The organism is Streptomyces sp. NPDC003327 (assembly GCF_053589515.1).
Window position 1 is genome coordinate 1 of record NZ_JBSFSA010000004.1, and the last position, 229,143, is coordinate 229,143.

Sequence of the window (229,143 nt, forward strand, 5' to 3'; positions counted from 1 at the left end):
AACAAAGAAGTAGTTATGTTTGTTTGTGTTTTGTGTGTTTGGTGTGGTGTTGGGATAGCGCGCGGGGGCGGGGCCGCCCCCCGCCCCCCCCCCCCCCACCACTCGTGTCAGCACTGTTCGACCACGCGCTCCGGCCACCAGGGCGCGGGCCCTGGACCTCCGGGCGGGGGCAGCGGTGTACGACAGCGGGGCGGGGGCACAAGGACGGCACCCTGACGAAAGGAGCCCGCCCATGCTCGGCATGGCAGCCGCCGTCCTGTTCTTCATATCCTTCTTGATCAACGCAGCTGACATCGCTACCAACGACGTGTTCTCCTCCACGAACGTCATGCTCCTCGGCCTGACCGCTCTCGCCCTGCACCTGGCGGGCGTCGGTGCCGCGCGCAGTACCCACAGCACCGGCAGACGTCGCCCCTGGTCCCGCTCCTGACCTCGCTTCGACAGCCCGGGCGCGGCCCACGCGGTGAGTGACGCCGCCCACCGCGTGGGCCCGCTGCAGGGAGGCGGCCGGACCGCGTAGCCGGAGCAGACGCAGCAGCCGGCTCCCCGTGGCACACCGATGCGGGGCTCACGAACGGAGAGCGGATGTCGGTCGACCTCTTGGGATTCCTCGGTGTGGTGATGCTGGCCTACCTCGTCCCCGGGCCCGACTTCCTCGTGGTGCTCCGGTCAGCCACCGAACACCCGTCGAAGGGGCGCGCCGCGGCGCTCGGTGCCCAGGCCGGGCTGTGCGTGCACATGCTCGCGGCCGCCACCGGGCTCTCGCTGATCGCCGCCCGGTCTCCCCTCATGTACGACGCCGTCACATTCCTCGGCGCGGCCTACCTCGTCCACCTGGGAGCCCGGGCCGTCCTGACCGCCCGTCACGCCGCCCGCGAGCGCACCCACAGGGGGCAGCCGACCCCCTACGCGGCGCCGCAGGACCCGGCGGAGCCCGGTGCCTCATCGGGCCGGTGGCGGTCCGGCTTCAGCCAGGGCTTCCTCACCAACGTGCTCAACCCCAAGGCGGCGCTGTTCTTCCTGAGCATCCTCCCGCAGTTCGTCCACGGCGGCGGATCCATGACCCGTCAGATCTTCTTCCTCGGCACCCTGGACGTCGTCATCGGCATCCCCTACTGGTTCGCCCTGGTCGCCCTCGCCACCCGTCTCCGCACACTCCTCGCCCGCCCCACGTTCCGCCACCGCTGGGACCTGACCACGGGCTGGCTCTTCATCGCCATTGGCATCGGCGTGGCCGCGACGGCCTGATCTCCGCCGCCAGTCTGGGGCGGCGTACCGATGATCCCAGCAGACGACCCGCGCCGAGGCTCGTCAGGTGCGAGTGGGGATCAGGCAAGTGCCGGCGGGTACGTCGGCAAGACGCGTCCCGGAGGCGTACGGGTCGACGGGCTGTCCGTCTTTGACCTTGGCCGCCTCTTTGGAGAAGAGGGGATGGATGAATCCGTCCCCGGCAGCAGGGCAGGCATCATTGGCGATCATATGCACGGAAGGCCCCGGCACGATCTTTCCCTTCCGTACTGTCGCGCTCAGCTGGCGCCGCACGACCACCCTGGCTACTTCCTCACGTCCGGGTCGGACCTCCCAGCCGCCTTCTGCTTTCAGAACGGCGTAGACGAAGGTGTAGTCGGCGTGCACCAGGAGTTCCCCGGCGGGCGTGGCCTCATAGGTCATGGAACCCTCGGCCCTGGTGTCCTCCATGACGGCGATCTCTTCAGGGTCGAAACGGGTGAACATCTCCAGGGGATCGCGCCCCGGGCCGGGTCGTGCAAGGGCAGCCTCCATCTCACGCCGGACAGGATCGCCGGGAGCGAGAAGGGCGAGAGCCCTTTCAGGATGTTCGCCGAGCAGTACCTCGTCGGAGACATTGGCCTCCCGGATGAACGCGCGCACCGTCTCCAGCGCTGCGGCCACTTGCTCAGCGCTGAGCTTGCCCACAGGCTCGGCCTGAGGAGGCAACATGCTGCTGGCCACATCGGTTCTGTCCCAGCGGGCCGCAGGGGAGCCTCGGAAGGGCAGACCGGTCGTGTACGGCCACGCATCGGGCCACATCGACTCCTCGAGGAGCCCGGCCGCGAACGGCTCGTTCGCCGGGCGCTCACCCGCCGTGACGCTGTACAGCCAGAACGCGAACCCCCCGGCCACCAGCGCCCCGGCTCCTGCCCACAACCGGAACGTGCGACGCCGTCTCACACGGTCCTGCCGCAACCGCTCCTCGCGCTGCGGATCGTTCCGCTCGTTCTTCAACCGGGCCGCGAACTCCGCAGCATCGATCGGCATGCAAACCCCTCCCCTGACCGCCCACTCGACGGTGCACAAGATCTTGTCATGAGCGCAGAAGCTTCTGCGCTTCCGGACCCGTGAGGTCCACTTGTGCGGGGCCGGGCGGAGACCGTGGCCTCGCCCCGTTTCACGGGCTCGGTGCCGCCGGTGCCGTCCGCCCGTCTCGTGGCGACCCGCGCCGGCCACCGGATAGAGAAGCCGAGCCAGGGCACACGTGACGGCATGCACGCACGACATGCGCTTCCCGCGAGTACCTTCCTCTCCCCCTCTTGGAGCAGAACGCCCCAGGACCGGTCCGGCGGCAAACACGCACGGCGAGCCACGTTCACCCGCCGGCTGCGCCGCAGGTTCCTGGTCTACCGGGCGATCCAGTTCGTGCCTGCTCACCTCCCCGGCCCGTCCGGCACGGGCGAGGAGCGGCTGATGCTGGTCCACGCCCGCCAGGTCGTCGGCCAGATCTCCTACCGGATCTGCTCCACCTGCGCCCGAGGTGTGATCACCACCGTCGTCATCGACGAGCGGTTCCACGGCTGTGGTCTGGGCACCCGCGCCCTCTCCCACCTGAGGTCACGGCATCCGGGAACGGTCTGGCACAGCACGACGCCCCAGCGCGCCACGCGCGACCTCCTGCGCCGCATGCGCATCCCCGTCCGTCCCTCCGGCGAGCCGTGCCCCCACACGGAACAGCCGCAACCCGTCGCGCCGCCCACTCCCGCTGTCTGACAGAGCTCCCCCGGCAACTTCGTCCCGGTCCCTCACCGAGGCCCCCGCCCCCGACTGGCCGCGCTGACCGGGCCGCCCCGCGACCGCCACCCTACGCTCGGGATCATGCGACGCCGCAGGCCGCACAGATCTCCCTCATGAACGGCATGGCCGGGGCCCGGCCATGCCGTTCACCAGCGCTCTTCCAGTGGGGATCCGGCCGGGCTGCACCGCTTGGCCCGCGGACGACGCAGCCGCGAGCCCCGCGCCGACACGGAAGGAAGAGAAGGCGATGTCCAAGGACAAGAAGGTGGCGAAGGGCGACGAGGTCGCCTGGAAGAGCCACGGCCAGACCGTCACCGGCAAGGTCAAGCGCAAGATCACCGAACGGACGGAGGCCGCGGGCCGCACCGTGGACGCGTCGAAGGACGAACCCCAGTACGAGGTGGAGAGCGACAAGTCCGGCCGCTCCGCGGTCCACAAGCCCGGTGCCCTGCGCAAGAAGGGCAAGAAGTCATGACCGGGAAGGCCGACAGCCGCGACGACAGCCGCGACGAACACGTCGAATCGTTCAAGCAGGCCGTCAACATGACCGCCGGCAAGCTGGAGAAGTGGCTGGAGACGGAGGAGTCGAAGAGCGTCGGACAGAGCAAGGGCGACGGCGAGAGCGTCGGTCACGCGTCCGGACGGCGCATCGTCGACCTCCTTCGCACCAAGAAGGGCGACCTCAGCGAGGACGACGTCGCTCACATGCGCAAGGTCACCGGGTACATCCACCGGCACCTGGAGCAGCGGCCCAAGGGCGACGTGACGGACACCCCGTGGCGCTACTCCCTGATGAACTGGGGACACGACCCCCTCTGACGCACCACCCGCCCCAACCCTCACTCCATGTGCGGATCCCCTACGAAGGGCTCACTCCGGTGGGTCGGGCATGCCGCCGTCCGGGGGACGTCCTGCCGCGTTCCCGTCGAGATTCGGGCTCGGGTGAAACCGATCGGCGAGGTCGGGCGGAATGCCTCCACACAGAGAGGGATCGAGACCTTCTCGACCGGATGATCGGAATCAACGTCATGAACACTCGTTCTGCCGGTGCCGTTCTCACCGCCGGCATCGCCGTCGCCCTGACCGCCACCGCCGCCGTTCCCGCGTTCGCCCAGCCGCAGGCTGCCGGCGAGCAGGCCACGGTGTCGGTGTTCCACGGCGTTCCCGGCCTGACCGTGGACGTCTACGCGGGCGACAAGGAGCTGCTCCCCGACTTCGCCCCGGGCACGCTCACCGACCCGCTGAAGCTGGACCCGGGCTCCTACGACATCAAGATCTTCAAGGACGGCGAGGGCCCGAAGGGCACCCCGGCCATTCAGAAGACGGTCGAGGTCCCCGCCGGGGCCAACGCCACGCTGGTCGCCCATCTGACCGCCGACGGCAAGCCCGCGCTCGACGCCTTCGTCAACGACACGTCCAAGGTCCCCGCCGGCAAGGCCCGGGTGACCGTCCGCCACGTCGCCGCCGCCCCCGCGGTGGACGTCCGCGCCGACGGCGCCGCGGTCTTCAAGAACCTGGAGAACCCGAAGGAGGCCAAGGGCGAGGTGGCGGCCGGATCGGTCTCCGCCGACGTCGTCCTCGCCGGCACGGACACGGTGGCGATCGGCCCTGCGACCCTTGACCTGGCCGAGGGCAGCAACACCGTCGTCTACGCCTGGGGCAGCGCCACCGACAAGAACCTCGCGCTCAAGACCCAGAGCATCACCGGCATGCACTCCGCGCCCAGCGGTGTACCCGCAGGAGAGACCGGAGAGGCCGCGGTCGCGCACAACGAAGGCATGCTGGGCGCCCTCTCCCTCGGCGCCCTCGTCGCGCTGGGCGCCTCCGGCTACCTCCTGCGCCGCCGCGACGACGCCGCTTGAGCCGATAGCACCTTCCCCGACGTCCGTCGGCCGTCCGGTGCGGTCAGCCCGCGTGGCTGTCCGCACCGGACGGCCGCCTCACCGGAAAGGCCGGACATGGGCACGGCCCGCGCGCAACGCCGCACCCTCCTCGGTGTCGTCATGGCTCTGCTCGGCCTCGTCCTCGCCTCGGCGACGCTACTCCTGGCCACCGCCCGGGCCGACCGTCCCGCCGGTTCCGACGACTTCGGGGCCGCACCGACCGCCACCGCTCCGCCGAGGACGGAGCGGCCCGCGAGCCCCGCTGCCTCGCGCTCCGCCACGGCCCCCGCGCCCCCGTCCGCCCCCGCGCCCGCCCCGGCCGCGTCCGCCGTCCCGGTGCCGCGCGAGCTTGTGATCCCCCGGCTGGGCCTGCGGGCCCCGATCGACCCGGTGGGCGTCGCCGACGACGGGCAGATGGAGGTCCCCAAGGATCCGGACCGGGTCGGCTGGTACCGCTACTCGCCCGCTCCCGGAGCCGATCAGGGATCTTCGGTCGTCGTGGGGCACGTCGACGCGAAGGGCCTCGGCCTCGGCGTGCTGTACGGCCTGACCGAGGTACGGCAGGGCGACCGGGTGCGGGTGGTGCGCGACGACGGCACCACGCTCACCTACGAGATCACCGCCCGCCGCACCCTCGGCAAGACTGCCCTGGTGCGCAGCGCGGTCTTCGACCGGGAGGGGCCCGCGGTACTGAACCTCGTCACGTGCGCCGGCCCGTACCTGCCCGACAAGGGCGGCTACCAGAACAACCTCGTCGTCACGGCCGTGGAGGTGCCCCGGTGACCGCTGCGGCTCGGTGCGCCGTGACCGACGCACACACCGTGACCGACGCACACACCGCTCCGTAACATGTGATTCTAAGAAGCTGTTGCATGTCGATTCTGTAATGCACGATACTTCCTGGCGGGTGGCGTGCGAGTCGCCCGTACCGACAGCGAGGGACGGACATGCGACGCGAAGAGCGCGATCTCATTGGTGTGCGAGAAGTACCGGATGACGTGTACTGGGGCATTCACACGCTGCGCGCGCTGGAGAACTTCCCCCTCACGGGCATTCCGCTCTCGTCGCACCCCGAACTCGTCGTCGCGCTGGCCACGGTGAAGGAGGCGGCCGCGCTGGCCCATCTGGAGCTGGGGACCCTTCCCGAGGAGCGGGCCCGGGCCGTCGTGGCGGCGTGCCGCGAGATCCGCGCGGGCCGCCTCCACGACCAGTTCGTCGTGGACGTCTTCCAGGGCGGCGCGGGCACCTCGGCGAACATGAACGCCAACGAGGTCGTCGCCAACCGGGCACTCGAGATCCTGGGGCACCCCCGCGGCTGCTACGAGCACCTGCACCCCAACGACGACGTGAACCGCTCCCAGAGCACCAACGACGTGTATCCCACGGCGGCCAAGCTGGCGGTGTACGCCTCCGCGGGGCGGCTGCTCGACGCGATGACCGTGCTGCGCGACGCCTTCGGCGACCGGGGCGGGCACTTCGCGAAGACGGTGAAGCTCGGGCGCACCCAGCTCCAGGACGCCGTGCCGATGACGCTGGGCCGGGAGTTCGACGCCTTCGCCCTCACCGTACGGGACGACGCCGACCTCATCGGCCTGGCCGTCGGCTCCCTCCTGGAGGTGAACCTGGGGGGCACCGCGATCGGCACCGGGCTCAACGCGGACGAGGGATTCGCCCGGCTGGCCGTCACCCACCTCGAAACCGTCGCGTCCGTGCCGGTCAGGCCCGCCCGCGACCTGGTGGAGAGCACGCAGGGCATCGGCGGATTCGTCCGGCTCTCCGGCGCCCTCCGTCAGTTCGCCGTACGGCTGTCCAAGATCTGCAACGACCTCAGGCTGCTCGCCTCGGGCCCCGGGGCGGGTCTCGGCGAGATCCGGCTGCCGGAGCTCCAGGCCGGGTCGAGCATCATGCCGGGCAAGGTGAATCCGGTGATGCCCGAGGCCGTGAACCAGGTCTGCTTCGACGTCATCGGCGCCGACGCCGCGGTCTGCGCGGCGGCCCAGGCGGGGCAGCTCCAGCTGAACGCCTTCGAGCCCCTGATGGTCCACCACCTGCTCAACTCCGCGAACCGGCTCGCCGCCGCCTGCCGGCTCCTGGCCGAGCGCTGCGTCGTCGGCATCGAGGCCGACGAGGAGCGCCTGCGCGCCCTGGTGGAGCGGAGCGCCGGCCTCGCCACCGCGCTGAACCCGGTCATCGGCTACCAGCGGGCCACGGCCCTGGCCCGCGAGTGCCGCGCGTCAGGGGTTTCCGTCCGCGAGCTGGCGGCCCGCGACGGGCTGCTCGCCGACGGCGAACTCGACGAGCTGCTCGACCCGTGGCGCCTCGCCCGCCCGTGTTAGTCCCGGCGAGGCGGAGTCCCGACACGGCGGAGTCCCGACACGGCGGAGTCCCGGCCGGGCTGGGCCCGGCCGGGGCGTCACATGCGGTACGTCATGTGCGGTACGGGACGCACGCGGGGCCCGGTCGCGCGTGCGCGGGCCCCGCGGGGGTGGAGGGCGTCAGCTTCTGGTGAGGGTGCAGGCGTAGGTGGCCGTGCCGGAGCCGCTGTAGGCCTCCACGTCCACGTAGTAGGTGCCCGTTCCGGTCGCGGTCCTGGTGAACGACAGGGACTCGTCGGTGCCCGCACCGTCGTTCACGGAGCGGGTCAGGGTGCTGCCGTTCGCGTCGAGCCAGTACACGTCGGCGTCGTAGGCGGTGGGCACGGCGCAGTTCACCGAGACGGTCTGCCCGGCCGCCACGGAGACCTTGAAGTAGTCGCGGTCGCTCGTGGACTTCATGCTGCCCGTGAGGGTGCCGGGCGAGGCGAGCGCGGTGGCGTCGTCGGCCGTGTCGCGCGTGTCGTTGGGCTCGCTCTCCGCGACCGTCGAACCGCCGCCGCCCTGGGTGCCGCAGTCGGTCAGGGGCGTCCCGTTGTAGAGGTTGGCGTCGGTCACGCCGTTCGTGACGCTGCGCAGGTAGTAGCCGCAGGTCGGGCGGTTCTTGAAGTCGAAGGTGGAGCCCGGCGTCAGGCGCCAGATCTTGAAGCCGCTGTAGGTGAGCGGCTTCCTGTCGACGGCCTGCTCCGGCTGGTGGTCGGCGAGGACGACGTAGGCGTCCTTGCCGTACTGCGTCGCCATGCCGTTGCGGTCGAGGAACAGTGACCCGCCGCCCTCCTCCACGCCGACGCCCCAGGCGGAGCCGCCCGGCGCGAGGCCGTCCTTCACGGCGCGCGCCAGGAAGGACATGGTGCGGCCCATGCGGTCGCGGGTCACGAAGTGGGAGTCGTTGATGACGGCTCCGTAGTTCGCCCACTCGAACATGCCGGTGGTGAAGCTGACGTACCGGTCGTACGGGTTGGCGAGGGCCTCCGTGCTGGTGACGCTGCCGTTGCAGGCGTCGTAGACGATCGGGCTGTTGATGTGGTGGCCCGCGCTGCCACCGCCGGAACCGCCGCCCTTGGCGACGACCGACTCGACCGAGGCCTCCAGGGCGGTGCCCTTCCACGCGGCGTAGCGGCACTGGTCGCCGCCGGCGAAGTAGACGAACTCCGCGTTGCGGACGTCGGTGTTCAGCTGGGTGTTGTTGCCGTCGGACGCCGTCGTCAGCGTCCACGTCGTACAGGAGTTGACGCCGGTCAGCCCCGTGATCGTGTCGCACTCCGGAGTCTTGCTGCCCGACGTCGGCGCCGACCCGGCCACGACGACCACGTCGAGGCTCCCGGTGCCGCCGCGGATCTCGTCGACGGCCCGGGTCATCGAGGCCGTCACGATGCCGCCGGCTCCGTTCATCGTGAACGCCGGACCGTTCCACGTGCTGCGGCTGACGTCGGACGCGCTGCCGAGCCGTATGCGGTCGGCCGCCGCCTGCGCCGGCTGATGCGCCATCAGCACGGAGGCCATCGCGGTGAGGACGACGGCGGCCGCCGCGGGGGTCCTGAAGGGACGGTGTGTCATGTGCACTCCTGGAAAGGGGCTGACTCGATGCCGCGGCCGTCGGACGAGGGCCGCGGGATTGGTAGCGGAACATACAAGTAATGGTCTTGATGGGGAAGATGTAAGTCCGGAACGGCGCTCCACCCGTCGTGATTGAGCCATGGATGCGCGCTAAAAACGCCCAAATCGCCACAGTAATGAGGCTGAAACTCTCGTTACATGAACGTAATGGGACTTACATCTAGCCATCGCATGCGTTCCTCTGTAACTTCGCAGCAGTGCCGGGCGGTCAGACTCCGTCGGCAGATAACCACCGAGAGGTTCCAGGCGATGAACGCTCTTATCGCACGCCCCGCGGCCGCCGCCGCCGTCGCGGCGACCATGCTCCTGTCCCTGTCCGCCTGTGGCGGCGACGAGCCCGCCGCCCCGTCGGGCAAGGTCGTCATCGGCGGCGTGGAGATCGTGAAGGACCAGAAGCTGCACGACCTGCTTCCCGAGAAGATCAAGAAGACCGGCGAGGTGCGCGTCGCCACGGACGTGCCGTACCCGCCCTTCGAGATGTACGTGAAGGAGGGCGAGACCGAGCTGACCGGTCTGGACTACGACCTCGGCCAGGCCCTCGGCGCCAAGCTCGGCGTGACCTTCGCCTTCTCCCCGCAGAAGTTCGACGGCATCGTCCCCGCCATCCAGGCCGGCAAGTTCGACGTGGCGATGTCCGCGATCACGGACAACAAGGAGCGCCAGAAGGTCGTCGACTTCGTCGACTACTCCCAGTCCGGCTCCGGCATCCTCGTCGGCGACGGCAACCCGGCGAAGGTGACCACCCTCGACGACCTGTGCGGACGGAAGGTCGCCGTCCAGGCCGCGACCAACCAGCTCGACCTGCTCAAGTCCCACCAGGCCGCCTGCTCCGGCGCGGGCAAGGGCACGATCGACATCCAGACCTTCCCCAAGGACTCCGACGCCCAGCTCGCGCTGCGCTCCGGCAAGGTGATCGCCCAGGTGCTGACCAAGCCGGCCGCCGGCTGGGTCGCCAAGACCGCCGACAGCGGCAAGGCCTTCGACCTCGTCGAGGACCCCGCGGCCCCGGGCGGCTACAACGCCTCGCCCAACGGCATCGCGGTCAGCAAGCAGCTGCCCGAGCTGACGGACGCCATCCAGAAGGCGCTGCAGTCCCTCATCGACGACGGCACCCTGATCAAGATCTACAACAAGTACGGCGTCCCGTCCATCGCGGTGAAGGAAGCCACCAAGAACGCGGCGGTGGACTAAAGATGGCCGGCACGACCAAGGTCCCGCAGAGCACCACCGCCACGGACCGGCACCAGCCCCCCACCGGGGAACTCGAGATCGTCCCCGTCCGCAACTACGCGCGCTGGATCGCGGCCGTCGCCTCGGTCCTCGCCCTCGTCGGACTGGTCGGCTCCCTCGCCAAGAACGACAACCTGCACTGGGACGTCGTCGGTGACTACCTCTTCGCCGACCTCATCTTCGACGGTCTCGCGACGACGCTCTGGCTCACCGCGGCCGCCATGCTGCTCGGTCTGGCCCTCGGCACGCTGATCGCCGTCATGCGGCTCTCGTCCAGCCCCGTGCTGTACGGACTCGCCAACGCGTTCGTCTGGGTCTTCCGCGGCACCCCGCTGCTCGTCCAGATCATCTTCTGGGGGTACGCCGCCGCCCTGTACAAGTACGTGAAGATCGGCGTCCCCTTCACCGACATCACGTTCTTCCAGGCCGAGACCAACGCCCTGCTGACACCGGCGATCGCCGCCCTCCTGGCCCTCGGCCTGAACGAGGCGGCCTACGCCTCGGAGATCGTCCGCGCCGGCATCCAGTCCGTCGACCCCGGCCAGGCGGAGGCCGCCCACTCGCTGGGCATGCGGCCCGCGCTCACGATGCGCCGGATCGTCCTGCCGCAGGCCATGCGGGTGATCATCCCGCCGATGGGCAACGAGACCATCAACATGCTCAAGATGACCGCGCTCGTCTCGGTCATCTCCGCCCACGACCTGATGTCGAACATCCAGGACGTGTACGCCCAGAACTACCAGGTCATCCCCATGCTGGTCGTGGCCAGCATCTGGTACCTGGCCCTCGTCACCCTCCTCAGCGTGCCCCAGGCATGGCTGGAGCGGCGTTACGGCCGCGGCACCACCCGCGCGGGGCACGTCTCGCCCTTCCGGCGCCTCCTCGGCGGAACGGTGGACCGGCTCGGCAAGAACAGCAAGGAGCAGAACCGATGAGCACCCCCATGGTGCGCGCCGAAGGCGTACGCAAGCACTTCGGGAGGCTGGAGGTCCTCAAGGGCATCGACCTCACCGTGGAGCGCGGTCAGGTCTGCTGCCTCCTCGGCCCCTCCGGCTCCGGGAAGTCCACCTTCCTGCGCTGCATCAACCACCTGGAGAAGGTCGACGGCGGCCGGCTCACCGTCGACGGGGAGCTGGTCGGCTACCGCCAGCAGGGCACCAAACTCCACGAGCTGCGCGAACGCGAGGTCGCCGACCGCCGCCGCGACATCGGCATGGTCTTCCAGCGCTTCAACCTCTTCCCGCACATGACGGCCGTCGAGAACGTGATGGAGGCCCCCGTCAAGGTCGCGGGCGTCTCCCGCGCCGACGCCCGGGAGCACGCCCACGTCCTCCTCGACCGGGTCGGCCTCGGCGACCGCGGGCACCACTACCCCGCCGAACTGTCCGGCGGACAGCAGCAGCGCGTGGCGATCGCCCGGGCGCTCGCCATGAAGCCCAAGCTGATGCTCTTCGACGAGCCGACCTCCGCCCTGGACCCCGAACTCGTCGGAGACGTCCTGGACGTCATGCGGCAGCTCGCCGCGGACGGCATGACGATGGTGGTCGTCACCCACGAGATCGGCTTCGCCCGCGAGGTCGGCGACACCGCCGTCTTCATGGACGAGGGCGTCGTGGTGGAGGCGGGCGACCCCCGCCAGGTGCTCGTCGACCCGGAGCAGGAGCGCACCCGCGCCTTCCTGTCCAAGGTCCTGTGAGCGCCCCCACCCGCCGCCAGGAGAGGCTCGACGACCTCCTGGACCTGGCCCGCGCCCGCCGCGCCGACTACCTGCGCGACCTGGAGGAGCTCGTCTCCGTCGACTCCGGCTCCTACAGCCCCGGCGGCGTCAACGAGGTCGCCGACTGGATCGAGCGCAGGCTCGAACGGATCGGGTTCACCGTGGAACGCGTCCGCTTCCCGTCGACGCCCGACGGGCACCGGACCGGCGACGCCCTCGTCGGCCGCCGACGCGGTCGGCTGCCCGAGTCGGAGGGCGGCCGCAGGATCCTCCTCGCCGGCCACATGGACACCGTCTTCGAGAACGGCACCGCGGCCGCCCGACCCTTCCGGATCGACGGCTCCACGGCGTACGGCCCCGGCGTCAGCGACGACAAGGGCGGCCTGCTCGCCGGACTCACGGCCCTGGAGATCCTCGGCGACCTCGGCGTCGACGCGTACGACGAGCTGGTCCTGCTCGCCACTCCCGACGAGGAGATCGGCTCGCCCGCCAGCCGGCCCCTGATCGAGGCGACTGCCGCCGGCGTGCACTTCGGACTCGGCCTCGAATGCGCCCGGGAGAACGGCGACCTCGTCATCGCCCGCAAGGGCGTCGCCGACTTCCGCCTCACCGTCACCGGCCGGGCCGCACACGCCGGCATCGAGCCCGAGCGCGGCGCCAACGCCGCCCTCGCCGCCGCCCACCTCACCGTCGCCCTCCAGGCCCTCAACGGCCACTGGGACGACGTGACGGTCAACGTCGGCGTCGTCCGGGCCGGCACCCGCGCCAACATCGTCTGCCCCCAGGCGGAACTGCGCATCGAGGTGCGAGCCGCCACGACGGCCGACATCCAGCGCGTCACCCGGGCCATCCGTGACGCCGCCGACCAGCCCGGCGTCCCCGGCGTCACGGTCGAGGTCGAGCAACTCGACCTGTGCCCGCCGATGGAGGACACCCCCGCCTCCCGGCGGATGTTCGACCAGGCGCGCGCCGCCGTCCGGGCGGCCGGCATCGAGCTGGGCGGCGCCGCCACCGGCGGCGTGGGGGACGCCAACCTCATCGCCGGGGCGGGCATCCCCGTCCTCGACGGCCTGGGCCCGGTCGGCGGCGCCGACCACACGCCCCAGGAGTGGCTGGACGTCACCAGCGTCCCGCAGCGCATCGCCCTCCTCGCCGACCTGATCGCCTCGCTGGGCACGGCCGGCACCACCTGAACGACGCCGGCGCCGGCTCGGCGCCGACCCCGACGCGCGGCGGAGCGAAGCCCCGCTTTTTCTCCGCCGCGGGTACGGCGCCGACGCCGCCGGAGGCACCCGCCACGGACCCCGGCCACGCGCCCCCGCCCCTCGCACCGCCACCCAACCGACCCCCAACGGAGGCACCATGCGCGTCCCTTCCGCACCCGCACGCCGCACCGTCCTCGCCGGCGCCCTCGCCGTCTCCCTCCTCTCGGTCTCCTCCTCCGCCCTCGCCGACGCGCCGAAGGACCGGCCCCGGGCGGGGTCCCTCGTCCTGATCGGCGGAGCCCTCAAGGAGAGCAACACCCAGGTCTACGGCGAGATCATCAAGCGGGCCGGCGGCGCCGGCGCCCGCATCGGGATCATCACGGCCGCCTCCGTACCCGAGAGCCAGGACCCCCACGCCGGCGACCCCGAGCGGTGCAGCAACTCCGCCTGCAACGGCGCCTACTACGCCGGGGTCTTCAAGCGCCACGGCGCCGCGGACGCCCAGTGGATCCCCCTGGACATCGACCACGTCGCCAACGCCGACTCGGACGCCGTCGTCGCACAGGTCAACTCCATGACCGGCTTCTTCTTCGGCGGCGGCGACCAGTACCGCTACGTCACCACCCTGCTGCGCGGCGACGCGCACCGGGACTCCAAGGTCCTGGCCGCCATCCGCGCCAAGCTCGCCCGGGGCGCCGTCGTCGCCGGGTCCTCCGCGGGCGCCCAGATCGCCTCCGGCCCCCACATGGTCACCGGCGGAGAGTCGTACGAGGGGCTCAGGGACGGCAGCGCTCCCGGGTACTTCGACGACGCGACGCGCCTCGGCCACCTCCCCGAGGGCGGCTTCGGCTTCCTCCGCTCCGGGCTCGTCGACACCCACACCGGAGCCTACGGACGCGAGGGCCGTGCGCTGCGCCTCGCCTCCGACACCGGCCACGACCGCGTCTACGGCCTGGAGGAGAACACCGCCCTCGTCGTCGACCGGCCCGGCAGCTCCCGCGAGCACCTCAGCGTCCTCGGGCCGAACGGCGTCGCCGTCCTCGACCTGCGGGACGCCCGCGCCCACGACTCCGAGGACGGCTGGTCCCTGCGCCGGGCCCGTTACAGCTACCTCACGGACGGGGACCAGTACGACGCGCGCACCTGGACGCCGCGCGTCCACCCGTCCAAGCAGCCCCTGCACCCCGTCGGCACGGCGCCCGTGCCCGCCAACACCGACGTCTTCTCCTCCGCGGCCAACCCCGACGGCGTCCCGTACGGCTTCCGCACCACCGCGCGGGCGCTCGCCGCGACGCGCGCGCAGAACAGCGCGACCGCGACCACGTACGAGAGCGGGCCGCGGTTCACGGTGACGTTCACCAAGGCGCGCGGCTTCGCCGCCTTCACCGGCGACGGCACGGACGCCCGTACGCTCCTCTCCCTGCGCGTCGACATCGCGCCGCGCTGACCTGCCGAACGCCACGGAGCCGGCCCCGGGAGGGGGCCGGCTCCTTCCGCGTCGTGGACCGGTCCGCGCCGCGCGGTCCGCTCACAGCAGGCCCGTGCGCCGGGCGACCCTCTCCGCTTCCTTCATGCGCTCGTGGCCGCTGCCGCCGATCCGGTCGAGGACGGCGGCGACGAGGGCCTCGACGACCGCCAGGGCCGGCACCAGGCTGTCGTAGGGGGAGTCCGAGGAGACCTGGGTGATGAGCACGACGTCCGCGTGGGCGGCGGCCGGGGAGAGCCACGGGTCGGTGAACACGATGACCTTGCCGCCCCGCTCCCGCGCCAGCTCGGCGATCAGCGTCTTGTCGGCCTCGTAACGCCGGTAGTCGAACAGGACCGTGACGTCCCGTCGGCTGAGCTGCGTGAGGAAGGAGGTCCGCTCCACGTCCTTGTGCGGCAGGAAGCTCACCTGGTCGCGGAACTGCATCAGGTGCAGGCCCAGGTATTCGGCCATCAGGTGCGTGAAGCGTCCGCCCGCCACGTGCACGCGACGGCGCGGGTCCGAGAGGAGGCCGACGGCGTCCTCGAACTCGTGGGCGGACACCTCGTCGAAGGTCTGGGCGACGGCCTGCCGCACGAGCGAGGAGCGCTCGCCCAGCTGGGTGGCGGCGGCGTCCCGCGGAGCCTCCGTCCCCTCGTGCTTCGACGTCTCCACGGCCGTGTAGAGCGTGATCGGCGAGGCGTTGCGGGCGTCGAGTTCGGAGCGGAGGGCGGCCTGGAGGTCGGGAAAGCCCCGGTAGCCCAGCCGGGAGGCGCACCGCAGCACCGTGGGTGCCGACACGCCCGCCCGCTCCGCGATCGTGGCGACCGTCTCGAAGACCGCGGCCGGATACCCCGCCAGCAGCACCCGCGCGACCTTGCGCTCCGCGGGACTCAGCTCTCCGAGCCGACTGCGGATCTCGTCGGCCAGCGTGGGGCTCATGGCGTTCCCTTCTGCGGCGTGGGACCACCGGGGTGGACGGCAGCCGTCGAGGCCGCGTCCTCTGGCGTGCCACGTTTCAGATCAGCGAGTTTCAGGGACCGAATGTACCGCCTATTACGGAATCTGCCCAGCCCCTCGGAGACGACGCGACGGTGTCCCGCACGGAACCACCGTGCGGGACACCGTCGCCCCCCTACCGTCCACTGCTCTAGGCGAACGTCGCCCCCCACGTGGCCGGCCCGACGACGCCGTCCACCGTCAGGCCTCTGCTCGACTGGAAGCTCCGGCAGGCCGCGTCGGAGCCCGGGCCGTACTGACCGTCCACGGTGAGGTTGTAGCCGTGCGCGCTGTTCATGCGGTACTGCCACGTCGCCACGCTCGCGTGCACGGTGACCGGGGACTGCCGGAAGGTGACGCCCGGATAGGGCAGCGGGCCGCCCCCGGGGTTGACCTCGCCGCTGATGACCCGGGAGTACAGGTTCCCGGGGCAGCCGGTCGCGTGGTGGTCGCGGTGGCCGGTGATGGCCTGCGCGGCACCGCCGGACACCCGCAGCCGGTTGACGCCGTACCGGATGGCGTCGATCAGCCCGGCGGTCACGGCGTCGTAGTCGCTCCCGGTGCCGCCGGTCAGGGCGCAGATCGCGTACCAGTCGTCGTTGCCCTGGGTGGTGCCCTGCGCGGCGGTGCGGACGTTCTCGCCGCGCCCCTGGAAGAGGTAGCCGTGGACGCAGGCCAGGTGGCTGTAGGCGATGTCCGACCAGCCGTTGCGGTCCATGTGGTAGTTCTGGATGCCCCGCACCTGCGCGGCGCAGTCGGCGTGGTTGGCCTCGGCCACCTTGACGGCGTCGACGTGGTGGACGACCACGCCCCCCTGGGCCGGGGTGATGTTGTTGCTGACGCTCTTCGGGGCGCGGGCCCCCCACTGGGCCCGGGTGACGAACGTGGCCATCAGCTCCGGCCTCCGCGTCCCGTGGCGCAGCCGACGGCGGCGTTCAGCGGTTCCGCGTGTGCGGTGCGGGCGGCGCCGGCGTCGTAGAGCGCGCCGGTCTCGCGGGGGTTCGTCACGAACGGCTTTCCGCGGGTCGCCGCCGGAAGGGGCGCCGCCTGCGCGGCTCCGGAGGGCAGGGCGGACAGGGCGAGTGCACCGCCGACGGCCGTCAGCAGCGCGGTGCGGCGGGAGACTTCGGGGGTCAACGTTCCTCCATGTGCGGTCAGGGGCTCACGGTTCCGGGCGCGGGCTCCGCGGGCGCCGGTGGGCCGGGGGAGGGCCCACCGGGCCGGCGGGGTGGGGTCAGCAGCCGCCGCAGTTGTAGAAGGTGACGTCCCAGTGGTTGCCCTCGTCGGCGTAGACGTTGCCGGCGCCGGAGCGCCACTGCGGGGCTCCGTCTCCGCGGACGCCGATGTAGGTGAAGGTGTTCTTGATGTAGTTGCCGAGGCAGGTGTACTTGCTGAAGTCCAATTTGTAGCCGTTCCAGTGGGAGTAGGTGCCGCTGGCGTGGCCGGTCTCGGTGCCTCCGGTGATGTTGAGGGCGCAGCCGCTGGCGCTCTTGAGGGTCTGGGCGCCCTGGGCGGAGGCGAGGTTGAGCTGTTCGAAGGACGTGCAGGTGGAGTTGTAGCGGTCGGAGCAGTTGCCGGACGAGGACCAGGTGATGCCGGAGTTGCGGAACATCGAGGTGGCGGTGGCGTGGCTGATCTTGGTGACGGCGTGGGCCTCGCCGGCGGCGGTGAGGACGCCGACGCCCGGCGCGAAGAGGGCGCCGAGGACGAGTGCCAGAGCGGTCAGGGCGGACCGGAAGCGCATGCGGGAACTCCTTGTCGTGAGGGACGGGGGCGGTGCGGGCGCCGTGGCGGGAGCAGGGAGCACGGGCGGTCCTCTCCGTTCGTGTGACGGCCGGCCCCGGTGGCCCCGGCGGGAGCGGTGCGCGTGCGAGCGGGGCCTCCACGAAGCCCGGCCAGGAGACCCGGCCGGCAGGCGTACGGTAGGAGGAGACGGGCCCGGCCCGACATCGACGTGATGTCGATCCTTCCGTGGGCGGCCTGGACCGTTTAGCCCTTTGGGGGAAGGGCGTTCCCGTTCCCCTGCTGGTGGGCCGGGGGGCCGCCCACCGCCCGGGCCGTCAGCGCCAGCCACAGGTCGACCCGGTCCTCCGCCCGGTCCTGCTGCCGTCCCGTCAGCCGCGCCACCTTCTCGATGCGGTTCTGGACGGTGTGCCGGTGCAGGCCCAGCAGGGACGAGGTCTCGGCCCAGGAACCGTTCGTCTCCAGCCAGACCCGCAGGGTCTCGGTGAGTTCCCCGCCCGGGTCGGCCGCGTCGAGCGGGGCCAGGACGGTGTCGGCGAAGGCGGCGAGGGTCGCGGGACTGCCGAGGCCGATCAGGAGCCTGATCGAACCCGCCTCGGAGGCGCTCACGGGCCGCCCCAGCTCGGTGCTTGAGGACAGCAGGGCGATCGCCTGCCGGAGCGAGAGCGCCGCGTGCTGCGGGGCGACGGCCGGTCCTATTCCCGCGGGAAGGCCGGTGGCGAAGCGGCGGAGCACCGCCGCGGTGTCCACCTCCTCCGGCACCACCAGCTCGACCGTCTCCCCGGTCACGCGCGCGAGACCTCCGGGCACCGCGAGGGCGAGGTCGGCCGCGAGTTCCACCGGCTCGCCGGTCGCGTGCACGGCGACGGCGCGGACGGACGCCGAGGAGACGTCGGCCGTCCGCAGCAGGGCCCTGGCCTGGTCCGCGGTGACGTCGGGATGGAAGAGCCGGGCCAGGAGGGCGGCGCGGCGGCGGCGCTGCGGCTCGTCGGCCAGGTGGCGGCGCTCCAGTTCGACGGAGAGCAGGGAGACGAGGACGCTGATCAGCAGCCGTGCCTCCGGCGAGTCCGCGTCGAGCAGGACCAGGAAGCCGCGCAGCCGGGTCGTACCGAGCGGCTGGACGACGAGTCTTCCGCACGGCAGGTCCGCGCCGCCGCTTCCCCGCAGGCCGTGCAGGGCGACGGTCTCCAGCACGGGGGCGGCGTTCGCGAGCAGCTCCGGCCCGTCGGTCCCCGCCGCGCCGAGGAGGCGGCCCGCCGCGTCGCAGACCGCGACACCGGAGTGGACCGCCTGGTACCAGGAGGAGAGCAGGCCCGTCAGTCCGTCGCCGGAGGCGGCCGCGGAGGACAGCCGGCGCTGGGTGCGCAACGTCCGTTCCAGCAGGCGTCGTTCCTCGGACGCGCGGGCCACGAAGACGGCCTTGGTGATGGAGGCGAAGGAGACGGTCGGGGGAGCGGTGAGCAGGGGCAACCCGGCGTCCTCCGCATGTCTGCTCAGGTCGTCGGGAACGCTCCGCAACGGCAGTCCGGGACCCGTTCCCACGATGAGGGCGGCGGCCTTGCCGGCGCTGAGCTCGTGCACGTACGCGGCGTAACCGGGCTCGTCGGCCGTGAGCAACAGCCCGTTGGTCATGACGACTTCGGCGCCTTCGAGCCAGGCGGCGGGTCGGGTGTTCTCGGTCGCGTGCGCCGCCTCGACCACTCGGCCGAGCCCGGCACTGCCCGCCACGAGGCTGAGACGGAGCGCAGGGATGGCCAACAGATCACGAACGGTGAGAGGCATGGGACGCATGGTCCATCACGGGGCTGCGCCTGTCGACCGTTTGTCCACCACGTCGGGCCGTCCGTGCGGACCCCGGCGGCAGGGGGAGGAGTTCGGCGGCCGCTGCCCGCGGACAGCGGCCGCCACGGCGTACGCGGGTCAGGTCGCGGGCCGCGACAACCTGCCCTGGCGCTGGACGCGGTCGACGGCGGCCACCGCGTACCAGCAGTCTCCCGACGGGTCCTGCTCGACGTGCACGGCCTGCCTCCCGCCGGGGATCACGGCCACGAGCGAGGAGTTCCCGCCCTGCGGACGCCCGCCGGGGTCCCGGGTGAACCGGTGCACCGCGTAGCGGAACGGGACGTCCTTTCCGCCGCGGGTTCCGGCGGTGACGCGCAGGGTGACCGCGCCGGTCCCGGTGTCCCGGTGGACCTCGAGGGTGGGCCGTCGCGGAAGCGGGCCCTCGTCGAGCCGGGCGGGCAGGGGGCCGAGGACGGGCTGCTGCCAGTGGGCGAGCCGCATCGCGGCGAAGTCCCCCACGCGGTCCGCGCGGACGTCCTTGGCGCTGAAGAAGAGGTCGCCCCCCACCTCCGGGAGCGTGGCGTTGAGCGTCAGGTGGCGGGTCAGCTCCCTGCCGTCCTGCCACGGAGAGGGCTGCCCCGCCGCCCCCGACTTGTAGACCGCCTGCCCGATCCACAGCTCCGTGCCCGTGCCCCGGACCACATCGGCCCACCACGGGGCGAGGACGGCGTAGTCGGCCACGGGCAGTCCGATGTGCCAGTACACCTGGGGCGCGATGTAGTCGAGCCAGCCGCGCTCGACCCACCCCCGGGTGTCCGCGTGCAGTCCGTCGTACGACTGGAAGGCCGCGGTGCGTGAGCCGAGCGGGTCCGTCGTGGCGTTGCGCCAGACGCCGAAGGGGCTGATGCCGAAGAGCGCGTCCGGGCGGGCGGCCCGTACGGCGTCGCGCATCTCCCGCACCATCAGGTCGACGTTGTGGCGGCGCCAGGCCGCCTTGTCCGTGAAACCGGCGCCGTACGTGCGGAACGTCCCGTCGTCGGGGAAGTCGGAGCCCGCCACCGGATACGGGTAGAAGTAGTCGTCGAAGTGCACGCCGTCGATGTCGTACCGTCGCACGGCGTCGAGCATGGCCTCCTGGCAGAAGCGGCGGGCGGCAGGCACCCCGGGGTCGTAGTAGAGCTTGCCGCCGTAGGAGACCGTCCATTCCGGGTGGACCCGCGCCGGATGCCCGGGCACCAGCGCGGCCGGGTCCGCCTGCATGGAGACCCGGTAGGGGTTGAACCAGGCGTGGAACGCGAGCCCGCGCTCGTGCGCCGTCTCGACCATGAAGCCGAGCGGGTCGTAGCCGGGGTCCCGGCCCTGCGTGCCGGTGAGCCACTGGGACCACGGCTCGAGCGGAGAGGGCCAGAACGCGTCGGCGGTCGGGCGGACCTGCACGAACAGGGAGTTGAAGCCCCGAGCGAGGGCCTCGTCCGCGAGCCGGGTGAACTCCGCGCGCTGGGTGGCGGCGTCGAGACCGGTGCGGCTCGGCCAGTCGATGTTGACGACGGAGGCGATCCACACCCCGCGCATCTGCCGCCTGACCGGGGCGACGGGGGGTACCGCGGCCCCGGCCGGCGACGGCGTGAGCGCGGCGGCGCAGCCGGCCGCCGCGGCGGCGGCGAGGAGCGTGCGGCGGGGGAGCGGGGAGGAGAACGGGGAACCGGGGGTGCGCATCGGTGTCATGGCTGCCTTCGCGGGCGAGGTGACGAGGGGACGGGAGGCGCTGGGGCGGGGGCCCGAAGTCGGCCGCTTGCGTAACGTGCGTAACTCTGGATGGCTGGAGTGGCAGTATGTATCTTCTGTTTCGCGCCCGTGAGGGCCGCACCCCATGCTCGTCCCGCCGCACCCGAGGCGGCAACGACTCGATGTCCACCCTCCCTCGCCACGCGTGGACATTCCGTCGATCGTCCGCCCGTCGTCCCGATCCCTACCGTGTCGCCCCAGCCGCACCCCAAGAGCTGTCCTCTCAGCGGCCCTTGACGCCTTCTCACGGTTTCCTACCGGAACGCCCTCCTGAAATGAGTACAGCGCGCCATGAACCCACGCCGTACCACCGCCCTCGCGGCAGCAGCCGTTCTCACCCTCGTCGCCTCGGCGACCGCCTGCGGTTCCGACGAGCCGGCCAAGCCGAGGAACGCGCCCGGCAAGCCCGGTGGCGCCTACTCGGTGGCGCTCACGGAGCCCGACCACCTCCTTCCCGGCCGCACCACCAGCAGCTACTCCCTCCAGGTCCTGCAGGGCCTGTTCGACCCGCCCGCCGCGCTCGACCCCGAGAACGGCAGCGTGAAGCCGCTGGCCGCCGTCTCCTGGACCACCACCGACAACGTCGTGTGGACCATCGCGTTCCGGCCCGGCACCACCTTCCACAACGGCGAGAAGGTCACGGCCGCCAGCTTCGCCGACGCGTGGAACGCCGCCGCCTACGGCCCCAACGCCTGGGACGCCAACTACTACTTCGCCCAGATCAAGGGATACGACGCCCTCAACCCCTCGGAAGAGGGCGCCAAACCCTCCGCGCGCACCCTGTCCGGCCTGAAGGTGCTCGACGAGACCACCCTCCAGGTCACCCTGAAGGCACCCTTCGGACAGTTCCCCATGCTGCTCTCCTTCCCCGCCTTCGCCCCACTGCCCAAGGCGGCCACGGCGAACCCGGACGCGGCCGACGTCGCTCCGATCGGCAACGGCCCCTACCGGATCGACGGCGCCTGGGAGCGCAACCAGAAGATCCGGCTGGCGAAGTTCACCGGCTACCGCGGCCCGCGCAAGCCCATGGCCGACCGCGTCGACTTCAAGATCTACACGAGCCGCGAGACCGCGTTCACCGAACTCCAGGCCGGCAACGTCGACGTCCTGACCACCGTCCCCGCCGCCAACTCGGCGCAGGCCAAACGGCTCTTCGGCGAACGCTTCTCGATCCGGCCCAGCGGCACCATGGACTACCTCGGCCTGCCCGTGAAGGACCCCCGGTTCGCCGACCCCCGCCTGCGCAAGGCCCTCTCCATGGCCATCGACCGCAAGGGCATCACCCAGGCCATCTACAACGGCGTCTACAAGCCCGCCACCTCCCTCGTCGGCGACGTGATCCCAGGGCACCGTTCCGACGCGTGCGGCAAGACCTGTGCCTACGACCCGGCGGCCGCCAAGAAGCTGTTCGAGGAGGCCGGCGGCTTCGACGGCCCGCTGGAGCTCTACTTCTCCAACGCGGACCCCACCTACGAGCAGTGGATGACCTCGGTCGCCAACCAGCTCAAGGACAACCTCGGCATCCAGGACGTCAGGTTCCGCAAGATGGCCCCCGCCGACCTCTCCGCCCTGCTCAACGAAGGAAAGAACAAGGGTCCCTTCCGGCAGAACTGGGTGATCGACTATCCGAGCATCCAGAACTACCTCGACGGGCTCTACTACCCGGGCAACCGCTCGGGCTGGAGCAACAAGGAGTTCGACGCCCTCGTGGCCCAGGGCAACGCCGCACAGGGCCCGCAGGCCATCGCGTCGTACCAGAAGGCGGAGGACATAGCCCTGCGGGAACTGCCGTACATCCCGCTCTGGAACTGGCAGGACCAGTCGGCGTGGAGCGACCGGATCGACAACGTGATCATCGACCCCTACGCCGCCGGCCTGCACCTGGACCGCGTCACCGTCAGCGACTGACGCCGCAACCGACCCTCCGCGGAGCACCCGGTGCCCCGCACAGACCTACCCCTGGGGGCCGTCCGTCGTGTGGAGATTCGTCGTCCGCCGCCTGCTGCACGCCCTGCCCGTACTCCTCGGCACCACCTTCCTCATCTACACGCTCGTCTTCGTCCTGCCCGGCGACCCCATCCAGGGGCTCGCCGGCGACAAACCCGTCCCGCCGGCGGTCCTCGCCGAACTGCGCGCCCGCTACCACCTCGACGACCCCCTGTGGGTGCAGTACACGCAGTACCTCACCGGCCTGCTGACCGGCGACCTCGGCACCACCTTCACCGGCCGCGACGTCTCCGAGCTGCTCGCCGACCGATGGGCCGTCACACTGCGGCTCGGCCTCACCGCCTGGGTCCTGGAAGTCGTCCTCGGCATGGCGCTCGGCGTCTGGGCCGGGCTCCGGAAGGGCAAGTGGGACGACAGCGCCGTCCTGTTCGGCACCACCCTGGTCATCTCCGTGCCGGTCTTCGTCGTCGGGTACCTGGCCCAGCTCGTCCTCGGCGTCCAGCTCGGCTGGCTTCCGGTGGCCGGCACCGAAGGCGGATGGCCGCTCGCCTACCTCCTGCCCGGTCTGGTCCTCGCCTCCTTCGGCCTCGCCTACGTCGCCAGACTCACCCGCAGCTCCCTCATCGAGAACCTGCGGGCCGACTACGTGCGCACCGCCCACTCCAAGGGGCTGAGCCGTCGCCGCGTCGTGGTCAGACACACTCTGCGGAACTCGCTGATCCCCGTCGTCACCTTCCTCGGCCTGGAGCTGGGGGGACTCATGGCCGGCGCGATCGTCACCGAGTACATCTTCAACCTGCCCGGAGTCGGCCAGCAGCTCTTCCAGTCCATCCAGCTGCGCGAAGGGCCCGTCGTCGTGGGCACCACGACGGCCCTCGTGCTCGTCTTCCTGCTCGCGAACCTGCTCGTGGACCTCCTCTACGGGCTGCTCGACCCGAGGATCCGCCATGACTGACACCACCAGGACCCCGGAGGCCGCGGTCCCCACCGCGGAACGACCCGCGGCGCCCGACCAGGCGCGCCCACCGGCCGGGAAGCGGGCGTCCCTCAGCAGGGACGCCTGGCTCGAACTGCGGGCGCGGCCCACCGTGTGGGCCGCCCTGGTCACCCTCCTGCTGATGACGGCGATGGCGCTCGCGCCCGGAGTCCTCACCTCGCTGCTGACCGAAGGGGGAGACCGCTGCGACCTGGCCCACTCCAAACAGGGCCCCTCCGCGGGGCACCCCTTCGGATTCGACCTCCAGGGGTGCGACTACCTCGCCCAGGTCATCCGGGGCACCCGCCCCTCCCTGATCGCCGGCCTCGCCGTGACCGCGGCCTCCCTCATGATCGCCGTCGTGCTCGGACTGCTCTGCGGCTTCTACGGAGGATGGCTCGACGCCCTCGTCTCCCGGGTGACCGACGTCTTCTTCGGCCTCCCCTTCGTGCTCGGCGCGACCGTCATCCTCGTCGCCTTCCCCGACCACGGCCTCGGCGCCATGATCCTCGTCCTGACGGTGCTGGGCTGGACGACCATGACCCGCATCATGCGCTCCCAGGTCATCGCCCTCGCCGGCGCCGACTACGTACGGGCCGCCCGCATGCTCGGAGCCCGGCCCGCTCGCCTCATGGTGCGCCACATCCTCCCCAACGCGATCACCCCGGTCGTCGTCGTCGCCATGCTGAACGTCGGAGCGGTCATCTCGGGCGAGGCGACGCTCGACTTCCTGGGCGTGGGACTCCAGTACCCCGAGGTCTCCTGGGGGCTCCAGCTGAACGCGGCCCAGGCCTTCGTCCTCGACCACCCCCACCTCCTGGTCTTCCCCGCACTCTTCCTGTCGGCGACCGTCCTGAGCTTCATCCTCCTCGGTGATGCCGCACGCGACGCCTTCGACCCCCGGCTGAAATGAGCGCACATGTCCCGTCCCGTACCACCCCTCCTGGAGGTCGAGGACCTCTGCGTCGAGTTCCGCACCCGGCGCGGCACGATCCGGGCGGTGAACGGACTCTCCTACACCCTGCACGAAGGCGAGACGCTCGCCCTGCTCGGTGAGTCCGGCTCGGGCAAGTCCGTCGCGGCGCAGGCCGTCATGGGGCTGCTCGACACCCCGCCGGCGCACATCGCCCGCGGAACCGTCCGGCTGCGCGGCGACGACCTCCTCGCGATGCCCCCGCAGCGCCACCGCGAGGTCCGCGGCACCCGCCTCGCCATGATCTTCCAGGACGCGCTCACCGCCCTCAACCCCGTGCTGACCGTGGGCGACCAGCTGGCCGAGATGTACAGGGTGCACCAGGGCCTGGGGCGCAGGGCCGCCCTCGCGCGCGCCGTCGAGCTCATGGACCGCGTCCGCATCCCGGCCGCCGCGCGCAGGGTCCACGACTACCCCCACCAGTTCTCCGGCGGCATGCGCCAGCGCGTCATGATCGCGACGGCGCTCGCCCTCGACCCGGAAATCGTCATCGCGGACGAGCCCACCACCGCCCTCGACGTCACCGTCCAGGCCCAGATCATGCGCCTGCTCCGACAGCTCCAGGCCGAGACCCGCATGGGCCTGCTGCTGATCACGCACGACCTCGGCGTCGTCGCGGAGGCGGCCGACCGCATCACCGTCATGTACGCCGGCCGCACGGTGGAGTCCGCGCACGCGGAGGACCTCTACGCCCGGCCCGGCCACCCCTACACCCGGGGCCTCCTCGACTCCGTGCCCCGCCTGGACCGCCTGGGCAAGCCGCTCGTCCCCATCACCGGCGCCCCGCCCCCGCCCTCCTCGGTCCCCACCGGATGCGCCTTCCACCCCCGCTGCCCTCGGGCCGAGCCGCGCTGCGCCACCGACGAGCCCGCCTTCCGGACGCTGACAGCCACCGGACACCGCAGTGCCTGCCACTTCGCCGAGGAGGTCCACCATGCCCCCGTCGGCTGAGACCGCTCCGCCGCTCCTCCGGGCCACCGCGCTCACCCGCCACTTCCCGATCACCACGGGCGTGCTCCGGAAACACCGAACCGGGGCGGTCAGAGCGGTCGACGGCGTCGACCTGACCGTCCGCCGCGCCGAGACCCTCGGCATCGTGGGCGAATCGGGATGCGGCAAATCCACCCTCGCCTCCCTCCTCATGGCCCTGGACCGTCCCACCTCGGGGACGGTGGCGATCGAGGGGCAGGACCCCTTCGCCCTCTCCGGCGCCGGCCTGCGCGCGATGCGCCGCCGCGTGCAGATGGTCCTGCAGGACCCGTACACCTCGCTCAACCCGAGGATGACGGCCGGCCAGATCGTCGGAGAGCCCTTCGCCATCCACCCCGCGGCCGTGCCCCGGGCCGACCGCGGCCGCCGCGTCGCCGAACTCCTCGAAACCGTCGGCCTCGACCCCGCCCACCGCGACCGCTACCCGCACCAGTTCTCCGGCGGACAGCGCCAGCGCCTCGGCATCGCACGCGCCCTCGCCCTGGGACCGCGCCTCCTCCTCTGCGACGAGCCGGTGTCCGCCCTCGACGTCTCGGTCCAGGCACAGGTCCTCAACCTGCTCGACGACCTCCGCCGCGAACTGAGCCTTGCCTGCGTCTTCATCTCCCACGACCTCGCGGTCGTCCAGCACCTCTGCGACCGGATCGCGGTCATGTACCTCGGGAAGATCGTGGAGACCGGAACGCGCGAGCAGATCTGCACGAGCCCCCGGCACCCCTACACCCGTGCCCTTTTCGCCGCGGCGCCCGTACCGGACCCGAAGCGGCGCGCGCCCGACGACGCGCTCCTCCTCGAAGGCGACCTGCCGTCCCCCGCCGCGCCGCCGTCCGGGTGCCGCTTCCGGACGCGCTGCCCCCGGGCCCGTGAGCAGTGCCTGACGGAACCGGAACTGCGCGTACGGGACGGAGCCGACCACCCGACCGCCTGTCACTTCCCCGTGGACACCACCGGATGAAGGACGCACGCGTGACGACGAGACGAACGGAGCGCCGCATGACGCACCGCCGAGCGGCGGGACGCGGAGCGGTGCCGTCACGATGCCCCGCGGCGCGCACCGAGCGCGGGACCGGCCCGAAGCGGCCCGGGGCTCCTGGGCGTAAACCCCGGGCCGTTACCATGTGGGCCCCGTCCCGGCACCGGTGTCCGCCTGGGCCCGACCGGAGCCACACCGGAGCTACGAGAGAGCGGCAGGAAGACCGTGACAGGCGAGAACCGAGGGCGAAGCGACGACCCCTGCGAGCCGCAGGCGGTGCTGCACCGCTGGTCGGAGGCCTGCCACTTCACCGACGCCGTCTTCCGGGGGACCGCCTGGTCCGAGGGGGCCCTGCGCCTGCGGAGCGTCGAAGGGCGCGAGACGTACGTCGACCACCACGGCCACGCCAGTCTGGAGTGGGAGTACGCGACCTGCTCCACCGGCTGGCGCGACCTGCCCTTCCCGGCCGAGGAGCTCATCCCGTCGTGGACGGCCCGCACGCCGTCCGGCACCCGGCTGGTGGTGCGGCTGCGCGTCCGCGACGGGGCGGGAGACACCTCGCCCTGGTACGTCATGGCGCACTGGGCCTCGGACGACGACGTGGTGCACCGCACCACCGTGCCCGGTCAGACCGGCCCGTTCGGGACCGCGGACGTCGACGTGTTCGTCGCGGCCCCCGGCCGGCCCGCCGCCGCGTACGAACTGGAGGTCCGGCTCGCGCGCACCCCGGGCGCTCCGCACGGCCCGGCCGTCCGCGCCCTGTACCTCGCCGCTTCGTCCACCCCTCCCGACCACCGCCCGGTGGTCAGCGGCCCCGGCGGGGCCTGGGGCACGGTCCTCGACGTCCCGCGCCGCTCCCAGGAGGTGCACACCGGGCACAGCCCCCAGTGGGACGGCGGCGGAGAGGCCTGGTCGGCACCCGCGTGCACCGCGATGCTCGTCGAGTACTTCGGGCACGGTCCGGACGCCGGCGAGATGGCCTGGATCGACCCCGCCGACACCGCCCCGCAGGTCGACTTCACCGCCCGCGCGGTCTACGACTACGCCTACAAGGGCTGCGGCAACTGGGCGTTCAACGCTGCCTACCCCTCCCGCTACGGGCTCGGCGGGATGGTCACGCGGCTGCGCTCGCTGAGCGAGCTCGAACGCTTCATCCTGGCGGGCATCCCGATCGCCACGGCCCAGAGCTTCCGCATCGGCGAGCTCGCGGGCGCCGGGTACTCACCCGCCGGAAGCATCAAGATCGTCTGCGGTTTCACGCCGGACGGCGACGTCGTCGTCAACGACCCGCTGTCGGCCACCGACGAGGAGGTACGGCGGACCTACCCGCGCGGCGAGTTCGAGCGCGTGTGGCTGGCGGCATCGGGGGGCGGGGGAGTGGTCTACCTCCTCCACCCCGCGGATCTCCCCCTTCCTCCCCCCGTGCCCGGCCTCGACCCCAACTGGTAGCCCCCGCGCCGACGTCGGCCCTCGGCAGCGCCGCCTTCGCCCATACGACGAAACGTCGATGACCCCGCTGCGGGGCGGGACCTTTTGTTGATCGTGCGGCCCCGCGGTGGCTCACTAGCGTGGGGCGCGCGGCCGGTCCTCGGCGGCCTGTCCTGCCCGCCCCACGGGGGCGCGCAGGACAGCCGGCCCGCCCCACGCACGACATCGCTCGGCCCGCACGGCACCGCACGTCCCGCACTCCGCGCACGGCACCGCACGTCCCGCACTCCGCGCACGGCACCGCACGTCCCGCACTCCGCGCACGGCATCGCGCGCCCGCGCCCTCCCCGTACGGCCGGACCGCTCCGTTCCCTCGCGGTTCCCCCGCTCACGACCCGACGCCCCTTCGCACGGCCCCAAGGCGGTAACCCCATGAAGCACGCCCCTCCCACCCCCAGCACGTCACCCGCGTTCCGTGCCTGGGAATCCGACATCCGTGCCGCGGACGTCGCCCGCCAGGACGGCACGCCGGGCTGGGTCTCCCTCGTCGGTGACGACGTGTGGTGGGACGAACCGCGCCCCCACGAGGCCGGCCGCCGCTGCGTCGTGCGCGCGAGGCCGGACGGCCGGGTCGAGGACGTGCTCCCCCCGGGCTTCGACGCCCGCAACGGCCTGCACGAGTACGGCGGCAGGTCCTGGCGCCCCACCGGCACCGGCCTGGTGTTCACCCACTGGAACGACCGGCGCCTGTACCTCCACCACCCGGATGCCCAGGACCCGCCCAGGCCCCTCACGCCCGCCCGCGGGAACGTCACCTACGGGGACCTCTACGTCCCGCCGTCGCGCGAGGAGGTCTGGGCCGTCCGGGAGACGCGCCGCGAGGGGGTGCGCGACGTCGAGCGCGCCCTCGTGGCGGTCTCGCTCGCCACGGGCGCCGAACGGACCGTCGCCGCCACCCATCACTTCATGACCTGCCCCCGTCTCTCCCCGGACGGCCGCCGACTGTCCTGGATCGGTTGGAACCATCCGGCCATGCCGTGGGACGGCACCGAGCTGTGCGTCGCGCCGCTGCTGCGGGACGGCACCGCCGGCACCCACCGCGTGCGCGCCGGCGGCCCCCGGGAGTCGGTGGTCCAGGCCGAGTGGAGGGACGCCGACATCCTCTGGGCGGTCACCGACCCCGACGGATGGTGGACGCTCCACCTCGTGTCCGCGCACGCGGGTTCCGCCCGTCCCGTCACGTACGACGAGGAGGAGTTCGGCGGCGCGCTGTGGAAGCCCGGCGCCACCTGGTTCGCACCGCTCCCCGACGGCCGGGCCGTCGCCGTCCACGGCACGGGCGCCGGGCGCCGCGTCTCCGTCGTGGACCCCGACGCCGGTGCCGGCCTGCCCGTCCTCACCGATCTCGGCCTGCCCTGCACCGACTTCGTCCACAGCATCGACGCCGACGCGAACCGCCTGGTCACCGCCGGGGCGAGCACCCTCCTGCCGTACAGCGTCATCACCGCGGAGCTGCCCGGCCCCGGCCCCGCCGGCCCCCCGGGCGTCCGGGTCCTGTCCAGCCCCAGGACAACGCCGGTCGAGCCCGCCTGGCTGCCCCGCCCCACCGCAAGGGCCTTCCCGCGTCCGGCCGCGACGGCGCCCGGCCTCCCCGAGGCGCCGGTGCACGCGCACACCTACCCGCCCGCCCACCCGCACCGGGCCACGCCCGACGGGGAACGCCCGCCCTGGGTCCTCTTCGTCCACGGCGGCCCCACCGGCGACCACCCCATGGTCTACGACCTGGAGATCGCCTACTTCACCAGCCGCGGCATCGGCGTCGCCACGGTCGACTACGGAGGCTCCGTCGGCTACGGCCGCGCCTACCGCGAGCGTCTCCACGGCGCCTGGGGCGTCGTCGACGTCGACGACTGCGTCACCGTCGCCCACGCCCTGGTCCGCGAAGGACTCGCCGACCCCGGACGCCTCGCGATCCGCGGCGGAAGCGCGGGCGGCTGGACCGCGCTCGCCGCCCTCACGCACACGGACGTCTTCGCGGGCGCCGTCTCCTTCTACGGCATCACCGACCCCGTCACCTGGGCCGCCACCACCCACGACTTCGAATCCCGCTACCTCGACGCGCTGATCGGCCCGCTGCCTGCCGCCGCCGCCCTGTACGCACAGCGCTCCCCGGTCCTCGCCGCGCCGCGCGCCAGCGGCCCCGCCCTGCTCCTGCACGGCCTCGACGACGCCATCGTGGACCCCGCGCAGTCGTCGGCCATGGCCCGCGCACTCCGGGAGGCCGGGCTGCCCCACGAGCACGTCGAGTTCCCCGGGGAACGCCACGGCTGGCGGCGCGCCGAGACGATCCGGGCGGCCCTCGACGCCGAGATCCGTTTCTACGAACGGATCTTCGGCCCGCCGGGCGGCTCCGGCGCGGGGACGACGCCTCCCGCGGCCCCCGCGCCCCGGTCATGACGGCCGCGACCCGGCCCGCCGCGGCCGCGGGAAACCCGCCGGAGCCGGAGCGCACGCACCCGTCTGACCGCACGCACCCGCCGGAGCCGGAGCGCACGTACCCGTCTGACCGCACGCACCCGCCGGAGCCGGACCGCACGTACCCCCCGTTCCTCCGGCGGGGCGACACGGTGGCCCTCGTCGCCCCCGCCGGACCCGTGGACGACCGCGAGACGGCCACGGCCCGCGCCCTGATGGAGAGCTGGGGCCTCAGGCCCCGCACCACTCCCCGGCTCTCCGCGACCCACCACGACTACCTGGCCGGTACCGACGAGACGCGCCTGGCCGACTTCGCGGAGGCGTGGCTCGATCCCGAGGTGCGCGCGGTCCTCTGCGTACGCGGCGGGTACGGTACCCAGCGCATCGCCGACCGCCTCGACCACCGTCGCCTCGCCGCCGCGGGTCCCAAGTTCCTGGTCGGCTCCAGCGACATCACCTGCCTCCACCGAGCCGTGGGGGAGGGGCTCGGACTGGTGACGCTGCACGCCCCCATGCCCGCGTGCCGTCCCGTCCACGACGACGACGCCACCGCCGCGTCCCTGCACGCCGCCCTCTTCGGTCCCTCTCCCCGCTCCTTCGGCCTGGACGGACCCGTCCTCGTGCCGGGGCGCGCCGAGGGCGCCCTCACCGGCGGCAACCTCACCGTGCTCGCCTCGTCGCTCGGGACGGCCACCGCGCCCGTCACCGAGGGCCGGATCCTCCTCCTCGAGGACGTCGGCGAGGAACCGTACCGACTGGACCGGTCCCTGACCCAGCTCCGCCGGGCCGGAGTCCTGCGGCGAGCGGCGGGTGTCGTCCTCGGGGACTTCACCGACTGCGGGCCTCCCGACCAGCTGGACGCCGTGCTGCGCGAGCGCCTGTCCGGCCTCGGCGTCCCTGTGGCGGCCGGGCTCGCCGCCGGACACGGACCACGCCAGCTGACCGTACCCCTGGGGGTCCGCGCCGTACTCGACACGGCCCTGCGCCGCGTCACCCTCCCTCCGCACGAAAGGAACACGGCATGACGCGCGTCCTCGTCTCCGCGGACATGGAAGGCGTCACCGGCGTCACCTGCCCCGACGACGTCGAACCCGGCACCGCCTCCTGGGAGCGCATGCGCCCGCTCCTCACCGGCGACGTCAACGCCGTCGTCGACGGCCTCCTCGCCGGCGGCGCGAGCGAGGTGCTGGTCAACGACGCCCACTACACCCAGCGCAACCTCCTCCTCGAAGCCCTCGACCCGCGGGCCCGCCTGCTCACCGGCCGACACAAGCCGCTCGGCATGATGGCCGGGATCGAGTCGGCCGACGCCGTCGTGTTCCTCGGCTACCACACGGGCGCCGGCGAGCAGGGGGTCCTCTCGCACACGTACCTCGGCACCGGGCTGACCGGCTTCCGCATCGACGGCGAACCGGCCGACGAGGGCCGCATGAACGCGCTGATCGCCGAGGAACACGGCGTCCCCGTCCTCCTCGTGACCGGGGACGACCTCACCTGCCGGGCAGCGGAGACGTGGGCCCCCGACGCCCTCGTGGTGGCGGTCAAGGAGTGCGTCAGCCGGTACGCCGCCGTCTGCCTCCCGCCCGCCCGGAGCGCCGAGCTGCTGCGCGCCCGGGCCGCGGAGGCCACCGCCCGCCTCTCCCGGCAACCCGTCCCGAGCGCCCCGGCGGACGCCGAGCCGGCGCGGAGGCGCGGCGCTCCCGGCGGGCCCCACCGCTTCGAACTCGACTTCCACGCGCCCCATCTGGCGGCGGCGGTGCTCGCCGTCCCCACCGTCGAAGCCAACGGTCCGCGCGGGGTCGCCTTCACCGCGCCGGACGCGACCACCGCCGCGCGCACCTTCAAGGTGTGCACGACCGTCGCCGGCGCGGCGACGGAGGACCATTTCGGCTGACCACCGCAGGCCCGCGCCCCGCACAGCCCCGCGCCCCGCACAGCCCCGCGCCCCGCACCGCCCTGCCCCCTGTACGCACCGCCCGGCACCGCCCCCCGACCGCACCCCCTCGTGGAGCAGCTCGTGACCGCCACCCGACCGCCCGGCCTGCACGACGGATACGCCACCGACGTCGCCGCACTCTGCTCGGACCTCCTGCGCATCGACACCACCAACCCCGGCGACGGGTCGGGGCCCGGCGAGCGCCGGGCCGCCGAGTACGTCGCCGAAGCCCTGGACGCCGCCGGTGTCCGCGCCACCCTCACCGAACCGCGCCCCCGCCGCACCAGCGTCCTCGCCCGGATCGACGGCGAGGACCCCGGCCTGCCCCCGTTGCTCGTCCACGGGCACCTCGACACCGTGCCCGCCGAGCCGCGCGACTGGACCCTGCACCCCCTCTCCGGAGACCTCCACCACGGCTGCCTGTGGGGACGCGGAGCCGTCGACATGAAGGGGACCCTCGCGATGACCCTCGCCCTGGTGCGCGCCTGGGCCCGCACCGGCCGGCGGCCGCGCCGCGACCTGGTGCTCGCCTTCCTCGCGGACGAGGAGTCGACCGGCGCGTACGGCTCACGGCACGTCACGACCGCGCACCGGGACCACTTCACCGGCGTCGAGGAGGCCATCAGCGAGTCCGGCGGCTTCTCGATCACGACGAGGAGCACGTACGCCGGTCCGGACGCGCGCGTGTACCCCGTCGCCGTCGGAGAGCGCGGCACGGCCTGGATGCGGCTCACGGCCCGCGGCACGGCCGGGCACGGCTCGGGCCCCGGAGAGGACAACGCGGTGGCGGAACTGGTCCGTGCGCTCTGCCGGTTGGCCGACCACCGCTGGCCCACGCGCCTCACGCCCGCCGTCGGCGCCCTGCTCGACGCCCTCGACCGGGCCCTCGGCTTCCCCGTCGACCGCACCAGGCTGGAGGAGGAGGCGGGCCGCCTCGGCCAACTGGGAGAGCTGTTCGACTGCACCGTCCGCAACACCGCCCACCCGACCGTTCTCACCGCCGGCGGCAAGGTCAACGTCATCCCCTCGCACGCCCGCGCCGAGGTCGACGGCCGCTTCCTCCCCGGTGAGCGCGACGCCTTCCTGGAGACCGTCGACCGGCTCCTCGGCCCCCATGTGACCCGCGAGTTCATCACCTGCGAAGAGGCCGTCGCCGCCGACCACGAAGGGCCGGCCTTCGGCGCGATGGCCGCTGCGATCCGCAGCCAGGACCCCCACGCGCACCCGGTGCCGTTCATCCAGTCCGGTGGCACCGACGCCAAGGCCTTCGCCCGGATCGGCATCAGCACCTACGGCTTCGCACCTCTCCTCCTCGACCCCTCCCTGCACTACTTCGGCATGTTCCACGGCGTGGACGAGCGCGTGCCCGTGTCCGGCCTCGACTTCGGCGTCCGCGTCCTCCACCGGTTCCTCACCACCTACTGAGCCATGTTCGAAGGGCGAACGACCATGCACCTTCCTCCGCACCTGTGGCCGGCCACGGCCACCAGCGGCCCCGACGGCCTCGCGATCGGCGGGGTGCGCCTGAGCGACCTCGCCGAGGAGTTCGGCACACCGGCCTTCGTCCTCGACGAGGACGACTTTCGTGCCCGCTGCCGGGCCTGGCGCGACGCCTTCGCCGGCCACGACGTCTTCTACGCCGCCAAGGCCTTCCTCTGCCACCAGGTCGCCGTGTGGCTGAGGGAGGAGGGACTGGGCATCGACGTGTGCTCCGCCGGTGAACTGCGCACCGCGCGGCGCGCCGGAGTGCCCGGGGACTCCCTCGTCCTGCACGGCAACAACAAGTCCCCGGCCGAACTGGCGGAGGCCGTCGACCACGGCGTCTCGCTCGTCGTCGTCGACTCCGACGACGAGATCACCCGGCTGTCCGACATCGCCGCACGGCGGGGCAGGCGCCAGCCCGTCCTCGTCCGCGTCACACCGGGCATCGAGGCACACACCCACGCGCACATCACCACCGGCACCGACGACCAGAAGTTCGGCTTCTCCCTCTCCAGCGGCAGCGCCCACCGCGCCGTCTCCCGCATCGTCAACGCGCCCGGCCTGGAGCTCGTCGGCCTGCACAGCCACCTCGGCTCCCAGATCACGCGCCCCGACGTCTTCGTGACCGCCGCCGACCGGCTCGTCGCCCTGATGGCCGACACCGCCCGTACGCACGGAGTGCTGCTGCGGCGCCTCGACCTCGGCGGCGGCCTCGGCATCGCCTACCTCCCCGAGGACGAACCCCTGGACGTGCGCGACCTCGCTCCCGTCGTCATCGACCGGGTCCACAAGGCGTGCGCCGACGCGGGCATCCCCATGCCCCGGCTCGCCGTCGAGCCCGGCCGGGCGATCGCGGGGCCCACCACGGTGACGCTGTACACCGTGGGCACCGTCAAACGCCAGAGCGGCCTGCGCACCTGGGTCTCCGTCGACGGCGGCCTGAGCGACAACCTGCGCCCCGCGCTCTACGACGCGACCTACACGGCCGTCCTCGCCGCCCGGACGACCGAGAGGGGCGCCGACGAGACGGTGACGGTCTGCGGCCGGCACTGCGAGTCCGGCGACATCGTCGTGGACTCGGCCCGCCTGCCGGCCGACCTCGCCGTCGGCGACCTCCTCGCCGTACCGGCCTCGGGCGCGTACCACCGCTCCATGGCGAACAACTACAACGCCCAGCCCCGGCCGCCCGTCGTCGCCGTGCGCGACGGCGCGGCGCGCCTCGTCGTCCGCGGGGAGACGCTCGACGACGTCCTGCGGCTGGACGTCCCGTGACCCGCCCGCCGGGCGCGCCTCGCACCGCCGCCCGTCCCGGCCAGGCCCCACCGGCACCGCCGATGAGGGAAACCGTGGAACACCGGGAGAAGGCCGCGACCGTACTGAGGGAGGCGCTGAGCCGGGGCGTCCTCGGCGAGGACCACCCCGTCGCCGGGTTCGTCGACGTCCAAGGGGTACGGGACAGCGTCGCCGCCCTCCACGACGCCTTCGCCCACGTACCCGACGTGCTGCACGCCTTCGCGGTCAAGGCGGCGCCCCTCGTCCCCGTCCTGCGGCTGCTCGCGGACGCCGGCATGGGCTGCGAGACGGCGAGCCCGGGCGAGACCCGGCTGGCACTCGCCGCGGGGTTCGCACCCGACCGCATCGTCCTGGACTCGCCGGCCAAGACCCGCACCGAGATCCGCGAGGCGCTCACCCTGGGAATCGCCCTGAACGCGGACAACCTCGCCGAACTCGCACGCGTCGACGCCCTGCGCCCCGCCGACTCACGGTCGGTCGTGGGCCTGCGCGTCAACCCGCAGGTCGGCGGCGGCACCATCGCCGCGATGAGCACGGCGACGGCACACTCCAAGTTCGGGGTCGCCCTCGACGACCCGGGCGCGCGCGCCCGGGTGCTGGACGCCTTCCTGCGGCGGCCCTGGCTCACCCGCCTGCACGCCCACGTCGGCTCCCAGGGCTGCCCGCTGCCGCTGATCGCCCGGGGCCTCGCCGCGCTGCACCGGCTCGCCGAGGAGATCAACGCCCATGTGGGCCGACGCCAGGTCACCAGTCTCGACCTGGGCGGGGGACTCCCCGTCAACTTCCTGGACGACACGGTCACACCGACGTTCGAGGAGTACGTCCGGGCCCTCACCGACACGGAACCGGCCCTGCTCGACGGCCGGTACCAGGTGGTCACGGAGTTCGGCCGGTCGCTGCTCGCGAAGAACGGCTTCACCGCGGCCCTGGTCGAGTACGTCAAGGAGTCGGGCGGCCGGAGGATCGCGGTCACCCACGCCGGAGCGCAGGTGGCGACCCGTACGGTGTTCATGCCCGAGGCGTGGCCGGTCAGGATCACGGCCCACGGCCCGGACGGGCGGCCCAGGACCACGCCGGCGGTGCGGCAGGACGTGGCGGGGCCGCTCTGCTTCGCCGGCGACGTCGTGGCCCACGAGCGTCCTCTGCCGGAGCTGTCGGAGGGCGACGTGGTGGTGCTGCACGACACCGGCGCCTACTACTTCTCCGCCCCCTGGGCGTACAACAGCCTTCCCCGGCCCGGGGTCTACGGCTTCCTCCACCGGGACCACGGGGTCGACCTGGTAGCGGTGCGGACGCCGCAGACCCTCGAAGAGGTCGTCGAGGAGAGCGGCGCCTCCCACGCGGCGGCGCTCCTGAGGGGGTTCGGCCCGCCGACGTCCTGACCGGGTCCGACCGAAGTCCTGACAGGGTCCGGCCGTCGTCCTGACAGGGTCCTACCGTCGTGCCGACGGGGAGCGGGCGCTCCCGCCCGAGGCGGCGGGCGCGCCCGGGGAGCCCGCCGGCGTCAGCCGGGCCGGTGGGTTCCCACGCTCCACTCGTGGCCCTCGGGGTCGAGGACCCTGGCGCGCCGCGTACCCCACTCCGTCGCCTCGGGCTCGATCACCGGGACCCCGCCCGCGGACAACGCGTGGAAGTACCACTGGTCGACCGCCGAAGCGGAGGGGAGGCACAGGTAGAGGCCGCTCCCGGTGGTGACCCCGTGCAGGGCCGGCCTGCTGTACGTGGCATGGGCGCCGGTCACCATCACGACCACGTTCCCGAGACGGAGCTCCGCGTGGACGAGGGAACCGTCCTCCTCGTTCTGTCGGCGCACGACCTCGAAGCCGACGTCGGAGAGCCAGGCGAGTCCGGCTTCGGCGTCCTTGTAGCTGAGGTAGGCGTGGAGGTCCGCGACCCCGACGTCGTCCGAAAGGTACGCGACCCCGGCGCCCCTGGTCGCCCGAGCTGTGTTCATGGTGACCTCCTCCACCGCTGGTGACGATGCTTCTCCCGGTGCGGCGTCCCCGGATGCGACGCCGTCCCCTCGTCCGCCTTCGGAAGAGGGCCAACGATGCACGAACGATGCGAGTCGCCTTCCCGAGCGGGGGAAGCGAGGCTGACAAGGTGCCGGTGGATCGGCTCCCGCGTCACCTGCCGGAGCCGACCGCAGCCGGAGGACCATCGGTCCGGCCACGGCACACCGCAGCACCCGTCGCGCGGCTCCGCCGCGCCTCCGCGCCGGGCCCTTTCCACGTCCCGTGCGCTGTCGACCGAACACCACCCGACCGGGTCCTCGCCCCGCCGGCGACGGTCCGACGATGGGAGACACCTCATGAGCACCCACACCCTGGCCCTCGCGGAGCAGCAACTCGCCGCAGGCGTCTGGCAGTCCGGTCTCGCCCAGGTGATCGGCGGGCTTGTGGTCGTCGCCGTACTGATCGGAGCCTTCGCCTTCGGCATCCGGGTGTCGAGGGGGGAACTGCCTCCTCCGGACCCGGAGAGCCAGCCGCGCCGGCCGGACACCGACCGGCTTCCCGGTGAGGTGTACGAGTACCGCAGGCCCTCCGAGGTGCCGCACACCGACGGGGCCCACCGCCTCATGCCCTACAACCTGCGGAACTGCGGCGAGACCTCGCTCGCCCCGCCCAGCGAGGAGCAGCGCAAGTGGGGCGGCATCTCCAGCGGGGGCTTCGGAAGCGGCGGCACCGGCCACGGGGACTGAGCACCGAGCCGCCCGCTCCCGGGCCGCCCCGTCAGGTGTTGCGCTTCGCGACGGCGCCGTTGAGCGCCGTCGCGAAGGCGCACCACGCCGCGTACGGCACGAGCGCGCGGGCCGCCGCCGGGTCGACGCGGCCGGTGCGCCGGATCAGCGCGACGTTGCCGACGTCCAGCAGCAGCGTGGCGGCGAACCCGGCGCGCGGGCTCCGGCAGCCGAAGAACAGCCAGGTCCACCCCGCGTTGAGGGCCAGGTTGACGCCGAACAGCGCGGCGAGGCGCCGCCGGTCGGCGCCCTTCGCGAGGCCGAGGGCGTGTCCCGCCGCGAAGGCCAGGGACGCGTACAGCGGTGTCCACACCACGCCGTACGACCACGGCGGCGGCTGCCAGGCCGGCTTGCTCAGGCCGCGGTACCACGGACTCTCCGGGTCCACGGGGATGGTGCCCACGGCGGCAGCGGCGGCGACCGCCGCACTCGCCGCCGCGCACGGCTTCCACCGTCCGCCCGCCGCGGCCGTCCGGCACGCGTCGCTCGTCAGTCTCATCGCTCCACCTCGCCTGTCGTGGCCCCTCCGGTCGGCGCGGCCGACGGCCCCGACCGGATGACGAACGGCGACGGAAGCCCGGCAGTGCTGGAGGCGGGCCCTGTCCCGTACGGGAGACGTGTGCCCCGAACCCCCCGAGGGACACGCCCGGAGGGAGGCGGAGCGGTCGGTCAGGCGCGTGCGGTCGCGGGCAGGGCGAACTGGCGGCGCACGACGGCGTCGAAGAGCCTGCTGCCGCCGAGCCGGCGCAGGTGCACCATCGCCTTCGCGGCCGGGGTGATGACGTACCGGTGGCGGGGGCGTCGGGCGCGGGCCGCGTGCAGGACGGCCTCGGCGACCGGTTCGGGCGTGGTCGCCAGCAGTCGGTTGCGGTATCCGGAAGCCATGACCTCCCCGGCGGTGCGGTTCAGCTCCGCGTAGGCGTTCTCGTGCGGCGTCCCGGTCCGCGGAGAACTGCTGGAGGTGAGGGTGGTGGCGGCGGTGTCGGCGAAGGAGGTCCTGATCAGCCCCGGCTCGATGAGGCTGACCCGGATGCCGAACGGCGCGACCTCGACGCGCAGGGCGTCGGTGAGGGCTTCCAGGGCGTACTTGGAGGCGTGGTAGTAGCCGCCCACGGGGAAGGTGAGCCGGCCGCCCATGGAGCCGACGTTGACGATCCGGCCCCGGCGCGCGCGGCGCATCCCGGGCAGGACGAGCTGCACGAGGCGGGCCGCTCCGAAGACGTTGGTGTCGAACTGCCTGCGGACCCGGTCGAGGTCGGTCTCCTCGATGGTGCCGTACTCGCCGTAACCGGCGTTGTTGACCAGCACCTCGACGAAGCCGTGCTCCGCCTCGATCCGGCGGACGGCCTCCGCCATGGACGTCTCGTCCGTCACGTCGAGGGCGAGCACCCGGGCTCCGGCCTCGGCGAGGCCGGTGAGCGTCTCGGGGCGCCGGGCCGTGGCGTACACGATCGCGCCGCTGCGCAGGAAGGCGCGGGCCACGGCGGCGCCGATGCCGGAGGAGCATCCCGTGATCAGCACGGGACCGAGGGGCTGGGAGTTCATGGCGTGTCCTTCTCATGGGGAACGGTCTGGGCGGCGTCCCGGGGAACGCTCTCGGCGACGGCGAGCATGGACCAGACGGCCCGGGACGCCTCCTGCCAGGCGGGCGGCGGGAGGTCGCCGCCGGCCCGGGCCGCCTTCGTCAGTCCGACGTACGCCCCGAAGATCATGGTGATGAGCAGGTGCGGGTCCCCGGGGCGCAGGACGCCGAGCCGCTGCCCCGCCCGGATCAGCTCGACGGCCGGAGCCTCGGCCTCCTCGGCCATCGCCCTGCTCCTGGCGTCCAGGTAGGAGGCGTGCTGCTGGTGTTCCAGGAAGGCCAGGGCGTCGGGGTGGTCACGGGCGAAGGAGACGAGGTTCGCCCACATGCGGGCGTACGCCTCGACGACGTCCTCCGGGGTGGCCGGCGCCGGGACGCCGCGCGTCAGGTACGCGGTGAACGCCGCCTTGGCCTCCTGGTAGACCGCGTTGGCGAGCGCTTCCTTGCTGGGCCAGTAGCGGTACAGGGTGCCCGCGGCGACGCCCGCCTCCCGCGCGATCACCGGCACCGGTGTCGCCGCCACCGTGTGCTCGGCGAACACCACCAAAGCCGCCCGGAGGATCTGTGTCCGCTTGTCGCTCATGAATGAATGTTCATTCACCACACTCCCTGGTGTCAACCCGGCTGGCCGCGGCTCCTCACACGGCGTCGCCCTCCGGCGGCGGGGACTCGACCAGGAACAGCTCGTCCACGTAGCACCAGCCCCAGTCCTCCCTGGGGTCGAGGGAGAGCGCCACCGGATGCCCCGTCGCCGCGTGGTGCGCATGGCCGTGACGCCCTCGCGAGCTGTCGCAGCACCCGACGTGCCCGCACGTGGTGCACCAGCGCAACCTCGACCAGGACCAGCCGAGGGCCAGGCACTCGGCGCAGCCCTCGCCGACGGGCCCGGTCGGCCGGGCCACCCCGGCGAGGTGATCACAGCGGCGGTCGTACGGACGTCCCGGGTCGGGCGCCACCGTCCACGACGCCTCGCCGCCGGTGCCGGTCACCCCGCGGTCTCCACCTGTCCGACCCGTCTCCATGACCCAGCCGCCTCGCCCTGTCCGACCCGCTCCGTGCCCTCCGTCTTCGGGCCGGAGAGCGCCGGTGGATGCGGGGCTCTCCGGCCCGAAGCCGCACCGAGGTCCGCGACGCCGGCCTCGCGGGGTGACGCACCCGGAGCCGCGGACGGCGCGCCGCGTACAGCCGGTACGAGAACGGCCGTACGGGCCGATCGCATCGCTCCCGGGACCGGGCCCGGCGACGTCCCAGACCCACTCGTCGAGCTCGGGCGGGTGGAAGGCGTCACCCGTCGGACCGGCCGAGCCGACGGTGTCACCGCACCAACATCCGTGGCCCCCAGCGGGTGAGGCGCGGAACCGCGGACGGGGTGTGATCGTCGAAGGGCCATGACCGAGAGAGCTGGACAGATCATTCTCGCCCTCACGCTGGCTGCGATGGTGCTCACGGGATGCGCCCAGGCTGACGAGGCCGCCGACGCCGTCCGGGCGCCATCGTCCGAAGGGGCGATCCCGTTCGACCTCTACACGCATTGTGGGATCGACGAGGCCCGTATCGGCTCGACCTACTTCGAAGCGGTGACCCCGCTCTCCGACGGCTCCGGAAACCCGCCCGAGGGGTGGGGCAACCCGACCCAGCGCGGCACGATGACCTTGAAGTCCGACAAGGAGGCCGTCTTCACCGACGACGCCGGTCATGAGGTCGCGTTCCGGGCCCGGCCCGGTGCGACCGGCTTCAAGCGCATCTGCAGTTAGACGTCGTTTCTGACGGTTGTCAGCGTCGGATGAGCGCCTCGAATTCACCGGCGGGAGTCCGCCGACAGAAGAACGCGGAGCTCCTCTTCGACCGCTGCCACTCGCCGCCCAGGGCACCTCCTCCCGTGAGGACAACACCGGAAGCCGAGAACAGGGACCGTCCCTTCACGACGACGAAGGTCCCGCCGCCCCACGCTGAGGTGCGCATCGCCGCCGGACGTGGCCGGCTCGTGCTCTGTGCGGGCGGGGTCTCGTTTCGAGGAAGTTCGAAAGGTTTGCCAACTGGTGTGCGCCGTCCGGAAGATGGGCCCGCCCGCAGCTGATCGCAGATGCGCTGCGGTACACGACGGACGCGTTTCGGGGGAACGATCGATGAGGACTCACCAGCTCGTGCGCAGGGTCACGGCCCTCCTGGCCTCGGCCGCGGCCGTGGTCGCGTTCGGCGCCGTGCAGGCACAGGCGGCGCCGACGGCGGGAGCCTCCCACGGCTGCCCGTCGGGGGCGTTCTGCATCTATCCGCAGAACGCCGGGTGGAACAACGACCGCCCCTCCCACATCTACTGGTCCGGCCCCTACAACCTGTACGACCAGATCGGCATGCACATCGTCTTCAACAACCAGACGGACGGCTGGGTCGTCGACCTGTGCATCGGCAAGAACGGCACCGACTGCCGCTGGTACATGCTCGAGGGGGCGGTGTCGAACCTCGATCTCACCACGATCAACTCGGTGGTCCTGCGCCCGTACTAGCCGACCGCACGGCCGCCTGTCGACAGCGAAAGGTTGTCATGCCTTCTTCACGAAGTGTGTCACTCGCCCTCGCCGCGGGCGCCCTGCTCGCCGGATTCGTCCCTGCCGCGCAGCCCGCCGCCGCGACCGCCCCGCCCGTCTCCACGGCCGACGAAAAGCGCTGCGAGGTGTGGTGGTCGGACATGCGGCTGTGGTGCTCGCACCGGGCCGGCGCCTACGGGTACGAGCACCGCACGTACGGCTCCGCCTCCCGCGGCCAGCTCTACGGAACGTACGGCTGGTTCGCGTGCTGGGGGCCGCGGCGAACCGCACAGCGGCGGCAACGACGTCTGGTACTGGACCCAGCTCGACAACGGCCAGTGGGGCAACGTCCCCGCTGTCAGCGTCTACACGACGCAGGACCCCCCGCCGGGCCTCAAGCAGTGCTGAGCCGACCGGCACACCGCACCCACCCTCGACTGACGGAAGGAACCATGGACTTAGAGCTTCGCCGTGCGCACGCCCCCGGGTGGGCGACGTGACCGGACCGCACGCGCCCTTCACCCTCCGCCGCGCACCCGCGGCCGCCATGACCGTCTTCGCCCTGCTCGCCGGGCTCCTCGCCCTGGTCCCGTGGCAGGCACCGCCCGCCACGGCCGCCCCCGTGGCGTGCCCGCACTTCCTGGTCATCGGGGCCCGCGGTTCGGGCGAGACGAAGAGCGACTTCTACGACACCGGCAAGCGCGTCGGCGGCGTACTGAGAAACGCCGACCAGACGCTTTACGAGCAGGGGTTCCGCGACCAGGTCGACGTCGTCTACGAGGACCTGGACTATCCGGCCGCACCCGTGCCGTCGGGCCTGAGCAGCCTCCAGGCCTGGTTCGCCTCCGAGGACAACGGCGTCCGCACACTCACCGACCGGCTCAACAACCGGATGGCGGCCTGCCCGCAGACCGTTTTCGGCCTCGTCGGCTACTCCCAGGGAGCGGGCGTCATCCATCGCACCCTGACCAGGCTCGCCGACCCCGCCAAGTGGAGCCGCATCCGCGCCGTGCTGCTCCTCGCCGACCCGTACCGCGACGGCTCCGCCTCGTACAACGACGACATCTTCCCCCAGGACGGCGCGGACGCCCGTCTCATCGAGGGCGGAGCACAGGGGGCCACCCGGGGCCTGCTCGGCCGTGACAAGGGCCCGGCGCTGATGGCGGAACGCATCATCAGCGTCTGCATCAACGGGGACGGCATCTGCGGCTCCCTCTCCGGCCCCTTCGCCACTCCGGGCGACATCTCCGACCGGGCCCTCGGGGCGGTGCAGGCCGCGCTCGGCGGAGCGGTCCACAGCTCGTACGACTTCTGCTGCCGCGGAGTGTGGATCCCGCAGAAGTACGGCGTGGAATTCGCCCGCCTGCTCATGCGCGGTGACCCGTACCGTCCGCTCGCCGACTGCCGACCGCTCCAGGACGTGCCCTCGGAGGCGGCCCGCCGGGCGGTGGAGGCGGCCTGCAGCCAGGTGGCGGCCGGCACCTGGTACACCTGGGGCGGCGGGCACGGTCCGGCTCCCGGGGCCACCTACGGCTTCGTCGACGTCACCGACCCCGAGCGCAGCAAGAACGACCCCTACCGCAAGGGCTTCGACTGCTCGGGCTTCGTCCGCTGGGCATGGGCCCAGGCCCTCGGGCACGACGTGATGGGGCAGCGGACCGCCGCGCAGGAGTTCGCACTGCCCGCCACCGCGCGCTTCACCCCCGCACAGGGCACCGAACCGCTGCGTCCGGGCGACCTGGTCTTCTGGGGCGAGCCGATCACGCACGTGGCGATCTACCTCGGCAACGGGAAGATCGTCGAGGCGCGTGAGTCGGACACCAGGATGATGGTCTCGGACTTCTCCAGTCACCGGCGGTACGCCGGGGCGATCCGGCTCTCCGGTCAGGGCGGGTCCGGCAGTCACAGCACGTGGGGCGACAGCGTCAACGTCCGGTCGGCGCCCGCTCGCGGGGCCACGGTCGTCACGACCTTCGTCGGGCCCACATCGATCACGGTGCAGTGCCAGAAGCGGGGCGAGACGGTGACGGCCGAGGGCATCACCAACGACGCCTGGTCCTACCTGCCCGAGTACCAGGGCTGGATCACCAACATCTACGTGCAGGGCGCGGCCTGGCTGGAGGGGGTGCCGGCCTGCGACGGCAGCCAGGGCGGCGGCACCCGCTTCAGTACCTGGGGCGACGGGGTCAACGTCCGCCCGCTGCCCGCCCGCTCCGGCACCCCGGTGGCGGTGTTCACCGCGCCCATGTCGGTCGCGATCCAGTGCCAGAAGCGCGCGGAGTCCGTGACCGCCGAGGGCATCACCAACGACGTGTGGTCCTACCTGCCCGACTACAAGGGCTGGATCAGCAACATCTTCGTCCAGGGCCCGGCGTGGCTGGAGGGCGTACCGGCGTGCGACGGCAACCAGGGCGGCGGCAGCGGCCGGTTCACGGTGTGGGCCTCCGGCGTCAACACGCGGCTGTGGCCCGGCACCGCGGCCCCGCTGGGCACCGTCTTCGCGTCGCCCACGCAGGTGACGGTCTCCTGCCAGCAGCACGCCGAGACGGTGACCGCCGAGGGCGTCACCAATGACGCGTGGTCGTACCTGCCCGACCACCGGGCCTGGATCAGCAACATCTACCTCCAGGGCCCCGCGTGGCTCGACGGGGTGCCGCCCTGCGGGAGCAGCGGAGCGCCGGTGGGCAACACCGGTCACCACATGTGGGGGTCCGACGTGAAGGTGCGCGCCGACGCCTCCACCTCGACGGCCGTCGTGCACGTCCTCGCCGCGCCGACGACCGTCCGCGTCCTGTGCCAGGACCGGGGGCAGTCGGTGACCGCCGAGGGCATCACCAACAGCGCCTGGTCGTACCTGCCGGACTACAAGGGGTGGATCAGCAACATCTTCATCCAGGGCGCGGCGTGGCTCGACCAGGTGCCCGCCTGCGCGAGCCGCCGCCCGGGCGACCCGCCCAACGTCGTCTGACCCTGCCCCTGACGCTGCCGGCCCCACCGCCGTGCACGGACGGTGGGGCGGTGGGGGCGGCGGTCAGGCACATGGGTGGGTCGCGGCGAGGATCCTCGCCGCGACCCTTGGCCCGCTCGTCGGGGTGGTCAGAAGGTCAGAACTGCAGGGACCAGCTGTTGACGTAGCCCGTGTCGTTGGCCCAGTTGTCGGTCACGCGCAGCTTCCAGGTGCCGTTGGCCGGTTCGCTGGAGGCGTTGACGGTGTAGGTGGCCTGGACGTTGTCCGCGCCGTCGTTGGAGTTGTAGTCCTTAAGAAGGTAGGCGGTGCCGTCGGGGGCGACCAGTTGCACGCGCAGGTCGCCGCGGAAGGTGTGCCGGATGTCGACGCCGACGGTGAGGGTGGAGGGGGCGTTGCCGTTGACGTTGGTGACGGTGATCGGGGACTCGGTGGTGACGTTGTCCCTGATCGGGTAGTCGGTGGTGTTCTCGAACTTCGGACCGGCCGGCGGCGTGGTGGTGCCGGGGTTGGTGTTGAGCAGCTTGTTCGGGGACCCCGCCTTGGCATCTCCGATGGTGACGGTGCTGGCCTGGGCGACCAGGGCGTCGCGTGTCTCCTTGGGGGTGGCGCTGGGGTTGGCGGCCAGGTACAGGGCTGCCGCACCGGCCACGTGCGGGGCGGCCATGGACGTACCGGTCATGGTGCGGGTGCCGGTGTCGCTCTGGTGGCTGGCGGAGACGATGCTGGTACCGGGTGCCCAGATGTCGAGGCAGGGTCCGTAGTTCGAGTTGGAGTAGCGCCTGTCCGAGCTGTCGGTGTTTCCGACGGTGATCGCTTCGGGAAGCTTCGCCGGGGAGGACTGGCAGGCGTCGGTGTTCTGGTTGTTGCCCGACAGCGTCCAGACCACGCCTGAGGCGATGGACCGCTTGATCGCGCCCTCGATGACGGTGTCGGAGGATCCGAAGTACAGGCTGAAGTTGGCCACGGCGGGCTTGACGGCGTTCTGGGTGACCCAGTCGATGCCGTTGAGAGCCTGCTCGGTCGTGCTGCTGTCGTTGCAGTCCAGGATGCGCACCGAAACGAGCTTGACGCCCTTGGCCACTCCGTACTGCGAGCCGCCGACCGTGCCGGCCACGTGCGTTCCGTGGCCGTGCTGGAGGCAGTCGCTGGCGTCGGTGTCGTTGTCGACGAAGTCGTAGCCGCTCTTGGCCCGTCCGCCGAAGTCCTGGTGGCTCATGCGGATGCCGCTGTCGACGATGTAGGCGGTGACGTTGCCGGCGGTGCCGGCGTAGGTGTAGCGACGGTCGAGCGGCAGGGACTTCTGGTCTATTCGGTCCAGGCCCCAGGGCGGATCCGTCTGGGTGGCGGCGGAGTGGCCGATCTGGACCGGCGCGACGTACTTCACCTTGGGGTCGGCGGACAGCTCGCGGGCCTCGTCCTCGCTCAGCTGGGCGGAGAAGCCTCGCAGCGCGTGGTTGTAGACGCGGTGCGCCGTGCCGCCGTACGTCTGGGCGAGCTCGTTCGCCGAAGCGGTCGATACCGTGGTGGCGTTGTCGAGCAGCTGGACGATGTAACGGCCCTTGACCTGCTGGCCTTCGGGGACACTGAGCAGCTTGCCGGGTTCGGGCGTGGGCCCGGGGTCCGCGGCGGCCGTGGGCGCGAGACTTACCGCCGCGGCGGTGATCAGCAGCGCGGTGACGGCTGCTGAAGTCTTCTTACGGGGAAGGGACATTGAGGTCTCCGGTGGGGTGGGATCTCACGTCGCTCCGGAACAGAAAGGCGACATGTCCTCCGTGACCACGAGTGGTGGCAACGGGAGCACCGGAACTCTGGATGCCGCGTGGCACCCGCACAAGCACGGCATCCCCCGATACGGATACGCAAATCGGGCCGCCGGCCGGTGACGCGGAGATGGGCGGGCCTGGACATCAGCGGTCCCGGCATGGCGACCACCGTTGGACCGGCCGTGAGTGATCCCCCAGGACTGTGCGACGGGCATCGGCTCGCACCGGCTTGCCGAAGCCGTGGGCGGTGACGTGGCGAGGGCCGCGTCGGTTTGCCGTCGATGAGGTATCCGTAGAGTGCCGCACCCGGATGGTCAGGGGTGGGCGGGGTTCATAGGATGCGGCAGGCTCTTGCTCGGGGCGTCACGTATGTGCTCCACGTCGACCGGGGCATCCGTCCTCGCGAACGATCGGGGCGCGCGGGTATGCGTAGTCAGCGGGGCGGTGGCATGGGGACGGCGCACGAAGCGACCTGGCGGGCCGAGGTCCGCGGTGTTCTCGCCGGAGAACGCGCGGGTCCGGTGCTGGTCTGGGTGGAGGGTGCGGCCGGCATGGGGAAGAGCCACCTGCTCGCGGAGGTGGAAGCCCTGCCGCAGGCGGTGGACGCGACGCGTGTGGTGTGGCGCTGCGGCGGTCCCGGTCCCGGTCCCGATCTCGGTGCCGCGCCGGAGGCGGACCGCGGGCATGGGCAGGGACCCGTGCTGCTGCTGGTCGACGACCTGCACCTCGCGGACGCCGAGCAGCGGGAACGGCTGCGGATCCTCGTCGAACACCCTCCGCCGGGCCTGGTGGCTGTGGTGGCCTACCGTCCCGAGGAACTGCCCACGGCGGGCCTGCCTCTGAACGCACCGGTTGCCTACCCGCGCGAGCTGAGCGTCTTCAGGCACCGGCTGAGGACCTGGGACGTGAGGCAGGTGGGTGCCGCCGCGCTGGAGATCGCGGGTGAGGGCTGTACGCAGGAGGCGGTCGCGAGGGTGTGCGAGCGTTCAGGCGGGGTTCCTCAGGTGGTGGTCGACCTGCTGTCCGCGATGCGGGAGCGTCCGGACGGGGCGTGCACGGCCCAGGACGTGGAGGCCGCCGGCGTACCAGTCCGGCTGGCCGAGTTGGTGCTGGGCCGGATGTACGGCCTGTCCCCCTCGTACCGTCCGGTCGTCTGGGCGGCCGCGGTCCTGGGCGAGCCTGCCCGGCAGGAGGAGCTGGCGGCCGTGACGGGACTGGGGCCGGAGCAGTGTGAGGAAGCGTTGACCGCGGCGCTGGCGGGCGCGGCGCTGACGGAGTACGACATGGGCCGCTACGGCCTCCCCTCCCCGCTCGCCGCGCTCACCGTGCGGGAAGTCGTACCCGGCCCGGCCCGGCGGGCGCTGCACGAGAGGGCGGCAGGCGTGCTCACCCGCAGAGAGCCGGTGCGATGGACCGCCGTGGCGGAGCACCGCCGGGCCGCCGGCCAGGTTCGCGGCTGGCTACGGGCGGTGGAGAAGGCCACCCGTGCGGCAGCGGAGTCGGGCCGGTACCCGGAGGCCGTCGACCTGCTGGAGCAGACCTTCGCCTCTCCCGCGGTTCCGCCGCAGGACCGTGGCCGACTGGCGCCACTGCTGGCCCACAGCGCGGTCGTCGGACTGCGCTCGGACCGGACCGTCGAGGTACTGGCACAGATCGTCGGGGACGCGGCGCTGCCCCTCGCGGTACGGGGTGAGGTGCGGCTCGACCTGGGACTGATGCTCCGCAACCAGGCCGGTGACTTCGCTGCCGGCTGGCGGGAACTGGAAGCCGCCGCCGGGGAACTGCGTCAGGCCCGACTTCCGCTGGCCGCACGCGCGATGACCTCACTGGCCATGCCCTACTGGCCGGGCCCCTCCCTCGAGGTCCACCAGCGGTGGCTGCGCGAGGGCACCGAGATCGCGGAGGCCAGCAGTGATCAGGCCGTGCGTGCGGCGGTCCTCGCCGACCGCGCGTGGTTCAGCTTGAGCTGCGGTGCGCCCGACGCCTGGGAGTTGCTGGATGCGCTGCCCACCGACAGCCCGAACCCCGCGTGCGCGCTGCATGCCGCACGCGGCCTGTGCAATGCCGCGGACGCCGCGCTCTGGCTCGGTTTCTACCAGCGGGCGGAGGACCTCCTGTCCGAGGGCCTGGAGCTGTCCGCCAAGCACAGGGCCCCGTATACCCGGCACACCGCGCTGGGGACCCGACTGTGGTGGGAGTGGTGGACGGGCCGCTGGGACGGTCTGGCCGAACGATGCGAAGAGTTCGTCACCGCGACCGCTGACATGCCGGTGATCGCCTCCGACGCCCGCATGGTGCGCGGCCTGCTCGCCTTCGCCCAGGGCGAGTGGAGCACGGCACGGTCCTGCCTGGCCGGTCCTCATGCGCCCGCGCGGGAGAACACGCCCACGCCTTGCGCGGCCACCACCTCCGGCACGCTGATCCGCCTGGCGCTGGCCCGCCAGGACCTGTCCGCCGCCGCCGAGCAGGCCCGCAGCGCCTGGGCCGACACGGTGGCCAAAGGCGTATGGGTGTGGGCCGCGGAACTCGCCCCCTGGGTCGTGGAAGCACTCGCACGAGCAGGCGATGTGAACGCGGCCGAGGCGGTGGTACGTGACTTCGCGCGCGGCATCGCGGATCGCGAGGCCCCGGTCGCCCGTGCCGCGCTGGCCTGGAGCCGGGCCGCGCTCGCCGAGGCCGAGGGCAGCCTGCTCGAGGCCGCTGAGCACTACAGGGACGCGGCATCCGCCTATGGCGCACTGCCCCGGCCCTACGCGCGGACACTCACCGCCGAAAGAGCGGCACGCTGCACACTCGCGGCCTGCCGTGCGGAAGCCGGCGGAGACGACGGGGCCGGACTTGGCAGGGGGGCAGAGGACACCCTGGCGCACGCGGTCACCGAGCTGGAGTCCTGCGCCCAGCAGTTCAGCGACCTCGGCGCGGCCTGGGACGCCGCCCACACCCGGTCCTTCCTGCGCATCCAACGGCCGGCCGTTCCGGGCCACCAGCCGGCCTCCGGCGGACACCCCCATCAGCTCACCCTCCGGGAGAGCGAGGTGGTCGAGCTCGCGATCAAAGGGATGACGAACCGGGAGATCGCGGCAACCCTGCACCTGTCTCCCCGCACGGTGGAGCAGCACATCGCCCGTGCCATGCGCAAGACCGGCGCGCTGTCCCGTTACGACCTCGGCCACCATCTGACGTGACGGGACGGTCGGCTTCCGACCGGTGAAGTGGGCATCGAGCCCCGGAGGTCACTCACTTCGGGTCACCTTGTCCATGAGTCCGCTGTACGCGAGCTGGAGCGGTCAGCCCCGGCTACGGACGCCATCACGGCCACCGCCGTCCGAGTCGCCCGGGGCCACAGAAGGCGCCCCGCTGTCAGGGTGGTGCCCACCCACATGCTCATGCAGAACGGGCAGGTCAGCAGCTCGCCGACCGTGTGCTTCGACCCATGGCGGGGGCGCTCGCTGACCTCACTGGGCCCCTGTGCGCCCTCGTAGGTGGTGAAGGGCGTCCGCAGCGGGCTGGTGACCGCGCCCTTGGTCAGGAGTCGGCTGATCCGGAAGGTCGCGACCGCGGTGAGGGCGATGTCCAGGGCGTCATGCCGCTCCGGCGGCCGACCGTAGCGCCGGATCAGGGCGGCCCACCCTCCGGCGTAGGCGGCGTAACCTGCCAGCGCCATCGAGTAACCGCCCATCGGCCGCTCGTCCCGTTCTCCGTCGGCCGTTCCTGCGTCCTGTTGCGGGCCCATGGGCTTTCCTCTCGTCGTCCGGTGAGCGGGTGCCCCCGGAGGCAATCGTCAACCCCCGCGAGATGCACGCGCGTGGGGTAGCCGGCGGAAGTGGGGCGGACGTCCGCACTCGGCAGGTCACGCGTCGTCGAGGCCGGTCAGCGGCTCTCTGCATGCGACCGCCGCCAGGGACAGCGTCCGGCACCCCCAGTGTGTCGACCACGACGGTGCCCGCGTACGCCCGCCCGTGACCGTCAGTCGGAGACGCCGGTCTCGCCGGGCAGCGGCCGGGGCTCCAGGGGACGGACGGCGGGGCCCTGGATCACGGTGCCGTCGGTGTCGAACCGCGATCCGTGGCACGGGCACTCCCAGGCCCGTTCGGCGTCGTTGAAGTGAACCAGGCAGCCCAGATGGGTACAGCGCGCGGACACGGCGTGGGCCGTGCCGCTGTCGTCGCGGTACACCGCGCAGCGCCGGCCGCCGACCCGTACGACCGCCCCCGAACCGGGCGCGATCTCCTCGACGCTGTCCACGTGGGAGGCGCGAAGCCGGTCACCGACGAAGTGCTTGAGGACGGACCCCTGCACCTTGAGGAGGGAGGACGCCTCCCGGGGGTGCAGGCGCCGCGGGTCGTACAGGGAGGCCCAGGGCAGCTCCTCGCCCGTGATGTGCGCGGTCAGGAGCCGGCCCGACATGACGCCGCTGCTCATGCCCCAGCCGCCGAACCCGGTCGCCACGTACACGTGCCGGGCGCCGGGATGGAAGCGTCCGACGTACGGCACCTGGTCGGTGGTCGTGTTGTCCTGCGCCGCCCACCGGTGGGTGATCCGCGCGAACGGGAAGCGCTCCTCGGTCCAGGCGGCGAGCCGCTCGTAACGCTCGCTCACCTCGCCGACACCGGGCTTGAACTTCTCCCCGGTGACGATGAGCAGCCGCTGGTTCTCGCCGTACGGAGCGGTGCGCACCGACCGGGTGTTCTGCTCCTGCGTGATGTACGTGCCCCCCGGGTCGCGGTCGGCGGGAACCGTCGCCGCGACGACGAGTTCACGGTGGGGTTCGAGCCGGGAGAACAGCAGCGCGCGGTCGAAGACCGGGTAGTGCGTGGCCACCACGACGTCACGGGCGACGATCTCCCCCCCGGCCTCGGTGGTGAGCCGGCACGGCTCGCCCTCGTCGAGGGAGACGATCCGGGTGCGTTCGTACACCTTCCCGCCCCGGCCGACGAGGTCGGCGACGAGCGCCAGGAGGTACTTGCGCGGATGGAACTGGGCCTGTTCCTCCACCCGGACGGCGCCCGCCACGGGGTACGGCAGGCCGGTGTCCGTCACGAACGACGCCGCCAGCCCGGCTTCGCGCGCCGCGTCCGCCTCGGCCCTGAGCCGGTCGACCGCTTCCTCCGACTCGGCGTACGCGTATCCCGGCAGGCGCTCGAGGTCGCAGTCGATCCCCAGCTCCGCCGCGACGCGCTCGACGTACTCGACGGCCTCCTGCTGCGATCGCGCGTACTGCCGTGCGCCTTCCGCGCCGAACGACTTGCGCAGCTGCGCGTAGATGAGTCCGTGCTGGGCGGAGAGCTTCGCCGTGGTGTATCCGGTGACGCCGGCTGCGACGCGGTCGGCTTCCAGCAGGGCGACGCTCCGGCCGGCCCGGGCCAGTTCCCACGCCGTGCAGATGCCGGCGACGCCACCGCCGACCACCGCGACGTCGACCTCCAGATCGTCGGTCAGGCCGGGGTACCGGGGACCCTCGGCGGTCTCCATCCAGTACGACTCGTAGGTGCCGGGCAGTCGCGTCATGTCAGTGCTCTCCTGTCACAGGTGTTTCCAGGCGCCGCTGCCGGTGGCAGTGGGGTCGCCGCCGACGGACGAGTTCCGTCCCCGGCCGGGCGGTGGCCCGTCTCCGGCCCCGAGCGCGCCGATGTCTGCTCGGGGGGGCCGGACGCCGCCTCGACAGCAGCCAGGAGCTCTCCGGTACCCGTTCCGCCCAGTGGTATCCCTCCTTGCCGCTTGCCGCTTGCCGCTGGCTGCGCCGGGCAGGACACGCTCTTGCCCCTCACTCTCCGAGCCGGGGCGGGCTCCCGGGTCCTCGCTGCTGCGGGCACGCTCGTTTTCGTTGTTGTCGGCCCCTCAGTGAACCGCGCGAAGCTCGCACAGCGCGGTTCCTCTTCACTCAGCGTGTCGGAGCCCCGGGAGAGCCTGGCGCCCCTCGCGCAGCGGGAACGGGAGGCGCAGCGGCCGGTGTACAAGCGATGCGGAAGGAAGCGCACCGACGAGCACGGGGAGGCGACCACCATGCACCGGACGGTCGGGCAGGCCGGGGACATGTGTCCGTCCGCGGTCCATGCCACCCCGACGACGACGCTCGGCTGGACGCCGCCACCCGAGCATCCCGGCGCCACCGGCAGACACGATGATGAAGGCTGCTGACCGCCCCTTGCGGACCCGGCGTTCCGCCGCCTGGATACACTGCCCTGTCGGGCGGGACTTTCCCCGGCCCGTACCGGGACGGCGGCAGGCGGCTTGATGCGAAGGAGTCCGAGTGTGGATTCCCCCCATGCGGTGGGCTCGCCCCGGACGGGGCCCGGGAGGGCCGCGTTGGAGGTGAGCCCGCTGACCGGTCGTTCCGGGATACGTGCCCGTGGTGAGATCAGCGCCCTCACCCGCCCGTCGTGGGAGCGGGCCCTGTCCGAGCTGGCCCGGCGGCACGCGGGCGTGTCGTACCTGGAGCTGTCGGATGTGACCTTCGTCGACATGGCCGGGGCAACCGCGCTGGCGGTCACCGCCGTGCACCTGCCCGACGGGAGATTCGTGGTCGAGAACCCCCCGCCACAGCTGTCGCGGGTGCTGGAAATGTTCTGGCCGGGCCTGGACCGGATTGAGGTGGCTCTGTGACGAGCACGGTGACCACCCACGAGGCGTTCGTGCACCCTGCCCTCTTCTACCGAACCGAGCAGGAGTACACGCGGCGGACCGTGAGCTTCCTGCGCGAGGGACTGACCAACGGCGAGCCGATGGCCGTGGCCGTGCCCGGCCCGAATCTGGAGCTCATCACGGCAGGTCTGGGCGGGGACGCCGAGGGCATCCTGTTCCTGGACATGACCGAGGCCGGCCGCAACCCGGGGCGGATCATCCCCAAGGTGCTGCGCGGATTCGCCGACGCCCACCCGACGGGACGCGTGCGGATCATCGGCGAGCCGATCTGGGCCGGACGCAGCGCGGTGGAGTACCCGGCGTGCGCGCAGCACGAGGCGTTGATCAACGTCGCGTTCGAGGGCCGGGCGGTGACGATCCTGTGCCCCTACGACGAGGTGCGGCTGGACCCGCAGGTGATCGCCGACGCCCGGGTGACCCACCCGACCCTCATCAGCGGGGAGGGACACGAGTCGGTCAGCGGTGTCTACGACTGGCGGGCGGTCGTCGACCGGTACAACCAGGCGCTTGTGCCCGCACCGGACGCCGTGGCCTTCTCCTACGCTGCCGAGGACCTTCCGGCGGTCCGCCGGTTCGCCCTCGACCAGGCGACGCGGCTGGGCCTGGCCGCCGGGGAGCCGCTGATGGATGTGGAGCTGGCGGTCGCGGAACTGACGACCAACAGCGTGGTACACGGCGGAGGCCGCGGGACACTCGCCATCTGGGCCGAGCAGGGGCAGCTGGTGTGCGAGGTCCGCGATGCCGGCCGGCTGACCGATCCGCTGGCCGGCCGCCGCCCGCCGGAGCCCGGCCAACTGGGGGGCCGGGGCCTGATGCTGGTCCACTACGTGGCCGACCTGGTGCGCGTGCACACCGACGACGACGGCACGACCGTGCGCTTCTACCTCAGCTTGTGACAGCGCGCGGGCGTCCACCTGTACGGGTGGCTGCACGCCCCTCGGCACCGGCCGGCCCGCACCTCGCGGCTGACCCACCGCACCGGGGTCGCCGTCATCTGCTCGTCCTCACCGCCGCCCGCGCCGGGGTGGCAGCGCCAGGCAGCCGTACCTGTGGTCGTCAGCGGCCACGAGGAGCAGCGGCCCGGATGTCACGCCGGGACGAGGTCTGCGCGGCGCGCGGTCAGGGCCCCGCCGGCCACCATGCCCAGCGTGATGGCGGTGACAATCGTGATCAGCTTGATCAGATCGGTGAAGCCGGCGATGAGATGACCTCCGGCCAACGTGGTGAGCCCGCGCATGCCGAGCGACCCGACAGTGAGTGTGAAGAAGCCCGGCAGCAGCAGGACCAGGCGCGGCGGCATACCAGGGCGGCGATACAGAAGATTGGCCGCGGCGGTCAGGACCACGGCCGCCGTGAACGTGCCGACCGTCTCGCCGGCAGCCTTCGTCACCAGCGACTGCACCCCCACCGTGACGTAAACGAGTACGAGGAGTACCGGCAGCAGACGCAGCCGAATCGCGAACGCGAGCACGGTTCCGAGGGTGAAGACCACCCAGCCGCAGAAAAGCGCCCAGCGCGGCAGGTCGGAGACCGCTGCCACATCGAACAGCGACCGCGTGGAAGAACCCGTCAGTGCCACTCCCAGCAGGACTCCGAATGTAGAGCTGCACCAACAGGTACACGGCGTACACCAGCCGGATCGCACCGGTGGTGATCAGCCCCGCGCCCAGCTCGGCCGCCGCGGCGCTCAGATAGTCACCGGGCACAAAAAGAACAGTGCGGGCAGCATCAGCAGCACCGGTCCGCCGTGCGCGACGTCCCGGGCGAAAACCTCGATCGCGGCTTCAGCGCCACCATCTGATCAAGACGGAACACCTCCGGCACGGCCCGCACGGTCACCGTCGTCGCTGCTCCCGCACCAGCCCCGACCGTGACGACGGCACCGTCGGGAACCACCACGAGCGACGCCCGATGGCCGTACGCCTCGGCCGCGCCGCGCGCGTTGCGATCGACCAGATGAGCACCTTCACCAGAAGAGGAGAGGAAAACCCTGACCACCTGGGCCACGAACGCCACCACCTCGGCGTCCGGAGCGTCTCCGCCCTCACTGATCGCCGCCGCCCTGGTCGATTCCACGACTCGTCCTCCCAACAGCTCACCAGCACAGAAAGCCGCCACGCCCGGCCCGACAGCGAGCAAGGGGCGTACGGGTCGATCGTGTGGCGCGCGCCGACATGGGCGAGCGCGAGGGCCGTGGTGGCTGTGAGGCTGGTGCTGCGACGCCTGGGGTGTACGGTCAGCAGTCCTCCTCGAACTTCACCGCGGTGAGCTCGACAGGCTGTCCGTTGAGCGCGGTTCCCGCCGGAGGAGTCTGGTTGCACACCTTCCAGTTGGATTCCATCAGGACCATGCGGCCACGTGGAGAGGCGTCGGTGACGGTCAGGCTGGTGGAGCTGTCGAGGCTCCGGCGGGCCACCTTGACGGACTTTCCGGTGAAGTCGGGCATGGTCGTCGCGGTCTCCGGCTCGCTCGCACCCTGGTCGCTGCCGGGACAGTCCTCTTCCAGCTTGACCGTCGCGAAGTCGATCTTCACATCGGTGGGGTGCTCGCCGGCTGCCGGGGTCTGTCCGCAGACCTTCCAGTTCCGGTCGAGGGCCTGCATGCGCCCGCGGCCGAGAGCATCGTGGGAGTGCAGGCGGGAGAAGCCGGCGGCTTGTGCCTGGTCCTGAGCGGACTGGAGGCCCTTGCCGGTCATGTCCGGCAGGGCGCCCGTCTCGGCTTCGGCCTTCGGAGCCTTCGTCGTGGCGGCGGGAGTCGGCTCGGTGGATCGTACGGAGCGGGGCTTGTCCGAATCGGTCTTGCCGCCCTCCTCGCAGGCGGTGAGAGTGAGAACGAGGGCGGCAGCTGCGAAAAGGCCGGTGGTCTTGATGCGCATTGGTCCAGTCTGTCGGACCGTGTACGCAACGTTGTGACTCTTGACCTGGTTGTGATGAGCGGCCCCGGTTGATGTGGCGGGCGCGGCGTCTGCGCGGCGTTTTCGCCGCCTTCGCTCGCGCTGGGCAGTGCGCATGAGCGGGAAGATCTCGGCCGGGCGGCCGCAGGGCGTGGCCCCGAGGTCCGCGTACGCCGTTCCGTACGCCGCCCTCCGATGCGGCCCGTTCCGCCGGACGGTCTCTAGTCGGTCTGTTCCTGGGGCGCCGGGGTTCCCGGGCCGGCAGCCGGTCGGCCTTCGCTCGGTGTGTCGGCGTCGGTGGTGCCGTCGTCGGGGGGCGCGTCGGTTCCGGCAGGCTTCTTGTCTCGGGCGTGCTCACCTTCGGTGCCGCGTATGTCGGGCGCTTCGGGGCCGAGTGGGGGCAGGTCGGGGGTGACGGCGTTCGGTGATGTCGGCACCGGGTCGGGAAGCTCCGGTTCGGGAGGGCTGGCCATCGGATTCTCCTTGCTCGGTGTTTGGCGGTTCTCTACGTCGGCTTCCCTTCTCAAGGGCCTGCATTCCTCCGCCGTTGGCCGTGGGGCGCGCCGCGCGGTCAAGTGGTAGTCCGCCGTCGAGCGGCTCGACGCGCCGGGAGCAGAGGAGTGCCGTGAGGGAAACCCGCCAGGAAATCGGAGCCCGGGGAAAAGCGCCCTTCGGTGGGGGTGTCGGTGGGCGGGGCCGTTGGGGGCCGGCGTGAGCAGAGTGCAGGGCACGAGATCCGAGAGGAGACGTGCCGTGCACGATGTGCTGTACCCCGCCGTTGGTGGCGGGTCCTTCGACCGGCTGGATGCCGACTGGGCCGCGCTGTGCCCGGATGCGGCCCTGCAAGCGGGTGGGCGACCGATGGCCGCCTTCGGAACGGCATCGCGGCGTCCAGGCGATGCTCCCGCATCGACTTCCGTCCCGGCGGGCCCGCCGCCAGTCAGATGCTCGACACGCTGCGGCGGGTCCCGCCCGAGCTCGCCGCCGCTCACGGACCCTGGCCCGCCTCACGCAAGCCACCGACTCCAGGCCGAGGCAAGAACCGGTGCCCGGGCCTGGCGGGTGGGCGGCCTCGGGACGAGGGTCAGGTGACCGGCTCGGCTACGAAGAGGGGGATCTCGCGTTCGGCCTTGCGCTGGTAATCGGCGTAGTCGGGGAAGGCGTCGACGGCCCGCTGCCACCAGATGCGGCGTTCCTCACCGGTCACGACGCGCACTTTCATGTCCCACTTCCGTGTCTCGTCGCGGAGCTCGATGTGGGGCGAGGCGATGAGGTTGTGGTACCAGACGGGGTGCTTGACGGCGCCGCCGTTGGAGGCGACGAGTGCGTACGCACCCTCGTGCTCGACCCGCATGAGAGGGGTCTTGCGGAGTTTGCCGCTCTTCGCGCCGATACTGGTGACGAGGACCACGGGCATGCCCCGCATGGTCGTTCCTTCGGTGCCGCCCGACGACTCGTACAGGTCGACCTGGTCTCGTACCCACTGGGACGGGCTGGGTTCGTAGGTTCCTTCGAGCGGCATGCCGCTGTCCTTTCGTCGTGGTCAGTGGCGGCCGGCTTGTCCGGAGCGCGCCGCTGCGCCCAGTCCATCACGGCCGACGCGGGTGTCACCAGGGGATCGCCGGGCGGGGCTGGGGTGAAGGCGAGGCCCGGGCCATCCTCCCGGGGCAGCAGCGGTCTTGCGGCGGCTGCTGCTGGATGACTGCGACACGTTCGTCACCCAGGAGACGGCGGAGGCGCTGCTCGAACGCGGGGATGTGCTGGGGCTGCGCATGGTGCTGAGCGCGTTCGTCGGCGCGGATGAGGACACTACCGATCAGCTTGATGCGGCAATCTTCGACGTCTGCGGTCAGCTGGAGGAGGAGGGACGGCGCCTCGCGGCACTGTGTTCGGCGCTGGAATCGGATGCGGATGCCTCGGTGAGCGGGGAAGCCCGCAGGATTCTCGACCTGCTGGGCCCGCTCCAGTGAGGCCGAAGGGCCTGCCGACGGCATGCGTGCGGCCGCCGCGTTCCGGGCGGGCCCATCACCGGCCGGCCTGGAGTCGCCCGGCGGCTTTTCGGTGGTGCGGCGAGGGGCGATGAGACGCGGGACGCCGCCTGCCGGCCGGGGCGTGCCGTCGCCTCGCCCTGGCCCGGCCAGGCCCAGCCCGGTTGCCGCGGCGACATCCGGCCGGGACGAACAGATCGTGAACCCGGCCCTCTCCCGCTGCGGTGTGCGGGCATTCCGGGGGCCGAAGCTCTCGGCGCGGCCCGCCGACCGCGGCCGCCTCCGCTCCGTCCACCACGGCGCTCCGCCCCAGTCTGTCCCCGTCGGCGCCCACCCGGAGACGGCGACGGGGCCGGGGCCGCGACGCCGTCCCCGGCTACCGGTGCCCGAGGACTTGATCCACCCCGTCGAAGGTCGCGCCGCAAACGGCGAGGACGTCACGTACGACGCCGGGGCGTGCCGTCATCGCCAGGAGCAGGTGTTCGTCACCGATGGTCTTGTCCTTGCGGGCCAGGGCCACCCGCAGGGACTGCTCGAGGATCGTCTTCGCCTCCTTGGTGAACGGCCGGTGCGCGGACCCGGCCCGGCGCAGCCAGCCCGTCTGCCGGCTGCCGCGCGCCAAGGCGCCTTCGCCGTGGGCCTCTTCGACGCGGGACACGATCTCGGTGACATCGATCCCGAGCCCGGCCAGCGCCTCGGCATCCGCCGCAGAGATGCCGCCGCGCCGCCGTGCCTGGTCGAGTCCGTCCACCACGGCCTCACGCCGCACCTCCAGGGCGGCCAGCGCGTACGCACCCTTGGTCCCCTCCGCGTCGAGCAGCGCGAGCAGCAGATGACCGGGTTCGACCTGCGCGTCACCGCGCTGCTCGGCCTGTCCCACAGCGCCCATGACCACGGCCCGGGCGCCGTCCGTGAACCGCTCGAACATCACTGCCTCCCGTATTTCTTGTGTACGGCCTGCCTGCTCACCCCGAGCTCGGCGGCGATCTCCTGCCAGGACCAGCCCTGACTGCGCGCGCTGCGCACCTGGACGGCTTCGAGTTGTTCGAGCAGGCGCCGCAGCGCGGCTACCGCCCGCAGTCCGACCCGTGGGTCGCGATCTCCCGCCCGCGCGGCGAGATCCGTTGCTTCGGTCATGCTGTCAACCTAGATTGACGAGCATCGACGTGTCAACCCGGGTTGACGGTCCCGGGGCACCTGGGATGCCGCGCTCGTGTGCCGCCAAGTCGGTACGTTCACGGCGGCGTTGCTTGCCGCAGGTGCACGGACGGGGGTCGGAGGGTTGTTCGCGCACGTGCAGCAGGAGTTGCGCCGCAGGCGTGACCGGGAGTGGGTCCCCGGCCTGTGTATTCATGCCGGTCGTGCCGGGCCGGTACCGGTGGACAAGCCCGGTCGGGTGGGCAAGCCCGGTCGGGCTGACGACACCTCTCATTCGACACCCACGAGAGGTTCTCGGTCCGTATCGGTCCGGGGCGGCGTGGTCCAGGGCGGGACGTGTGTGGTCCGCACACAGCCGTGGAGACCTCACCCCGTTGCTGGGCCGGCTCCGCCCATGTGTCGTCCCGCGCGCCCCTCCACTCGGCTCGGTGATGCCGGGGGCGTGGGCCGCCGGATACCCGCACCGGTGGACGGCAACCCAGAGGCCGGGGCTCGTCGACCATACTGTGACCGGCACAAGGGCCGTCGTCCGACCGAACGGCGATCAGCGGGGCGGCAGGCCCCGGGCAGGACCGGACGAGAATGGAGACCTGTGATGGATGCCGAGGAATGCTGGCGCCGCTACGGGTTGCGCCCCAGCGGCGCGGACCTCGACGAGATCCGCGAACTGCTGAAAGAGCACACCGCGCGCGAGCGACGCGTCCAGGGCAGGGGCGACACAGAGCTGATGAGGCTCTGCTGCTTCTACCTGTTCACCAGCGGCGAGCTGGACGACGTGCTCCTGATCTGGAGTGCGAAGCAAGCCAGCTTCGACGCGGCGTGCTCCATCGACATCGAGTTCCCGCTCGGGCACGGGCTCGACGTGACGAAGGCCCACCTCTCGGCCCAGCGGGCCCCTTCTGCGACGGCGGCACTGGATCGACTGCGCGAGCTCGAGGGAGACGGTGCATTCGAGGCCTTCTCGGTGAAGGAGCGCTCCGCCGCGTACGACCGGTACTACAGCGACTGACGAAGTGCCGTCCATCCACAGACGGGTAAGACATCGTCCCCCGCCGCCTCGGCGTACCTGGGCTGTTGCCGTTCGGGGTGTGGCTCCGGCTTCTCGTGGGGAGGCGAGCCGTGGCGCGGGGGCCACGTCGGTATGTGAGGGGGAGGGGATCGGTTGCGTTCCCTTCAGGCTGCTCACGGCGGGTGTGTTCTGCCGGTGGTGAACCCCGGCCCGGATGTGCCCGGGTGGTCATTACGGTCGAGTGTTATGACGACGATTACCACGCGCCCGGTCGAATACCTGGCTGACGGTCTGACCATGAGGGGGCATCTTGCGCTTCCGGCCGGTACGGGCCGGGCGGCTGCGGTGTTGCTCGGCCCGGAGGGCACGGGACTCAGCGACGTCGAGCGCCGCCGTGCCGACGCCCTTGCCGAACTGGGTTACGTCGCCCTGGCCTTCGACCTCCACGGCGGCGGCCGCTACGTGAGCGACCCGGAGGAGATGCTCGCCCGCTGCCTGCCGTTGCTCGAGGACCCTGACCGGATGCGGCAAATCGGTCACGCGGCGCTGGATGTGCTGCGCGCCGAACAGCGGACCGATCCCCGCCGGATCGCCGCTGTCGGCTACGGCACGGGCGGGGCGATCGCGGTGGAGCTGGGCCGCGCCGGTGTCGAGCTGTGCGCGATCGGGACCGTCAACGGGCTGATCACGGGCCGACCGGGTGAGGCGGCGCGTATCGGCTGCCCGGTGTGGGCCGGGGTGGGGTCGGAGGATCCGATCATGTCGCCCGCGCAGCGGGAGGCGTTCACGGCGGAGATGCAGGCCGCGGGTGTCGACTGGCGCCTGACAATCTACGGTGGCGCACTGCACGCCTTCCACCACCCGACGGTCGGCCACACGGTGCTTCCCGGCGTCGGGTACCACCCGGAACACGCGCAGCGGGCCTGGCGCGACATCGTCGGCCTGCTCGCCGAGTGCCTGCCCCTGACGGACTGATCCGGACGCTCCGGGCCCGGCCCAGCTGGTGAGGTGACCAGCACCCCCGCGGATGACATGCGGCGACTCCTTGCAGCGCGAGGACGGGCCTGCCCCCGCGGCTCAGGCGGTACGGCCTGCGGGGCGCCCCGCAGGCCACCCGAACGACCACCGGCGCAACTGGCGCATGGCCTCTTCCAGGTCATCGCGGGCGTACGCCACCTCCAGTCCTGGCTGCCGGATGTCGGATGCGTTCAGACAGCGGCCGGGTTGCGGGCGCCTACGCGGCATCGCCCTTTCTGGTCTGCTCGCCGGGATCCTGCCCCGCACGCAGCGGGTTCCGCACGCACGAGCGCCCCCGCCTCGCGGGGGTGCAGAGGCATACCCGGCCAGGTGCCGTGGCCAGACGCCGCACGGGCCGACCGCCTTGCCGACCCTGGGGAGGCCGCTGTCACGCATACGAGCCCGAGGCTGCGGCCCCTGAGCAGTCGGCGCGGGAGCGGGGCGTGTACCGGCGCCCCTGTGAACACCGGATTTCCCTCCCGCAGTACTGCGGGCGCTCCCGCCTCCCCTGGCTGCGCCCGGAAGCTGCCGCCGGCGGCCGGCCTTCCGCCGCCCTCGACTGTCTGACGCGGACCCCGGGGCCTTGACTGCAACCGACATCAGTCTCAGAGCGGGTTGTTGGGCGATGCTCCCGGGCTGGTGGATCCCGCTGTAAGGGCGGCTGAACCCGCCGCCTATTCTGAACGCGTTCAGTAAAGGTGAGGTGGGATGGGTGAGCACGTCAGTGAGACGGTGGACGGTGCTGGTCGCCGCGTTGGCATGGGTCTGCGTCGCTTGCGCCGACGCGGGCGGAGACGCCGCCCACGTTGACCGGTCGACGCTTGCGGGCGAGTGGAGCAGCCCGGGTGGCGCCCGTCTGCACCTGGGCGCGGACCTGTCCATGACGGGAGAGCGCCTGCACAGCGCGATGCTGGGAGGCACCTCGTGCCCTGACGCCGCCACCGGACACTGGAGCTTCTACAGCCCGCCCGACGAGACGGGAACGGCATTCGCCGATGACGGGTTCACCAGCGGTGACACCCTCTCCCTGCGCATCGACGATCCGAGCGTGTCCTGCCTTCTGTCAGTCCGGGTCCGGCGGGACGAGCACGGACTCAATCTCTGCCTGCTGGAAGACCTCGACTCCGGCTGTTCAGCCGAAGAGCTTCTCCGCTCGGAGCCGACGTTGCCGGCAGGGCGGACAGCGAAGTGACTGAGCATTCCCAGCGTGGACGCACCACGACTGCTCCACCGGATCGGCGAGCGGCCCCGGCACCGCGACGCACCGAGGCCGTCGGTGTCCTGGAGCTCCATGGCATGGCGCAGCGGCCGGAGCGTCGGGAACCGCCGGAGCGGGCGTGCCGCTGCATCGGGCATGCCCACCGCGTTCCCGCGCGCTTGGCAACCCCTTTGCCCGCCCCGCGGCAGTGGTTGCGAGCGGTCGGACAATGATTCGTCCGCACGAAACGCTGTCTCTACGCTGAGCCGGAGCGGGAGCGCGCGCGCTTTCGCAGGCTGCGGTGCCGTGGCAGAGCGGTCCATTGCGGTCGTCGTGGGCGAGGTCCCTCCCACGGCGAGTGACGAAGAGGGGGCGGACCTGCTCCCCTTCCGTCTCGCGGGTTCGAATCCCGTCGGCACCGCAGCCGACCAGGACGGCGACGGCACCGGGATCTGCCGCAACGCGGCGGGCCCGCAACGAACCCGTACGGAACGGTCTCCCGCTTCGCCGGGGTCACGAACGGTGTCTGGTAAGTGACCCCATGTCAGTACCGGGGCCTACATTGACCAGTTGCGCGGACATCGCGTCGCGTGATCGTTCAGGGAGGGGGCTTCGGCCTTGCCGTTCGTCAAGGGATACACCAAGCAGGACGGAACGCCGGTGCGGGCGCACTGGAGAGCGCCGGCCGGAACGCATCAGCAGACGGTGCTCGCGGTCGGGATCGTGGCGGCCGTGTTCGTCTTCGGCGGCTCCGGCACCCCGGCGGGCAGCGGAACGGGACCGGGGCGGTCACCGGCGCCGCGGTCCTCGTCAGCGGTGACGTACCCGGTCACGTGGCCCGGCTGGGACGACCCTGCACCCTCCTTGGCCCCGGCACCGGTCCCGACGGTGTCGTATCCGGTCCGCTGGCCCGGCTGGGAGCAGCCTGCGCCGCGTCCGGTGCCGACGGTGTCGTACCCGATCAAGTGGGACCGCGACGGAGACGGCCGGTGAGCCGCCGCCCGGCCCGACGCCGGTCCCGCAAAGCCGGTACCAGCGAGCAGCTCATCCTGGCGCTGGGCACTCTCGTCATCGCGGCGGCTGTGATCGCGGCGGTCATCGACTTCGTACGCGCCCGTCCCTGGGTCCCCCTCCTCCTGGTACTCGTCATCGGCGCAGCGGCAGCTGCCTGGCTGGTCGCCAGACAGCGAGCCGCGCGGTGGGAGCGGGTGCGCCTCCAGGGGCTGCGGTACGCGCTGACGCAGCTGGACGGGCTGCATCACCGGCAGTTCGAGCACGCCGTCCGGGATCTGATGCGCCGAGACGGGTGTGCGGACGCGGTGCAGGTCGGCGGTGCCGGCGACAACGGTGCGGACGTGAAGGCCACCGACCCCTACGGGCGGCTGTGGGTGATCCAGTGCAAGCACCGGCGGGCCGGACTGTCCGGGGCAGCGGTGGGCACCCCGGATCTGCAGGTCCTCAACGGCACCGGCCGCCCGGTCCACCACGGCGACGTCGTCGTCCTCATCACCAACGGCAGGTTCTCCCGGCCGGCCCTCGACTTCGCCCGCTCCCAGCGGTTGCACCTGGTCGACCGTGCTCTCCTGGGTGAATGGGCCGCCGGCTCCCGCCCCCTGTGGGAACTGCTTCGGGCCGTGCCGCCGCCCCGACGGCCGACGTCCCTGTCCTGAGAGAACCCCGCCCGACAACAGGTCGAGCGATTCTCAGCGAGGGTTGAGTGAGCCACTTTCACCCTGTGCTGAAGGGTAAGAAGGCTCAGTTGAGGGTCAGGAAGCTGCCCGCCTCGTTGCCGTACTCGATCCAGGCGCCGGACCGGGCGTTCGCTGGGACGCCGGACCAGGCGGCGGTCAGGTCGGTCGGCACGCCGGGGGTGACGCGGGCCCGGTCGGGCGTGACGGTGACTTTGCCGGTGGCGGGGCTGTCCGCGGTGATGTGGTTCGCCTGGTAGGTGTACGGGGTGACGGTCTCGTGGTCCGTCCCCATGGCGACCAGGGACACGAAGAGGGCGTCGGCCGTGGGATGCGGCACGGTGATGGTGACCGTTCCGTCGCTGTCGGGGACGGCGGTGTGGACGTCCTGGAGGACCCCGTCGACCTTGTTGCCCCACAGGACGCCCGTGATCGTGTCGTCCGCCGCGTCGAAGCGGACGGTGATCTGCGACGCCTTGGTGCCGGAGGGGATTTCGGCGTCGTAGGAGATCTGCTGCGTCGAGGTCAGGGTGCCTTCGGTGACGGGCGAGGTGACCGGTCCGTAGGCGGTGGCCGTCAGGGTGCTGGTGGCCGGGGTGACCGGGAACGTGGTCGAGCCGCTGGAGCCGGAGCCCTTGATCTCGGCTGGGGCGCGGACGATCTGCGGGGTGACGACGATCGGGCTGCGGACGGTGGTGCGGCCGGAGGTCCAGGTGAGGGCCCCGGTGTCGACGCGTCCGGCTGGTGCGGTGGTCACGTCCAGGGTGAGGGTGAAGGTGCGCTTCTGGCCGGGGCGGCTGAAGTGCAGTACGGACGGGCTCACGGTGGCCTTGATGCCGGGGAGGTCCACCCGGGCGCGGTAGGTGCCGGCCGTGGTCGCGGTGACGGTGCGGGTGACGGTCTGCTTGCCGAAGAGGTCGCCGACGGCTATGGACGGGTAGTTGAGGTCGCTCGGGTCGATGGCCTTGACGCCGGTTCCGGTGTTCACGCCGGAGCCTTCGAGGTACGCGAGCCAGTCCCGCTCACCGGAGTCGTAGACGAGTCCGGGCCGCAGCATGGCCCGTGCGTCCACCTCGCCGGCGCCCTGCGCGAAGGCGTCGTCGCTGTTCCTGCCGTCCGCGGTCTTCGTCGGCGTGGCGGTGGTCATCATGGCCGACTTGATGCTCATCGGAGACCAGGTCGGGTGCTCCGCGAGGTGGAGCGCCGCCAGGCCGCTGATGTGCGGGGTGGCCATGGAGGTGCCGGAGTAGTAGTCGAAGTCGCGGCCCTTGTTGCCGTCCGGGGACACGGCCGCGAGGATCGTGACGCCGGGCGCGGTGATGTCGGGCTTGAGCAGGTCGCCGTTGCCGGTGAGTGAGGGGCCGCGCGAGGAGAAGCCGGCCACCTGCGGGTAGACGTCCGAGGCGCCTCCCTCGGTGAGGGTGGCGGTGGCTCCGCTCGCGGCGGCGTAGCTGCGCACGGGGGCCGCGTCCGCGTGGTCGAGGTGGACGGCCGGCACGCTGTGCAGGTCGCCGTCCGTGCTCTCGTCGCCGGGGTTCACCAGGACGAGGCCGATGCCGCCGGCCCGCTTGACCTCGGCGGACTTGTCGGCGCGGCCGTTGACGCCCCGTTCGCAGACGACGATCTTCCCGGTCGTGCGGGCGGGGTCGAGGGAGTCCGGCATGCAGTAGTCCGCATAAACGTCCACGCTGTCCGCGACACGGACCGCGGAACCCAGGACGAGCGGGGCGGGGCCGACCTGCCGGCGCACGGTGGTGCTGATGCCGGTGTAGCTGGAGCCGTTGCCGAGGGTCACCGTGCCGGTGTGCGACTTGATGGTGCCGGCGGCGACCGTAGTGGTCCAGGGCGCGGTGTTGGAGAGGCTGGACGCCCCCGGGCCGGAGTTGCCCGCGGCGGTGGCGACGAAGACTCCGGCCGCGGCGGCGTTGCGGAGCGCGACCTGCGCCGGGTCGTCGTACGTGCTCTCGAACGTGGCGCCGAGTGAGTAGTTGATGACGTCCACGCCGTCGGCGACGGCCTGGTCGATGGCGGCGACGATGTCGCTGGTCAGGCCGCCGTCCGCCTGGCCGTCCTTGCTCTGCCAGAGGGCTTTGTAGACGGCGATGGTGGCTGCGGGGGCCACGCCGGACACGGTGCCGAGGTCCTCGCCGTCGGCCGTGGCGCGGACGTCGGCGTTTCCGGCCGCGGTGGCCGCCGTGTGGGTGCCGTGGCCCTGGCTGTCGCGCGGGGAGACGTATCCGGCCCGGTTGGACTCCGGGACGGCGTCGAACCATGCCTTGCCGAAGTAGCGGGCGCTGATGACCTTCTCGTTGCAGGCCGCGGCGGCGAAGCTGTCGCCGGTCTGGCAGGTGCCCTTGAAGGTGGCGCCGTCCGCCTTGTGCATCACGGTCGCCGCGCCCACGCGGTAGGGGCGGTGGCGGTCCGCCGGGCCGGGTTTGCGGGAGCTCAGGGCCGGGGCGTCGAAGGAGGGGCTCTCGGGCCAGATGCCCGTGTCGATGTCGCCGATGACGATGCCCTTGCCGGCTTCTGCGGTTCCGCCGAGGGCCTTCCACAGCCCCTTGCGGCCGGAGAGTCCGAGGAAGTCGGTGGAGTTCCGGTCGTCGGTGGCGTGGTGGAAGCGGTCGGGGGCGATGTGCACGACGTTCCCGCTGTGGGCGAGGCGCACCAGTTGGCGGGCGTCGAGCCGGGCGCTGAAGGTGTTGGTGGTGACCGCGTAGTGCTGCCGGACGGTGGCGCCGACCTTCTTGGCGACGCGGGTCTGCTGGTCCGTCAGGTGGGCGCGGTACCGCTTGGCGGCGGCCGATGCGACATCGAGCGTGTCGCCCTCGGCGGGCTTCGTGGCGGGGAGGTCGCCCACCCCGCCGTCATAGGTGACCAAGGGCTCGTCGGCGAGGGTCACCAGATAGGTGCCCGTGGCGGATCCGGCGATCGGGGAGGCGGCGGGGACGGCGGTGGCGGTCGTGGCGAGGGGAAGGCTGAGCGCGGCAAGGGCGGTAGTGAGCAAGGCGGCGAGGCCGGCTCGCCGGATGTGCGATGTTCTGCGCGGCAGGAGTGGCACGGACTCTCCTCATGGATTTCCACGCACGCCGGAGAGACGAGCGCGGGGGCTCGCCTGCGGTGTGCGCTGGGGGCGGGTATTTCCGAACCGCCTGGCACCAGGGGTGACTGCCGGGTGGTCCGGGAGGCCGGAGCCCCCGAGCAGGGGCTCCGGCCTCAGGAGCGCCGGTGGGGCGGGACTTGTCAGCCGATGGCGATGCCGTCGATCAGGAACACGGTCGACAGGTAGGTGTCTTCGGTGCCGGCGAACTCCAGCTTCACCGTCTGGCCCTTCCAGGCGGACAGGTCGACGGTCTTCTGGACGTATCCGGAGCTCGCGTGGGCGTTGGAGTAGGTGGCCAGCGTGGTGCCGTTCACCTTGACGTTGAGGGTGTCGTAGGCGGTGGAGCCGGACTCCTGGGTGGAGACCTTCAGCCAGAAGGTGAGCTTGGGGGTGCCTGCGGAAGGCACCGCGATGTTCGACTGGGACAGGGATTCGACGGCGTCGGCGCCGTAGCCCATCATCCAGGCGTACCAGGACCCGTCACGTGCGGGCTGCAGGGACGAGTTGGTGATGATGTTGTCGCTCTGGGTCCAGCCGCCGGCGCCCTGCTCGAAGCTGCCGTTGGTCAGCGCGTTCCCTCCGGGAGGCGTGGTCGGAGAGGGCGTCGGGGTGGTCGGCGAGGGGGTGGGGGTGCCCGTGCCGGGATCGGGCAGGGCGGTGCCGACGCTGACGGCGGCCCAGGCCTTGGAGACGAGGTAACGCTCCTGGGAGTTGGCGCCGTACAGGTCGGCGGCGGCCTGCAGGGTGGCGGTGCGGGCGCCGGCGTAGTTGGTGGTGGAGGTCATGTAGGTGGTCAGCGCGCGGTACCAGACGGCGGCTGCCTTGTCCTTGCCGATGCCCGTGAAGGTGTCGTTGTTGCAGGTGGTGCCGGTGTGTGCGCGTCCGCCGATGGTCTTGGCGCCGGTTCCTTCGGCGGCCAGGTAGAAGAAGTGGTTGCCGATGCCGGAGGAGTAATGGACGTCCACCGAGCCGGCGCCGGAGTTCCAGCAGGACAGCGACTTCCCGTCGGCGGCGGGGTTGTCCATCCGGCGCATGTAACCGGCAGCCATGTTGAGCTTCTCGCCGATGTAGTAATCGCCCGGGTCGCCGGCGTTGCCCGCGGAGAACTCGACCAGGCTGCCGAAGATGTCGCTGGTGGCCTCGTTGAGGCCGCCGGACTCGCCGGAGTAGGTGAGGTTGGCGGTGGCGGCGGTGACGCCGTGGCTCATCTCGTGGCTGGCCACGTCGAGCGTGGCGAGCGGGGTGTTGCCGTTCTGCGAGGAGCCGTCGCCGAAGAACATGCAGAAGCAGTTGTCGTCGTAGAAGGCGTTCAGCAGGTTGGTGTCGACGTGGACGTAGGCGGGGGCGCCGCGGCCGTCGTTGCGGATGCCGGAGCGGTTGAAGGAGTTCTTGTAGTAGTCCCAGGTCTTGGCCAGACCGTAGGAGGCGTCCACGGCGGCGCTCTCGCGGCTGGACGCGGTGCCGTTGCCCCAGGAGTTGGTGGTCTTGGTGAAGGCCCGGGCGTTCTGCCTGGGGTTCGACTGGGGGCTGTTGTAGGAGTCGTAGACGATCGTGCCGCCGTGGGCGGGGTCGGTGAGGGTGTAGCCGCTGCCGGTCTGGGTGGTCTCGATGGAGACCTGGCCGGCGGTGACGCCGTTGCCGGCGCCCGTGACGTTCTGGTGCAGCTCGTACTGGTCCAGCGGCGCGCCGGTGATGGCGTCGACGATCACCGCCTCCCGCGAGGTGGGGCCGGTCTCGCCCTCGCCGGTAACGGTCGAGCGGTAGGCGAGGACGGGGATCTTGCCGACCGCGTAGACCACCAGGGTGCTGTCCTTGCTGCCGGCCTTCGCCTTCTTCACGTGCCTGGCGTGCTTCACGGCCTTGGCGGAGGCGTCGGCGGCCGTGAGTTTCGGGGTGGTCCCGGCGACCCTGATCGCGCCCTGGTGGGCCAGGTCCGACCCGGTGATCGTGCCGTCCTGGGCGAGGTGCACCACCAGGTCTCCGCCGATCACCGGCAGTCCTCTGAAGGTGCGGTCGTAGCGCACGTGCCGGGTGCCGTCGATGTCGATCAGCACGTCCTTGGCCACGAGGCGCTCGTCGGGGCCCAGGCCGAGTTCGCGGGCGGTGGCGGCCGCGTTCCGGTTGGCCGTGCGTATCGCCTCGCTGCGCGTGTCGGCCGTCATCGCCCGGAAGCCGGCCCCGGGTTGGGCGGCGGAGATGCCGGCTGCCGAGGTGGGCTGGGGGGCGGCGGTGGACTGGGTGGCCACCACGGTCACGGAACCCAGTGCGAGGGCTGCCGCGACACCCGCGGCCACCGCGTTTTTGCGGTACATGACAAATCCTTCCACCGGGCCTGGTCGGGGATTGCCGCAGGACGTCACCTGGAGTGCGGGGGGTGTTCGGCGGCAGTTGGCTCGGTTGTGGCCATGAGGCTAGGGATGCGGAGAGCCGCCGACATCGGGGCAACCCCTTGACCTGGACGTGCAGGCCCGGCGGGCGCACCATGGCCCGATGCCAGACTCTGCGATGGGAATGAACGCGTCCCACGAGGCCGGTCCCGTACTGCCGGTGGTGCCGGAAGACGTGCACGGCATCCGCCGGGTGGTCCTGTTCGGGCCGCCCGGAAGCGGCAAGACCACCGCGGCCGGTGTCCTGGGACGGCGGTCGGGCCTGCCGGTCCTCCGGCTGGCCCCAAGGCCGCAGGACACCGGGATCCCGTACACCGGGCTGCTCGAACTCGCCCTGGCCCTCCCGGCCCTGCCCGCTTCACGGGAGCTGACGGCGGCACTCGACGAGACCGCCGGCCGGCCCGGTTCTCCGGACGGTGCCGGTCGGGCGCTTCATCTGCGCCGCCTGACCGCTGATCTGCTGCGGGAGGCACCGCCCATGACGCTGGTGGTGGACAACGCCCAGTGGCTGGACCCGGCCAGTGCGGCCGTCCTGGGCTGGGCGTTGCGCCTGGCTCCGGACCTTCCCGTCGTCGCGGCCGAGCGCACCTGGCGCCCGGGGGCCACGGGCCACTGGTGCGGAGAGGACGCGTACGTGGTACGAATCCCACCTCTGACGGCCCCTCAGGTCGCGACCTTGCTGTCCCCGTACCGGCTCACTCCCCGCGAGGTCACGCGCGTCCACGCGTACAGCGGCGGGAACCCGGCCGTGGCCCTGGCCCTGGCCGACGCCTCGCGCGCACTCCCGGACCGGGACGGTGTCAGCGAGTCGGCCCTGCCGCCGACGGTCCGCCGACTCGTGGGTGAGTGGCTGGACGAGGTACCGGTCCAGGTACAGGAACTGCTGACGTTCGCCGCCCTCGATGACCGGCCCGACCTCGAACTGCTCGGCCGCCTCGTCGGCCCGGCAGCCGAGGCCCTCCTCGCCCAGGCCGAGGCGGCGGGGCTGCTCGACATCGGCCGGGCGGACAGGCGAGTGCGGTTCACCGCCTCCGCGATCGGCACGGAACTCGTGGCCCGGCTGCCGGGCCACGAACGCAGGCTCCTGCACGCCCGCCTGGCCGACGTCGGCCGCGACAGCGTCCGCCGCGACCGGCACGCCGTGCTGGCGGCCGACGCCGACGACCCGCGGTCGGCCCGCCGCGCCGCCCGCGCCGCCGTCCGAGCCCGGCAGCGCGGCGACCACGTGCTCGCGGCGGAGCTCTCCCTCCTCGCCGCCCAGCGCACCCCGCACGACGACGGTGACCTGCTCACCGAACGGGCCCTGACCGCCGTACGCGACGCCGCCCACTACGGCGACTTCCCCCGCGCTCGGGCCGCCGCCCGCCTCGTCCTGGACCACGACACCACCCCGGACCAGCGCGTCGACGCCCTCGTCGCCCTGATCGACGCCAGCGGTCAGCACCTGCACAGCGCGGACGAACTGTTCGCCGCCGCACTCCACGCGGCGGGTGGACGATCCGACCTCACCGCGCGGATCCTCATCCGCCAGTCCGTCTGGGCCAACGTCAACGAGGGCGATCCCCACCGGGCGTGCGCCCTGGCCGACCGAGCCACCGCGCTCGCCAAGAGCGCCGGCGACACCACCACCACCGTCATGGCCCTCACGATGCAGGCCCGCCTCCAACGCGTCCTCGGCCACCCCGACGCCGGGACCACGCTCAGCCGCGCCCTGTCCCTGCCCCGCGCCGCCTCCATCCCCGTCAACGGCACACCTCAGCACCTCGCCGCCCGGCACGCCCTCTTCGACGACCACCCGGACGAGGCCCGCACCGCGCTGCTTCCCCTGCTCGTCGAAGCCGAGCGGACGGGAGACGCCGAGGCGACTGTGGACATCCTGCGCAGCCTCGCCGAGTCCGAACTCCGCGCCGGACGGTGCACCAGAGCACTCGACCACGCCCACCGTGCCCAGGCAGTGACCGACGGGACCGCCCTGTCGGCCGCACCGGCCTGTTACACCTCCGCCCTCGTCGAAGGCGCCGCCCGGCGCACCGACCTCGCCCTCGCCCACGCACGCCGCGGAGTCGACACCGCCCGGCATGAGGACAACAAGGTCTTCCTCTCCCGCAACCTCTTCGCCCTCGGCCACCTCCTCCTGGCCACCGGCCGCCCCAAAGAAGCCCTGGAGGCCCTGGAGGAGGTACGAAACCTGGAACGACTCCAGCAGGTCCGCGACCCGTCCGTCCTGCGCTGGCACCCCGAACTCGCCGAGACCCTCATCGCCCTCGGCCACCTCGACCAGGCACAGAGCCTCCTGGACGACACCCGCCGCACCGCGACCGACCTCCGCAGGGAGGCGGTCCTCCCTCCGCTCGAACGCGCCCAGGCGCTTCTGGACGCCGCCCGAGGCGACTACGACACTGCGGCCCGGCGCCTCACCGACGTGGCCGACCGGCTCCGCCACCTCCCCCTCGAACGAGGCCGCACCCTCCTGGCGCTCAGCCACACCGAACGACGCGGACGTCGGCGCGCCAGCGCCCGCACCGCCGCGCAAAGCGCCTCCGACCTCTTCACCGCCCACCAGGCACACCCCTGGGCCGAAACCGCCGCGCACACCCTCGGCCGACTGGAAGACGCCCCCACGGACCACAACGACAGCCCCCGCCTCACCCCGGCCGAACAACGCTGCGCCGAACTCGCCGCCGCCGGAGTGAGCAACCGCGACATCGCCACCACCCTCACCGTCAGCGTCAAGACGGTCGAAGCGACCCTCACCCGCGTCTACCGGAAACTCGGCCTGCACTCACGCTTCCAGTTGGCGCACACCGTCACACCAGCACGTGAGTGACCAGCCCAGCCCGTACCGCTGCGGGAGCCGCCGTCGTTTCGGGGTCACGGGGTGCCGGCACGCGCGGTCGCACGGGCCCAGGTGTTCATGATGATGAAGGTCTTGGTGCCCTCCACCTTGCCGGTCCGGCGTACGGCGTTGATCACCTGCTGAAGATGCTTCACGTCCCTGACCCGGAGCTTGAGCAGAGCGTCGGAGGTGCCGGCGATGCTGTGGCTCTCCTCGATCTCCGGGATGCTCTCGGCGATGCCCTCGATCTCGTCACTGTCGGTCGCGCCGAGCAGGCGGATCTCGATGAACGCATGGAGCATGCCCGCCCGGCTGTCCTCGATGACCGCGGTGTAGCCGCGGATCACACCCGTCCTCTCCATGCGCTCGATGCGGCGCGCGCACGGAGCCGCCGAGAGTCCCACAGCGCGCGCGATCTCCGACACGGGCGCCCGCCCGTCCTCGCGGAGGATGTTCAGTATGTGACGGTCGATCGCGTCCACGGCCAACTCCACGAATCGTGCGCGCCACGCATGAGGCACGCGCCGAAAGCTCCTCTGCTCCTTGCAGATCGAGTGAACCACGCTCGACATGTGCGTAATGATGCCGGGCCTGTCGCCTGGGGACCGCCGTCCTGTCATCGTCATGGCGTCCGGGTGATCCCCGGCAGGAGGCCCGCACCGGCCAACCCCTACGGCGCGGACTCCGACCAGGTGACAGGTGCGCGGGCATCCCCGGCACCCCGCGGCCGGCCCCACAATCCTGGGGTCGGCCGGGCACCGAACCAGGCCCGTCGGCAGCGATCACCGCGCGGGGCACAAGAGCTGACTTCCACGACACGCTCACGAACCTGTGCTGTACCTGATCCGCTGCGCCGCCACGACGCATGGTGAGCAACCGCCATCCGTACGCGTTTCGTACGGTCAACGTACGCGGTTCGTGCGTCGAGGGGGATAGGGTCTCGGTCAGGAGGTGCTTCCATGTCCGAGTTGTTCGACGCGGTCGACGCGCTGGTCGCGTCCCGCTCCCCTCTGCCGCCGGCCGAGGAGCGCAAGCGGCTGCGGGTCGCGCACGGCCTGACACTGGGCGAAGTCGCCGCCGCGCTGAACGTCCGCCGGGCCACCGTGTCCGGCTGGGAGTCGGCGAAGAAGCCCACGGAGCCGCGGGGCCCGGAGCGCGAGGCATACGCGCGACTGCTGCGCCGGCTCGCCGAGCTCTACCCCGCGCCGCAGGAGCCGCCAGTCCCGCTGCCCGCCCCGTTGACCGCCCCGTTGACCGGCACGCCCTCCCCGGCGGAAGCCGGGGCTCCGTCCACAGGGGAGACGTCCGGGGCTGCGGCCCTGACGGCAACCGGGAACACTCAGGCCCCTGCCTCTCCCGCCCCGGCGTCCCGCCCGGCGCGCACCACCAGGCCGTCGTCGACGGCACGCCGTCCGGGCGCGAAGAAGGCGGCCCCGGCCGCCGCCCCGGCGAGCGGCACCGACCCGCGGTTCGAGAACGGGCCGCTGGCGGTCGTCGACGTCGAGGACGGGAAGGTGCTGGCGTACTGCACCGGCGGCCTGGTCCTGGACGTGCCCGCCAAGAGCATCCCGGCCCTGGTCGACTGGACGCTGCGCGAAGCGCAGCTCGGGGCACCCAAGCTCGCCGGCCCGGGCAAGGACGCCGACCCGCTGCTCGTACTCACCGCGGCCGCGTGCGAGCGCTACGGCCTGCCCACCGCGCTCACGCAGGAGGAGCGCCTCGCCGGGCGCCTGCCGGAGGGCCACAAGGCCGTCAAGCAGCTGGCCCGCGCGGAGTGGAAGCTGACCAAGCGCGGCTTCGGGCCATGGGCGCGTATCTACCGCCCCGCGACCGGTGCGGAGCGGGCGTGTGTGCAGCTGTGCATCCCCTCGTGGGGAGCGCTGGACCCCCGGCACTGGGGCGAGGCCGGGAAGCTCCCGCCGGCGGCGCTCGCCCGGGTCATGGGCGTGTACGCCTCCCGCGTGATGACGCCGCGAGGCTCCGCGGCCGTGACCGGCCTGGAGCTGATGACCGCTCTGCACCCACCGACCCGGGCCTCCCGGCCGGACGCCGACGGCGCACGGCACTCGGAGCACAACCCCGGCAGCCTGGGCAAGGACGCCATCGACCCGATGACCTTCCCGCCGTGCGAGGTCCCCGACGGGCACCCCGTCCTCACGAACCTGCCCCGTTTCCACGTGCGCGGCCCGGCGGAGAAGCTGTTCGAGGAGGCGTACGACTGGGCACGGCCGATGACGGATGCGGAGTGCACTCTTCGCCACCTGGTCGGCATCGACGTCAACATGGCCTTCGCCGCCGGCGCCAACGGCCTGAATGTCGGCCTCGGTGAGGCGACGCACGTCAGGAACCCCGCGTTCGACCCGAAGTTGCCCGGCTCGTGGCTGGTCGACCTGAGCCACGTCGACCTGTCGAAGGTGATGGTCGGCAAGGAGTGGGTGGAGCTGGACGGCAGCCTGCTGCCGAGCCCGTTCACCCCGAAAGGCGACCGTCCCGCAGGTCCGGCCTGGTACGCGACGCCGACCGTGGCGTACGCGGTGGAACTCGGTTACGACGTCGCACCGGCCGAGGCATGGGTCCGGTACGAGAGCGGCCGCTACCTGGACGGCTGGTACCAGCGGCTGCGCGACGCCTACCTCGCCACGATGGCCGACCTCGGCGTCCCCGACGACCTCGCACCCGAGGACTTCCTCGCGGCGATGCACGGCTACAAGGACCGCGACCCGGAGCTGGCCCTCGTCGTCTCGGCGATCAAGGCGACGGTGAAGGGCGGCCTGGGCAAACTCCGCGAGCGCCCTCGTGGCGAGGGCTGGCGGCCGGGCGAACCGTGGCGGGCCCTGTCCCGCCCGACATGGCGGCCCGACATCCGCGCGGCCGTCATCTCCCGCACCCGGACCAACCTCCACCGCAAGATCGTCAAGCACGCGGCGTTCACCGGGCAGTACCCCGTAGCGATCCTGTCCGACTGCGTCGTCTACGCCTCCCGCGGACCTTCACCGCTCGACTTCCTCCCCTACCGGGAAGACAAGCCGCTGCCCGGCGGCTTCAAACTCGGCGTCAACCCCGGCCTGGTCAAGCACGAGGGCACACAGGACGTGCTGTGGGGCGAGGAAGTCCGGGAGAAGTTCAACGCCCCCGAACTCAACCTCGCCCGGTACATCAAGGACGGCACCGTCACCGACGCCGACAACGGAGAGTAGGACGCCGCGATGAGCCTGTTCGGAGACGGCCTGGACGCCGCGGTGCAAAACGCGTTCACCCGCCCGGTACCCAAGAACGCGGGCCCGCAGATGCGCTACCTGGTCAAACAGCTCGGCGGCACCAAGGCGGTCGCCCAGATGCTTCGCATCTCCCAGCGCACCGTCGAACGGTACGTGAAGAACCAGATCAAGAAGCCCCGCGCCGACCTCGCCGCGCGCCTGGAGCGCGAAGTAAGAAGACGCTGGCAACCCCAGATCCGGGCCAAGGCGAAGGCGAAAGCGGCGTCCACGGGCGGCATCGTCATCGACACCCGAGCCCGCATGGGCTACACCGCCCCGATCGGGTCGACGGACCAGGACCGCATCCGGCATCTGACCGTCGCCCTGCCCCCCGTCTACGCCGCCCGCCTCTTCCAGGCACAGGAGCAGGGCGCCGGCGACGCCGAGCTCCAGCAGATCACCGCCGAGGCCCTCAAGGAGGTCTACTTCCAGGACGGCGGCCGCCGCGCCGGCTCCCTGGAGGAGGTGCGCTTCACCGACATCGAGCACCTGGAATTCGACCTGTAAGCCCCGGCCCTACGCCGTGACGACGCGCTCCGCGCCGGACGACCACGCCGGCCGATCCGCCACGCCGCCGCCCGCACTCCGTCCTTTTCGGCCGGTAGGTCGCCGTCTTTCGGTCTCCAGGACGACCACGCCCGCGCCACTGCGTCTCCCTGCCGCCGCACAGACCCGACCTCCGGTTCTTGGCCGCCACGATGGCTCAGGAGTAGGTCATGGGGCACCCGTACCGCATGGAGTACTGCGCGGCGCGCAGGTAGAGAGCCACGTAGAAGGCCGCGTCCCGGTCCTCTGCCCACCGCCCCGGCCGTGCTCGGGCGACCCGCTCCGCCTCGCCCTCCAGGAACCACCTGCTCAGTGAGAGGTTCTCGCCCGCCGGTGCCGCATCCACGGGCAGTTCGACGGCGCCGGCGAGACGCTCGGCCAGGGCGAGTACCTGCGGGGCCCCGGCGACCACTGTCTCGTCGCCGGAGAACGCGGTGCCGACGGGCAGGACGATCTCCTCCTCGAGTGCGAAGGGCACCAGCACGCTCCAGTCGAGGAGAGTCGGCAGTTCCGCATCGGTCAGCCGCGTCCTGCACAGGGCCACGAAGCCGTCCATGGACGGGCTGACCTTCTCCTCGAACCAGCCCGGCTCCTCCCGTGCGGCGTGGCGGAGCTCGTAGGAGGGCAGCCCGCGCCGCTTCAGCTCGGCGTTCAACGCGGCGGCGACGTCCCCGTACCCGTCCTCCCCGGGCTGCGACCAGTCCTGCGCGGTGACACTCACGAGATAGAGACCCATGGTCGAAACGTACCGGCCGCCACCGACAACACCCCTGGCCCCTCGGCAACCGGCGGGGCACGCCGTGCAGCAGGGATCACCGGCACGCCCGCAGCGGCCTGGAGACTTGTCTTCCGACAACAGTGTGGCCTGTTCACTGTTTCCCGTGCGCGTACAGGTGTGGGACGCTGGGGGGACACGAGATCGGCCGCCGCTGCGGGCGGCGGCCCTTGGGATTCGGGAGTTGCCCCCACTCCGGGCACCCGGATCCCGCCATCGTCGTCCACCCCCTTTTCCTGGAACTCGGGGTGTTTCGTCTGTGGGCTCATCAACCCCCGGGAAGGGGGCGCGCCCAGCGTGAACGTCACTACTACGATCACCGGCACCAGCGCCCGCATCGCCCTGCACGGTGAGATCGACTTCTACACCCTGTCCCCGCTGCACACAGCCGTGAACGGGCTGCCGGTCCGCGTCGTCGACCTGTTGTGGGACCTGGAACATCTGTCCTTCACCGACGTGGCCGGCCTGCGCATGCTCTTCGGTCCCTCCCCCCAGGGCACCCCCCACTACAGGACGGCGGTGACAAACGTGCGGGATCAGCCCCTGCAACTCCTGCTCATCGCCGCCGGCCTGTTCCCCACCGCCTACGACCTCTCCCGTCTGATCCCCGACAGCCCCGCCGGTCTCACGGCCTACGGGCTCTGAGCCCCGGGCCGGGGCCCGCCCGGCGATGTATGGCGCGCCGTCGGTTACCTCCTGGACGTGGACGACAGCGGACGGGGCCGAGGGCGCGGCCGGGGCCGCGGCGAGGAGCCGGGCAAAGGCCGGGGACGTGGCAGGGGCGGCGACGACGGCTACGAACTCTTCGGCGACGAACCGCTGCTCACCGCCCACGTCCTGCTCGGCCTGGCGCTCCTCCTGCTGGGAACCGTCCGCCTCGTCTGGCGCCTCACGACGCCCCTGCCCCCCTGGGCGCCCACCCTCGGCGCCTCCGAGCGCCGCCTTGCCCACCGGACCGAGACCGCCCTCTACGCGGTGACCCTCGCCGTCCCGCTGTCCGGGCTCGCCCTGGTCGTCTCCGGTGACGAGGGACTGCTCGCCGCCCACGTCGCGACACATGTCGTCCTTTTCGTCGCCGTGGCCCTGCACATCGGGCTCGTGCTCAAGCACCAGTTCGTCGACCGCGACCACCTGCTGCGCCGCATGCTCTGACCTGCCGTCCCGGACACGGCAACGAGGGCGCAGGACAGGCGGGGCCGGTGGCCGCACGCATCGCCCCGCCCGGCAAGCGCCATGATCACGGCCGTCACCACCGGGCACGCCCGGCCGTCATCTTGGTGGCTCATCGGGAGGGCCGTCCCCTCAGGGCCGCCGTTCACGGGTGAGACGCCGACGGGTCCGCTCGGCGGACGTGATGTACGAGGCGACGAGCCCCGGCTCCCGGCGGGCGAGCTCGTGGTAGAGCGCGAGGGCGCGGGCGATGTCCTGCCGCGCGGGTCCGAACTCCGAGGAGGAATGGACCCGGATCGTGGCGCGGGCGTAGAGGGCGTAGGCGAGGTACGCCCTGTGGCCCGCACGGCCTGCCAGGGTGACGGCCTCCGACGCGATGGGCAGGGCTTCGTCGTACCGCGCCGCCTCGGCGAGGCGCAGTGCGTGGTCGGCGAGCGTCCAGGCCAGCAGGGGCTCGTGTGCCGCCGGGCCGCCCGGGTCCTCGTCGGCCAGACGGCGGCCGAGCGCGACCGCTTCCGTGGTGGTCTCCAGCGCGTCGTGGCGGCGAGGCTCGTCGTCCGCCGGGTAGTGGCCCACCGTCGCGAGGGTCCATGCCAGTGCGGGCAGCAGCGCCGGGTCGTCGGTGGCCAGGGCCCGGCTGAGGGCCGTGGCCCGGTCGAGGACCCGTCGTCCTTCCTCGGGATCCCGGCGATCGAGGAGGTACCCGCCCAGGAGGAGGAGCGCCCGCTGGAGCTTGGGCGCGTGCAGGGGATCGGTGCGGACCAGGGCCTCGGCCACCTCGACGCCCCGCCGCAGAGCGGCACCCGCCGTCTCCAGGCCGGCGCCCTGCCGCAGAGCACCGAGGAGAGGCAACAGCGTGCCCAACAGGGACTGACGGGCCGCAACGTCCCGCAGAGGTCCGTCCAGCAGGGTGACGGCCTCGTCCATCAGGGGCAGTGCCTCGACGCCGCGGTCGGCCGCCACCAGCGCCTCGCCGGCGGATGCCAGCAGCACGACGAATTCGGGGGAGCGGTCCGCCCCGCGGGCGTCCGGCAGGTCCCGCTGGAGGTCGACGGCTTCCAGCAGCGCCTCGACGGCCTCGTCGTTCCGGCGCACCGCCGACAGGCATCGGCCCAGGTGCTCCAGGGCGGTGGCCAGTTGGAGGACGCCGACGGTGGTCGTTTCCCGACCCTGGGCGCGGCGCAGGACGGCGACCGCCTCCCGCGCCCCCTCAAGGGCATGGTCCGGCAGACCTGCGGCGGTCAGGAACACACCGAGGAGCCGCAGCGTGTGGGCGAGCCGGGGCGCGTGCACGAGGGCGTTCTCACCATCGGCGCGCACCAGGCCCCGGAGCAGGTCCCGCGCTTCCCGCCCGTCTCGCACGGCCTCGTCCGCGCGGCCGGCCTCGTACCGGCGCGAGGCCCGGTTCGCCAGTGCCATGGCCAGGTCCACCCGCACCGGCGGGATGTCGTCGGCCGCCCGACGCCGCCGGGCGGTGTCCACCGCTTCCTCCGCGGTGACGGCGGCCTCTTCCGTCAAGCCGGCGTCGTTGAGGCGCAGGGCCAGGTTGTTCAGCCCGGTGGCGAGCGTGTGGAGGAAGGCTTCGGGCCGCTCGCCCGCCAGGCGCCGGTAGATGCCGACCGACTCGCGGGCGGCTTCCAGCGCTTCCGTCGTACGTCCTACGGCGTTGAGCTGATTGGCGTACGTGTGCAGGCCCATGGCCAGGTCCGCCGTGAAGGCGGCGGGGTCACGCTCTGCGAGCGGGCGGTACAGGTCCACCGTCTCGCGCGCGGCCCTCAGCGCTTCCTGCGGGCGTCCGGCGTTGTCGAGCTGGTTGGCGAGGGTGTTGAGGGACAACGCCAGTGGGGCGGCGAACGCCGCGGGCTCCTGGTCGTGCAGGCGCCGGTGGAGGGCGACGGCCTCGCTGCTGGTTTCGACGGACTCCTGCCACCGTCCGGACTCCCCGAGGTCGATGGCGTAGCTGTTCAGGGCGTGGGCCAGATCGGGAAGGTACGCGTCCGGGCGGGCCTCCGCCAACCGGCGCCGGATGTCCAGAGCCTCCTGCACGGCCCGGAGGGCCTCGGCGTACTGCCCGTTCGCACGCAGACAGCTGGAGTACGTGCCGAGGCTGCGGGCGTGGCCGGTCCGGAAGGCGTCGGGCCGCTCCTGGGCGAGGGCCCGGTAGCGCCGCACCGACTCTTCGCCGGCCTCCAGCGCCGGCCCGGGCCGGCCGCACTCCTGCTGCCAGATGGCGAGGTTGTTGAGGCCGTCGGCCAGCTCCGCCCGGGACGCGGAGGCGGCGTCGCTCCGGTCCTCGACGAGCGCGCGCCGGATGTCGACGGCCTCCCGGATGGCGGTCAGCGCCCGTTCGGGGCGGCCGAGTTCGCCCTCGGCGGCGGCGACGGCGTTGAGGGCATGCGCCAGCTCGGAGCGGTACACCGGGGCATCGGGGTCGTCGGCGGACCCAGCGACGAGCCGGCGGTAGCGGGAGACGGCTTCGTGGGCGGGCCCGATCGCCTCGGCACGGCGGCCGACGGAGCCGAGGGCGACCGACAGGTTGTGCAGGGACGCGGCCAGGTGCGGCAGCAGCGCGGGGGCGTCCGCCCCGTCCGCCGACCGCAGTCGGCGGACGGCTTCCTCCGCCACCTCGTACGCCTCCTGCCGGTGTCCCATGCCCAGGAGCCGGGCGCACAGCCTGCGCAACAGCAGGGCGAGTTCCGGCGGACAGCTCCCGTCCCGGTCCGCACGCTCGCGGTGGATGCCGGCCAGTCGGCGGGTGAGGTGCAGCGCCCACGGCGCGAGGTTGTGGCTGGAGACGGGGAGGCGGTCCTGCAGTGCCATGAGGTGTGCGGGATCAGTGCCGGAGTCGTCCGTGATCCGGTACAGCGCCGTCACCAGTGGCTCGGGCCGCTGCACCCGGGTGGCGAGGTCGACGGCGGCGGGCGCGAGCAGCTCCGGGTGCCGGGTGCACAGTGCGGTGAGCTCGGCGTCGAGGCGTCCGTGGTGCGCGGGGTGTTCGGCGGCCCGGGTGTGGAGGGTCAGCAGCCGGGTGGCCTGCGCTTCGGAGGCCCCGGCCAGGAGGCGGTCGGCGAGACGGGGGTCGGCGCGCAGGCGGCTGCCGAGGAAGTACTCGGCCAGGCGGTCCGGGCGGAGGGTGCCCCAGAGCTGGGACGGGTTCGGCGGGGGGTAGAGGGTGCCGATCCAGTCGCGGACGGCCCAGCGGACGTCCGTGGTCTGGCCGTCCAGGACGGGCACCCGTTGCAGCAGGGCGTCGGCCTCGTCCTCGTCGGCGGCGCCGCACAGGAACGCGGCGGCCAGGACGGCTTCGACACCCCTGCGCTTCCTCAGGCCCAGGTCGGCTTCGACGGCGATCCAGTGGCGGCGCTCGTAGTCGAGCAGCCGTTCCTCCGGGCGGTCGGCACCGGTGGTGCTGCCGGCCGGCTGGTGGGCGGCGTCGAGCAGGTCGACGAGCGCGGTCATGTGCAGCGTGAGCGCCACTTCCATGTCCGGCGGCCGGGTCCGGTACGGGAAGGAGCCTGCCACGCGCGCGGCCAGGGCGGTCCAGTCGTGGCGGTCCTGCCCGGGCACCTGCGGCAGGGCGCGGGCCAGGCTTTCCACGGCGTCGCGGTACGCCTCCGGCAGACAGGCCGGATCGGGCTGGAGCGGGGGCAGCGGCGTGACGGTGGCGTCGTACAGCTCCTCCAACCCGGTGGCTGCGGGCAGGTCGTACCACCAGTCGCCGTCGGTGCGGGCCAGCAGCAGCACCTTGAGCCGCACGGGTCCGGGGGCGGCGGCCGCAGCCCGCAGGAGGGCGGGCAGATGACCGGTGCGGGTCTCGGCGTTGTCGACCACGGCGAGCAGGGGAGTCTGCGTGTACCGCAGCAGCGCGAGCTCCTCGGCCGGGGCGTGCCGGCTGAGCCACAGAACACCCCAGGGCGTGTCGTCCGGCTCGTTGCCGAGGAGGCCGGTGAGACGGTGGGCAAGACGTGTCTTGCCCTGGCCCCCGGGTCCGTGCAGCAGCAGGATGCCGAGCCCCGGCGCCGCGCACCACTCCGCCAGCTCACGCAGCTCCCCGGCGCGTCCGCGGAAGGGCACCACAGCGCGGTGCGCATCCAGCAGAGCTGCGGGGGAGTTGGGCGCGGAGCGGGTCCGCGCGGTGAGATCGTCCCATTCCGCCAGCTTCCGCCGCAGCATCGCCCCGGGGTGTTCCGGCGGCACGTGGGTGACGACGGTGTTGCCGTCGCCGATCTGCGTGGGGCCGTGGAAGACTCCGTGGATCACGAGGCGGGGCCGTAGTGGATGACCATGTGGTTGCTGTTGCCGTTCTGTACCGGCCCGTTGAAGGTGCCGGAGACTCGTACACCGGTGTCAGGGCCCGTGGCCGGCACGGTCGAGCGCAGCAGTGCCTCCAGTTCGGTGACGGCCTCGGCACGCTCCTCCGGGGGTAGTTCCTGCAGCAGTGCGGCGAAGCGGCCGCTCCAGTACCCCGCGCGGTGCGCCGGGTCGGCGGCGTCCGCCTCATCCGCTCCCGCCTGCGTGGCGGCCGCCAGCCCGGCCTGGGCGGCGTCGAGGTGCTCCAGCTCCGCGCGTTGCCGCTGCTCTCCCACGCGCCGTGACCACCGGGCTGCCCAGGCCCGCATACCGGCCCAGGCGTCGGTTCCGGCCGCCTGCACCAGCGCCGCTCCCGCCACGGTGGTGAGCGCCGTCAACTCGTCCGGCCCCATCGTCATCCCCCTCGTCGTACATCGCCCCTACCGGAGGCCGACGGTAGCGCCGGTGCGGGGGCCTGCGTGCCCGATACCTGAGAATGGGTCAGAACATACGTCGTGCCGTGCCGGGCCGGGCGCCGGTGGCCGGCTCGGAGAGGCTGTCGAGGGGTTGTCGGCAGTCTGCCTCCGGCTCTTTGTGAACATCAGCCTCGTACTTCGGCCGGCCCCTCCCGCACATGACGAGCGTGCTTCACGATCCGTGAGCAACGTCAGGACGCGAAGGCGAACAATCGCAGCCGGCCTGGCCGGGGGAGCTGCGGCTGTGCGTGGACGGCGTCCGCCGGGAAGCGGGTTTCGCGAGGCTCGGGGCTCGGAGATCACCCACCGCGCCTCGCGGCGCGTGACTTCCTGGCGGCGCCGCTCCTCCGCGTCCTGCCGCTCCGGCTCCCGCATCAGCCTCCGGCGACGCGGCCGAAGTCGACGGCCAGGGCGGCGCTCAGAAGCACGGTGTGCGTGCCGCTGAGCGCCGCCCGGTCGTCCTCGCTCATGCCCGGCCTGTCGGATCATGCTCCAGCACGGCCTCCGGCTCCTGCGCCTGGGACGGCTTCGCTGCCGGGCGCGGCTCGTCGGGGTTGCGGCGCTTGCTGATCCAGGCGGCCACGGGTTCGGTGTAGCGGGGCACGCGGGCTAAGCCCGGTGAAGTGAACGTAGGCCGCAGGTACGGCGGGTCGGGAGACCGAACGATATCGGCACCGCGAACTCGGCAGCTACGCAGTTTCCGCACCTGGCCAGCTCCGTGACCAGCAGTTACGGGACAGCCCTTACTGATCTTTTCGTTAGTTCTGTGGGCCTGGTGGGTGGAGGGTGAGGCCGGTGTGGGTAAGGAAGGACCAGGGCAGTTGGGGGTTGGTGTTGATGCGGTGGATGCCTTGTTCGGTGGCGTCGGCGACATCGGCGAGGTGGTCGCCGGCGAGGTTGGCGAGCTCGCGTTTCTTCAGCGAGGACCACAGCAGTTCCACCGGGTTGAGCTCAGGTGCGTAAGCCGGTAATCGCTCCAGGGTGAGCCAGTGCTGCTCGGCGACCCAGGCTCGCATCGCCCGGCTCCAGTGAGCCGACAGCCCGTCCCAGACCAGCACCACTCGCTCGCCGTTGTAGAACGTCTTGAGCTGTTCCAGGACCTCGATGAGTGCGGCGGTGTCGTAGCTGCCGGGCTTGAGGTGGAAGCACAGCCGAGGACCTCGGTCCGGGTCGGCGGCGTGGTAGCCGAGGGCGCCGGCCATGGAGGCCCGCTTCCAGTTCAGCCGGTGCCGCAGGAACGGGGTGCGGCCGCGGGGCGCGTAGGTGCGGCGGACCTGCGGCAGCAGCGACACTCCTGATTCGTCGAGGAACACGATCCAGGCACGTGTGTTCACGGCCCCTTTTTGATCCGCGGCCACTCGTGAGCGATCCAGCGGGCGATCTCCGACTCGTCCCTTTCGACCGCCCGCCGTTCGGGCCGCTGCAGACTCCATCCGAGCCGGCCGGTCAGCAGCCGCCACACCGAGGCCCGCGACAAGACCACTCCGGTCACCCGCTCGACGACCAGTCCGACCCGTTCCAGGGTCCACAGATCGGCCTCGAAACCATGGGCCTGGGCGCCTTGCTCCAGCGCGGCCCGCACCCGCTCGACCTGGGCATCGTCCAGCTTGGGCGGACGCCCGGTGGCAGGACGCCGGCGCAGAGCATCGGCGCCGTTCTTCTCCCAGACCCGTTTCCACCGCCGCACGCTCTCCTCGCTGACCCCGAGCATCCGGGCGATCTCGGCGTTCGAGTGTCCCTGCTCGAACAACTCGGCCGCCCGCACACGCCGGGCCTCGGACAACTGCGGCCGGGTCAAAGGCGGAACAACAGACGAAGGCTTGAAAGGCACCACATCAGGATCCCACCAACGAAGCCGTCAAACCCACAGAACTAACGAAAAGATCAGTAGTCGGGGTCGTAGCGGTACCCCCGTGCCTGCTTGGCGGCGGGCACGGGACATGCTCCGGTGAGCGGGGCGAGGCGCTCCACCGCGCCCCCCTGCCCCAGCCGAATCACGGCGCACTCACGCATCAAAATTCCTTCCCTCGTCCCGCCTCGAAGATCGATGACGACGCAACCGTCGGCCAAGGATTTCTCGCGCTTTCCGTGAGCCGGACACCAGCAAGTACGCAATCCAGGACGACAGTCGAAGCGATGGCCGGATCGGATTTATCCCGGAGCGGCCCGTCAAGCCATCACTGCACGTCACTCCGGAGGAGACGGCCGGAAACCTCGCCGCCGCAGTCCGCAGCACGTGTCTCGAAAAAACCGCGCACACCGAAAACGGCGTCGCTCATACCCCGGACGTGCAGGACTATGACCGACCGCTCGGGCTATTTCCGCATAACCGCAGGTGAAGCATCCTCAACATTCAGCGGAAGCGCTTCGCCGAATGGCTTGCGAGTGCCGTTGCCGGAGGAAATGCACGCACCTAGCTTTGTGCACCGCGTCGGCGCGCCCCGCTCGACAGGGCGGAGGGGCGCCGGCACCTGCACAAGAACGAACCAGTCCTGTTCATCCCACGACGAAAGGTATGACGATGGCCTACGAGCGTCCCACTCTCACCAAGGTCGGCGACTTCCAGAAGGTCACCGGACTGGCCGGCCAGGGCAGCCCCGACCTGCTGGGCGGCCACAGCCTGCTCTGATCCGATACGCCCCTCGGCCCCGGGCTGTCCGACTCCGCCGGTTCGTCCCGGGGCCCGTCGGGACCTCTGCGTGGGCGGCGTACCGCGCCGCCCACGCTCGTCCCCCCGTACCGCTGCTGAGACCGCATCGACCAAGAGAGGCCTGTGCATGGCGACCGGTACGTCACTACCCCCGGGGGCGCGTTGGTTCGTGGTCCTTCCGGACACCGACGCCGTCGCGGCGCTGGCCGCACCGGTACGCGCGCGTGCCGCACAGGAGATCAGGCACGCCTCGGGCCGGCCCTGGCTGCTGGGCTGCTGGCCGGAGGACAGCGCCACGACGGCGGCCCTCGGACGGACCCGGTTGTGCGTGCTGGGACAGCACGCGGTGACCGAGCGGGAGGCGGCTCGCGCCGCCGGCGCCGCATCCCCCGGAGCGGCCGAGCGACTCGCCCGTACCTGGCCCGGCAGTCACCATCTGCTCGCCAGCTTCGACGGCGACATCCTGGCCCTCGGCACCGTCACCGGTGTGCGCGGCCTGTTCGTGGCACGGGCTCCCGGCGCGGACGGCGCGTGTGTCGCCGCCGACCGCGCCGACGTCCTGGCCGACCTGGTCGACGCGCGGCTGGACGAGGGACGGCTGGCCGTGCACCTCCTCAGCCCCGGGATCCTGCACCCCCTGACGGCACAGACGGTGTGGCACGGCGTCGACGTGGTGCCCGGCGACCACCGCCTGACGCTCGACCGCGACGGGCACGCCCGTACGAGTCGGCACTGGTCGCCGCCGCCGGCCGAGCTGTCGCTCGCCGAGGGCGCCCGGCTGGTCCGCGACCGGCTGGCCGACGCGGTCGCCGTACGCGTCGCGGGCGCCGGACCGGTCACCGCCGACCTCGGGGGCGTCGACTCCACCGCGGTGGTCTGCACCGCAGCGCGCCAGGGAACGAAGATCGTCGCCTACACGGCCGCCGTCCACGACGTTTTGGGCGACGACGTCACCTACGCACGGCGCACGGCGGAGGCGCTCGACGTGCTGGAACACCACGTGGTGCCCGCGACCTCCGTGCCCCTGACGTTCGACGGCGTGCACGAGCTCGACGACCCGCTCGACACCCCGTCGTTGTACTCCGTCAACCGCCACCGGCGCATGTACATCATCGAACGGGCAGCAGAGCGAGGCTCCGCGCTGCACCTGAGCGGAATGGGCGGCGACGAACTCTTCAGCGGCGCCAGCGCCCACGTGCACGGCCTGCTGCGCCGGCATCCCCGTACGGGCTGGCGGCACACCCGAGGCTTCCTCACCAAGCACCGGTGGTCCCGCCGGACGGCATGGCGGCAATTGCTCGACGGCCGCTCCTACGGCGCCTGGCTGGACCAGGTGGCCCGCGACCTCACGCTGCCCCAACCACCCATGTCGGTGCCCCTCTTCGCGTGGGGAACCCCGCCACGCCTGCCTCCCTGGGCCACCGGCCGGGCCGTCGAGGCCGTGCGGGACCTCATCCGGACGCACGCCCGGGAGACGGAGCCGCTCGGCAGCGGACACGGCGTGCACCGCGAGCTGGCCACCATGCGCACCCTCGCCCGCTTCGCACGGCACGTACAGCAGATGTCCGAGCCCCTGGGCGTCACCTTCGCCTCCCCCTACTACGACGACCTGCTGGTCGAGGCGGCGCTCGCGGTCCGGCCCGAAGAACGTGTGACCCCCTGGCGGTACAAGCCGCTGATCGAGGAGGCCATGCGCGGCGTCGTCCCCGACGCCAGCCGCCGACGCACCACCAAGGCCCACGCGGCCTTCGAGGAGGAGACCGGGCTGCGCAGGCACCGCTCCTCGCTCCTCGCCCTGTGGAACGACGCCCGACTGCACGACCTGGGCCTCATCGACGCCGAGGCCGTCCGTGCCTGGTGCCGCCGTCCACTCGCCGCCGACCTGGAGAGCGCACTGCTGCACGCCACCGTCGGCTGCGAGGTCTGGCTGCGTACCCGGGAGAACTCCGCCGGCCGAAGGGGCCGGCCCCGAACCGACACAGGAGGCATCTCCGCATGACCATGACCCTGCGCCACGGCGTGGTGACGGCCGACACCGAGTACGGGATGGCCCTGCTCGACCAGAACAGCGGCGAGTACTACACCCTGAACCCCACTGCCGCCGTGATCGTGCGCGCCCTCCTCGACGGCACCACCACCGACCAGGCGGTGAGCGCGCTCACCGACCAGTACGACGTGAGCGCCGAACAGGTCGAGGAGGACATCGCCCGCATCCTGCAGGAGCTGCGCGAGGCCCGGCTGCTGGCCGGGTGAGTCCTGACGCGCCCGGCGCTCGCTTCGTCGTCGTGGCCCCGCCCGCCGTTCTCCTGAGTGCCGCCGGGCCAGTCATCTGCACGCGCTCGCCTCATCGCCGTCAGGCACCGCCCGTCGCTCCCGCGAGTGCCGCCCGGTCCGGTTTCCGTCCGCGTCCGCCGTCGTGCCCGGCCCGCATCCGTCTCGTGTCCCAAAGGGGAGAGCAGTGTCCACATCGCAAGTCGTCCCGTACGACCCCCGGTCGGTTCCGCTCGGCCGGCGGCTGGAGACCCGGCTGGTCGTCGTCTGCGCCCATGTCCTCGCACGGCGGTCCCCGGCCGGCATCCGCGACGTACTGCGGCGGCTGCGCAAGGGGGCCCGGCCGGCGACGCTCGCCGAGGCCGCCCGTGCCCGCGAGACGGTCCTGGCCGTCAGTCTCGCCGCCGGAGGACAACAGGGCTGCCTTGCCCGGTCACTGGCCACCGTGCTGCTGTGCCGCCTGCACGGCCAGTGGCCGACCTGGTGCGTCGGCGTGCGGACCCAGCCCCCGTTCGCCGCGCACGCCTGGGTGGAGGCCGAAGGGGTCCTCGTCGGCGAAGGAGCTCCGGCCGACTACTTCCAGCGGTTCTTCACGGTGGACTGAGCCCAGGTGGCCCCCACCTCGCACTTCGCGGAACCTCCCCTGCGGCCGCCCGCGCCCGCGCCCGGACCGACGGACCGCGACACCCCGTCCCCGGTGCCTGCCGGCGAGGAGCCCGCACCGCCGAAGCCCGCGCCGAGCGGTTCCCCGACGGCAGGCGGCGCACACCACGGGACAGCCGCACGCGACGCGCGGGCGCGACCGTGGCTCGTCCTCACGCACCTGCGGCCGCACCGCCCCGGAATCCTCCTGGGCACCGCGCTGTCGCTGGCGGGAAGCCTGCTGGCGCTCGCCCAGCCGCTGGTGGCCAAGCAGATGGTGGACGCCCTCGACCGCGGGAGCCCCGCGATCGGAGCACTGGTCCTGCTCAGCGCCCTCGTCATCGCCGGCGCCGCGACCGCCGCACTGGGCCAGTACGTGCTGGAGCACACCGCCGAATCGGTCGCCTGCACGGCGCGCCGACGCCTGTCGGAGCACATCCTGCGCCTGCGCCTGCCCGAGCTCGCCCGCACCGAGCCGGGCGAGCTGATCTCCCGGGTGACGTCCGACACCACGGTGCTGCGCCAAGTCGCCACCCGCTCGATCGCCTCGGCGGGCAGCGGCCTGCTGGTCGTGGTGGCGGCGCTGGTCCTCATGGCACTGCTGGACCCGGTGCTCCTGAGCATCACCCTGGTCACCATCGCGCTGATCGGCGCGACCGTCGCCGCCGCCGTCCCGCACATCGCGCGTGCCGCCCGCCAGGCCCAGGAGGCGGTCGGCCGCATGGGCTCCCTGCTCGAACGCACCCTGGGCGCGCTCCGCACCGTCAAGGCGTCCGGTGCCGAAGGCCGGGAGACGGCCGGTCTGCACCGAGCGGCCGAGGACGCCCGACGGGCCGGCACCAGGGCCGCCCAGTGGCAGGCCCTGTCCGCCACCACCTCCACCGTCGCCGTACAACTGTCCTTCCTCGTTGTCCTGGGCGTGGGCGGGGCGCGCGTGGCGACGGGAGCCATCAGCGTGTCGACCCTCGTCGCGTTCCTCCTCTACGTCTTCGCCCTCGCCCCCCGCGTGGGGCAACTCGTCGAGGCCGTCGGCCTGCTGCAGGCGGGATCGGCCGCCGCCGCCCGTATCGACGAGGTCCACGCCATGGACACCGAACCCGCCGGTCCGCCTCAGGACACGGCGCCCATGCCGGAGCTGCGCCGACCGGTCGGCGTCGCCTTCCAGGGTGTGCGCTTCGCCTACGACCCCGAAGCCCCGCCCGTGCACGAGAACATGACGTTCACCGTGCCACCCAGGACCACCACGGCCCTGGTCGGCCCGTCCGGAGCGGGCAAGACCACCGTCTTCTCCCTCCTCGAACGCTTCTGCCAACCGGACCGTGGCCGCATCCTCCTCGACGGCGAGGACATCGCGCGTCTCCCGCTGCCCCGACTCCGCGCCCTCATCGGCTACGTCGAGCAGGACTCACCGATCCTGTCCGGCACCCTGCGGGACAACCTCCTTCTCGGCGCCCCCGACGCCGACGAGGCACAGGTGCGCGACGTCCTGCGCCGCACCCGCCTGGACTCCCTGGTGGCGCGCCTGCCCGAAGGGCTCGACACACCCATCGGCCACCGCGGCAGCACACTGTCCGGTGGCGAACGGCAGAGAGTGGCCATCGCCCGCGCCCTCCTGCGCCGCCCGGGACTCCTGCTCCTGGACGAGGCCACCTCCCAGCTCGACGCCGTCAACGAAGCCGCCCTGCACGAGACCCTCGCGGACATCAGCCGGACCACCACCGTTCTGGTGATCGCCCACCGGCTGTCGACGGTGACCACGGCCGACCAGATCCTGCTGCTGGAATCCGGGCGCGTACGGGCTGCCGGCACCCACGCGCGGCTTCTGGCGACCGACGGCCTCTACCGTCGCCTCGCAGCCGCGCAACACCTCGCGTGAGAGCGCGGCGTGGCGAGCCGACCCCCCGGGGCGGCTGCGGGGAGGCTATGGGGCGAACAGCCTGTGGGAGCCGGCGGTGCCTATGCGTTCACGTCGAGACGCACGAGCGCGCCGATCTCCACGAGTTGGTCCGGCAGCGCCAAGTCGGAAACGCCCATGACCGTGCTGGCGGGCCGGTGCTCCCCGAAGTACTCGGCGTGGAGGCGTGCTGTCGTGTCGAAGTTCTCCCGCAGCTTCCTCACGAGAACGGTCGTCTCCACTATCTGGCTTCGCTCGGCCCCGAACTGCCCCAGCACCCGGTCCAGGTTTTCGAGCGTGGTGCGGACCTGCAGTTCGAAGTCGTCGGCACCCACGAAGTTGCCGTGACGGTCGTGAGACAGCTGCCCCGACACATACACCGTGTCACCGACCTGGGTTGCCTGGCTGTATCCGTACAACGCCTCCCACGGCATACCGAATCCGAATACCTTCATCTGAGAACTCATGACTCACTCCCTTGGTACGGCGCGCGGAACCATCAGTTGCCGACAGGTCCCTTGCGAGGAGAAGGTACGGGTCCGTACAGACGATGTTTGCCCGGTAGCGCCGCCTCAGTGTTCTCTGCGCGCACACATTCGGCTGCGCTGACGTCCCTTCGGGCGGGCGGTGTGATGAGGGGACAACTACGCCGACGACAAGATGCCCTGCCTTGTCACCGCACCCGTCGGCGAGCCAGTTTCACCCTCCAGCAGAGCCACCAAGCTCCGCTGAGGTCTGAGGGCAGACCACGCTGAGATCGACACCATCGAGGCCCTGGGGGCTTTGGGTCGCGCCAGACCTGCGTGGTTTCGGAGCGGGAGCCCGGGGCGGTGATTGTCGAGGCGGTCCGGTCCGAAGGCTTGGTTGTCGGCGTGCCGCCGAGGGTGTGGCAGGGTGGTGGGAGTGTGGGCCTCCGAGGCCCGTGAACGTGAGAGAGGTATGCCGTGAACGAGGCTGAGCTCAGGGCGCTGTTCGACGAGATCGACACGGATGGCGACGGGCGGATCAACATCGTGGAATTGGCGGAGGGCTTCAAGGCCGAGGGCGCCCACGGGCACCTCGCGGAAGAGGTCAAGAAGGCCATGACGGCCGACGCGAACCACGACGGCGTCCTCGACTTCGACGAGTTCCGCACCCTGCTGAAGTAGCGTCAGGCGTGAAAGCCCGGGGTGTCCGAGGCCTGCGGACGGGCGGCCGGACGCCCCGTGGCGCGCCGTGAGGGCGTGGATCACCGAGCTACGGGTTCCGCTGCGGCGGATTCGGCGAGGCCGGAGTCCTGGGGGCCGACGGGACCGGAGTGGAGAGCGTGCGGCGGACAGCCGCGGCCGTCGCGGCGTGGGCATCGGCGGATGCGTCGTCGCCGCGGGCCGTGGCCAGGGCGGCCAGGGCGTCGTGGGCCTGCGCCTCGCCCGTCGGGTTGTTGACGGCCCGGTGGAGGGCCAGGGCGTCCTCCAGGTACGTCGCCGACTCCTCGTACCGTCCTTGCTCGCGGGCGATGCCGCCCAGCGCGGTCAGCGCGAAGGCCTGGCCGAAGCGGTTACCGGACCGCTGGTGGAGCAGGATGGCCTCCTGGAAGCGCGTCACCGCCGCGTCCAGGTCCCCGTCGGCCCGGGCGACGTGGCCGAGACCGCGCAGTGCGTAGGCCAGGCCGATGCCGTCGTCCGCCCGCCGCTGGAGCTCCACCGCCTCGCCGAACCGGGCGCCGGCCCGGGCGAGGTCCCCGAGCGCCCTGGCCACGTGCCCCAGGCCCGTCAGCGCGTATCCCTGCGCCGCCGGGTCGTCCGCGGCACGGGCCAGCCGCAGCGCGGCCTCGAAGTGCGCGGTCGCCTCCGCGTGCTCGCCGCGCGCCCGCGCGACCTCCCCGAGTCCGCGCAGCGCGTCGCTCTGCCCGGCCTGATCCCCGGACCCTGCCAGCAGCCCGGCCGCCTGCTCGAACTGCGCGACCGCCTCCTCGTGACGGAGCCGGCCCCGCGCGACGTCCCCGAGCCCGATCCGCGCCAAGCCCTGTCCCGCCGCCTCCCCGGCCCGTTCGGCCGCCGCCAGGATCTCCGCGTACAGCGCCTCCGCCCGATCGTCGCGCCCCTCGACGTACAGCAGCCGAGCGGTTCGCACGGCCAGACTGCCGCCCATTTCCCAGCCCTCGGCCAGCGCCGCGGAGGCCGCCCCCGCCAGCTCCTCGGAGGCGGCGTTCGTCCACATCCGGGCGTGGTCGGGGTTGTCGAACGGCCCGGTCCCGCCGGTCGGGTCGGTCGCCGCGTACACCAGGCCGTGCGCGGTGCCGACGACGTCGTCCAGGTGCCGGTAGAGGCCGTGCCGGGCGTGCGCCACGACCTCGTCCGGGTCCTGGCCGCCCACGAGCCGGCGGGCGTACGCGAGGAACAGGTCGTGGAAGACGTACCGGTGCTGGGGGAGCGAGGTCAGCATGCTGCGTTGGAGCAGCCGCACGAGCTTCACGGTGGCGAGCTCCGCGGGCATGCCGGCCAGCGCCGCTATCGAGGCCGCGTCGAAGTCCGGGCCGGGGTGCCACACGCACGTGCGGAGCACCCGCTGCAGATCGGCGCTCAGCGCGTCGTACGAGACCTGGAACGCGGCGGCCGCGTCCTGGTCGATGTCGTCCAGCTGTTCCAAGGGGTACGCGGCCGAGCGCATCACCGCCAGCAGCGCACGCGGCTCCATCTCGGCAAGGAGCGCGCCCACCGGCCGCAGCGCGAGCGGGAGGTGCCCGCACAGCCGTGCCAGCTCGGCCAGTTCGGCTGCCCGGGGTCCGGACGCCTCCGCCACCGGGCGGCCCGCCACACGCAGGAGGAGCTCCACCGAGGCCTCCGGGTCCAACTGGTCGAGGCCGGCCCGTACGGCCGTCTCCAGTCCGTCGAGCCGGTACCGGCCGGTGACCAGGACCAACGAGCGGCCGCCGCTGGACGGACCGGGCAGCAACGGCCTGACCTGCTCGGCGTCGCGGGCGTTGTCGAGGAGCAGCAGCACGTTCTTGTCGGACAGCCAGGCCCGCCAGAGCTGGGCCTTGGTGGGGGTGCTCGCAGGGATGTCGGACCCGCTGAACCCGGCGAGCCACAGCAGTTCGGCCAGCACCTCGCCGGGCTCGCGCGGCGCGCTGCCCGGCGTGAAGCCGAACAGGTCGACCTCGAGCCGGGCGTCGGTGAACCCGTCCGCCAGCCGCTCCGCCAGGGCTCGGGCCAGCGCCGACTTGCCGGACCCACCGGGGCCGTGCAGCAGCACGACCGCCGGACCGCGCCGGCCACGCGACCAAGTTGAGGCCGCTCCACCGCCCGGGCCGCCCACGGCGCCGGGCCCACCCGGGCCGACCCCACCGCCCGCACCACCCGGGCTGGTGCCACTTCCCGCACGGGCGCCACTGTCCGCACGGGCGCCACCGCCCGCCCCGTCCGCCATGCCCACAGCGGCCTCGCAGGCGGCGGTCAGCTCCGGCAGGCGGCGGGCGTGGCCGACCAGGATGGACGGAGGCGGCAGCAGGGTGTTGAGGACGACACCGGGCCGGGCCTGGCCGGACGCCCCGTAGAAGTAGTTGTTCTGGACGCCCTGCCCGATGACTGCCTGCTGGGCCTGCCCGGCCGCCGCGGCGTGCACCGCGCCAGCCGATCCGCCCGTCGCTTCCACGGTCATCGCGGTGCCTGGAAGGTGTTGTGCTGCGTTCCCTGCCCCTGGACCGCCTGCTGGGCCTGCCCAGACGCGGAGGCATGCACGGTCACCTGCGCCGCGGCCGCGTTCACCGTCGGCGTCTGCTCCTGGAGGAACGCCACCAGCTCCCGCAGTCGCTGCTCCTGCTCCGGGGAGTCCTCCAACAGGTCCTCGAACCGGGTCTGCCAGGCCGCCGCCTGCCGCGCCTCGGCCCGCTCGCCGTCCTCGGGCCGGTCCGCGACGACCTCGGCCAGCTCCGCACGGGCCCGCTCCAGCCGCGCCTCCTGCCGGGCCACCTCCTGCGGCTCGCCGCGCCCCAGCAGGCGGGCCGCCCGCTCACGGCACGTCCCCCAGGCATCCGTGGCCATCGCCTGTACGAGCGCGCCGCCCGCCGACGCGGCCAGCGCGGTGAGCGCCTCTACGAGCATCGCCGTCCCCCTTTGTCCACCGGACCCCAACTGACCTTGAGGGCCGCTCTCTTCATACCATCGGGGCAGGTCCGGCCGGTACTCCGGCCGTTCGGAGGTGTCGCCGACGACGGACGGGCACGGACACGGACGGGGACTGCCGCGTGACCGCCGCCCGGGCGGCGAGGACGTTCCGCGACCGGTGACCACACCGCTGTAACAACTTCCCTCGACACCACACCGACCGAGCGAACACCCCGGCTGTTCTTGGACCGTCTCCTCTGTGGTGAGGCGGTCGTTGAGGTCGTCATGGGGCGGGGGACGTGGAGTTGCATTGTTCCGGACGGGTTGTGGGAGATCGCGACGCCGCTGACCCCACCGTCCAGGGTGCGGCCGCAGGGCGGTGGGACGCAGGACACGCCTGATGAGACGCTGTCCGTCGCGATCATCTACATGCTCGTCAGCGGATGTGCCTGGCGGGCTCTGCCGCCCTGTTTCGGAGTCTCAAGTCGACACTGCTCCCCTGTCCAGCATCGACCGCCTCATCAGCCTCTGCCCACCCCCGCCCACCACACGAACACGGACTGGCATGCCGTCGAGCAAACGCTCGACATGCTGCTGCCGGGCGGACTACAGGCACATCTCCGACCTCTATGGACCAGGCACATTCGGTGGGTTCCTGCACCTCTACCACCCCCACGCACACTCGTCCTGGACCAACCTCACCGGCCCGATGCCGTCCACGATCCGCGCCCAACTCCGCAGGGAACAGGAGCAGGGCGTCCAGTGCCTCTCGATGAGGCAGGAGTCGACGCCGCGACCAGAACATCGAAGCCGGCCTGAAGCAGCACGCTGACGCCTTCGCCCGACATACCAGCATGAGCCCCGAGCGCCTCGCAGACGCCGTCCTGGTCCGCCTCGGTGTCGCAGGCGGCGCCCGCGACGACATGGCTCTCGTCACGGTCCGCCTCTGGTGTCGATCAATCAGTTCATCGCGTCCTGGCGCAACCGCAACCGAAGCAGGTACACCGCGCGTGGGTCCTCTGCCATGCAGGCCCCGCCGGCCCGCCGCCCCGCCGCCCCGCCGCCCCGCCGCCCCGCCGGCCCCCGCGCCCGGCCCGGCAACCCCTGGCCGATCCCGGCGAGCCGCCTGCGCCTCGGCTCCCCGGGGCAGGATGCCGGGGAGTGGGAGATCCCCGCGTCCCGCTCCAGTACGAGCGCGCCGTCCTCGCCGACGCGTGGGTGCGGGAGGAGCTGCGCACCACCACCGTGCGGGGCCGGGCCGTACGACGTCGTCGCCCGCCGGCAGGCGGCGATGCCCGAGCAGCTCCTCATGGTTCTGGGCCGGCTGCTCGGCAGCGCCTTCTGCGCGGTGTCACTGGGGGCGTTCGGTAGGGTTCCAAGGTGCTGACGGTCTGGTTGGTGCCTTCCAGGGGGATGACGAGACGAGGAACATGCCGGAGCAAGCGAGGCCGCCTGCGATAGCGCCGACCGGACCTTCGGGCCCGTCGGCCGAGGTGGCGCGGATGGCGGCGGTGCGTCGTTACGACATTCTCGACACCCCTCCGGACGGCGCCTATGACCGTGTCGCGGCGCTGGCGGCGCGTCTGTTCGACGTGCCGGTGGCGACGGTGACGATCGTGGATGAGGATCGGATCTGGTTCAAGGCCAGGCACGGCCTGGAAGGTGTCACCGAGATCGGCCGCGATCCGGGCCTGTGCGCCTCGGCGGTCCTCACGGATGACACCACCGTCATCCCCGACACCCTGCTGGACCCGGTCGCCTGCTCCAATCCGCTGGTCGCCGGCCCGATGGGGGTGCGGTTCTACGCCGCCGCTCCGATCATCACCGCCGACGGGTACCGGCTGGGCACGGTCAACATCCTCGATACCCGCCCCCGCGAGATCAGCGAGGCGGATTCGGCCACGCTCGCGGACCTGGCGGCGGTGGTGCGTGACCAGCTGGAGCTGCGGTTGTCGGCGTTGCACGTGGTGCGCGCCGAGCAGGAGCGCCGCAAGGTCGAGCGGGACAAGCGCCAAGCGGAGGAAGAGGCCCGTCGGCGCGCTGAGCGGGACAAGGCGGCCATCGCTGCGTTCGCCTCCACCCTGCAGCGCACCCTGGTGCCCCCGGCACTGCCCGCTGTACCCGGGCTGGAACTGGCCTGCCACTACCAGACCGCCTCCCCTCAGGAAGTGGGCGGCGACTTCTACGACGTCTTCCCCGTCGACGGCGGCCGGTGGGCGTTCTTCCTGGGCGATGTGTGCGGCAAAGGCGCCGAAGCCGCCTCGGTCACCTCACTGACCCGCTACACACTGCGGGCCGCAGCGCTCGTCGATGCGGACCCCACGGCCGCGCTCAAGGCCCTGAACACCGCGCTGCTCCTGGACGCGGCAGTCGGTACCCGCTTCTGCACCGCTGTCTTCGGCCTGCTCGATCCCGCCCCGGACGGCGGTTTCACCATCACGCTGGCCACCGGCGGCCACCCGCCCGCCTACCACCTCACCCCCGCCGACGACGGCCGCGTGCGGGTCGAGCCTGCCCGCGCCAAGGGCGGCATGCTGGTCGGCGCGTTCGCCGAAGCCGCCTTCGCCTCGCATACCCTGCACCTGGCACCCGGCGAGGGTTTGCTGCTCTACACCGACGGGCTGACCGAGGCCCGCACCGCCGAAGGTGACATGCTCGCCGATACCGGCCTGACGGACTTCCTCGCCCGGCGGCAGGCGCCGGTCTCCGCCGCTGCTCTGATCGACGACATCGTCGCGCTCCTGGACACCTTCCCTGACACCAAACGCGACGACGTGGCCCTGCTGGCCCTGTCCGTCCCCACCCCCGATGCCGCTCCCGCCGGCATCACCACTACCGCTCACAGCGCCGCCGCCCCGACCGTCGACACCTCCGTCGGGCAGGAGAACCGACGTCCATGACCGACGCGTTCCACATCGACGTTCCGCACACCGACGGCACCCTGGCCGTCATCGCCCTGTCCGGCGAATTCGACATCGTCACCGCTCCCGCCGTGCGTGCCCGCGCCCTGGAGCTCATCGCGGCCGGACACGCCGACCTGGTCGCCGACCTGGCGGGTGTCACCTTCTGCGACTCCTCCGGCCTGGGCGCCCTGATCGGCATCTGGCGCTGCGCCAAGGACGCCGATGGTTCCCTGACGTTGGCGGCCATCCCAGACCGGCTGGGCCGCCTTCTCAGCGTCACCGGGATGGACACCTTCCTGCCCGCCCATCCCAGCGCCGACGCCGCGCTCGCTGCGGGCCAAGGCCGCACTACCGCCTGAAGCCCCACCGGGGCGGCACCAACGAGTGACCAGCACTGCACGGCCCGGCCTCCCCCAGGGCACGGGGGGCATGGACAAGCGCGCACCGCGCCCAACGTGCAGGTCGCGGCGCGCGCTTCATTCGCTTCACCAGGCGCTGCACGTTGAGGGGATCGTGCAGCACACGGGATGCTGTCTTTCCTCGCCGGGTCGGGATCCCTCTTCGGTGCTCAAGGCCATGGAAGCGATCAGTATCGCGATCACGGAGGTCAGGTCGCCTCCAGGACGCGTGCACCAAGGCGGCCGACGGTTCCCGCACCCACGCAACCCATGACGCCGAACAGGACGATGCCGACGCAGTGCGGCCGGTGCCACCGGGTGCACCGGCCTCAGGGGCCCGGGCCGCACCGCGGCCGGGAGGCCGTCCACTGAGTGGACCCGACGGCGCGCACCCGGTGCGGTGGTGCGCACCGACGACGCCCCGGCTCCACTCCACCGAGTGGACTCCACCGCGCGGGAGTGGACGCCACCGCCGATCTTCTCCGGCCGGCCGTCGGCGGCAGCGTCCTGGCCCAGTGGGAGTCCATCCTCGCTGCGGCCGTGCCCGAACCCGCCGGGCGCGTCAAGGCGGTGGGCTTCGACGGGAACACCAGCCCCGCCATCACGGCCGTCGGCCCGACTTCGCCTCCGACCGTGCCCACCCCATCCGTGTTGCGCCCCGGTCCGTCGTCCTGCTGCCGTCGCGCGCTCGAGGCGCACCGCCAGGCCACGTCCCGGGCGGACGCTGCCCCGGCCCGGAGCCTGCCCACCGACAGACAACGCAGGTGTGCCGGCCTCACTCCTCAAGTGCAGGCAACGCCTCCGTGACAGTGCGTCTCGGGTCGTGGAACAGGAAGCGACCGGCTGCTTGAAAACGGTTTCCGGTCAGTTTGCCTCCCAGGGAGAATTCGTTGCGACATGGCAATTGTTGCCCTGCGGCATGATGTGGGGCGGAAAGGCCGACCGCAAACTTGGCCGGTTCTCGCCCGTGTGTGCGATGAGATGGCGGGCAGGCCCCGGCCGGTCAGGAAACGGTTGTGGCAGCGTGTGCGGCGCCAGTGGCCGATGGGGCTGCTGTGACATCTCTTCTCGTGGGGGGAAGTGCATGACTTCGCGTGCTTCCGGCACGCCTTCTCGGCGTGCCCGGATATCGGCAAGACACTCCCTGGCCGCGGCAGTCGCGGTTCTCGCGCTGGGCGCGTCAGCGCTGCCGGCCCTCGCCGCCTCACCCGCGGCGGATCCGGGGCCCGGCTCGGTCTGGGGCAAAAAGGCAGCGCCTCTGGAGATCCCGCCGGTCAAGGTGGGATCGACCAAACCCGTGCCCAGCAAGCCCGAGGCTGCGCCGTCGAAGGACGAGGCGGCCTGGCGAGCGGCACAGAAGGAACGCGCCCGCACCGGCGGCGTCCCGCCGAACGCGGGTGGGGTCACGGCCAACCGCACGGCCGGCGAGACCGGAACCCTGGTGTGGGTGCCCAAGGGACAGGGCTCGGTGCCCTGGCACGAGATCTCGGACTTCCGCATCACCGACTCCCTCGTCGCACGGATCAACCTGTCCAACGGCAACCTGATGCTCGCCGCGACCGACTTCGAGGTCGCCGGAGTGGGCCAGAAACTCCGCCTGGCCCGTACGTACAACTCCTTCCAGGGGCCCTACGGCAAGGTGTCGAACCGCTGGTGGCAGGAGTACGAGCGCTACCTGCACATCTTCACGAACTCGGTCGTCGTCTACGACGCGACGGGTGACGCGCTGTCCTTCACCACGAACGCCGACGGCACCTTCACCACGCCCAAGGGATATTCGAAGGACCTGAAGAAGAACGCGGACGGCACCTACACCCTGACCGACCGCAAGTCCGGTGTGAAGGACACCTACGACGCCAACGGGACGCTGACGAAGGTCACCGACCGCAACAAGGGCACGATCACGGTCGACCAGCACGACGAGACCGGCGAGCACGAGGGCTTCAGGCTGACCGAGACCCGCTCGGGCCGCTGGGTCGACCTGCTCAAGACGTATCCGAACCAGTGGCAGGCCAAGGACCACACCGGCCGCACCGCCGTCTTCGACCTCGACGCCGACGGCAACCTCTCCCGCACCACGGACACCGAAGGCAAGACCACCTCCTGCGCCTTCGACGCCGACGGCAGGATCACCAAGGTCACGACCCCGGAAGGGCGGGTGACCGTCTTCACCTACGACGCCCGGAACCGGGTCACCTCCATGCTGCGGGCGACCCAGACGGGCGCCTCCGGGCACACCGGTCCCACCTATACGTACGCCTACACCAACGCCTATCCCTACGAGGCCGGGACGACCACCGTCACCGACCCCGAGCAGCACACCACGAAGTACGAGCACGACGGTGAGGGCCAGGTCGGCAAGGTCATCGACCACCTCCAGCGCACCCGGTCCCGCACCTACGACGCGAACAGCAACGTACAGACCGCGACGGACGCGATGGGCGTCGGCGGCACCGGCGGCAACGTGACCACGTACGGCTGGGACACCCGCAACAACCTCACCTCCGCCAAGCTGCCCACCGGAGCCACTGCCGCCGTGGCCGGCTATCAGACGCTGTCGGGCGCAGATCTGCCCGGCTCGATGACGACCGCCGACGGTGAGAAGACGGACTACACCTACGACGCGGCCGGCAACACCAAGTCGGTCGCCGTCACCGGCACCGGCGGCGGGACACAGTCCTTCGACTACAACCCCACCACGCCCACCTGCGGCGGCTTCGAGGGCCAGCGCTGCAAGGTCACGACGAAGATGTCCTCGACCAAGTCGGTCTCCACCTCCTTCACGTACGACGCGAAGGGCAACCTGATCAAGGTCACCCCGCCGGCGCCGCTCGGTGTGACGATGTACACCTACGACGACCTGGGGCGGCCCGCCTCGGCCAGGGACGGACGGGGAGTCACCACCCTCTACACCTACGACCACCGCGACCGGATCGTGAAGGTCGACACCTCCGGCTACGCCACGGTCACCTACTCCTACGACGGCGACGGGAACCTCACGCTGCGCTCCGACGGCACCGGTGTCACCGCCTACGCCTTCGACCCGCTGTCCCGTGAGACCGTCCGGACCCTGCAGAACGGCTCCCAGACCCGCCTCACCTACACCCCGGCGGGCAACGTGGACACGTACGAGGACCCGGCCGGCCTGACCGACTACACCTGGAACGAGGTCAACAAGCTCACGCAGCTCAAGGACCCGACCGGGAAGGTCACCACGTACACGTACAACAGCAACGACGTCCGCACGAAGACGACGTACCCCGGCGGGACCGCCCAGGAGGTCACGCTCGACAAGTCGAGCCGGCCGGAGCGGGTCCGGGCGACATCGCCCAAGGGCACGCTGGTCGACCTCGCCTACACCTACGGCTACGACCACGACGCCAGCACCACCACCCCCCTCAAGGACGGCGGGAAGATCCGCACCCGCACGGACGCGGTCGCGGGGACGAAGACGACGTACACCTATGACGGTGCGGGCCGGTTCTCCTACGCGAAGGAGGAGAAGGGCACCACCCTCAACTCGTCCTGGCAGTACTGCTACGACCTGGCCGGCAACCTCACTTCCCAGGGCGTCGACCCCGGCTGCCCGCGCGGTACGACCTACACGGTCAACGACGCCCAGCAGATCACGGCGAAGAACGGCTCCACCACGAACTGGTCGTACGACAAGGTCGGCAACGAGACCGCCGGGGCCTCCACCCCTGAGGGCACCCGCACCGCCGCGGCCTGGTCCGACTACTCCCAGATGACGTCGGTCACCGTGGGCGGCAAGACCTACGCCGGCCAGTACGGCTCGACCGACCAGAGCGAGCGGATCAAGCTCGGCGACACGTTCTTCCACAACGGGCCGCTCGGCCTGTCCGCGAAGAGCCTCGGCGGTGTCGACATGGGATTCAACCGTGAGCCCGGGGGCACCCTGAACTCCATGACGACCGGCGGCAAGAGCTACTACTACCTCACCGACGCGCTCGGTTCGGTCGTGGCGCTCGCCGACGAGGCCGGCACGAAGGTCAACTCGTACTCCTACAGCCCCCGCGGCGTCCAGCGTGCCGGGACCTCGGAACAGGTTCCGCAGCCGTACCAGTTCGCCGGCGGCTACCACGACCCGACGGGCCTCTACCACTTCGCCGCCCGCTACTACGACCCCAACATCGGCCGCTTCACCCAGCCCGACCCCTCCGGCCAGGAGAAGAACCCCTACCTCTACGCCGAGGGCGACCCCGTCAACCGCATCGACCCGACCGGGCTCAACGCGGTCTCGAATCTCCTACTGGCCAAGGATCTGCTGGAACTGGGGACCGATGCCTGGAACGGGGACGGAAAGGCGTTGGAAGGCGACCTCGTGGGAACTGTCGCGAGTCTCGGGACGGAGACCGCCTGCATGTTCGGCGCCGGACTCGCCGGAGCGGCGACCGCCGGAGTCGGGGGCGCGATCGTGGCCGGCGGCTGCGCTCTGGTCGGGTCCTACGTCGGTGACAAGGCAAAAGACGCGTACGTGAATTGAGGCACCGCCTTGGTCCGGCAGCCCCGCTTGCCGGACCAGGGCCGAGCCCTAGGGAAGCGAGCGATCATGGAGGTATCTATGAGTGAGCAAGCCGCCATCTGGTTTCCGAGCGGCACAGCAGGCATCGTGCTGCTGGCCGTGGCCGTTCTCGCGATCCTGGTCGGTATCGCCATGGGGCGGTCCAAGCGGCGCCGGTAGACGGACCGTCGTGCTGATGCGTCACCCAGTCAGGTAGTCATGGGGGCATGAGCATGCACCTCGCTCGATCAGAATGTGCAAGCCTGCCTACGGGGCTTGCCCTTGCGGTACTGGTCATAGGTCTCGCGATCGGCCTTCTGATCATCATGCGAGGCAAACGGAGATAACCCGCGACAAGGAGGCCCGTTGAAGCCCGCGTGACAGGTTTCAACGGGCCGCCAGCACGCCTTACTGATCTTTTCGTTAGTTCTGTGGGCCTGGTGGGTGGAGGGTGAGGCCGGTGTGGGTAAGGAAGGACCAGGGCAGTTGGGGGTTGGTGTTGATGCGGTGGATGCCTTGTTCGGTGGCGTCGGCGACATCGGCGAGGTGGTCGCCGGCGAGGTTGGCGAGCTCGCGTTTCTTCAGCGAGGACCACAGCAGTTCCACCGGGTTGAGCTCAGGTGCGTAAGCCGGTAATCGCTCCAGGGTGAGCCAGTGCTGCTCGGCGACCCAGGCTCGCATCGCCCGGCTCCAGTGAGCCGACAGCCCGTCCCAGACCAGCACCACTCGCTCGCCGTTGTAGAACGTCTTGAGCTGTTCCAGGACCTCGATGAGTGCGGCGGTGTCGTAGCTGCCGGGCTTGAGGTGGAAGCACAGCCGAGGACCTCGGTCCGGGTCGGCGGCGTGGTAGCCGAGGGCGCCGGCCATGGAGGCCCGCTTCCAGTTCAGCCGGTGCCGCAGGAACGGGGTGCGGCCGCGGGGCGCGTAGGTGCGGCGGACCTGCGGCAGCAGCGACACTCCTGATTCGTCGAGGAACACGATCCAGGCACGTGTGTTCACGGCCCCTTTTTGATCCGCGGCCACTCGTGAGCGATCCAGCGGGCGATCTCCGACTCGTCCCTTTCGACCGCCCGCCGTTCGGGCCGCTGCAGACTCCATCCGAGCCGGCCGGTCAGCAGCCGCCACACCGAGGCCCGCGACAAGACCACTCCGGTCACCCGCTCGACGACCAGTCCGACCCGTTCCAGGGTCCACAGATCGGCCTCGAAACCATGGGCCTGGGCGCCTTGCTCCAGCGCGGCCCGCACCCGCTCGACCTGGGCATCGTCCAGCTTGGGCGGACGCCCGGTGGCAGGACGCCGGCGCAGAGCATCGGCGCCGTTCTTCTCCCAGACCCGTTTCCACCGCCGCACGCTCTCCTCGCTGACCCCGAGCATCCGGGCGATCTCGGCGTTCGAGTGTCCCTGCTCGAACAACTCGGCCGCCCGCACACGCCGGGCCTCGGACAACTGCGGCCGGGTCAAAGGCGGAACAACAGACGAAGGCTTGAAAGACACCACATCAGGATCCCACCAACGAAGCCGTCAAACCCACAGAACTAACGAAAAGATCAGTAGACGTCGTTTCTTATGGCTGTCGGAGCGGCATGAGAGTCTCCGGTCATGAGCTATGACCTTGCTGTCTGGGAAGGCGAGAGGCCGGCGGATGACAAGACCGCCGGCCAGGTCTTCAGCGATCTGTACGAGCGATACATCGGCAGCGAGACGGAGGAGCCTCCGTCCGAACGCATCGCGGCGTATGTCGCCGTGCTGCTTGAGCGGTGGTGTGACCTCGCCGAGGACGATGAGGACACCTCGCCCTGGTCGACCGGCCCGCTGATCGACGAAGCCAGCGGGCCGCTGATCTACTTCCCCATGCGATTCAGCATGGCTGAGGAGGTGTCGGCCTATGCGGCGACCGTGGCGGAGAGCATGGGGCTGGTCTGCTTCGACGTGCAGCAGGACCGGCTCAGGCCATGAGCAAGGGGCTCAGGCGGCGGTAACCGATCAGGGTCGCTGCTATGCCCACGAAGGCGAGGAAGTGCTCGGCCTTGCGTTCGTAGCGGCGGTGCAGCCTTCGGCAGCCGGCCAGCCACCGTGGCGAAGCGAGAGTCAGCACGCATGGACGAGGCTGTCTCGGACAGGATGGGCTGGGTGATCCTCTCCGACACCGTTTACCTTGCGATAGGGCTGGGTGCGCTCGGCGCGGCCGTCGTGCCGAGGCTCGTGTTCAAACGGCCCTTCTCCATGCCGATGGTCTTCCTCGCGGCTGGCGCCGTCGTGGCGGCGCTGCCGTGGCCCGTGCCGACGGTGGACCCGGTGCGTGACCGGCTCTGGATCGAGCACGGGTCGGAACTGTGTGTGATCGTGTCGCTGATGGGAGCAGGCCTTGCCCTCAACCGGCCCTTCGGCCGGCGCGCGTGGGGCGGCCCCTGGCGCCTGCTCGGCATCAGCCTGCCCCTGACCATCGCAGGGACCGGGCTCATCGCCGTACTCCTGCTCGACTGGCCGCCGGCACTCGCCCTCCTCCTCGCCGCGGTGCTCGCACCGACCGATCCCGTACTGGCTGCGGAGGTGAGAGTGGGAGAGCCCACGGACGCGGAGGACGACGAGGACGAGGTCCGGTTCACTCTCACAGCCGAGGCCGGGCTGAACGACGGACTGGCCTTCCCGTTCGTCCTGGCCGCCCTGGCGCTCGCCGCAGCGGCCGGCGACGGGTGGTCGGCGGGCTGGCTCGGGCGATGGCTGCTCATCGACGTCCTGGTCAAGATCGCGGTAGGAGTGGCGGTGGGTATCGTGGCCGGTCGTCTGCTGGGCCGCATGTTCTTCCGGGCGCAAGCGAACGCGCTGCGCCTGTCGGAGCACATGGAAGGGTTCGTCGCCCTGGGCGCCACGTTCCTGGCGTACGGAGCGGCCGAACTCCTCCACGGCTACGGTTTCCTCGCCGTGTTCGTAACGGCCTGCACCATCCGCGCGGCCGAGCGCAGCCACGGCTACCACCGTGTACTGCACGAGTTCACCGAACAGATCGAACGGCTGCTGACCGTGGTCCTGCTCTTCCTCCTCGGGGGCTTCCTTGTCGCCGACGGACTGCGCACCCTCACCTGGCAGGGAGCCCTCGTCGCCATTCTGCTCGTCCTCGTCGTCAGGCCCGCCGCCGGATGGCTCGGCCTGATCGGATCCGCAGAGGGACCGCGAGAGAAGACGGTCACCGCCTTCTTCGGCATCCGCGGCATCGGCTCCCTCTTCTACCTCGCGTACGCGCTCGGACACAGCGAAGCCTTCGAAGCCGACACGCGACAGCTCTGGTCGGTGGTGGCCTTCACCGTCCTGCTCTCCGTCGTCGTACACGGTGTCACCGCGACACCGGCCATCCGACGCCTCGACAGGCTTCGCCACTCCTCGCCCACACCGCCCTGACCCGCTGCCCAGCGGGAGCGGGAGGCTGCTGTGAACCGGTGAGCAGCGACGGTCGCCAGCATGATCGACGCGGCCATCTGTGACGGAGACATAGTGGTCGTGAGGCAGGCCGGCAGCGCGGAGCGGCATCGTCGCCGCGATGCTCGACGGCGAAGCCACGGTCAAGCGCCTGCGTCGCGTGGACGGCCACGTATGGCTCATGCCCCCCAACGCTGCGTGCGAGCCACTTCGGGCGATGATGCCGTCATCCTCGGCAAGTGGCCACGGTCCTGCCGACCTTTTCGCTCGCCCGCCTGGTCCGGTACGGCAGCGCCTGCTGCTGACCGGAGGCCGCGGTGGGCGCCGGTCCCCTCGGGAGGGGCGAAGGGGGGGCCGACGCCGGCCCGACAGGGGCGGCGGTCCTGTGCGCCGTCCCACCGCGACCGTACGAGCCCCGCGCCCAGGGCGCGGTTTCAGATGGGCCGCCAGAGGGGCGGCCCGGCCCCTGAACCCTCTTCGTCTTCACCGCCCCGCACGGCTGGCGCTGCCGTTTCGGGAGACGGGGGCTGTTGCTGGCCCGGTGGCATGTCGGGCGTGCGCGATCGGGGTGATGCTGACGACATCCCCACACCCTCGCCATCCGGCCCCGCCTCGAACGGGCCGTCACGCTCTCAACGCGGGCGGCCTGTGCGATCTCTACGTCCGGGTCGCCTGACCCCGCAGCACCACATGCCCGCCGCCGCGGCCCCGTCACGGCGGCGGGCCTCGCTTTCTGCGGACGGAGGTGCTCGCGGTTCCTCGTACGCTCGGTGTGCAGCGTGGCGGCCGGTGGAACGACCGTCGCAGCGCCGCCCGGATCACTGCCGTCGTCACCCTCGCGTTCACCTTCCGGTCAAGACGAAAAGCGCTGTGATCGGCGCGGTCAGGTCACCGAGATCTGCCCTTTGCCGTGTTCGGACAGGGTGACGTATCCATGCCGCGGAAGGCGCAAGGTGCCCTTCTGGGTGGCGGCGGAGGCGAAGCGGATCAGCTGCTTCCCGCCGTCGGGTGCCGGGGGAGTCGATGAAGTCGTAGTGCACCACCGGGGCGTATTCGAAGTACGGCCCGGGGTGCCACGGAGTGCGACAATCTGGCCGTGTCCGAGGAGCTGTCGCGCTGGTATCGAGGCCGTCTGGTCCTGGGGCCGTTCAGGCCGTTCGAGGGAGGGAAAGTTGAACGTCTCGAACGGGAAATCGGGCTGCGGCTGCCGCGTTCCTACCGCTCGTTCCTGGAGGCGGCGGGCGGCGAGAGCCTCACGTACTCGGTCCGACTGCCGGCTTGCGACCCGGAGCTGCTGCAGAGTTTTGACGACCTCTATCAGCTCGGCCGTGACAACGATGGTGAATACGGCTGGGGCACCCTGCTGGGCGAGTACCGCCGCAGCCGTAATGGGCGGCTCGCCCATGAGGTCTCGCTGGCCGGTCTTCTCCCGATCGCCCGCAACGGCGGGAGTGACACCCTGTTCCTGGACCTGAACCCGGCGACCCATGGCCAGCTCCATGCCTTCGTGCAAGGCATCCCTCACCCTGGATCCCTGTCAAAGGGGGTCTTCACCAAGGCTGCTGACGACTTCGACGCCTACCTCGACAGCCTCGTTGTCGATCCGGACGTCGCTGAAGACACCTGGGCCGATGCCGTCGACAGCGACACCACCGACCCATGGCGGCGGACCGTCGAGGAGTGGCTGGACGAGGAACGGCCGGGCTGGCGTGCTGAGCCGTGGGCAGCGGCCTGAGTGCCCGGGAGGCGAACCCGTCGACATGCCCTATGGCCCGGAAATACCGTTGTCCGTGTTTCCTTCCGACCTTGGGGTACTTGCCGACGAAGCCCTTGCCCGCATCGTTGGCGACGAGGAGGGACCGGCCTCCGACGCGGAGGACTGGGAGCAGTGGCGAGCTATACTGACGCGCCTTCGCGCAGTGCTTGCCCCGCCACCCCCGTCATTGTTCTCTTCGACGTCCAGCTGTTGCGGGTTTGGTGAGCGGGGTCGGAGGAAAAGCAGGTGCCGACTCACGGGTCGTGCGGGCAGCATGTGTGCATGTCTACTGAGGTCAGCGGGATGATTGAGTGCCGGACAGGCGCCCGTCTCTGGGGACCCGACGACGAGGACGACTGTGTGTGGCACGCCGCCATCGACCTCTTTCTCCTCGATAACGGCAACGCCTACGACGCCCTTGCCTGCCTCTTCGGTATCCGGAACTGCTTCGGATTCCATCCTCTGGCTGAAGGCCGCGGCTTTCCGCGCGATGCGTCCGAGGGGCTCCAGGCCGAGTACGCCGCGTACGGCGGATCTCCTGACACCCACGGCACGACATGGATCACGTGGGCCGAGCTCGCCTCGACCGACTGGCTGGAAACAGATAGTTCCTGCACGCGAAGCCGAGAATCGGTCGCCGGAGACGGCAGCGACTGGGGGCCGGTCTGGAGTGTGATGCGGACACTCAGCGACCTCCACGGAGCGGATCATGTGCGACTCGTCGCCTGGTTCCACTGACATCGACGCCGCGGCGAAGCACCGTTTCAGGGGTCGGGGGGACAGGTATGACCGAACGCGACGTCATGCTCAACGAACTTGCCCAGGGGCTCCGTCCGATGTCGCAGGGCATCGAATGGTTCGACGCACTCGACCCTGAGGAGCAGTCCGAGGCCCTGCTGCTTCTGCGCCACCACTGTGTTCAGGCACGCGCCGTCGCCGAGGACGGACCGGAGGGCATCCGCCGTGCCGGCCTGCGCCCGACGCACACGCCGGGGGTGTTGATCACTCGTGGTCGGATCAGCGATCAACTGGGGAAGATCGCCTCTCTCGCTCCCCGCGACGAACGCCGAAAGGCGTTCCGGCTGCTGGTCGCGGTGCTTGCGATAGCCGATGAACGACGCCGCGGACGCTACTGCTCGAGCGGGTGCGCTCATTGGTGGCACAGGCTGTCTGCTGCTGACTGATCGCTTCGTCGGTTTCAGCGCGTGAGCACCCGTGTCAGGCCGGCGCGTTCGTAGCCCGAAGGACCGGCACCCGATTCGAAGTTCCTGCCGCGGCAGCTCGGCCGATTCACGTGAAGGTCACATGCATCCCGCCCTCGGTCAGGATCTCGGTCACCAGGGCGACCAGGTCGCATTGCTCACCTTCCGGTGCCAGGACGTGGGAGAGGTGCTCAACCCGATGGTGCTGGACGGGCCGATGCTGTTGCCCGTTCTCGACGCCAACGCGCTGCTGGTGGAAGCCTGTGCCCTGGCCAAGAGCGGCGGCAAGCAGGACAAGTTCACCGCGCTCGCCCTCACCGGCCGCGCGGCCCCGTACATCGCCGCCCACGTTCCCGCTGAGATCGACGAGCACCTGGCCAAGATGGCCAACCACCACGAGGTACCGGAGGCCCTGGCACGCCGCGCGCTCGAACAGCGGATCCTGTCCTCCGTCAGGGTCGTCGACCTGGAGATCCGCGACCACCTCTCCCCGCAGACCCGCCACATCCTTCGGGTCGACCACGAGATGCCGCGCAGGCACCGGGGTGACCCGGACGACGCGCCCACGATGGCGCTGGCGGAGTTCCTCGCCCCCTGCGTCATCATCACCCAGGACAGCGTCTTCTCCCGCTTCGGAGTCGCCGTCATCGATTGGATCCCGGTCGTCCAGAACGTGATGCGCATAGCCGGCCTGGAGGCCATCGCCGCGAACGCGCTGACGGTCATGGACTGGGCACTGCGCCTGCTCGGCACTGGCGCCCGCCGCCTTGCCGTCCTTGCCCGGAGCAATCCACTGGCTGCGGCCGCCACCGTGAGCGCGCTGCTGTGGTGGTGCCACCGAAAGGGCTACCTCACGCGAGACAACTGGCACCACCGCCTCTCCCAGGCAGGCAAGGCGGCAACACCCCTGCTGAAACTGGCGAACGCCGGGATGACCGAGCACCGAACGCTCAGCGACTCCCTCCTGGTGGTCCAGCCCCCGCCCTACCCCACCACCGAGCAGCTCGCCGCCCGGCACCTCGCGCGCTGCGGTCGGCCCCTGACCCCCGGCGAACTACGCGACGCGCTCACCCAGCGCGGTCACATCGTCTCCGCTGCACTGCTGAAGCGGGACATGACCGCCCACGCCGCATTCGTCCGCGCCCCGGGCGATCTATGGACCATCGGGCGACCGGCAGCAGGGATTACGAGCAGAAAGACATAGCGCCGCCGCACAGCCCAAGGAGCAGGCGGCCTGAGCTCCAGACGGCGAGCATCGCCGCACTGCCGCAGCTGGCGGACATCGCGAAGGCCGAGGACGCGGGGGACTGGGCGTTCGATCTGGCCGGAGCCATAGCGAGTGGCCTCCTCCAACCGCACGGCGCCGACGAAGAAGTCGCAGGCTGTGCGGCGACCGCGGCGAGCTCCGCGCCATGGCCGCGTTCGACGGCCAGCCCTTGTGGTTCGAGGTCCTGGACGACTTCACCGATTCCTTCGTCACCGGACTCGCTGCTGCGGCATCGTCCTGCTTCCCAGGCGCGGCAGATGCAGGCCCGAAGTCGAGACGGTCGACCGCATCAATGCCCTGAATAGGCTGCGGACGCTGTCGCTCGATTGGACGCCCGTTGCACGCCGCGGGAGAAGGACCAGACGTACCGCGTGCCGGAGAGCGAGCTGCGGATCTTCGGCAATAGGTACAGCCACACCGTCTCCGAGTTCGGGCCGGCCAACCCACAGCACGTAGGCCTCGACTTGCTTCTCCTCAGGTCGGAGGCCGTATCGGAAGCACCCGATACGGCCTCAAGATCGTTTTCGGGGCCGGTCGGGGACCAACCCGACTCCACCGGTCAGCGGGGCCATGATCGCGTCGGCGGGGGTCGCGGAGTCACTCCGCGACCCGGACCGCGCGTGCGGGCCGGATGGCGGCGGCGCGGCGGGACGGTCCCACGGTGGCCAGGAGCGACGCGGCGAACGTGGCTGCGGCCAGGCCGACGATGCTGCTCCACTCGACGGGGAACCCGCCTTCGAGACCCGCGAAGGCCGCACTGTTGTGGTACATGAGCCAGGTGGTGAGAACACCCAGCACGGATCCGAGCACGATTCCCTCCGCGGCGACGAAGGCGCTCTCCGCAAGGAAGGAACGTCGGACGGTCCGTGCCCGGAAGCCGAGGGCCCGCAGGATGCCGATGGTGCGGCGGCGTTCGCGTACGGCCCGGACCATGACCACGCCCAGCCCGGTGATGCCCACGCCGAGGCCGAGGGCGAGGAAGCCCTGCATGAGGCGGAAGAAGGCGGTGCTGGCGTCGAACTGGTGGCGGATCTCGGAGGCGATCGGCGTGGCGACCAGGCTGGACGACAGCTGCTCGCCCTGGAGTTGGGTCGCCAGGGCGTCGGCCGAGGTCCCGGGCCGGGTGCTGACGAGGGCGGAGGCGTTCTGGGCCTGGTCGGCGAACAGTTCGCGCATGCCCCGCTCGCCCATCACCACGGGGTATGTCGTCGAACTGGCACCCGTGCCCGGGTAGAAGACCATGCCGTTGCTGAGCACCCCTGCGACGACCTTCTGTTCGCTGCGTCCGGTCCGCGGGTCCGTGACGGTGAGGGTGTCACCGGGGTCGTAGTAGTCACCTGCCGGGCCGCCGGTGCTCCCGAAGAAGCCGTCGATGACAACGAATCGAGGATCGGTGGCGAGTGCGTGCCACACCGCGGGGTCGTCTCCCAGACCGGGCAGCCGCTCGCGGAAGGTGATGCCGGTGATCGCGCCGTCGGGGACGCCGACGGCGGCGATGTCGAGCGGCTGAGTGCTGCGGTTCCCGGGGTCGGTGGCCCGGCCGGAGGCGTTGAGCAGCGGAGCCACGGTGGCGATGCCGTCGGCCGACGGGCCGCCACGCAGGTCCGCGATCAGCCCCTCGCCCGCGACCTGGGGGTTGTAATCGAGCCGCAGGGAGTAGCCGGACGTGGCGTCACGGACGACTCCGTCGACTCCGGCCCGGAGGACCCCGGAGATCTCCGTGAGGAGGACGAGAACGAACACGATCAGCGTGTACATCACCAGGGTCGCACCCGTACGGAAACGCTTCGCCAGCGGATAGGCGACCGCGAGCCGGGCCGCCAGCCCCGACTCCGACGGCCGCTCCAGGAGCCGCCGCACGGGGCGCAGCAGCGTCTTCTGGTTGTCGCTGACGAGCACCACCGCCGAGAAGGCGGCCAGGGCGCCCTGGATGACGTACACGGACATCGACGGCGTGTCGAAGATCCGGGGACGTACGACGGGTGCCAGCAGGGTCCACCCGAGGACGCTGCCCGCCACGAGGGTGGTGACCGTGTGCCGGGGAAGGAGGCGCAGGAGCGCCGGAGCCGCGAAGGCCAGGGCGAGCGCCGGCATCAGGTAGGTCGCGTCGGGCTGGCTCCGTGCCACCGCCGGGACCGCCACGAGCGCGCACAGGACCGCCAGCGCGGAGGACACGACGAGCAGTCGGCGGCGCGGCCCGCGCCCGGGCGTCGCGGGCAGGTCGCGGATGGCGGCGATGATGTTGAACCTGCTGATACGGAAGCTGGTCGCGAGGATCGCGGCGAAGGCGATGAGCAGCCCCATGGCCAGACCGTTGAGGATGCTGGTGGGCGTGAGGGCGAACGCGATCCGGATGCTGCTGCCACCGACCGACCAGCCCTGGAAGATCTCCGCCGCCACCACGGCGACACCCCATCCGACGGCCACTCCGATGGCCACGCCCGGCAGCGCCGACAGCAGCGCGTAGGCGGCTCCTTCGACGGTGAACGACGCGACCAGCCGGGAACGCTTCATGCCGATCGCGCGGACCATGCCCATCTGGGACTTCCGCTCCTCGCCCAGCATGACGAAGATGTTCACCAGCAACAGAGCGCCCGCGATGATGCTGAAACTGCCGATCATCAGGAACAGCGCGCCGAGGGAGTCGCCGGCCTGCTGGGCGTCGCGCAGCACGGTGTGCTTGGGCGTCTCGATCGCAGTCCGGTCCGCGAGCGGGCCCAGGGCCCGGCGGATGTCCGAGGTCACCTGGGACGTCAGGGCGTCGCCGCCCTCGACACCACCGCGGTTGGACACGAAGGTGACCGAGCGCGGCTCCGCGCCGGTGGCCCGGGCCGCGGCGTCCAGGGTGCCCGGGGCCAGGAAGGCGTCACGGTTCAGTCTGCCGCCCAGGCCCACGCCGGCGAGGCCCTGCTCCGGCACCACGCGCTCCACCCGGAAGGTGTGCGGGCTGCCGAACAGATAGAGCGTGATCGGCTGCCCGGCTCCCACCCGCAGCGACTGTGCCAGCGGCGTGTTGATCACGACCTCACCTGGCTTCGGTTCCGGCCCCTCGATCCCGGACTTCCCGCCCGCGGCGCCGAAGCCCGATGCCTTGTCGAAGTCCATCTGCCACGCGAGCACACGCGGTTCGGCGACCGTCCGGCCGTCGGAGCGGGAGACGGCCGACGCCTGGGTGGCCTGAGCGCTCAGCACGCCGTCGACGTCGGCATCGTCCTCCAGGACCGCCAGCCGATCGGCGACCGCCCGGCCGGCCGGTCCGGGCGGTGCGACGACGCGCTCGTCCACCGGGCCCAGGGTCCGGTACGCCTCCTGGCGTACGGAGAAGTTCAGGGTGTCACCGACCACCAGGGCGCCGATGATGATGGCCGTACCCAGCACCGATCCGCCGATCACGAGCGCGGCCTCGGTGCGCCGCCGGGCGAGTTGGCGGAAGGCCAGCCGACGGGACACCGGCTGCCGGACGACCACCAGTACCAGAGCCCCCAGAGCGAGCGCGAGGACGATGAGCAGCGGGGCCAGCAGGTTCGGATACATCATCGGTCCCGTTGCGTGTCGTCGGCCGAGTCCATGGCGAAGGCGGGCTGCCGGCGGTCGTCGACCAGCCGCCCGTCGCGCATCCGGATCAGCCGGGGGACGCGGGCGCCGATGGCGCCGTCATGGGTGACCAGGACGATCGTCTGGCCCTCGTCCCGGTTGAGTTCGCACAGCAGGTCCATGACCTGGTCGGCCATCGCACTGTCGAGGTTGCCGGTCGGTTCGTCGGCCCACACGACGGCCGGCCGTCCGGCGAGGGCACGGGCGATGGTCACCCGCTGCTGCTCACCGCCCGACATCTCGCTGGGGCGGTGCTCGACCCGGTGGCCGAGGCCGACCCGTTCGAGCATGGCCAGTGCCCTGTGCCGCGCCTCTCGGGGCCGGGTGCCGACGAGCAGCAGGGGGAGTTCGACGTTCTCCACGGCCGAGAAGACCGGGATGAGGTTGAACGCCTGGAAGACGAAGCCCATGGTGCGCGCGCGGTGCTCGGTGCGGGCGGCGTCCGACATCGCGAAGAGGTCGTGGCCGTCGATCTCGACCCGGCCGCCGTCGATGTCGTCGAGCCCGGACAGACAGTTCAACAGGGTGGTCTTGCCGGACCCGGAGGGGCCCATGACCGCCACGAGCTCTCCATGGCGCACGAGGAGATCCAGATCGTCGAGGGCGGTGACCGCCACCGAGCCGGTCCGGTAGATCTTGCGGACTCCGGTGGCGACCAGGAGGGGTCGGTCGCTGTTCATGTCTTCCATGCGAACCCCTGGGCGGAGGGGACGGCCACGGCCGACCAGGCCACAGTGGAGTGCCGAACGGTCCCCTTCCGGGACCGTTGGCCCCTGTGAGCCCCGCCGGCTCGCCCGCAGGGTGGAGGGAGGAGCCGCCGAGCGCGGAGACGTCGCGGAGATCCGGGACATCGATGCTCCCCGCTCTCGCTCCTGGGAGGTGAGGACCATGACCAGGACCGGAGCACGAGCCGCGTGGGACGAGGACCGCGCCGGTCTGTGGGCCCACGTCGGCGACCGGCTGATCATCGGCGGCGCGACCGTCGGCGACGCGGGGCGCGACGGTGAGATCGTCGGGCTGCATCATGCGGACGGGACCCCGCCCTATGACGTCCGCTGGTCGGACACCGGCCGGGTCACACTCGTCTTTCCCGGCCCCGACGCGCGTGTCCAGCACTTCGCGCACTCCGAAACGGAAGCGGCTGCTTCACAACCCTGAGCTCCGTCCGGATCGGCTGCGCAAGGCGCCGAACGGGCTCCGACAAGGCCCGGTCAGCCCTGGTGCGAGCCGAGCCGGCGACGTGTACCGGACGTGAGGAAGGACCCGCGTGAGGACGCGGAGCAGCGGACGTCGTGCCGCGCACCGCGCAATCAGGGTCCGCGAGAAGCGGATGGGTCCTTCCTCCCGTCGCGCTTCCTCCTGATGTGCCCGCCAGCCGGCAGGTACTGCCTGCTTCTTCCGCACCCGGCTCCGCTCCGACGGGGGACCGGGTGGGCCGATGACAGGACCGACCGGCCCTACTCGGCCCCGTGAGCCCGGTGCGAGCGTGGCAGTGATCCACCTGGCACTCGAAAGGCGGTGGGGACGATGGCATCGACCGTGGCGACAGCCCCCGTGGTGGTGGGCGTCGACGGTTCCGACGCGAGCCTCACGGCTCTGGACTGGGCCGTCGACGAAGCGGTGCGGCACGGACATCCGCTGCGCATCGTGCACGCCTCTCTGTGGGAACGGTACGAGGGCGCCGTGCCGGCCTGGACCACCGACCGCCCCTCGGGCCAGGTTCTCGCGGAGAACATCGTCGGCACGGCTGCGGACCGTGCCCGGCGCCGTGCTCCCGCTCTCACCGTCACCGCGGACGTACTCGCCGAGGACGCCTCCGGTGCGCTGCTCCGTGAGGGGCAGGACGCCGTGGTTCTCGTCGTCGGCTCCCGTGGGCGGGGAGAGCTTGCCGACCTGCTGCTCGGCTCCGTCGGCCTCGTCGTGGCCGCCCGGGCCCACGGCCCGGTCGTCGTCGTCCGCGGGGACCGGCACGCCCTGCAAGCCCGCCACCAGCGGATCCTGCTGGGCATCGGCGATCACGACGTGGACGCACCGGCCGTCAGGTTCGCTTTCCGTGAGGCGGCGGTCCGGGACGCGGAACTCGACGTCGTACGCACATGGCGACGTCCCGCCCACGAACCGGTCGAGCACCCGCTGCTGAGCGGCGAGCCCCGCACGTACTTCGAGCACCGGGCCTCCGAACTCCTCGACAAGGTCCTCGACCCGCTGGCGCGCGAATTCCCCCACGTCCGGCTACGCAGGAGCACCGTCGAGGGTTCCGCGCACCGGGTGCTGACGGACCGCTCCGCCGCCGCCGACCTGCTGGTCGTCGGGGCGCGACGCCAGGGCCGCCTGGTCGGCCTTGAGCTCGGCAGGGTCGCGCACCGGGCGCTGCACCACGCCTCCTGTCCGGTCGCCGTCATCCCCCAGCACCACCACGCTCCCTCGGACGGAGAGCAGCCGTGAACTCCGCTGCCCCGCACCACATGAGCGACCTCGGCCGCCGCGTCGAGGCCAGGCGAGCCCGTCTCGGCCCGTCCCGCGAGGAGGTGGCCGCACGGGCCGGCTCCACACCGGGGTACATCGACCTCCTTGAGGAGCAACTGCCTTCCCCCGGGATCGAGTTCCTGGTACGACTCGCGAACGCCCTGGAGACGACCGTTCAGGATCTGACCGGCCGCCGTGACCGTGCGTCGTTCACCTTGGACAACTGGCAGATGGGCTTCGTCCGGGAGATCATGCGGGGGGCCGGAGCAGCCGCCGGGCGCAGGCTGCTCGAACGTGAATGCGTATCCCACGGCCGGTAGCGTAGGTGCTTCCGCTCTGCGGGCCTGCGGGTGGGACGTCGGCGCGGCTCCGCGAGTCGCGATCGGAGCGGTACCGCACGAGACTGGCGGGTGTGAGCACTGTTCCGCAGCCTGGCCGACGACGTGAAAGCGTCCGCGTACTCGTCGCTCACGCCGGTGTCCACGGCTCGACCAGGAGCATCGCCGAGCGCATCGCCGCTCGTCTCGGGGAGCAGGGAGCCCTGGCCGATGTGCTTCCCGTCAAGGCGGTGGGCGACCCGCGTGCGTACGACGTCTTCGTGGTGGGCAGTGCCGTTCACGACATGGCGTGGCTTCCTGAGGCGCTGAGTTTCGTCCGCGCCAGCGCGGACCTGCTGGCCGGGCGAGACGTATGGCTGTTCAGCGTGGGGATGCCGGCTGCCGTGCGAGGTCCGTGGCGGGCACTGGTCGGCAGGGAGGAAGGCCATGTGGTCGGCGGCCTGGTCGACGAGTTGCGTCCCCGCGGTCACCGCCTGTTCTCGGGCGTCATCGAGCCCGGGCACCTGACGCCGGCAGCGCGCGTGAAGTTCCGGGCGATGGGGCTGCGCTACGGCGACTACCGGGACTGGCCCGCGGTCGACGACTGGGCCGGGCACATCGGTCGTGAGGTGCTCGGCAGCGGCGCCGAAGCCGACGACACCCCGGATTGACGGCACCCCGTGTCGAGACGGGCCGGCCGGGACACGGCGCTGCTCGGCGGTCGGATCAGGATCACACCAACGGCACGAGGACGACCGGGGCGGGGCTGTGGTGGATCAGCGCGTGCGCCACATGGCCGAGGTGCGGGCCCACGGGCACCCTCCGGCTCCGACGGCCCACGATGACGAGATCCGCGTCCTGCGACGCCTCGACCAGGTGGTACGCGGCAGGGCCCATGGCAGCCCCCGCCGTGACGTGCACCCCCGGGTACCGCCTCCGCCACGGCTCCAGGAGATCGTCAAGGCCTCCCTCGAGACGGTCGCCCAGCACGTCGCCGGGTGCAGGACTCGCCAGAGCCGCGTAGCCGTACGAGGCGGGCAGCGTCCAACTGTGCAGGAACCGGAGGGGGAGGCCCGTGCGAGCGGCCTCCGCGAACGCCACACCGAGCAGGGCCTCGCACCGGTGGCAGATGTCGACGCCCACGACGATGCCGGCGCGGGACGGCGTGGGCCGCTCACCCTTCACGCGCACCAGGGCGACCGGCTGCCGGGCGGCGCCGACGACGGAGAGAGACACCGAGCCGACGACGAAGCCGAGGACGCCACCCAGACCGCGCGAGCCGAGTACCGTCAGGTCGGCCTCGTTCGCGGCGGCGGTCATAACCTCGGCCGCCCGGCCCTGCACTCTCTCGGTGGACACCTCCAGTCCGGGATGCTCCTTGCGTGCGTCTGCCGCCGCGTCCCGCAGCAGGCCGCGGGCGCGTTCTGCGTGGGTGCGAGCGTACGGGGACGGGATCTCCGGTGCGTTCGGCCACTCGTCCACGTGCACGATCCGGAGCGGCACTTCGCGGAGCACCGCTTCCGTCGCCGCCCAACGAGCGGCCGCGGTGCTTTCCACCGAGCCGTCGAGACCAACGGTGACCTGGGCTGTCATGGCCTGCCTCCTCAGCCGGGTCCGCGCCCTGGCGTCCGAGCGCCGCACGCGTACGGGCCTCAGCTCCAGGCTGCTGCCCGAACCGCCCCGCGCAGCAGGGCCGGGCAGGTCCCGCTCGGGGCCGAACGGCCCATCGCCTCGGAGCCGACCGCGGTGCCAGCGTGGGACTTGCCGTTCCCAGGGCTCGGCTCCCGGGCTCCGGTGGCGTACTTGCGGAGGAGGAACCATGAACAACGAGACCCCCGCCCGACCGGAGCTCGGCGATGTCGTGGTGGGCGTCGACGGGTCGGCCTCCGCCCGTACCGCCGCGTTCTGGGCCGCCGCCGAAGCGGACCGCCGGGGACGTCCACTGTGCCTCGTGCACGCCGCCGGCACCGACGGGCGGGCGTACTGGACCGACGCGGAGACTCTCCAGGCGGTACGAGAAGCGGGCCGCGACCTGCTGACCGAGACCGCGCACGCCGTCCGGGAACGCTACCCGGAGCTTGCCGTCACCAAGGTGCTCAGCCGTCGCGATCCGGTCTCCGGCATCCAGGAGACCGCCGGCGAGCGCGGGACCATCGTGGTCGGCAACCGTGGGCTCGGAGGCTTCTCCGCCCTTCTGCTGGGCTCGGTCGGCCTCGGCGTGGCAGCCCGCGCCGACGTGTCCGTGATCGTCGTACGCGGGGAGAACGAGCGACCCCAGACCGGATCCGTGACCGCCGCCGTACTCGACGCCTCGGACCTCGACGTGTTGCTGCTCGCCGCTGCCGAAGCCGATGCCCACAAGGCGGCCCTGCACATCGTGAGCGTATGGAACGTGCTCACCCACGTCGGCCGCGTCACGACCATGCTCGACGACCTCGACGCGATCGCCCGGCAACGTGTGCACGACGTGAAGGCGCTCGCCGACACCGTCCGCGACGTGTATCCCGGGCTGTTTGTCGCCCACCACGTGGAGACCGGCACGAGCACCCCCGGCATCCTGATCGACGCGAGTGCCCGCACCGACCTGCTCGTGCTGGGCCGCGGCCGCCGCTCCCCGGTCCTCGGCCGGTCCCTGGGCCGTGTCGCGCACGCCCTCATCCATCACGCCCACTGCCCCGTCCAGATCGTCCCGGCCGCCTTCAGGACACGTGACGAGGGTCCATGACCGACGTGCAGGTGGGCGTCGGCCCCGGCGACTCCGTCCCGGCCTCGTCCGGGCCGCCGAGGTCTTCGGCGAGGGCTCCGTGATGGTCCCGCCGGCCGCACGCGCCGGGACGGACGGTACCTCCTCCAGGGCCGGTCGGTCCCGCCCCCGTACGGACCGACCGGCCCCGACGGGATGACCCTCCCGGCACTGGGGCGCGACGGGTGCCGGGCGGCACGGTGGGAGCACGGGTTGAAGCCCGGACCGCCGTTCGGACCCCCGGAGGAGTGAGCACGATGCAGCAGATCCGGATCAGCCGCCGTCCCCAGCAGCCGCGCCGTCCCGGCCCGCTCGACCTCCGGACCCCCTCCGGCCGCCCGCTCCCGTACTGACAGCGCAGGGGGAACCGCACTCCCGACCTTGATCCATCCGCAGGGCCCCTGCAGGCCCGCACACGAGGAGCACGACGATGACCGGACACAAGGTGGAACGCAGGCACAGCCTCTTCCCCGACTTCAACGACTGGTTCGAGCGTGAGTTCCCGGGGCTGCCCGGATGGCGTCCCGCCACCGCCGCGCACTCCATCCCGGTGGAGGTGTCCAGCGGGGACGGCGCGTACGTGCTGCGGGCCCAGCTGCCCGGGATGGACCCCGACGACTTCACCGTCACCGTCGACGACAACCTCATCACGGTGAGCGCCGAGCACAGCGAAAGCTCGGAGGACAAGGAGCACTCGGAGTTCCGGTACGGCTCCTTCCGCCGGACCGTACGCCTCCCCGAGACGATCCCCGCCGACGACGTCGACGCCACGTACAAGGACGGCATCCTCACCATCCGCGTACCGACGCCCGAGCGGAAGCCGGAGACCCGACGGACCGTACCCGTGCGGCGAGCGGGCGACACAGCAGGAGAAGAGCAGCCATGAACCCGACACGAGTCCTGGTCGCCTACGGCAGCAAGCACGGCGCGACCGCGGGCATCGCCGACGAGATCGGCAGGACGCTCCGGGCCGACGGCCTCGACGCGGTCGTCCTGCCGGCCGACACGGTCACCGACGTCAGCGGATACGACGGCGTCGTGCTCGGCGGCGCCCTGTACGCAGGGCGCTGGAACGGCAAGGCGAGCCGCTGTGCCCGCCGCAACGCCGATCAGCTCCGCGACCGCCCCCTGTGGCTGTTCAGCAGCGGCCCCGTCGACAGCTCCGCCGAGCAGAACGACATCCCGCCGGCGCCCGGCGTGGCCCGCCGCATGCAGAAACTCGGCGCACGGGAGCACGTCACCTTCGGCGGCGCCGTGACCGCCGAGACCCCCGGACGCATCGCGCGCGCCCTGGTCCGGCACGGCAAGGGCGGGGACTTCCGCAATCCGGCACGGATCCGGGAATGGGCGCACCACATCGGCAGCGAGCTCGGCAACACCCGCTGAGCGGCACCGCCCGGACAGCCGGCGGACTCGCGCATCCCGGAGGTGTGACATGAGCGACGAGACGGCGGGACGAGGAGCCACCGTGTCCGGAAGGGGACACGCCGTGCGGATTCCGGTCGTCCTCGTCTGCGTGACCGCCCTCGTCTGCGGCGCCGTGGCCGCGGTCGTACGGGGGAACGCCGGTGCCGACGCCTCCCGCGAACTGGCCGCCCACCGCCACCAGGTGCAGGCCACCACAACCGGGCGGGCCGTGGACCCGCCCGTCGCCTCACGGCAGGGAGGCCGGCCGCCGGCCGTGGCACCGGCGGTCTGGGAGTACCCCGACGACGTCCCCAGGTCCGGAACCGTCGACGTCCCGCGGCGGACGCCTCAGGGCCGTACCGTCACCATCTGGGTGGACGACCGTGGCAGCCCTGCCCGCCCGCCCGACGGCACCGACGACCTCGTGCTGACCGCGCTCGCGGGCGGCACCGCGGCTGCCGGAGCCGTGGCGGCGTCGGGTGCCGGCCTTCTCGCCATGGCCCGACGGCGCTCCGAAGGACGACGGCTCACAGCCTGGGAGCGGGAGTGGGAGCAGGTGGAGCCTCTCTGGTCCGGCAGGCTCCGACGCGGCACCGGCCTCGGGGGCGGCGATGAATGACCGCACGGGGCGAGACACCCTGGCCGACTCGCGGGCACGGGCGGCGGACGAGGTGCTTCCCTTCGACCCCAGCGAGCCCCTGCCCCGGCTGCAGCACGAACTGGCGACCGGAGCGGACGGTCTGTCCGCCCGCGAGGCCGCCCGGCGCCTCGCCGTCCACGGGCCCAACGAGGTGCGGCGCAAGGCGCGTTCCTCCCTCGCCCGGGAACTGACCGGACAACTGATCCATCCCCTCGCACTTCTGCTCTGGGCCGCCGCCGGGCTTGCCTTCGTCGCCGGCCTCGCGGTCCTCGGCTGGGCGATCCTCGCGGTCATCGCCGTCAACGCGGCCTTCGCCCTCCTCCAGGAGCGGCAGGCCGAGCGCGCGGTGGAGACCCTCGCCCGCTATCTGCCCGAGCACGCCCTCGTCGTACGTGACGGAGAACCCACCACCGTGGAGGCCCGTGACCTGGTGCCGGGGGACGTGATCGTCCTGGAGGAGGGCGACAAGGTTCCCGCTGACGCGCGCGTGACCGAGGGCGGGGTCGAAGTCGACCTGTCGATGCTCACCGGTGAGTCCGTCCCGGCCGAGCGGGTTGCCGCGGCCGGGCTTCTCGGAGCGCCGCTCCTCGACGAACCGAACCTCGTCTTCAGCGGGACGACCTGCGTCGAAGGCCAGGCCCGGGCCGTGGTCTTCGCCACGGGCCACCACACCGAGCTCGGCCGCATCGCCGCGCTCAGCCAGCGGACCCGGCGCGAGGCGAGCCCGCTGGAAAGGCAGGTCAAGAGGGTGGCCTGGCTCATCGCCGGCGTTGCCACCGGAATGGGCGCCCTGTTCCTCGTCGTCGGGGTGGCCGTCGGCCTTCCGCTGACCGACTCGCTGATGTTCGCCATCGGACTGCTCGTGGCCAACGTCCCGGAGGGACTGCTCCCGACCATCACGCTGGCCCTCGCCGTGGGCGTCCGCGCCCTGGCGCGGCGCGGTGCCCTGGTGAAACGGTTGAGCGCGGTGGAGACGCTCGGCTCGACGAGCGTCATCTGCACGGACAAGACGGGCACGCTCACCCGAAACAGAATGCGGCTGCGCGCCCTGTGGACCCCCGGCCACGGCGCCGAACCGGGCCCGTGGGCCCAGGAAACGGTGCGGACGGCCGCCCTGTGCACGACCGTCACCCGGGACGCCGACGGCGAACCGCACGGCGACCCGACCGAGGCGGCCCTCGTCGCCGGGGCCGCCGAGCGCGGTGTCCCCGTGGACCTCGCGGACCGGGACACGGGGCGGCTGGCACTGTTCCGCTTCGATCCCCGGCTGCGGCTCATGTCAGTGGTGCAGGACGGTCCGGAAACGGGCCGCGTACGGATCGTGGTGAAGGGAGCCCCCGAAGCGGTGCTGCCGCGGCTGCAGCCAGGGGCCGACGTGGGCCGCGCCCGTGCGGCGGCGGAGGAGCTGGCCGGGCGCGGCATGCGGGTGCTCGCCGTGGCCGTACGAGAACTGCCGCCGGGCGCGCGCCCGCCGACACGGCGCCAGGACGCCGAGTCGTCCCTGAACCTGCTGGGTCTCGTCGGTCTGTACGATCCGCCGCGCTCCGAGGTGGCCGCCGCCGTCCGGCGCTGCCACGAAGCCGGGGTACGCGTCCACGTCGTGACGGGTGACAACGGTGCCACGGCCGCCGCCGTCGCCCGGGAGGTCGGCATCGGCGAACCCCGGCTCCGGGTCGTCGCGGCCTCCGAGGGGCTGGACGACGAGGAGCTGGACCGGCTGCTGGTCGAGGGCGATGCGGAGATCGTCTTCGCCCGCTCCTCGCCCGAGACGAAACTCAAGGTGGCCGACACCCTGCGGGCTCACGGCCGGATCGTCGCCATGACCGGAGACGGAGTCAACGACGCTCCCGCACTTCACCGTGCCCACATCGGAGTGGCCATGGGACGTTCCGGCACCGACGTCGCCCGCGAAGCGGCCGCCATGGTCCTCACCGACGACGACTTCACCACCATCGTGACGGCGATCGAGTCCGGGCGTCGCGTCTACGACAACGTCCGCAAGTTCATCGTCTACATCTTCGCCCACGCCACCCCGGAAATCGTCCCCTTCCTCGTCTTCGCGCTGTCCGCAGGGGCGGTCCCGCTGCCGCTCACCGTGCTGCAGATCCTCGCCATCGACCTGGGAACCGAGACCCTGCCGGCCCTCGCCCTCGGCCGGGAACGCTCCGAACCCGGCGTCATGCAGCGACCACCGAGGCCGCCGCACCAGGGCGTGATCTCCCGGGACATGCTCGCCCGCAGCTGGGGCTACCTGGGGCTCACATCGGCGGTCCTCGTCATGGCCGGCTACTTCTACGTCCTGTGGCGCGCGGGCTGGCACCCGGGCGACCCGACCGAGGTCGGCAGCCCGCTCCATCACGCGTATGTCACGGCCACCACCGCCACGTTCGCCGGCATCGTCACCTGCCAGGTCGGCACCGCCTTCGCCGCCCGAACCGACCACGCGGCGCTGCGCGACGTCGGCGTCCTCTCCAATCCGCTGCTCCTCGCGGGCATCGTCTTCGAGCTCGCCTTCACCGCCGCCCTCGTGTACGCGCCCCCGCTCCAGCACCTCTTCGGCACCGCCTCCCTCCCCCTGGACGTCGTCCTGCTCATCCTGACCTTCCCCGTCCTGGTGTGGGGCACGGACGAGCTGCGTCGCGCCGGGCGGCGCCGTCAGAGGCGATTGCCGTCAGCGTCGGCCTCACGCTCCGTGCCGCCCTGGTCGAGCCGGAACGGCGGGTAGACGTCCGTCATGAGGCTCGCGTACGCGGCGACGCGCAGGACCCAGCGGTTCAGCCCGATGACCAGGGCGAACAGATCCCGCGGATAACGTTCCGTGAAGGCCAGGGCGAAGGCCGCGATCAGAGCGAGCAGGCTGATCAGCCCACCGGTCCACCAGCCGGCGCGCAGCCCGCCGGTGAAGAAGGCGATCACCAGGTAGTGGGGGATTGCCAGCAGCCACCACTTGACCAGGACGAGTGAGCGCGACAGCCGCTCCGGGTAGGCGATGTCGAGCCGGGCCGGGTAGTCGGGCTCGGGACCCAGACTGAACGGTGGGTAGCGGTCGGTGCCGAGGGCGCCGTACGAGTAGTACGACACGCGCCAGGACCAGCGGAGCACGCCGAGGTTGAAGTCGAAAAGGCCCCGCGGAAAGCGCTCGGTGAAGAGGATCGCGAAGAACGCGATCACGGTCACGACGAGGAAGGCGATCCACAGGAAGAACAGCACGATCCAGTGCGGGATCACCAGGATCCACTTGACCAGCCACAGCCAGCGGGACAGCGGGGCGTCGAGCCGTCCCGTGACCGTGACCGGCGGGTACGGGGCTGTCGGGTTCTCCATGGGGGTCACTTCCTCACCGCATCGTCGTCTTCGCCGGCCCACGATCCCGGGTGCGACCTGCGCCCCCCCTTCAGGATCACCGCCATCGACGTTCGGGGGCGACCGGGAGGGCCCGTCCGAAGCCATGAGGGCCGGTCGGCCCCTGTTCCGGTCCGCTCGGCTCATGCCTCCTGCCCAGCGGCGGTGCGACTGTCGAGGTGGGCAACGAGTCATCGGCCCGTGCCGGAAGGAGGCGGAGATGAAGAGCCTGGACGGACAGGTCGCCCTGGTCACGGGAGGAGCCCGTGGCATCGGCGAGGCAGTGGTGCACGCCTTCGTGGAGGAAGGGGCCTCGGTCGTCCTCACCGACGTGCTGGACAGGGAGGGCCGGGCCCTCGGGGAGGCGATGGGTGCGGCGGCCCGGTTCTGCGTGGCCGATGTGACGAGCGAGGCCGACTGGGCCGCCGCTGTCGCCGAGGCCGAGCAACGATTCGGCCCCGTCTCGCTTCTCGTCAACAACGCGGCAATCGTCGAGTTCGGGTCGATCGAGGCAACGGACCCGCGGACCTTCCGGCATGTTCTCGACGTCAATCTCCTCGGGCCGTGGTTGGGAATGCGGGCCGTGGCACCGTCGATGCGCCGGGCGGGGAGCGGAGTGATCCTCAACGTGTCGTCGACGGCGGGCCTGATGGGCTACGCCGGACTCGGAGCGTACGTCGCCAGCAAGTGGGGGCTGCGGGGGCTGACGAAGGCCGCCGCGCTGGACCTGGCTGCCGACGGCATCCGGGTCTGCTCCATCCATCCCGGTCCGATCAGCACGCCCATGACCGCCGGCATGGACGACACGATCACCGCGGACCAGCCCATCCCGCGTTTCGGCACGCCAGAGGAAGTGGCCCGGATGGCGGTGTTCCTGGCTGCCGAGGCGACCTACTCCACGGGTTCCGAGTTCGTGGTCGACGGTGGTGCCACGACCGGCAGCATGATGCTCGCGGCATCGGAGGAATGAGCGCAGGTGCCGAGCGGCACGGGCCCGGCGCCGGGCAGCCCGGGCCCTGTTGTGCCACCCGATGAGCCGCCGCCGCGCCTCGGCGGACGGCGGCGCATGTCGTCGGGCGTGGGCACGATGGTGTCGTACCCGTACGCCAACGTGCCCGCCAGGGAGCTGGTGGGCCGAAAGGCCCACCGGGCCCGTGGTGGACGCAGCGTCGACACCCAGCGCTGGTTCGCGATGTCGGCCGCCGGCCCACACACCGAGCATTGACCCCGGCCCCGCTCACTGCCGGGCCGGGCGCGGCTGTCTCGGGAAGAAGGCGCCGTGACGAACAACAACGAGGACTACGGTCTGTACGCGATCGCACTCGCCGTCGCCTTCGTCGGCGCGCCGGCTCCGCCTGGCTGAGGGCCTGGGGCGAAGAGGTTCCCCACGGGATGGACGGGATGGACGGGATGGACGGGATGGACCACGGTGACGCCTCGTCCATGCCCGGCGTCATGAACGACCAAGAGATGGACGACATGCGGGGCGCTTCCGGCAAGGCCTTCGACACGATGTTCTTGACGCAGATGATCAGGCATCACGAAGGCGCGGTCGCCATGGCCGAGACCGAGAAGAAGGCACGCGCATCCCCAGTGCCCGGCCACCGATTCCATCGCCGGATGAACGCCCGGGAGGCCTGCCTCCGACGTGCCGCAGGCGGGCGCGTGGGCATACTGGACATCTGGGAGGCGAACGGAGTCCCCGGGAGCAACCCACGTCGCGAGTCCCGAGCCACCAGCCCGCGAGCCGGAGCCGCACCCCCTGATGAAAGGGAGGGCGCAGCATGATCCGTCCCGTGACCGTCGGTGTGGACGGGACGTCCGAGTGTGTCGCAGCGGCCGCATGGGCCGCGCAGGAAGCGGTGCTCCGCGGGGCGTCCCTGCGTGTCGTCTACGCGGATCCGTGGCCGGACGGGGCGGCGGTACGGCACGTCGCCCCCGAAGCGCGGCGCCTCTGGGCCCAGAACCTGTTGGCCGCCACCGTGGAGACAGCACGGCGAGAGCACCCCTCGCTGGAGATCGAGACCCGGAATCTGTCCGGTCGGCCTGCCGAGCTCCTCGCCGAGAACGCGGCCGACGCGGGTCTTCTCGTCCTCGGCTCGCGGGGGCTGAGCGGGGTCAGGGGATTCCTGCTCGGGTCGGTCGGCATGGCGACGCTCCACGCGACGGAGCGGCCGGTCGTGTTCGTACGGGCACCCGTCCGGCCGGACGCGCCCGAGCAGACCGCGCACTCCTCGTCGTCGCAGACTGTCGTCGTCGGTGTGGACATCGACCAGAACTTCGTCCCGCTCGTGGACTTCGCCTGCCGAGAGGCCGCGGTGCGGGGCGGTCGCGTGCTCGCACTGTACGGATGGAGGCTTCCGCCCGTGGTCCGCGACGCCCCGGCACTGCTGGCCGCCGAGCGGGAGATGGGCCCGGACATGGGGCGGCGTCTCACGGAGGCCCTGGAGCCGTGGCGGCAGAAGTTCCCTTCGGTGGAACTCGCGGAGCGATCCCGCGTCGGTGGCCCCGCCCACCTGCTGTTGAACCTCGCCGAGGACGCGGGTCTGGTGGTGGTCGGCCGACGGGTCCGCAGGGCGTCTCTCGGCACGCACATCGGGTCCGTCACCCACGCGGTCATGCACCACTGCGCCGTGCCCGTGGCCGTCATCGCTCATGACTGACGAGGTCTTCGTGCCGCTCGCGCTCCACCTCGCGTGTCGAAGGCCGCACCGCGGGGCAATGGTGGGGATCCTGGATCCATGAACACTGCGGTGGCGGTGCTGAGCGCTCTGCTGTCCGCCGTGTGCTTCGGTGTCGGGTCGGTGCTCCAACATCAGGCGGCGCGACAGGCATCCGCACGCAAGGCGCTGCACCTCCGGCTTCTGACCGACCTGGCCCGTCGGCCGATGTGGGTGGCGGGGACGGTGCTGTCCATCTCCTCGTTCGCGTTCCTGGCCCTCGCGCTGGCCTTCGGGCCGTTGGTTCTGGTGCTCCCGCTGGCGGCGATGGATCTTCTGTTCGCCTTGCCGCTGCTGGCCTGGCGCCGCAGGGAGCCGCTGACCCGCGTCGAGGCGGCGGGGATGGTCTGCACGGCGGGGGGAGTGGCCGTATTCCTGACGGTCCTCCCTCACTCTCCCGCGAGCTCCGTCGCGACGTGGCGTGACTGGGCACCGTCGTTCGCGGCCCTCGCCGGCGCTGTGTTCCTGCTGGCACCGCTGGGAGCGAGCCGGCCAGGGCGGGTGCGGACGGCCTCGTACGCCGTCTGCGCGGCGCTGATGCTGGCTCTTCTGGACGGCCTGACCAAGAGCACGGCCGGCCGGTTCAGGGCGGACGGCCTCGAAGCGCTCGTCCACTGGGAGCCGTACGCCCTGATGGCCGTCGGAGTGACGAGTCTCGTCCTGTCACAGAGCGCCTTTCAGGCGGGCTCCCTGGCCATCGCTCTGCCCGTCATCGACACCCTCGAACCGATCGGTGCCGTGGCCATCGGGGTAGCCGTCTTCGGGGAACAGCTCGCCCTCACGGCCTGGGCGCTGACGATACAGATGACGGCAGCGGCGGCGGCCGTGACCGGCATCGTGCTGCTGGGGCGGTCACCGTTGGCAGCGGAATGACGCTGCTGCTCTCGGTCGTGGCCGTCAGATCCGCGACGCTGCGGTGCCTCTTCGCCCGTCGCCCTACCGTGTGCGTTCCTCGATCCCACGGCGTACAGACGCGGTCAGGGCCGTCAGCGGGGACGACACCGCGGGCCGGGGCGGCACGGGGTCCCGGATGCGTCTGGCCTCGTCCGGAAGGTTCGCGAGGTCGGCCTCGAAGCGGGCGCGGGCGGCAGTCAGGTCGTCGGGCGGCTCCGTCCGCCGCCCGTCGCGCATCACGGTCCGCAGCAGCGGCTGCGCACCAGCGGGCGGTTCCTCGTCCGCGAGGCCGATGACGTCACGGAGACCGGGGCCTCGGAAGACCTGCTTCCGGCCGGGGGCCGACACCTTCGCGGAGGAGAGCTTCATGACGGGGCGGTCGTCGTACTCGACCAGCTTGTACGCGGTGTCCAGATACGGGGCGTCGGCGGCCGTGCCGACCTTCGTCCCCACGGCGAACACGTCGATCGGTGCCCCGTCGCGTACGAGCCGGTCGACGCCGTACTCGTCCAGACCGCCGCTCGCGATGATACGAACGGCCCCCAGCCCCGCGCCGTCGAGGGCCGTACGGGCCCGGCGAGCGAGCGCGCCCAGGTCCCCGCTGTCCAGACGGATCCCGCACCCCGGGCCGAGCCCGAGGTCTTGGAACACGCGGGCCGCGGTGGCGACACCGCGGTCGGTGTCGTAGGTGTCGACCAGGAAGGTCACCGGGCCGGGATGGGCGCGTGCGAAAACCCGGAACGCCTGTTCCTCGGAGGCGAAGGTCTCGACGTACGAATGGGCCATCGTCCCGGCGGCGGGGATGCCGTACCGGTACGCTGCGGCGACGTTGCTGGTGCCGGCGAAGCCGACGAGCGCGCACAGGCGTGCCGCCTGCATGCCCGCCTCCGGCCCGTGCGTGCGGCGCAGGGAGAAGTCCACGAGCGGCCGTCCGGCGGCGGCGAGGACGCACCGGGCCGCTTTGGAGGCGACGGCCGTCTGATGGCACAGGAGGGACAGCAGGTACGTCTCCACCAGCTGTGCCTGCGGCAGCGGCGCCGTGACCTCCACGAGTGGCTCGCCGGCGAAGACGAGGCGTCCTTCGGGCACGGCGCGGACCTGCCCGTCGAAGGACAGCCCGTGCAGTGGGTCCAGGTCCTCCACCGGACGCTTCAGCGCCTCGGCGAACTCCTCGACGTCCGTGCGGCCCACCCGGAAGCGTGAGAGGTAGTCCAGGGCCGGTTCGAGCCCCGCGGCGACGAGGAACCCCCGGCCCGGCGGAAGGGCCCTGACGAAGAGGTCGAAGGTGGCCGGTGCCCGCATGTCCTCCCGCAGGTACGAGAGCGCCATCGTGACCTCGTACAGATCGGTGGCCGTCACCTCGGACATGGCTACGTCCTTTCCCCGGCGGTGAGCTCGCAGCGGACGTCCACCACTCCTTCGACGGCCCGGGCCAGGCGTTCGGCGAGGGGTGCGAGCGAGATGTCGCGGACCTGTCCGGACAGGGACACGACGCCCGCGTCGACACGGACGTCGACGTGGGGTCCGGACAGCGGGAACAGGTGCTCGACGACGTCGCGGCGGACCTCGGCGGCAAGGTCGTCGTCGGGGCGGAGGAAGACCTTGAGGAGGTCGGACCGGCTGACGATCCCCTGGATCGTGCCGCCGGAGTCGACGACCGGCAGGCGCTTCACCCGGTGGGTCGCCATGAGGCGCGCGGCCTGCGGCAGGGACGCCTCGGGCGCGATGGTGAGGGCGGGCGAGGTCATCAGGTCCCCGGCGCGGTGCGAGCCGGCCTTGGCCGTGGCGTCGAGCCGGCGCAGTTGTTCGACGAGTCCCAGGCGGTGGTCGTGGAACTCCTCCTTGAGCAGAAGGTCCGCCTCCGAGACCACACCCACGACACGGCCTTCGCCCTCGACGACCGGGACGGCGGTCACCTTCCACCGCTGCATCGTGGCGACGATCTCCTTGAAATTCGCACCGGGCAGGACCGCGACGACCTTCTTGGTCATCACGTCGGCGACGGTGAAGGGCTGGGTGGTCATGGCTCTCTCCTCACCGGGCGTAGGCCAGGGGTTGCGTGCCTCGTTCAGGAGCGTCCGCGTGGTGGTCATGGTGTCCTCCAGTCCCCTCCTCACAGACTCCCGCGCGGCGTGCGGTCCCCGGCAGGGCCGCGCAGGGCACACCACAGGTCCGATGGGCCCCGGTCAGCGGACCAGGACGGCCTCTCCGGACCGGGGTACGACGGCCGTCCAGCCCAGCTCGCGGTCGATCCGGTCGCGCAGCGCCTCGGAGGCGGCCGGTTCGCCGTGCACGAGGTACGTGGTGTGCGGCGGAGGAGCGCCGCGCAGCCAGTCGACGATCTGAGCCGCGTCGGCATGCGCGGAGAAGTGCGGCACGTCGGCCACCTCGGCCCGTACGGGCACGTACTCGCCGAACATCTTCAGGACCCCCGCCCCGTCCACCAGGTCCCGCGCCCGAGTTCCGGCCGCGGCGAAGCCCACCACGACCACCGCGTTGCGCGGGTCGGGCAGCAGACGGTGCAGGTGGTGCAGGACCCGGCCTCCGGTGGCCATGCCGGCCGACGAGACGATGACGGCGGGGCCGTGCGTGCTGTTGATGTCGATGGACTCCTGGACCGTGCGGGCGGCGAGGAACGGCGCCGGGCTGAGCGCGGCCTCGCCCCGGTCCAGGATCTCCGGCCGCAGCTCGGGGGACCGCTCCCGTACGGCGTCCCGGTACACGTCCAGCGCCGCCAGGGCCATGGGGCTGTCCACGTACACCGGCACCGACCGGGGCAGCACACCCGTCTCGCGCAGCCGGGCGAGTTCGTGCAGAACGACCTCTGTCCGGTCGATCGCGAAGGCGGGGATCACCACGGTCCCGCCGCGCGCGACGGTCCGTGCGACGACATCGGCGAAGGCGGACCGTCCCGACTCCTGGTCGTGGCGCCGGTCCCCGTACGTCGACTCCATGAGGAGCACGTCGGCACCCGAGAACGGTTCCGGCGGCCGCAGGAGAGCGTGCCCGGGGCGCCCCAGGTCACCCGAGACGGCCAGGGTGTGACCGTCCTCCAGCGTCAGGCGGACCCAGGCCGAACCGAGGATGTGCCCGCCGTGGTGGAGGGCCAGCCGGGTGCCGGCCGTGATCTCCACGTCCTCGCCGACCGGGACCGGGTCGAGGAAGGCCAGCGTCTTGTCGACGTCGGAGTCGTCGTACAGCGGCTTCGCCGGGCGGTGCTTCGACCAGCCGTGCTCGTTGGCGTGCCGGGCTGCCTCCATCTGGAGCCGGGCGCTGTCGCGCAGCACGATCCCGGCGAGCCGGGCGCTGGGGGCGCTGGTGAGGATCGGCCCCCGGAAGCCCTGCCGGACGAGGCGCGGCAGATAGCCGCAGTGGTCCAGGTGGGCGTGGGTGACGACCACGGCGTCGATGTCGGCGGCATCACGCGCGAACCGGTCCCAGTTGCGTCGGCGCAGGTTCGCGAAACCCTGGAAGACACCGCAGTCCAGGAGGATGCGCGCATGGTCGCTCTCCACGAGGAACTTGCTGCCCGTGACCGTCCCCACCCCGCCCAGGAAGCTGAGCAGGGCCGGTCGCGGACCGGTGGCGCGAGCGGTGGGAGCCGGGATCGGGTCTGCCTCGGTCATGGCTGTCCTCCTTCGGAGTGTGCCCGCGTCCACCGTCGCACCCGGACGGCCTCGGGCCGGAGGGCCCGACCGGCCCTCACCTTGGGCCGGTCGGCACATGCGTCGGCATGACGTGACGGCCGAACCTTGACGGGGAGGACATCCGAACGCGTGACAGGAAGTGGGTGGGCGCCATGAAGGCAGCCGTCTTCCAGGGCCCGGGCCGGATCGCCTGGCGGGACGTTCCCGACCCGGCGGTCAAGGACCCGGGGGACGCGATCGTGCGCGTCGACGTCGTCACGATCTGCGGCACGGACCTGCACATCCTCAAGGGAGACGTGCCGGAGGTGACGCCCGGCCGGGTGCTCGGTCACGAGGCCGTCGGCACGGTGGTCGAGACCGGAAGGGACGTCCGTACGGTACGGCCCGGGGACCGCGTCCTGATCTCCTGCATCTCCGCCTGCGGCCGCTGCCGCTTCTGCCGCGAGGGCCGCTACGGTCAGTGCCGTGGTGGCGGAGGGTGGGTCCTCGGCCACCTCGTCGACGGCACGCAGGCCGAGTACGTCCGCGTACCGTTCGCCGACCTGTCGGTCCACCCGCTGCCGAGCGCGGTCGACAGCTTCGACGCGGTGCTGCTCGCCGACATCTTCCCCACCTCCTACGAGGTGGGCGTCCTGAACGGCCGCGTCCAGCCCGCCGACACGGTCGTCGTGGTCGGCGCGGGCCCCATCGGCCTCGCCGCTATCGCCACCGCACGGCTCTACAGCCCCGGACGGATCATCGCCGTCGACCTCGCCCAGTCGCGGCTCGCGGCGGCGCGCATCCTCGGCGCCGACGCCACCGTGACGGCCGACGAAGGTCCGGAACAGCTCGTCGAGGATCTGACCGACGGCCTCGGAGCCGACGTCGCCATGGAGGCCGTGGGGGTGCCCGAGGCCTTTGAGATGTGCACGCGGATGGTCCGGCCCGGCGGGCGGATCGCCAACATCGGGGTGCACGGGAAGCCCGCGGTCCTGCACCTCGAAGACCTGTGGATCAAGGACGTCACGATCACCACCGGCCTCGTGGACACCTCGTCGACCCCCATGCTGCTGCGCATGATGGCGGCCGGCCGGCTGCCTGCGGCCGAGCTCGTCACCCACCGCTTCGAGCTCGGGCAGATGGAGGAGGCGTACGACGTCTTCGCCCGCGCCGGCGACACCGGTGCCCTGAAGGTCGCCCTCGGCGGGCCGCAGCACACCGCCGTGCAGGTCACCGAGTCCCCGGACGCCGGATGAGCGGCCCGCCCCCGGGCTCCGTGGCGCCGCGCGGTGTTGTCCTCGACACCGACGGGGTGCTGCTCGACTCCGCTGCCGTCCACGCCGCGGCGTGGAAGACCGCGTTCGACGCCTGCCTCGCGGAACTGGCTCCCGACGACAGAAGCCGGCCGGGCACGCCCTCGTTCGACACAAGGCCGTTCGACGCGGACGTCGAGTACCGGCGGTTCGTCGACGGCAGGTCACGCCACGATGGCGCCGAGGCGTTTCTGACGGCCCGCGGCATTCGCCTGCCCCCGGGCGAGCCCGGCGACCCACCCGGGAGCGGCACCGTCTGGGCGGTCGCGGCCCGCAAGGAAGCGGCGTTCCGGGACGCCCTGGCCTCCGAACCGGTCACCGCCTTCGACGACGCGGCGGTGGCGCTTGAGGCCCTTCGCCTTCGCGGCGTGCCGTGCGCCGCCGTGTCGGCGTCGCGCCACGCCCGGGCGCTGCTCGCCGCCGCCGGTCTGGACACGCTCCTCGCCGCCGTCGTGGACGGCGAGGACGCCGCCCTGCTGGGCCTCGCCGGGAAGCCCGACCCGGCACTCTTCCTGCACGCGGCCGGTCTCCTCGGCCTCCGGCCGGCCGCCGCCGCGGTGGTCGAGGACGCCGTCGCCGGAGTCCGCGCGGCCCGCCGGGGCGGCTTCGGCGTCGTCGTCGGTGTCGACCGCACCCCTGACGGGCACGGCGCCTCCCTTCTGGACGAGGAGGGTGCCGACCTGGTCGTACCCGATCTCACGACGCTGGTCCGTAGGGTGTGGGGGGAAGACGGGTGACCGCCAACCGCTCCTGGACGTACGACCGCTACGAGCCGGACCGCGAACGGCTCGTCGAGTCCCTCTGCACGCTCGGAAACGGCCGCTTCGCCACCCGTGGCTCCGCCCCCGAGTGCTCCGCCGGTCCCGTCCACTACCCCGGCACCTATCTGGCCGGCTGCTACGACCGGCGCGCCTCGCTCGTCGCGGGCAGGCGCGTCGAGAACGAGGATCTCGTCAACCTGCCCAACTGGACGCTGCTGCGCTACCGCTGCCTCCCGGACGACGGGCCGCCCGGTGACTGGCTGACACCCGACTCCGACGACCTGCGCCACAGCGACGTGCACCTCGACCTCCGTGGGGGCGTGCTGAACCGCCACCTGTTCTACCGGGACGCCCGGGGCCGTGGCCTGCGCGTCGGCCACATCCGGATCGTGCACATGGGAGACGCCGGGCTCGCGGCCCAGTACACGTTGTTCCGTGCCTACGGCTGGAGCGGTGCCGTGGAGGTCGAATCCGTCCTCGACGGAGCGGTCGTCAACGCCGGCGTCGAGCGCTACCGGCACCTGGAGGGCCGTCACCTCACGGACCGGCGGAGCGGCTTCGAGTCCGGCGGGGTGGCCTGGCTGACCTGCCGTACGGAGGACCCCGGCAGGCGGATCGCGATGGCCGTCCGCACGGTCACCCGCCCCGTCCGCCCCGCACGGGAGAACGCCAGCAGGACCGGCACCGTCCAGACCTACCGTCTGCCGGTCCGTCCCGGCCGCTCGGTGACCGTCGTGAAGACGCTGGCCCTGCGCACCTCGGTGGACCGGCCCACCGGCGACCCCCTGGTGGCGGCCTGCGACGCCGCCGCCCGCGCTCCGGCCTTCCCCCGACTGGTCACTACCCACCGAGCGGCCTGGCAACGACTCTGGGAACAGGGCGAGCTGCACGTGCCCGGGGAAGCCGGGGACATCCTGCGCCTGCACCTTTTCCACCTGCTGCAGACGCTCTCCCCGCACACGGCGGAACTCGACGTCGGAGTCCCCGCCCGGGGCCTGCACGGCGAGGCGTACCGCGGTCACGTCTTCTGGGACGAGCTGTTCGTCCTGCCCTACCTCAGCCTCCACTTCCCCGAGGTGGCCCGGGCCCTGCTCATGTACCGGCACCGCCGGCTGCCGGCCGCCCGCGGGGCGGCGCGCAGGGCCGGCGGCGTCGGGGCGATGTATCCGTGGCAGAGCGCGAGCTCCGGTCGGGAGGAGACCCAGGAGGTGCACCTCAATCCGCGCTCCGGCCGCTGGCTGCCCGACTTCTCACGGCTGCAACGCCATGTGAACTCGGCCATCGCGTTCAACGTGTGGCGGTACGCGCAGACCACGGGCGACCGGGGGTTCCTGCATGCCGCCGGTGCCGAGACGCTCCTGGAGATCGCCCGCAACTGGGCGGGATCCGCCACGTACGACCCCGCCCTCGGGCGCTACCGGATCCGCGGGGTCGTGGGCCCCGACGAGTACCACGACGCCTATCCCGACGCCTCGATGCCCGGCATCGACGACAACGCCTACACCAATGCGACCGCTGCCTGGGTGCTCGCCCGGGGGCTCGATGTCCTGGGCGAACTGCCCGAGGGCCGCCGCGCGGAACTGTCCGAACAGCTGGCGCTGGACGACGAGGAACTCTCTCGCTGGGAGGACGTCTCCCGCCGCCTGTACGTTCCGTTCCACCGCGGCCTGGTGAGCCAGTTCGAGGGATACGGGGATCTGGCGGAGCTCGACTGGGAGGCGTACCGGGCCCGTTACGGCGACATCCGCAGACTCGACCGGATCCTGGAGGCCGAGGGCGACACCGTCAACCGCTACCAGGCGTCCAAGCAGGCCGACACCCTCATGCTCGGCTACCTCTTCCGGCCCGAGGAGCTGTACGCGTTGTTCGCCCGGCTCGGCTACCCGCTGGACGACGAGATCTGGCGCGCCACCGTCGCGTACCACCTCAGCCGCACCAGCCACGGCTCGACGCTCAGCAGTCTGGTCCACGGCTGGATCCTGGCCCGGCAGCAGGGCACCGACGCCTGGCGCCACTGCCAGGAGGCGCTGCTCGCCGACGTGGCCGACGTCCAGGGCGGAACGACGGGGGAGGGCATCCACCTCGGAGCGATGGCCGGGACGATCGACCTCGTCGAACGCGGGATCACCGGAATGGAAGCCGGACCGGGCGAGCTGCGCGTGGCCCCGGTGGCGCTGGCGGAGCTCCCTCGGTTCGCCTTCACGCTCTGCGTCCAGGGCCATCGAGGAGTGCGGGTGCGCGTGCTGCCCGGGCGGCTGGCCGTCCGCGTACCGGCGTCGCCCGGCAGCCCGCTCACCGTCGTCCTCCCCGGAGAGCGGCGCGTCGCCGTCGCACCGGGGGAGGAGCGCTGGTTCCGTCTGTGACGGGGCCGGGTTCTCGCGACGCTGCTCAGCCGAAGGTGAGCACCGACGGAGTTCAGTCGAAGGTGAGGACGTCCGAGGCGGGCCGGCGTGGGGTGGCCCGGCCGCGGGGCCCGTATCCCAGGCGGATCATCATCTGGACGTGGCCCGCGGTGGACCCGGGATCCCGCGCCACGGAACGAAGTTCGGGCCACTCCAGCGGCTGGGACATGAGGGAGGCCGACAACCCGTCGAGGGTGGCCCGCAGCAGTACCCTGTGCATCGCCTTGCCGGCCCTCAGCCACTCCACCGGGGTGTCTTCGACCGTATCCAGCAAGGCGATCTGGGGACTCTTCTCGAAGGGAACCGACTCGCGCCCCGGGACCCGCCGGTGGGAGTCGAAGTCCCGGACCGGGGAGGTGACGTCGTACTGGCGCGGGCCGAAGGCGTACGACGGGATGCCCTCGGTCCCGGCACCCTCATCGGCCGCACTCGTGCGCGTCCACGCGGCGATCTCGTCCCGTACGGACGCGTCGGCGGACTCGAACCGCTCGGACTCGTGGACGAGGTCGAGGACGGTGTCGGTGTGCCAGGCGCCCGGAACGACAAGACGGCAGCCCTCCAGGAACGCGGCTGCCCGGAGTCCGTCGAGAATCTCGGCGGGGATCCGTTCGTCACTGAACGGGAAGCGGCTCGTGTGCCGCTCGTGCAGCGCCGGCCGGAGTGCGGCCAGTTCCTCGTCGTGCTCGTCGGCGGCTCCGGACGGGAGCACGTCGGCCAGGTGCCAGGGGTCGTCGGGATCGGGCAGCAGCCGGACGGTGGCGTGCAGGCCGTGGTGGGCGGCGGCGACGCGCAGACCGAACAGGGCGGCGCCACAGCCGATATGAAGACCGCGGTGGTCGGGGTCCTCCCGCGGCATCGCGCGCGAGGGGTCGCCGTGCAGCTCGATGGTGCCGGTACCGGTCCGGTGGACGAACCTCCACGGCTGGGCGTTGTGCATCGACGGGGCGGTGACGGCGTCTTCGATCAGCGACGTCACCAGCGGTCGGGTCAGAGCGGTGAGGGACACGGTTCGTCCTGTCTGTGTGGGTCACCATGTGATCGGGTGTGCGCTGCGCGCGGGGAACGCGGGGCCCGACGCCTCCTCGTCGAAGGCGAGTCGGTCCACCACGGCGACGACGCCGTCCACCCGTTCGGTGAGGCCGACGAGCGTCCGCGCCTGGCCCTGTCGCCGGACCCGGCCGTGGAGCGTCACCACGCCGTCGAGCACGTGCACGTCGACATCGACGTCGTCGGCGCTCAGGCCCATGACATCCGCCAGAACGTCCTCCTGCACACGGCGTCGTATCTCGGCGTCCGGGCGGAGGAAGACGCGGAGCAGGTCGCGGCGGGTCACGATCCCCACCAGCCGTTCCTCGTCGTCGACGACGGGAAGGCGCTCCACGCCACGGCGGACCATCAGCCGGCCCGCATCGGCGACCGTCTCCTCGGCGTGGACCGTGACGGCGGGCGCGGACATGAGGCCCCGCGCGGTCAGCTCCCGGTGCGCCAGCAGATCGGACTCGGAGACCACACCGACGACGCGGTCGTCCTCGTCGAGGACGGGCACCCCGCTGATGTCGTGCTCGGCGAGCAGCTTGGCCACGTCCCTGAACGGTGTCGTGGGTACGACGGAGACGACGCTGTCGGTCATCAGGGCACCGACCTTCAGGTGCTTCATCGCCGGGCCTCCTGTTCGAGCGTCTCGGGCGTCCAGCGGTGGTTGGCGTGCTTCTCCCACCGTCGGCCGCGCGACGGCGACCTGCGAGGGCCGAACGGTCCAGCGTCGGGCCCGACCGGACCCGACGGCGCGAACGGGACCTTCGGCCCTGCCCTTGCCCCCAGCGGCCCTCCGGCTGCCGGGGCAGCGGATGCCACGGTGAGAGCAGTCCCGAACGGAGTCCGCGGACCGGAGTCCCCCGGACCGGAGTCCCCCGGACCGGAGAAGGAGGAGCCATGGACGGAACCCCTGACCGTCCCGGGCTCGGCAGGGTCGTCGTCGGAGTGGACGGATCGTCTTCCGCCCGGACCGCTGCCCTGTGGGCCGCGAACGAGGCGACGCTGCGGGGCAGCGGACTCTGCCTCGTCCATGCGACGGACACCGACGCCGCCGCCCGGATCCTGTCCCCGGCGGAGATCGTCCGGATCGGACGAGCCGGTAAGGAGGTGCTCGACCGGACCGCCGAGGTGGTCGCGGCGCGCCACCCCGACCTCGTGGTCGTCACGGAAGTCAGTGCTGCCCCACCCGAGGAGGGGCTGCGGCGGGCAGCCGCTCTGAGCGGAACGATCGTCGTCGGGCACCGGGGCCGTGGTGGATTCTCCTCCCTCCTGCTCGGCTCCGTCGGACTCGGGGTCGCGGCCGGCGCCACCACACCGGTGGTCGTGGTGCGCGGTGCCGCCGAACCTGTGGAAGCCGGTGCCGTTCTCGCGGCGATCAGGGACGAGACCGACGTGGGTTGTGCCAGGGCCGCAGCCCACGAGGCGCTGCTGCGCAAGGTCCCGCTCCGGCTGCTGCACGTATGGGCCACGGTTTCGTACGACGCCGTACGGACCGCTCTGCGCGAGGGCACGGCCGTCGCGGCCGCCGAACACGCGCGTGCCTCGGAGGCCGTCGCCGCCCGGCTCCGGGCGGAGTTCCCGGAGCTGACCGTGGATGCCGAGGGCGAGCGCAGCCAGAGCGTCGCCGGAGCACTCGTCGAGGCGTCACGGCAGGCCGACCTCGTGGTCGTCGGCGGCCGTAGGGCACCGGGACGTCTCGGACCGACGCTCGGCCGGACCACGCTCGGCCTGCTGCGGCACGCCCACTGCCCGGTGGAACTGATCCCCCGGCACGGATTCGGACACGGGAGCACAACATGACCGGCACCACGGAACGCCGCGACATCGTCGTGGGCGTCGACCCCGTCAGGGACGGGAAGCTCGCGCTGGCCTGGGCGGCCGACGAGGCCCGCCGGCGCCGCCGCGCCCTCCGCCTCGTGGTCGTCGTCCCGCCGCTGCACGACACCCAGCACGTCGACGACAGCCCTCGCCACCAGGCACAGACGCAGAGCGCCAAGGAGACTCTGCGCTCAGCGGTCGACTGGGCACGCGCCCGGCAGCCGGGCCTGGACGTCACCCCCGCGCTGTTCGAGGGATTTCCGGCGCGGGTCCTGGCAGGACTCTCGCGGGAAGCCGCGATGGTCGTGCTGGGCTCCCGGCACCTCAGCCGCACAGAAGAGTTCCTGAGCGCCGGCTCGCTGGTCGTACCGGTCACCGCACAGGCGCGGTGCCCCGTCGTCGTCGTGGGCGACGCCGAGCACAGCACCCAGGACCCGCCGTACCTCGTCGTCGGCGTCGACGGCAGCGAGTCCTCCCGGGCCGCCGTCGCCCTCGCCTTCGAAGAGGCGGACCTCCGCGGATGCGCGCTGCGCGCCGTCGCCGTCTGGCAGCCGCCTGTCTTCACCCTTCGGACGGGGGACGCCCTGTTCCGCGCCGAGCGCCGGCTGCTCTCGGAGACGACCGCCGGATGGGCGGAGAAGTACCCCGACGTGCGCCTCACCCACGAGGTCCTCATCGGCTCGCCCGTCGAGGTGCTCGCGGACGCCGCCGACCACGCCCTCGCCGTCGTCGTCGGCCGTCGCGGACGGGGCGGGTACATGGGGATGCGCGTCGGCTCCGTCGTCCACGGCCTGCTGCACCGGGCCCGGTGCCCCGTCATCACCGTTCCCGCCGAGTGAGCCCGCCATGACGACCACCGCACCGGTGCCGGTCGACGCGGCCGCCGGCCTCACCGAGGCGGAGGCCGCCCGCCGGCTCGCTGCCACGGGACCCAACCGGGTGGCCGCGACGAAGCCCGTACGACTCCCCACCAGAATCCTGGCCCAGCTGCGCGACCCGCTGATCATGGTGCTGCTCGGGGCCGTCGTGCTCACCCTGGCGATCGGTGACCACCCCGACGCGATCGTCATCGCGGTCGTCGTGGTCGTGAACACGACCGTCGGCGTCGCCCAGGAGATCCGGGCCGACAACGCCGTCGCAGCCCTCTCGGCACTGAGCGCACCCCACGCGCGCGTCAGGCGCGACGGTGCCGTCCGAGATGCGCCGGCCGCGGAGATCGTCCCCGGCGACGTGCTCCTCCTCGGTGAGGGCGACATCGTCGCCGCCGACGCCGAGCTCGTCGAGGCGTCCGCCCTTCTCCTGGACGAGTCCATGCTCACCGGGGAGTCGGTGCCCGTGGACAAGGACACGGGGCACACGCTCGGCGCGGGTACGGTCGTGGCGCGCGGCAGAGGTGTGGCCGTCGTGACGGCGACCGGTGCCTCCAGCGCTCTCGGCCGCATCGCGGCCCTCCTCGACGACCACCGCGAGCCGACCCCGCTGCAGCGCCGCCTCGCTGCTCTCGGCCGCGTCCTGGCCGCCGTGACGCTCGCCCTGTGCGTGCTGGTCTTCGCCCTCGGCCTGGTCCGCGGGCTGCCGCTCGGCACGATGGCGGTCACGGCCATCAGCCTGGCCGTGGCCGCCGTCCCCGAATCCCTGCCGGCCGTCGTCACGCTGGCCCTCGCCCTGGGTGCCAGGCGCATGGTCGCCCGGCACGCCCTGGTGCGGCGGCTGCCGGCGGTGGAGACGCTCGGCTCGGTGTCCGTCCTCGCCACCGACAAGACCGGAACCCTCACCGAGGGCCGCATGGTCGTCCAGTACGTCTGGACGCCGAGCACAAGCGCGGAACTCAAGGGCGTCGGCTACGAACCCGAAGGCGAGGTTCTCGTCGACGGGAGGCGGGCGGATGCGGACGCGCTCGCACCCGTGCGGGCACTGCTGACGATCACGGCCCTGTGCAACGACGCCGCCCTGCGGCCACCGGACGCAGACGCATCCGACGGCCGCTGGACAGCACTCGGCGACCCGATGGAAGCCGCCCTGCTCGCGGCCGCCGCCAAGTCCGGGTGCCCGGGCCGGGACGAGCTCGTGGCCACCCGGCCCCGTATAGGGGAGGCCCCCTTCGACAGCCTCCGCAAGCGCATGACCACGCTGCACGCGGCCGAAGAAGGCAACGTCACCGTCTGCCTCAAGGGCGCCCCCGAAGCCGTACTCGACCGCGCGGTGCTCGTGGACCCTCCGGACATGCTGGACCGGGCCCGGCAGCGGGCGGCCGACCTGGCGGAGCGCGGTTACCGGGTCCTCGCCGTGGCCTCCGGCGTACGGGACGACGTGCCGGCCCCGGTCGACGCGGCGGAATCGGGACTCGCACTGCTCGGGCTCGTCGCGCTGAGTGACCCGCCCAAGCCGCACGCCGCCGCCACCCTCGCCGCCTGCCGGGCCGCCGGGATCACCCCCGTGCTCATCACGGGCGACCACCCGGCGACGGCACGGGCGGTGGCGGCCGGCGTCGCGCTTCTCGGAGACACAGGCGGAGCCGGGAGCGAAGACACCGGCGGGCGCGTCGTCACAGGCCCGGACGTGGCCGCGGGCCGGGTCCCCGACCTCACCTCCGTGAGGGTCTTCGCCCGCACGGACCCCCAGCAGAAGGTGGACATCGTCGAGGCGTGGCGTGCCGGGGGAGCGGTGACCGCCATGACCGGCGACGGGGTCAACGACGGCCCGGCCCTCCACCGCGCCGACATCGGCGTCGCGATGGGCGCCCGGGGCACGGAGGTCGCGCGGCAGGCGGCGGACCTCGTCCTCACGGACGACGAGCTCTCGACGGTCGTCGCCGCCGTCGAAGAAGGCCGGCGCGTCTACGACAACATCCGCCGCTTCCTGGTCTACGGGATGGCCGGTGGCGCGGCCGAGATCCTCGTCATGCTGCTCGGCCCCCTGCTCGGTCTTCCCCTTCCCCTGCGGGCCGGCCAGATCCTGTGGATCAACCTCCTCACGCACGGCCTCACCGGTGTCGCCATGGGCGCCGAACCGGCGGCCCCCGGGACGATGCGACGACCGCCACGACCGCCGGACCAGCACGTCCTCGGCGGAGGCGCCTGGCAGCGGCTGCTCCTCCTGGCCGCCGTCGTCACGACCGCCACGCTGGGCGCGGGCCTTGCCGCCCGGGCGCTGGACCTGGCCTGGCAGAGCGTCCTCTTCCTCGCCCTGCTCGCCGCCCAGCTCGGCGTCGTGCTGGGACTGCGGGCCCGGCTCCTGACCCGCGAGAACCCCTTCCTCCCGCTCTCGGTCCTCGCCTCCGCCCTCCTGGCCGCTGCCGCGCTGTACGTGCCGTTCCTGAGGACGGTCCTGGAGACCGAACCGCTCGGCTGGGCGGGCGTCGGCCTCGCCGCCGTCTGCGCGCCGACCGGATTCCTCGCGGCACGGCTCGTCCGGACGGCGTTCCGGCGGACGAGGCCGGCAGGAAAGGCCGGCACATCGGGACTACGGTGAGATCAGGCGTACCGGGACTTGACAGGTGCGCCTGACGCGACCGGAGGTTTCGATGGGCCGGGAGGGCACCGAGTCGGCGGACGCACGACTGCCGCGGCTGAGGCTGGACGAGCTGCTCGACGAGCTCCAGGTCCGTATCGACGAGGTGCGGGGCACCAGGGACCGGCTCAACGGGCTGCTCGAAGCCGTCATGTCCGTGGGCCGCGAGCTCGACCTGCCGCAGGTGCTGCGTGGCATCGTCGAGGCGGCCGTGACGCTCGTGGACGCCGAGTACGGTGCCCTCGGCGTGATCGGCGACGACCAGAAGCTCGCCGAGTTCCTTCCCATCGGAATCGACGACGACGTGAGGGAGCGGATCGGCGCGCTGCCGTCCGGACACGGCATCCTGGGCGAGCTGATCCGCCACCCTGAACCATTGCGCCTGTCCGAGCTTTCCGAACACCCTGCCTCGTACGGCTTCCCGGCCCACCACCCGCCGATGCACGCTTTCCTGGGCGTGCCGATCCGTGTGCGGGACGAGGTCTTCGGCAATCTGTACTTGACCGAGAAGCGGGGAGGGGCCGACTTCGACGCCGAGGACGAGGCCGTCGTCACGACCCTGGCCGTCGCCGCCGGCATCGCGATCGAGAACGCCCGGCTGTACGAGGAGGGACGCCTGCGCCAGCGCTGGCTGGTCGCGAGTTCCGACTTCACCAGCGCCCTGCTGTCCGGCGCCGCCGAGACCGAGGTGCTCGGCGGGATGCTCGAGCGAGCCGTCGACATCGCCGGCGCCGACATCGGGGTCTTCTACCTCGTCGGATCGGGGGGCGAGCTACGGGGCTCGCTGGCCTGCGGCGAAGGCGCGGAGGCTCACCGGGACGTCGTGCTGCCCAGCAGCGAAGGAACCCTGGCCGCCGCGGCCCTGACCCGGGACGGGCTGATCAGCGTGGTCGATGTGGAGAACGACCCCCGCATCACCACGCAGCCCGAACGCTGGAAGGGCTTCGGCCCCGCGGTGGCCGTCACGGTCGGCACCAAGGAACGGCTGAGCGGTGTCCTGATCCTGGCCCGGCGCCGTGGGCGCACCGCCTTCACGGGTCCCGAGATCAGTGCCCTGCCCGGCTACGCGGGGCAGGCCGCACTGGCCCTGGAACTCGCCGACCGGCGCCGCGACGCCGAGCAGGTGAGCCTCTTGGAGGACCGCGACCGGATCGCCCGCGACCTGCACGACCTGGCCATCCAGCGCCTCTTCGCCACCGGCATGACCCTGCAGAGCGCCCGGCGGTTCGTCGAGCACCCGCAGGCTGCCGACCGGATCGGCCGGGCGATCGACGATCTCGACGCCACCATCAAGATCATTCGATCGACCATCTTCGGTCTCAGGGAACACGAGGCCTCCGGAACGGCGCCCAAGCTCAGGAGCCGCGTCGTGAAGGCGGTGGATGCGGCCGCCGCCACACTGGGGTTCGCACCCGCGCTACGGATGGAGGGCCTGCTCGACACCGACGTGCCGGCCGAGGCGGCCGAGGAGGTGGTCGCGGTGATAGGCGAGGCCCTCACCAACGTCGCCCGCCACGCGCGCGCACGTCACGCGGAGGTGGCGGTCGTCGCCGGGGACAGCATCCTTACGGTGACGGTGAGTGACGACGGGGGCGGGATACGGCCGGGCGGTGCCCGCAGCGGTCTGCGCAACCTGACGGAGCGCGCCGAGCGTCTGGGGGGCGACCTGTCGGTCCGCGCCCGACCGGGCGCGGCGGGCGGCACCCTGCTCGAATGGCGCATCCCGCTGCCCCCGGACGAGGAGTGAGGGACCCTCCTTCCCCCGGAGGAAAGAGGCTACTTCCCGTCGGCGTCGTGCTCGTGAACCTGTGCCGCGATGACAGCGGCCTGCACACGGCGTTCCACGCCCAGCTTCCCGAGCAGCCGCGAGATGTGGTTCTTGACCGTCTTCTCCGACAGGTAGAGCTGCTTCGCGATCTGCCGGTTGGTGAGCCCCTCGCCGATCAGTTCGAGCACCGACCGCTCCCGCTCGGACAGCCCGGCCAGCCGCTCGTCCTCCGGCGCCCTGGCCGCTTCGGGATCGCGCAGGGAATGCATCAGCCGCCGGGTGGTGGCCGGGTCGAGCATCGACTGTCCGGTGGCCACGGTCCGTACGGCGGAGACGAGGTCGGAGCCCTTGATCTGTTTGAGCACGTATCCCGCCGCTCCGGCCATGATCGCGTCGATGAGGGCGTCCTCGTCGTCGAAGGACGTCAGCATCAGACACGCGACTTCCGGCATGCGTGACCGCAGCTCGCGGCACACGGTGATTCCGTCCCCGTCCGGCAGGCGGACGTCGAGCACCGCTACGTCGGGCCGGAGTGCCGGGCCCCGGGACAGCGCCTGATCGGCCGTCGACGCCTCCCCGACCACCTCCATGTCGGGCTCGTCGTCGATGAGGTCGCGAATGCCCCGGCGGACGACCTCGTGATCGTCCACGAGGAAGACCCGCGTGGGTGTGTCGGCTGCCGGCAGATCGGTCATGGCGACCCCTGTGGTCGATGGGTACGTGCCTACCCGCCCCCACAAGGATTGTCCGTCATCAGGCGTACTCATGGGCGCCGAGCTCCATCCGTACCACCCCCACGACACGTCCTTCCCCCTCCAGGACCGGAAGAGCGCTCACCTTCGCCCACCACGAGGGGCCGGTTACGCGGCGGGAGGCGCGGCTACGGCTCGAACCCGTCCTCGACGCCCTGAACCACCGGTGGGAGCACATCGTCGTACGGCCCGCCGGCGCCTACCGCCGCGCCTCGTGTCGCGCTCGGGGCCCGCCTGGAGGGGTGCGGGTTCGGGCATCCGGCCCGGAAGGGTGGGCAGCTCGGCCCAGTGAGTCACGGCTTCAGCACTGTCGCGGCCGTAGGGCAGACGGACGGCCCCGTCAGAGTTCTGCTCGAGAACGTGACTGTCACCGTCCGGGATCACACGAGCGAGTTCCTCAACGGCCTCGCGCGCGACGTCCGAGGCCTGGTCGGGAGGGGAGCGAGTCTGGATCAGCAACCACCCGGGGCGACTCGGCTCCGTTGTTGTCGGGGCTCAGGCCGCTGAGCTTTTCGGGGTTGACCTGGAAGCGCAGGTTCTGGATGCGGCCGTCGAGGAGGTCGTAGGAGAGGGCGCCGACTGTGTGTCCGTCGAGGGTGGCCAGGATGCCGAGCTCGCCGTTGATGAGGGCGGCCTCCATGGTCAGGGCGGCCAGTTCGGGCTTGGCCAGGAAACCCACGATCCAGCGTGCGACGTGGTCGGTGCCGTGGAGGGGGCGGCGGGCGGCCGTGACCTTGCCACCGCCGTCGGCCCAGGCCGTGACCTCGGGGGCGAGTAACTCCATGACGGCGTTCAGGTCGCCGCCCGCGCAGGCCTCCATGAACCGGGTGGTTACCTGCCGGCGCTGGGTCTGGTCGGCGTCGAAGCGGGGGCGGCGGGCCCGGACGTGCTCGCGTGCGCGGTGGGCGATCTGCCGGACTGTCGGCTCGGGACGTTCGAGGGTCTCGGCGATCTCGGCGTGCGAGTAACCGAAGACCTCGCGCAGCACGAAGACAGCACGTTCGACGGGGCTGAGGGTTTCCAGAACAACCAGCATCGCGGTGGAGACGCTGTCGGCCAGTTCGGTCTCCGAGGCGACGTCGGGGGAGGTCAGCAGGGGCTCGGGGAGCCACGGCCCGACATAGGTTTCCCGGGTTGCGCGTGCGGAGGTGAGGCGATCCAGCGAGAGGTTGGTGACCGTGCGTACCAGGTAGGCCTTGGGGTGGCGAATCGCGTCGCGGTCCGCGGTACTCCACCTCAGCCAGGCGTCCTGGAGGACGTCCTCGGCGTCGGTGACACTGCCCAGCATGCGGTAGGCAGTGCCGAACATGAGCCTGCGGTGTTCGATGTACGGGTCATGCTCGTCCCTGGCGTCGACCATCGGCTCATGCTGCCAGCGCCGTGACCAGGGCGGCAAGGTCCGGGATCACGGCGCTGGGAGCCGGTGCGCCCGTCATGCCACGGGCTTGCGGGTGGCGCGGCCGCCCTTGGAGACGATGGTGGTGACGTTCATGCGCTTGCTGAATCGGTAGGTCGTGAGCGGGCTGCCGCTGATCATCTCCTTGTACGCGGCAGCGCTGCGGCCGGTGAGGTGCAGGCGGCGGGGGGTTTCGTCGGCCTTGGTGAACTGGATGACGGCGTCACGGCGGCCGAGGCTGACCGGCTGGTGGAAGTAGCCGAAGCGGAAAGGCTTGACGGCCTTGCCGCGCAGGAGCCGCACGATGGTGTCGGCGGTGTACTGGGCGGTGGGCAGGCCGCTCTGGCAGGTGCCGTGGATCTGTCCCCAAGGCATACGGACGGCGGCGGCGTCGCCAACGGCGTGGATCTCGGGGTGGGAAACCGAACGGAGGGTGGCGTCGACCAGGATGAGGCCGCGGTCATCGGTGGCGATCCCGGCGTCGGCGGCCAGCTGCGACACCTTGACGCCGGTCGCCCAGAGGCAGGCGTCGGAGCGGACGAGCCGGCCGTCGGCCAGTTCGACGGTGTCGTGCAGCACCTTGGTGACGCGGGCGCCGGTCTCAAGAGTGACGCCGAGGCGGTCCAGCGCGCCGTAGAGGTAGGCGCGGGCCCTGGCACCCAGCATGCCGCCGGGCTCGTCCGGACTGATCAGCGTGACGTCCAGGCCGGGGTGGCTCTCGGCGATCTCGGTGGCCGCCTCGATGCCGGTCAGGCCGCCGCCGCAGACGGTGACCGTGCCACCTGACGCGGCGACCTCGGCGAGGCGCGCGGCGAACCGGCCGGCGATCTCCGGTGTGTTGAGGGTGAACGCGTGGGTGTCGGCGCCGGGGGCCTTGCCGGTGTCGGTCGAGCTGCCCAGCGCGTAGACGAGCGTGTCGTACCCGAGGCTCTCGGCGCCGTCGACGGTGATCTGCCGGGCCTCGGGGTCGATGGCGGTGGCGGTGCCCTGGACGAACGTCACGCCGGTCCCTGCGAGCAGGTGGGGGATCTGATGGTCCGCCAGCTCCTGACCAGCGGCGATCTGGTGCATCCGCAACCGCTCGACGAACCGGCTCGAGGGGTTGACCAGGGTGATCCTCACGCCGGTCCGGCGAGTGCGGTGGGCCAGCCGGACGGCGCTGAACAAGCCCGTGTAGCCGGCGCCGAGGACGACGATGTGATGGCCGTTGTTCATCGGATCTCCCAAGGTCGGGCACCGGCTCGGTACCGGTGACGCCCATGGGACAAGCAACGCCCCGTGGACGTGACAGGTCGCCCATGTGAACCACGTCACCCCTCGTGGTCCGTTGGCGTGCCGGCAAGAACCCGGCGGTTGCCTCTCCGTACCGGGCCCGGCCGAGGCAGAGCAGTTTGCCGAAGAGGACAGGTTCCCACTGCGGTCACGCCAGCGCGTCAGTGGAAGATCCGCCAGGACTCCAGCCTTGCGATGCTCCGTTCGACCGGTGCCCGTGCCGCTGACAGGGCTCGCTTGATCGTCCGCTGGGTCGTGGTGAGGTCTCGGTTCGGGAGCCGTCTCATCGGTGTGGTCACCCAGGAGCCGGCGCCGATGCAGGCGCGGTAGCTCCGCCCGCAGGATCGGGCACGACCTGCGCGTCCACGCCGTGACGGCGGTGCTTCTGCGAGAACTCGGCCCGGCTGCCACCGACCGTTCGCAAGGCGTGCGAGAAGGCTGCGGGATGCTTGCGGGCGGTGTTGCCCGTGAGCCGTGGGTGGGTACCGGCGTCGGCCGGTACCCACCCACGTGCGAGAGGATCAGTTGCGCCAGGTGTCGTTCAGCGTGATCTTGCCGTCGGCGGGGACGGTGGCCGTGCGGTTGGCGCCGCTCTCCCAGCTGACGTTGCCGGAGGCGTCCTTGCGGATGTACTTGTACGCGAAGGTCGTACCTGCGGGCAGCTTCACGTCGAGCTTCCACACCGGGTAGGCGGCGGCATCGAGCTTGAGGGCCGCGGCGGGCGCCCAGCTGCCGAGGGCGGCGTGGTCCCCGACGACGTAGATGTTCTGGCCGGGCACGGTGGTGGCGGTGACCGCGAAGGACGCGCCGGTCTCGGTCTGCTGGACGCCGCAGGGGTCGCCCGCGCCGACGGTGCCGTTCTTGACCGTGATGTTCCCGGTGCCGAGGGCGTAGTCGGCGCCGCTGTTGCTGTCCCACGCGCCGGAGCCGTTGTTGAAGGCCGCCTTGAGACCGGTGGCGGAACCGAGGGCGACGGTCTTCTTCACCCAGCCGGCGCAAGCGGCCTCCATGGCGATACCGGGCGAGGTGGTCCAGGCGCCGCCGGTGGGGGCGTAGTGGATGTGGTGGGCGGACCAGTTCTTGTCGGTGCTGTAGTAGACGGTGGCCGTGTTGTCGCCCGGCTTGGGCCCGACCATCGCACCGATGTGCAGGGCGACGGCGTCGTTGCTGCCGATGGTGGCGGTGAACTTGCCGTCCGAGCCGACGTTGTACGTGGTGCCGGTGCAGCCGCCGCTGGTGGTCGGGTCGCCGTGCTGGACGTCGCAGTAGGTTCCGGCCGGCAGCGAGGTCTGGAAGGTCTGGGTGAGTGCCCCGGCCTCGTGGTTGACGGCGACGAACGCCTTGGTGCCGCGGCCGAAGGCGATGGCGTTGTTGCCGTTGTCCCACCAATTGGTGAGACCGGTGCCCTCGGAGACGTTGCGGAAGGCCACCATGTTGGCGATCTGGCGCCAGGCGTGCTGACAGCTCCAGCCGTCGCTGTGACAGGCCTGGACGTTGCCCCCGTTGGGGGCACCGGCGTCCCGGTTGGCGAACTCGTAGCCGGAGTGGACGGACGGAGCGCCGTAGGGGTGGGCGAGCATGAAGACGTGGGCGAGCGTGTAGTTCGCGCCGTCGCGGTAGCTCAGACTGGAGCCGTTGCGCTCGGTGTCGTGGTTGGCGACCATGGCGCCGCTCTTGCCGGAGGCCATGTAGCCCCAGGCCTCGCCGAAGTTCTTGAGGTAGGACAGCTTCTCGCCGGTCAGGATCCGCTTCAGGTCGGTGGTGTAGCGGAACTCCTGGACGTCGCCGGTGGCCAGGTACTCACTGGGCGAGACGGCCTCGCCCGCGCCGTGGATCGCCTCCTGCATCCAGTGCACGCTCTGGTCGGTGAGCTTGCCGCGGATGGCGGCGAGGTCGGTGGCGGGTATGTGCTTGACGGCGTCCATGCGGAAGCCGTCGACACCCAGCGACGAGAGGTCGTTGAGGTATCCGGCGATCCTGCCTCGAACGTCGTCGCTGCTGGTCTTGAGGTCGGACAGCGAGGGCTGTCCGGTCTCGCCGAGCTCGCATTCCTGGACGTTGTAGCGGTCCGAGTAATTGCTGCCGATGGAACGGCGGCAGCTGTTGAAGTCCGCGTCCCCGTAGGTGCCGGGGTAGTTGTACTTGCTGTACTGGGTGCCGCCGGTGCCGGTGCCCGACCCGGACGTCATGTGGTTGATCACGGCGTCGACGACGACCTTCACGCCCGCGCCGTGGCAGGTGTCGACCATGTTCTCGAAGGCGGTGCGGTCGCCGAGCGGGCCGGCGATCTTGTAGCTGACCGGCTGGTAGGCGGTCCACCAGGCGCTGCCCTGGATGCGCTCCTGCGGCGGGGAGACCTGCACGTACCCGTAGCCCTTCGGGCCGAGGGTGCGCGTGCACTCGCGGGCGATCGAGTCGAAGTTCCACTCGAACAGGACGGCGGTGACCTTCTTGTCGCCGTTGGCGGTCGGTGCGGCCACCGCCGGCTGGGCGGACGTGGTCAGGGCGGTGGTCAGGCCGAGGATCAGGCCGACGCCTGCCAGGGCGGCGGAGATTCTTGTTGGCGCAGGTGCGGTCGAACTCATGCGGCGGCTCCTGAGGGGGTGGGGGCGGGGATTCAAGTCGCGGAGGTTACGGGTCCCACGTTCCGCAAAATATTGCTGTAACTTTCAGCAAGCGTCTGAAAGTTAGGGGTGCCCGTCGTGCCGGGTCAAGACCTCCGACGCGGCCATTTCGCTCGCCGACACCGCAGCGGGGACTGTGCCGCCGAACCACGTGAGCCCGGGGGTCCACTGTGCGCGCGGCGCCCTGCTGTGGGCCGCTGCGGACGGGCGCCGTGCACGACGCTGCCCGGATCGCCTCTCCGGAAGTCGCCTCCGCGGCCATCGCGGACGGCGTCGACCTGCGCGGCTACGAGAAGACCCGGCCGCCCTCGCATGTGACTTAACCGGATCTGTTTTCCTCTAGACAACGTTGTCATGCATCGGCAGAGTGGTGCTTCGTTCAGTTCGGACGGTTCGGAGAGGTTGGGCGGGATGGTGTACGGAGCGCTGGACATCGGCGGTACGAAGATCGCCGGGGCGCTGGTCGACGCCGAGGGGCACGTGGTGGCGCGGGCGCAGCGGCCGACGCCCGCGCGTGAGTCCGCCGAGGCGCTGATGGCCGCGGTGACCGCCGCACTGGACGAGCTGGCCACCCATCCCGAGTGGGCTTCGCTGTCCTGCCTGGGAATCGGGAGCGCGGGCCCCGTGGACACGTGCGCGGGCACGGTGAGTCCGGTCAACATCCCGGCCTGGCGCTCGTTCCCCCTGGTGGAGCGCGTGCGGAGTCATCCCGCCGTTCCCGACGGGATCGAGCCGGTGCTCGTCGGCGACGCGGTCGCCATGACGGCGGCGGAACACTGGATCGGGGCGGCGAAGGGCACGGCGAACGCCCTGTGCATGGTCGTCTCGACCGGGGTCGGCGGAGGCCTGGTCCTGGGAGGTTCCGTCCACGCGGGGAGGACCGGGAACGCCGGCCACGTCGGCCACATCACCGTCGATCAGCACGGCCCGCCGTGCCCCTGTGGCGCCCGGGGGTGCGTCGAGCGCTACGCCAGCGGCACGGCGATCGCCGCCCACGCCCTGGAATCCGGCTGGACGCCCCCCGAGGGCCTTCCCGCCACGGCCCGCGAGGTGGCCGCCTCGGCCCGCGCGGGCGACCCGAGGGCCCTCGCCGCGTTCGACCGGGCCGGCCGCGCCCTGGCCGCCGCCATCGCGGCGACCGCCGCGCTCGTCGAACTCGACCTGGTCGTCGTGGGCGGCGGGGTCTCGCAGACGGGCGATCTGCTGTTCGCACCGCTGCGGCACCACCTGAAGGCGTACGCCGCCCTCGACTTCACGCGTGACCTCCCGGTCGTGCCCGCCGGCCTGGCCCTCGACGCCGGACTGATCGGAGCGGCCGCCGCGGGCGTCGCCGCCTCCGAGCCGTCCCGCGGCGGAGCCGGGGCGCGGGTGCGGACGGCCACCTGACCCGGCCGCCCCGCGGCCACCCGACCTCCGGCCTCCCCGGCCGTGCGCGGACGGGCCTCCTCCGTGCCTGCGCGCACCGGCACCGGGCGCCTTTCGGGGCACCGTGGCGCCCCCGCTTCCATCCCACCGCACGTACTCCAGGAAACGACCATGGACCTCCTCCACAACACCGTCCAGCCCTATGACTGGGGCTCCCGAACCCTGCTGCCGGAACTCATGGGCGAGCCGCCCACCGGAGCGCCCCAGGCCGAACTCTGGATGGGCGCCCACCCGGCGGCGCCCTCCCGCGTGCTCAGGGAGAACGTCCTCACCCCCCTGGACCGGGTGGTCGCCGGGAACCCGGAGGGTGAGCTCGGAGCGGCCACCGTGCGCCGGTTCGGGCCCCGGCTCCCGTTCCTGCTCAAGCTCCTGGCCGCGGACGCGCCGCTCTCCGTACAGGTGCACCCGGACCTCGCCCAGGCCCAGGCCGGGTTCGCCCGGGAGAACGCGCTCGGCGTGCCCCTGGACGCGGCCCACCGCACCTACCGCGACGACCAGCACAAGCCGGAGATGATCGTCGCCCTCACCCCGTTCCGGGGGCTGTGCGGTTTCCGGGCCGCGTCGGACGCCGCCGACCTGCTCGACTCCCTGGAGGTGCCGGCGCTCCGGCCGTACACCGAGACCCTGCGGGCCGTCCCCGAGCCGCGGGCGCTCGCGGAGGTGTTCCGGGCCTTCCTCCGTCCCCCGGCGGGCCTCCTCGACGCCGTCGCCGGCGCCCTGGCCGTCGCGGCGGAAGGTCCGGCCGAGGCTCGCATCACCGCCTACGACCGCATCGCGCGGGCCTACCCGGCCGACTCCGGGCTGCTGTCCGCGCTGTTGCTCAGGTACATCGCGCTGAGCCCCGGCGAGGCGCTGTTCCTCGGTGCCGGGGTCCCGCACGCGTACCTCTCCGGACTCGGCGTGGAGATCATGGCGAGCTCCGACAACGTCCTGCGGTGCGGACTGACCTCCAAGCACGTCGATGCCGAGGAGCTGACCCGGATCGTCCGCTTCGCCGCACCCACGGCCCGCGTGCTGACTCCCCGGGACGAGGAGGGCGAGGAGGTGTACCCGGCGCCGGTGGACGACTTCCGCCTGTCGCGGTACCTCCTGCGGGTCGGCGAGCCGCGGCGGCGCCTGACGCTCGACGCCCCGCAGATCCTCCTCTGCACCGCCGGGACCGTGACCGTCACCTCCTCCGGTCAGGGCCTCGGTATCGGCCCGGGACGGGCCGTGTACGTGCCGGCGGGCGCCGAGGCGGGGCTGGAAGGGAACGGGACGGCGTTCCGCGCCACGACGGGCACCGTGGAACGCCTCGGCTGAACGGTCCGCCCGGTCCGACAAACCCTCGTGCGTCTTAACCGGTTATGTTCCAGCTCTTGTGATCGGTCAACACGGCCCCTGGCCTCCGATCGACCGCCGGGAATCGGCAGGAGAAATCGCCGACCGATCGAGGTGACGACCTGAACCGCACCCGCGGAGAATGCCCACCGCCCGAATTCGAGCCGCAGCACCATCCGGGCGGTGAGCCCGGCGGCTCTCCGCCCACCACGCGTGGGCTCTCCCGGGGCCATCGGCCCCGGCCGGCCGCGATCTCACTCCATGTCAGGCAGCACCGCGCCCGCGGCGTCTACCGGCGCGGCTGCTCCGTCGCCCATTGCCTGGACGACTGGGGCACCGGCTTCGACGCCGACATCACCGTCCGCAACACCGGCGAACAGCCCCTCGAAGGCTGGAAGCTCGACTTCGTCCTCCCGGAGGGCACCACGGTGAACTCCGCCTGGAACGCCTCCGTCACCCGGACCGGCCGCCAGGTCCGCGCCACCGGCGAGTCCTGGACCGCGTCCGTCCCGGTCGGCAGAGCAGTGAGCTTCGGCGTCAACGGCACCGGACCCGGAGCCGTACCCGCCTCCTTCAGCCTCGACGCGCCCCCTGCGTCAAGGGCTGACCCCCTTACCGCACCCGTCGCACCGGGCGCGAGAGGAGCGGGTTCCGTCGGCACGTCCCTGCCCCGGAACCCGCTACTCGCCCGCTTCCGCCGCTTCCTGAGGGAGGGGGAGACGACACTGAGGGACATACCCGTGCGGGTGTGTTTCCCGGCGTCGTGCGCGACCGCCTACGTGCGGCGAGGCGGCCCCGTCGATCCCCTCGGCGTCAGGGATGGCGTGGGCACCTGGAGGGAGCCGGCGCGGGTCCCCTCGATCACGCCGAACAGGGTCCGGGCGACCTCCTCGCCGAAGTGGTGGACGTCGTGGCTCATCGCGGACAGCGGCGGATGCGTCAGCCGGCACAGCTGCGAGTCGTCCCAGGCGAGGAGGGAGACGTCGTCGGGGACCGAGAGGCCCATCTCCGAAGCGACCGCCGCTCCGGCGACGGCCATGATGTCGTTGTCGTACAGGATCGCCGTCGGCCGGTCCGGGGACATCAGGAGGCTGCGGGTGGCCCGCGCTCCCTCCTCTCCGACGAAGCCGGTCGCCACCTGCCGCCGTCCGTCCAGGCCCAGTTCGGCCATGGTCACCTCGAAGGCGGTGGCACGGATGCCGCTGTGGCCGAGGCCGGCGGGCCCGCCGACCCGGGCGATCCGCCGGTGGCCGAGGGCCGCCAGGTAGCGCACGGCCTCGGCCGCCGCGGAGGCGTCGTCCGTCCAGACGGACGGGAAGCCACCGGTCAGGGACGGGTGGCCGACGGCCACCGCGGGCATGCCGAGTGCCCGCAGTGGCGGGATGCGCGGGTCGTCCCGGTGGAAGTCGACGAGGATCGCCCCGCCGACCGTCCTGCTGCGCCACCACTCCCGGTAGAGGTCGGTCTCCTCGGCCAGGTCGCGGACCAGGCGGAGGAGGAGGGAGCAGGAGCGCTCGGCGAGGACGTCCTCGATGCCGGAGATGAACTCCATGTAGAAGGGTTCGAGGCCCAGGAGCCGGGCGGGGCGGCAGATCGCCAGGCCGATAATGCCCGTCCGCCGGCCGGAGAGGTTCCGCGCCGTCTGGTTCGGGCTCCAGCCGAGCTCCTCGGCGGCCGTGAAGATGCGCTCCCGGGTCGCAGGGGACACCCCGGGCCGGTTGTTGAAGGCGAGGGAGACGGCGCCTTTGGACACCCCGGCCCGCGCGGCGACATCGGTGATCGTGACGCGCGGGCCGGGGAGACGGGGGGAAGGGGCGCTCACGCCGCTCCCACGCTGAACAGGGCCGCCCGTACGAGTTCCGGGTCGTCGCCCGCCCAGCCGCGCACCGAGATCCGGACTTCCTCGCCCGGCAGCAGCGTGACCAGTCCGCGGTCGGCGCTCGCCCGCGGGGCGAGGCGGTCGGCCTGGAGCAGGAGGTCGCGCACGACGGTGCGGGCGGTGACGGTCACGACCGAGTCGCCGTCGCCCGCCGGTTCGACCAGGACGTCGTAGAGGGGCGCGGGATAGGCGAACTCCTTGTCGTACACGGGGAGATGGACCGCACGCAGACCGTCCGCGTCGGCGACGAGGAACTCCTTCGCCGAGGCCGCGTCCGGGAGCAGCGCGCCCGGGACGTCCAGCCGCACCACCGTCCGCGCGGCGGCCTCCACCTTCAGCGCGGTCTCCTTCACCACGGTGCCGTCGGCGGCGACGCGGCGCAGGATGATGGTGGTGCGCCAGGTGGTGCCGGACTGGTTGTCGACGGCGAGGACCGGACCGTCCGCGGTGGGCACGAGGCTGAGGAGGCGGTCGGCGTAGACGCGGCGCAGCTCGTGGTAGAGCGGCTTGAGGCGACCGTCTCCGTCGATGGCGGCCCAACTGCTGACCGGCCAGCAGTCGTTGAGCTGCCACACCACCGTGCCCGCGCAGACCGGCCAGTGGGAGCGCCAGTGCTCGATGCCGGCGGCCACCGCCCGGGCCTGGACGACCTGGGCGAGGTAGTGCCAGTGGTCGAAGTCGCCCTCGGGCAGGCCGAAGTGGCGGTCGATGCCGCGGTTCAGCTTGCCGTTGCCGTCCTCGGCCTTCTGGTGGTGCAGCATGCCGGGGGAGTCCGGGGCCAGGTACTCGCCGGGCAGGGCGCGCCGCAGGGTGCTGATCGCCGGCGGGGCCTGCCAGCCGAACTCGGCGCAGAACCGGGGCACGTCGGCGCGGTACTCGGCGTAGTCCTGCCGGTTCCAGACCTCCCACGAGTGGTGCGTGCCGTGCCGGGGGTCGTTGGGGTGGTGGTCCCAGGAACCGGACCAGGGGCTGCCGGCCGTGTAGGGCCGGGTCGGGTCGAGCTCGGCGACGATCCGGGGCAGGATCCCGAGGTAGTAGCCCTCGCCCCAGGAGTCACCGGCCAGCGGCTCCTCCCACTCCCAGTCGCGGAAGCCCCACAGGTTCTCGTTGTTGCCGTTCCAGAGGACGAGGCTGGCATGCGGCATCAGCCGGACAACGTTGTCGCGGGCCTCCGCCTCCACTTCTCCGCGCAGCGGCTGCTCCTCGGGGTAGGCGGCGCAGGCGAAGAGGAAGTCCTGCCACACCATGAGGCCGAGTTCGTCGCAGACGTCGTAGAAGGCGTCGTCCTCGTAGATCCCGCCGCCCCAGATCCGTACCACGTCGATGTTGGCCTCGGCGGCCTGGGCGAGACGGGTGCGGTAGCGCTCGGTGGTGACGCGGGACGGCAGGACGTCGTCGGGGATCCAGTTGACTCCGCGCGCGAAGATCCGCGTGCCGTTGACGACGAAGGTGAAGCCGGTGCCGTGCTCGTCGGCGGAGCGGTCGACGGTCACCGTGCGGAAGCCGATCCGCCGCGACCAGGAGTCGAGCGGTGCGCCGTCCTCGTCCAGGAGCTCGACGTCGAGCCCGTACAGCGGCTGGGCACCGTAGCCCCGGGGCCACCACAGCTGCGGCTCGGGCACCTCCAGGCGGAGCACGGTCTCCGAGCCCGCGAAGGAGGTCTCGGCGACCACACCGGCGACCGTGGCGCGCAGGGTGAGCGGGCAGTCCGTGCCGCTCGCGGTCCGGGCGGCCCGGACGCGCAGCTCGACATGGCCGGTGGGGCCGTCGAGGGTGACCAGCGGGCGGACCTCCGCGAGCCGGGCGGTCGACCAGCGCTCGATCCGCACCGGCCGCCACATGCCGGCGGTCACGACAGTGGGTCCCCAGTCCCAGCCGAAGGAGCAGGCCATCTTGCGGATGTACTGGAACGGCTCGGGGTAGACGTTCGGCCGGTCGCCGGTGAGCGCGCGGACCCGCTCGGCCTCGTCGTACGCCGAGTCGAAGCGCACCTCCAGGCGGCCGGCTCGCCCCGTCACGTCGAAGCGGTGGGCGCGGTGCATGTTCCGGGTCGAGCCGAGCGACTCGCCGTCGACCAGGACCTCCGCGGCCGTGTCCAGCCCCTCGAAGACCAGCTCGCTCCGCTCGTGCCCGCCCTCGTCCGCGGTGAGTTCGGTCTCGTACGACCACGAGCGACGCCCGACCCAGGCGGTCTCCGTCTCGTTCAGTCCGAGGAACGGGTCCGGGATCACCCCGGCGGCGAGCAGGTCGGTGTGGACACAACCGGGCACCTGCGCGGGGAGGAGCGCGTCCTCGTGGCGCAGGCTCCACCCCTCGTGCAGTCGGGTGACGTCCTTCATGGTGTGCGGCTCCAATCGCCTGGCAGCGGGCGGGATGCGTGTACGGGCCGACAAGCTAGCCGTACATGCACTTGACTGTCCATGAACCGGTAAAGCTCAGGTAGGGATGAGGGAGAGCGGATCGAGTGCGTGGCGTCATCGGACCCGCGAATGCCGACCGTTCCGAGTAACGATTGGGCATCACGCTGGAAATCGCCACTTTACCGGTTCACAGCGGGCTGACATAGTGCCGTCATCCCACCGATGACCTGAGCCGTGACTTTGAAGGAGTTGGGCCATGGGGAACAAGAAGACGAGCGTGCTCTCGGGTGCTGTGCTGGCCGCCGTGATGCTCGCGCTGTCGGGGTGCGGCGGCGGAGGCAGTGGTGCCACCGGAGAGGTGGCCGCCCCGCCGTCCGACCCGAAGGAGGTGTCCGGCGAGCTCAAGGTCCTGACCCAGCGGACCGACCTGGTCCAGAACGGGGCGCTCCAGAAGTACGCGGCCGAGTTCAACAAGGTCTACCCGAAGGTGAAGGTCACGTTCGACGGCATCACGGACTACGAGGGTGAGGTGAAGATCCGTATGAACACCAAGGCGTACGGTGACGTGCTCTTCATCCCCGGCGCGGTGGCCAAGAATGACTACCCGAAGTTCTTCGCCCCCCTCGGTACCACCGCCGAGCTGTCGAAGTACCGCTTCAGCGACAAGGCCGAGGTGGACGGCAAGGTCTACGGCATCGCCCAGTTCGGCACCGCCAACGGCTTCGTCTACAACAAGAGACTCTGGAAGCAGGCCGGCGTCACCACCTGGCCGAAGACCCCCGAGCAGTTTCTGGCCGGCCTGAAGGCGATCAAGGAGAAGACCGGCGCCACGCCGTACTACACCAACTTCAAGGACGGCTGGCCGCTGGTCCAGTGGACCAGCAACCTTGGCGTCGTCGGCTGCGACGCCCAGGCGAGTAACGCCCTCGCCGGCCCGGTCTCGCCCTGGAAGGCCGGAAGCGAGCTGCACGCCGCCGACAGCCTCCTGTACGACATCGTGAAGCAGGGCCTGTCGGAGAAGGACCCGACCACCACCAACTGGGAGACCTCCAAGGCGCTCCTGGGCGAGGGCAAGATCGCCACGATGATGCTCGGCTCCTGGTCGATCACGCAGATGCAGAGCGCGGCCAAGGAGGCCGGCGGCTCGCCGGGGGACATCGGCTTCATGCCCTTCCCCGTCCAGAAGGGCGGCAAGCACTGCGCGGCCCTGGTGTCCGACTACCAGCAGGCCGTGAGCATCTATTCGGAGAACAAGACGGCCGCGCGCGCCTGGATCGACTGGTTCACCGAGAAGTCCGGCTTCGCGGAGAAGGAGGGCGTGGTCTCCGCGGTGAAGTCCGCCCCGATGCCCGCCACGCTGAAGGAGTTCGTTGACAACGATGTCAGGTTCTTCGACCGCTCCGAGGCGAAGACCGCGGCCGTCAACGACATCGACGAGGCGGCCGAGATCGGCCTCAACAAGCAGGACTACCGCCAGAAGCTGATCGACACGGCCCGCGGCGCCGCCAAGGGCAGCCTGGAGGACTTCTTCGCCGACCTGAACAAGAGGTGGGACGAGGCGGCGAAGACCGCCGGTAGCTGATACCGGCGGAGTGGCCCCGGCCGCACGACACCGGCCGGGGCCCCTGGACCTTCCGCAGCGGCGGACACGAAAGGCCGAGATGACCCAGACCACCGACACCGCACCAGAGGGCGCCGCCATGACAGGGCGATCCAGCACCGACAAGGCCGAGGCCGACACGCAGGGGAGGCGGTCTCGCCCGGCGGGCCGCCGGCGCGGCCCCATCCCCGGACGGACGAGATCCTGGCGTGACTCGCCGCTGCGGCGGATCACGCCCTGGCTCTTCCTGGCCGCCCCGCTCGCCCTGCTGATCACGTTCACCTACGTCCCCGTCGCGAGCATGATCTCGTACAGCTTCACCGACTGGGACGGCGTGAGCCCGGACCGGGAGAACGTGGGCTTCGACAACTACGTCCGGATCTTCACCCGCCCCGAGCTCTTCCGCGTCTTCTTCGTCAGCGGCTACTACCTCGCGGCGTCCGTGGTCCAGATCGCCGTCGCGCTCTACTTCGCGGTGATCCTCAGCTTCAACCTGCGGTTCCGCAACTTCTTCAAGGGGATCCTCTTCTTCCCCTACCTGATCAACGGCGTCGCGATCGGCTTCGTCTTCCTGTACTTCTTCCAGGACGACGGCACCCTCGACTCCGTGCTCGCCTGGCTCGGCGTGACCACCGACCATCCCTGGCTCGGCGACCCGACCTCCGCGAACATCTCCCTCGCGGGCGTCTCCGTCTGGCGCTTCACCGGACTGAACTTCGTCCTCTTCCTCGGCGCGATCCAGTCGATCCCGGGCGAGCTGTACGAGGCGGCGGAACTCGACGGGGCGGGGAAGTGGAAGCAGTTCCGGCACATCATCGCCCCCAGCATCAAGCCCGTCATCAGCCTCAGCGCGATCCTGGCGATCTCCGGCTCGCTGTCGGTCTTCGAGATCCCCTACATCATGACCGGCGGCGCCACCGGCACCCAGACCTTCGTGATCCAGACGATCAAACTCGCCTTCCAGTTCAACAAGACCGGCCTGGCCTCGGCCGCGGCCGTGGTGCTGCTCCTGATCATCCTGCTGATCACCTGGATCCAGCGCCGGCTCGTGCCCGACGACAAGGTGGACCTCGTATGACCTCCTCCCATCTCACTACCGCCACCGTGAAGGGGCCGCGCACCCCCCGCCGCCGGCTGCCCGTCGGAGGCGCCCTGACCTACCTGTCGCTGATCGTGGCGTCCGCGGTCGTCCTGATCCCGCTGGCCGTCGTCTTTCTCACCTCGCTCAAGACGTCGGAGGAGGTCGGCTCGGGCGGTGCGCTCTCCATGCCCGGGAACTGGTTCAACTTCGAGAACTACGTCACCGCGTTCAACGACGGCAAGATGCTGACGGCGTTCGGGAACACCGCGTTCATCCTCGTCTTCTCGATCGGCGGGACGGTGATCATCGGCTCCATGACCGCGTACGCCGTCGACCGCTTCGACTTCCGGGGCAAGAAGCTCGTCATGGCCGGCTTCCTGATCGCCACCCTCGTGCCCAGCGTCACCACCCAGGTCGCGACCTTCCAGGTGATCAACAGCTTCAGCCTCGTCGACACCCGCTGGGCGCCGATCCTGCTCTACATGGGCACCGACATCGTCTCGGTCTACATCTTCCTGCAGTTCATCCGGGGCGTCCCCGTCTCGCTGGACGAAGCCGCCCGGCTCGACGGGGCCAACGCCTTCACGATCTACCGGAAGATCATCTTCCCGCTGCTCAAGCCCGCGATCGCCACCGTCGTCATCATCAAGGGGATCACCACCTACAACGACTTCTACATCCCCTTCCTCTACATGCACTCCGAGGACCTGGGGACCATCTCCACCGCGCTCTTCCGCTTCAAGGGACCCTTCGGGGCGCACTGGGAGGCCATCTCGGCCGGCGCGATCCTCGTCATCGTCCCGACGCTGGTGGTCTTCCTGCTCCTCCAGCGCTGGATCTACAACGGCTTCGCCCAGGGAGCCACCAAGTAGGAGGTGCCATGAAGCGGAGGCCGGACCGTACGAAGGAGCGGACCGGCCCCGCCCGGCCCCCCGTGGACGGGCGATCAGCGGCGGCCGGGCTCCGGTGGCGGAGCCGTACTGCCCCGGGGCACGAAGTGCGCGTACCCCTCGCGGATGCTGTCGATGTCCTCTCCGTCGATCAGGGCGAGCAGCGCGGTCGCGGAGCGAGCCCCGTACGCCGGGATGTCGCGGCTGACGGCCGACAGCGTCGGGCGCACCACCTGCGTCAGCGGTGACTCGTCCCAGGCCACCACCGACAGGTCGGCGGGGATCGACAGGCCCAGTTCTTGGGCCACGGACAGCGCGGCGACCGCCATGATGTCGTTGTCGAACACGATCGCCGTCGGCCGCTCGGGGGCGATCAGCAGGGCCCGCGCGGCCCGCGCGCCCTCGTCCCCGGTGTAGTCGGTGTGGACCACGGTCGCCGCGGGGACGCCTGCCTCCCGGCAGACCTCCGCGAGCGCGGCGTCGCGGACGGCGGTGTGCGCGAGCGCGGCGGGTCCCGCCACCCTCGCGATCCGCCGGTGCCCCAGCGCCGCCAGGTAGCGCACGATCTCGCGCACGCTCTCGCCGTCGTCCGACCAGACGGCCGGCAATCCCCCGGCGACGTCCGGCGGCCCGATGGCCACCGAGGGCAGCCCCATTTCCCGCACCGCGCCGACCCGGTCGTCATCGGTCTGCAGGTCCATGAGGAAGACGCCGTCGACCCGCCGCTCGCCCCACCAGCGCCGACAGATCTCGATCTCCTGCTCCTGGTCCGTCACCATCTGGAGCATCAGCGCGTACGCGTGCTCGGCGAGCACCGCCTCCACGCCGCTGATGAACTCCATGAAGAACGGCTCGACCCCCAGCGTCCGTGCTGGCCGCCGGACCACCAGCCCGACCGCCTGCGCACGCCCGCCGGTCAGCGCCCGGGCGGCGCTGTTCGGGCGCCAGCCCAGCTCTTCGGCGATGCTCTTGATCGAGGCACGGGTGACCTCCGACACTCCAGGCTGGTCGTTGAGCGCGTACGAGACCGCCACCTTCGACACACCCGCCCGACGTGCGATGTCCGCCATCGTCGGCCGTTTCACTGCCACCCCAGCTCCATCCTGAACCCTCGACACCCCGACCCTACCGCCAGGACGCGCCGCGGGCGGCAGAGGTCTGCGGGTACGGTCCGGGGGGCCGACCGCGGGCGGGGGCAGTGGTGCATTTCTCGTCCAACAGGCGCGCGGGAAAGTCAGCTGATTGGACTTGGCACGGTCAGCCTCGCGGGCTCTGCGCTCGTCGCGTCCTACGGGTGGACGTCGGGTGACCCCGGGCGAGGTCGTCATGCTCAGCGCCTCCTTCTCCACCCTCACCGGCGCCGTCACGAGCCTGCTCGGGCTGGCCCCCGTCGTGGGCGAGGACGTGGAGTCCCTTCGGCGAGGTCCTCCAGGCGCCCGACCTGGACGACAGAGACGGCAAGCGGCGGGTGGACGCGGTCACCGGGGCGCTCCGCTGTGAGGGTGCGGGCCGCATGCACGGGCGCGGCGACGAACCCGCCCTGCGCGACGTGGACCTGGACGTGCCGGTCGGCACCACCCTCGCGATCGTCGGCGGATCCGGCGCGGGGAAGTCCATACGGCTCAACCTGGTGTTCGGCTTCCCCGCCCCACGGCGGGCCGGGTCCGCCTGGACGGCCAGGACATGGCCGACCTCGACCTGCGGGGTTTCCGCAGGTTCGTCTCCGTCGTCCCCGAGGGGTCCGTCCTCTTCGAGGGGAGCGTCCGGGAGAACATCACGTACGGGATGGAGCGCGTCGACGAGGAGACGCTGCAGTGCGCCCGCGGACGCCCCAGCCGCCGAGTTCGTCGACGCGCTGCCGGACGGCCACGACACCGTGGTCGGTGAGCGCTGCACCCGGCTCTCGGGCGGCCGGCGCCAGCGGCTCGTCATCGCCCGCGCCCTAATCCGCGACCCCCGGGTGTAGGCCACGTCGGCGCTCGACGTCTGCTGCGAGGCGCAGGTCCGGGAGGCGCTCGCGCGTCTCGTCGCCGACCGGACGGTCTGCATCGTGGCGCACCGGTTCTCCACCATCAGGCGGGCGAACGGGATACGAGGCGGGGTGCCCTCCCGCCGGTGAGGACGAGAGGGCACCCTTTCGGTGCGCGGTCAACGGTCAATGGTCAACGGTCAACGGTCGGCGACGCTGCCGCGGACGACGCAGGAGCGCTGGTTCTCCCAGCCCCAGCCGTCGCCGTCGGGGTCGGAGGAGCTGCCGTTGACGCAGTAGGGGTAGCCGTTCGGGGCCGTACCGCCGGTGTTGCCACCGCCGGACCCGGTGTCGGCGGCGCTGCCGCGGACGACGCAGGAGCGCTGGTTCTCCCAGCCCCAGCCGTCGCCGTCGGGGTCGGAGGAGCTGCCGTTGACGCAGTAGGGGTAGCCGTTCGGGGCCGTACCGCCGGTGTTGCCACCACCCTCGTTGCCGCCGCCTCCGAAGATCGTGGCGCGGATGGAGGTGGTGGAGATGCCGTCGGCGCCGTTGAAGAACCGGTTGCCCCAGGCGGTCAGGGAGCCCGCGTCGAAGCCGTGGACCATGTCGAGGTACTCGACGCCACTGCCGTTGCCGCTCCAGGACCAGCCGAGGTAGCCGACGCGCAGCGAGCGGGCGGTCGCCATGATGGCGTTCTCGTCGGGGTTGCCGTCGCTGTGGTTGTCACCGAACTCGCCGACCACGATGGGTAGTTTGTTGGTCACGAAGTGGTTCAGGTAGGCCTGGACCTCGGCGGCCGTGTCGTACACGCCGTACATGTGGATGGAGAAGACGGTGTTGCGGCGGGGGTCGGCGGCGAAGACCGAGGCCGCGTTGGAGCGCATGGTGTTCGACCAGTCCTGACCCCAGTTGGGGGCGTCGACCATGAGTGCGTTCTCGATGCCGGCGTTCCGGAGCTTCACGATCGCGCTCTTGGTCGCGTCGGTCCAGGCGGAGTAACCGCTGTTGCCGTAGGGCTCATTGCCGATGTTGACGACGACGTAGTCCTCCTGGCCCTGGAGGGCGCCCTTGATGCCCACCCAGTAGTCGGCGGCCTGAGCGAGGGACGCGGCGGCGCCGTCCTCCCCGTACCCGGTGGTGTCGTGCACCTCCAGGACGCAGATGACCTTGGCGGCCTTGCAGTCGCCGATGATCGAGGACACCTGCGAGGCGCTCGTCTCCGTCCAGCGGTCGCCGCTGGAGAGCACGACGCGGACGGTGTTGGCGCCCTTGGCAGAGATGTCCGCGATGGCGCCGGTCTCGGTCGGGTACCAGGTGTGCGCGTGGTTGACCCCGCGCATCACGAACTCGGAGCCATTGGCCTCGTAGATCCGGCCGTCGCTGACGTGGATGCCGCCCTCGGCGGCCTGGGCGGCTCCGGCGGTGCCGAAGGCGGGCAGCAGCAGGCCCGCGATGCCGGCGAGGGCGCTGCCGGCAGCCGTGAGCCATGTCCTGCGCGGTGACTTGGTCATGCCTCTCCTTGTGTGGCGTGAGAAGGAGCCCGTTCCACGCAGAAATCGATGGCCAGACAACGTTGTCAGAACTCTCGCCTGGCCCACTGGTCAGCGTGTCGGGGGTGTGCACCATGAGGCACCCGAGGCCGGATCTGTGTCAAGCGTGAAGGACGTTTAGATGACGAAGAGACGAGGTGGTGGCGTCGGTTCAAAAAATCAAGCTGAACGTTCGGGCGTTCGTTTGGACCTGTTCTCGAGTATCGGCCGCTCGTCCACTGAAATGCGATATGTCGAGCTGAACCGCCGGGCGGAAGCCGGAAGCTCGCAGGCCTTCGACGCGGACCACGTCGAGGGGTTTGCCCTCCAGGCAGGTGGACCGGGCCGTCCCTGAGCCGCCTTCGGTCGTCGGCCCGAAGCGGCTGACCCCCGTGCCAACCTGTCTGCCCCGCAGTCACCTGGCCGCACGGACGCCAGCGGATGCTGACCGTTGGTGGTCCGGCACGGGCCGCGCAAAGACGGCCTTGCCGGACACGCGGCCCCAGGTCGGGGAAGGGCCACCGGAAAACGTCCCGGGAAATGGTCCCCCTTGACAGCGCGGATACCCGCAGGCCGAGAAGACGCCTCCGCCAGTGGTGATCCAAACGAATCGCCCAAGTGACCTGCGTCAGAGATTTCTTGGGCAGTCCACTCGTTCCCGGCACTGTGGCCACCGGCGTCAAGACGATTCGCAGCCCTGTGGGCAGCGGGCGCGACCAGTGGTCGATCGAGGCGGAGATCTGCCCCTCCGGCCGCAGGCCGATCTGCCGGGCCGGCCATTCGGCCCGCTCCGTGTCGCCTTCGCGAACGTGCATGAAGAGCGTGTGACAAGCCCGCTGCCTGCGACAGCCCATCGAGTTGGGCGTGATCACCTCGCCCGGAGCCTCGCCCGCGCCGGGCCGGTCGTGAGACGGCTCATGGGAACTCCTCCTCGATCGCTCTCAGCCTGTCCGGCGCCGACCGTTCCCGGCAGAGCCGACGGGGCCGTCGCCGTGGGGCGACCGGCCCCTCACCGCCTGTCCGTCCGGGACGTACGGGCATCCGCGATGGGCCGTTCGGTCCAGGGCCGGGCCGGGGAGTGGAGCCGGGGGCGAGGACAGGACGGGCACGCGGCCCGGTCACTCGGGACAGCAGGGAACGGCTGACGTGACCCATCCGGCCCTTACTGCGACGTTTCTGCTGTGTCAGCGTCTAGGACGACAGGCGTGTCGACGGCCATGGGGTCCAGGAACCCGTGGAATGGCGAGGGCGCGTGCCGTCGGGCGGTTCTGAGGCGGTTCGCGTTCCCGTGACGCGGGACGTCGCACCCTCCGGCCACGCCGGCCCGGCGCCCCGCTTGCCGCCCGCGACCACATACGACGGAGGAAGCATGCGCGAGGACGAGCGCTCTGAAGGCGTACCGCTGACCGACGAGGAGCTCGGTGCGCTCGACGCGCACTGGAGGGCCGCCAACTACCTTTCGGTCGGACAGATCTACCTGATGGACAACCCGCTGCTGCAGAAGCCGCTGGAACCGGCACACATCAAGCCGCGGCTGCTCGGACACTGGGGCACCTCCCCGGGCCTCAACCTCGTGCACACCCACCTCAACCGGGTCATCAAGCGGTACGGCACCGACGTGCTGTGCGTCTGGGGGCCCGGACACGGCGGGCCGGCCGTCCTCGCCAACTCCTGGCTGGAGGGCAGCTACAGCGAGACCTATCCCGATGTGAGCCGCGACGAGGACGGCATGGCCCGGTTGTTCCGGCAGTTCTCCTTCCCCGGCGGGGTGCCGAGCCACGTGGCGCCCGAGACCCCCGGCTCGATCCACGAGGGCGGCGAGTTGGGCTACTCCCTGTCGCACGCGTACGGCGCCGCCCTGGACAACCCGGACCTGCTGGTGGCGTGCGTCATCGGCGACGGTGAGGCGGAGACGGGACCGCTCGCCGCCTCCTGGCACTCCAACAAGTTCCTCGACCCCGTTCACGACGGAGCGGTCCTGCCCATCCTCCACCTCAACGGATACAAGATCGCCAACCCCACCGTGCTCTCCCGCATCCCGGAGGCGGAACTCGACGAGCTGCTCCGCGGGTACGGCCACGACCCCCTGCACGTCACCGGAGACGACCCGCACCAGGTCCACCGGGCCATGGCCGCCGCGATGGACACGGCCCTCGACCGCATCCGGCGCATTCAGGAGCAGGCCCGGACCGGTGCCCCCGTCGGACGGCCGCGCTGGCCGGTGATCGTCCTGCGCACGCCGAAGGGCTGGACCGGACCCGCCACGGTCGACGGCGTCCCGGTCGAGGGCACCTGGCGTGCCCACCAGGTGCCCCTGCCGGGCGTCCGCGACGACGACGGCCACCGGGCCCAACTGGAGGCGTGGCTGCGTTCGTACCGGCCCGAGGAGCTCTTCGACGAGAACGGCCGACCGAGCCCCCAGGTGCTGGAGTGCGTGCCGGAGGGCGTACGGAGGCTGGGTGCGACCCGGCATGCCAACGGCGGCCTGCTCCTGCGGGACCTGCCCCTGCCCCCGCTCGAACGCTTCGCCGTCCCCGTGGACCAGCCCGGCGAGACCCACCACGAGCCGACCGCGGTACTCGGAGACCTACTGGAAGGCGTCATGGCCGCCACCGGCGGGCGCCGCGACTTCCGGCTCGTCGGCCCCGACGAGACCGCCTCCAACCGCCTCCAGGCCGTGTACGGAGCGAGTGGCAAGGCCTGGCAGGAACCGCTGCTGGCCACCGACGAGCACCTCGACCCGCACGGCCGGGTCATGGAGATCCTCTCCGAGCACACCTGCCAGGGCTGGCTGGAGGGCTACCTGCTGACCGGCCGGCACGGGCTGTTCTCCTGCTACGAAGCCTTCGTCCACATCGTCGACTCCATGGTCAACCAGCACATCAAGTGGCTCAAGACCTCCCGTGCCCTGCACTGGCGGGCACCTGTCGCCTCACTCAACTACCTGCTCACCTCCCACGTGTGGCGCCAGGACCACAACGGCTTCTCCCACCAGGACCCCGGCTTCGTCGATCACGTCCTCAACAAGAGCCCCGAGGTCGTCCGCGTCTACCTCCCGCCGGACGCCAACACCCTGCTGACCGTCGCCGACCACGCGCTGCGCAGCCGCGACCAGGTCAACGTGATCGTCGCCGGCAAACAGCCCTGCTTCGACTGGCTCTCCCTCGACGACGCCCGCGCCCACTGCGCCCGCGGCGCCGGTGTGTGGGACTGGGCGGGTACCGAGGACGGGACCCGTGACCCGGACGTCGTCCTGGCCTGCGCCGGTGACGTCCCCACCCAGGAGATCCTCGCGGCGGCCGGCCTCCTGCGGCGCCATCTCCCCCAGCTCGTCGTCCGGGTGGTGAACGTCGTCGACATGACCCGGCTCATGCCCCACGAGGAACACCCGCACGGCATGACCGACCCGGAATACGACGCCCTGTTCACCCGGGACAAGCCGGTGATCTTCGCCTACCACGGGTACCCGTGGCTTGTGCACCGTCTTGCCTACCGCCGCAACGGGCACCAGAACCTGCACGTACGCGGCTACAAGGAGGTGGGCACCACCACGACCCCCTTCGACATGGTCGTGTGCAACGACCTCGACCGCTACCGCCTCGTCATGGACGTGATCGACCGCGTGCCCGGCCTTGCCGTACGAGCCGTGGGCGTGCGCCAGACCATGGCCGACGCCCGCACCCGCCACCACGCCTTCATCCGCGCACACGGCACCGACCTGCCCGAAGTCACCAACTGGAGCTGGAACACCGGACGGCAGTCGGCATGATCCCACCGTCCGTCTCCCGGGCATCTTCAAGGAGAAGGGGGAACGTGCGGCGCAGGCGGGTCGTCTCGTCTGTCGGCCGTCAGCCGGTTGACCACGCCGACGACGCCGTCGACCCGCCAGGCGGCCCGGACCAGAGCCGTCGTGCCGGTCCCCGGTCCGGCGACGCCCTCGATGGTCACGATCCCCTCCCGGACATCGATGTGGAGCCTGCCGGCGTCGTGTGCGGGACCGTGGGAGTACAGGACGCCGGCCACGGCTTCATGGATCTCCGCGTCGGTGCGCAGGAAGACGCGCAGGAGGTCGCGGCGGGTGGTGATGCCGATGAGACGATCCTCCTCGTCCACCACGGGCAGCCGGTCGATGCGGCGGCGTTCCATGATGCGCGCCGCGTCGACGACGCGCTGTTCGGGATGCACGGTGACGGCGGGGCTGGACATCAGGCCGCCGGCCGTCAGGGCCCGTCCTGTGGCGGGGCGCGCGTGCGCGATCCACCGCAGGACCCGCAGCACGCGGCCCCGGCCGGACCCGTTCCGGCCACGCGCCGCCTGCCGCCGGGTCAGGTCGGTCCGGGAGACCACGCCCATCACCTTGTCGTCGTCGTCCACCACCGGCAGGCCGCTGATGTGGTGGGAGGTGAGCAGGCGGGTCAGCTCCCTGAAGGAGGTGTCACATGAAGACCGTACGGATCATCGTCAACTCGCCCTCCTCCCAGGGCGCGATCGGCGGCATCTGCAACCGCCTCCTGCCCTCGCTGACCCTCGGCTGCGGCTCGTGGGGCAGCACATCGGTCTCCGACAACGTCTCGGCCGCCCAGCTGCTCAACATCAAGCGCGTGACGACGCGACAGAACAACCTCCAGTGGTTCAAGGTCCCGCCGAAGATCTACTTCGAACCGCAGGCCGTCCACTACCTGGCCGAGATGCCTGGAGTCCACCGCGTCACCGTCGTCACCGACGCCATCATGACCCGCCTCGGATACGTCGACCGCGTCAGCCGCGTCCTGCAGCAGCGGGAGCGGCCCGTCACCATCCAGGTCATCGACGACGTCGAACCGGAGCCGAGCATCGATTCCGTACAGCGCGGCGCCGCCCTCATGCGCGACTTCCGGCCGGACACCGTCAGCGCCCTCGGCGGCGGGTCACCCGTGGACGCGGCGAAGGTGATGGGGCTGCTGTACGAACAACCGGACATCGACTTCGCCGACATGCGGCAGAAGTTCTCCGACATCCGCAAGCGTGCCTTCCGCTTCCCGGGGCTCGGCAAGCGGGCCCGGCTGGTCTGCGTCCCCACCGCCTCGGGCACCGTCGCCGAGGTCACCCCCTTCGCGGTGATCTCCGACCCGGAGACCGGCAAGAAGTACCCGCTGGCCGACTACGCCCTCACCCCCACCGTCGCGATCGTGGACCCCGTGCTCACCGCCGACGTGCCGGCGACGCTCGCCGCCGACAGCGGCTTCGACGCGCTCACGCACCCCACCGAGGCGTACGTCTCGGTCTACGCCAACGACTTCACGGACGGCCCGGCACTGCACGCCGTCAAGCTGGTCTTCGAGAACCTGGAAGCCGCCGTCGCCGGCCGGGGCGCAACGCGATCCCGCGCCCGGGAAAGGATGCACAACGCGGGGACCATCGCCGGCATGGCCTTCGGCAACGCCTTCCTCGGCATCGTCCACGCCATGTCCCACACTGTGGCCGCCACCTTCCACGTCGCCCATGGGCGGACCAACGCCATATTCCTGCCCCACGTGATCCGCTACAACGGCACGGTTCCCGCCAAACTGACGGGCTGGCCCAAGTGCGAGAGCTATCGGGCGCCCGAGCGCTTCCAGGACATCGGCCGTGCTCTGGGGCTGCCGGCCTCGACCGCCGCCGAAGGCGTCGCCTCGTACGCCGCCGCCGTGGAACGCCTGCGCGACGCCGTCGGATTCGAGCCGTCCTTCGGCGCCCTGGGCATCGACGAGACAGCCTTCATCACTGCTCTCCCCGAGCAGGCGCTGAACGCCTGCGAAGACCAGTGCGCGCCCGCCAACCCGCGCATGCCGATGCTCGACGACATGGAGGACATCATGCGAACCGCCCACCACGCCGGACCCCGGCCACTGCCCTTGAGCTGACGCTCCGGGTCACCCGCCCGGCCGATAGGCTGTCACAGTAAGGGCGGGTGATCGACGGAGGAGGCCCAGTGGGCGCGGAGGAGCCGCTGTCGCGGATGCCCCAGATGCGGCTCGACGAGCTGCTGGAGGAACTCCAGGCGCGCATCAACGCCGCCCGCGGCACCCGGGACCGGGTACACAGTCTGCTGGAGGCGGTCGTCTCGGTAGGCCGCGAGCTGGACCTCTCGCAGGTGCTTCGGCGCATCGTGGAAGCCGCCGCGCTGCTCGTCGACGCCCAGTACGCGGCGCTCGGAGTGATCGGGCCCGACGGCCGGACCCTGTCGCAGTTCCTCACCGTCGGCCTGACCGAGAAGGAGATCGCCGGAATCGGGCCCCTGCCGGCCGGGCACGGCATCCTGGGCGAACTCATCCGCAAACCCGAACCGCTGCGCCTGACGGACCTCGGCGCCCACGAGGCGTCCTACGGATTCCCGGCCCACCACCCGCCCATGCGGACCTTCCTGGGAGTGCCCATCCGGGTGCGCGACGAGGTCTTCGGCAACCTCTACCTGACCGACAAGCACGGCGGCATGGACTTCGACGCCGAGGACGAGTCGGTCATCTCCACGCTGTCCGTAGCCGCCGGTGTCGCCATCGACAACGCGCGCCTGTACGAGGCGTCGCAACGGCAGCAGCGTTGGCTCCGGGCAAGCGCGGAGATCACCAACAGCCTCCTCTCCGGCAGCCCGCGGCTGGCGGTGCTCGAGCTCATCGCCCGCCGCGCCCGGGAGATCACCGGGGCCGCGCTCGCCGACGTCTCCGTGCCCGTCGCCGGAACGGACGACCTCGTCGTCGAATTGGCCGTCGGCGCGGACGACACCACCCGCAACGGCCTGGTGGTCCCGGTCGAAGGCACCCTGTCCGGAGCCGCCCACACCTCCGGCGCGCCCGTGACCACCGTCGGCCTCGCAGAGGACCACCGCTACACCGCCGGGCCCCGCCGCTTCGACGGACTGGGCCCGGCGGTCGCCGCCCCGCTGGGCACCGCAGCCAAGGACACCCGCGGAGTCCTCCTGCTGGCCAGGCACCAAGGAGACCCGGTGTTCACCGAGGCGGAGCTGGAGCCGCTGCTGGCCTTCGCCGGACAGGCCGCGCTCGCCCTCGAGCTGGCGGAGCGCCGCGACGACGCCGAACAGCTGGCCATTCTCGAGGACCGTGACCGCATCGCCCGTGACCTCCACGACCTCGCCATCCAGCGGCTGTTCGCGACCGGCATGACCCTGCAGAGCGCCGCGCGCCTCGTCCAGCACGAGGGGGCCGCCGAACGCGTCGCGCGCGCTGTCGGCGACCTCGACGAGACCATCAAGATCATCCGATCCGCGATCTTCGGCCTGCGCGCCCGAGAAGAGGACACGGGGCCGAGCCTACGCGCACGGGTCGCCCGTACCGTGGGCGAGACGGCGACCACGCTCGGGTTTCCGCCCCACCTGAGCATGGAGGGCCTACTCGACACGGACGTCCCCCCGCAGGTGGCCGATCACATCATGGCGGCCCTCACCGAGACGCTGAGCAACGCGGCCCGGCACGCGCACGCCACCAGGGTCGAGGTCGCCCTGCGGGCCACCTCCGACGAGGTCGTCCTCACCGTAACGGACAACGGCAGAGGGATCCCTGCCGACGGCAGGCGCAGTGGACTGGCCAACCTGCGGGAACGGGCCCACGGCGTCAGCGGCACCCTGACGATCGACCGCCCGGACGAGGGCGGTAGCCGCCTCGTGTGGCGTGCCCCGCTCGTCATCGGTCCCGCTGAGTGACCGCAGGTTCCTCGGCCGGGGCCCATCCGATCCCTCCGGGTGAACCGGGGCCGGTGGCACCTCTGCGGGCCTCCTGCCGTTCCGGGGGTGCCGTGCGGCGGTTCCCGCAGCCCCGGTGGGGGAGTGTGCCGCGGCGGGCCTCGGTTGTCGGTGTGACCGGCAGGCCCTACACGGTGAGCCGCAAACCCGTCACCAGGTCCGGCCGAATACGCAACGCCGCATGCGCGGAGGGGTGTTGCGCCCATGGGCGCAGACGGGCGGCGAAACGCGCGACTTCGCTCTCGTCGGTGACCCGGCAGGCGTATCCGGTGACGACCACGCTCCAGCCGAGGTGCGTCTCGGGGTCGATGACGTCAGCCTCGTACGCCACCACGACACCCGCGGCCTGGGTGGGCGTCACGATGGAGGCGAGTGTCGCGCCGTCGTGCAACTGGACGATGATGTCCTCACCGTCCATGAGGTGGTTGACCGGGCGGATGGCCGGCAGGGCCTGCTGGGTGAAGACGATGCGCCCGAGCGAGATGGTGCCGAGCAGCCGCAGGGCCTCGGCACGGCCGAGCTGTCCCATGCGCCGGGGCGCCACCGCCTCACGGTGGTCGTCCACCGTGGTACGCGTGGCTTCGTCCTTCATCGTGCTCACCTTCTGCTGCGGCTCGGCCCCGAACAGCTTCGCCACCTCCGGCCAGCGTCTCCCCTCGCACACTCGCTCGGTAGGGCCGAACGGACCTTCTCGACCGTGCCGGTTGCCGGTGGTGCCGAAGGCGGATCTCCGCGACGGGTCAAGCGAAGGAGCAGGGCACGGCACGGTCCACGCCCAGGGTGCGGATGACGCGAGCGGGGAGTCGCTGGATGTGGCAGAGGCGCAGACGTACACCGGCCGCTACGCACCGGCGGTGCATGCGCAGGAACAGCGCCACGCCGGAACTGTCGCAGAAGGTGACGTCTGCCAGGTCCAGCAGCAGCTCACCGTCGGTCTGCCGCGCCAGGCGGGTCAGTTCCGCCTCGATGTGCGCAGCGGTGTGCAGGTCCAGCTCCCCGGCCACGGCGACTGCCGTCGTGCTGTGGTCCAGCTGGTCCGTGGTCAGGCTGATCGGGGGCGTCGTCATGGTGGCTGCCCTACTTTCTTGATCCAGGCGGTGTCCCGGGCCCTGAGAGACCCGGCCGTGCCGGCGCCGGAAGTCCATCAGAGCGCGAGCCCGGACAGCAGGTCCGGCGGGCCCGTACTCGGAGGGCCGAACGTCCCTCGTCGCGAGGCCCCGCACAGCGGGAGCACGTGGCCGGACGGTGAAGAGCGCGACGGGCGCCGTTCACCCGACCCGTGATCGTCGGCCGCAGGAGGTGGAGTGGGAATTCGGCGCATCGGGTACGCGCGTTGCCCGGGGGCCCTGGCCAGGTACGAGGGCCGTCCGGCCCTGGGCGATGGTCCCGCTCGCGCGGCAGAATGCAGGAAGCCCCAGAGGCGGAGAACTCGGCGAACACGGAGTGTGTGATGACGGACAGCAGCGGCGGCCTCACCGAGAAGGAGCCGATCAGGGTCTTCCTTCTCGACGACCACGAGGTGGTGCGTCGCGGTGTGCACGACCTCCTGGACGCCGAGCCCGATCTGACGGTGGTCGGTGAGGCGGGCACGGTGGAGCAGGCGCTGGTACGGGTGCCCGCCCTGCGCCCGCAGGTCGCCGTTCTCGACGTGCGGCTGCCGGACGGGGACGGAGTCAGCGTGTGCCGGGAGCTGCGCTCCCGTATGCCCGACCTGGCCTGTCTGATGCTGACGTCGTTCGACGACGAGGAGGCGCTGCTCGACGCGATCATGGCCGGCGCGTCCGGCTACGTCCTCAAGCAGATCACGGGCACCGACCTGGTCACCGCCGTGCGTACGGTGGCCTCCGGTCAGTCCATGCTGGACCCCGGTGCCACGGCACGGGTGATGGCCCGGCTTCGTGGCGGAGCGCCCCGTGAGGAGCAGCCGCAGGGCCTGCCCGGCCTGACGGACCGGGAGCGCGAGATCCTCGCCCTGGTCGGGGAAGGACTGACCAACCGGGAGATCGGCAAGAGGCTGTACCTGGCGGAGAAGACGGTCAAGAACAACATCTCCCGGCTGCTGGCCAAGCTGGGCGTGGAACGCCGGGTGCAGGCCGCCGTCATCGCCACCCAGGCACTGGCTGCCCGTGCGGGCCAGGGTGGTCCGGTCGAACGGGAAGGCCGCCCCCGAGGGTGAGGCCGGAAGCCCACGCGGATGTGAACCGGTGAGACAACTGCTGCTCGGTGCTCCGCCGGAGCTGAGCAGGGGCGACGGTCGGCCTGTCCCGTGGCACGAAAAGCGCGCGGGGGCCCGGCGACAGACTGCCGGGCCCCTGCGCGCTTCGCCCCCCCCGGCCACGTCTGGACGGCCCCTTGCCGTGCATGTCTCTCCGACCCGGTCTCTCCGATCCGGATACGGAAGTCACCCGCCGCGTGTCTCCATGACAGGTGGTCGAGGGCGATCGACAAGGGGGTGGGACTCGGCGCCGGTCTCGGTCCAACCCGTCCGGCACGTGTTCCTCACCGTGCGGTCGCTGCTCCGGCGGTCCTGGTGGGTGCCGCTACCGGGGCGGGGACCGGCCGTGCAACCAGTCCCCGCCAGGAGGAGGCCGTCAGTCGTGCGGCACGACGGCGACGGGGCAGGGGGCATGGTGCAGGGCGGCGTGGGCGACCGACCCGATGCGGGTGCCGACGGACGTGCGGCGCGTTCGTCGGCCGACCACGAGCAACTGCGCGTCCGACACGCGGGACAGCAGTACCTGTCCCGCGCTGCCGATCTCGACGTGCGCGGTCACCGGGACGTCGGGGAACCGCGCTCGCCACGGGGCGAGTGCCTCCGCCAGGGTCTTCTTCTCGAACGGCTCCAGCCCGTCGGCCTCCTCCGCGAGGAGCATCGAGCCGGGGCTGTGGGCGAGGACCGGCGGCAGGCTCCATGCCCGTACCGCCCGCAGGGCCGCGCCGCGTGCGGCCGCCTCCTCGAAGGCGAAGCCGAGCACCGCGTCGCTGTCCTCCGGCGTGCCCTGCTGGCCCACGACGATCTCGCCGCCCTCTTCCCGGGGTGTCTGCCCGTCGCGGGCGCGCACGGACACCACGGGTCGTTCCGCCGCGGCGATCACCTGCTGACCGTAGGAGCCGAGGAGGAACCCGACGAACGCCCCGTGCCCCCGCGAACCCAGCACCAGCATGTCGGCCGCTCCGGCCTCCTTGAGGAGCGCGGCGACCGCGGTGTCCTGGACCACCTCGGCGGTGACCGTGAGGGCCGGGTGGCGGCCGGCTACGCGAGTCTCGGCCTCGCGGAGCACGGCGCGGGCGGACGTGGCCTGCGTCTCCCTGTCCTGGACGACGGGGACGTCGAGGGGCTGCCAGAGCCACGCGTGCACGATGCGCAGGGGCACCCCGCGCAGTTCGGCTTCGCGTGCCGCCCAGTCCGCCGCTGCGAGGCTCTCCGCGGAGCCGTCCACTCCTACGGTGATGGCGCTGGTCATGAAGGTGCCTCCATGCGGTTCGACGGGCACGGCCGCTTCGGCCGTGCGTCCTGTCCTCAGCCTCCGTCAGGAGGCGGTGGTCCGCCGAGGGCCCATTGGCCCTGTCTGTCGGCCATCCGGTCACGGCGACGTGGCCGTCCGGCCGGTGCAGTGCGGTCGCGGGGCCTGACGGCCCACAGCAGGGACCTCCGGCCCCCTGCGCGCACCGTCCAGGCCGATCACTGTGGAGGTGCAGGCCCGCCCAGCGCCCCGGAGTGCCGGACGGCGATCGGACCCCCGAAACCAGCCCGCGCACGCCGCGTCCGGCCCGCCCGGCCGCCAGACCCACGGAGTCTCCATGTCCCGCACCGTCACCGCCGGCCTCGACGGATCCCCGGAAAGCCTCGCCGCCACGCAGTGGGCCGCCCAGGAGGCACTGCGTCGTGCCGTGCCGCTGCGGCTGCTCCGCGCCTGGGACATCGACGAGGACCCCCGTACACGTGTGGTCGACCCGGCGACGGCACGTGAATGGGGCGCGCGCACGCTCGCCATCGCCGAAAGACGCCTGCGGCGCCGCCACCCGGGCCTGGACGTCGAGACGAAGTGGGTCGCCGGGGACCCGGTGGAGGAGCTGTGCAGTGCCGCCGAGGACGCGGAACTGCTGGTGCTCGGCTCCCGTGGTCTGGGAGGCCTGGCCGGATTCCTCGCAGGGTCGGTCTCCCTGGCGGTGCTCGCCCGCACAACGCGACCTGTCGTCCTCGTCCGCCCGCACGACCCGCTGGAGCCCCACGAGGAACGTACGGGGGAGGTGGTCATGGGTCTGGACGTGTCCGCCGCGGCCGACGAGCTGCTCTCCTTCGGCTTCGCCGCCGCAGACCGGTACGGCTGCGGACTGCGCGTGGTGCACCGGTGGGCGGTTCCGGCACTCTACGGACCCGACATGGTCGGCGCACTGCCCCTGCTCATGACGGAGGTCGCCGCGGACGCTCGGCGAGCGCTCGACGAGGCGCTGGCCCCCTGGACCGAGAAGTTCCCGGACGTGGCGGTGGTCCGCGACTGCCGCCAGGGCCGGCCGGCGCAGGACCTGACGGAGCTGTCGCGCGACGCCCGGCTCGTCGTCGTCGGCCGCAGGGTCCGCCGGGCACGGCTCGGCACCCACATCGGGGCCGTCACCCACGCTGTCCTGCACCACTGCCTGGCGCCGGTCGCGGTCGTACCGCACGACTGAACGGACCCGACCGGTCCTGCACCACTGCCTGGCGCCCGTCGCGGTCGTCCCGCACGACTGAACGGACCCGACCGCAGAGCGGCGCGCACCGATGGGGCCGGCCCGGCATCGGCCCCGGACGGTTCGGGCAGCCGCGCCGCCCGAGCGGCAGCCTCGTCCTCCCGGCGACGACTCCGCGCGGCCCGCGGGGGAGGGCGCAAGGTTGCTCGCACCGCCGGGACCACTGCCCCTGCCGACCCGCAACGACGAGGCCGGTCGGCGGCTTCGCGCAACCCTCTCGGCCCTCGGCCGACGGCAGGCGGCCGACGAACATCGAAGGTGAGGCCGAGCCGCCTCGCCCGCCTCGCAGGCCGCCGCCCCTTGGAGATGACGACATGACCGTGACCGAGCAGCCCCCCGCCGGCACCAGCCCCGCCGACGCGCCGTGGCGCGGCTTCACCGGCGAGGAGTGGATGCGGGAGATCGACGTGCGTTCTTTCATCCAGGACAACTACACCCCCTACGAGGGCGAATCCGCGTTCCTGGCCGGGCCCACGGACCGGACGCTCGCCGTGTGGAAAGCCGTCGCCGCACTCTTCCCCGAAGAGCGCCGCAAGGGCATCCTCGACGTCGACACGGCGACGCCCTCCACGATCACGTCCCACGCTCCCGGCTACATCGACCGCGACCGGGAGCTGATCGTCGGACTGCAGACCGACGCCCCGCTGAAGCGGGCCATCATGCCCAACGGCGGACTGCGCATGGTCGAGAACGGGCTGCGCGCCTACGGCTTCGAACCGGACCCCTTCGTCACCACGGTCTTCGGCACCTACCGCAAGACCCACAACGACGGCGTCTTCGACGCCTACACCCCCGAGATGCTGCGCGCCCGCAAGGCCGGCATCATCACCGGCCTGCCCGACGCCTACGGACGCGGCCGGATCATCGGCGACTACCGCCGCGTCGCGCTGTACGGAACCAGCCGGCTGGTCGAAGCCAAGCGCGCCGAGCGGTCGCGCCTCGACCACATCCCGTCCGCGGCCGACGTCATCCGCGACCGCGAGGAGCTGGCGGAGCAGATCAGGGCGCTGGGCGAGCTGGAGCGCATGGCCGCCTCCTACGGCTGCGACGTCTCCCGGCCCGCCGCCACCGCGCAGGAGGCCGTGCAGTGGCTGTACCTGGGCTTCCTGGCCGCGGTGAAGGAGCAGAACGGCGCGGCGATGTCCCTCGGCCGCACCTCCACCTTCCTGGACGTCTACCTCCAGCGTGACGTCGACGAGGGGCGCATCGACGAGAGCCGCGCCCAGGAGCTCGTCGACGACTTCGTGATCAAACTGCGGATCGTGCGGTTCCTGCGCACGCCGGAGTACGACGCGCTCTTCTCCGGCGACCCCACCTGGGTCACCGAGTCCATCGGCGGCGTCGGAGAGGACGGCCGTCCCCTGGTCACGCGCACCTCCTTCCGCTTCCTGCAGACTCTCTACAACCTCGGACCCGCCCCGGAGCCCAACCTGACCGTGCTCTGGTCCCGTCGACTGCCCGAGGGGTTCAAGCGGTTCTGCGCCCAGGTCTCCATCGACACGAGCTCGATCCAGTACGAGTCCGACGACCTGCTCCGCCCTCGCACGGGTGACGACTCGGCGATCGCCTGCTGCGTCTCCGCGATGGCGGTGGGCAAGCAGATGCAGTTCTTCGGCGCGCGCGTCAACCTGGCCAAGGCCCTCCTGTACGCGATCAACGGCGGCCGCGACGAGATGACCGGCGAACAGATCGCCCCCGCGACCACCCCGCTGACCGGCGAGTGCCTCGACTACGCCGAGGTGGCCGCCGCGTACGACCGCATGCTGGACTGGCTCGCGGCGACCTACGTCAACGCGCTCAACGTGATCCACTACATGCACGACAAATACGCCTACGAGCGCGTCGAGATGGCTCTGCACGACCACCCGGTCCACCGCACGATGGCGTGCGGAGTCGCGGGTCTCTCCGTGGCGGCCGACAGCCTCTCGGCCATCAAGCACGCTCGTGTGAAGGCCCTCCGGGACCACACGGGGCTCGTCGTCGACTACCAGGTCGAAGGCGACTACCCGGCCTACGGCAACGACGACGACCGGGCGGACGGCATCGCCGTCGACCTGGTGCGCTCCTTCATGGCCAAGGTGCGGCGCCACCCCACCTACCGGGGCGCCGAACACACGCAGTCGGTTCTCACCATCACCTCCAACGTCGTGTACGGCAGGCACACCGGCAACACGCCCGACGGCCGGCGCGCCGGAGCACCGTTCGCCCCGGGCGCGAACCCGATGAACGGCCGCGACCACCATGGCATGGCGGCGTCGGCGCTGTCGGTCGCGAAGATCCCGTACGACCAGGCCCGCGACGGCATCTCCCTCACCTCGACCATCACCCCGGAGGGCCTGGGGCACGAGCCGGCCGAACGCGCGGGACACCTCGTCGGAATCCTCGACGCCTACACCGCCGAAGGCGGCTTCCACATGAACGTCAACGTCCTCGACCGCGCCACGCTGGAGGACGCCATGGAACACCCGGACGACTACCCGGAGCTGACCATCCGCGTCTCCGGCTACGCCGTCAACTTCGTCCGGCTCACCCGCGAACAGCAGCTGGACGTCATCAGCCGCACCTTCCACGGCGCACGATGACCACCGGCCGCATCCACTCCTGGGACCTGTCCACCGGCGTGGACGGGCCCGGGACCCGTTTCGTCCTCTTCCTCAGCGGCTGCCCGCTGCGCTGCCTGTACTGCGCCAACCCCGACACCTGGCACATGCGCGACGGGGAGCATGCCACCGTGGACGACGTGCTGGCCCGCATCGAGCGGTACCGGCGGTTCACCGACCTGGCCGGCGGGGGAGTGACCCTCACCGGAGGCGAGCCCCTGTTCCAGCCCGCCTTCACGGCCGAGGTCCTGCGGCGATGCAAAGGGCTCGGCCTGCACACCGCCCTGGACACCTCCGGCGCCCTGGGCGCTCGGGCCGACGACTCCCTCCTGGCCGACACCGATCTCGTCCTGCTCGACATCAAGTCCTTCGACGCCGGCGTCTACCGCCGTCTGACCGGCGGGCGCCTCGCGCCCACCCTCGGCTTCGCCGCCCGGCTGAACCGTCTGGGCGTACCGGCCTGGATCCGCTACGTCCTCGTCCCCGGCTGGACCGACGACGAGGAAGCCATCGACGGCCTCGCCCGCTTCCTCGTGGATATGGACAACGTCGAGCGCGTCGACGTCCTGCCCTTCCAACAGCTCGGTGCCGTCAAGTACGACGCGCTCGGCATCCCCTTCCCCCTCCGCGACCGTCCCGTCCCCGACGCCGCACTGGTCGAGCGCGTGCGTGAGCAGTTCCGAGCGCACGGCCTGAGGGCACAATGAACCGGCCGACCGGACCGTTCTGCCCCACGCCTCGTGTCCTGCGGCGGTGGTTCCTCGGGCCACGTGACACGAGGGCGACGGCCCGGAGCAGTCCGGAAGGCGGCTCAGGGCGCCTCACACGGGCGGTGGAAGGCGTGGTGGACGTGCGCTGCGAGCTCGTGGCGCCCGGGGCTCACGGCGAGGGTGTGCCATGGCCGGGAGACTTACTTCTCCTTGCCGGTGGGACGCACGACGACCACGGGGCAAGCGGCATGCTGAGCACAACGCTGACTCACTGATCCCAGCATCGCGCGGGCGAAGCCTCCCCGGCCCCTGCTGCCCACGACGAGCAGTTCGGCTCCCTCGGAAGCCCTCACCAGCACTTCCGAGGGGTCGCCCCGGACCAGCATCTCCCTCACTTCGACGGGCTTGTCCTCGCCGAAGACGGTCCGGATCTCCTCGGCGAAGCCTCGGCGGGCCTGCTCCAGGTCGAAGCCGGGTTCCGTCGCCGGTCCCGCCCAACCGGACTCCGAGGGCGTGTCCCACGCGCAGACGGCTTCGACCATGCCGCCGATGAGCCGGGCCTGCCCGGCCGCCCAGCGCAGTGCTGCCTGTGACGACGCCGAACCGTCGACCCCGACAACGACGCGCGGAACCGAATCACTGCTGTTCATAGCCGCCTCACCTCTCACCGGGCCTGATGCTCCTCCACGGTGCGCGCCTCCGGCGAACCACGCCAAGCCGGGATGCTCCGTCCGGTCTGCTCGTCCGTCCCGTTCCCGCCCGATGCCCGCCGCCCACGCGTCGATCTCGGTCCCGTCCCGATAGTCGCCGTCACGGCATCCCATCAGGCGGAAGGCCACGGCAGCCTTCCGGTCCAGCTGCCCGCGCCGGATGATGCCGGAGTAGCGCCGGTGCTCGCGGGGGCGGCGGTCTCCCCGTCGGTGTCCCTGTCTCCTGCCACTCGCCGCCGCTCCGCCGTGCTTCGGTCCGCGGCCGTCGAGGCCCCACCCCGGGCGGAGGGCCCGTGCGCGTCTCCTGAGAGGGCCCACTGGTCCCGGGCCGGGCCTTCCGGCCCCTGCTGTCCTCTGCCTTCGTCGGTCAGTGTGGAGGGAGAAGGACTCGTCCTCATCGGGAGGAGCGCATCATGTCCCGAGCCGTCACCGTCGGAATCGACGGTTCGCGAGAAGGCCTGGCGGCCGCGGAATGGGCCGCTGACGAAGCCCTGATCCGCGACCGGCTGTTGCGCCTGGTCCACGTGTCGAGTGACGACGGCGACGTCGGCACACGCTACGCGGCCCCCGAAGCACACAGCCGACGGGCCGAGGACCTGCTTCACGCCGCCGCGCAGCACGTCCGCAGCACCCGGCCGGACGTACGGATGGAGACGGCGCACGTTCGCGGAGACCCCGTCGATGCTCTGACCTCCGCGGGAGACGCCGCGGAGCTTCTCGTCCTCGGCTCCCGTGGCCTCGGTGGCGTGACGGGGTTCATCGCCGGCTCCGTTTCCCTGGCGGTCCTGGGGCGCGTGAGTCACCCGGTCGTTCTCGTCCGGGTGCAGGAGCCGGAGGAGAGGGAGCCGGCCCGCGCGGTAGGCGACGTCGTCCTCGGGCTGGACCTGCCGCGGGCTGCCGACGACGCGCTGGCCTTCGCCTTCGGTTGTGCCGACCTTCACGGCTGTGGTCTGCGCGTCGTGCACAGTTGGTCCCTTCCGCCGGTCTACGGAACTGACACCGCCGGCGTCCTGCCGGTGCTCATGAAAGAGGTCGCGGCCGAACGCCAGAGGGAACTCGAAGCGGCGCTGGCCCCCTGGGTCGCGAAGTACCCCGACATCCCCGTCGGTCGCCGATGCCTTCAGGGGCGTCCGGCGCAGGACCTGGTGGATGCGGCCCGAGAGGCCCGTCTGATCGTCGTCGGTCTCCGGCACCGCGGCTCCCCGGTGGGAGCACACGTCGGCCCGGTGATCCATGCCGTACTGCACCACGCGGGGGCGCCCGTGGCGGTCGTCCCGCACGACTGACGGCAGAGGCGAAGCAATCGGGCCCTCAGAGGGAACTCGGCCGGCTACGAGAGAGGAGCGTGGCGCGATGGATCGGAAGTACGTGTACGACTTCGCCGAGGGCAGCCGGGACATGGCGGACCTTCTCGGCGGCAAGGGTGCCAATCTCGCCGAGATGGCCCGCATGGGCCTTCCCGTACCACCCGGCTTCACCATCACCACAGAGGCGTGCCGCTTCTTTCTCCGGACCGGGGAGCCGCCGCAGGAGTTGGAGCGCCAGGTGGGCGAGCGCCTGGCCGCCATCGAAGGCGCGGCGGGGAGACGACTCGGCCGGGTGGACGATCCCTTGCTGCTCTCCGTCCGCTCCGGAGCCCGGTTCTCCATGCCGGGCATGATGGAGACCATCCTCGACATCGGCCTCAACGACCTGTCGGTCCTCGGGTTGGGCAAGACACCCGAGAGGGAACGGTTCGCCTGGGACTCCTACCGCCGCCTCGTGCAGATGTTCGGCAGCACGGTCATGGGTGTCGACAGCGAGCGTTTCGAGAAGGTCCTCGCCGGGATCAAGGAACAGCACCACCTCGCCGACGACACCCGGCTCGACACCTGCGACCTGATCCGGCTGGTCGAGACGTACAAGGATCTGATCCTGGAGGAAACAGGCGAAGAGTTCCCCCAGGACCCGGCCGAGCAGCTCCGTCGGGCCGTCCTGGCCGTCTTCACCTCGTGGAACGGTGAACGGGCGCGGATCTACCGGCGTCGCGAGCACATCCCCCACGACCTGGGCACCGCCGTCAACATCCAGACCATGGTCTTCGGCAACCTCGGTCCCGACTCGGGAAGCGGCGTCGCCTTCACCCGTGACCCGGCGACCGGACAGCCCGGCATCTACGGCGACTACCTGCCCAACGCCCAGGGCGAGGACGTCGTCGCCGGCATCCGCAACACCGTGCCCCTGCAGGATCTGGAGGACCTCGATCCGGCGTCCTTCGCCCGTCTGCGTGACTGCATGCAGCGGTTGGAGGCGCACTACCGCGACCTGTGCGACATCGAGTTCACCATCGAACGCGGCACCCTGTGGATGCTGCAGACTCGCGTCGGCAAGCGCACTTCTCAGGCCGCCTTCGCCATCGCCGGACAGCTGGTCGACGAGGGGTTGATCTCTCCGAGGGAGGCGCTGGCCCGGGTCGACGGCGAAGGGCTGGCGCGCCTGATGTTCCCCCGGTTCGACGACTCAAACACCCGTCAGGTGCTGGCCCGCGGCATCCCCGCCTCTCCCGGCGCCGCCGTCGGAGCGGTCGTGTTCGACTCCGCCGAAGCGGTCCGCCGGGCCGCCGACGGGGAGAAGGTCGTGCTCGTACGCCAGGAGACGACCCCGGACGACCTGCCCGGGATGATCGCGGCCGAAGCCGTGCTCACCAGCCGCGGAGGAAAGACCAGCCACGCGGCCGTCGTCGCCCGGGGCATGGGCAAGGTCTGCGTGTGCGGGGCCGAGGAGCTCACGGTCGACCCCCGGCAGCGGCTCTTCTCCACGTCCTCCGTCACGGTGCGCGAAGGGACCGTCGTATCCGTCGACGGGTCCGAGGGCCTGGTGTTCCTGGGCGCCGCGCCCCTCGTCGACTCGCCTGTGATGCGCTACTTCGAGGACGGCGGGCAGTCGCCGACCGAGTCCGCCACCCAGGTCGTCCGCGATGTGCACCGGCTCATGGGACAGGCGGACGAAGCCCGGCGCATGGAGGTGCGCGCCAATGCCGACACGCCGGAGGACGCCGCCCGCGCCCGGCGGTTCGGCGCTCAGGGGATCGGTCTGTGCCGCACCGAGCACATGTTCCTCGGTGACCGCCGCCCCCTGGTCGAAGCGATGATCCTGGCGCAGGACGACACGGAGAGGGAAGCGGCCCTGAACGCCCTCCTCCCCCTGCAGCGCGAGGACTTCATCGGCATCCTCGAAGCGATGGACGGGCTGCCCGTGACCATCCGGTTGCTGGATCCGCCCCTTCACGAGTTCCTGCCCGACCTGACGGAGCTGTCGGTACGTGTCGCCCGGGACGACGCGCTGGGACGGCGGCCGGCCCCCCGCGACACCGAACTCTTGGCGGCCGTCACCCGGATGCACGAGGCGAACCCCATGCTTGGCCTGCGCGGCGTACGGCTCGGCCTGATCGTGCCCGGACTCGTCGCCATGCAGGTGCGAGCCGTCGCCGAGGCCGTCGTGGCACGGAAGCGGGCGGGTGGCGACCCCCGGGCCGAGATCATGGTGCCGCTGGTCGACGCCGTGGAGGAACTCCGACTCGTACGGGCGGAGGTCGACCGCGTACTGGAGCGGGTATCCGCCGGCACCGGTGTCCCTGTGGACTGCCCGGTCGGAACGATGATCGAGCTTCCCCGGGCCGCCCTCACCGCGGGCCGGATCGCGCAGGACGCACAGTTCTTCTCCTTCGGCACGAACGACCTCACCCAGACGACCTGGGGGTTCTCCCGAGACGACGTCGAGGCGGCGTTCTTCTCCGCCTACCTCGACAAGGGCATCTTCCAGACCTCCCCGTTCGAGACGATCGACCGCGAGGGCGTGGGGCGCCTCGTCGAGATCGCCGTCGCGGAAGGCCGGGCCACCCGGCCGCGCCTGAAGATCGGAGTCTGCGGAGAGCACGGGGGAGACCCGGATTCCGTCCACTTCTTCCACGGCGCCGGCCTGGACTACGTGTCGTGCTCGCCCTTCCGCGTGCCCGTCGCCCGCCTCGAGGCCGGACGCGCGGCCCTCCACGACACGGAGTCCCAGGCGAGCAGGTGAACCGACTCCTGGTGCGAAGCCGCTGATCCGTGCCTAGCGTGGAGTGCCAGGGGCCCCGGCACCGGTACGGGCCTTCGCGGCGTGCCAACCGCCGACCGCCTCCGACAGGAAAGCGAGCCGTCATGTCCGACCGACCGCAGACCGGTACGGGACCGTCCGGACCGCGGGCCAGGGGCGACGTGGGCAGACGAGTGGCGGCGCGCCGCGAGCAGCTGGGACTGTCCCAGGAGGACCTCGCCCTGCGCACCGGTGCGGCACCCGAGTACATCCGGTACCTGGAGACCCACCCCGCCACGCATGGCGTCGGTCTGCTGCTCCGCCTCGCCGACGCCCTCGAAACGAGCGTCGAGGAACTCACCGGCGGCAACGTCGACCTTCCTCCCGGCGTCGGCCAGGCCGCGTATCACCCGAAGCTCCTGGAGCTCGATCGGCCGGAGTGCTGGGAGCTGCTGGGCAGCCACGGCGTGGGGCGCATCGCCGTGACCACCGAGGCAAGGCCGGCGATCGTCCCCGTCAACTACCTGGCCCTCGGGGAGGAGGTCGCCTTCAGGACCTCGCCGGACGCCACACCGGCGAGAGCCGCCGGACACGTGGTCGCCTTCGAGGTGGACCGCATCGACGACGCGTTCAGCCGCGGGTGGAGTGTCCTCGTCGTGGGCGAGGCGCACAAGGTCACCGCACCCGGCGCCGTACGGAGGCTGGAGACGCACAGCCGCAGCGCGCCGTGGGCCGGCGGCATGCGGGACCTCTGGATCGCCGTGACACCCGATCGGGTGACCGGGCGCCGGATCGTCGTAGGGGAGCAGTGACGTGCCGGGCCGCGCACCTCAGGTTGACGACCAGGACCTCCGAAACGGACCTGCGAGGGGTCGTCTCAGGTGTACGAGCGGGCATCGGAGCCACCTCCGAGAAGTGCGGTCACGGACGGTGGGTCCGCCGGAACCGGGACACCGGCCCAACGGCTGAAGGTCCGTACCGTGCGGTCACCTCTTCAGTGTCGCCGTTCCGGGAGCTGCCGGGCAGGGGCCGAGTGGTCACGGCCGGGGCCGAGAGGCCCTGGCACGGGGTTGTTCGGCTCGGTGCCGGGGAAATCGCAGCGCGTCGCCACCTCCCGTCAGCCACTCCGTCAGTGCGGAACCTCGGGACCATGCAGCTCGACCCGGATGTCCACGACGCCCTCGACCGCACGGATCGCCCTCGCCAGAAGGGGAACCAGCGCGCGGTCCCGTAGTTGGCCACCCAAGGTCACCACACCGTCCGTGACCGCGACGCGCACCCCGGCCGTGGCCGGCAGGTCCGGCAGGACACCGGCTCGGATCTCGGCCGCTATGTCTTCGTCCGATCGCAGGAACACCTTCAGCAGGTCGCTTCTGCTGACCACGCCCTCCAGCAGACCGTGGCCGTCCACGACGGGCAACCGTTTGACCTGCCGTCTCGCCATGATCCTTGCTGCCTCGGCGATGGTCGCGTCCGCGTGGACGGTGACGGCCGGGCTCGACATGAGGTCCTCCGCGTACACCGCGCCCGCCTTGGCCGTGTCGGCGAGCGGCCGGTCCCTCAGGCCCACGTCGTCCTCGCGGTACTCCTCCTTGGGCAGAAGGTCCGCCTCGGAAACCACGCCGATGACGCGGCCCTCGCCGGCGAGTACGGGCAGGGCGCTCACCTTCCACTGGTTCATCAGCTGGACGATCTCCTTGTACGACGCCCGACCGCCCACCGCCACAGCGGTCTGGGTCATGACATCGCTCACGGTGTGTGGTGATGCGTTCATCGCACTCCTCCTCCACTCGGATCCCGCCGTCGATGCGACCGCACCGCCGCGCGCACGGGTTCACGCGCTTTCCGGCTCCTCGATGTCGCGGGCGACGTCCCTGGCCCACTCCGCGACGCGGTTCAGATCACGGAAGTCACCGCCGCGGCCCTCGTCCAGGATGGCCTTCGCCATGCGTCCCTTTGCTCCGGCCTCGAGTCGGCCGCCGAAGGTGACGTGACCGAGGGCGTTCGTACGATGCCGCGCCCGACGGGCACTCGCGACGGGTGGAATGTCCCGCTCGGACGCCGAAGGGTCGAGCGGGCCGCTGCTGAACAGCCACACGGGTCGTTCTCGGAGGTCCTTGCGATGCTGCCGCGTGAACCGCCGGGCGTCCCGGTGCCAACGGCCCATGTAAAGAGCCCCACCGATCACGATCGCGTCGTAGGGAGCGACGTCCTCCACTTCCGACGGCGGCTGGACATCGACCTCCAGCCCCTCGTCCCTCAGGACGGAAGCGACGACATGGGCGATCTCGGCCGTCGAACCGTTCTTGGTTCCGTAGGTGATCAGTACACGTCCAGGCACTGTTCCCACCGCCCTCATCGGTATCCCGGGAGGCCGGCGACCGACTGCGCCGCCGTCCGGTGTGCGTGTGGTTCCACTTCGAGCGTGCGCTGACGGACCGGGAAAGTGGAGGGCCTCGGAGGCAGAACTCGGGGCCGAACGGCCCTCCCTTCGGCGAGCGGGCCGCGTCGGCGTTCGTTGCCACGGGCTTCCGTCGCACAGCCGCATGCGACTTCCCCGGCCCCGAGGCCGGATCACGGCCAGAGTCTCGGGATTGGCCGGATCCGGCAGCGTCTGGACATCGGGCTCCCGTCCCCATCGCACCGCGGCTGTTCGGAGCGCTGTGCCTGCCGGTGTCTCAGAGCGTGGTGTCGGGCAGCCACAGGTCGGGGCCGAAGACCTCGTAGCGGAAGCTGCGGGCGGGGATTCCGCCGCGCAGCAGTTGTGCCCTGGCCTCGCGCATGAAGGGAAGCGGGCCGCACAGGTACACGTTCGCGTCGGCGGGCGGTTCCAGCCCGTCGAGATTCATCAGCCCAGTCCGGGAGCCGCTCTCCTGCTCCGCGTCCCGTTCGTACCAGAACGTGGCGCGCGCGTTCGGCAGCATGCTGACCAGTCGGCTGGTGTCGGCGCGCAGAGCGTGGTCGGAGGGTGAGCGGTCGGCGTGCAGGACCGTGACGGAGCGGGTGGGGGCGGTGGCGGCGAGGTGCTCCAGCATGGAGACCATCGGCGTGCAGCCGATGCCGGCGGAGACCAGCACCAGCGGTGCGTTCGTGTCGTCCAGCACGACATCGCCGAAGGGGGCGGCAAGGGTGAGTTCGTCGCCGGTCCTGAGGGTGCGGTGCAACAGGCTCGACACTTCACCGTCGGGGGGTTCCCTCGCCGGTCGCGCGCTTGACGGTGATGCGGCGCGTCTGGTCGCCGGGGGCCGAGGAGAGGCTGTACTGGCGGAGTTGGTGCACTCCGTCGGGCATCTGCACACGTACGCTGACGTACTGTCCGGCCCTGGCGCGAGGGGCAGAGGCACCGTCGGCGGGGCGCAGCAGGAAGGAAACGGCGTCGGGGGTTTCCTGACGGCGTTCGACGACCGTCCACTGCCGCCACGGGTGTCCGGGCTGTACCTGGGCTTCGAAGGAGAGGCGTGCCTCCTGGGCGATGAGAGCACCGGCCATCAGCCAGTAGACCTCGTCCCAGGCGGCCGCGACGTCAGGGGTGACCGCTTCGCCCAGGACATCGGCGATGGCGGCGAACAGGTACTTGTGCACGATCGTGTACTGGTCTTCGGTGACGCCGACGGCCACGTGTTTGTGGGCGATGCGGGCGAGCAGGGCGTCCGGGCGGGCCTCGGGGTCGGCCCTGCGCGGTGCACGACGAAGCCGCGAGGCCCGATGTGCCGATCAGGGCCGCATCGCCCTGGGCGACGAGAGCGGTGGTGGTATGTCCAGGCCGGTCAGGCGGCTGCGGCTGACCGGCTTGCCCTCCGAGAGGTTGATCGTGGTGCCTGTCCGCGGGGCGGAGGACGTGGAGTGGTGGTGACGACGGCGAGGACCGTGCCCGCGAGCTGGCCGCGGTGCTGCGCGCCGCCCCCTACGGCGTGGAGGCTTTGACGAGCTGCCTGCGCAGCTCGTAGAGCACTTCGGGAAAGCCGATGCGGACCAGCTGTCCAGCAGCCGGTCGATCCGGGCGTCGTCCGCGGTGCTCACCGCGTCGCCGACGACGCGATGACCTCGCGTAGTGCGGGCGACAGCGCTCGTTCGGTCACCGCGTTGCCGCCTCCTGTTCGGCGGACTCGGCCTCCGGGGTGTCCTCGCGGTGGAGGAAGGCGCCGAGCAGGTCGCCGACGGGGTGGTCGGCTTCCAGCGGGTGGCGCAGGGAGACGCTGGCGTCGATGGTGTAGCGGTTGCGGCGGCCCACCCGGGTGCGGGTCAGGTATCCGGCGGCTTCCAGGTCGGCGACGATGAGCTGTACCGCCCGCTCGGTGATCCCGATCCCGGCGGCGACGTCCCGCAGCCGTACCTCGGGGTCGCGGGCCAGCCACAGCAAGACCCGGGCGTGGTTGGTCAGAAACGTCCATTGGTCACCGCGTGCCGTAGAGCTGCTCATGGCCTCCATCATACGAACCCTGCTTCGTATGTTCACCCTCTCGTGCGAACCTTCATTAGCGAAAAAGTTTTCGCGTAACTGTTGACGCATGTCATGTGGTGGGGTGACGCTGGAGGTGATTCGTCCCGATTTCAGGAAGGCGGGCCGTAGCCGTGACCCGACTGCTTTCCCACCCCGCACACCACCGCGTTCCGCGGCTCGCGCGGGCCGGGCTTCGCCAGCCCGTCGCCGGGGTCCTCACCGACCGGATCGACGACGTGGTGGTGGCCGAGACGGCCGCCCGCATTGCGGCGGCCCGCCGGGCGCCGCTGCTGCTTATCGCCGTGATGCCCCCGCACATCGCCCGTTCCTCCCTCGGCCCGGCCTCCCCCTCGGTGCGCGCGGTCCTGGCCCGCGTCATGCCGAAGATCGGCCCGCACGCCGCCGACTGCATTCCCGAGGTCTTCCGCCTCCCGCCCGGCAACGGCTCGCGCCTGGCGGCGGCGAAGGAACTCCTCGCGCTGGTCAACCGCCACCGCGCCCCGGACCTGGTGGCCGCCCGCCACGCCCCGCACGGCCTGGACGCGTTCGCCCTGATCGAGGCCGCGGCCCTGCGCGGCGGCCCCTACGTCCACGCCGTCGCGCCGGCCGCCTGGGTCCCCCTGGGCCAGTCACCGCCTCCCGCGCCCTTGGTCGGTGACCCGCTGCGTACCCGGAAAGGAATCGTTTCGCGATGAATGACCTGTCGTTCGCCGTCCCGCTGTGGGCCTGGGCCGCGGTCACACTCGGCATCTGCGTGATGCTCGCCGTCGACCTGATCGCCCACCGCGACAACCACGTCATCGGCTTCAGGGAAGCCGCGATCTGGAGCGCCATCTGGATCGCCATCGGCCTGGGCTTCGGCTTGATCCTGCTGGCCTGGCAGGGCGGGGAGGTGTCCTCCACCTACTACGCCGGCTACCTGATCGAAAAGGCCCTCTCGATCGACAACGTCTTCGTGTTCGCGCTCGTCTTCTCGTTCTTCGCCGTTCCCGACGCCTACCAGCACAAGGTCCTCTTCTGGGGGGTCCTCGGCGCCCTGGCGGCCCGGCTGGTGTTCATCTTCGTCGGCGCCGAACTGCTCCAGGTGTTCTTCTGGACCGCCTACCTCTTCGGTGCGTTCCTGATCTGGACCGGCTGGAAGATGGCGGTCTCCAAGGACGAGGAGGTCCACCCCGACCGCAACCCGATCGTCCGCCTAATCAAGAAGCTCATCCCCACCGATCCGACATTCCACGGCGACAGGTTCTTCATCCGCAAGGGCGGCAAGCGGATCGCGACGCTGCTGTTCGTGGTCCTGGTCGCCGTCGAGGCCACCGACCTCATCTTCGCGATCGACTCCGTCGCCGCCGTCCTGGCCATCACCACCAACACCTTCCTGGTGTGGACCGCCAACGCCTTCGCCGTCCTGGGCCTGCGGAGCCTGTACTTCTGCCTCGCCGGCCTCCTGCGCCGCTTCCAGTACCTGCACTACGGGCTGGCGGTCCTGCTCGTCTTCGCCGGCGTCAAGCTCATCCTGTCCGAGACCCCCGTCGGCAAGCTCCCCATCCCGCTCACCCTCGGCGTCATCGTCGCCACCATCACCGTCTCCATCGGCTGGTCCCTGATCGCCACCCGCGGCCAGAGCGGCGACACCGAGCAGCGGCCGACCGGGACCGGTGAAGTCGGCACCGGTGAAGGCAGCACCGGCGAAGCCGACCAGCCGGCCGCCGCTTCCGCGCCTCAGCAGCCCGCTGCCGTCCGCAGCCCGCACACCAAGGACCCCTCATGACCGCGACCCAGACGCCCCGCCCGGCTGCCCCCTCACCGACCCCGCCGCAAGCGCACGTCTACCACTTCTCCCCGCACTCCGGCGGACACGTCCTGGCGCTGTTCACCGGCTCCCGCGCCGACCGAACCGTAGTTGCCCACGCGGTCGACCTCGCCGCCCGCACGGGACACCGCGTCATCGCCGCGGCGGTCGTCCGCTCCACCGTCGTGGGGCCGGTCACCTCGATCTCGTCCACGCCGGGCACCTGAGTCAGGTCCGGCGGCACGGCGGCGAAAGCCACCGTCGCCTCCGTACGGTGAAGCCGCCGTAGCTCTCTGACCGTGGCGACGTCCACGAGTCGCCCCGCTCGCAGGATCGCCACGCTGTCACAGACGGCTTCCACCTCGGCGAGCTGGTGCGAGCTGAGGAAGACCGTCTGGCCGTTGTCCCGGGCCTCGCCCACCGCTCGGCAGAACTCCCTTTCCATCAGCGGGTCCAGGCCGCTGGAGGGTTCGTCCAGCACGAGCAGGGGAGCCCTGGTGGCGAACGCCGCGATGAGCGCGACCTTCTGCCTGTTTCCGGTGGAGTACGTCCGGCCGGGCTTGGACGGATCCAGACCGAACCGCTCCACCAGTTCGTCCCGGTAGACGAGGTCGGTGCCCGGCCCCGTCCGCGCCAGCAGTTCGAGCGTCTCGGCGCCGGTCAGCCTGGGCCACAGAGCAACGTCGGCCGGCACGTAGGACAGGCGGCGGTGCGTCACGGCTACGTCGGCAGCGTCCGTCCCGAAGACCCAGGCCCGGCCCGAGGTCGGCCGGGCCAACCCGAGCAGCAGACGGATGGTGGTCGATTTTCCGGCACCGTTGGGCCCGAGGAACCCGAAGACCTCGCCCGGCGGGACGCTCAGGTCCAGTCCGTCCAGGGCCGTCGTGCGGCCGTAGCGCTTAGTGAGGGATTCCGTACGAAAGGCGGGCGAGACCATGGGGCCTCCACAGGAAGGAACGACGGGCACGGAGCCCCTGACCGCCGACCAGACTTCCCGGCACACCGGTCGTGAACGTACTCCCAGCCCACCTGCTCCGCAAGAAGCGCGGATCCACTTCTCGACGAGGAACTCCTTGCGTCGTGGGGCAACTGGTCCTCGGCGAGCCCGTGAGCTGCAGGACGGTAGAACGTTCGACCCACCACTTGTCCGTGATGTTCCGCATCGGGTACATCACTGGTCGTGAGCGTTCCCGACGTGTGGATCGGTATCAGCACGGACGACCGACGGAAATATGGGTGGCGGAACGTCATCCTGCTGCTGGGGTTCAGTCTGCTCCCTTCGGTAGCAGATGAGGGTGGCGGAGATGCCGGTGAAGGCGAGGAAGTGTTCGGCCTTGCGTTCGTAACGGCGGCGCAAACGACGACGGCGAGAGCGGATGGGCGGTATGCCTCGTACAAGGGGTTCGAGACCCTGGCTGTCGTGGGTGCTGGCGGCGGAGATGCCGATGGAGATGGGCAGACCTGTCCGTTCTGCAATGAAGTGGATCTTTGAGCCTTCTTGCCGCGATCGGCAGGACGCGGGCCTGTCGGCTCCCCCCTTCGAGGGCTCGCATGTCCACGGAGCCGATCGCGCACCTCGACCAGTCCGGCTCCCCGCGGGCGCCGAGCTCGTCCAGCACCAGGCGATGGAGCTTCGCCCACACCCGCGCCGCGGTCCACTCGGAGAACCGCCGATGGACTGTCTGCCATGAGGCCCCGCGGCGAGCACAGCACGATCGTCAACCCGTCGACTGCCTCAGCCTTGTGGCCTCGTGGGGATCTGCGGTCTCACAGCCCGGAACAACTCCCACAGCCCCTCCGGCACCAGCCCCTCAACGAAGGCCATCGAGTACAGCCTCCTCCGTCGGTGCCGGAGCCACCGACCTGTCCGTGGCCTTCCAGGGGGCCCCGAATCGCGCCAGGTAGTGCCACACCTTCTTGACCGCTTGGGGGTCGTAGAGGCCGGCGCGTGCGGAGTCTCCGATGATCCGAGGATCGAGCATGCCGTCGACCGCGATCTGCGTGCCCAAGTCGACGTAGTCCTGGCCGCGGTAGTCGGGGTGACGTCGGAGTTCTTCAACCGCGAGTCGGAAGCCGGGGTGCCACTCCACCGGGCAGCCAAGACGCAGAGCTGCGTCCTCGACCGGCGTGCCTCGGTAACAGGGGTCCAGCACCAGCGCCTCCACATCGCGTTGCAGCTCGACCGACGCATGCACCTGCGCCTCGATGTAGTCGTCGAGCTCGTCCTGACGATCGGCGCGAGCAAGCTCGATAAGCCCCATGCGGCCCGCGACACCGAAATCCGACGGTTCGAGGAAACTGTCCGGGTAGCAGAACGTGCTCCGCGTCAGCGTCTGGGCCGTCAGCCGGAAGTGGGCCGAGCCGAACCGCGGTGCCCCGCCGACCGGCTTGCGGCGGAAGTTCAACGCCCCGTAGACGGGCCGCTCATGAGCGGTCGCTTCGTCGTACGCCCCGTTGAAGATCCGGCTCTCCCAGCGCCACCGGTCGCCGCCTGGATGCGCGGTCAGGCCGCCGTTGCTGGTCCCCGTGACGAACTGCGAGTGGTAGACGCCGCTCTCGGCCATAGCGTCCAGGATCGGCTTGCCGTGCAGCAGACGGTCCGGGTGGAAGTTGAGGGTCACCCGCAATGCCGGGTCCATCGGAGGACCCGACGCCAGGTCCGCTACATGCCGAAGGGCCCGTTCCTGCGCTGTCTGGGAGGCTGCAGAGCTCATCAGCACAGTGTTCCCCACCCTGATCAACTGGCGCACGCGGATTGTCCACCGACAGCCCTTTCCAGCGTGACGGAGCGTTGATAGATCACCAATCGAGACGATTTCTTTACGCCGATGCCGATGCCGATGCCGATGCCGATGCCGATGCCATGCCGGCCGGCGCTGGCGCGGGCCGGAGACGTCGAAGACGGAGCGGGTGGTCTCCAGCCGATCCGGATGTCCGTGCGCGGGGTGTTCACGTACAGGCCCCCCGCGGGCGGGCTGACCTTGGGGCTCCGCCTGCATACGGCGGACGGCCTTCCCCGTCGCGCCCAGACCTCGCCGCGGAGAGGACGACGTGAGTGCGGTGGCGCCAGACCATGTCACCGGACCCCGGGTGGGCCCCGGTCAGCTTGAAGTGGAGATCGCAGGGGGCTCGATGGACCGGGCTGGCGACGCAGGGGACCAGCGGGGACGGCGCCACCCTCGGTGACCTCCTTCCCGCGGCGGAGCCACCGCGTCGGGGCTGGCGGGACGACGACCGGTCTGGACTTCTCCGGTGCTCCCTCCGGCTTCCTGCAGATGCCTTGCGCAGCGTGACGACTCGCCCCGAGTACGTCTGGCTGGTGAGTGGGTGGGCCGCCGTGTTCCGCGCCGGACGGCCTCAGGGGGTGAGGGCGCGTGCGGCCAGTCCGAGTCCTACGACGACTACCAGGGTGGAGGTGGCTACCGGTCCGATGCGTGTGGCGGTGCGTGCGAGCCGGCGCAGCCGGGAATGGTCGCCGGCCTCCTTGATGCGGTGCTTGACGTGGAGGAGGAGCAGTCGGGCGAGCGTGAGGGTGGCGGCCATCCCCAGGCCGTAGGCGAGGACGAGGAGGACGCCGAAGGCGGTGCGGCCGAGTGCGACAGTTCCGAGGTCGTCCCGGTAGATCTCGAGCCCCGCGCAGTCCGTCGGCTGCCATCGCGCCTCAGTAGTCATGAGCACGCCGTGGCCGCAGGGGGTGGCACACCGTGCCTGAGTCGAGACGGCGCGCGGTCCCCCCACGCGGACGGCGCAGCTCGCGGCAGTGCCGTTGGGCCGTGCGGGTGGCATCCGCCCCGGGCACCTATCCCCTGGAGCACCGGTGGCGAATGCGGCACGAGACCTGGGCCTCCCCGGCCCGGCCCACGAAGGAGTCATCATGCGCAACCGGACCGTGACCGCGGCTTCCGCAGTCGTCCTGGCCGCCCTGTGCGCGGCGCCCGCCCTGGCGGTGTCCCACACGGCCTCGAAGACGCCGCCTGCCCACGGCCACCAGGCCCTGCACGCGATCGGCCTGACCGGCGACCAGCGTCTCGTCGAGTTCGACGTAAACAAGCCGTCCAAGGCCTGGTCGCTGGGCAAGGTCTCGGGGCTGTCCGGTGACACCAGGCTTGTCGGGATCGACTTCCGCGTCCAGAACGAGAAACTGTACGGCGTCGGGAACAATGGCGGCATCTACATCCTGAACACCACCAACGCCAAAGCCATGAAGGTCTCCCAGCTGACGGTGGCCCTGGCCGGCGCCGCGTTCGGCGTGGACTTCAACCCCGCCGCCAACCGGCTGCGGGTCATCTCCGACACCGGACAGAACCTGCGCCACAACGTCGACGACCCGGCCGCACCGCTGACGACCGCTGTCGACGGCACCCTGACCAACCCGACGATGCCGCCGTCGACCGCCATGGGTGTCACCGGCGCCGCCTACACCAACAACGACCTCAACGCCGTGACCGCGACGGTGCTGTTCGACCTGGACACCATGGCCGACCGTGTCTCCCTGCAGTCCCCCGCCAACGCCGGCACCCTGGCCCCCACTGGCAACCTGGGCGTGGACGCTGCGCTGGACGCCGGGTTCGACATCTTCTACAGCACCACCACCGGGATGAACCACGGCTTCGCCGCCATCGGAAGCGGCGGTTCCTACCGTCTGTACGCAATTGACGTGCTCACGGGCAAGGCCACCAGCAAGGGCGCCTTCCCGGCCAAGTACCAGGTCACCGACCTGGCCCTGCCCGTCAACCAATAGACCCCTTGTCTGCCTGGGCCCGCGCCCCGGGACCAGGGTGCGGGCCCGGAGTTGCGGTGCACTACCGGGGCGGACTGCGGTCATGACGCCGGCCTCGTACCCTCCCTCGCGGAAGGGGTACGAGGCCGGCAGCTCTGGACGCTGCGAGCGAGCGGGTTACTTGGGCATGAGGACGGTGTCGACGATGTAGACGTTGGCGTTGGCGGTCTTGACGTTGCCGCAGACGACCTTGGAGGTGTCGTTGACGGTGTAGTCCTCGCCGGAGCCCTTCGTCGTGATCATGCCCTTCTGCAGGGTCTCGAAGGAGCCGTTCTCCAGCTGCGCCGGGGTCAGCTTCTGGCCGACGACGTGGTACGTGAGGATCTTCGTCAGCGTGGCCTTGTCGGCGAGGACCTTGTCGAGGTCGGCCTTCGGGATCTTGGCGAAGGCGTCGTTGGTCGGCGCGAAGACCGTGATGTTCTCGGCGTTGTTCAGGGTGTCGACGAGTCCGGCCTTCTGGACGGCGGTGACGAGAGTGGAGAGGGCCGGGTTGTTCGACGCGGCGGTCGCGACGGGGTCCTTGGCCATGCCGTCGAACGAGCCCGCGCCCTCCTTCGGCACCCCGGCGCACGCCGGACCGAACGGCTGGTCGCTGGTCATGGCCTCCTCGGTGGGCGCCGCACTGGTCTGAGCCCGGTCACCTGCCGCGCTCGACGGCGCGGCCTTGGTGCCGCTGTCAGAGTCCGAGCACGCGGCCAGGGAGAAGGGCAGCGCGGCTGCTGCGGCGACGGCAATGGCGGTGCGGCGGATCTTCATGCTGTTCATGTTCGATTGCTCCTTGAGAAGGCTTTTCTGCCGGGGTGTCGAGTGGGCTGGTTACGGGGTGCGGACACGGCTTTGCTGTCGTGCCCGGGTGGTCTGGGGGACGGTGACGAAGACGCTGTGCCAGCCGCTCGCTCCGTCGGGGATGGTGCGGGTGCGCAGTTCGGTCTGGACCTGTCCGGTGCCGTCGGTGGCACGGACGGTGATGTTGTGTCCGCCGGGGGTGGCGTTCCAGCGGTAGGACCACTGGCGCCAGGTGTCGAGGCCGGCCTGGGCGGCGAGGTCGGCGTCCTGCCAGGGCCCGTCGTCGACGCGGATCTGGACGCGCGTGATGCCACGTCGCTGGGCCCAGGCCACGCCGGCGACCACGACCGTGCCGGCGGGGGTGCGGGCGAACGGCTTGGGGGTGTCGATGCGCGCCTGGGTCTTGATGGGCGCGCGTCGGGCCCACTTGCGCTTGACCCAATAGGGGTCGTAGGTGTCGAACGTGGTGAGCTCGACGTCCTCGATCCACTTGCAGGCCGACACGTAGCCGTACAGGCCGGGCACGAGCATGCGGACGGGGAAGCCGTGGTCGAAGGGCAGCGGCTCGCCGTTCATGCCGACGGCGAGCATCGCGTCCCGGCCGTCCATCACGTCCTCCACCGGGGAGCCGAGCGTCATCCCGTCCACGGAGCGGGCCACCAGCTGATCGGCCCGCCCGCCCGTCGACGGCGGCCGGACGCCGGCTTCCCTCAGGAGGTCGGCGAGGGGTACGCCGAGCCAGCGGGCGGTGCCGATGTAGGGGCCGCCCACCTCGTTCGAGACGCAGGTCAGGGTGATGTCGCGTTCGATCAGGGGGCGGGCGAGGAGCTGGTCGAGGGTGTAGGTGCGGGGGCGGGTGACGCCTTTGCCGTGGATACGCAGCCGCCAGGCGCCGGCGTCGACCTTGGGTACGGTCAGGGCGGTGTCGACGCGGTAGAAGTCGGCGTTGGGTGTGGTGAAGGCCGTGATGCCCGGCACCTTCAGCTGGACACCGGCCGGGACGGCGGGGGCGGGGGAGGCGGGCTCGGGCAGGACCAGGGCCTCGCGGGAGGCGACGGCGCCCTGGCCTTGTCGGCCGGCGAAGTAGCGGCCCAGCGCGCCGGCCGAGGTCGCGGCGACGGTGGTTGCACCGGCCGCGGCGAGGAACCCCCGCCTGCTCCACACCCCGGCGCCTGCCTGACCGTCCGGGGCGGGATCGGTGGCGGCTCGGGTCGCCAGCACGTACAGAGCCAGCGCTCCCGCGACCGCTCCGGCGATCGAGGGCAGCGCGTCGCCGGTACCGGTGGAGTCGGGACGGCCGAGAGCCGCGGCAGCGCCGACGATCCCGAACAGCAGCACCCCCGCGGCACCGGCGCGCCGATGGGACAGGGCGAGGAGGCCGAGGCCGATGGCGATGAGGGCGAGAATCGCGAGGATCCCCAACTGGAGAACGATCTTGTCGTTCTCTCCGAACGTGCGGATCGCAAAGTCCTTGACCGCAGCGGGCGTCCGGTCGATCACCGCTCCCCCCACCACCGTCACCGGTCCGGCCGCGGGACGCACCAGTCCGGCCACCAGCTCCGCCACGGCCAGAGCCGTGAACGCGGTCAGGAGCCCTGCCAGTGCGCCGAGAGCGGCGCGGACGAGTTTGCTGCGGAAGCTGCTCACGTGCTGCATTCGGCAGCCTTCACCCGGCGGATTGGTCCCACGCCCGAAAGAGCGAAACTTCTTCTCGGTGCTGCCTACTCCGTCGGTTCCGCAGGGTGACGGCCCCAACGGCCTGTGCGGCCGCGCCCAGTCGCACGGTGCGGGGGCCTTCTCACGGATTCCGGCAATCCATCGCGACCGTCGTCACGAATCATCACTGGAAGGCGCACCGGAAGCAGTACGGGAAGGCCGGCTCCGGCATCAGCCACTGGGTCCCCGGCCCACCCGGTTCTCCGGTCACGAAGACCGCTCACTGTGCGAGGAAACTTCATGGACACCGCCATCGCTCCCCGCGGGTGTCCGGCCACGTTGCATCTGCCGCTCCTCCCGGACGAACGCGCGGCCCGCCAGGCCCGTGATGCCGCGGCTCGTCTCCTGGCACAGGAGGCCGATGTGTGTCCCCGCGAGGTTGCCGAGGATCTCGTGCTGATCGTCTCGGAGCTGGTCGGCAACGCGGTGCTCCACGCCGCCGGACCCTACGCGCTCACCCTGAGCCTGGAGCGGGGACGGGCGGGTATCGCCGTCAGCGACGGCACGACGCACCTGACCGGGGACCACCGCGACACCCGGCGCCAGGATCCGGGGGGCCGTGGACTGAAGATCGTCCGGGCGCTCGGGGCGGACCTCTTCGTCAGCCCCTCCAACCATGGCAAGCAGGTCATCGCGGTCCTTGCCTGGCAGCCCAGGTAGGAGGCGTGGGTGCCGCGGGCGGCCGTGCCGACGGCCGCCCGCGGCCGACCCGCCCGGAGCACGCTCCCTGCCGGGCGGATCACCGGTCCGCGCCACCCCGTCTTGTCGGCGGCGGACCGGAGCTCTTCTCGCGGTGCTTGATCAGGCGTTGATACAGGTGTTGCCGAAAGCCGGGTTCAGCAGCCCGATGACGCTGACGGTGTTGCCGCACGCGTTGACCGGGACGTGGACGGGAACCTGAACGAGGTTGCCCGAGCCCACTCCCGGCGAGTGGGCGGCCACTCCCTGCGCACCGGCATCGGCCGATGCCATCGACGCACCGCCGACGACCACCGCGCCGGCCGCCACTGCCACCGCCAGCACACGACGTACACGAACCATGTGAACTACCTCCCAAAGGGGTGCCTCGGCCGAGCAACCCGCGCGGCCGGCGAGGAGAGCCGGAGAACGTCGCTCCGTTCCCCTCACGCACCGTCTTCGCCGCCGCACGCCCCCCGGCTTGGCCGCCGAGCCCTGCTTCCCTCGAAGGGGTTACTCAGTGCTCGCGTGGCTGACGAAGCGCCACCCATCCCCGCGTCCGTCCGCTACGAAGAATGGACGAGACACCGACGGACCTCGGTGACGCGACCGCCCCGAGCGGCCCGGCTCGATCGAGCGACGACAAAGGACCGGCATGCGATGGACGCCCCGCCCCCCGACGGCCGGCCCAGGCCGCCCCGTCCCTTCCTCATCACGACCGGAGCGGCGCAGGTGAACCAGCCGCTTTTCTTCGGCGCCGGCCACACAGACCGCCCCGCACCCAGCGACCTCACAGAGATCATGGGCAACGTGGCGCGCGGCGACAAGCAAGCCTTCTCCACCCTCTACGACGCCCTCGCCCCCCTGGTCTTCGGCATCGTGCTCAAAGTGGTGCGCGACCGGGCGCAGTCCGAGGAAGTCGCCCAGGAGGTCATGATCGACCTGTGGCGCCAGGCTTCCCGCTACCGGCCCGAGGCCGGCGCGGTGACGGCATGGGCTGCGACGATCGCCCACCGGCGGGCCGTGGACCGGGTCCGCTCCGCCCAGGCCGCCACCGACCGCGAGCAGGCCCAGGCCTCCCGCGGGTACACCACCGCCTTCGACGAGGTCACCGAACAGGTGGAGACCCGCCTGGAGTCCGAACAGGTACGCCGGTGCCTGCGCGGCCTGACCGAACTGCAACGCCAGGCGGTGACCCTGGCCTACTACCAGGGCCTGACCTACCGTGAAGTCGCCGAAGCCCTGCGCACGCCTCTTCCCACCATCAAGACACGCATGCGCGACGGGCTCATCCGGCTCCGCGACTGCATGGGGGTGACCACATGAAACATCACGCCACCGACGCCCACACCCTCGTCGCCGCCTACGCCCTGGGCGCCCTCGACGACGCCGAACGCAAGGACTTCGACGCCCACCTCCAGACCTGTGAGACCTGCAGGCAGGAAGCCGCCGAGTTCCGGGCGACCACGGCACGTCTGGCGGCAGCCGTCGCCCAGTCACCGCCTCCGGCAATCAAGGCGCAGGTCATGGCCGCCATCGAGGGCGTACGCCAACTGCCCCCTCGCATCCCCGCCGCCGGCGTGGCGCCCACCCTCGGCAGAATCCTGCGCCGGCGGGCCGTACCCCTGGCGCTCGCCGCCAGCGTGGCCGCGGCCGCACTGGGCGGCGTCGCGGTGTGGCAGACGCAGAACGGAAACGACCTCGAACAGCAGGCCCGCCAGGCCCAGCAGCAACTCGACGCGGTCAGCGCCGTACTGGCGGCCCCGGACGCCCGCACCGCCCACGGCAAGGCCGTCAACGGAGCCCTGACCACCGTCGTCACCTCCGAGCAGCAGAACAAGGCCGTCTTCACCGCCGCCAACCTGCCCGCGCCCGGCGCCGGGAAGACCTACCAGCTGTGGCTCGACCACGACGGCACCATGCGCCCGGCCGGACTGATCGACCACGACGGCACCGTGATCCTCACCGGAAACCCTGCCGACGCCGGCGCCGTCGGCCTCACGCTCGAACCCGCCGGAGGGTCCCCCCAGCCCACCACCGACCCCTTGCTCCTGATGGCCCTTCCCGCCTGACCGGGCGCTCCGCGTCGACAGCGGTCGAGGTTCCTCGTCCCCGCCCGCCGTCACGCCGGGCGCACCTTTCGCCGGCCTCACCGGCTGAACCGGCACACCTCGCCGGCCGGACCCTCCACCCCACGGTCATCGATCACGTCCAATCCGATGGCCTGGCTGCTGCGAAGTACGGGTGAAACGCAGCAGCCGAGCGGCGTGTCGAGTGGCGGGAGCGCTTGTGGTGGCAGACCGGAAAGTGGCCGTGGTCGGCTCGGGAGTGGCCGGACTGACCGCCGCCTACGTCCTCGCGACCGCGAGTCAGGTCACCCTGTACGAGGCGGACGGACGGCTCGGCGGCCACGCCCACACCCGCGAACTCAACGTGGCCGGTGGTCGAACGGTGCCCGTCGACTCCGGGTTCATCGTGCACAACGAACGCACCTACCCCACACTGCTCCGGCTGTTCCGGGAGCTGGAGATCGGCACGCAGGACGCCGAGATGAGCATGTCGGTGCGGTGCGACGGCTGCGGACTGGAGTACGCGGGCGCCCGTGGCCCGGCGGGGCTGTTCGCCTCCCGTCCCAGCTTGCGCGGCCGCTACCTGCGACTGCTGGCGGAGGTTCCGGCCTTCCACCGAGCCGCCCGCCGCCTGCTGGCCCGCACTCCGCATCCGGGTATCACGTTCGGGGACTTCCTGCGCGACGGCGGGTTCTCCGATTACTTCGTCAGCCACTTCGCCCTCCCGCTGGTCTCCGCTGTCTGGTCCTGCCCGGCGCACACCGCCCTGTCCTACCCCGCCGCCTACCTCTTCGCCTTCCTCGACCACCACGGCCTTCTCTCCGTCACCGGCTCCCCGCAGTGGAAGACCGTCACCGGCGGCTCGTCCGCCTACGTCGACGCCGCCGCCAAACACATCCAGCGCGTCCTGACCTCCAGCCCCGTCCACACCGTCCGGCGCACCGGCCGAGGCGTACTGATCACCACCGGCGACGGAACCACGGACACGTACGACGCCGTCGTGATCGCCACGCACCCCGATCAGGCCTTGCGCATGCTCGCGGACCCCACCCCGGACGAGAAGCGACTCCTGGGTGCTTTCACCTACTCCCGCAACCCCACCGTCCTGCACACCGACACCACCGTCCTGCCCCGCTCGCCTCGCGCCCGCGCCTCCTGGAACTACCGCATGACCAGCTGCGAGCCCTCGGCCGCTCCCGTCCGCGTCAGCTACGACATGCGGCGGCTCCAACAGCTGCCCGCCGGCGCCGACTACGTCGTCACCCTCGGCGGCGAGGACGGCATCGCCGCGGACCGGGTGGTGGAGCGGATGGTGTACGAGCACCCGGTGTACACCCCGACTTCGGTCGCCGCCCAGCGGGAGCTGCCCCGACTCCACACGGGTACGACCGCGTACGCCGGGGCCTGGCACGGCTGGGGCTTCCACGAGGACGGCTGCCTCTCCGGCGTTCAGGCCGCCCGCTCCCTGGGGGTGAGCTGGTGACCACCGTCGAAGCAGTTCCCGATCTCACGGCGGCCGGCACCCCGGCCCTGTACGAGTGCGTGATCACCCACGTGCGCCGGACGCCGCTGCGCCACGCTCTGCGGCACCGCACCTACCTGTGGTGCGTGGACGTCGACCGGCTCCCGGTGCTGCCCCGGCCGCTGCGGACGCTCGCCCGCTTCGACGCCCGCGACCACTTCGCCGGCACCGCCGGGTCCCTGCGCGCCGGACTCGACGCCTTCCTCGCCGCGCACGGCGTCGACCTGGACGGCGGGCGGGTGGTGATGGTGGCGCACGCCCGGGTGTTCGGATTCGTCTTCAACCCGCTGAGCGTGTTCTGGTGCCACGACTCTTCGGGCGCACCGGTGTGCGTGGTCGCAGAGGTCCACAACACCTACGGGCAGCGCCACTGCTACCTGCTGCGCACCGACGAGGCCGGCGAGGCGGAGGTGGACAAGGAGTTCTACGTCTCGCCCTTCTTCGCGGTCGAGGGCCGCTACCGGATGAGGCTGCCGCTGCCCGGCGAGCGCCTCGGGCTGACCGTCCATCTGGAGCACGACGGCGGCCGGGCGTTCACCGCCGTCGTCCGGGGCGTCCGTCACCCCGCGACATTACCTGCCCTGCTGTCCGCGGCCGTCCGCAGGCCCTGGTCCACCGCCGCGGTCTGGGCGGGGATCCGCCGCCACGGCATCCACCTGCTGCTGCGCGGCCTGCCCGTGCACGCCCGAGTCCGTTCCACTCCGCAGAAAGGCATGCTGCCGTGACCCGCTCCGCCCTCACACCGCAGGCCCGCTCCCAGCCCGTGGGCTTCACCGCCGGGATCCCTCCCCAGCCGATCGCGAGCAGCAGGCCCGCAGCCGCGCCGACCGCCCGCCGCGCGGACGTCGACGTCGACCGGTGGCCGGACGTGGCCCGGCCGCCGTCGGCCGGACCCGCTCGTACCGCCGTCGCCCGGCACCTGGTGAGCCGCGCCCTGCACCGGCTGAGCCTCGCCGCGCCCACCGGAGGCGCCCGCGTGCACGCGGCCGGTCCGCACATGACCGTTCACGACCCGGACGCCTTCCACCGCCGGATCGGCCGGCACGGACTGATCGGCTTCGGCGAGTCGTACATGGCCGGCGAATGGGACAGCGACGACCTGGCCGGCGTGCTGACCGTCCTCGCCGGTCACGTCGACGAGCTGGTCCCCGCTCCGCTGCGCCGGCTCCGCGGCCTGTGGGTGTCCGCCCGCCCCGACGCCGACCGCAACACCCGCGACGGGGCCCGGAGCAACATCCGGCGCCACTACGACCTGTCCAACGACCTGTTCGCCACGTTCCTCGACCCCACCCTGACGTACTCCTCGGCGGTCTTCACCGCGTTCCCCGCCCGGTTCGAGTCCCTCGCCTCCGCACAGCACCGCAAGATCGACCGGCTCCTGGACCTCGCCGCCGTCGGCGAGGGCACCCGACTCCTTGAGATCGGCACCGGCTGGGGCGAACTCGCCCTGCGGGCCGCCGCCCGCGGCGCGCGGGTCACCACACTGACCCTCTCCGCCGAGCAGGCCGCCCTGGCCCGCGAGCGGATCGCCGCCGCCGGACTCGGCGACCGGGTCGACGTCCAGCTGCGCGACTACCGCGACATCGAGGGCCGCCATGACGCCGTGATCAGCGTCGAGATGATCGAAGCGGTCGGGGCCGACTACTGGCCCGACTACTTCACCGCCCTGCGCCGCGCGCTCGCCCCCGGCGGCAGGATCGCCCTCCAGGCCATCACCATGGGCCACCGGCAGATGCTGCACACCGCCGCCACCCACACCTTCATCAGCAAGTACGTCTTCCCCGGCGGGCTGATCCCCTCCCGCGAGGCCATCGCCGAGCACTCCGCCGCCGCCGGTCTGCGCACGCTCGCCGACGACGGCTTCGGCGAGCACTACGCCGAGACGCTGCGCCTGTGGCGCGAACGGTTCACCGCCCGCCGCCCCGCCGTCACCGGCCTCGGCTTCGACCCCGTCTTCCAGCGCATGTGGGAGTTCTACCTCGCCTACTCGGAAGCCGGATTCCGCTCCCGCTACCTCGACGTCCGCCAGCTCCTCCTCACCGAAGGAACCCACCGATGAGCACTGCCGACCGACTCGCCCAGCTCCTCGGCCACTTCCTCCCGGGGCCGCTCCCCGTGCGTCTGCGCGCCTGGGACGGCAGCCAGACGGGCCCCGCGGACGCGCCCCTGGTGGTTCTCCGCTCGCCCGACGCCCTGCGCCGCGTGCTGTGGCAGCCCGGCGAACTCGGGCTCGCCGAGGCGTACGTCACCGGGGACCTCGACGTCGAGGGCGACCTGGCCGACGCCCTCTCCCAGGCCGGCCGGAGCGTCCGCGACCGGCGCCCGGCACGCCCCGGGCCGGCGGGCATGGCCGCGGCCACCGCCCTCGCGGTACGCCTGGGCGTCGTCGGTCCGCCCCCGAGGCGCCCCGACGGGCGGGCACGGCTGACCGGCAGCCTGCACAGCGTCTCGCGCGACCGCGCGGGCATCAGCCACCACTACGACCTCTCCAACGACTTCTACGCCCTTCTCCTCGACGAGTCGATGGCCTACTCCTGCGCCTACTGGACCCGGCCCGACGACCCGGGTTACACCCTGGCCGACGCGCAACGCGACAAACTCGACCTGATCTGCCGCAAACTGGACCTGGGACCCGGGGACCGCCTGCTCGACGTCGGCTGCGGCTGGGGTTCCCTCACCGTCCACGCGGCCCGCGCGTACAAGGCGCGCGTCACCGCCGTCACCCTGTCCCGCGCCCAGCACGACCACGTCACCGAACGCGCCGCGCGCGAGGGGGTGGCCGATCTCGTGGACGTCCAGCTGCGGCACTGGCGGGACATCGACGGGGGCGGCTACGACGCCGCGGCCGCCGTCGAGATGGGCGAGCACGTCGGCGACGCCGAGTACCCCGCCTTCGCCGCCACGCTGCGCGACGCGCTGCGCCCCGAAGGCCGGCTCCTGATCCAGCAGATGTCCCGGGGCGCCCACGCGCCCGGAGGGGGCGCCTTCATCGAGACGTACATCGCCCCCGACATGCACATGCGCCCCGTCGGCCGGACCGTGGACGTGCTGGAGACCGCCGGACTGGAGGCCCGCTCCGTCGAAGCGCTCCGCGAGCACTACACGACCACCATCGACGCCTGGCGCGCCACCCTCGAACAGCGCTGGAGCGACTTCGAGGACCTCGTCGGAACGACCACCGCCCGCGTCTGGCGGCTCTACCTCGCCGGTGCCTCGCTCGCCTTCGCCGAGGGCCGCATGGGCGTCGACCAGATCCTCGCCGTACGGCCCACCCGCGACGGCGTGTCCGGCATGCCGGCCACCCCCGCCGCCTGGTACCACCCGGCGATGCCGGCGTGAACGGCACCGACTGGGGCGCCCTCGCCGTCAACCTCGCCGTCGCCGCGGCCACGGCTCCGGCGGTGCTCCTCGCCACCTTCGCCATCGCCGTGCGCCGCCGACTGCACCGTATCGTCGACATCGCCTGGGGCCTCGCATTCGCCGCCGTCGCCGCCGTCACCTGGCTGCTCTCCGCCGACCACGGCGACGGCGGCCGGCGCCTGGTCGTCGCCGCGGCGACAGTCGTCTGGGGGCTACGCCTGGCGGGTCACATCGCCCACCGCTCCCGCGGCCACGGCGAGGATCCCCGCTACACCGCCCTCCTCGACAAAGCACCGGGCAACCGGACCCTCTACGCGCTCCGCACCGTCTGCCTCGGCCAGGCCGCCCTCGTCTGGCTGATCTCCCTGCCCGTCCAGGCCGCCTCCTACAGCTCGGCGCCCCTGGACGCCCTCGCGTACTGCGGGGCCGCGGTCTGGGCGACCGGGCTCGCCTTCGAGGCCGTCGGGGACCACCAGCTGGCACGCTTCAAGGCGGACCCCGCCAACCGGGGACGGATCATGGATGAGGGCCTGTGGGCCTGGACCCGGCACCCCAACTACTTCGGGGACAGCCTCGTCTGGTGGGGCCTGTACCTGCTCGCCTGCACCGCGTGGCAGCCGGCCCTCGCCGTCCTCGCCTCCCCGGTCCTCATGACCCTGCTCCTCACCGTCGGCAGCGGAAAGCGCCTCCTGGAGAAACACATGGCCCACCGCCCCGGCTACGCCGCGTACGCCGCCCGCACCAGTGGCTTCCTCCCCCTGCCACCCCGCAGAACCGCTCGCGGCAAGCCGGAGAGTACGACATGAGCGGATTCGGGCGAAGCAGCGCCCTCCATGCCCTCCACCTGCCCGAGCCCCGGTTCCTGCCCGCGGCCGGCGCGGTACTGCTGCTGCACGGCGGACGTGCCGACTCCCTCGCACCCCTGCCACCCCTCAACCTGCCCGACCTGAGGATGAGGGCGTTCGCCCGGGCGCTCGGCCAGGACCCCCGCCACGCCGACGTCCTCATCGGATACGTCCGCTACCAAAGGCGCGGCTGGAACGGAGAGCGAGCCGACCCCGTGCACGACACGCGCCGGGCCCTGGCCGAACTCGCCGACACGGCAGGCCCCCTGCCCGTGGTACTGCTCGGGCACTCCATGGGCGCCCGGGCCGCGCTGCGGGCCGCCGACGATCCGCAGGTCCGCGGCGTCGTCGCCCTCGCCCCCTGGTGCCCTCCCGGCGAGCCGGTCACCCACCTTGCCCCCCGCACCGTCATCGCCCTCCACGACCCGGCCGACCCGATCACGTCCGCCACCGACACCTGGGCCTACCTTCGCCGTGCCGAGGCGGCCGGAGCCCGCGCCCGCGGCATCCGCATGCCCGGCGGCCGCCACACGATGATCCGCCGCTCACGCCTCTGGCACAGCCTCGCCGCCCGCAGTACAGCCGAAGTCCTCGGCCTGGCCTCCCCCTCCTCGTGACCGAAGGGCCTCCCTCGGCGCGCATGAGGTCGGGCGCGGCCCCGTCGGCGAGCAGGCACAGCACCGCCATCGTCACGGCCACGTGGGTGTGCGGGAGCGGAGACGAACAAGCATGGGATGGCCATGGGTGCGCTGGGCGCAATGCCCGACGGGCACAGAGCGGGCATCGAGGCGTCACCGAGGCCGTCGTTCGGGCGGAACGGCCACGGCCCTTGTGGCTGTGGCCGTTGGCGTCACCTTGTTGCTGAGGACTTCTCCTTGCTCATGGAGTCGCCGGAGTGGCCTTGGATGGTGCCGCAGCTGGCGGGGGCGGTGGCTTCCTGGGGGAGCTTGGGGTCGAGTTCGCTCTTGCCCTTGCCGAAGTCGTACGTGCCGTTGCCGTTGGGGTCGATCCCGTGTTGGACGACGTGCAGGTACGTGATGTTGTCGGCGACGGCCTGGGAGACGGCGATCGTGCGGGAGTAGGAGAGGTTGCCGTTCTTGTCCGCGACCGGCATACGGTCGACGGCCAGGCCGCTGGCCTTGGTCGTGTCTCCGTTGGTGGTCAGCGAGATGTTGATGTCCCCGTAGGGGGGCAGTCCCTCGGCGGTGGTGACGATGCCGTCGCCGTCCTTGTCGGCGCCGGCGTCGGGGCAGGTGAAGTCGTGCCCGGTGGTGGAGCCGTGGATGTGCTGCGCGTGGGGCTGGCCGGGGACCAGCCCCTGGGCGTTGATCTTCACCGTCAGTTGGCGGCCCTGCAGGGCGAGCTCAGCGTTACCGCGGGCGCCCGAGCCGTTCAGCTGCCGCAGGTCGACCTTGTAGCTCCGGCCGTGCTGCGTCTGCTGACCCGCGTCGTGGGTGTGGGCTGGAGTGCGGCTCGCCCGGGATGCGCGGCCACCCGCCGTCGGCCCGCTGAGAGGCCGGGAGGGCCGGCGCGACAGTGCGGCTGACGGCCTCAAGTCGTTTTCCGGAAAGTCGGTGGCTCGTTGCTCCGTTCGTGGTGCGTCGACATGAACTAACGGATGAGTCGTGGGGGGTGATCGCCCCGTTGCTGCGCCGGGCTGGATGGGCCGGCCCGTGCGGGACCGGCGCCAGCTGGTGAAAGGGATCCTGTGGGAGCTGTCCGGGGCTGCCTGGCGTGACCTGCCCGAGTGGTACGGGCCGCGGAAGACGGTCTGTGAACGCTTCCGGCACTGGTCCGCGGACGGCACCTGGGACCGGCTGCTGGCGCATGTCCAGCAGCATTCCGATGCCGTCGGCGAGGTCGACTGGTCGATCGTCTGCGTCGACTCGACGGCGGTTCGGGCGCATCAGCACGCGGCAGGGGCCCGAAAAAGGAGGGTCTGGGAAGGGGAGGCGCTCCGCCGGTCGCGTGGCGGGCTGACCAGCAAGACCCACCCCGCCTACGACGACCACGGCCGGCCCCTCGCCTTCACCCTGACAAGGGGTACGGCTTGCAGGCCAGGAAACTGGCGAACTTCCAGTTCCGTTCTTCGTCGGGCTCCTGCAGCAGCTGAGCGGTAACGGTGAACCCGGCCTGGTTCAGCAGCTCGGCGAGTTGGTGTGCGGGCAACCGATACGACGTGTAGGACACGGGGTGGCCGCCATGGCCGTGTGTGGGACAGCGGTGCTCACCGGTGCCTACGTGGCCGGCGACGAGGAGATGTCCGCCGGGTGCCAGGGTGCGGTGGAACTCGGCGAACACGACCGGCAGCAGCTCCGGAGGTGTGTGGTGGGTGGAGTAGTAGGCCAGGATGCCGCCGAGCGTGTCGTCCTCGATCTCCAGCGCAGTCATGGAGCCCACGGAGAAGCGCAGATCGGGATAGGCGCTTCGCGCCAGTTCGATCATCTTTGGGGACACATCGATGCCGAATGCGGGAACGCCGAGTCCGGCCATGTGCGCCGTGACTCTTCCGGGTCCGCAGCCCAGGTCCGCGACCGGCCCTCGGTCGGATGCCCGCACCAGCTCGGCGAAGGTGGTCAGCATCGAGCGAGACAGGGGGTCCAGCTCAGAGGGAGCTTTGACGAGGGCGACGTAGTCGTCGGCCACGGTGTCGTATGACTCCCGCACCGCGGCAAGGTAGGAAGGCTCAGTCACGCGGTGAATCTATACGGGTGCACTGACATGGTCGGCGGCCCGGGCTGCTGGGTCACGCTGGCGCCTGGAGGAACGATGCGAAGGTGCGTTGTGCGCCGAACGGCTGTCGGGTCTTGAGGCAGGGGTGGAGCTGGCCGAGGAAGCGGTTCAGCAAGTGCCTTTGCGCGGCGGCGTGTCGGTCTCCGTGTTCGCGTTCGCTCCCGGTAGGGCGGTGAGGCGGTGAGGCGGTGAGGGCGGCGAAGGCGCAGAGGAAGCCGGCGTTGATGCAGCGGTTGTTTTCGACGAAGCGGCGGCCGACGGAACGCTTCTTGTCGGAGGCGTTGGCGATGGGGGCGGATCCGGCGTGGAACCTCAGCGCCCGGGCATCGGCGACCCGTGCCCGGTCGTCGCCCAGCTCGGCGAGCACACGGGCGCCGAGCATGGGCCCCGGGCCCGGGAAGCTGAGCAGGATCTCACTGTCGGCGTGCTGCTGAAAAGCGGCTGTGACCGCCTGCACGAGATCGTCCGCGGCCTCGCCGGTGGCGTCCAGCTGCTTGCGCAGGGCCAGGAGCTGGTGGCCGAAGGCGTTTTCGACTGTGGGCAGTTGGTGGCCCCAGTCGGCGCGGGAGTCAGCCCGCAGCCGCTCGGCCTCCGCGTCGCAGCAGCGGAGGTGGCCACTGCGTTTGAGGGCTGCCCCCAACTGGGCGAGGGTGAGCTTCGCGGCCTTGGTCGGGGTCGGGGCCGGAGTGAGGATGACACGGGCGTCAGGCCTGGTCAGCCCAACTTTTCTGCCCTGGACGACCAGCAGAGCAGCGGGGTGGTACTCGTGCAGGAGCGAGCGCACCTGGTTGGCGACCTGCTGCCGGGTCCAGACGGCGTCCTGCCGGGCTCGGGCCAGGATCGTGGTGGCCAGGGCGAGTTCGCAGTCGGTCGGCAGAGGCCGGTGGGCAGGCACGTCGGTGCGCAGGATGTTCGCCGGCAGCAGGGCGTCGCCCGGGTCGGACTTCTCGCGGCTGACGCCGTGGCGGTCCCGGTAGCGGGCGGCGGCGAGCGGATTGATCGAGAAGACCCGACGACTACCGGTGCGCGGGCTGGCGGCCAGGAGGCCGTGGCTGGTCTCGATGGGCGCCGGTATCGGATCTTGGGCTGTCTCACCATGCTCGGCCAGGAGGTCCAGAAGCTGGTGGTAGCCGGCCGCGTCGTCGGTGCTGCGGGCCTTGGCGAGCAGAGTGCCGCCTTCGTCGACGAGGGCGACGTCGTGGTGAGCTCTGCCCAGTCGATGCCGCGGAACACAGTCAAGCTGTCCTCCCAGATCCGTCCGTTCATGCAGGTCACGAGCACATGCGGGTCACGCGGCGGCCTGATCCGAGGACTCGTTGGCCCGTCATCTCGATAGCCGTCCGCGACTCCAGCGCACTCCAGGGGCTCGATCTTTCTGCAGAGCTCGCGGGCTCGCGGATGAACGAGAGGTCGACCCCGGAGCGGGCTCGCGCCGTGACGACCAACGTCGAAGTGGGCCCCGCGAGTTTCTCGGTGATCACGGAGACGTCGGGCTGCGCCGCTCTTGACAGACCCGCAAGGGCCGGGAGACACGGAGGCATCAGCCCGGCGCCCACGTCTCCAAACATCATCTGATCGTCGACCGCCACGGCACCCCGCTCGTCGTCACGCTCATCGGCGGCAACCGCCACGTCGTCACCCGGCTCCTGCCCCCGCTGGACGCAAACCCAGCGATTCAAGGTCCGCGAGGACGTCCCCGCAGCAAGCCCCGACGCGTGTACGCCGACCGGGGTTACGACTTCGACGAGTAGCGTCGACTGCTGTGGAAACGCGGCATCGAGCCGATGATCGCCCGACACGGCGGGCCCACGGCTCCGGACCGGCCAAGGTGCGCCGGGTCGTCGAGCGGGATTTCGCTTGGCTGCACCAGTTCAAACGGCTCCGCACCCGCTCCGAACACGCGCGGATCTCCATCAGGGCCTGCTCGAGAGGGCCTGCAGCCTCGTATGCCTTCGCCGCGCCCCAGAACTGCTTCTGAAAGATCAGTAAGGGACGGCACGCCGGAGTGGGTGGCAGCGTGGCGAACTCGGTCTCCCGCTTTTGCGGACTGCCCTCAGGTGAGGTCGAAGGTGATGTTCCCGGACCCGTCCCAGCCCGGGGCCTCCGTGAGCCTGAGGGTTCCATCCCCTGCCTCGACGACGAGCACCATGATCCCGCCGCGGTGCTCACCGGGAAACGCGAGGGAGAAGTGGGGATCCATCTCCATGAGGAAGTCCCAGCCGTCGCGCTGGATGGTGTCCAGGGGGTTGGCATGCCGCCCGGTTGCCTGCCACTGGCCGACCACGTCGACAGTGACGGTGATGTCGATGTCGTACTCCCCGAGGCACGTCGCGTGATTGACCCACCATTCGAGACGGGCCCGACCCGCGAGTCGATCCATGAGCACACTATGCACGGCCCCGGACCGGCGAGTCTGTGCGGCTGACGCTCGCCGTGGCGCAGGGTGGGAGCCAGAGCCGCAGGGGCAGGCCCTTTCCCCAACCGGCGGCACTGCATGTGCCCTCGCTGTCTCCGGATCTCATGCGTTGATGGGCTCTCCCGGCCGGGAGCGCCACGGCAGTTCCGGGTCAACCGCCGCCCGAGCCGACCGAGGCAGAACCGCCAGAAGTCCAGCGGGAGTTGGGCTGCCGTTGGTTAGGCGTGCTGCGCTCGGTGAGCAGCACCACCATGACCCCCGCCGGGCCGAGCAGAGCCTCCAGCGCGGCGGTGAGCCGCTGCGGGTCGCCACCGAACGGGAGCGTGAGGCGCTCGCGGGAGCCCTGTAGGGCGAGTTCCAGCGTGAGGGTGGAGACGGCCGGCTTGTAGTCCCCCTGGTACGGCTCCACCACCGTGTGCGTCAGTCGCACCTGGCGCAGGGCCTCGACGGGCAGCCAGGCGTCCGGCCCGGCGGCTCGGACCAACCGCAGGGACGCGGGCACCCCGGCCGGCGTGCACTCCACCCGCAGGATGTCCCGGGCCCGGGACAAGGCCAGCACCAGCCAGCCGATCAGGTACTCCAGCCCGACGACGACCCCCACCACCACGAACACGGTCGACGCCCGTGCCCCGGCCAGCGCCATCCAGAAGGCGACGACCAGGGTCGGCACGCCCAAAGCGAGGGGAACGAGCAGCGCCGGGCCCGCCGATGTCAGCGCATTCCACACCTGTCCGGCGGGGCCGGCACGCAGGACCAGATCCGTCGAGTCGGGGCCCTGTCTCAGCACGGGATCGGTGGCCATGCCTCCAGCGTAGGGCCGGTCCGCGAGAAGGCATCGACCATATCCGGCCGAGGGGCACTCGCCGATGCCGACGAGCACGCCCACAGCCCTCCCGGGAACCGCGTGCCAGCGGTGGTGCTCCCTCCTCCCCGGCCGTCCCGACATCTGGCGCGGCCGTCCGGTCGACCACCGGTGACGCCTGGTCCCCGCTCCGTTCTCGTATCCGCAGATCACCGTACCCCCACGGGTATATACATCTCCCCCTTCTCGTGTGGCCTCCCCTGTGGCATGGGATACCCAGGGGGGTATTTGACTTCCCTTCGCGGCCCTGCCTACAGTCGATGACGTAAGTACCCCGGGGGGTATCCGAAAAGGTGATCTCCATGCGTGAAGTGGATCTGGACGTCTTCGCGGCCGAGCTGGCTCAGGGCGCTTTCACCATCGACGTCCGCGAGCCGGACGAGTACGCGGCGGGCCATGTGCCGGGGGTCCGCACCGCGCCTCTCTCCGAGCTCGGTGCCCATCTCGCCGCGCTGCCCGCCGACCGGCCCGTCTACGTCATCTGCGCGAGCGGCAACCGCAGCGCCTGGGCCGCCGAGCACCTGGAGACCGCCGGTTTCCACGCGGTCTCGGTCGCGGGCGGCACCTCCGGATGGGCCCGCACCGGCCGCCCGGTCGTGCGCGGCACGGACGCCCGGGCCGTCTGAGCCTCTCCCACCGCACTTCCGCGGGGCTCCGCTCCGCGCCCGATCTCTCCGTCGAAAGGTTCGCCGTGTTCTTCGCCCAGTACTACCTCGACTGCCTGTCCCAGGCGTCGTACATGATCGCCGACGAAAAGACCGGCCAGGCGGTGGTGGTCGACCCGCGCCGGGACGTCTCCGAGTACCTCGCCGACGCCCGGGCCCGTGGCCTGACCGTCGTCGGTGTGATCAACACCCACTTCCACGCGGACTTCGTCGCCGGCCACCTGGAGATGGCGGCCGAGACGGGCGCGTGGATCGGCTACGGCGCGCGTGCCGAGACGGAGTACCCGATCCGGCACCTGGCCGAGGGCGAGCGGATCTCGCTCGGTGACGTCACCCTGCAGATCATGGAGACTCCCGGGCACACCCCGGAGTCGATCAGCGTCCTGGTGTACGAGCACCCCGACGACGAGGTTCCGTACGGGGTGCTGACCGGCGACGCCCTGTTCATCGGCGACGTCGGCCGCCCCGACCTGCTTGCCTCGGTAGGTGTCACAGCCGAGGAGCTGGGCGCCATGCTCCACGACAGCGTCCAGAACAAGCTCATGGGCCTGCCGGACGAGGTCCGCGTCTTCCCCGCCCACGGCGCGGGCTCCGCCTGCGGCAAGAACCTGTCCACCGAGAAGTCCTCCACCATCGGCGAACAGCGGACGACCAACTACGCCTGCGCCCCGATGAGCCGGGAGGAGTTCGTGGCCCTCGTCGCGGCGGGGCAGTCCACCGCGCCCGGCTACTTCGCCTACGACGCCGACCTCAACCGCAAGGACCGCACCCTGTACGACGCCACCGTCGCGGCCCGGCCGCTGACGCTCGCCGAGTTCACCGAACTGCGCGACGGGGGAGCGGTCGTGGTCGACGCGCGCGAGCCGCAGGAGTTCGCTGCCGGGCACCTGCGCGGCGCGGTGAACGTGCCGGCCGATGGGCGGTTCGCCGAGCAGGCGGGCACCGTCCTCGATGCCGCCGGCGAGCTGGTGATCATGGCCGCGCAGAACCGGGAGGAGGAAGTCGTCACCCGTCTCGCCCGCATCGGCTTCGACCGGGTCGCGGGCTACGTCCGCAACCCCGAGGACGCGCTTCGCGTGCTGGCCGACGAGGTCGTCCCGGCCAGCCGCCTCACCGCCGCGCACCTCAAGGCCGCCCTGGCCGGGGAGAATCCGCCGCTCGTGGTGGACGTGCGCACCTGCGGCGAGCGCGAGGCGAACGGCTTCATCCCCGAGGCCCTGCACATCCCGCTCAGCGAGCTGCCCGCCCGTACCGGCGAACTGCCCGCCGACCGGCCTCTCGTCCTGCACTGCGCGGGCGGCCACCGGTCCTCCATCGCGGCCAGCCTGCTGCGCCACCGTGGCTTCGAGGACGTCTCCGACATCCTCGGCGGCTGGGCCGCCTGGGCCCTCGCGGCCGAGACCGCCAGAGGCTGACCGCACCGGATCGGTGGTCGGGCACGAGCCCGGGACCCTTCCCGCCGCGCACAGCCGGCCCGTGGAGGAGCCGGGGGCCGCACTGCCCCCCCCGCCCCTCTTCCCGTCGTGGGCGGGGCCGCACTGCCCCGCCCACGACGGCCGCCTTTCTTCTCTGATACCTGGGTCGCCGCCATGACCCACAGCCCCCTGCGTACCCCCTCGCACAGACCTTCCGGAGTTTTGAATGAGCACCGAGCACACCGCCCAGTCGATCACCCCCGCTGTCTTGCACCGCCTCATCCAGGAGGACCGGGCGCCGCGCCTGCTCGACGTGCGCACCCCGGGCGAGTTCCGCACCGTCCACATCCCCGGCGCGTACAACGTCCCGCTGCACACCCTGCGCGAGCACCGCGCGGAGCTCCTGTCCCACCTGGACGAGGACGTCGTGCTCGTCTGCCGCTCCGGCCAGCGGGCCCGCGAGGCGGAACAGGCCCTCGCCCAGGCCGGCCTGCCGAACCTCCGTGTCCTGGAAGGCGGCATGAACGCATGGGAGGCGGCGGGCGCCCCCGTCAAGCGGGCCCCCGAGCGGTGGGACATGGAGCGCCAGGTCCGCCTCGTCGCCGGCTCCATCGTCCTGACCACCGGACTTGCCGGCATCCTGATCCCGGGCGTCCATCTCATCGGCACCGCCGTCGGCGCCGGCCTGACCTACGCCGCCCTCAGCAACTCCTGCGCCATGGGCGTCCTGCTCTCCAAGCTCCCCTACAACCGCGGCCCGCGCACCGACCTCCGCACCGTCATCTCGGAGCTGCGGAGCGCGTCGTGACCGCCCTCATCGTCGCGGCCTCCCTGCTCATCGGCGTCAGCCTCGGCATCCTCGGCGGCGGCGGGTCCATCCTCACCGTCCCGATCCTGGTCTACCTCGCCGGACAGGACACCAAGGAGGCCATCGCCACCTCGCTGTTCGTCGTCGGCGTCACCAGCCTCGCCGCCCTGGTGCCGCACGCCCGCGCCCACCGGGTGCGGTGGCGGACTGGATTGATCTTCGGCGCCTTCAGCATGGCGGGCGCGTACGGCGGCGGACGGCTCGCCGAGTACATCCCCGGCACGGTCCTGCTCGTCGCGTTCGCGCTGATGATGCTCGCCACCGCCTTTGCCATGCTCCGGAAGCCGCGCAACGGCGCGAAGAGGGCGGCCCGGCCCGCCCACCGCGACCTGCCGCTGAAGCACATCGCCGTCGAGGGCCTGGCCGTCGGCGCCGTGACCGGCCTGGTCGGTTCCGGCGGCGGGTTCCTCGTCGTCCCCGCCCTCGCCATCCTTGGCGGACTGCCCATGGGTATCGCGGTCGGCACCTCGCTCCTCGTCATCGCGATGAAGTCCTTCGCCGGACTCGCCGGACATCTCTCCGGAGTGTCCATCGACTGGGGCGTCGCCCTGACGGTGACCGTGGTGGCGGTCGTGGGCAGCCTGATCGGCGCCCGCCTCGCCGGACGCATCCCGCAGGACGCGCTGCGCAAGGTCTTCGGCTGGTTCGTCGTGGTGATGGGCGTCTTCGTCCTCGCCCAGCAGCTCGACCCCGGCCTGTGGACCCACCCCGCCACCTGGGCGGTGCTCGGCGCGGCCGGGACGGCGGCGGTGGCGGGCTGCGCGGTGCGGCGGACACGGCACCGGGCCGTCACAGCCCGGGAGTGACCGGTACCGGACGATTTAATACCCGTAGGGGTATTCTGGAATTCAGGGGGAGACGAGAGGAGGACGGCCGTGCAGGTCGACGAGGAAGCGATGACGCCGGTGCTCAACCGCCTGCGGCGCGCCCAGGGGCAGCTGGCCGGAGTCATCTCCATGGTGGAGTCGGGCCGCGACTGCAAGGACGTGGTGACCCAGCTGGCCGCCGTCTCCCGGGCCCTGGACCGGGCCGGGTTCAAGATCGTGGCGAGCGGGATGCGCCAGTGCCTGGCCGACGACTCCCCGGACGCCCCTCCCATGTCGGAGGCCGAGCTGGAGAAGCTCTTCCTCACCCTCGCGTGACCCTCCCTCCCGTCCAGCCGGACGAAGAGGCCGGTCGTTCGGGGCGAGCCGGAGCCCGGTCCGCCCCGAACGACCGGCGTGGTGGGAAGACAGTCCAAGCTGCCTGGTCCCAGTCGCCGTACAGGTTCACGGCCCTGGTGCGGACCCCAACGCGGTGGGCCGGGAGCGGCGCACTCCTCGGCGCCTGGATGTCCGTGCCGCGGTAGGTGTGGGTGGTGTCGGCGTCGAAGGTGGCGGTCTGTCCAGCGGCCACGGAGTACTCGGTGCCGTCGACGACGAGGACCATCTCGCCGGCGGTGACGCTGACGGTTTCGGTCACGCCTGCCTGGTGGGGGTGGCTGGGGTATTCCTCGCCGGGTTCCAGGGTCCAGCGCCAGACCTCGGTGGCGGCCGGGCCGCCGGTGGTCAGCATGAGCCGGGCCTCGCTGCCGCGCTCGCCCTTCCACGGGGGCATGACGGCGCCAAGGCGCCGCGGAGCGGGATCGCGAGCGAACACACGACCAGGCCTCCGGGCCCCGGCGGCCGCACATCGACCTGACGACCTGGAAACGTCCCGCCGAGACTGCAGACACCAGCACCGGGCGTGTGGTGGTGGCTTCATCGGCGGCTGTTGCCAAGGACGGGATCGTTCATCCTGGTGGTTGAGAGCTCGTGTCAGCTGCCGGTTCGCCGCGCGTGCCGCTTCGAGTTCGGCCTCCCGTTCCTCCATCTGCCGGGCAAGTTCGGCGTTGCGCTGTTCGAGGTGCGTGATGGTGGTCTTCAGCTCGGCGACATCGGCGCCGGCTCCCAGCCCGGATTCGGCCCACGCCTCTTCGCCGAGACGTCTGGACAAGACCTCCTCCAACTGCGTGACCCGGGCGGCCAGGCGGGCCGCACGCGCGTTGGCGTTGGCGAGGTCGGCTCGCAGTGACGCCGTGCTGACATCGGCGCTTCCGGGTGATGCGGCTGAGCGGCTGGTGGTATGGAGGTGGCCCAGAAGGTCGCGGTGGCGTAAAGGAAGGTGCGGTCGACACCTGCTGCACGGGCGATGGCGGAGGTGGTCAGAGGGGGTGCCGTCGCGGATCGCGGTCGTGATGGCGTCCTGCAAGCGGGGCCGTCGTCGTTCTGTGCCGGCATGACGGCCGGCGCGCATCGGGGTGGTCACGTCGGGTTCCTTGCCGGTCGGACATCGGGCAGGGGCTGGCGTACGCGGGGCATGCCGAGGTGGACGGTGCGATTGCGGCGTACGAGGGTGACGGCCTGCTCATCTGGGCGCGGTCCTCGGGGGTGAGGTCGTCGAGGTCGGTGCGGACGCGTTCGATCAGGCGGCGCACGCGGTGGATCTCTTCCTCGGAGGGCATGGCCTGGGTACGGGCCCACTCATCGGCTTCGAAGGCGGACATGGGGCGTTCGCGGCTGCGGAGCAGGTCGGCGAGGTGGGCCTGGAGGTCGGGGAGGTAGGAGACGTCGGTGGAGGGAGCCGATGACCTTGCCGGTGGCGACCTCGAGGGCGGCGAAGAGAGTGGTGGTGCCGGCCCGGACGTGGTCGTGGCTGCGGCGTTCGGGAACCCCGGGCATCATCGGCCGGACCGGCTGGGACCGGTCCAGGGCCTGGATCTGCGACTTCTCGTCCACGCAGAGGACGAGCGCCTTCTCCGGCGGGTCGAGGTAGAGGCCGACGACGTCACGGACCTTGTCGATGAACAGCGGGTCGGTGGACAGAGGTCTGCGACCGGTGCGGGGCCAGGGCGAACGCCCGCCAGATCCGCGAGACGGTCGACTGCGACATGCCCGTCGCCGCCGCCATCGACCTGGTCGACCAGTGGGTGGCGTTCTTCGGTGTCTCCTCGAGCGTCTTGACGATGACCCGCTCGACGTCGGCGTCGGTGATCTTCCGGGGGACACCGGGCCGCGGGTCGTCGCACAGACCTTCCAGGCCCCGCTCGATGAAGCGGCGCCGCCAGGTGCGGACCGTGTCCGGAGCGATCCGCAGCCGGCGGGCCACCTCCATGATCGAGTGGCCCTCGGCGCACTCCAGCACGATCCGCGACCTCTGAGCCAGAGCCTGAGCCGTCGTCCGGCGACGTAACCAGCCCTCCAGCACCACCCGCTGGGCATCACTGGCCGACAACGGCGGAATCTTCGGACCCGGACGACTCATGCCCAACTAACGACTCAGGTCACCAGCGATGAGACGGCCGTTCATGTCGGGGCGGCGGAGGCCGTCGACCCGGACCGGAGGAACCGTGACGCCAAGGCCGCGGCCGCCGTCGTCACGCCCTGGAGAGGGACGGCGTTCATTCCGGGCACGGTGGGGAGCAGTGTGCTGGACAGGCAGGTGTTCCGAGGTCTGGAGGCGTAGCGGCCTGCCGCTCTCGGGACCGGATGTACCAGGGCCGTCGGGGCGTTCAGGGCGCGAGCGATCTCCAGGGCCCAGGCCGCCCGGGAGACGCGTTCGGGGCCGCCCAGATGCAGTACGGGCGGCAGGTCGCCCTCGTGCGCGAGGAGGCGGGCGACCACCCTGGCGACGTCGTCCACGAGGACCGGAGTGGTCCACTGGTCGGCCGGTGCCTCCACCGGCTCGCCCCGGGCCAGGCGGTGGGCGCACGACGCGAAGAAGTTCAGCCACTTCTCGCCGCCCGCGGGCTCGTGGCCGTAGACGAGACTGACGCGCAGGGCTGTCGCCGGGGAGGCCGCCTCGGACAGCAGCACCTCCTCGGCGGCGCGTTTCGCCGCCCCGTACGCGTTGGCGGGTGCGGTTGGGGTGGACTCGACGTTCTCGGCCCCACTGCCGTCGAACACGTTGTCCGTCGAGATCATCACGATGCGGTCCAGGCCCGGTACCGCGGCGAAGTGGACCGTCGCCGCCCGGTGCGCCGCGGCCGCCTCCTCGGGATGCGTCTCGCACCAGGTGACGTCGGACGGCCCGTGGACCAGGACGACCGTGCGGGGCGCGACCGTTGCCACCGCCCGGTCGCAGGCGCTCGCGTCCGTGGCGTCCAGCGACTGCCACCGCGCCCCGTAGTCCTCGGGTGCGACCGTGGGCCGTCCTCGTGAGCCGAGCGTCACCTCATGGCCCTCGACGACGAGCCGGCGGGCGATCTCGGATCCGACGAAGCCGCTGCCGACCACGAGCGCCCGGCGAGCCGTGCCGGGCGGCGTGTTCTCCGTACCCGTCGGCATCAGAGGGTCACCTTCTCCCGGTGGGCCGCGAGACGGCTGCCCATGATTCGGCCCACCCCGATCAGCCCGTGGTCGTCGTCGTCCTCGCCGAGGACGACCATGGCGTCGACCTGGGCGGCCGTCAGCCCGAAGCAGCCCTGCCGGACGAGCTCCTCCACCAGGAGTGCCCGGTAGCGCTCGCCGATCGCGAGGGCGAATCCTCCCATCAGGACGTACCGGCGGATCCCGATCGACGCGAACACCCCGCCCACCGCGGCCGCCAGGTGAACGAGGGTGGAGCGCAGCACAGCCGTCGTGAACGGATCCCCGTCCCGTACGGCCCGAGCGATCTCCGGATTGCCGAGGAAGCGCGGATCGGCGGCCCCCGCGCGAGCCGGTGCCGAGCGGGCGTACCCCGTCGGGTCGGAGGCCGCCGCCCGGCGTACCGCGGCGAGGACGCCCCGCCCCGAGGCGATCGCCCCCAAGTGCCCGCGCCCCCCGCAGTCGCACAGCGGGGCGTCGGGTGAGCGGTCACAGGTCCAGTGGCCGAGCTCCCCGCCGTACCCCTCGATGTCGAGGAGTACGTCGCCGTCGCGGAAGACCTTGTTCCCGATGCCGGAGCTGATCGTCAGGAGACAGAAAGGGACCGCGCTCTCCGTCCCGTACCGCCAGGCGGCCGCCGTGAGGTCGTTGACGACGAGCACCGGCACGGACAGCCGGGCGCTCAGGTCCTCCCGGAGGGGGAGGGGTTCGCCACCCGCGCCCCACACCGTGGGGGCACCCAGGACGGTCCCGTCCCGGGCGACCGGGCCGGCGAAGGCGACGGCCAGGGCGGGCGGGGCGGTTCCGGGGCGCGCCTCGGCCCGCCGTTCCGCCTCGCGCACGATCTGGTCGACCACCTGCCGCTGGAGCACCGGCACGGGAGCGTCCGGGTGGCGGGCCATGCCCTCCACCGGCATCCTGCGCACGTCGGAGAGGCGTCCGCCCCGGGGGTCGAACGTGCCGACGCGCAGCGTCGTCCCCCCGACATCCATCACGGTCACGGCCTCGCCGGTCTCCGTCACCGTCGGGTCACCGGGCGGGATCGCCATCGGTGTCCTCCCTCGTGTACGCCGCCACCTCGAAGACGAGCAGCGCCAGTTCCGTGTCCGTGTCATTGCTCAGACCGTGCTCGCCGAAGGGCTCGTTGGGGATGACGTCCCCGGCCTCCACCCGGAACGTCTCCCCGTCCCGGTGCATCACGCCGCTCCCGCTGAGCACGACGTACGTCTCGCGGTCGTGACCGTGCCGATGCCGCCCTATGGACGTCCCCGGCGGCAGGACGGCCAGGTCGATGAAGTCGGCGCCGGCCCCTTCGCCGCGGGCGAAGATCCGGTGGGCGAGGATCGTCCCCGCCCCGCCGTGGTCATGCGGTTTCGGGGACAGCAGGTTGCGCAGGTTCACGAGGGGGCGCGAGGTCCCGGTGCCGCCGGTCACAGCGCGGCCTCGCGGGCGAAGGCCCGGGATCTCCGGGCGAGTTCGTCCAGGGCGAGGCCGAGCACGTCGCGGGGCACGTCGGTGAGGTCGTCGACGAACGTCGCCTTGCCCGCGGCGATGGGGACCACCAGGTGCAGCCGCCGGCCGCGGCGTTCCCAGGACTCCTCGAGCGCCCGCGTCATCAGGTCCGGTGTGCACGTCTCCGCGTCGAAGACGGGCAGCCCGATGCGGGCCAGGAGACCGATGATCCGGTCGCACTCCCGCTCGTCGACCAGACCGAGCCGCAGCGCCAGGCAGGACGAGAGCGCCATGTCGACGGCGACGGCCTCGCCGTGTTCGAGGCGGTGGTCGCCGGCTGTCTCGATCACGGGGCTGAAGGTGTGGCCGAAGTCCACAAGGCGGGCGAGCTGGTGCTCCCGCAGGTTCGGGCACAGCTCCTCCATCATCAGCCGCATCGAGGTCCGCAGGATGTACCTCTCGACCTCGGGCGGCGTCGGGACTGCGGTCGACCGGAAGGCGTCCGGGTACCGCTCCAGGGTGCGGAACAGATCCCCGTCCAGGATCACGGCCATCTTCACGATCTCCGCGAGACCGCAGCGGATCTCGCGGAGCGGCAGCGTGGAAAGGAATGCGGGATCGCTCAGCGAGGCGTGCGCCGGGTGGTAGGCGCCGAACATGTTCTTCGTGTGGAGGGCGTTGACCCCCGTCTTCACGCCGACGCCGACGTCCACCTGGCCGACGAGGGTGGTGTTGATGCGGACGTAGCGGATCCCGCGGGAGTACATCGAGGCCGCGAAGCCCACGACGTCCGAGACGATGCCGCCGCCGAGAGCCAGCATCACCCCGTGCCGGTCGAGTCCGTGCGCCTTGGCCAGCGCGCAGACCCGCTCCGCCATGGCAAGCGTCTTGTTCTTCTCCCCGGTGGGAATCGTGTGCAGCGTCCATGTCCCCGGGGCGAGGTTCGCCTCCAGGTAGTCGCGCAGCGCCTGCCCGTACAGGCGGCCGACGGTCGGCCCGGTGAAGGCGACGACCCTTCGTCCGCCCACGGCGCGGGCGAGTGCGGGATTCCCGGGGGAGAGCACCTCCGGGACGAGGTCCGACCGGTACCCGGTGCCGTCCGGCGCGAGCAGGCTGAATCCGTCGGCGTCCTCCCACACCCCCGACAGACGTTCCTCGTCAACTAGAACCCGGCTTGACATGCCTCTCCTCGTCAGTCACTCGGTGTGCTTGCGGCCGGCGTGCGTACACCCCGGCCAGGTGGCGGAGGAGCGGAGCCTCGGACAGCTCCTCCAGAGACACGGGACGACCCTGCTCGTCGGCGATCGGCAGGCACCAGTTGGGATGGACGCCCGCCGTGCCGGGCAGGTTCTGCGGCCGCCGGTCGCCGGTCGTGTCCGGGAGCCAGACGCCGATCATCCGGGCCGGCGTCAGACTCAGGTACGTGTGCAGTGCCGCGACCTCTCCGGCGGGATCGGGCAGGAGCCCCAGCCGCTCCATCTCGGCGATCCAGCCGTCCCGTTCACCGGCGGCCTCGGCCTTCTCCTCCTCCGGCGGCCGGGTGAGCAGCCCCAGCGAGGCCCGCAGGTCGACGTGTTCGCCGCTGAGCCAGGCCGCCGTGGTGGGCAGGTCATGCGTGGTCAGGGTGGCGAGACAGTGCTCGCGCCACTGTTCCGGCGGCAGGGGGCCCACCCGGCCCTCGGAACCGCCCTCGTACTCGAAGCGTTGTACGGCCGTCCCCAGCACGCCCCGGGCCGCGAGCTCCTCGCGGACCTCCGGCTCGACCGTGCCCAGGTCCTCCCCGATGACGAACGCCCCTGCGGCCTCCGCCTCGGCGCCCAGCACGGCCAGCATCGCGGCGCCGTCGTACCGGACGTACGTGCCGTCGGACGGGGGACGCCCCTCCGGCACCCACCAGAGGCGGAAGAGCCCCATGACGTGATCGACGCGCAGGGCGCCGGAGTGCCGCAGTCCCGCGCGTAGCAGCCGGGCGAAGGGCCGGTATCCCTCCGCGGCCAGCGCGTTCGGACGCCACGGCGGCTGTCCCCAGTCCTGACCGGACGGATTGAAGTCGTCCGGCGGGGCCCCCACCGACATCCCCTCGGCCAAACAGTGCTGGAGCGCCCAGGCGTCGGCCCCCTCGGGCGCCACGCCCACCGCCAGGTCGTGGACGAGTCCGACGCGCATCCCTGCCTCCCGCGCGGCGCGCTGGGCGCCGGCGAGCTGCTCGTCGGTGATCCAGGCGAGCCACCGGTGGAAGTCGACGGCGCCGGACAGGACCCGCCGGGCGTCGGCCACGACCGTCGACCGGGGATCGCGCAGCGCGGCGGGCCAGGAGCGCCACGCCGGGCCGTGGACCTCCGCGAGCGCGCACCAGGTGGCGAAGTCCGTGAGGTCGCGGCCCTCCCGCGCCACGTACGCGGCGAACGCCGCCTCGCGCCCGGGCGAGCGGGGCACCTCGTACACCTCGCGCAGGGCCAGGTGCTTCAGCTCGCGCACCTCCTCGCGGCGGATGAGCGACTCCCCTGAGAGGACGGCGGAGTTGAGGGACACCGCCCGGTCCGCCAGCCTCCGGACGCGGGCGCGCTGCCCCTCCGCCAGATACGCGAACTCGGGGACGGCCTCGACCCGCACGTGCATCGGGTCGGGGAAACGCCGGCTGCTCGGCCGGTAGGGCGAGGGGTCCGGCAGCGGACCGGGCTCCATCGCGTGCAGCGGACCGAGTTGGACGAAGTCCGCCCCCAGGTCCCGTCCCGTCCAGGAGACCAGCTCGGCGAGGTCACCGAGGTCCCCCATGCCCCAGGAGCGGCGCGAGAGCAGGAAGTAGAGCTGGACGAGGAGGCCCCACGAGTACGGTGCCGGGGCCGACCGCTCCGGCGAGACCAGCAGCACCGCGGCGTCTCGCCGTCCGTGCCGCTCCACGCTCAGCGTGTGGGACCCCACCGGCAGCGGCTCGTCGAGCCGTCGCGTACGGCCGTCGGCACAGAGCACCTCGGCCCTGGTTCCGGCCGGCAGCTTCGGCCGGGGACCGCGAGGCCCCCGTACGACCACGCACTGCGGAACAAGCCGACGGCCCTGCTCGGCGCGGTGGGCCGCGAGGGCGGCTTCCGCGGCGGCGGGCGTCGAGGCGTCGACGCCACAGGCGGCGAGCACCGAGACCAGGGTGTCCCGGGAGACGTCGACCGGGCGCCCTCGGTCGGTGCGGTAGCCCGTCGCCACGCCGTGGGCCTCGGCGAGCCGGAAGAGGGGGTCGCTCACGAGCCACCTCCCATCGGGACCACCGGCGTGCCGAAGAGACGTTCCAGGACCGTCGCCACGCCGTCCTCCTCGTTGCCCGGCGCGATCTCGTCGGCGACGGCCAGCAGCGCGGGGTGTGCGTTGGCGACCGCCACCCCGTGGCCGGCGAGCGCGAGCATCGGCAGGTCGTTGGGCATGTCGCCGAACGCCACGGTCTCCTCGCCCGTGCGGCCGAGGACCTCCAAGGCCCGCGCCACGCCGGTGCCCTTGGTGACGCCCCGCGGCAGGATCTCGACCATGCCCTGGACGGAGTGGACGACGGTCACCTCCTCACCGCAGAGCCGGCGCGCCGTCTCGGTCAGCTCGTCGTCCCCGAGGACGCGGTGGTGCAGCACCAGCTTGTCGATCGGCGTCTCCCACAGCAGCGACCGGTCGGCCGTGACGTCCCAGCCGTGCCGCACCCGCTCACCGAAGCCCGGTGTGACCTTGAACCGGCTCTCCGGGGGCGAGGTCACCACCCCCAGTTCGAGCGGCCCGACGAGGTCCTCGACGCGGGCGACGACCGAACGTGCGAGGCCGGTGTCGAGCCGCTCGGCGGACAGCAGCCGGTCGGCGCCCGCGTCGTACAGCTGCGCGCCCTGTCCGCAGACGGCGAGTCCCGTGTAGCCCAGGGAGTCGAGGAGCCGGCGGCAGGCGGCGGCCGGGCGACCGGTGACCACGAGGTGCCGGGTCCCGGACGAGGCCACCAGATCGAGCGCGCGGCGGGTCCGCGACGAGACCGTCAGGTCGCCACGGAGCAGCGTGCCGTCGAGGTCCGTGGCCACGACGCGGAAGGGCGGAGCCCCAGGGACGGGGACGTTGTCCCAGGTCACCCTGCCGGAGGCGAGCGTGAGCCGGAGGACGAGACCGGCCCTCAGATCGTCGGCCCTCACGCAGCCCCGGAAGGCGCCGTCGGCTTCCCGGCGCAGCGCGGCGGTCCGGGTCCTGCCCGCCGGTGGCACCGGCTCGTCCGACAGCGCGGCCTCGGCCGCCGATTCGAGAGGTTCCGGACCGGACGGGCCCGTGCCTGCCGCGGCCGACGGCACGTCCCCCTCGACCACGACGTCGACCGCCGCCACCTCCGGATGCCGGTACTCCACCCGCAGCGTCCCGTCCGGCTCGGCGGGCGAGACGCGGCAGCGGTGCCGGACCGGGGACATCAGCGCCTCGCGACCCGCCGCCTCCGCCAGCTCGGCGCAGCGCGGGAAGTCCGCCCGCCGGAACGCGGCGGCGAAGAGCGCCTCGTACGCGGCGGCGTCGAGCTTGGCGCACCGCCCGTAGGCGGTGGCATCCGCCAGTTCGAGGGAGCGCCGGACGATCTCCTCCTGGTGCTCCGTCCACTCCGCGTCGTCGAGCAGGTCGAACCAGCCGTACCGGATCGCATCCCGCGCGGGTAGTCGGCGCGGGACGTCGTCGAGGAGCTCCCGGAAGACGGCGAGGCGTCGACGGGCGCTCTCGCCCCAGGTGAAGCCGCGGGCGGTCCTGGACGCGGCGGCGGACAGCCGCGCGTACGCCCCGGGTTCCTCGCGGAACATCCGCTCCGCGTCACGGATCCGGTCCGCGAGCAGCGCCGCGAGCTCCCGGTCGTCGTCGCGGAACGAGCCGCGGACCGCGAAGCCCGTCGCCTTCGGGTCCTCGTGCGGACGAGCGTGCCCGAAGTGGGCGGTGGCCCGCTGCGCGGTGCCGACGGGGACGGCCCCGCAGGCCATCGCCTCGGCCTGCGCGATGAGGAAGCCGTCGAGCTCGAACTTCGACGGGTAGACGCAGAAGTCCGCGCAGGCGGCCTCCGCGAACAGCTCGTCCTCGTCGACGAGCCGCCAGTCGAGCCGCACCCGGTCCGGGTACGTGTCGGCCACCCGCTGGAAGTAGGCGTTGGCGGGCGACACCTCCGCCACCCCGCCCGCTCCGGTCGCGCACCGAAGCAGGAAGGAGACCTCCGCTCCGCCGGCCAGGACCTCCTCCACCGCCCGGATCAACTCCAGCTGCCCCTTGTGGTGCACCGCGTACCGGGCCGCGTGGTAGAAGACGGGCCGGGCGGGATCGAGGCCCAGGGAACGCAGCACGGCGTCGCGGTCGACGCCCTCCGGGTCCCTCGCCAGCCATGTGCCGGAGACTCCGCAGCCCCCGTCGAACAGCTTGCCCGCCTGCTCACGCAGCAGCCCGGAGACGGGCAGCGACGCGACGTACCGTTCCATCGGGGTGTCGGCGAAGGTGCTGTAGTGGTCGCGCTGCCCGGGCGAGACGAAGTCCACCAGGTCGGCGTGGGCGAGAAGCTGCGGGAAGAGGCCGACGTGGTCCGGGCCGTACTCGGTGTGCAGGCGTGTCGCCGACAGCGCCCGCACCATGGCGGCGGCCGGCGAGTCCTCCGGCGGCGGCGTCTCCTCCCAGGAGCCGAGGGCGCTCCCCCCACCGGCCGCGGTGCCGGCGCCGGCCGGCCCGGGTGACGCGTCGAAGAGACCCAGCAGGGCCTCGACCTGGGGCCGGTAGACTTTCTGCGTGATCGGTGCGTTGGCCGCCACCGTGCTGACACAGCGCCACCGGGGGTCGCCGCGCAGCACGAGCGGGACCAGGTAGTGGTAGGCGGGCTCGAAGCCGTGGACGATCGCCGGCTCCTCCCCGCCGAGCCACTCCCGCAGGAAGCGCAGTCCTGCCACCTGGAAGACCAGCGGCTTGAAGAACGACAGGTCCCGGCCCTCGGAGTCCGGCGGCGGGTACAGCCGGTCCGGCAGCAGGTCCAGCTGGGCGTCGGACAGGAAGTACACGTCCACGCCGTCGAGCCGCAGCAGATGGGCCCGCGTCGTCAGCGGCAGCACCGCCTCGGCGGGCCGGCCGGGCCAGGTCTTGGGATCTAGCACCAGCGGCACCGTGTGGTCGATCCGGAAGTCCAGCTCCTCGATCGCGTACGACTCGCGCAGCCGGTCGAGGTGTCCGTGCGCGGGTGTCACGATCGAGACCCGGTGCCCGAGGGAGGCGTACTCCCGGGACAGGTTCCACACCAGTGGCGACAGGCCCCCGCGCATCAGCCGGGAGTCGAAGCCGCCGCATTCGTAGGCGAAGTTGACGATGTGCATGGGTGTGCTCCCTCAGCGTGCGGGGTTGGATGCGAGCTCGACGTGCTGGACGAACCCGTCCTCCAGGACGATCGCGGAGTCGATGTCGGCGCCGTCGGGCACGACGGCACCGGGCAGCACGACACTGCGCCGCACCCGGGCGTCCGTGCCGATTCGTACACCGGGGAAGAGCACGCTGTCCTCGACGTCCCCCCGGCTGACCAGGTCGAAGGGGACCACGGAGCGGCGGATGCCGGGCGACTCGGCGACCCGGTGCCGGTGCAGGTACGGGGAGATGGTCCAGGGCAGCGATCGGACCGGCAGGGAGGCGTCGGGGCGGGTCATCGCGAGATGCGCGCGGTGGTACCGCTCCACCGTGCCGATGTCCTCCCAGTGCCCCTCGACGCGGTGCCCCCGGATCCGTTCCCCGGCCGCGAGCATCGCCGGGATCACGTCCCGGCTGATGTCGTGCTGCCAGTCCGTGCCCTCCAGCTCCTCCAGATACCGCCGCAGCACCTTCGCGTCGAAGACGCAGAAGGCGGCGAACACCAGGTCGGACGTCGGGTGTTCGGGCTTCTCCACGAAGGCGGTCAGGGAGCCGTCCCCGTCGAACGCGACCATGCCGAAGAGATGGACCCAGCGAGGGTCGATCCGCTGGTAGGAAATGGTCAGCGCCGCCCGCGAGGCGATGTGCCCGCGGATCAGCGGGCCGTAGTCGAAGCGGTAGACGTGGTCGGCGTGGAGCACCATCACGTGCTCGGTCCGGGGGCCGAAGATGTGCTCCCCCTTGCGGATGAGAGCGTCGGCCGTCCCCTTCTCCAGGGGCCAGGCGC

General features: G+C 71.6%; 191 protein-coding genes, 1 tRNA gene and 14 pseudogenes (1 of these 206 only partly in view). 119 read left to right on the plus strand and 87 right to left on the minus strand.

Translation table 11 applies throughout. The features are described from left to right. The first annotated feature begins 232 nt into the window (after positions 1–232). A complete protein-coding gene (locus ACWDVG_RS04730; RefSeq protein WP_451696198.1) occupies positions 233–430 on the plus strand; it encodes a hypothetical protein in 198 nt (65 codons plus the stop codon). Between the two features lie 155 nt (positions 431–585). Next, complete coding sequence (locus ACWDVG_RS04735; protein ID WP_451696200.1) at positions 586–1,248, plus strand: LysE family translocator; 663 nt, start codon at positions 586–588, stop codon at positions 1,246–1,248. A 63-nt stretch (positions 1,249–1,311) separates the two neighbouring features. Here ACWDVG_RS04735 and ACWDVG_RS04740 read toward each other — a convergent pair whose 3' ends face one another. Further along, positions 1,312–2,277, minus strand: coding sequence for a hypothetical protein (locus tag ACWDVG_RS04740; RefSeq protein WP_451696202.1), 966 nt, complete (start codon positions 2,275–2,277; stop codon positions 1,312–1,314). A 378-nt stretch (positions 2,278–2,655) separates the two neighbouring features. Between ACWDVG_RS04740 and ACWDVG_RS04745 the strand changes: the two genes are divergently transcribed. From ACWDVG_RS04745 to ACWDVG_RS04770, 6 genes are all read left to right on the plus strand, one after another. Next, positions 2,656–3,003, plus strand: a complete 348-nt coding sequence (locus tag ACWDVG_RS04745; RefSeq protein ID WP_451696204.1) for a hypothetical protein — start codon at positions 2,656–2,658, stop codon at positions 3,001–3,003. 271 nt (positions 3,004–3,274) lie between these two features. Then, positions 3,275–3,502 carry a DUF2945 domain-containing protein gene (locus tag ACWDVG_RS04750; protein WP_451696205.1) on the plus strand — a complete coding sequence of 76 codons (228 nt, stop codon included), beginning with the start codon at positions 3,275–3,277 and terminating at the stop codon, positions 3,500–3,502. Further along, positions 3,499–3,846: a DUF3140 domain-containing protein gene (locus ACWDVG_RS04755; RefSeq protein ID WP_451696207.1), complete on the plus strand. Its 348-nt coding sequence runs from the start codon at positions 3,499–3,501 to the stop codon at positions 3,844–3,846. The genes ACWDVG_RS04750 and ACWDVG_RS04755 overlap by 4 nt, the downstream gene beginning before the upstream one ends. A 209-nt stretch (positions 3,847–4,055) precedes the next feature. Further along, complete coding sequence (locus ACWDVG_RS04760) at positions 4,056–4,889, plus strand: DUF4397 domain-containing protein (protein WP_451696209.1); 834 nt, start codon at positions 4,056–4,058, stop codon at positions 4,887–4,889. Positions 4,890–4,985: 96 nt separating this feature from the next. Next, entirely contained in the window at positions 4,986–5,693 is a 708-nt protein-coding gene (locus ACWDVG_RS04765; protein WP_451696211.1) for a class F sortase, read from the plus strand. Positions 5,694–5,857: 164 nt separating this feature from the next. Beyond that, positions 5,858–7,246: an aspartate ammonia-lyase gene (locus tag ACWDVG_RS04770; RefSeq protein ID WP_451696213.1), complete on the plus strand. Its 1,389-nt coding sequence runs from the start codon at positions 5,858–5,860 to the stop codon at positions 7,244–7,246. A gap of 159 nt (positions 7,247–7,405) precedes the next feature. Here ACWDVG_RS04770 and ACWDVG_RS04775 read toward each other — a convergent pair whose 3' ends face one another. Beyond that, positions 7,406–8,839 carry a pre-peptidase C-terminal domain-containing protein gene (locus ACWDVG_RS04775; protein WP_451696215.1) on the minus strand — a complete coding sequence of 478 codons (1,434 nt, stop codon included), beginning with the start codon at positions 8,837–8,839 and terminating at the stop codon, positions 7,406–7,408. Positions 8,840–9,148: 309 nt separating this feature from the next. Between ACWDVG_RS04775 and ACWDVG_RS04780 the strand changes: the two genes are divergently transcribed. From ACWDVG_RS04780 to ACWDVG_RS04800, 5 genes are all read left to right on the plus strand, one after another. Further along, on the plus strand, positions 9,149–10,090 hold the full coding sequence (locus ACWDVG_RS04780) for an ABC transporter substrate-binding protein (protein WP_451696217.1): 942 nt from the start codon (positions 9,149–9,151) through the stop codon (positions 10,088–10,090). A 2-nt stretch (positions 10,091–10,092) separates the two neighbouring features. Beyond that, the gene (locus ACWDVG_RS04785; protein WP_451696218.1) at positions 10,093–11,064 is read left to right on the plus strand and encodes an amino acid ABC transporter permease; all 972 of its coding nucleotides are present in this window, start codon (positions 10,093–10,095) and stop codon (positions 11,062–11,064) included. Further along, positions 11,061–11,825, plus strand: a complete 765-nt coding sequence (locus ACWDVG_RS04790; RefSeq protein WP_451696220.1) for an amino acid ABC transporter ATP-binding protein — start codon at positions 11,061–11,063, stop codon at positions 11,823–11,825. Before ACWDVG_RS04785 ends, ACWDVG_RS04790 begins: the two co-directional genes overlap by 4 nt. After that, a complete protein-coding gene (locus ACWDVG_RS04795; RefSeq protein ID WP_451696222.1) occupies positions 11,822–13,039 on the plus strand; it encodes a M20 family metallopeptidase in 1,218 nt (405 codons plus the stop codon). The genes ACWDVG_RS04790 and ACWDVG_RS04795 overlap by 4 nt, the downstream gene beginning before the upstream one ends. 169 nt (positions 13,040–13,208) lie before the next feature. Further along, positions 13,209–14,498 (plus strand): cyanophycinase, encoded by a 1,290-nt coding sequence (locus tag ACWDVG_RS04800; RefSeq protein ID WP_451696223.1) that lies wholly within the window; start codon positions 13,209–13,211, stop codon positions 14,496–14,498. Positions 14,499–14,579: 81 nt separating this feature from the next. Here the strand turns inward: ACWDVG_RS04800 and ACWDVG_RS04805 are convergent, their stop codons facing one another. From ACWDVG_RS04805 to ACWDVG_RS04830, 6 genes and pseudogenes are all read right to left on the minus strand, one after another. Further along, positions 14,580–15,458, minus strand: a complete 879-nt coding sequence (locus tag ACWDVG_RS04805) for a MurR/RpiR family transcriptional regulator (protein ID WP_451696224.1) — start codon at positions 15,456–15,458, stop codon at positions 14,580–14,582. 208 nt (positions 15,459–15,666) lie between these two features. Next, the gene (locus ACWDVG_RS04810) at positions 15,667–16,407 is read right to left on the minus strand and encodes a peptidoglycan recognition protein family protein (RefSeq protein ID WP_451696226.1); all 741 of its coding nucleotides are present in this window, start codon (positions 16,405–16,407) and stop codon (positions 15,667–15,669) included. Then, positions 16,407–16,652 carry a hypothetical protein gene (locus ACWDVG_RS04815; protein ID WP_451696228.1) on the minus strand — a complete coding sequence of 82 codons (246 nt, stop codon included), beginning with the start codon at positions 16,650–16,652 and terminating at the stop codon, positions 16,407–16,409. The genes ACWDVG_RS04810 and ACWDVG_RS04815 overlap by 1 nt, the downstream gene beginning before the upstream one ends. 97 nt (positions 16,653–16,749) lie before the next feature. After that, the gene (locus ACWDVG_RS04820) at positions 16,750–17,259 is read right to left on the minus strand and encodes a hypothetical protein (protein ID WP_451696230.1); all 510 of its coding nucleotides are present in this window, start codon (positions 17,257–17,259) and stop codon (positions 16,750–16,752) included. A gap of 245 nt (positions 17,260–17,504) precedes the next feature. Then, positions 17,505–19,040, minus strand: coding sequence for a PucR family transcriptional regulator (locus tag ACWDVG_RS04825; RefSeq protein ID WP_451696232.1), 1,536 nt, complete (start codon positions 19,038–19,040; stop codon positions 17,505–17,507). 459 nt (positions 19,041–19,499) lie between these two features. Then, positions 19,500–20,756: pseudogene (locus ACWDVG_RS04830) on the minus strand (glycoside hydrolase family 10 protein); the annotation flags it as partial. 360 nt (positions 20,757–21,116) lie between these two features. On the opposite strand from ACWDVG_RS04830, the gene ACWDVG_RS04835 reads away from it, so the two are divergent. From ACWDVG_RS04835 to ACWDVG_RS04890, 12 genes are all read left to right on the plus strand, one after another. Further along, complete coding sequence (locus ACWDVG_RS04835; protein WP_451696234.1) at positions 21,117–22,733, plus strand: peptide ABC transporter substrate-binding protein; 1,617 nt, start codon at positions 21,117–21,119, stop codon at positions 22,731–22,733. A gap of 67 nt (positions 22,734–22,800) precedes the next feature. After that, positions 22,801–23,727: an ABC transporter permease gene (locus ACWDVG_RS04840; protein WP_451696236.1), complete on the plus strand. Its 927-nt coding sequence runs from the start codon at positions 22,801–22,803 to the stop codon at positions 23,725–23,727. Then, positions 23,720–24,661: an ABC transporter permease gene (locus ACWDVG_RS04845; RefSeq protein ID WP_451696238.1), complete on the plus strand. Its 942-nt coding sequence runs from the start codon at positions 23,720–23,722 to the stop codon at positions 24,659–24,661. Before ACWDVG_RS04840 ends, ACWDVG_RS04845 begins: the two co-directional genes overlap by 8 nt. Before the next feature lie 6 nt (positions 24,662–24,667). Continuing rightward, complete coding sequence (locus tag ACWDVG_RS04850) at positions 24,668–25,672, plus strand: ABC transporter ATP-binding protein (RefSeq protein ID WP_451696240.1); 1,005 nt, start codon at positions 24,668–24,670, stop codon at positions 25,670–25,672. Next, a complete protein-coding gene (locus tag ACWDVG_RS04855; protein ID WP_451696241.1) occupies positions 25,656–26,666 on the plus strand; it encodes an ABC transporter ATP-binding protein in 1,011 nt (336 codons plus the stop codon). The genes ACWDVG_RS04850 and ACWDVG_RS04855 overlap by 17 nt, the downstream gene beginning before the upstream one ends. Positions 26,667–26,909: 243 nt before the next feature. Next, positions 26,910–28,133: a C39 family peptidase gene (locus ACWDVG_RS04860; RefSeq protein WP_451696243.1), complete on the plus strand. Its 1,224-nt coding sequence runs from the start codon at positions 26,910–26,912 to the stop codon at positions 28,131–28,133. A 411-nt stretch (positions 28,134–28,544) separates the two neighbouring features. Beyond that, positions 28,545–30,569 (plus strand): prolyl oligopeptidase family serine peptidase, encoded by a 2,025-nt coding sequence (locus tag ACWDVG_RS04865; RefSeq protein ID WP_451696245.1) that lies wholly within the window; start codon positions 28,545–28,547, stop codon positions 30,567–30,569. 170 nt (positions 30,570–30,739) lie between these two features. Then, entirely contained in the window at positions 30,740–31,612 is an 873-nt protein-coding gene (locus ACWDVG_RS04870) for a S66 peptidase family protein (protein WP_451696246.1), read from the plus strand. Continuing rightward, positions 31,609–32,481: a M55 family metallopeptidase gene (locus tag ACWDVG_RS04875; RefSeq protein WP_451696247.1), complete on the plus strand. Its 873-nt coding sequence runs from the start codon at positions 31,609–31,611 to the stop codon at positions 32,479–32,481. Before ACWDVG_RS04870 ends, ACWDVG_RS04875 begins: the two co-directional genes overlap by 4 nt. Before the next feature lie 123 nt (positions 32,482–32,604). Beyond that, on the plus strand, positions 32,605–33,948 hold the full coding sequence (locus ACWDVG_RS04880) for a M20/M25/M40 family metallo-hydrolase (RefSeq protein ID WP_451696249.1): 1,344 nt from the start codon (positions 32,605–32,607) through the stop codon (positions 33,946–33,948). Positions 33,949–33,972: 24 nt separating this feature from the next. Next, on the plus strand, positions 33,973–35,277 hold the full coding sequence (gene lysA, locus ACWDVG_RS04885; RefSeq protein ID WP_451696251.1) for a diaminopimelate decarboxylase: 1,305 nt from the start codon (positions 33,973–33,975) through the stop codon (positions 35,275–35,277). A gap of 62 nt (positions 35,278–35,339) precedes the next feature. Continuing rightward, entirely contained in the window at positions 35,340–36,680 is a 1,341-nt protein-coding gene (locus tag ACWDVG_RS04890) for a diaminopimelate decarboxylase (RefSeq protein ID WP_451696253.1), read from the plus strand. Between the two features lie 122 nt (positions 36,681–36,802). Here ACWDVG_RS04890 and ACWDVG_RS04895 read toward each other — a convergent pair whose 3' ends face one another. Further along, positions 36,803–37,252, minus strand: coding sequence for a VOC family protein (locus tag ACWDVG_RS04895; RefSeq protein ID WP_451696254.1), 450 nt, complete (start codon positions 37,250–37,252; stop codon positions 36,803–36,805). A 357-nt stretch (positions 37,253–37,609) separates the two neighbouring features. Between ACWDVG_RS04895 and ACWDVG_RS04900 the strand changes: the two genes are divergently transcribed. After that, on the plus strand, positions 37,610–37,999 hold the full coding sequence (locus tag ACWDVG_RS04900; RefSeq protein ID WP_451696255.1) for a DUF6479 family protein: 390 nt from the start codon (positions 37,610–37,612) through the stop codon (positions 37,997–37,999). A 31-nt stretch (positions 38,000–38,030) separates the two neighbouring features. Here the strand turns inward: ACWDVG_RS04900 and ACWDVG_RS04905 are convergent, their stop codons facing one another. From ACWDVG_RS04905 to ACWDVG_RS04920, 4 genes are all read right to left on the minus strand, one after another. Further along, positions 38,031–38,537 carry a TspO/MBR family protein gene (locus ACWDVG_RS04905; RefSeq protein ID WP_451696257.1) on the minus strand — a complete coding sequence of 169 codons (507 nt, stop codon included), beginning with the start codon at positions 38,535–38,537 and terminating at the stop codon, positions 38,031–38,033. Between the two features lie 170 nt (positions 38,538–38,707). After that, positions 38,708–39,583, minus strand: coding sequence for an oxidoreductase (locus ACWDVG_RS04910; protein WP_451696259.1), 876 nt, complete (start codon positions 39,581–39,583; stop codon positions 38,708–38,710). Beyond that, complete coding sequence (locus tag ACWDVG_RS04915; RefSeq protein ID WP_451696261.1) at positions 39,580–40,203, minus strand: TetR/AcrR family transcriptional regulator; 624 nt, start codon at positions 40,201–40,203, stop codon at positions 39,580–39,582. The genes ACWDVG_RS04910 and ACWDVG_RS04915 overlap by 4 nt, the downstream gene beginning before the upstream one ends. A gap of 55 nt (positions 40,204–40,258) precedes the next feature. Beyond that, positions 40,259–40,609, minus strand: a complete 351-nt coding sequence (locus ACWDVG_RS04920) for a UBP-type zinc finger domain-containing protein (protein ID WP_451696263.1) — start codon at positions 40,607–40,609, stop codon at positions 40,259–40,261. A 447-nt stretch (positions 40,610–41,056) separates the two neighbouring features. Between ACWDVG_RS04920 and ACWDVG_RS04925 the strand changes: the two genes are divergently transcribed. From ACWDVG_RS04925 to ACWDVG_RS04935, 3 genes are all read left to right on the plus strand, one after another. Then, on the plus strand, positions 41,057–41,374 hold the full coding sequence (locus tag ACWDVG_RS04925) for a hypothetical protein (protein ID WP_451696265.1): 318 nt from the start codon (positions 41,057–41,059) through the stop codon (positions 41,372–41,374). Positions 41,375–41,746: 372 nt separating this feature from the next. After that, entirely contained in the window at positions 41,747–42,124 is a 378-nt protein-coding gene (locus ACWDVG_RS04930) for a hypothetical protein (RefSeq protein WP_451696266.1), read from the plus strand. 517 nt (positions 42,125–42,641) lie between these two features. Then, positions 42,642–45,113: a cutinase family protein gene (locus tag ACWDVG_RS04935; RefSeq protein ID WP_451696268.1), complete on the plus strand. Its 2,472-nt coding sequence runs from the start codon at positions 42,642–42,644 to the stop codon at positions 45,111–45,113. Positions 45,114–45,249: 136 nt separating this feature from the next. On the opposite strand, the gene ACWDVG_RS04940 is transcribed toward ACWDVG_RS04935, so the two are convergent. Further along, the gene (locus ACWDVG_RS04940) at positions 45,250–46,824 is read right to left on the minus strand and encodes a S8 family peptidase (protein WP_451696270.1); all 1,575 of its coding nucleotides are present in this window, start codon (positions 46,822–46,824) and stop codon (positions 45,250–45,252) included. A gap of 603 nt (positions 46,825–47,427) precedes the next feature. Between ACWDVG_RS04940 and ACWDVG_RS04945 the strand changes: the two genes are divergently transcribed. After that, positions 47,428–50,061 (plus strand): LuxR C-terminal-related transcriptional regulator, encoded by a 2,634-nt coding sequence (locus tag ACWDVG_RS04945; protein ID WP_451696272.1) that lies wholly within the window; start codon positions 47,428–47,430, stop codon positions 50,059–50,061. A 62-nt stretch (positions 50,062–50,123) separates the two neighbouring features. On the opposite strand, the gene ACWDVG_RS04950 is transcribed toward ACWDVG_RS04945, so the two are convergent. Both ACWDVG_RS04950 and ACWDVG_RS04955 read right to left on the minus strand, forming a co-directional pair. Next, positions 50,124–50,609, minus strand: a complete 486-nt coding sequence (locus ACWDVG_RS04950; RefSeq protein ID WP_451696274.1) for a DUF1360 domain-containing protein — start codon at positions 50,607–50,609, stop codon at positions 50,124–50,126. A gap of 233 nt (positions 50,610–50,842) precedes the next feature. Continuing rightward, the gene (locus ACWDVG_RS04955; RefSeq protein ID WP_451696276.1) at positions 50,843–52,384 is read right to left on the minus strand and encodes an FAD-dependent oxidoreductase; all 1,542 of its coding nucleotides are present in this window, start codon (positions 52,382–52,384) and stop codon (positions 50,843–50,845) included. Between the two features lie 726 nt (positions 52,385–53,110). Between ACWDVG_RS04955 and ACWDVG_RS04960 the strand changes: the two genes are divergently transcribed. Beyond that, positions 53,111–53,479 carry an STAS domain-containing protein gene (locus ACWDVG_RS04960; RefSeq protein WP_451696278.1) on the plus strand — a complete coding sequence of 123 codons (369 nt, stop codon included), beginning with the start codon at positions 53,111–53,113 and terminating at the stop codon, positions 53,477–53,479. Beyond that, entirely contained in the window at positions 53,476–54,414 is a 939-nt protein-coding gene (locus ACWDVG_RS04965) for an anti-sigma factor RsbA family regulatory protein (protein ID WP_451696280.1), read from the plus strand. The genes ACWDVG_RS04960 and ACWDVG_RS04965 overlap by 4 nt, the downstream gene beginning before the upstream one ends. A gap of 191 nt (positions 54,415–54,605) precedes the next feature. On the opposite strand, the gene ACWDVG_RS04970 is transcribed toward ACWDVG_RS04965, so the two are convergent. The 5 genes from ACWDVG_RS04970 to ACWDVG_RS04990 form a co-directional block, all read right to left on the minus strand. Continuing rightward, positions 54,606–55,097 carry a hypothetical protein gene (locus tag ACWDVG_RS04970; RefSeq protein ID WP_451696282.1) on the minus strand — a complete coding sequence of 164 codons (492 nt, stop codon included), beginning with the start codon at positions 55,095–55,097 and terminating at the stop codon, positions 54,606–54,608. 149 nt (positions 55,098–55,246) lie between these two features. Then, the gene (locus ACWDVG_RS04975; RefSeq protein ID WP_451696284.1) at positions 55,247–55,594 is read right to left on the minus strand and encodes a hypothetical protein; all 348 of its coding nucleotides are present in this window, start codon (positions 55,592–55,594) and stop codon (positions 55,247–55,249) included. A gap of 160 nt (positions 55,595–55,754) precedes the next feature. Further along, positions 55,755–56,393, minus strand: a complete 639-nt coding sequence (locus tag ACWDVG_RS04980) for a PASTA domain-containing protein (RefSeq protein ID WP_451696286.1) — start codon at positions 56,391–56,393, stop codon at positions 55,755–55,757. A gap of 239 nt (positions 56,394–56,632) precedes the next feature. Beyond that, positions 56,633–56,884, minus strand: coding sequence for a hypothetical protein (locus tag ACWDVG_RS04985; protein ID WP_451696288.1), 252 nt, complete (start codon positions 56,882–56,884; stop codon positions 56,633–56,635). A 611-nt stretch (positions 56,885–57,495) separates the two neighbouring features. Next, positions 57,496–57,933: a nitroreductase family deazaflavin-dependent oxidoreductase gene (locus ACWDVG_RS04990; protein WP_451696290.1), complete on the minus strand. Its 438-nt coding sequence runs from the start codon at positions 57,931–57,933 to the stop codon at positions 57,496–57,498. A gap of 157 nt (positions 57,934–58,090) precedes the next feature. Here ACWDVG_RS04990 and ACWDVG_RS04995 point away from each other — a divergent pair, with 157 nt between their 5' ends. Beyond that, complete coding sequence (locus ACWDVG_RS04995; RefSeq protein ID WP_451696292.1) at positions 58,091–58,381, plus strand: hypothetical protein; 291 nt, start codon at positions 58,091–58,093, stop codon at positions 58,379–58,381. 394 nt (positions 58,382–58,775) lie between these two features. Here ACWDVG_RS04995 and ACWDVG_RS05000 read toward each other — a convergent pair whose 3' ends face one another. Beyond that, a complete protein-coding gene (locus tag ACWDVG_RS05000) occupies positions 58,776–59,327 on the minus strand; it encodes a Clp protease N-terminal domain-containing protein (RefSeq protein WP_451696294.1) in 552 nt (183 codons plus the stop codon). Beyond that, positions 59,327–59,536, minus strand: a complete 210-nt coding sequence (locus ACWDVG_RS05005) for a helix-turn-helix domain-containing protein (protein ID WP_451696296.1) — start codon at positions 59,534–59,536, stop codon at positions 59,327–59,329. Before ACWDVG_RS05005 ends, ACWDVG_RS05000 begins: the two co-directional genes overlap by 1 nt. 616 nt (positions 59,537–60,152) lie before the next feature. On the opposite strand from ACWDVG_RS05005, the gene ACWDVG_RS05010 reads away from it, so the two are divergent. From ACWDVG_RS05010 to ACWDVG_RS05025, 4 genes are all read left to right on the plus strand, one after another. Next, entirely contained in the window at positions 60,153–60,566 is a 414-nt protein-coding gene (locus ACWDVG_RS05010; RefSeq protein WP_451696299.1) for a hypothetical protein, read from the plus strand. Positions 60,567–60,812: 246 nt separating this feature from the next. Continuing rightward, the gene (locus ACWDVG_RS05015) at positions 60,813–61,541 is read left to right on the plus strand and encodes a dienelactone hydrolase family protein (protein ID WP_451696301.1); all 729 of its coding nucleotides are present in this window, start codon (positions 60,813–60,815) and stop codon (positions 61,539–61,541) included. Positions 61,542–62,295: 754 nt separating this feature from the next. Beyond that, positions 62,296–62,775: a hypothetical protein gene (locus ACWDVG_RS05020; RefSeq protein ID WP_451696303.1), complete on the plus strand. Its 480-nt coding sequence runs from the start codon at positions 62,296–62,298 to the stop codon at positions 62,773–62,775. 306 nt (positions 62,776–63,081) lie between these two features. Next, a tRNA-Gly gene (locus ACWDVG_RS05025) sits at positions 63,082–63,202 on the plus strand. Positions 63,203–63,476: 274 nt separating this feature from the next. Here the strand turns inward: ACWDVG_RS05025 and ACWDVG_RS05030 are convergent. Next, positions 63,477–63,746, minus strand: a complete 270-nt coding sequence (locus tag ACWDVG_RS05030; protein WP_451696305.1) for a hypothetical protein — start codon at positions 63,744–63,746, stop codon at positions 63,477–63,479. Positions 63,747–63,770: 24 nt separating this feature from the next. Between ACWDVG_RS05030 and ACWDVG_RS05035 the strand changes: the two genes are divergently transcribed. After that, complete coding sequence (locus ACWDVG_RS05035) at positions 63,771–64,451, plus strand: restriction endonuclease (protein ID WP_451696307.1); 681 nt, start codon at positions 63,771–63,773, stop codon at positions 64,449–64,451. A gap of 85 nt (positions 64,452–64,536) precedes the next feature. On the opposite strand, the gene ACWDVG_RS05040 is transcribed toward ACWDVG_RS05035, so the two are convergent. Further along, positions 64,537–67,527, minus strand: a complete 2,991-nt coding sequence (locus tag ACWDVG_RS05040; RefSeq protein ID WP_451696309.1) for a S8 family serine peptidase — start codon at positions 67,525–67,527, stop codon at positions 64,537–64,539. Between the two features lie 182 nt (positions 67,528–67,709). Further along, complete coding sequence (locus tag ACWDVG_RS05045) at positions 67,710–69,881, minus strand: M4 family metallopeptidase (RefSeq protein WP_451696311.1); 2,172 nt, start codon at positions 69,879–69,881, stop codon at positions 67,710–67,712. Between the two features lie 178 nt (positions 69,882–70,059). Here ACWDVG_RS05045 and ACWDVG_RS05050 point away from each other — a divergent pair, with 178 nt between their 5' ends. Further along, positions 70,060–72,783 carry a LuxR C-terminal-related transcriptional regulator gene (locus ACWDVG_RS05050; RefSeq protein ID WP_451696313.1) on the plus strand — a complete coding sequence of 908 codons (2,724 nt, stop codon included), beginning with the start codon at positions 70,060–70,062 and terminating at the stop codon, positions 72,781–72,783. A 44-nt stretch (positions 72,784–72,827) separates the two neighbouring features. On the opposite strand, the gene ACWDVG_RS05055 is transcribed toward ACWDVG_RS05050, so the two are convergent. After that, the gene (locus ACWDVG_RS05055; RefSeq protein WP_451696314.1) at positions 72,828–73,274 is read right to left on the minus strand and encodes an Lrp/AsnC family transcriptional regulator; all 447 of its coding nucleotides are present in this window, start codon (positions 73,272–73,274) and stop codon (positions 72,828–72,830) included. A gap of 477 nt (positions 73,275–73,751) precedes the next feature. On the opposite strand from ACWDVG_RS05055, the gene tap reads away from it, so the two are divergent. After that, on the plus strand, positions 73,752–75,989 hold the full coding sequence (tap, locus tag ACWDVG_RS05060; protein ID WP_451696316.1) for a telomere-associated protein Tap: 2,238 nt from the start codon (positions 73,752–73,754) through the stop codon (positions 75,987–75,989). Between the two features lie 9 nt (positions 75,990–75,998). Continuing rightward, a complete protein-coding gene (gene tpg / locus ACWDVG_RS05065) occupies positions 75,999–76,556 on the plus strand; it encodes a telomere-protecting terminal protein Tpg (protein ID WP_451696318.1) in 558 nt (185 codons plus the stop codon). A gap of 196 nt (positions 76,557–76,752) precedes the next feature. Here the strand turns inward: tpg and ACWDVG_RS05070 are convergent, their stop codons facing one another. Beyond that, complete coding sequence (locus ACWDVG_RS05070; RefSeq protein WP_451696319.1) at positions 76,753–77,331, minus strand: hypothetical protein; 579 nt, start codon at positions 77,329–77,331, stop codon at positions 76,753–76,755. A 336-nt stretch (positions 77,332–77,667) separates the two neighbouring features. Here ACWDVG_RS05070 and ACWDVG_RS05075 point away from each other — a divergent pair, with 336 nt between their 5' ends. Both ACWDVG_RS05075 and ACWDVG_RS05080 read left to right on the plus strand, forming a co-directional pair. After that, the gene (locus ACWDVG_RS05075) at positions 77,668–78,015 is read left to right on the plus strand and encodes an STAS domain-containing protein (RefSeq protein WP_451696321.1); all 348 of its coding nucleotides are present in this window, start codon (positions 77,668–77,670) and stop codon (positions 78,013–78,015) included. Between the two features lie 57 nt (positions 78,016–78,072). Continuing rightward, positions 78,073–78,522 (plus strand): cytochrome b, encoded by a 450-nt coding sequence (locus ACWDVG_RS05080; RefSeq protein WP_451696323.1) that lies wholly within the window; start codon positions 78,073–78,075, stop codon positions 78,520–78,522. A gap of 150 nt (positions 78,523–78,672) precedes the next feature. Here the strand turns inward: ACWDVG_RS05080 and ACWDVG_RS05085 are convergent, their stop codons facing one another. The 5 genes from ACWDVG_RS05085 to ACWDVG_RS05105 form a co-directional block, all read right to left on the minus strand. Continuing rightward, positions 78,673–82,800 (minus strand): tetratricopeptide repeat protein, encoded by a 4,128-nt coding sequence (locus tag ACWDVG_RS05085; RefSeq protein WP_451696325.1) that lies wholly within the window; start codon positions 82,798–82,800, stop codon positions 78,673–78,675. Continuing rightward, the gene (locus ACWDVG_RS05090; RefSeq protein ID WP_451696327.1) at positions 82,797–83,249 is read right to left on the minus strand and encodes a hypothetical protein; all 453 of its coding nucleotides are present in this window, start codon (positions 83,247–83,249) and stop codon (positions 82,797–82,799) included. Before ACWDVG_RS05090 ends, ACWDVG_RS05085 begins: the two co-directional genes overlap by 4 nt. 815 nt (positions 83,250–84,064) lie before the next feature. Beyond that, positions 84,065–84,640: an IS630 family transposase gene (locus ACWDVG_RS05095; protein WP_451696329.1), complete on the minus strand. Its 576-nt coding sequence runs from the start codon at positions 84,638–84,640 to the stop codon at positions 84,065–84,067. Further along, positions 84,637–85,140: an IS630 family transposase gene (locus ACWDVG_RS05100; RefSeq protein ID WP_451696331.1), complete on the minus strand. Its 504-nt coding sequence runs from the start codon at positions 85,138–85,140 to the stop codon at positions 84,637–84,639. Before ACWDVG_RS05100 ends, ACWDVG_RS05095 begins: the two co-directional genes overlap by 4 nt. A 50-nt stretch (positions 85,141–85,190) precedes the next feature. Further along, on the minus strand, positions 85,191–85,319 hold the full coding sequence (locus ACWDVG_RS05105) for a hypothetical protein (RefSeq protein ID WP_451696333.1): 129 nt from the start codon (positions 85,317–85,319) through the stop codon (positions 85,191–85,193). A gap of 508 nt (positions 85,320–85,827) precedes the next feature. Between ACWDVG_RS05105 and ACWDVG_RS05110 the strand changes: the two genes are divergently transcribed. The 5 genes from ACWDVG_RS05110 (at position 85,828) to ACWDVG_RS05130 (ending at position 90,745) form a co-directional block, all read left to right on the plus strand. Beyond that, on the plus strand, positions 85,828–85,935 hold the full coding sequence (locus ACWDVG_RS05110; RefSeq protein ID WP_165995458.1) for a keywimysin-related RiPP: 108 nt from the start codon (positions 85,828–85,830) through the stop codon (positions 85,933–85,935). A 190-nt stretch (positions 85,936–86,125) separates the two neighbouring features. Continuing rightward, positions 86,126–87,955: an asparagine synthase-related protein gene (locus ACWDVG_RS05115; RefSeq protein WP_451696335.1), complete on the plus strand. Its 1,830-nt coding sequence runs from the start codon at positions 86,126–86,128 to the stop codon at positions 87,953–87,955. After that, complete coding sequence (locus ACWDVG_RS05120; protein WP_451696337.1) at positions 87,952–88,209, plus strand: lasso peptide biosynthesis PqqD family chaperone; 258 nt, start codon at positions 87,952–87,954, stop codon at positions 88,207–88,209. Before ACWDVG_RS05115 ends, ACWDVG_RS05120 begins: the two co-directional genes overlap by 4 nt. A 205-nt stretch (positions 88,210–88,414) precedes the next feature. Next, positions 88,415–88,831, plus strand: coding sequence for a lasso peptide biosynthesis B2 protein (locus ACWDVG_RS05125; protein ID WP_451696338.1), 417 nt, complete (start codon positions 88,415–88,417; stop codon positions 88,829–88,831). Positions 88,832–88,837: 6 nt separating this feature from the next. Continuing rightward, on the plus strand, positions 88,838–90,745 hold the full coding sequence (locus ACWDVG_RS05130) for an ABC transporter ATP-binding protein (RefSeq protein WP_451696340.1): 1,908 nt from the start codon (positions 88,838–88,840) through the stop codon (positions 90,743–90,745). An 80-nt stretch (positions 90,746–90,825) separates the two neighbouring features. On the opposite strand, the gene ACWDVG_RS05135 is transcribed toward ACWDVG_RS05130, so the two are convergent. Further along, positions 90,826–91,230, minus strand: coding sequence for a RidA family protein (locus tag ACWDVG_RS05135; RefSeq protein WP_451696341.1), 405 nt, complete (start codon positions 91,228–91,230; stop codon positions 90,826–90,828). A gap of 477 nt (positions 91,231–91,707) precedes the next feature. Here ACWDVG_RS05135 and ACWDVG_RS05140 point away from each other — a divergent pair, with 477 nt between their 5' ends. Then, complete coding sequence (locus tag ACWDVG_RS05140; RefSeq protein WP_189954746.1) at positions 91,708–91,911, plus strand: EF-hand domain-containing protein; 204 nt, start codon at positions 91,708–91,710, stop codon at positions 91,909–91,911. Positions 91,912–91,999: 88 nt separating this feature from the next. Here ACWDVG_RS05140 and ACWDVG_RS05145 read toward each other — a convergent pair whose 3' ends face one another. Together ACWDVG_RS05145 and ACWDVG_RS05150 are read right to left on the minus strand one after the other, a co-directional pair. Continuing rightward, positions 92,000–94,402, minus strand: coding sequence for a tetratricopeptide repeat protein (locus ACWDVG_RS05145; RefSeq protein WP_451696343.1), 2,403 nt, complete (start codon positions 94,400–94,402; stop codon positions 92,000–92,002). Further along, a complete protein-coding gene (locus ACWDVG_RS05150) occupies positions 94,399–94,845 on the minus strand; it encodes a hypothetical protein (protein WP_399617822.1) in 447 nt (148 codons plus the stop codon). The genes ACWDVG_RS05145 and ACWDVG_RS05150 overlap by 4 nt, the downstream gene beginning before the upstream one ends. A gap of 288 nt (positions 94,846–95,133) precedes the next feature. Here ACWDVG_RS05150 and ACWDVG_RS05155 point away from each other — a divergent pair. The 4 genes and pseudogenes from ACWDVG_RS05155 to ACWDVG_RS05170 form a co-directional block, all read left to right on the plus strand. Further along, positions 95,134–95,331: pseudogene (locus ACWDVG_RS05155) on the plus strand (transposase); the annotation flags it as partial. A gap of 1,019 nt (positions 95,332–96,350) precedes the next feature. Then, positions 96,351–97,748 (plus strand): PP2C family protein-serine/threonine phosphatase, encoded by a 1,398-nt coding sequence (locus ACWDVG_RS05160; protein WP_451696345.1) that lies wholly within the window; start codon positions 96,351–96,353, stop codon positions 97,746–97,748. After that, the gene (locus tag ACWDVG_RS05165) at positions 97,745–98,110 is read left to right on the plus strand and encodes an STAS domain-containing protein (protein ID WP_451696347.1); all 366 of its coding nucleotides are present in this window, start codon (positions 97,745–97,747) and stop codon (positions 98,108–98,110) included. The genes ACWDVG_RS05160 and ACWDVG_RS05165 overlap by 4 nt, the downstream gene beginning before the upstream one ends. Positions 98,111–99,446: 1,336 nt before the next feature. Continuing rightward, positions 99,447–102,653, plus strand: a complete 3,207-nt coding sequence (locus ACWDVG_RS05170) for an RHS repeat-associated core domain-containing protein (RefSeq protein ID WP_451696349.1) — start codon at positions 99,447–99,449, stop codon at positions 102,651–102,653. 441 nt (positions 102,654–103,094) lie between these two features. Here the strand turns inward: ACWDVG_RS05170 and ACWDVG_RS05175 are convergent, their stop codons facing one another. Both ACWDVG_RS05175 and ACWDVG_RS05180 read right to left on the minus strand, forming a co-directional pair. Beyond that, a complete protein-coding gene (locus tag ACWDVG_RS05175) occupies positions 103,095–103,670 on the minus strand; it encodes an IS630 family transposase (RefSeq protein ID WP_451696329.1) in 576 nt (191 codons plus the stop codon). Further along, positions 103,667–104,170, minus strand: a complete 504-nt coding sequence (locus ACWDVG_RS05180; RefSeq protein WP_451696352.1) for an IS630 family transposase — start codon at positions 104,168–104,170, stop codon at positions 103,667–103,669. Before ACWDVG_RS05180 ends, ACWDVG_RS05175 begins: the two co-directional genes overlap by 4 nt. 102 nt (positions 104,171–104,272) lie before the next feature. On the opposite strand from ACWDVG_RS05180, the gene ACWDVG_RS05185 reads away from it, so the two are divergent. From ACWDVG_RS05185 to ACWDVG_RS05215, 7 genes and pseudogenes are all read left to right on the plus strand, one after another. Continuing rightward, complete coding sequence (locus ACWDVG_RS05185) at positions 104,273–104,629, plus strand: hypothetical protein (protein ID WP_451696354.1); 357 nt, start codon at positions 104,273–104,275, stop codon at positions 104,627–104,629. A gap of 165 nt (positions 104,630–104,794) precedes the next feature. After that, a complete protein-coding gene (locus tag ACWDVG_RS05190; RefSeq protein WP_451696608.1) occupies positions 104,795–106,069 on the plus strand; it encodes a cation:proton antiporter in 1,275 nt (424 codons plus the stop codon). Between the two features lie 57 nt (positions 106,070–106,126). Then, positions 106,127–106,327: pseudogene (locus ACWDVG_RS05195) on the plus strand (LexA family protein); the annotation flags it as partial. Between the two features lie 856 nt (positions 106,328–107,183). Continuing rightward, positions 107,184–107,822, plus strand: a complete 639-nt coding sequence (locus ACWDVG_RS05200) for an SMI1/KNR4 family protein (protein ID WP_451696355.1) — start codon at positions 107,184–107,186, stop codon at positions 107,820–107,822. Positions 107,823–108,125: 303 nt separating this feature from the next. Further along, positions 108,126–108,581 carry a hypothetical protein gene (locus ACWDVG_RS05205; RefSeq protein ID WP_451696357.1) on the plus strand — a complete coding sequence of 152 codons (456 nt, stop codon included), beginning with the start codon at positions 108,126–108,128 and terminating at the stop codon, positions 108,579–108,581. Between the two features lie 47 nt (positions 108,582–108,628). Further along, complete coding sequence (locus ACWDVG_RS05210; RefSeq protein ID WP_451696358.1) at positions 108,629–109,027, plus strand: DUF5958 family protein; 399 nt, start codon at positions 108,629–108,631, stop codon at positions 109,025–109,027. Positions 109,028–109,223: 196 nt separating this feature from the next. Beyond that, entirely contained in the window at positions 109,224–110,249 is a 1,026-nt protein-coding gene (locus tag ACWDVG_RS05215; protein WP_451696360.1) for a PIN domain-containing protein, read from the plus strand. Positions 110,250–110,909: 660 nt separating this feature from the next. On the opposite strand, the gene ACWDVG_RS05220 is transcribed toward ACWDVG_RS05215, so the two are convergent. Together ACWDVG_RS05220 and ACWDVG_RS05225 are read right to left on the minus strand one after the other, a co-directional pair. After that, a complete protein-coding gene (locus ACWDVG_RS05220; protein WP_451696362.1) occupies positions 110,910–113,849 on the minus strand; it encodes an ABC transporter permease in 2,940 nt (979 codons plus the stop codon). After that, entirely contained in the window at positions 113,846–114,586 is a 741-nt protein-coding gene (locus ACWDVG_RS05225; RefSeq protein ID WP_451696363.1) for an ABC transporter ATP-binding protein, read from the minus strand. Before ACWDVG_RS05225 ends, ACWDVG_RS05220 begins: the two co-directional genes overlap by 4 nt. A 256-nt stretch (positions 114,587–114,842) precedes the next feature. Here ACWDVG_RS05225 and ACWDVG_RS05230 point away from each other — a divergent pair. The 4 genes and pseudogenes from ACWDVG_RS05230 to ACWDVG_RS05245 form a co-directional block, all read left to right on the plus strand. Beyond that, positions 114,843–115,040 (plus strand): annotated as a pseudogene (locus ACWDVG_RS05230) (DUF1918 domain-containing protein); the annotation flags it as partial. 393 nt (positions 115,041–115,433) lie between these two features. Beyond that, positions 115,434–116,351 carry a universal stress protein gene (locus tag ACWDVG_RS05235; protein ID WP_451696365.1) on the plus strand — a complete coding sequence of 306 codons (918 nt, stop codon included), beginning with the start codon at positions 115,434–115,436 and terminating at the stop codon, positions 116,349–116,351. Further along, positions 116,348–116,692, plus strand: a complete 345-nt coding sequence (locus ACWDVG_RS05240) for a helix-turn-helix domain-containing protein (protein ID WP_451696366.1) — start codon at positions 116,348–116,350, stop codon at positions 116,690–116,692. The genes ACWDVG_RS05235 and ACWDVG_RS05240 overlap by 4 nt, the downstream gene beginning before the upstream one ends. 92 nt (positions 116,693–116,784) lie before the next feature. Then, positions 116,785–117,360, plus strand: a complete 576-nt coding sequence (locus ACWDVG_RS05245; protein ID WP_451696368.1) for a flavodoxin domain-containing protein — start codon at positions 116,785–116,787, stop codon at positions 117,358–117,360. Positions 117,361–117,421: 61 nt separating this feature from the next. On the opposite strand, the gene ACWDVG_RS05250 is transcribed toward ACWDVG_RS05245, so the two are convergent. Continuing rightward, positions 117,422–118,282 (minus strand): universal stress protein, encoded by an 861-nt coding sequence (locus ACWDVG_RS05250; protein ID WP_451696370.1) that lies wholly within the window; start codon positions 118,280–118,282, stop codon positions 117,422–117,424. Between the two features lie 226 nt (positions 118,283–118,508). Between ACWDVG_RS05250 and ACWDVG_RS05255 the strand changes: the two genes are divergently transcribed. From ACWDVG_RS05255 to ACWDVG_RS05275, 5 genes are all read left to right on the plus strand, one after another. Then, positions 118,509–119,414 carry a universal stress protein gene (locus tag ACWDVG_RS05255; RefSeq protein WP_451696372.1) on the plus strand — a complete coding sequence of 302 codons (906 nt, stop codon included), beginning with the start codon at positions 118,509–118,511 and terminating at the stop codon, positions 119,412–119,414. A gap of 448 nt (positions 119,415–119,862) precedes the next feature. Continuing rightward, entirely contained in the window at positions 119,863–120,318 is a 456-nt protein-coding gene (locus ACWDVG_RS05260) for an Hsp20/alpha crystallin family protein (protein ID WP_451696374.1), read from the plus strand. Continuing rightward, entirely contained in the window at positions 120,315–120,818 is a 504-nt protein-coding gene (locus ACWDVG_RS05265) for a flavodoxin domain-containing protein (RefSeq protein ID WP_451696376.1), read from the plus strand. The genes ACWDVG_RS05260 and ACWDVG_RS05265 overlap by 4 nt, the downstream gene beginning before the upstream one ends. A gap of 49 nt (positions 120,819–120,867) precedes the next feature. Beyond that, positions 120,868–121,458 carry an Rv1733c family protein gene (locus ACWDVG_RS05270; RefSeq protein WP_451696378.1) on the plus strand — a complete coding sequence of 197 codons (591 nt, stop codon included), beginning with the start codon at positions 120,868–120,870 and terminating at the stop codon, positions 121,456–121,458. Continuing rightward, positions 121,451–124,204, plus strand: a complete 2,754-nt coding sequence (locus ACWDVG_RS05275; protein WP_451696380.1) for a cation-translocating P-type ATPase — start codon at positions 121,451–121,453, stop codon at positions 124,202–124,204. Before ACWDVG_RS05270 ends, ACWDVG_RS05275 begins: the two co-directional genes overlap by 8 nt. Here the strand turns inward: ACWDVG_RS05275 and ACWDVG_RS05280 are convergent. Then, positions 124,135–124,803, minus strand: coding sequence for a DUF4389 domain-containing protein (locus ACWDVG_RS05280; RefSeq protein WP_451696382.1), 669 nt, complete (start codon positions 124,801–124,803; stop codon positions 124,135–124,137). The genes ACWDVG_RS05275 and ACWDVG_RS05280 overlap by 70 nt on opposite strands. Positions 124,804–125,041: 238 nt before the next feature. On the opposite strand from ACWDVG_RS05280, the gene ACWDVG_RS05285 reads away from it, so the two are divergent. From ACWDVG_RS05285 to ACWDVG_RS05305, 5 genes are all read left to right on the plus strand, one after another. Next, positions 125,042–125,791 (plus strand): SDR family NAD(P)-dependent oxidoreductase, encoded by a 750-nt coding sequence (locus ACWDVG_RS05285; protein ID WP_451696384.1) that lies wholly within the window; start codon positions 125,042–125,044, stop codon positions 125,789–125,791. A 96-nt stretch (positions 125,792–125,887) separates the two neighbouring features. Next, entirely contained in the window at positions 125,888–126,046 is a 159-nt protein-coding gene (locus ACWDVG_RS05290) for a hypothetical protein (RefSeq protein WP_451696386.1), read from the plus strand. Continuing rightward, the gene (locus tag ACWDVG_RS05295) at positions 126,043–126,609 is read left to right on the plus strand and encodes a DUF305 domain-containing protein (RefSeq protein ID WP_451696388.1); all 567 of its coding nucleotides are present in this window, start codon (positions 126,043–126,045) and stop codon (positions 126,607–126,609) included. The genes ACWDVG_RS05290 and ACWDVG_RS05295 overlap by 4 nt, the downstream gene beginning before the upstream one ends. Further along, a complete protein-coding gene (locus ACWDVG_RS05300; protein ID WP_451696390.1) occupies positions 126,606–127,484 on the plus strand; it encodes a universal stress protein in 879 nt (292 codons plus the stop codon). The genes ACWDVG_RS05295 and ACWDVG_RS05300 overlap by 4 nt, the downstream gene beginning before the upstream one ends. A 78-nt stretch (positions 127,485–127,562) precedes the next feature. Continuing rightward, complete coding sequence (locus tag ACWDVG_RS05305; RefSeq protein WP_451696392.1) at positions 127,563–128,414, plus strand: DMT family transporter; 852 nt, start codon at positions 127,563–127,565, stop codon at positions 128,412–128,414. Between the two features lie 63 nt (positions 128,415–128,477). Here ACWDVG_RS05305 and ACWDVG_RS05310 read toward each other — a convergent pair whose 3' ends face one another. The 3 genes from ACWDVG_RS05310 to ACWDVG_RS05320 all read right to left on the minus strand — a co-directional run bounded on the left by ACWDVG_RS05310 (position 128,478) and on the right by ACWDVG_RS05320 (position 132,061). Further along, a complete protein-coding gene (locus ACWDVG_RS05310; RefSeq protein WP_451696394.1) occupies positions 128,478–129,803 on the minus strand; it encodes a nicotinate phosphoribosyltransferase in 1,326 nt (441 codons plus the stop codon). A 2-nt stretch (positions 129,804–129,805) separates the two neighbouring features. Next, positions 129,806–130,459: a CBS domain-containing protein gene (locus ACWDVG_RS05315; RefSeq protein ID WP_451696396.1), complete on the minus strand. Its 654-nt coding sequence runs from the start codon at positions 130,457–130,459 to the stop codon at positions 129,806–129,808. A gap of 162 nt (positions 130,460–130,621) precedes the next feature. Then, positions 130,622–132,061: an MBL fold metallo-hydrolase RNA specificity domain-containing protein gene (locus tag ACWDVG_RS05320; RefSeq protein WP_451696398.1), complete on the minus strand. Its 1,440-nt coding sequence runs from the start codon at positions 132,059–132,061 to the stop codon at positions 130,622–130,624. 173 nt (positions 132,062–132,234) lie between these two features. Between ACWDVG_RS05320 and ACWDVG_RS05325 the strand changes: the two genes are divergently transcribed. From ACWDVG_RS05325 to ACWDVG_RS05335, 3 genes are read left to right on the plus strand one after another with little or no spacing between them, the layout of a single operon-like run. Continuing rightward, positions 132,235–133,317 (plus strand): zinc-dependent alcohol dehydrogenase family protein, encoded by a 1,083-nt coding sequence (locus ACWDVG_RS05325; RefSeq protein ID WP_451696400.1) that lies wholly within the window; start codon positions 132,235–132,237, stop codon positions 133,315–133,317. After that, positions 133,314–134,111: an HAD family hydrolase gene (locus ACWDVG_RS05330; protein ID WP_451696402.1), complete on the plus strand. Its 798-nt coding sequence runs from the start codon at positions 133,314–133,316 to the stop codon at positions 134,109–134,111. The genes ACWDVG_RS05325 and ACWDVG_RS05330 overlap by 4 nt, the downstream gene beginning before the upstream one ends. Next, complete coding sequence (locus ACWDVG_RS05335; RefSeq protein WP_451696404.1) at positions 134,108–136,498, plus strand: glycoside hydrolase family 65 protein; 2,391 nt, start codon at positions 134,108–134,110, stop codon at positions 136,496–136,498. Before ACWDVG_RS05330 ends, ACWDVG_RS05335 begins: the two co-directional genes overlap by 4 nt. A gap of 52 nt (positions 136,499–136,550) precedes the next feature. Here ACWDVG_RS05335 and ACWDVG_RS05340 read toward each other — a convergent pair whose 3' ends face one another. Together ACWDVG_RS05340 and ACWDVG_RS05345 are read right to left on the minus strand one after the other, a co-directional pair. Then, positions 136,551–137,543 carry an Acg family FMN-binding oxidoreductase gene (locus ACWDVG_RS05340; RefSeq protein WP_451696406.1) on the minus strand — a complete coding sequence of 331 codons (993 nt, stop codon included), beginning with the start codon at positions 137,541–137,543 and terminating at the stop codon, positions 136,551–136,553. Between the two features lie 21 nt (positions 137,544–137,564). Further along, the gene (locus ACWDVG_RS05345; RefSeq protein WP_451696408.1) at positions 137,565–138,194 is read right to left on the minus strand and encodes a CBS domain-containing protein; all 630 of its coding nucleotides are present in this window, start codon (positions 138,192–138,194) and stop codon (positions 137,565–137,567) included. Positions 138,195–138,469: 275 nt separating this feature from the next. Here ACWDVG_RS05345 and ACWDVG_RS05350 point away from each other — a divergent pair, with 275 nt between their 5' ends. From ACWDVG_RS05350 to ACWDVG_RS05365, 4 genes are read left to right on the plus strand one after another with little or no spacing between them, the layout of a single operon-like run. Then, positions 138,470–139,372 carry a universal stress protein gene (locus ACWDVG_RS05350; protein ID WP_451696410.1) on the plus strand — a complete coding sequence of 301 codons (903 nt, stop codon included), beginning with the start codon at positions 138,470–138,472 and terminating at the stop codon, positions 139,370–139,372. After that, positions 139,369–140,229, plus strand: a complete 861-nt coding sequence (locus tag ACWDVG_RS05355) for a universal stress protein (protein WP_451696412.1) — start codon at positions 139,369–139,371, stop codon at positions 140,227–140,229. The genes ACWDVG_RS05350 and ACWDVG_RS05355 overlap by 4 nt, the downstream gene beginning before the upstream one ends. Positions 140,230–140,236: 7 nt before the next feature. Continuing rightward, entirely contained in the window at positions 140,237–142,861 is a 2,625-nt protein-coding gene (locus ACWDVG_RS05360) for a cation-translocating P-type ATPase (protein ID WP_451696414.1), read from the plus strand. 52 nt (positions 142,862–142,913) lie between these two features. After that, complete coding sequence (locus ACWDVG_RS05365) at positions 142,914–144,647, plus strand: GAF domain-containing protein (protein ID WP_451696416.1); 1,734 nt, start codon at positions 142,914–142,916, stop codon at positions 144,645–144,647. 29 nt (positions 144,648–144,676) lie between these two features. On the opposite strand, the gene ACWDVG_RS05370 is transcribed toward ACWDVG_RS05365, so the two are convergent. From ACWDVG_RS05370 to ACWDVG_RS05390, 5 genes and pseudogenes are all read right to left on the minus strand, one after another. Next, a complete protein-coding gene (locus ACWDVG_RS05370) occupies positions 144,677–145,363 on the minus strand; it encodes a response regulator (protein ID WP_451696418.1) in 687 nt (228 codons plus the stop codon). Between the two features lie 454 nt (positions 145,364–145,817). After that, entirely contained in the window at positions 145,818–146,780 is a 963-nt protein-coding gene (locus ACWDVG_RS05375; RefSeq protein ID WP_451696420.1) for an RNA polymerase sigma-70 factor, read from the minus strand. 72 nt (positions 146,781–146,852) lie between these two features. Then, positions 146,853–148,031 (minus strand): NAD(P)/FAD-dependent oxidoreductase, encoded by a 1,179-nt coding sequence (locus tag ACWDVG_RS05380; RefSeq protein ID WP_451696422.1) that lies wholly within the window; start codon positions 148,029–148,031, stop codon positions 146,853–146,855. 224 nt (positions 148,032–148,255) lie between these two features. Next, positions 148,256–148,503, minus strand: a pseudogene (locus ACWDVG_RS05385) (IS5/IS1182 family transposase); the annotation flags it as partial. A 106-nt stretch (positions 148,504–148,609) separates the two neighbouring features. Next, positions 148,610–150,673, minus strand: coding sequence for a carbohydrate binding domain-containing protein (locus ACWDVG_RS05390; RefSeq protein ID WP_451696423.1), 2,064 nt, complete (start codon positions 150,671–150,673; stop codon positions 148,610–148,612). Between the two features lie 450 nt (positions 150,674–151,123). On the opposite strand from ACWDVG_RS05390, the gene ACWDVG_RS05395 reads away from it, so the two are divergent. From ACWDVG_RS05395 to ACWDVG_RS05405, 3 genes and pseudogenes are all read left to right on the plus strand, one after another. Next, positions 151,124–152,098, plus strand: a complete 975-nt coding sequence (locus ACWDVG_RS05395) for an ROK family protein (protein WP_451696425.1) — start codon at positions 151,124–151,126, stop codon at positions 152,096–152,098. Between the two features lie 150 nt (positions 152,099–152,248). After that, the gene (manA, locus tag ACWDVG_RS05400) at positions 152,249–153,439 is read left to right on the plus strand and encodes a mannose-6-phosphate isomerase, class I (RefSeq protein ID WP_451696427.1); all 1,191 of its coding nucleotides are present in this window, start codon (positions 152,249–152,251) and stop codon (positions 153,437–153,439) included. Between the two features lie 338 nt (positions 153,440–153,777). Then, positions 153,778–154,026 (plus strand): annotated as a pseudogene (locus ACWDVG_RS05405) (cellulose binding domain-containing protein); the annotation flags it as partial. Between the two features lie 206 nt (positions 154,027–154,232). On the opposite strand, the gene ACWDVG_RS05410 reads toward ACWDVG_RS05405, so the two are convergent. After that, positions 154,233–155,279 (minus strand): LacI family DNA-binding transcriptional regulator, encoded by a 1,047-nt coding sequence (locus ACWDVG_RS05410; RefSeq protein WP_451696429.1) that lies wholly within the window; start codon positions 155,277–155,279, stop codon positions 154,233–154,235. Next, positions 155,276–157,675: a glycoside hydrolase family 2 protein gene (locus ACWDVG_RS05415; RefSeq protein WP_451696431.1), complete on the minus strand. Its 2,400-nt coding sequence runs from the start codon at positions 157,673–157,675 to the stop codon at positions 155,276–155,278. Before ACWDVG_RS05415 ends, ACWDVG_RS05410 begins: the two co-directional genes overlap by 4 nt. A gap of 277 nt (positions 157,676–157,952) precedes the next feature. Between ACWDVG_RS05415 and ACWDVG_RS05420 the strand changes: the two genes are divergently transcribed. The 3 genes from ACWDVG_RS05420 to ACWDVG_RS05430 all read left to right on the plus strand — a co-directional run bounded on the left by ACWDVG_RS05420 (position 157,953) and on the right by ACWDVG_RS05430 (position 161,249). Further along, entirely contained in the window at positions 157,953–159,278 is a 1,326-nt protein-coding gene (locus tag ACWDVG_RS05420; protein WP_451696433.1) for an ABC transporter substrate-binding protein, read from the plus strand. 79 nt (positions 159,279–159,357) lie between these two features. Next, positions 159,358–160,374, plus strand: coding sequence for a carbohydrate ABC transporter permease (locus ACWDVG_RS05425; RefSeq protein ID WP_451696435.1), 1,017 nt, complete (start codon positions 159,358–159,360; stop codon positions 160,372–160,374). Beyond that, positions 160,371–161,249 carry a carbohydrate ABC transporter permease gene (locus ACWDVG_RS05430; RefSeq protein WP_451696437.1) on the plus strand — a complete coding sequence of 293 codons (879 nt, stop codon included), beginning with the start codon at positions 160,371–160,373 and terminating at the stop codon, positions 161,247–161,249. Before ACWDVG_RS05425 ends, ACWDVG_RS05430 begins: the two co-directional genes overlap by 4 nt. Before the next feature lie 74 nt (positions 161,250–161,323). Here the strand turns inward: ACWDVG_RS05430 and ACWDVG_RS05435 are convergent, their stop codons facing one another. Beyond that, positions 161,324–162,337: a LacI family DNA-binding transcriptional regulator gene (locus tag ACWDVG_RS05435; protein WP_451696439.1), complete on the minus strand. Its 1,014-nt coding sequence runs from the start codon at positions 162,335–162,337 to the stop codon at positions 161,324–161,326. A 443-nt stretch (positions 162,338–162,780) separates the two neighbouring features. On the opposite strand from ACWDVG_RS05435, the gene ACWDVG_RS05440 reads away from it, so the two are divergent. Beyond that, positions 162,781–163,233 carry an ATP-binding cassette domain-containing protein gene (locus ACWDVG_RS05440; protein WP_451696441.1) on the plus strand — a complete coding sequence of 151 codons (453 nt, stop codon included), beginning with the start codon at positions 162,781–162,783 and terminating at the stop codon, positions 163,231–163,233. 203 nt (positions 163,234–163,436) lie between these two features. On the opposite strand, the gene ACWDVG_RS05445 is transcribed toward ACWDVG_RS05440, so the two are convergent. Next, complete coding sequence (locus tag ACWDVG_RS05445; RefSeq protein WP_451696443.1) at positions 163,437–164,747, minus strand: cellulase family glycosylhydrolase; 1,311 nt, start codon at positions 164,745–164,747, stop codon at positions 163,437–163,439. A gap of 160 nt (positions 164,748–164,907) precedes the next feature. Between ACWDVG_RS05445 and ACWDVG_RS05450 the strand changes: the two genes are divergently transcribed. Continuing rightward, positions 164,908–165,120, plus strand: a complete 213-nt coding sequence (locus ACWDVG_RS05450; protein ID WP_451696445.1) for a hypothetical protein — start codon at positions 164,908–164,910, stop codon at positions 165,118–165,120. Between the two features lie 1,014 nt (positions 165,121–166,134). Continuing rightward, positions 166,135–168,534, plus strand: a complete 2,400-nt coding sequence (locus ACWDVG_RS05455) for a phosphoketolase family protein (protein ID WP_451696446.1) — start codon at positions 166,135–166,137, stop codon at positions 168,532–168,534. A 26-nt stretch (positions 168,535–168,560) separates the two neighbouring features. Here the strand turns inward: ACWDVG_RS05455 and ACWDVG_RS05460 are convergent, their stop codons facing one another. Next, the gene (locus ACWDVG_RS05460; RefSeq protein ID WP_451696610.1) at positions 168,561–169,184 is read right to left on the minus strand and encodes a CBS domain-containing protein; all 624 of its coding nucleotides are present in this window, start codon (positions 169,182–169,184) and stop codon (positions 168,561–168,563) included. Positions 169,185–169,204: 20 nt separating this feature from the next. Here ACWDVG_RS05460 and ACWDVG_RS05465 point away from each other — a divergent pair. Then, positions 169,205–170,647, plus strand: a pseudogene (locus tag ACWDVG_RS05465) (iron-containing alcohol dehydrogenase); the annotation flags it as partial. Positions 170,648–170,715: 68 nt separating this feature from the next. Continuing rightward, positions 170,716–172,440, plus strand: coding sequence for a GAF domain-containing protein (locus tag ACWDVG_RS05470; protein ID WP_451696447.1), 1,725 nt, complete (start codon positions 170,716–170,718; stop codon positions 172,438–172,440). A 166-nt stretch (positions 172,441–172,606) separates the two neighbouring features. On the opposite strand, the gene ACWDVG_RS05475 is transcribed toward ACWDVG_RS05470, so the two are convergent. Beyond that, positions 172,607–173,071, minus strand: a complete 465-nt coding sequence (locus tag ACWDVG_RS05475) for a pyridoxamine 5'-phosphate oxidase family protein (RefSeq protein WP_451696612.1) — start codon at positions 173,069–173,071, stop codon at positions 172,607–172,609. A 148-nt stretch (positions 173,072–173,219) separates the two neighbouring features. Further along, positions 173,220–173,546 (minus strand): STAS domain-containing protein, encoded by a 327-nt coding sequence (locus ACWDVG_RS05480; RefSeq protein ID WP_451696449.1) that lies wholly within the window; start codon positions 173,544–173,546, stop codon positions 173,220–173,222. Positions 173,547–173,929: 383 nt separating this feature from the next. Between ACWDVG_RS05480 and ACWDVG_RS05485 the strand changes: the two genes are divergently transcribed. After that, positions 173,930–174,655: a response regulator gene (locus ACWDVG_RS05485; RefSeq protein WP_451696450.1), complete on the plus strand. Its 726-nt coding sequence runs from the start codon at positions 173,930–173,932 to the stop codon at positions 174,653–174,655. 415 nt (positions 174,656–175,070) lie between these two features. Here ACWDVG_RS05485 and ACWDVG_RS05490 read toward each other — a convergent pair whose 3' ends face one another. Continuing rightward, positions 175,071–175,943, minus strand: coding sequence for a universal stress protein (locus ACWDVG_RS05490; protein WP_451696452.1), 873 nt, complete (start codon positions 175,941–175,943; stop codon positions 175,071–175,073). A gap of 337 nt (positions 175,944–176,280) precedes the next feature. Between ACWDVG_RS05490 and ACWDVG_RS05495 the strand changes: the two genes are divergently transcribed. The 3 genes from ACWDVG_RS05495 (at position 176,281) to pflA (ending at position 180,517) form a co-directional block, all read left to right on the plus strand. Continuing rightward, positions 176,281–177,150, plus strand: a complete 870-nt coding sequence (locus tag ACWDVG_RS05495) for a universal stress protein (RefSeq protein ID WP_451696454.1) — start codon at positions 176,281–176,283, stop codon at positions 177,148–177,150. A 374-nt stretch (positions 177,151–177,524) separates the two neighbouring features. Continuing rightward, a complete protein-coding gene (gene pflB, locus ACWDVG_RS05500) occupies positions 177,525–179,792 on the plus strand; it encodes a formate C-acetyltransferase (RefSeq protein ID WP_451696456.1) in 2,268 nt (755 codons plus the stop codon). After that, on the plus strand, positions 179,789–180,517 hold the full coding sequence (gene pflA, locus ACWDVG_RS05505) for a pyruvate formate-lyase-activating protein (RefSeq protein ID WP_451696458.1): 729 nt from the start codon (positions 179,789–179,791) through the stop codon (positions 180,515–180,517). The genes pflB and pflA overlap by 4 nt, the downstream gene beginning before the upstream one ends. Before the next feature lie 203 nt (positions 180,518–180,720). On the opposite strand, the gene ACWDVG_RS05510 is transcribed toward pflA, so the two are convergent. Then, a complete protein-coding gene (locus ACWDVG_RS05510) occupies positions 180,721–181,170 on the minus strand; it encodes a universal stress protein (protein ID WP_451696460.1) in 450 nt (149 codons plus the stop codon). 473 nt (positions 181,171–181,643) lie between these two features. Between ACWDVG_RS05510 and ACWDVG_RS05515 the strand changes: the two genes are divergently transcribed. The 3 genes from ACWDVG_RS05515 to ACWDVG_RS05525 all read left to right on the plus strand — a co-directional run bounded on the left by ACWDVG_RS05515 (position 181,644) and on the right by ACWDVG_RS05525 (position 186,095). Next, complete coding sequence (locus tag ACWDVG_RS05515) at positions 181,644–182,516, plus strand: universal stress protein (RefSeq protein WP_451696462.1); 873 nt, start codon at positions 181,644–181,646, stop codon at positions 182,514–182,516. A 67-nt stretch (positions 182,517–182,583) separates the two neighbouring features. Beyond that, complete coding sequence (ppdK, locus tag ACWDVG_RS05520) at positions 182,584–185,286, plus strand: pyruvate, phosphate dikinase (RefSeq protein WP_451696464.1); 2,703 nt, start codon at positions 182,584–182,586, stop codon at positions 185,284–185,286. A 122-nt stretch (positions 185,287–185,408) separates the two neighbouring features. Beyond that, positions 185,409–186,095, plus strand: a complete 687-nt coding sequence (locus tag ACWDVG_RS05525; RefSeq protein ID WP_451696466.1) for a helix-turn-helix domain-containing protein — start codon at positions 185,409–185,411, stop codon at positions 186,093–186,095. A gap of 317 nt (positions 186,096–186,412) precedes the next feature. On the opposite strand, the gene ACWDVG_RS05530 is transcribed toward ACWDVG_RS05525, so the two are convergent. The 4 genes and pseudogenes from ACWDVG_RS05530 to ACWDVG_RS05545 form a co-directional block, all read right to left on the minus strand. Continuing rightward, positions 186,413–187,057: a CBS domain-containing protein gene (locus ACWDVG_RS05530; RefSeq protein ID WP_451696467.1), complete on the minus strand. Its 645-nt coding sequence runs from the start codon at positions 187,055–187,057 to the stop codon at positions 186,413–186,415. A 60-nt stretch (positions 187,058–187,117) separates the two neighbouring features. Beyond that, complete coding sequence (locus ACWDVG_RS05535; protein WP_451696469.1) at positions 187,118–187,642, minus strand: flavodoxin domain-containing protein; 525 nt, start codon at positions 187,640–187,642, stop codon at positions 187,118–187,120. A gap of 319 nt (positions 187,643–187,961) precedes the next feature. Continuing rightward, positions 187,962–188,955: pseudogene (locus ACWDVG_RS05540) on the minus strand (FAD-binding oxidoreductase); the annotation flags it as partial. Positions 188,956–189,358: 403 nt separating this feature from the next. After that, a complete protein-coding gene (locus ACWDVG_RS05545) occupies positions 189,359–189,703 on the minus strand; it encodes a helix-turn-helix transcriptional regulator (protein ID WP_451696471.1) in 345 nt (114 codons plus the stop codon). A gap of 152 nt (positions 189,704–189,855) precedes the next feature. On the opposite strand from ACWDVG_RS05545, the gene ACWDVG_RS05550 reads away from it, so the two are divergent. Then, positions 189,856–190,419: a universal stress protein gene (locus tag ACWDVG_RS05550; protein ID WP_451696473.1), complete on the plus strand. Its 564-nt coding sequence runs from the start codon at positions 189,856–189,858 to the stop codon at positions 190,417–190,419. Continuing rightward, entirely contained in the window at positions 190,416–191,492 is a 1,077-nt protein-coding gene (locus ACWDVG_RS05555) for a TerC family protein (RefSeq protein WP_451696475.1), read from the plus strand. The genes ACWDVG_RS05550 and ACWDVG_RS05555 overlap by 4 nt, the downstream gene beginning before the upstream one ends. 58 nt (positions 191,493–191,550) lie before the next feature. Here the strand turns inward: ACWDVG_RS05555 and ACWDVG_RS05560 are convergent, their stop codons facing one another. From ACWDVG_RS05560 to ACWDVG_RS05580, 5 genes are all read right to left on the minus strand, one after another. Next, positions 191,551–192,450: an ABC transporter ATP-binding protein gene (locus ACWDVG_RS05560; protein WP_451696477.1), complete on the minus strand. Its 900-nt coding sequence runs from the start codon at positions 192,448–192,450 to the stop codon at positions 191,551–191,553. Positions 192,451–192,684: 234 nt separating this feature from the next. Next, positions 192,685–193,221 carry a transposase gene (locus tag ACWDVG_RS05565; RefSeq protein WP_451696479.1) on the minus strand — a complete coding sequence of 179 codons (537 nt, stop codon included), beginning with the start codon at positions 193,219–193,221 and terminating at the stop codon, positions 192,685–192,687. Positions 193,222–193,324: 103 nt separating this feature from the next. Then, entirely contained in the window at positions 193,325–194,152 is an 828-nt protein-coding gene (locus ACWDVG_RS05570) for a DUF3626 domain-containing protein (RefSeq protein WP_451696480.1), read from the minus strand. Positions 194,153–194,250: 98 nt separating this feature from the next. Continuing rightward, positions 194,251–194,466, minus strand: a complete 216-nt coding sequence (locus ACWDVG_RS05575) for a hypothetical protein (protein WP_451696482.1) — start codon at positions 194,464–194,466, stop codon at positions 194,251–194,253. A gap of 404 nt (positions 194,467–194,870) precedes the next feature. Beyond that, a complete protein-coding gene (locus ACWDVG_RS05580; RefSeq protein WP_451696484.1) occupies positions 194,871–195,185 on the minus strand; it encodes a hypothetical protein in 315 nt (104 codons plus the stop codon). Between the two features lie 202 nt (positions 195,186–195,387). Here ACWDVG_RS05580 and ACWDVG_RS05585 point away from each other — a divergent pair, with 202 nt between their 5' ends. Beyond that, entirely contained in the window at positions 195,388–196,254 is an 867-nt protein-coding gene (locus ACWDVG_RS05585) for a DUF4394 domain-containing protein (RefSeq protein ID WP_451696485.1), read from the plus strand. Between the two features lie 156 nt (positions 196,255–196,410). Here ACWDVG_RS05585 and ACWDVG_RS05590 read toward each other — a convergent pair whose 3' ends face one another. Further along, positions 196,411–197,058: a fasciclin domain-containing protein gene (locus tag ACWDVG_RS05590; RefSeq protein WP_451696487.1), complete on the minus strand. Its 648-nt coding sequence runs from the start codon at positions 197,056–197,058 to the stop codon at positions 196,411–196,413. Positions 197,059–197,109: 51 nt separating this feature from the next. Further along, positions 197,110–198,735, minus strand: coding sequence for a molybdopterin-dependent oxidoreductase (locus ACWDVG_RS05595; RefSeq protein ID WP_451696489.1), 1,626 nt, complete (start codon positions 198,733–198,735; stop codon positions 197,110–197,112). Positions 198,736–199,035: 300 nt separating this feature from the next. On the opposite strand from ACWDVG_RS05595, the gene ACWDVG_RS05600 reads away from it, so the two are divergent. Next, entirely contained in the window at positions 199,036–199,455 is a 420-nt protein-coding gene (locus ACWDVG_RS05600; RefSeq protein ID WP_451696491.1) for an ATP-binding protein, read from the plus strand. 141 nt (positions 199,456–199,596) lie between these two features. On the opposite strand, the gene ACWDVG_RS05605 is transcribed toward ACWDVG_RS05600, so the two are convergent. After that, complete coding sequence (locus ACWDVG_RS05605; protein ID WP_451696493.1) at positions 199,597–199,836, minus strand: chaplin; 240 nt, start codon at positions 199,834–199,836, stop codon at positions 199,597–199,599. A 369-nt stretch (positions 199,837–200,205) separates the two neighbouring features. Between ACWDVG_RS05605 and sigK the strand changes: the two genes are divergently transcribed. From sigK to ACWDVG_RS05645, 8 genes are all read left to right on the plus strand, one after another. After that, positions 200,206–200,799 carry an ECF RNA polymerase sigma factor SigK gene (gene sigK, locus ACWDVG_RS05610; RefSeq protein ID WP_451696495.1) on the plus strand — a complete coding sequence of 198 codons (594 nt, stop codon included), beginning with the start codon at positions 200,206–200,208 and terminating at the stop codon, positions 200,797–200,799. Continuing rightward, entirely contained in the window at positions 200,796–201,545 is a 750-nt protein-coding gene (locus tag ACWDVG_RS05615; RefSeq protein ID WP_451696497.1) for an anti-sigma factor, read from the plus strand. Before sigK ends, ACWDVG_RS05615 begins: the two co-directional genes overlap by 4 nt. A 220-nt stretch (positions 201,546–201,765) precedes the next feature. After that, complete coding sequence (locus tag ACWDVG_RS05620) at positions 201,766–203,025, plus strand: NAD(P)/FAD-dependent oxidoreductase (protein ID WP_451696499.1); 1,260 nt, start codon at positions 201,766–201,768, stop codon at positions 203,023–203,025. Continuing rightward, complete coding sequence (locus tag ACWDVG_RS05625) at positions 203,019–203,789, plus strand: DUF1365 domain-containing protein (RefSeq protein WP_451696614.1); 771 nt, start codon at positions 203,019–203,021, stop codon at positions 203,787–203,789. The genes ACWDVG_RS05620 and ACWDVG_RS05625 overlap by 7 nt, the downstream gene beginning before the upstream one ends. After that, positions 203,786–205,123 (plus strand): class I SAM-dependent methyltransferase, encoded by a 1,338-nt coding sequence (locus tag ACWDVG_RS05630; RefSeq protein ID WP_451696500.1) that lies wholly within the window; start codon positions 203,786–203,788, stop codon positions 205,121–205,123. Before ACWDVG_RS05625 ends, ACWDVG_RS05630 begins: the two co-directional genes overlap by 4 nt. Further along, complete coding sequence (locus ACWDVG_RS05635; RefSeq protein ID WP_451696502.1) at positions 205,120–206,403, plus strand: class I SAM-dependent methyltransferase; 1,284 nt, start codon at positions 205,120–205,122, stop codon at positions 206,401–206,403. Before ACWDVG_RS05630 ends, ACWDVG_RS05635 begins: the two co-directional genes overlap by 4 nt. Further along, positions 206,400–207,230, plus strand: a complete 831-nt coding sequence (locus tag ACWDVG_RS05640) for a DUF1295 domain-containing protein (protein WP_451696504.1) — start codon at positions 206,400–206,402, stop codon at positions 207,228–207,230. The genes ACWDVG_RS05635 and ACWDVG_RS05640 overlap by 4 nt, the downstream gene beginning before the upstream one ends. Continuing rightward, on the plus strand, positions 207,227–207,886 hold the full coding sequence (locus ACWDVG_RS05645; RefSeq protein WP_451696506.1) for an alpha/beta fold hydrolase: 660 nt from the start codon (positions 207,227–207,229) through the stop codon (positions 207,884–207,886). The genes ACWDVG_RS05640 and ACWDVG_RS05645 overlap by 4 nt, the downstream gene beginning before the upstream one ends. A 233-nt stretch (positions 207,887–208,119) precedes the next feature. On the opposite strand, the pseudogene ACWDVG_RS05650 reads toward ACWDVG_RS05645, so the two are convergent. After that, positions 208,120–208,695: pseudogene (locus ACWDVG_RS05650) on the minus strand (hypothetical protein); the annotation flags it as partial. A 167-nt stretch (positions 208,696–208,862) separates the two neighbouring features. On the opposite strand from ACWDVG_RS05650, the pseudogene ACWDVG_RS05655 reads away from it, so the two are divergent. Next, positions 208,863–209,314 (plus strand): annotated as a pseudogene (locus ACWDVG_RS05655) (IS5 family transposase); the annotation flags it as partial. Here the strand turns inward: ACWDVG_RS05655 and ACWDVG_RS05660 are convergent. Then, complete coding sequence (locus tag ACWDVG_RS05660; protein WP_451696508.1) at positions 209,298–209,963, minus strand: class I SAM-dependent methyltransferase; 666 nt, start codon at positions 209,961–209,963, stop codon at positions 209,298–209,300. The pseudogene ACWDVG_RS05655 and the gene ACWDVG_RS05660 overlap by 17 nt on opposite strands. Before the next feature lie 52 nt (positions 209,964–210,015). Next, positions 210,016–211,256, minus strand: a pseudogene (locus ACWDVG_RS05665) (IS110 family transposase). A 281-nt stretch (positions 211,257–211,537) separates the two neighbouring features. On the opposite strand from ACWDVG_RS05665, the pseudogene ACWDVG_RS05670 reads away from it, so the two are divergent. Next, positions 211,538–211,991, plus strand: a pseudogene (locus ACWDVG_RS05670) (transposase); the annotation flags it as partial. A 64-nt stretch (positions 211,992–212,055) separates the two neighbouring features. On the opposite strand, the gene ACWDVG_RS05675 reads toward ACWDVG_RS05670, so the two are convergent. Both ACWDVG_RS05675 and ACWDVG_RS05680 read right to left on the minus strand, forming a co-directional pair. After that, positions 212,056–212,382 carry a hypothetical protein gene (locus ACWDVG_RS05675; protein WP_451696509.1) on the minus strand — a complete coding sequence of 109 codons (327 nt, stop codon included), beginning with the start codon at positions 212,380–212,382 and terminating at the stop codon, positions 212,056–212,058. 187 nt (positions 212,383–212,569) lie between these two features. Then, complete coding sequence (locus ACWDVG_RS05680; RefSeq protein ID WP_451696511.1) at positions 212,570–213,220, minus strand: hypothetical protein; 651 nt, start codon at positions 213,218–213,220, stop codon at positions 212,570–212,572. Between the two features lie 362 nt (positions 213,221–213,582). On the opposite strand from ACWDVG_RS05680, the gene ACWDVG_RS05685 reads away from it, so the two are divergent. From ACWDVG_RS05685 to ACWDVG_RS05705, 5 genes are all read left to right on the plus strand, one after another. Next, entirely contained in the window at positions 213,583–213,906 is a 324-nt protein-coding gene (locus tag ACWDVG_RS05685; RefSeq protein WP_451696512.1) for a rhodanese-like domain-containing protein, read from the plus strand. 65 nt (positions 213,907–213,971) lie between these two features. Continuing rightward, the gene (locus tag ACWDVG_RS05690) at positions 213,972–215,360 is read left to right on the plus strand and encodes an MBL fold metallo-hydrolase (RefSeq protein WP_451696514.1); all 1,389 of its coding nucleotides are present in this window, start codon (positions 213,972–213,974) and stop codon (positions 215,358–215,360) included. 226 nt (positions 215,361–215,586) lie between these two features. Beyond that, positions 215,587–216,168 carry a rhodanese-like domain-containing protein gene (locus tag ACWDVG_RS05695; protein ID WP_451696516.1) on the plus strand — a complete coding sequence of 194 codons (582 nt, stop codon included), beginning with the start codon at positions 215,587–215,589 and terminating at the stop codon, positions 216,166–216,168. Further along, positions 216,165–217,034 (plus strand): sulfite exporter TauE/SafE family protein, encoded by an 870-nt coding sequence (locus ACWDVG_RS05700; protein WP_451696518.1) that lies wholly within the window; start codon positions 216,165–216,167, stop codon positions 217,032–217,034. The genes ACWDVG_RS05695 and ACWDVG_RS05700 overlap by 4 nt, the downstream gene beginning before the upstream one ends. Before the next feature lie 69 nt (positions 217,035–217,103). Next, positions 217,104–217,370, plus strand: a complete 267-nt coding sequence (locus ACWDVG_RS05705) for a metal-sensitive transcriptional regulator (RefSeq protein WP_451696520.1) — start codon at positions 217,104–217,106, stop codon at positions 217,368–217,370. A gap of 193 nt (positions 217,371–217,563) precedes the next feature. Here the strand turns inward: ACWDVG_RS05705 and ACWDVG_RS05710 are convergent. Continuing rightward, positions 217,564–217,830: pseudogene (locus ACWDVG_RS05710) on the minus strand (cupin domain-containing protein); the annotation flags it as partial. 177 nt (positions 217,831–218,007) lie between these two features. Here ACWDVG_RS05710 and ACWDVG_RS05715 point away from each other — a divergent pair. Then, positions 218,008–218,280 carry a hypothetical protein gene (locus ACWDVG_RS05715; protein WP_451696522.1) on the plus strand — a complete coding sequence of 91 codons (273 nt, stop codon included), beginning with the start codon at positions 218,008–218,010 and terminating at the stop codon, positions 218,278–218,280. 533 nt (positions 218,281–218,813) lie between these two features. Here ACWDVG_RS05715 and ACWDVG_RS05720 read toward each other — a convergent pair. From ACWDVG_RS05720 to ACWDVG_RS05755, 8 genes and pseudogenes are all read right to left on the minus strand, one after another. Beyond that, positions 218,814–219,510, minus strand: a pseudogene (locus ACWDVG_RS05720) (IS630 family transposase); the annotation flags it as partial. A gap of 41 nt (positions 219,511–219,551) precedes the next feature. After that, complete coding sequence (locus ACWDVG_RS05725; protein WP_451696524.1) at positions 219,552–220,532, minus strand: SDR family oxidoreductase; 981 nt, start codon at positions 220,530–220,532, stop codon at positions 219,552–219,554. Next, positions 220,532–221,602: an ROK family protein gene (locus ACWDVG_RS05730; RefSeq protein ID WP_451696526.1), complete on the minus strand. Its 1,071-nt coding sequence runs from the start codon at positions 221,600–221,602 to the stop codon at positions 220,532–220,534. Before ACWDVG_RS05730 ends, ACWDVG_RS05725 begins: the two co-directional genes overlap by 1 nt. Beyond that, positions 221,583–221,987 carry a cupin domain-containing protein gene (locus ACWDVG_RS05735; protein WP_451696528.1) on the minus strand — a complete coding sequence of 135 codons (405 nt, stop codon included), beginning with the start codon at positions 221,985–221,987 and terminating at the stop codon, positions 221,583–221,585. Before ACWDVG_RS05735 ends, ACWDVG_RS05730 begins: the two co-directional genes overlap by 20 nt. Further along, positions 221,984–223,186, minus strand: coding sequence for a sedoheptulose 7-phosphate cyclase (locus ACWDVG_RS05740; protein ID WP_451696530.1), 1,203 nt, complete (start codon positions 223,184–223,186; stop codon positions 221,984–221,986). Before ACWDVG_RS05740 ends, ACWDVG_RS05735 begins: the two co-directional genes overlap by 4 nt. Further along, positions 223,164–225,242 (minus strand): 4-alpha-glucanotransferase, encoded by a 2,079-nt coding sequence (malQ, locus tag ACWDVG_RS05745; RefSeq protein ID WP_451696532.1) that lies wholly within the window; start codon positions 225,240–225,242, stop codon positions 223,164–223,166. The genes ACWDVG_RS05740 and malQ overlap by 23 nt, the downstream gene beginning before the upstream one ends. Then, positions 225,239–228,331 carry an HAD hydrolase family protein gene (locus ACWDVG_RS05750; RefSeq protein WP_451696536.1) on the minus strand — a complete coding sequence of 1,031 codons (3,093 nt, stop codon included), beginning with the start codon at positions 228,329–228,331 and terminating at the stop codon, positions 225,239–225,241. The genes malQ and ACWDVG_RS05750 overlap by 4 nt, the downstream gene beginning before the upstream one ends. A gap of 12 nt (positions 228,332–228,343) precedes the next feature. Next, a protein-coding gene (locus ACWDVG_RS05755; protein ID WP_451696538.1) for a sugar phosphate nucleotidyltransferase crosses the window boundary here: on the minus strand, positions 228,344–229,143 show its 3' portion. 319 nt of this gene lie beyond the right edge of the window; only the last 800 of its 1,119 coding nucleotides appear in the window; its start codon lies off the right edge, out of view; the stop codon is at positions 228,344–228,346.

Excerpts from the sequence above, each read along its gene's own strand:
- ACWDVG_RS05225 (WP_451696363.1), bottom strand. The coding sequence starts at position 114,586 with ATGAACAGCGACCGACCCCTCCTGGTCGCCACCGGAGTCCGCAAGATC.
- ACWDVG_RS04800 (WP_451696223.1), top strand. The coding sequence starts at position 13,209 with ATGCGCGTCCCTTCCGCACCCGCACGCCGCACCGTCCTCGCCGGCGCC.
- ACWDVG_RS05315 (WP_451696396.1), bottom strand. The coding sequence starts at position 130,459 with ATGACCACCCAGCCCTTCACCGTCGCCGACGTGATGACCAAGAAGGTC.
- ACWDVG_RS04770 (WP_451696213.1), top strand. The coding sequence starts at position 5,858 with ATGCGACGCGAAGAGCGCGATCTCATTGGTGTGCGAGAAGTACCGGAT.
- ACWDVG_RS04915 (WP_451696261.1), bottom strand. The coding sequence starts at position 40,203 with ATGAGCGACAAGCGGACACAGATCCTCCGGGCGGCTTTGGTGGTGTTC.
- ACWDVG_RS05000 (WP_451696294.1), bottom strand. The coding sequence starts at position 59,327 with ATGTTCGAGCGGTTCACGGACGGCGCCCGGGCCGTGGTCATGGGCGCT.
- ACWDVG_RS05265 (WP_451696376.1), top strand. The coding sequence starts at position 120,315 with ATGAACCCGACACGAGTCCTGGTCGCCTACGGCAGCAAGCACGGCGCG.
- pflA (WP_451696458.1), top strand. The coding sequence starts at position 179,789 with ATGACCACCGGCCGCATCCACTCCTGGGACCTGTCCACCGGCGTGGAC.
- ACWDVG_RS05260 (WP_451696374.1), top strand. The coding sequence starts at position 119,863 with ATGACCGGACACAAGGTGGAACGCAGGCACAGCCTCTTCCCCGACTTC.
- ACWDVG_RS04820 (WP_451696230.1), bottom strand. The coding sequence starts at position 17,259 with ATGCGCTTCCGGTCCGCCCTGACCGCTCTGGCACTCGTCCTCGGCGCC.
- ACWDVG_RS05285 (WP_451696384.1), top strand. The coding sequence starts at position 125,042 with ATGAAGAGCCTGGACGGACAGGTCGCCCTGGTCACGGGAGGAGCCCGT.
- ACWDVG_RS05680 (WP_451696511.1), bottom strand. The coding sequence starts at position 213,220 with ATGGCCACCGATCCCGTGCTGAGACAGGGCCCCGACTCGACGGATCTG.
- ACWDVG_RS05275 (WP_451696380.1), top strand. The coding sequence starts at position 121,451 with ATGAATGACCGCACGGGGCGAGACACCCTGGCCGACTCGCGGGCACGG.
- ACWDVG_RS05555 (WP_451696475.1), top strand. The coding sequence starts at position 190,416 with ATGAATGACCTGTCGTTCGCCGTCCCGCTGTGGGCCTGGGCCGCGGTC.
- ACWDVG_RS04925 (WP_451696265.1), top strand. The coding sequence starts at position 41,057 with ATGGTGCTCACGGGATGCGCCCAGGCTGACGAGGCCGCCGACGCCGTC.
- ACWDVG_RS04835 (WP_451696234.1), top strand. The coding sequence starts at position 21,117 with ATGAACCCACGCCGTACCACCGCCCTCGCGGCAGCAGCCGTTCTCACC.
- ACWDVG_RS05110 (WP_165995458.1), top strand. The coding sequence starts at position 85,828 with ATGGCCTACGAGCGTCCCACTCTCACCAAGGTCGGCGACTTCCAGAAG.
- ACWDVG_RS04730 (WP_451696198.1), top strand. The coding sequence starts at position 233 with ATGCTCGGCATGGCAGCCGCCGTCCTGTTCTTCATATCCTTCTTGATC.
- ACWDVG_RS05190 (WP_451696608.1), top strand. The coding sequence starts at position 104,795 with ATGGGCTGGGTGATCCTCTCCGACACCGTTTACCTTGCGATAGGGCTG.
- ACWDVG_RS05210 (WP_451696358.1), top strand. The coding sequence starts at position 108,629 with ATGACCGAACGCGACGTCATGCTCAACGAACTTGCCCAGGGGCTCCGT.
- ACWDVG_RS05590 (WP_451696487.1), bottom strand. The coding sequence starts at position 197,058 with ATGAACAGCATGAAGATCCGCCGCACCGCCATTGCCGTCGCCGCAGCA.
- ACWDVG_RS05375 (WP_451696420.1), bottom strand. The coding sequence starts at position 146,780 with ATGGTCGACGCCAGGGACGAGCATGACCCGTACATCGAACACCGCAGG.
- ACWDVG_RS05585 (WP_451696485.1), top strand. The coding sequence starts at position 195,388 with ATGCGCAACCGGACCGTGACCGCGGCTTCCGCAGTCGTCCTGGCCGCC.
- ACWDVG_RS04825 (WP_451696232.1), bottom strand. The coding sequence starts at position 19,040 with ATGCCTCTCACCGTTCGTGATCTGTTGGCCATCCCTGCGCTCCGTCTC.
- ACWDVG_RS04960 (WP_451696278.1), top strand. The coding sequence starts at position 53,111 with ATGCGAAGGAGTCCGAGTGTGGATTCCCCCCATGCGGTGGGCTCGCCC.
- ACWDVG_RS05395 (WP_451696425.1), top strand. The coding sequence starts at position 151,124 with ATGGTGTACGGAGCGCTGGACATCGGCGGTACGAAGATCGCCGGGGCG.
- ACWDVG_RS05420 (WP_451696433.1), top strand. The coding sequence starts at position 157,953 with ATGGGGAACAAGAAGACGAGCGTGCTCTCGGGTGCTGTGCTGGCCGCC.
- ACWDVG_RS05305 (WP_451696392.1), top strand. The coding sequence starts at position 127,563 with ATGAACACTGCGGTGGCGGTGCTGAGCGCTCTGCTGTCCGCCGTGTGC.
- ACWDVG_RS05605 (WP_451696493.1), bottom strand. The coding sequence starts at position 199,836 with ATGGTTCGTGTACGTCGTGTGCTGGCGGTGGCAGTGGCGGCCGGCGCG.
- ACWDVG_RS05250 (WP_451696370.1), bottom strand. The coding sequence starts at position 118,282 with ATGACAGCCCAGGTCACCGTTGGTCTCGACGGCTCGGTGGAAAGCACC.
- pflB (WP_451696456.1), top strand. The coding sequence starts at position 177,525 with ATGACCGTGACCGAGCAGCCCCCCGCCGGCACCAGCCCCGCCGACGCG.
- ACWDVG_RS04855 (WP_451696241.1), top strand. The coding sequence starts at position 25,656 with ATGCCCCCGTCGGCTGAGACCGCTCCGCCGCTCCTCCGGGCCACCGCG.
- ACWDVG_RS05435 (WP_451696439.1), bottom strand. The coding sequence starts at position 162,337 with ATGGCGGACATCGCACGTCGGGCGGGTGTGTCGAAGGTGGCGGTCTCG.
- ACWDVG_RS05740 (WP_451696530.1), bottom strand. The coding sequence starts at position 223,186 with ATGTCAAGCCGGGTTCTAGTTGACGAGGAACGTCTGTCGGGGGTGTGG.
- ACWDVG_RS05445 (WP_451696443.1), bottom strand. The coding sequence starts at position 164,747 with ATGACCAAGTCACCGCGCAGGACATGGCTCACGGCTGCCGGCAGCGCC.
- ACWDVG_RS04760 (WP_451696209.1), top strand. The coding sequence starts at position 4,056 with ATGAACACTCGTTCTGCCGGTGCCGTTCTCACCGCCGGCATCGCCGTC.
- ACWDVG_RS05485 (WP_451696450.1), top strand. The coding sequence starts at position 173,930 with ATGACGGACAGCAGCGGCGGCCTCACCGAGAAGGAGCCGATCAGGGTC.
- ACWDVG_RS05120 (WP_451696337.1), top strand. The coding sequence starts at position 87,952 with ATGACCATGACCCTGCGCCACGGCGTGGTGACGGCCGACACCGAGTAC.
- ACWDVG_RS04740 (WP_451696202.1), bottom strand. The coding sequence starts at position 2,277 with ATGCCGATCGATGCTGCGGAGTTCGCGGCCCGGTTGAAGAACGAGCGG.
- ACWDVG_RS05595 (WP_451696489.1), bottom strand. The coding sequence starts at position 198,735 with ATGCAGCACGTGAGCAGCTTCCGCAGCAAACTCGTCCGCGCCGCTCTC.
- ACWDVG_RS05050 (WP_451696313.1), top strand. The coding sequence starts at position 70,060 with ATGCCAGACTCTGCGATGGGAATGAACGCGTCCCACGAGGCCGGTCCC.
- ACWDVG_RS05355 (WP_451696412.1), top strand. The coding sequence starts at position 139,369 with ATGACCGGCACCACGGAACGCCGCGACATCGTCGTGGGCGTCGACCCC.
- ACWDVG_RS05750 (WP_451696536.1), bottom strand. The coding sequence starts at position 228,331 with ATGCACATCGTCAACTTCGCCTACGAATGCGGCGGCTTCGACTCCCGG.
- ACWDVG_RS04980 (WP_451696286.1), bottom strand. The coding sequence starts at position 56,393 with ATGCGCATCAAGACCACCGGCCTTTTCGCAGCTGCCGCCCTCGTTCTC.
- ACWDVG_RS05010 (WP_451696299.1), top strand. The coding sequence starts at position 60,153 with ATGGATGCCGAGGAATGCTGGCGCCGCTACGGGTTGCGCCCCAGCGGC.
- ACWDVG_RS05045 (WP_451696311.1), bottom strand. The coding sequence starts at position 69,881 with ATGTACCGCAAAAACGCGGTGGCCGCGGGTGTCGCGGCAGCCCTCGCA.
- ACWDVG_RS05525 (WP_451696466.1), top strand. The coding sequence starts at position 185,409 with ATGTCCGACCGACCGCAGACCGGTACGGGACCGTCCGGACCGCGGGCC.
- ACWDVG_RS05560 (WP_451696477.1), bottom strand. The coding sequence starts at position 192,450 with ATGGTCTCGCCCGCCTTTCGTACGGAATCCCTCACTAAGCGCTACGGC.
- ACWDVG_RS05535 (WP_451696469.1), bottom strand. The coding sequence starts at position 187,642 with ATGAGGGCGGTGGGAACAGTGCCTGGACGTGTACTGATCACCTACGGA.
- ACWDVG_RS04750 (WP_451696205.1), top strand. The coding sequence starts at position 3,275 with ATGTCCAAGGACAAGAAGGTGGCGAAGGGCGACGAGGTCGCCTGGAAG.
- ACWDVG_RS04785 (WP_451696218.1), top strand. The coding sequence starts at position 10,093 with ATGGCCGGCACGACCAAGGTCCCGCAGAGCACCACCGCCACGGACCGG.
- ACWDVG_RS04790 (WP_451696220.1), top strand. The coding sequence starts at position 11,061 with ATGAGCACCCCCATGGTGCGCGCCGAAGGCGTACGCAAGCACTTCGGG.
- ACWDVG_RS05440 (WP_451696441.1), top strand. The coding sequence starts at position 162,781 with ATGCACGGGCGCGGCGACGAACCCGCCCTGCGCGACGTGGACCTGGAC.
- ACWDVG_RS05360 (WP_451696414.1), top strand. The coding sequence starts at position 140,237 with ATGACGACCACCGCACCGGTGCCGGTCGACGCGGCCGCCGGCCTCACC.
- ACWDVG_RS05495 (WP_451696454.1), top strand. The coding sequence starts at position 176,281 with ATGTCCCGCACCGTCACCGCCGGCCTCGACGGATCCCCGGAAAGCCTC.
- tpg (WP_451696318.1), top strand. The coding sequence starts at position 75,999 with ATGAGCCTGTTCGGAGACGGCCTGGACGCCGCGGTGCAAAACGCGTTC.
- ACWDVG_RS05730 (WP_451696526.1), bottom strand. The coding sequence starts at position 221,602 with ATGGCGATCCCGCCCGGTGACCCGACGGTGACGGAGACCGGCGAGGCC.
- ACWDVG_RS05685 (WP_451696512.1), top strand. The coding sequence starts at position 213,583 with ATGCGTGAAGTGGATCTGGACGTCTTCGCGGCCGAGCTGGCTCAGGGC.
- ACWDVG_RS05475 (WP_451696612.1), bottom strand. The coding sequence starts at position 173,071 with ATGAAGGACGAAGCCACGCGTACCACGGTGGACGACCACCGTGAGGCG.
- ACWDVG_RS05530 (WP_451696467.1), bottom strand. The coding sequence starts at position 187,057 with ATGAACGCATCACCACACACCGTGAGCGATGTCATGACCCAGACCGCT.
- ACWDVG_RS05480 (WP_451696449.1), bottom strand. The coding sequence starts at position 173,546 with ATGACGACGCCCCCGATCAGCCTGACCACGGACCAGCTGGACCACAGC.
- ACWDVG_RS04900 (WP_451696255.1), top strand. The coding sequence starts at position 37,610 with ATGAGCACCCACACCCTGGCCCTCGCGGAGCAGCAACTCGCCGCAGGC.
- ACWDVG_RS05325 (WP_451696400.1), top strand. The coding sequence starts at position 132,235 with ATGAAGGCAGCCGTCTTCCAGGGCCCGGGCCGGATCGCCTGGCGGGAC.
- ACWDVG_RS05570 (WP_451696480.1), bottom strand. The coding sequence starts at position 194,152 with ATGGACCCGGCATTGCGGGTGACCCTCAACTTCCACCCGGACCGTCTG.
- ACWDVG_RS05345 (WP_451696408.1), bottom strand. The coding sequence starts at position 138,194 with ATGAAGCACCTGAAGGTCGGTGCCCTGATGACCGACAGCGTCGTCTCC.
- ACWDVG_RS05635 (WP_451696502.1), top strand. The coding sequence starts at position 205,120 with ATGAGCACTGCCGACCGACTCGCCCAGCTCCTCGGCCACTTCCTCCCG.
- ACWDVG_RS04780 (WP_451696217.1), top strand. The coding sequence starts at position 9,149 with ATGAACGCTCTTATCGCACGCCCCGCGGCCGCCGCCGCCGTCGCGGCG.
- ACWDVG_RS05165 (WP_451696347.1), top strand. The coding sequence starts at position 97,745 with ATGACCGACGCGTTCCACATCGACGTTCCGCACACCGACGGCACCCTG.
- ACWDVG_RS05545 (WP_451696471.1), bottom strand. The coding sequence starts at position 189,703 with ATGAGCAGCTCTACGGCACGCGGTGACCAATGGACGTTTCTGACCAAC.
- ACWDVG_RS05330 (WP_451696402.1), top strand. The coding sequence starts at position 133,314 with ATGAGCGGCCCGCCCCCGGGCTCCGTGGCGCCGCGCGGTGTTGTCCTC.
- ACWDVG_RS04950 (WP_451696274.1), bottom strand. The coding sequence starts at position 50,609 with ATGGGCCCGCAACAGGACGCAGGAACGGCCGACGGAGAACGGGACGAG.
- ACWDVG_RS05005 (WP_451696296.1), bottom strand. The coding sequence starts at position 59,536 with ATGACCGAAGCAACGGATCTCGCCGCGCGGGCGGGAGATCGCGACCCA.
- ACWDVG_RS05430 (WP_451696437.1), top strand. The coding sequence starts at position 160,371 with ATGACCTCCTCCCATCTCACTACCGCCACCGTGAAGGGGCCGCGCACC.
- ACWDVG_RS05645 (WP_451696506.1), top strand. The coding sequence starts at position 207,227 with ATGAGCGGATTCGGGCGAAGCAGCGCCCTCCATGCCCTCCACCTGCCC.
- lysA (WP_451696251.1), top strand. The coding sequence starts at position 33,973 with ATGCACCTTCCTCCGCACCTGTGGCCGGCCACGGCCACCAGCGGCCCC.
- ACWDVG_RS05255 (WP_451696372.1), top strand. The coding sequence starts at position 118,509 with ATGAACAACGAGACCCCCGCCCGACCGGAGCTCGGCGATGTCGTGGTG.
- ACWDVG_RS05615 (WP_451696497.1), top strand. The coding sequence starts at position 200,796 with ATGAAACATCACGCCACCGACGCCCACACCCTCGTCGCCGCCTACGCC.
- ACWDVG_RS05695 (WP_451696516.1), top strand. The coding sequence starts at position 215,587 with ATGAGCACCGAGCACACCGCCCAGTCGATCACCCCCGCTGTCTTGCAC.
- ACWDVG_RS05370 (WP_451696418.1), bottom strand. The coding sequence starts at position 145,363 with ATGACCGATCTGCCGGCAGCCGACACACCCACGCGGGTCTTCCTCGTG.
- ppdK (WP_451696464.1), top strand. The coding sequence starts at position 182,584 with ATGGATCGGAAGTACGTGTACGACTTCGCCGAGGGCAGCCGGGACATG.
- ACWDVG_RS05220 (WP_451696362.1), bottom strand. The coding sequence starts at position 113,849 with ATGATGTATCCGAACCTGCTGGCCCCGCTGCTCATCGTCCTCGCGCTC.
- ACWDVG_RS05270 (WP_451696378.1), top strand. The coding sequence starts at position 120,868 with ATGAGCGACGAGACGGCGGGACGAGGAGCCACCGTGTCCGGAAGGGGA.
- ACWDVG_RS04865 (WP_451696245.1), top strand. The coding sequence starts at position 28,545 with ATGAAGCACGCCCCTCCCACCCCCAGCACGTCACCCGCGTTCCGTGCC.
- ACWDVG_RS04940 (WP_451696270.1), bottom strand. The coding sequence starts at position 46,824 with ATGTCCCTTCCCCGTAAGAAGACTTCAGCAGCCGTCACCGCGCTGCTG.
- ACWDVG_RS04775 (WP_451696215.1), bottom strand. The coding sequence starts at position 8,839 with ATGACACACCGTCCCTTCAGGACCCCCGCGGCGGCCGCCGTCGTCCTC.
- ACWDVG_RS04765 (WP_451696211.1), top strand. The coding sequence starts at position 4,986 with ATGGGCACGGCCCGCGCGCAACGCCGCACCCTCCTCGGTGTCGTCATG.
- ACWDVG_RS05450 (WP_451696445.1), top strand. The coding sequence starts at position 164,908 with ATGACGAAGAGACGAGGTGGTGGCGTCGGTTCAAAAAATCAAGCTGAA.
- ACWDVG_RS04850 (WP_451696240.1), top strand. The coding sequence starts at position 24,668 with ATGTCCCGTCCCGTACCACCCCTCCTGGAGGTCGAGGACCTCTGCGTC.
- manA (WP_451696427.1), top strand. The coding sequence starts at position 152,249 with ATGGACCTCCTCCACAACACCGTCCAGCCCTATGACTGGGGCTCCCGA.
- ACWDVG_RS04845 (WP_451696238.1), top strand. The coding sequence starts at position 23,720 with ATGACTGACACCACCAGGACCCCGGAGGCCGCGGTCCCCACCGCGGAA.
- ACWDVG_RS04755 (WP_451696207.1), top strand. The coding sequence starts at position 3,499 with ATGACCGGGAAGGCCGACAGCCGCGACGACAGCCGCGACGAACACGTC.
- ACWDVG_RS05235 (WP_451696365.1), top strand. The coding sequence starts at position 115,434 with ATGGCATCGACCGTGGCGACAGCCCCCGTGGTGGTGGGCGTCGACGGT.
- ACWDVG_RS05150 (WP_399617822.1), bottom strand. The coding sequence starts at position 94,845 with ATGCTCGTAGAGGCGCTCACCGCGCTGGCCGCGTCGGCGGGCGGCGCG.
- ACWDVG_RS04985 (WP_451696288.1), bottom strand. The coding sequence starts at position 56,884 with ATGGCCAGCCCTCCCGAACCGGAGCTTCCCGACCCGGTGCCGACATCA.
- ACWDVG_RS05145 (WP_451696343.1), bottom strand. The coding sequence starts at position 94,402 with ATGACCGTGGAAGCGACGGGCGGATCGGCTGGCGCGGTGCACGCCGCG.
- ACWDVG_RS05300 (WP_451696390.1), top strand. The coding sequence starts at position 126,606 with ATGATCCGTCCCGTGACCGTCGGTGTGGACGGGACGTCCGAGTGTGTC.
- ACWDVG_RS05580 (WP_451696484.1), bottom strand. The coding sequence starts at position 195,185 with ATGACTACTGAGGCGCGATGGCAGCCGACGGACTGCGCGGGGCTCGAG.
- ACWDVG_RS05015 (WP_451696301.1), top strand. The coding sequence starts at position 60,813 with ATGACGACGATTACCACGCGCCCGGTCGAATACCTGGCTGACGGTCTG.
- ACWDVG_RS05280 (WP_451696382.1), bottom strand. The coding sequence starts at position 124,803 with ATGGAGAACCCGACAGCCCCGTACCCGCCGGTCACGGTCACGGGACGG.
- ACWDVG_RS04890 (WP_451696253.1), top strand. The coding sequence starts at position 35,340 with ATGAGGGAAACCGTGGAACACCGGGAGAAGGCCGCGACCGTACTGAGG.
- ACWDVG_RS04945 (WP_451696272.1), top strand. The coding sequence starts at position 47,428 with ATGGGGAAGAGCCACCTGCTCGCGGAGGTGGAAGCCCTGCCGCAGGCG.
- ACWDVG_RS05515 (WP_451696462.1), top strand. The coding sequence starts at position 181,644 with ATGTCCCGAGCCGTCACCGTCGGAATCGACGGTTCGCGAGAAGGCCTG.
- ACWDVG_RS04895 (WP_451696254.1), bottom strand. The coding sequence starts at position 37,252 with ATGAACACAGCTCGGGCGACCAGGGGCGCCGGGGTCGCGTACCTTTCG.
- ACWDVG_RS04875 (WP_451696247.1), top strand. The coding sequence starts at position 31,609 with ATGACGCGCGTCCTCGTCTCCGCGGACATGGAAGGCGTCACCGGCGTC.
- ACWDVG_RS05455 (WP_451696446.1), top strand. The coding sequence starts at position 166,135 with ATGCGCGAGGACGAGCGCTCTGAAGGCGTACCGCTGACCGACGAGGAG.
- ACWDVG_RS04810 (WP_451696226.1), bottom strand. The coding sequence starts at position 16,407 with ATGGCCACGTTCGTCACCCGGGCCCAGTGGGGGGCCCGCGCCCCGAAG.
- ACWDVG_RS05350 (WP_451696410.1), top strand. The coding sequence starts at position 138,470 with ATGGACGGAACCCCTGACCGTCCCGGGCTCGGCAGGGTCGTCGTCGGA.
- ACWDVG_RS05105 (WP_451696333.1), bottom strand. The coding sequence starts at position 85,319 with ATGCGTGAGTGCGCCGTGATTCGGCTGGGGCAGGGGGGCGCGGTGGAG.
- ACWDVG_RS04805 (WP_451696224.1), bottom strand. The coding sequence starts at position 15,458 with ATGAGCCCCACGCTGGCCGACGAGATCCGCAGTCGGCTCGGAGAGCTG.
- ACWDVG_RS04910 (WP_451696259.1), bottom strand. The coding sequence starts at position 39,583 with ATGAACTCCCAGCCCCTCGGTCCCGTGCTGATCACGGGATGCTCCTCC.
- ACWDVG_RS05135 (WP_451696341.1), bottom strand. The coding sequence starts at position 91,230 with ATGAGTTCTCAGATGAAGGTATTCGGATTCGGTATGCCGTGGGAGGCG.
- ACWDVG_RS05490 (WP_451696452.1), bottom strand. The coding sequence starts at position 175,943 with ATGACCAGCGCCATCACCGTAGGAGTGGACGGCTCCGCGGAGAGCCTC.
- ACWDVG_RS04735 (WP_451696200.1), top strand. The coding sequence starts at position 586 with ATGTCGGTCGACCTCTTGGGATTCCTCGGTGTGGTGATGCTGGCCTAC.
- ACWDVG_RS05415 (WP_451696431.1), bottom strand. The coding sequence starts at position 157,675 with ATGAAGGACGTCACCCGACTGCACGAGGGGTGGAGCCTGCGCCACGAG.
- ACWDVG_RS05725 (WP_451696524.1), bottom strand. The coding sequence starts at position 220,532 with ATGCCGACGGGTACGGAGAACACGCCGCCCGGCACGGCTCGCCGGGCG.
- ACWDVG_RS05380 (WP_451696422.1), bottom strand. The coding sequence starts at position 148,031 with ATGAACAACGGCCATCACATCGTCGTCCTCGGCGCCGGCTACACGGGC.
- ACWDVG_RS05205 (WP_451696357.1), top strand. The coding sequence starts at position 108,126 with ATGTCTACTGAGGTCAGCGGGATGATTGAGTGCCGGACAGGCGCCCGT.
- ACWDVG_RS05675 (WP_451696509.1), bottom strand. The coding sequence starts at position 212,382 with ATGGATCGACTCGCGGGTCGGGCCCGTCTCGAATGGTGGGTCAATCAC.
- ACWDVG_RS05600 (WP_451696491.1), top strand. The coding sequence starts at position 199,036 with ATGGACACCGCCATCGCTCCCCGCGGGTGTCCGGCCACGTTGCATCTG.
- ACWDVG_RS04990 (WP_451696290.1), bottom strand. The coding sequence starts at position 57,933 with ATGCCGCTCGAAGGAACCTACGAACCCAGCCCGTCCCAGTGGGTACGA.
- ACWDVG_RS04905 (WP_451696257.1), bottom strand. The coding sequence starts at position 38,537 with ATGAGACTGACGAGCGACGCGTGCCGGACGGCCGCGGCGGGCGGACGG.
- ACWDVG_RS05290 (WP_451696386.1), top strand. The coding sequence starts at position 125,888 with ATGTCGTCGGGCGTGGGCACGATGGTGTCGTACCCGTACGCCAACGTG.
- ACWDVG_RS05070 (WP_451696319.1), bottom strand. The coding sequence starts at position 77,331 with ATGGGTCTCTATCTCGTGAGTGTCACCGCGCAGGACTGGTCGCAGCCC.
- ACWDVG_RS04930 (WP_451696266.1), top strand. The coding sequence starts at position 41,747 with ATGAGGACTCACCAGCTCGTGCGCAGGGTCACGGCCCTCCTGGCCTCG.
- ACWDVG_RS05310 (WP_451696394.1), bottom strand. The coding sequence starts at position 129,803 with ATGTCCGAGGTGACGGCCACCGATCTGTACGAGGTCACGATGGCGCTC.
- ACWDVG_RS04955 (WP_451696276.1), bottom strand. The coding sequence starts at position 52,384 with ATGACGCGACTGCCCGGCACCTACGAGTCGTACTGGATGGAGACCGCC.
- ACWDVG_RS05185 (WP_451696354.1), top strand. The coding sequence starts at position 104,273 with ATGAGCTATGACCTTGCTGTCTGGGAAGGCGAGAGGCCGGCGGATGAC.
- ACWDVG_RS05160 (WP_451696345.1), top strand. The coding sequence starts at position 96,351 with ATGGCGGCGGTGCGTCGTTACGACATTCTCGACACCCCTCCGGACGGC.
- ACWDVG_RS05425 (WP_451696435.1), top strand. The coding sequence starts at position 159,358 with ATGACCCAGACCACCGACACCGCACCAGAGGGCGCCGCCATGACAGGG.
- ACWDVG_RS05320 (WP_451696398.1), bottom strand. The coding sequence starts at position 132,061 with ATGACCGAGGCAGACCCGATCCCGGCTCCCACCGCTCGCGCCACCGGT.
- ACWDVG_RS05090 (WP_451696327.1), bottom strand. The coding sequence starts at position 83,249 with ATGACGATGGGGCCGGACGAGTTGACGGCGCTCACCACCGTGGCGGGA.
- ACWDVG_RS05510 (WP_451696460.1), bottom strand. The coding sequence starts at position 181,170 with ATGAACAGCAGTGATTCGGTTCCGCGCGTCGTTGTCGGGGTCGACGGT.
- ACWDVG_RS05365 (WP_451696416.1), top strand. The coding sequence starts at position 142,914 with ATGGGCCGGGAGGGCACCGAGTCGGCGGACGCACGACTGCCGCGGCTG.
- ACWDVG_RS05390 (WP_451696423.1), bottom strand. The coding sequence starts at position 150,673 with ATGAGTTCGACCGCACCTGCGCCAACAAGAATCTCCGCCGCCCTGGCA.
- tap (WP_451696316.1), top strand. The coding sequence starts at position 73,752 with ATGTCCGAGTTGTTCGACGCGGTCGACGCGCTGGTCGCGTCCCGCTCC.